The following is a 230,686-nucleotide window of genomic DNA, read 5'->3' on the forward strand; positions in this document are numbered from 1 at the left end:
CGTGGACCGGCATAGAGCATATCGAAACCGTAACCGGTAACCATGGCACTATTGGGCGGGAAGTAGAGTTCAACCATTTTTCGAATTGCCGCATCACGAACAGGTGCAGGAATATCACCCTTCTTCAGCTTACCTAGCAGCATGTGAATCACCAGACCGTCACAACCGAGCCTATCCATTGCTATATGGCACAGCTCCTCATGAGCGAGATGCATCGGATTGCGAGTCTGGAAGGCGACCACCTTTTTCCAGCCGCGCTCAGCAATTTCGTTACGAATTTCGACCGCCGTACGGAAGGTATCGGGAAACTCGGTCTGGAAGTAGCTGAAGTTCAGCACTTTAATCGGGCCAGAGACAGCCACTCGACCCTGACTGTTAAACGCTGCCACACCGGGGTGTTCGCTGTCACTAGTCCGATAGACCTTATCGGTCATCATCGCCATCTGTTCATCGGTCACAGTCTCAATCGCTTCGACATCCATCACCGCTAGCACCGGATTCCCCTCCACATTGGGATCTTTCAGGGCGATACGGCTACCTACGCTCACACCATCCGCGCTCGGTAACAGACAGAGAACCGGTACCGGAAAGAATGAGCCGTCAGTTAAGGTCATCTTTTCGGCAGCGCCCATAGCGTCGGCAACACTCATAAAGCCTTTAAGGGGGTTAAAGTAGCCTGCGCCCATCATGACGGCGTTACCGGCAGCCTGGGAGCTAATCACGACCGCAGGAAGCGACTCGGCTTCGTGGCGCCATTTTTCATTCTCGTCCGAATTATAAACAAACAGAGGTTGCAGTTCATCAGAACCGATGGGTTTAATCATGTTACGCTATCTCCTGAAATTGATATATTTTAAACCTTGTCGTGCAAACGCCGGCTGCCAATCGGATCTAACCGATAACCACCGATCATTTAAACCGCGCTACTATAACCCAACTGCCATGGTTAGCGTAATTAGAACAGGTAATAGGGCCATAGAGCTTTTTTTCGCCTCCAGCTTGCTCATGCCGGACTCTCTCTGCGAGCGCACTTTAATAATGTCTGTGATAGCTCGCTTAAGCGGGCGATTCTGCCAATGTTTGCTCATTCAGGGTAGTCTCACACCACTCACCGACCTCACAACACTGACTCTTATCCGGTTTTAAGCGAATATAGTGGCTACTTAACCCCGTTCCCCCCTCCTCTAATAAAATCGCCACTCGGCGCCCCATTTGCGAGCGGATAAAATTTTGCCGCATCGTCACCGCTAGCTGTCGCAACTCTTTAGCACGCGCTTTTCGCTCTGCTATCGCCACCTGTTCGGTCAACCTAGCCGCCTCAGTCCCCTCGCGCTCTGAATAGGGGAAGATATGGAGTTTGGAAAACTGGAGCGAGTCGATCAATTGATAGCTCTGTTGATGATCTGCAGCACTCTCGCCCGGAAAACCGGTGATGAGGTCGCCGGCGAGTGCCGTGTGGGGCCGAACGGCTCGTGCCCGTACGGCAATCCGCTCTATCTCTGCGGTACCATGACCTCGCGCCATCGCCTTTAGCACTGCATCCGAGCCACTCTGCATCGATAGGTGCAGGTAGTCACAGATGCGCTCATCGGCATAGATCTGAAAAAAATCCTCATGTAAATATTGCGGCCCTAACGAAGAGAGCCGCAACCGCTCGATTGATGTCCGGTGTAGAATCTGCTCTAGTAGCCACGCTAGCTGCGACTCAGAGGCTAAATTAGAGTTGCTCGCCCCCCAAGCGGCCAGATTGACTCCAGTCAAAACCACCTCGCGCACCCCCTGCTCAATCCCCTGTTCAATATGGCTGATAATGGTATCTAAATCGATATTGCGATGAGCCCCTCGGGCAACTTTGGTGATACAGAAGCGACAGTGGTTATCGCACCCCTGCTGAATCGCGATCGGTAGGCGAGTCCGTCCTAACATCGGATAGGGCAGCAGTTCGGGGTTTAGCCCTAGCTGCTGCTCAATCAGCTCCTCAACCGAATTGAACAGAGTTAAGCTCTTTGCGTACTGCCGCTGCCAAGTGGGATCGATACGAATACTGCAACCGGTCGCAATCACCGCCCGCCCCTGTTTAAGCTGACTAGCGGCGATTTGGTGCGACTTACGATTTGCCTCTGCCGTCACGGTACAGCTATTGACAACCACCGTATCGGCTTCGCGACTTGAGGCCACAATCTCATGGCCACTACTCACTAATGCCGCCTGTAGCTGCATCGAATCGAGCCAATTCACCTTGCAACCAAGCGTTTTAAGATAGATTCGCATCACGTTACCCCCCATTTTGAGCCGCCCCTAATCACGGTACCGCTTGAGTATTACAAACGGATACCACCAAACAGTGATTTCAAATCCGCACCATTTCGACTACCATTATGGCATGACGACTCTTCCCCTAAAACAACTTGAAGCCGGAGTGACTCTGGCAGCAGATGTGCTTGACCTCAATGGCCGAACCCTCCTTTGTGCCGGAAATAAAATTACCGAAAAGCATTTAACCATCTTCCGTACCTGGGGCGTGAGTGAGGTAACGATAGAGAGCAGTGACCCCTGTGCGGATGACCAAGAGCCGGAACTACTGCCACAAAATATCGCACCAGAACTGCTGCAACGGCTGGAAAACGAGTTAGAGAGCTATTTTCAATTCGCCACAGCCGATCACGCCGTCACTCGGGAACTACGACACTACCTAATCATGAAACGGGCCAGAGCCGCCCTACAAGCGAGGTAGCTGTGGCGCTAACGGTACAACTACTGGTCAATCGGGTCAAATCGATCTACTCCCTACCGACAATCTACACTCGTATCGACCATGCCATTCACGATCCCCGCAGCAACTTAGAAGATATCGGCCACATTCTGGCCGAAGATAGCGGCCTTTCGGCCCGTCTGTTACGGTTAGCTAACAGCGCGATGTATAACTTCCCCTCACGAGTCGATACCATCACCCGAGCCATCGCCATTATCGGGACTCAACAGCTACGCGATCTGGTATTAGCGACCTCAGTGATCCAGATGTTCAAAGGCATTGATGCCAAAATAGTCGATATGGAGCAGTTCTGGCACCATAGTATCGCCACCGGTATCGCCGCTCGGGTACTGACCACCTATCAACGCGAAGGTAATGTGGAGCGATTCTATCTCATGGGGCTGCTGCACGATATCGGACGACTCATTATGTACACCCAAATACCACAGCAGATGTCACAGCTACTACAACAGGCCGAGAGTCCGCCGCAACTACTCTACCGTCTGGAGCGACAGCAGCTCGGCTTTGATCACGCAGCAGTAGGGCGGCTACTATTAAAAAACTGGCAGCTACCTGAGGCGATACAGCACGCTGTCGGCTACCACCACAACCCCACCGGCTCGGCTAGTTGGCAGAAGGAGGCGGCGGTCATTCACTGCGCTGATGTCCTAGTTTACGGCATGGCGCTCGGCAGTAGTGGCGAGCACTTTGTCCCCAAACTATCAGACATGGCGTGGCAGAGCCTAAAGCTACCCGCCAGTCTGCTTCCCGATATTCTGCAACATACCGAACAGCAGTTTAACGATGCTGTAGCGATCTTCCTCTCATGAGTGACGCCCCTGCTTACCAAGACGAAATTGAGCGCCTCAAGGCGCGACTCGCCCATTTAGAGCAGACCCATCTGTGGTATATCAACGCCATGAATATGCTTATCTTAATGAGCGAAGTCTATGGCAGTAGTGAAGATGTGCGCAACGAACAGAGCATCTTTCGCGCCGCCCGCAACTATGTCGCCCAACTAGCCGATTTCGCCGCCATTATCTTCTTTAAAGTCGATGAGCGAGACTCCAGTTTTGTCCTCACCGAATGCAGTCAAAACTACCAACAGCAGTTCGATCTGGAGGGGTTAAAACAGTCGTTAATCGATAAGGGGGAGTTTGCCTGGGCAATTTCACAAAACCGTACCATTGAGGTCGAGAGTGACACCCTACAACAGCGCATTATTATGCATGTCCTCACCACCAAAACCAGAGTACGGGGGATGTTTATCGGCATTCCGGCACCCAATCAACCTAGACCTAGCGTCGCGAGCCAAAATTTAATATCGGTCGTGCTGCAAAATAGCGCCCATGCACTAGAGAGCGCGGCACTCTATCAGATGATTAACGAACACAATCGTGAACTAGAGAGCCTGAACCAGAGCCTAGAGCAGAAGGTCAGCGCCCGCACAGCGCAGCTCCATGCTGCCCTAAAACAGGCAGAGGAGGCGACTCGGGTTAAATCGCAGTTTCTAGCCAATATGAGCCACGAAATTCGCACACCGATGAATGCGATTATCAGTCTAAGCCACCTTGCACTCAAAGGAGAGTTATCGGAGCAGCAGCAGGAGTTTATCGAAAAGATAGAGTACTCTGGTAACCATCTACTCAATCTGATTAATGATATCCTCGACTTCTCTAAAATTGAGGCCGGCAAGCTCCACTTAGAGCAGATCGACTTTGATCTACAGCAGATAGTGCACGAAATGATCGGTATGCTTGACTACTCTGCTGAACAGAAGGGGATAGTCCTCAATAGCGATCTATCGCCCCAGCTACCGCGCTATCTTCATGGCGATCCCTACCGACTGAGGCAGATATTGAGCAATCTGCTCAATAATGCGATTAAATTTACCCACCACGGGTCGGTCACACTCAAAATAACCCCACTCGCTGAGACAGCGGCAGAGAGCACCTGGCTACAGTTCCAAATTATCGATACCGGCATCGGCATTAGTCAGCCGGCACAACGGCAGCTTTTTCAATCCTTTACCCAAGCTGACAGCTCGACCACACGCCAATTTGGCGGTACCGGTCTAGGGTTGGCTATCAGCAGACAGCTCACCGAGCTGATGGGAGGGACGATTCGTGTCACCAGCGAGCTAGATCAGGGGAGCTGCTTTGAGGTTGAGTTGCCGTTTACCCTCGCCTCAGCCACCGCGATCGCCAATAGTGAGCTGCTGCGACAACAGACTTTAGAGAATTTAGATCAGCAGCTCTCCGACTACGCTAACGAACCGGTGTTAGTGGCCGAGGATAATAAAATTAACCAACTCGTCGCCCGAGAGATATTGACCCGATTCGGTTTTCAAGTCACCATCGCCGCCGATGGCAAAGAGGCGGTCGCCCTGTGCCAGCAGCGGCGGTTTGCACTGGTGTTAATGGATCTACAGATGCCGGTGCTCGATGGCTATCAGGCGACCGAAATGCTGCGCAACCAGAAACAGTTTGCCCGCCTACCCATCATCGCCATGACGGCCGATGCCTTTAGCGATATTCGAGATAAGTGTCTCGCTAGCGGCATGAACGACTATATTACCAAACCGGTTGACCAAGAGCAGTTAAAACAGAAGCTGCTCTTTTGGCTCCAAGAGAGTCAACGCCCCTAATATCAGCCCTCACTCAGATCGACTAGCCCTACCATGCGTTTTGCCCAAAAATTTGATGTTATTGTTGTCGGCGGCGGCCACGCCGGTACCGAAGCGGCCCTCGCCGCCGCTCGGCGGGGAGCCGCTACACTCCTCTTAACCCACACTATCGAGAGCCTCGGTCAGATGTCGTGTAATCCGGCCATAGGCGGTATCGGCAAGGGACATCTGGTCAAAGAGATCGACGCCCTCGGCGGGATAATGGCAGCGGCGATTGATCGGGCCGGCATTCAGTTTCGCCTCCTTAACCGCAGCAAGGGGCCGGCGGTACGCGCCACCCGAGCCCAAGCAGATCGACTGCTCTATAAGGCCCAAATTCGCCACGCGCTAGAGAACCAACCTAGGTTACAGCTATTTCAGCAGGCGGTTGACGATCTCATCATTGAGCAGCAGCGAGTCATCGGCGTCGCCACGGCGATGGGGTTGGAGTTTAGCGCCCCCACCGTGGTACTCACTACAGGCACCTTTCTCGGCGGCATCATCCACATCGGCCTCAACCACTATCAGGGCGGTCGCGCTGGCGATCCACCCGCCAATCGGCTCTCACAACGACTGCGCGAACTACCCTTTCAGGTCGAGCGGCTCAAAACCGGCACCCCGCCCCGCATCGATGGCCGCACTATCGACTACGAGCAGCTCATACCACAACACGGCGATACCCCCCTGCCGCTCTTCTCTTTTCTTGCCAGTGGCGACGAGTCGCCGCAACAGCTACCGTGCCATATTACCCACACCAATGAGCAGACCCACGAGATTATCCGCGCCGGTCTTGATCGCTCACCTATCTACAGGGGGGTGATTGAGGGGAGCGGCCCCCGCTACTGCCCCTCAATTGAGGATAAAGTGGTTCGCTTTGCCGCACGACACTCCCACCAGATATTTCTTGAGCCAGAGGGGTTAACCACGCACGAAGTCTATCCTAACGGCATCTCCACCAGCCTGCCGTTCGATGTTCAACTAGCGCTAGTGCGCTCAATGAAGGGGCTTGAGCAGGCGCAAATTACCCGCCCCGGCTATGCAATTGAGTACGATTTTTTTGACCCACGGGATCTAAAACCGACACTAGAGACCAAAGCGATTAGCGGACTCTACTTTGCCGGCCAGATTAATGGCACCACCGGCTACGAGGAGGCGGCGGCTCAGGGACTCCTCGCAGGGATGAACGCCGCAGCGAACGCACTGAATCAGGAGCCGTGGCAGCCGCAGCGTCACCAAAGCTATATCGGGGTAATGGTCGATGATCTCATTAGCCAAGGCACCTTAGAGCCCTATCGTATGTTTACCAGTCGCGCTGAGTACCGCCTACTGCTACGAGAAGATAACGCCGATCTACGCCTCACCCCCCTCGGACGAGAGCACCACCTAGTAGATAACCGACGCTGGGAGGCCTTTTGCCGCAAACAAGAGGCGATAGAGGCCGAAAAAGAGCGCCTGAACCACTACCGCATCACACCAGAGCAGTTCGATCCGCAGCAGTGCCAACAGCAGCTAGGGGAGAGCCCCAAACAGTCACTAACGCTAGAGGAGCTGCTGCGTCGCCCCCAAGTTAGCTATAGTGACTTAACCACACTACTGCCCTCGTTCAGCCCCATAACCGACCAGAGCGTGAGCGAACAGGTCACCACCCAGATCAAATACGCCGGCTATATTGAGCGCCAGCGGCAGGAGATCGAACGCCAACTGCGCCACGAATCGCTCACCCTTCCCGATGATTTCGACTATCACCAGCTACAGAGCCTCTCTAGCGAGGTGCGAGAGAAGCTCTCACGCCAGCGCCCCACCACCCTCGGTCAGGCGAGCCGCATCCCCGGCATCACCCCGGCGGCTATCTCGATTCTGCTCGTCTATCTGAAAAAGGGCCATTAACCGCCGTGGATAGAGTAAGATTAGCGCTAGCTAAAACGCTACAACAGGGGGCAGAGACCCTAGGCGTTGAGATTAGCGCTCGGCAGCAGCAGCAGCTACTCGACTATCTACAGCTACTCTATCGCTGGAACCGCACCTATAACCTCACCGCCATTACCGATCAGAGTCAGGCTGTGAGCCGCCACCTGCTCGATTCACTAGCCGTTGTGCCCCACATCGAAGCGCAACGATTACTCGATGTCGGCAGCGGCGGCGGCCTGCCGGGGGTAGTCATCGCCATTATGCGCCCCGATATGGCGCTTACCCTACTCGACAGTAACAGTAAAAAGTGCCGTTTTTTAGTTCAAGTCAAAGGAGAGTTGGGCCTACAGCGGCTGAATGTGTTACATTCGCGTCTGGAGCACTACTCTCCAGAGCCGCGCCACGATGCGATCATCAGCCGCGCCTTTGCCTCACTAGCGACCATGGTGCGCCTCTGCGCCCCCTGCCTGACCCCCAACGGACAGCTACTGGCGATGAAGGGGCGGCTAGAGGAGAGCGAACTCAATGAATTAACCCGACTGATACCGATTGAGCAGACCCTGTCGCTAACCGTTCCCGGACTGGAACAGGAACAGCGCCATCTGCTACTGCTATACCCAAAAGGAGTGACCCAATGGCCAAAGTGATTGCAGTTGCCAACCAAAAGGGGGGCGTAGCTAAAACCACCACCTGTATCAACATCGGTGCCTCACTGGTGGCAACCAAACGACGGGTGTTAGTGGTCGATCTCGACCCCCAAGCCAACGCCACTGTCGGCAGTGGCATTGATCGCCATCAGCTCTTAGCTAGCTGCTACCACCTGATTTTGGGCAAAAAACCGATTCACGAAGTGATGCTCCCAAAGACACCGGCTGGCTACGCTTTAGTCCCGACCTCCAGCGAACTGACCGCCGCCGAAGTGGAGCTGATGAGTATGTATGTCGGGCGCGAAAAGCAGCTCAAAAAGGGGCTCGAACCGATCACCGACCAGTTTGACTACATCTTTATCGACTGCCCCCCCTCCCTAAATATGTTAACCCTAAATGCACTGGTCGCCGCCGATTCGGTCATGATCCCGATGCAGTGCGAATACTACGCTTTAGAGGGGCTCAGCGCTCTGCTACAGACGATTGAGCAGATTCAAGATAGCGTCAATCGGTCGCTGGAGATTGAGGGTATCCTGCGCACCATGTTCGATCCGCGAAACAATCTGGCCAAAGATGTCTCAGAGCAGCTATTAGAACACTTTGGAGAGAAGGTCTATCGCACCACCATTCCTAGAAATATCCGTCTAGCCGAATCGCCTAGCCACGGCCTGCCGGTATTTCTCTACGATAAGAGCTCTCGCGGCTCAAAAGCCTACCTAGCCCTAGCCGGTGAGATGCTCTCGCGCGAGGAGAGCCGTATGCCGAACGAAGCTCGCAGCGACAGCGTCGTCGAAGCGGCATCGGTCACAGAGCGGGCCAGCTTAAATAACTAATTCATTTTTTTAAACCAAAAAGAGGCGATACTGACAGAGATGACGGTAAAACGGAAACGGGGACTCGGCAAAGGTCTGGAGGCGCTTTTAGGCAGCGGAAGTGCCGGTACGCTTGACTCTACGACGGCACTACCGCTCGATATCCCCACTCAAACAGCTCTTCTAGCCGAGAGTGACAACGATCTCAAATATCTCCCCCTAGAGCAGCTACAACGAGGCCGCTTTCAGCCCCGTCTCGATATCGATCCCGAACGACTGGAGGAGCTAGCTAACTCGATCAGACAGCAGGGGGTGATACAGCCTATTGTCGTCCGCCCACTAGAGACTCCCCCTAATCGCTACGAAATTATCGCCGGAGAGCGGCGCTGGCGGGCGGCCCAGCTAGCGGGCATAGAGCAGATCCCCGCGCTTATTCGCCCCATTAACGATCAGGCGGCCATCGCCATCTCACTTATCGAAAATATCCAGCGCGAAGAGCTCAACCCGATTGAGGAGGCGCAGGCGCTACAGCGACTCATTGACGAATTTGGCCTAACCCACCAACAGAGCGCCGATGCCATTGGCCGCTCCCGCGCTTCAGTAACCAACCTGCTGCGACTACTCTCGCTCCAGAGTGATGTCAAACAGATGGTTGAAAACGGCGATCTGGAGATGGGCCACGCTCGGGCGCTATTGACCCTAGAGCAGCCAAAGCAGTTAACTCTCGCACGGGAGGTAGCCGATAGACGGCTCTCGGTAAGAGAGACCGAAAAGCGGGTTAAAGAGCTACAGCAGCCACCTCCAAAAAAAGCGCCCAAAGCCGACGATCCCGATGTCAAACGGCTAGAGCAGACGCTAGCCGAGCGCATCGGTGCGTCGGTCGCTATCCAGCAGGGGGGACAGGGGAAGGGTAAGGTGGTGATTCGCTATAACAGCCTCGATGAGCTAGAGGGCATTCTGGCCCATATCCAGTAAACTTACCGGAAATCAGTATCGGCTAGCGGGAATAGCCGAAACTTACAAATACCAATTGACTTTAAGGCGCAAATTATGTAGATTTCCCGCTCTTTTTCGACCCGTTTTTAACTTGCAGGTTTTTTGTTATGAAAAGAACTTTTCAGCCCAGTAATATCAAGCGGGCCAGAACCCACGGCTTTCGCGCTCGCATGAAGAGTGTTGGTGGCCGCAAGGTCCTCAAGGCTCGTCGCGCAAAAGGTCGCGCCCGTCTGGCGCTCTGATTTGGCTGCAGCGCCGCTGGCGCTGCCTCCCCCATTGACAGACTCCTCTCTCTGCTTCTCTCGTCAAATGCGTGTCGTCAGTTCGGCTGAGTTTGGTGGCCTCATTCGTTACGGCAGGCGTATTCACGGCAATCTGCTCTCGATACGCTGGCGTTTAAACCGACTGGATCACCCTCGGATCGGCCTGACTATCCCCAAACGACACCTAAAGCGTGCGGTAGATCGTAATCGAATCAAACGCCAACTGCGGGAGTGTTTCCGATTACAGCAGCACCAGCTTCAACCGGTCGATATTATCGTGATGCTTATGCAACACCCCACTCCAGAAGAGCAGCAGCAGCTCTGTCAACTGATCACCGAGCAGTGGCAACCATTACGCAATTCTGCAGCGATCTGCTGCTAGGCGTTATTCGCCTCTACCGCTTCACCCTCAGTCCGCTGGTGGGCGGTCAGTGTCGTTTTACCCCTACCTGCTCAGCCTATGCCGAAGAGGCGATTCTGCTGCACGGCCCCCTAAAAGGGAGCGGGTTAGCGGTGTGGCGACTACTGCGCTGCCACCCCTGGCATCCTGGTGGAGATGACTCCGTCCCCCCGATTAACCCCCCAAGGTTGTAATAAAAGATATGGATTTTCAACGAGTTTTACTCTTTATTGCGCTTAGCTTTACCCTGTTAATGATCTATGAGGCGTGGCAAAACGACTATGTACGACCACAGCAACCTCCCCCCAATTCAACGGCAACGGCATCGACAGCCATCGGCGATCGCCCCGATACCAGCTCACTGCCAGGGCGTCCCGATACTCCAGCGAGCACCACAGCCCTGCTCGAAAGCGTCGCTAGAGTCACTATCGACACCGATCTCTACCATATCGAACTCGATACCCGTGGCGGCGATCTGCGCTATCTAGAGCTAAAGCACTACCCGATCTCGCCCGAAGATCCCGACAACCTAGTCACCCTAATGAACGATGCCTCACCCATTTTTATCGCCCAGTCGGGGCTACTAGCCACCTCGGGTAACCATGCGCCAGATCACCACGCCGACTATCGAGTTGAACAGAGCCACTTTAAGATGGATCAAAACAGCGATACCTTGACAGTACCGCTCACCTGGCAGCACGATAGCGGCCTTACCGTCACCAAAAGCTATATCTTTCATCGTGATAGCTACCTTATTGATGTTACATTCCATATCGATAACCAGAGCGCCGACCCCTGGGGCGGCTTCCTCTACCAGCAGCTCCAGCGACAGCGGCCGCAGGAGGGGGGGAATGCCTTCATCTATACCTATACCGGCGGGGTGATCTACAGCCCGGAGGAGAAGTATGAAAAGATAAGTTTCGATGATATGGATAAAATAGCCCTACAACGGACGATTCAGCAGGGATGGCTAGCGATGATTCAGCACTACTTCCTCGGTGCTTGGCTACCGGCAACAGAGGAGCCCTATCAGTACTACTCCAAAAAGGCCTCGGGCGGGCGCTACATTTTAGGCGCTATCGGCACGCAACAGAGTCTCGCCGCCGGTGAGTCGCTAGAGCTCACCTCACGGCTCTTTGTCGGCCCGAAACTGACCCATCAGCTCGAAGAGGCGGCAGAGGGGTTAGAGCTAAGTGTTGATTACGGTATCTTAACCATTCTCGCCAAGCCGCTCTTCTGGATGCTAGAGTTGATCCAATCCTTTGTCGGCAACTGGGGCTGGTCGATTATCCTGCTCACTATCTTAATCAAACTGGCCTTCTATAAACTCTCCGAAACCAGCTACCGCTCCATGGCGCAGCTACGCAAATTCCAGCCGAAGCTACAGGCGCTGAAAGAGCGCTATGGCGATGATCGCCAGGCGATGAATCAGGCGATGATGAAAATCTATAAAGAGGAGAAGATTAACCCCCTCGGCGGCTGCCTGCCTATTTTGATACAAATTCCGGTCTTTATCGCCCTCTACTGGATGCTACTTGAGAGCGTCGAGATGCGCCAAGCCCCCTTTATGCTCTGGATTCAAGATCTCTCTGCCGCCGATCCCTACTTCGTGCTGCCGCTACTGATGGGGGTGACGATGATTATTCAGCAAAAACTCAATCCGGCACCCCTCGATCCGATTCAGGCTAAAGTGATGATGGCACTGCCTATTATCTTCACCGTCTTCTTTATCTTCTTCCCGGCCGGACTGGTGCTCTACTGGGTGGTTAATAACGCCCTCTCCATTGCCCAGCAGTGGTATATCACCCGCGTGGTCATTAAAGAGAAGTAGCCTTTGAGTGATACCATCGCCGCTCTGGCGACCCCCCGTGGCTATGGTGGCGTCGGCATTATTCGACTCTCCGGCCCAGCCTCAGCGACAGTGGCCCAGGCCACCACTGGGCGCGATAGGCTCACCCCCCGTTTTGCCCACTACGGCCCCTTTTACAGCCCCTCTGGCGAGGTGATTGATCACGGTATCGCGCTCTGGTTTCCCGCCCCCCACTCCTTAACTGGCGAAGATGTACTGGAGCTACAGGGGCACGGTGGGCCGGTGGTGCTCGACCGTCTGCTAGAGAGTGTATTGAGTCGTGCGGCGGTGCGACCGGCGCGAGCCGGCGAATTTAGCGAACGAGCCTTTCTAAATGGCAAGATCGATCTGCTACAGGCCGAGGCGATAGCCGATCTAATTGACGCCGCAACTACCGAAGCGGCCCGCTCCTCCATACGCTCGCTACAGGGCGACTTCTCCCGTGCGATTCATCAGTTAGTCGAGTCGCTAACCGAGTTAAGAGTCTATATCGAAGCGACTATCGACTTTCCCGAGGAAGAGATCGACTCTCTCAGCTCAGGCCGAGTCGCACAGCAGTTGCAGCAGCTACAGCAGCAGCTACGGACGATAGACGCCGCAGCGCAACAGGGGCAACGACTACGAGAGGGGATGAGTATCGTCCTCGCCGGCCAACCTAATGCCGGCAAATCGAGTCTGCTCAACACACTCTCCGGTGGGGAACACGCCATCGTTACCGATATTGCCGGCACCACCCGCGATATTGTACGCCAAGAGATTCAGATCGATGGGATGCCACTACGAATTATCGATACCGCCGGATTAAGAGAGAGTGACGATCCGATCGAACAGGAGGGGATGCGTCGCTCGTGGGAGGCGATAAAATCGAGCGATCGTACGCTACTGCTCATCGACAGCCAACAAGGGTTAACCCCCGCCGACCGCGCCATCCTCGCCCAACTACCCCACAGCGTCGGCACTACCTTAGTCTATAATAAGATCGATTTAGTCACCTCCCTGCCGACGGCAGAGCCTGGCTATCCGGCTCTCTACCTCTCCGCCCGCCATGGTGACGGCGTAGAGACGCTTCGCAGCCACCTTAAACAGGTCATGGGGTTTCAAGGCGATAGTGAGGGGGTCTTTATGGCTCGCCGCCGCCACCTAGAGGCGCTATCCCAGAGCCAACGCCACCTTATCGCAGCCACCGAGGAGCTGCACCATCAGGCCGCTGAACTAGTCGCCGAAGAGCTGCGACAAGCGCAACACCACCTAGGCACTATTACCGGAGCGGTGACTGCCGATGATCTGCTCGGCGATATCTTCAGCGCCTTCTGTATCGGCAAATAGTGGTACTCTCCCCCTCCTCGCTGCTACTGCTGCTATCGTTACTACTACAGAGTGTGGCTGTCGCCGAGACGCTTAAACTCGGCATCTTCGCCTATCGACCAGCAGAGCTTATACGCCAACGCTACCAGCCACTAACCGATTACCTCAATCAACAGCTCAACGGCTACGCCACCATCGAACTGAAGGTAATGGGGCTCGAACAGCTCGATACGACAATGGCCGCCCGCGAAATCGATCTACTCTTCACCAATCCCAACCACTACCAGTTTGTACGCAATCAGTATGCCCTCTCTGGGCCGCTAGTGACCCTCATTCGAGCAGAGAACGGTATCGAAACCACCCGCCTTGGCGGCGTGATCATCACCCGCAGCGATAATCCACTCATTAAAGATATTACCGATCTAGCCGGCGAGCGAATAGCGATTCCCAAAGAGCGGCACATGGGAGGTTACTTAGCCCAAGCCTTTGAGCTGCATCGCTACGGTATCTTCTCTCCCAACGGTGTCCACCTCATCGAGAGCGGCAGCCATGACGCCGTCGTCGCTGCGGTGCTCAATCGCGAAGTGAATGTCGGCTTTATTCGTACCGGTGTGCTAGAGCAGCTACAGCAGGAGCAGGGGCTCGATCTGTCGCAGCTACAGGTTATCCATAGCCGCAAAGAGGATGACTTCCCCTTTCTACTCTCCACCGAACTCTACCCTGAGTGGGCCTTCGTTGCCCTTCCGTGGGTCAATAGCGATTTAGTCCGGCGAGTCACCGCCGCTCTGCTACTACTAGAGCGAGATCACCTAGCGGCACGACAGGCTAATATCGGCGGTTTTGCCCCCCCTGCCGACTACATCAAAGTAGAACAGCTAGCTCAGAAACTACAACTCCCCCCCTACGATACCCCACCCCCTATTACCCTACAGCAGTTCTGGCACCACTACGCGATCCAGCTAACCTTTATGCTGAGTTTAATCATATTCGGCAGCCTTGTTCTCATTCTGCTCTCCCGCAGCCACCACCGTCTGCAAGAGTCGAATCGGGCGCTCATTCGAAGTGAGGAGCGCTTTCAACTGGCGATGCGCGGCAGCCATGACGGCCTGTGGGACTGGGATCTACTCACAAATCAGATCTACTACTCCCCCCGCTGGATGGAGATGCTCGGCTACGAGGCTGACGAACTGCCCCAAACTCTTACCACCTGGAAGCAGCTACTGCAGGAGCAGGATCGACACCATAGCTGGCAACAGATTGAGGCGTATATTGAGGGGCACAGAACCTCGCTAGAGCTTGAGTTACAGATGCGCCACAAGCAGGGGCACCGCATCGATATCCTCTCACGCGGCTTTTTAGTCCGAGATGAGAACCTACGCCCGACCCGACTCGTCGGTACCCATGTCGATATTAGTCGTCAAAAACAGTATGAGCAGGAGCTGCAATTAGCCGCTAGCGTCTTTATCAACGCTAGAGAGGGGATAGTTATCACCAAAATCGATGGCACCATCATCGAAGTTAACAGCGCCTTTGAGGAGATTACCGGCTATCGGCGCCAAGAGGTGATCGGCAAAAGCCCCGCCATACTCAAATCGGGTCGTCAGGGGGAGGCTTTTTATCAACAGATGTGGCAGCAGCTACAAAACGAAGGCCACTGGAGTGGTCAAATCTGGAATCGGCGCAAAGATGGCTCGCTCTATGCCGAAAAACTCAACATCAGTAGCGTCACCGGCGCGACCGAAAAGTTACAAAACTATATCGGTTTTTTCTCCGATATCACCCTCCAAAAGCAGAACGAAGAGCAGCTAAATCGGCTAGCCCACTACGATCTACTCACCAATTTACCGAACCGAACCCTGCTAATTGACCGCCTAGAGCAGGATATGCGCCGCACCCATCGGCGCCGACAACTACTGGCGGTTATCTTTCTCGATCTAGATCGCTTTAAGATTATCAATGAGCAGTATGGCCACCCGATTGGCGATGAGATACTGCTACAGCTCTCACAAAAAATGGCCGCCACCCTGCGCGAAGGGGATACCCTCGCCCGTATCGGTGGCGATGAGTTTGTCGCTATAGTCACCGATCTAGAGCATGACGATCAGGGGCTACCGCTCTTTAACCGCCTGTTAGAGGCTGCGGCGGAACCACTCTCTCTAGATGAGATAACCGTTAGGCTCTCTGCCAGTCTCGGCATTAGCTACTACCCCCAAGTAGAGACTATCGATGCCGAACAGCTACTGCGACAGGCCGATCAGGCGATGTATCAGGCCAAACAGGCGGGCAAGAACCGCTTTCAGATCTTTGATACCGAAGTCGATCACCATGTACGACAGATCTATGGGAATCTACAAAACATCCACCAAGCACTAGAGCAGAATCAGCTCCTACTCTACTATCAACCTAAAGTTAATCTCCACACCGGCCAAGTCACCGGCTGTGAGGCGCTACTGCGCTGGAACCACCCTGAACGCGGCATTTTACCCCCGGCCGCCTTCCTCCTCGGTATCGATAACTATCCGGTCATTTGTGATGTCGGCGATTGGGTGCTTCACCAAGCACTACAACAGCTACAGCAGTGGAACGATCAGGGGCTCTCACTCTCGGTTAGTGTCAATATCGCCGCCCGCCACCTGCAACAGCCTGGCTTTAGCGACTCGATAGCGGAGCTATTGCAGCGCTACCCGAAGGTTGCCCCGAAGCAGCTCATTTTGGAGATTCTTGAGACCAGTGCGCTAGATAACATCGAAGCGAGCGTCGATATCTTTCGCCGCTGCCGCCGATTGGGGGTTCGCTTTGCGCTAGACGACTTTGGCATAGGCTACTCCTCCCTCGCCTACCTCAAACAGCTACCGGTTAACGAACTCAAAATAGACCAGCACTTTGTGCGCGATATGCTTGATGATCCCGATGACTTTGCCATCCTTGAGGGGGTACTGGGGCTGGCCAACGCCTTTCGGCTCGACTCGGTCGCCGAGGGGATGGAGAGTGTCGAGCATGGAGTGATGCTCATTCAACTCGGCTGCGAACAGGCGCAAGGGTACGGTATCGCCCGCCCGATGCCAGCGGCTAACATTCCCGACTGGATAGCGCAGTGGCAACCCGAACCGGCGTGGGCCGCCGTACAACCGGCCACACAGGATAATCAGTCCGTCCTCTACGCCTGCATCGAACACCGAGCGTGGGTTGGTGCCGTTGAGCGCTATATTACCGTTAAAAACGCCCCCCTCCCCGAACTGCAAGAGGGTATCTGCCGCTTTGGTTACTGGCTACACAAACAGCAGCAGCTACGCAATGAGACCATTTTGGACGACATTATTCGTTCCCACAGCGCCATACACCAATTCGCAGCACGGCTAATCGATGACTACCACCACCAGCCCCAGGCCGACTACCAGATGCAACTACAGCAGTTACACGACCTGCGGGATCAACTCCTCGCCGAACTGCGCTTTTTGTCGGGGATGTTTACCCAATAATGGGCATGTGCCTTGCTACCAACTAGCATCCTCGATAATCGACTGCAACAGCTCCCCTATCGCCGTTGAGATCGACTCCGAGCCCTCACTCCCCTCAGGGATCGAATAGGAGACTCGCACACTCCCCTCCTCATCACCCACAACCCGATAGACGGCAATGGTAAACGGGCAGAGGACAATATGTTCCGGATTAAATCGGGCTAATTGATGCGATAACTTAGCGCTACAAAACTGATAAGTCAGCGCCTGACTATAGATATCCTCCTCATAGCCATAGGCCGGCCCGGTGCGGTGGAGCATATCGCCCGACTCTAGCACATGGGCGATATTGATTCCCTTACCGACAATCGCCGCTCGCACCGACTCCGATACCTCCTCAAAACCACCCTCAAGAGTTTGGGTCACAATCTCCGCCTCTGCGGCCGACATAGCCAAACAACTCAAGGCAACCCAACTCACTAACGAGCCATACCTTCTACTCATGGTCACACTCCTCTTATCAACTTACTCAATAATCTGCCATTGTCGTAACTCTCCCCGCCCCTGTCGATAGGGTTGAAACATCGCCTCAACCTCAACCGCCGGATCGGTATAGCGACCGGGGCTCACCACCCGCACCAAATAGGCTAGCCGGCGGCTACCGTCATCTGGCAAGAGCGTTAAGGCGGCTAGGTAGCGATCCTCTAGCCACTCTTGGTAGTCAAGCGGCACCAAATCGGGCAGCCAATCGAGCTGCGAAACGCTCAACCGGTGCAACAGGGCGCTATTCTCCAGCGCCAGCCCAGCAGCGATACGGTCAATCACCAGCGTCTCTGTCGGCTGCGACAGCGCCTTAGCTTGCAGCGTAATCAGCCCCACCAAGAGCTCTCCTTGCTGCAATGGCGTTGCGGGGGTAACCGCTTCCCCATCAAGGCGATAGTAACCCTGGCTAATTTGGTAGCTCGCATCGTTATCGATCGATAGGGGCAGCTTAGGCGCCCCCTCAAGCGTAGAGCTAACCCATAGGGTAACCTCGGAGCGGTTCTGTAGCTGCTGCGCTACCGCCACGGCCTCCCCCTCCCCCTGCCAGCGCCAACCCTCTGCGGCCCCAAGCTCGATAGTCTCACCATTGTGTTGCAGCCGCCACGCCTGCACGCTTAACGGCAGCTTGGCCACCCCCCTCGCTAGCCAAGCTAACTCTTGGGTTGAGAGGTGCTCGCCATCGCGTTGTAGCTGATCCACCACTTGCTGTAGCAGCGGCTCTAGCAGCAGCGGCTGATCCGATTCGGCCAATAGATAGAGCAGCAGCAGCGCATCACGCAGCGGTGAACCATACGGCGTGAACCCTCTCGATCTTCCAGGCTCTCGTAGCCGCTGCTCGGCCTGCTTAAATAGCTCAGTGGCCCGCTCTGGTGCGCCATGCTGATAGAAAGCCGCCGCCAGTAGCGCTAGTGTCGGACTATCGACCTCTGGTGAGGCGGCTATCGACTCTGCCAGACTAGTCAACCAGCGCCGCTCCAGCTCACCACGACGAGCCAACAGATAGAGAGCGTAGCTCTGTACCCCCTCCTCTCCGGGGGTACGACTACCCAAATAGTCATAGAGTCGAGCCCGCGCCCGCTGTAGCGGCTCGCTGTCGGTTAAATAGCCCATCGTCTCGGCCTGTAGCAACATATCGGTCGCATAGACGCTCAACCAGCGCCGCTCCTCTGCCTCACTACTCCACATCCCAAAACCACCATAACGGTTCTGTCGCTGCCATAGCTGCGACCACAATGGCTGTAGCGCCTCGGTTCGCTGCGATAGCGGTGCTAGCGCCAACCGCTGCTGTAGCTCTGGATAGAGGAGCAGCGGCCAGGCGCGACTACTTAACTGCTCCAAACAGCCATACGGATAGCGCTGTAACTGCTGTAGCAGCCTCCCTACGCCGCCTAAGGGATTCGTCGAGACCTCAATCGTCACCTTAGCCCCATGAAGCTCGGCTAACGATGGCTCAACAGTTAAGCTCTCCTGCGGCAATAGCTGGTGTAGCTGTCGCTGTAGCTGGTACGCTGTCGGTGCCACAATCTGTAGCGGTAGTCGCCGCTCAAGCGCCACGCCCTCACCTTGTAGCTGCAACACGATCTCAGCCTGCCCCACCTCTTTGGCTCTAAACGGTATCTTTAAGATACGCGACTCTCCCTCGGCTAACGACACACGGCTCGGCCTCTCACCCTCGAAGGCGACCCCATCACCCTGCCATTTTAACTGATACTCTGCCGCCGGTGCTCGCAAGTTATGTAGCCGCAGCGTCAACTGACTCTGATCACCGCTAGCTAGCTGACGGGGGGCAGTCGGGGCGAACAGTAGCGGGGGAGAGACAGTAACCGCCTGGACGGCACTGCCGAGTCGGTTACCGCTCCAGACCAGCGCCATCAGTCGCAGTTCACCACTAAAGTCGGGGAGCTGTAGCGTTATCTCCCCCCCGTCAGCCGGCAGCGTCACCACCCCACTCGCTAACGCGACAATGTCGGTCAGATTGGGAGCTCGACCGCGCTGCCCTGCCGCCTCGGCCATCACCGCACGCATCATAGCGTAGCCGTGCCGCACCGTCGCGAGGCTATAATCGGCAGTCGTGTCGATAATGGCGCTATAGTTATCGCGCAGCACCATGCCTAACTGTCGTTGGCTAAAAAAGTGCTCTAGTGGCTGCGGTGCCTCGAAACCGGTCAGCCGCAACACCGCTTCATCGACGGCCAATAGCACCGCATGCAGCGGCTCAGTCGCCCCTGTCGGCTGCAAGAGGACGGTGAGCGGCGACTCCGGCTCTACCTGTGCGGCCACCTGGAGTTGCAGCGGCAGCTCAGCCACCGTCCGACCACTATCGAGCCACAGATTGGCCATCAGCCGCTGCGGTAGGCGACGACTATCCCCCCCACGCTCCGCCCCCGCAACGGCGGTTAAGAGTAGATTCGCCCCCACCCCCCAGCCGCTAACGACCGGTATCGACAGGGTGACCGGTTCAGTCCCGAGCTCGAAGTTAATGTGATCGACAATCTCGTCAGTCGCAATCAGCAACGATCCCTGCCCCTCAAACGGAGATTGCACCGTAATTTGTGCCCGCTCTCCGGGTAGATAGTGCTGTTTATCACTTCGTAGCAGCAGTTTGCCCTGCTCCGGCTCACCGCCACTGCCGCTGTAGCGGCCAAAGTGGAGGGCGCTTGTCACACCACTAGCCGGATCGCTCAGCTCCAGTCGGTAGCTCTCCCCCTGTAACTGCGATAGCCGTAGTTGAGTTACCTCGGGCGCGGCGATATTGAGCTCCCCCTGCTGCTCTAGCTGGCGCTGCTCCTGCCACTGTAACTGCCAACGGCCGTTGCGCTCGTACCACTGCTCCTGCCATTGACGCCGGTAGAGTCGCCACTGTAGCCCCGCCGCAGCCACCGCCTGACCGTTGATATCGACCCTCACTACCCCAACCACCGCCTCCCCGGCCTCAACGGCCGCCGACTCGACTCTCAGCCCCAGATAGGCCGGATAGTGGTGGAGTGGCAGTGAGGTGCTAATAGCCACATCGCGGCCATCGACATCGATAACTCGGCTATAGATCGTCGCCTCAGCGGGCCGAAAGCCGTCGAGCCTCTCCGGCGCTCGATAGCTCACCTTCGCTGCGCCACGACTATCGGTACGCCCCTCGGCCAGGCTCTGCCACGGCTGCTGCTGACTCGGTTCGGGAAGTCCGAACTGAAATTGGCGAAACTCGGCAAAAGGGGTGGTGCGGCTACGAATCACCGCCCGCGAGGCGATGCGTAGATCGGCAGCCGCTGCGCCGAACAGATAGTCGGCCTGCAGCGATAGCTCAATCTCTTCGCCTGTCGCTAGCGAGCGCTGCGGTGGCGCTATAAAATCGGCCTTCAGACGCGGAGGTTCGATCTCCTGCACTTCAAAACGCCACTCAGCTAGCGGTGCCTCCTCTGGCAGAGTTCGTGCCTGTAGCAGCCAACTACCGGTGCGTCCTTGGGGCGGTAGTGACAGCGTAAAACGGTAACTGCCGCCTGCCTCGGGATGGATATAGCGACTCTCAATGTCGCGATCAGCGGCATCTTGCAGCACAAAATAGAGCGGTAGATCAGAGACGACCTCGCCACGGCGATTACGCAGTAACCCAATCACCTCAACCGCCTCCCCTGGTCGATAGACCCCCCGCTCGCTCTGTAGCCAGAGATCGAGAGGGCCTAAGAGTAGCCGCCCCCCCACCCCGTTACCCGCCATATCGTAGGGGCGCTGCTCCAGATTGAGCAGCGTAAAATGGCGCGGATTTTGCCAAGCTAGAATGAGTTTCGGCTCGCTCCCCCCCTCGCCCTGAAGATAGTGGGCCGGAATATCGACTCGGCCATAGCTATCGCTACGCCCCTCAAACAGAACGCTATTATTTTTCGCTAAGAGCTGCAGCGGCAGATCCGCCACACTCTCACCGCTATTGAGATCACGACTAATCAGGGTCAGCTCTCTTTCAGAGTGGTAACTGCTTAAGCCGATATCGCTAATAAATAGCCACTGCGAGGCGCGAGGTTCAAAACAGAGCCTCTCCCCCTCGCACCAGCTAATTGAGTACTCCGGTGGCGGTTCGCTGCCGGCTAGCAATAGATAGAGCCCCGGCTTCGTCGTCTGCTGCTGCGGTAGCGGCAGATATTCGGTCAGCGGCTGCGTCTCACTTCGTTGCAGCGCCATCTCACCGCGCCAGACCACCTCCCCTAGCTCATGCGCCACCTGCCAAGCCTGATAGTCGTTAAGCTCACTATCGAGCAGATAAGCGCGTACCCTCTCGTGAGCCAAATTGCGTGGATCGATACGCAGCAGCGCTAGCCGAACCCGGTCGCTATAGCGGTGCTGTAGCGGCACCACTTGAGCGCCACTAGCGGGCAGTAGCCGCTTATCGCTCTCAAAACTGAAGTAGGGCTCAGGATCAGGCTCAACAGGATGGTGCCACTGATAGGTAAGCGGCTGCCATAGCGCCCTCTCTCCGGTCTCAGAACGCACCCCTGCCGCCAGTGTCAACTGATAATCGACCCCCCCTATCAAGCCACCGAGGCAGAGCTGCTGGCGCTGCCATGGATAGCGGTAGCGTAGCTGCCAAGAGGCGTGTGCCGGCTCTAGGGTCATCTGCTCGCGATAACGAGAGGCCTCCCGCTCCGATAACGGAGCATTAAACAGCAGGCAGTGGTAGGCGCGGTTATCGATCACCGCATCGTTCGCCTCGATCAGCTGCAGACTCTGCTGCTGCCGCCGCTGCTGCCGTAACTGCTGTAGTCGCTGCTGCTGCTCTGGGGTGTTATCCGCCTCCAGCAGCGGCTGCTGCAGAGCGATAGCGGTCGCGTACTCCTCCTGCTCTACCGCCAGATCGACCGCCCGCTTTAGTGCGTCAACGGCAATCGGGCTCTGCGGATACCCCGCCTGCTGTTCAGAGAGCCAGGCCAACATCGCCGCATAGAGCGGTTGGCGCTCGGCTCGCTCTTCAGAGGTGAAGGGTTGGTAGGAGAGGTGTAGCCATAGCTCCCCTCGCGGTGGTGGCAGGCTGGTTAGCGCTAACTCTAACGGTTGGCGGACATCGTAGGCGACCCCCCCACTGTGGCGGATCAGGCTCTGCAGACTCTGCTGCAGTCGCATCGGATCATCGATATCGGTCTGCGCATAGCGCTCGGCTAGCTGCTGCTGATAGGTACGACTCTGTTCGAGCAGCGCCTCTGGCAGTGTCGAGGCGACTGCGGTCACTGAGAGTAGCCATAACGCTAAGATTTTAATTGACAATGTCACCCTCATCTCCCTTCTCTTGTTGAAAATAGCGCGGAATATCAACCCGCATCACCACCCCCTGCCCCGTAGGGTTATGCCAAGCTCGAATCTGCCCCTGATGGCTAGCGACCACCTCTTGGCAGATAGCCAATCCAAGCCCCACCCCCACCGTCATTTGGCGAGTGCGGCTGCTCTGCATAAAGGGTTGAAAAATCGTCTCGATCTCCTCTTCGGGGATCCCTATCCCCTCATCGGTGACCGTCAGCCAGAGCCGCTGCGCCTCGGCCCCATACGACACCACAATCATCCCCCCCTCATCGCTGTAGCGAATCGCATTTTCGATTAAATTCGCCACTACCTGACGCATTCGCTGACCATCAAACCACCCCTCTAGCGGCGATGTTTCATCCTCACACTGAAGGCGAAGCTGGAGCTGTTTGGCCTGTACTCTGCTATCTAGCTCCTCTACCACCTGTTGTACAATCTCATCCAGAGTCTGTTTAGACGCTTTCAGCCTCAGCCCGCCATGCTCTATGCCAGAGATATCGAGTAGATTATTGACCAAATGGAGTAGTCGTTCAGAGCTCTGTTTGACATTGTTTAGATAGCGCTGCAATTTGGCACTATCCACTCGCTCCCCCTCAAGCCGCCGCTGCGCTAGCGCAGTAAAGCTGATAATCGCGTGCAGTGGGGTACGCAACTCGTGCGAGACTTTGGCTAAAAATTCGGTTTTGGCCTCATTAGCCCGCACCGCTGCCCCCCTCTCATGCTCTAACTGTAGCTGATACTCCCCTAGTCGCTGCAATAGCTGCTGATAGCCGTTAAGCAGTGCGGTCAATTCGTCTTGGTACCCCTCCTTTCGTTGCAGTGTCAATCGGTGGCTATGGAGCTGCTGTGGTAGTTGACGATTGAGTTGACGACTCAAATTAAGTAGGTGCTGTCCCACCATACGGTGAAAAACATAGAACACAAAGATAGAGACCAAAAAGGTCTTTAAACCGTTGCTAAATAACAGAAATAGCAACTTATCCCACAATCGAGCGTAGATATCGCCATAGCTGCCGCTCACCACTAATGTGCCGAGGTGAATAGTCTCCCCTTGATAGTGATAGCCAATGTCGAAGCGGTGCTCCACCGGCTCCGTCGGCGGCTCTCCCGCCCGCCACAGAACCGCCTCACCATCGAAGACAGCGGCGTAATCGATATCGGGTACCGCGACGATACCCTCTAACTGGGCACGAATCAGCAGCTCATCAAAACTCCAGACGCTTTGGGCGATGCCCCCTAAATTGCTGTTACGAATCGTCTCAATTTTAGAGTGAAACAGCGCCATCTCGTGCTGGTAGTCGCTATTGAGTTGTAGCAGGGTCGTCACTAGCGTAATCACCGAGCTAAACAGCACCACCGCTAGTAGCAGTCGCCGAGCTAACGAGCTGCACCAAAAGTGGGTAGAGGGCGTGTGGCAGGCCATTAGCTCTCAGTGATTCTGCGACCTAACGGGGGGGCGGTGCGGTAACAGAATCTGTTCATAGAGCTGGCGGTAGCGACCACGACTCTTTAACTCTCTTAACGCCCTAGCTAGCGGCTCGATCAAGTGTGCGTGCTTTTGGTGCAGATAGCTGTACTGCGATACGGTAGCAAACGGCGGCTCCACCACCTGCAATCGATCTAAGTTCGACAGCCTAGCCTGATAGAGCCCCTGCCACTTCTCATAGAGCGCCACATCAACCACCCCCGCCTGTAGCAGTTTGAACATCTGCGGCGCTGAACGCACCGGCTCGGCCCGCATCGACTCATCTATCTGCTGTTCAAATATCTTCCAGCCGACCACATAGGTCACTCTCAGCCCCTTAAGGCGCTGCCACCCCTCCCCCGACAGCTCACCGTGCAGCGTGTAACCGACAAAGTCGGTATCAAAGAGGCTCTCAGGCACCTGTACCAAGTTCGGATAGCTCTGCTCTAGCCCAGCAATGCGTAAAAGATCCCCATCATCAATCCCCTGATTAGCGTTTTGCAGCGCCCTCGCTGGGGGGCTCTGCACCACCTTAAGGCGATAGCCTAACGGCTGTAGTGCCTCTGTTAACACCTGCGCTAAAAAACCCGGTTCTCCAGTAGCGCTATCGATAAAGGGGTAGTCAACCCCAGTCGTTATCCGTAACTCCTGCTGCGCTAGCAGCGGAAAGGCCATCACCCCACACCAGAGGCCAAACACCCACCCCCCTCTAGCTCGACTCATCCTCTCCTCCTCTGTGTAGCCCAATATAGATTATGGTGTCCAGATTACAGCAAACCCCCTCTGTATGGCCAGTCTATATTGATGCAGGAAGTTTTTTCACATTCCCCCCTTAACGGTTATACTATAGCCAATGATTTTAACCGGTCTGTCAACTTACCTGCAGCGCCTTGCTATTTCAGAGAGCACAGTTTTGGCTATCCAAAACCTATTTCATTGATAATTCATGTCATTTAGCAGCAAAATCAGATGGCAGCAGCACATTTATTTCAGGAGCAAACGATGAGCGACAAAAAATTTCGATTGGTTACGCGCAGCGACTTCGACGGCTTAGTCTGTGCCGTTCTGTTAAAAGAGGTCGGCATTATTGATGAGATCAAATTTGTCCACCCCAAAGATATGCAAGATGGCAAAGTCGAGATATCTCATCGGGATATCACCACCAACCTCCCCTATGTCGAGGGGGTACATATCGCCTTTGACCACCACTTAAGCGAAACACTACGCCACGACAACCGCGCCGATAACCACATTATCGATCCCGAAGCCCCCTCTGCCGCTCGGGTTGTGTACGACTACTATGGCGGTGCCGAACGCTTCCCTGCTGCATGGAACGACATGATGGAGGCGGTCGATAAGGGCGATTCAGCTCAGTTTAGTGAGGAGGATATCTTAAACCCCGAAGGGTGGGTGTTAATGAACTTCCTAATGGATGCTCGCACCGGTTTAGGGCGTTTTCGTGAATTTCGAGTCTCTAACTATCAGCTTATGATGGATCTCATCGACTACTGTAAAAATCACGATATTGACGATATTTTACAGCTACCCGATGTCCAAGAGCGGGTCACGCTGTTTCGAGATCACGAAGCGAAGGCGAAAGAGCAGATTCAGCGCTGCTCCACCCTACATGACAACTTAGTTCTCCTCGACCTTCGTAAAGAGGAGCAGATCTACGCCGTTAACCGGTTTATGATCTACGCCCTCTACCCCCAAACCAATATCTCTATCCACACCATGTGGGGGTTAAAGCAGCAAAATACCGTCTTTGCTATCGGTAAATCGATTCTTAACCGCAGCTCCCATACCAACATCGGCGAGCTCTGCCTCCAGTATGGCGGCGGCGGCCACCTTAATGCCGGTACCTGTCAGGTCGATAACGATAAAGCCGAAGCGGTACTACAAGAGCTGATCACCAAAATTAACGCTGACGGCTAATCCCCCGATAGCCCTAGTGTGCGGCCTAACCTAGTGTTAGCCGCAAGGTTTCGCTTGACACAGAGAAGAATCTGACTACAATGGCCGCCATTCAGAGCCGAGGTGGTGAAATTGGTAGACACGCTAGCTTCAGGTGCTAGTGGGGGTAACCCCGTGGAGGTTCAAGTCCTCTCCTCGGCACCATATTTTTTCGAAATAACTTTGCCGACCTGGCGGAACTGGTAGACGCGCCAGATTTAGGTTCTGGTACCTTGTGTGTGGGAGTTCGAGTCTCCCGGTCGGCACCATCTATAAGCTTTTTTCAGACTCGCCCTCGCTAATGTTAAAGCCGCTAACTTGTATCCATTAACAAAAGAGACAGGAGGGGGGATGCATCTACGCAAACGAGTTTTAGTCACCGGTGGGGCTGGATTTCTAGGTTCCCATCTGTGCGAGCGGCTGCTAGCCGATGGTGCCGATGTGATCTGTCTTGATAACTTCTTTACCGGCACTAAAGATAATATCGTCCATCTTATGGATACCCCCCACTTTGAACTGATGCGTCACGATGTCACCTTTCCGCTCTATGTCGAGGTGGACGAAATATATAACCTCGCCTGTCCCGCCTCACCGATCCACTACCAGCACGATCCGGTGCAGACCACCAAAACCAGTGTCCACGGGGCGATCAATATGCTCGGGCTGGCCAAACGCACCAAAGCGAAAATCTTCCAGGCATCGACCTCTGAAGTCTATGGTGACCCAGAGGTGCATCCTCAGTTCGAGAGCTACTGGGGGCGGGTGAATCCTATCGGTATTCGCTCCTGCTACGATGAGGGGAAGCGCTGTGCTGAGACGCTCTTTTTCGACTACCATCGACAGCATAAACTGCGGATAAAAGTGGCGCGTATTTTTAACACCTATGGCCCACGAATGCACCCGAACGATGGGCGGGTGGTTTCTAATTTTATTATGCAGGCGCTGCAACATCAGCCCATTACCATCTATGGTGACGGGGAACAGAGCCGATCATTCTGTTATGTTGATGATCTAATTGAAGTGTTTGTGCGCCTGATGGCAAGCGATGATAGCTTTACCGGCCCGGTAAATACCGGTAATCCGGGCGAGTTTACCATTCGCGAGTTGGCCGAGAAGGTGATTGCTATGACGAGTTCTAAGTCAGAGCTAATCTTTAAACCGCTGCCGCAGGATGACCCGAAACAGCGCCGCCCCGATATTAGTCTCGCTAAAGAGAAGCTGGGCTGGGAGCCGATGATAGCGCTGGAGCAGGGGTTGGAGAAGACTATTCCCTATTTTGCCGGACTGTTGAGCGCAAAGTAGTCGTTTTGACGATGCGCTGTAGCCTGATTATTTCAGTCTATAAAGATGTTGAGGCGCTGCTGCTGATTTTGCGAGCGCTACAGCGGCAGAGTGTCGCCGAGTTTGAGGTCATTATCTCCGAAGATGATGCCGATCCAGCGATGGCTGCGGCAGTTCAGGCCTTTCCACATGCCTGTAGTTGGCAACATCTCACTCAGCCCGATGTCGGATTTCGTAAAAATCGGGCGTTGAATCGTGCGATTGTTGCGGCTCGTAGCGATTGGCTGATCTTTATTGATGGCGATTGTCTGCCACATCGCGAGTTTATAGCGGCGCATTGTCGTTATGCAGCGCCGCACTGTATGACAGCGGGAAGGCGGGTGGAGCTGGGGGCGCACTGGTCGGCAGAGCTACGGCAGCGACCGGAGTTGTGGTCGGCGCTGCACTCATCGCGCTGGTGGTGGCGCCATCTGCGTTCGTTGCAGCGGGATCGGGTGAAAGGGTTGGAGATGGCACTGCTACCACCGATTTTAGCGTCACGGTTACCGACTAAGCCACTGGCGCTGTTAGGGAGTAATTTTGCGGTCCATAGGCAGGATATTGAGGCGGTCAACGGGTTTGATGAGGCCTATCAGGCGGCTGGTGTGGGTGAAGATAGCGACATTGATTGGCGGCTGCGTCGAAGTGGTGTCGTGGTGCGTAGTGTGAAGTGGCAGGCACTACAGTGGCATCTGCATCATCCGCGCAGTTATCAGCCTAATGAGAATAATTGGCAAAAATTTCAGTTGACACAACAATTAAATTATATACGAGCTGCTAAAGGAATAATTAAGACACCTTGATTTTTATTGATTTTATTAATGCATTGTTCATCGTCTCGTCACCCTCATGAGTCATGACTCCCTCGTCTTCCCCCAGCGGGGAGGGGTGGAGGGGAGCTGGACGAAGAGATGAACAAGGCCTCAAAGCTGAACTAACCCATAGACCGATAAATATAAGCATCCTCTATAAACTGCCCCGGTATCGCACTGCGGGAGAAGCGAATACCGCTAAGGCTGGCATCGGTATGAATAGTCGTTGATTGCTGAGATCATGTCTTCTGCCATCGATTGGCTGATTTCACACTCATAGCGGGAGGTTTCTGAGCTGATGCAGAAACGCAATTCCATCCGGGTGCTCAAAAAAGTCAGCCACCACCGGTGAGCAAGGCAGCGAGGCTTTGCGCTGACGCCAGTGACGCAGTGTGGTGCGAGGAATGTCCAAGTGCTGTGCAATGTCGGCTTCACTCAGCTCATGAGTCATTTGCTCGTATCGCTCTAGCAGTTGGGTAATGTCTATATGGCTACGGCGCGGTTTCTGCTTGGGATTTGCGACCGATTCAGTTACACTTGCTTCTGACATGACACTTCCTATTTTGTGGCGATAAATGGTTTTGCTCAACAGATTTTACGCCTCAGAAGTGTGGGTGTCATGTCACCTGTAAAATCGAGCAAGCTGCCGGTTTGTGGCTGTCCCTGACGAAACGATGAACAAGGCCGTGGAGGCGATAAAGAATGAAAGCAGAATTAACCGCAATGATCGAAGCCGCGCCAGAAGGGGGCTATTGGGCGATGTGCCCAGAGATTCCTGGCGCCAATGGTCAAGGTGAAACGCTTGACGAAGCCAAGAACAGTTTGCGTCAAGCCATTGAGCTGATTATCGAAGATCGAACCGCCGACATACTGCGCGGCCTGCCAAATGATGTCATCCGCGATACTGTCGTCATCGGATGAAAAGAACCCTGCTCGAACGGAAGCTCCGCATGGCGGGTTGCTATCTTAAGCCGGAAGGTGCCGCGCATTCGTTGTGGATCAATCCCGACAATGCCAAAGTCGAGGCCGTGCCTCGGCATACGGAAATCAAAGAACCTCTCGCGAAAAAAATTCTGAAAACCTTGGGAGCAAAAAACAGTTCTTGATTTTTTATTTATTTGTCATTAGAATTTTCCACCGTAGATAGGTTATCTACAAGCGCGAAAGTTTTGCGTGCCATGGTTAGAGTCGAAGTCGAATCGCAAGGTTGTTCTCTGTTCAGGATGAACGTCGAGGCAATTTTTATGGCGCAAGCTGGGTTTCGATGGCTGAAACTGCCCATGTTGCCGGTGTTGACCGGCCATCCGGTTGGGACTGCTCAACCAGGACTCCAGTTGCTCGCCCGCAAGGGTGTTATCAACGGAGAGCGAATTACCAAAAACCGCCATGAGCAACTTTGCTTAGGTTTTTAGGAACAGCGGACGAAACAAGATGAAAAAAGCCCTCATCACCGGCCAGGACGGCAGCTATCTGGCCGAACTGCTGCTGGAGATCAAGGAGGATTTTCCCGATAGTCCCATTCAGTTACCAAAGGATGTGTGCGAATGAAGGTCACGCGAGTTTTGAACGCAAAACGCCCGAACAAGGGCAAAGTCGCCGCATTGCGCGAGCAGGCGCGTCGGCTTGGCCAAGTGCGTACCGAGGTCTGGCAGAGGTTTGGGTCGGTCGGTGGCGTGGGTCTCTCGGATCGCAAGATTCGCGATGGCTGGCTGAAGGAAGGTCGCGCCTTTCCGGTTTCCGCCAACGCTTGGAAAGAGACCCTACGAGATGCGAAGGGCAACATCACCGCCTGCATGGAAGCGGCCAAGGTTAAAGTTCGCCAATCTGTCTTTCGTCACACCCGGGACGAAGCCGAGCAAAAACGCCTGTTCACTGCCCTCAAGCGCAACGAATGGACGGGCGATTCTTATCTGCGCCGGCTCATGCGTAAGCACTGGCATCATGGCCATAACCATACCCATAACCAGATTATTGTCCGTTCAGATAATTACACTACCTTCCTCCTGGGTGGGTGCGTCTGGATCAAGATCCCCGGCCTTGTTAAAGGTCAGCGTATCGCCATTTTGCTCAATACCACGATCACGCCAACTGGCACTCTGCGCGTCATTATCAAAGACGATGACCGTATTGAGGTTCACACCACCGTTAATGTCGAAACCAAACAGGATTGCGGCAAGCGCACCCTCGGCATTGATAAAGGCTACTCCGAAGTGCTTGTGGATTCAGACGGCGATCACCACGGCCAGGAGCTCGGTCAAGTACTGACCGAACAATCCGATAAGCTAAAAGCCAAATATCAGCGCCGATCAAAACTGCGAGCGCTCGCCAACACGACCCGTAACCCGCATAAACGCGAGCACATTTATCGCTTTAACCTTGGGCGCAAAAAGCTAAACCGGCAGATGGACAAAACCCATGCAAGCATCCGTGATGTGGTGTTTCAGTCGGTTCATAAGGTTGTTGATAAAGCCGCCGTGATTGCGGCGGAAGAGCTCACCGCCCCGATGTCGGGCAAGTCCTTCGGCAAGAACGTCAATCGTCGGCTGGCAAGCTGGACGAAAGGCGTCATTGCCGAAGCACTTGATAGTGTTTCAAGCCGCAGAGGTTCTGCGGTCGTTCTGGTCAATCCTGCCTACACATCGCAAATTGATTCCCGCAACGGATGCCTACTCGGCAAACGCCAGGGGGATCGGTTTTACTGTTTCGACGGGGTTGTGTTGCAGGCAGACCAGAACGCTGCGCGAAACGTGCTGGCACGGTTGTCCGATCTTGACATCGATCGGTTCATGCCGTACCGACAGGTGAAGACGATCTTGCAAGCGCGGACTGAGCGCCTCCGGTTGGGACTGCTCAACCAGGACTCCAGTTGCTCGCCCGTACGGGTGTTATCAACGGAGAGCGAATTACCGAAAAACTGCCATGAGCAACTTTGCTTAGGTTTTTAGGAACAGAAAGGCTACGAAGTCCACAGTATCAAGTGCCGCAGCTCGCTGTTCAACACCGATCGCATCGACCATCTCTACCAGGTCCCCACAGCAGCGCCCGGCGCTTCATCCTCTACCACGGCACCCTGACCGATGCCTCCAGCCTGATTCGCATCCTCCAGCAGGTGCAGCCCGACGAACTCTACAACCTCGCCGCCCAGAGCCATGTCGCGGTGTCGTTCGAGGATGTCCTCCAGCGCAAGACTATATCCCCCCTCATGAGGGTGACGAAACGATGAACAAAGCCTAAAAAATATTATGCGTGGAAATATCCATGTTATGAAATGCGGGTCGTTATGAGGGCCTTAAAAGCCTCTTAGCTAAAGGGTAGGCAGAGATTGAAGATTCTCCTCATCCGCAACGATAAACTCGGCGACTTTATCCTCGCCTGGCCGGCCGTGGCGCTGTTAAAACACTATCTGCCCGACTGCCATATCACCATGCTGCTACCGCCCTATACCGCTGCACTAGCGCCGCTATCGACTATGATCGATGCCGTGCTTATCGATAGCGGGCAGGGGGTATGGGCGTTACAGCGTCAGCTAAGAGAGCAACGCTTTGATGCGGTCATTACCCTCTTTTCGACCGGTCGAGTGGCGCTGGCAACGGCATTGGCGCGAATTCCCTATCGTTTGGCACCGGCGACTAAGTGGGCGCAACTGCTCTATAACCAGCGTTTGACCCAGCGCCGCTCCCGATCGCTTAAACCAGAGTATGCTTATAACTGCGATTTAGTCGATCGCTTTTTGCGCGATATCGGCTTGCAGCCGGCGTCAGAGTCAGCGGATGAGTGGCTGCCCAGTGAGTTACAACGACCACTGTTACGCTATGCGGCGGTGATGAAAACCGATACAACGGTTAAAACGGTGGTCATTCACCCCGGAAGTGGCGGATCGGCCGGTCGGCTACCGCCACCACACTATGCCGCACTGGTGCGGGCGATTGCCACAAAGTGGCCAGTTCAAATTTGGCTAACTGCCGGGAGTCCCGATGAACAGCAGCTAGCGCAACAGTTAGCAGCGCTGTTGCCGAAACTGAGTTCTCAGGTAGTGATGCCAGCGGATCTGCCGCAACTGGTGGCGCTGCTAGCCGGTGCCGATCTCTTTATCGGTAGCTCCAGCGGGCCACTCCATCTGGCCGGTGCGTTAAATAGCGCCACGATTGCCTTCTACCCCGGCCACCGCTCCGCCACACCGCTGCGCTGGCAGAGCCTAAATAGTGCCGATCGCCGTCTGCACTTTACCCCACCAGCCGCTGCCGAGCAGCAGGTGGCGGCGATCGATATGGCTGCGGCCACGCGCGCTGCGCTCGATTTTTTGCAGCGGCTGTGGGGGTGAGCTATCTAATTGCAGCTCAGCGTAGCCAGTTTTTCACCGCAGTGGCGACCTCATCGGCACTCATCGCCTGCATACAGCGGTTATCGCGACACCTTTTTTGCAAGGGGGTGCCGTAGCAGGGGCTACAAGGGAGCGGGTGGCTAAGGAGTTTAATCTGCTCCGGTGGGCCGTAGGGGGCGGTTTGAGTCGGACGGGTTGGGCCGTAGAGCCCTAACACTTTGGTGCCGACGGCGGCGGCAAGGTGCACCGGGCCAGAGTCGCTACAGACAAGAAGTTGCGCCTGTTGTAACAGGGTAATCAGGGCGGCGATATCGGTTTTTCCGGCCAGATTGAGGCTGTCAGGGGCGGCTATTGCCGAGGCAACGCCGGCCTCAGCCGCTGTTCCGGTAATAACGGTGGCGATACCGGCGGCGGATAGCTGCTGGGTTAACTGCTGCCAATGGGCCTCTGGCCAGGCACGAATGTTGGGCTGTCGGCTGCTAATGTGGCTGTTACCGGGGTGAAGCACAACAAAGGCAGGGGGGAGTTGTAACGGTAAGGCCGCACCTCGCAGTGAGGGGCGGGCGCTTTGAAGATCAAAACCACCGTGTTGTAGCAGGCGGCGATGATTATCCACACCATGCCTATCGAGCCAACCCACTTCGTCCCCATAACTGAGTCTGGCCCTACTGTTGAGGCACTGCGCCAACTGCCGAAAGTGTGGCGCGGTCTCCATATTGATAACTAACTCATAGGGCTGTTGGCGCGACTGTTTAATTAGACGGCGTTTGAGCGGCGTAAGCCAGATGGGGAGTTTACGGTGGTGCAGGCGGTGGATTGTAGCAATGCGTGGATCGGCGGCAAATAACGATGCCGATGCGGGGGTGAGCAGCCACTCCAGTTGCGCCTCAGGCCAGCGCTGTCGCACCGGTTCGATAGCACAAGTCGCCAGCACGGTATCGCCCACGGCACCACAACGGATAAGCAGAATCGAGGGTCGATTAGCCATCGGCGAGTAGCTGTCGGTAGTGGTTTAGCAGCCGCTCATAGTGCAGCGGCTCGGCAAATTCGGCATCAGCTTTAGCTTGACCGGCGGCGGCGATCTGCTGGCGCAGTGGCGGATCGTCTAGCAGCCGACGCAGTTGTGCGGTGAGTTGGCCCACATCGTTCGGGGTAAACAGCAGACCGGTAACGCCATCGTCGATAATCTCCGGCACGCCGCCGGCATGGGTGCCGATAACCGCGACCCCGGCACGCATCGCCTCAATGAGGACTAGCCCGAAGGTCTCCATCTCTGAGGTTAAGACCACGACATCGAAGGCGGCCATGAGCTCAATAGGGTTTGGGTGGCTGCCAAACAGAGTGATGCACGATGACAGTTGACCACGCTGACTCTGCTGTTGTAGCTGTTGTTGATAGGCTAAATTCATGGCGGGGCCGATGAGGGTGGCGTGAACCGGTTGACCCTCCTGCACAAGCTGCTCAATCGCCTCAATGAACAGATGCTGCCCTTTGTTGCGCTCCATCCGGCCGACCAGACCGATTAGTAGCGTCGTCCTGTGGCGGGCACCGAGCTGTTGGCGTAGCTGCTGGCGCTGCGCCTCACTCAGTTTAGTCGGTTGGCTCACACCGTAGTAGAGCTGTTGCACCGCCTGAGGCGGCAGCGGCAGATAGGCTTGCGCTAACTGTTGTAGCTGCCGAGTAATGGTAAGAAAGCGATCAACATGGCGATAGATAAATTGGTGGTAGATATCTTTTTTAGGACGGGTGAGCATCATCTGGCGGGTGTAGATCAGTTTTAGCGGTCGAAGCGCTAGCCTTTTAGCCAACACCGCCAATAACAGATCCTTGCCCCAGTGGAGATGGAGGATATCGATCGCCTCTCTATCGATGATTTGAGCCAAACGCCGAGCGGTGATGAGCGGAAGGCGGTAGCTGCGGCACGCTAGGGTCACCACTCTGAGTTGGGCCGCCTCGGCACGCTGCTGAAGCAGTGAGTCGGGGCGCACCACCAGTAAAGTCTCGATCTGGCGCTGCTGTAGGGCAATCGCGCTACGAAGCACATAGAGCTCAAGACCGCCAACGCCGGGGGAGAGGCAGAGCTGGAGTATCTTCATAGTAGTTGCTCTAACTGCCGCAATAGCTGCTGCATATCATCTGGTAATCGACTCTGCCACCCCACCCTCTCCCCGCTCACAGGGTGTATCAGCTCTAACGCAACCGCGTGCAGCGCTTGGCGTCTAAACTGCTGTAGCTGCTGCCGTAACGCCTCACCGCACCCCTTCGGGAATCGTGGTCGCCCGCCATAGAGCGGATCACCGACCAACGGATGGTGGATATGTTGCATGTGAACCCTGATTTGGTGAGTGCGACCACTCTCTAGCTGTAACGAGAGGTGGCTATGGGCCTGAAAACGGCGCACCACCCGATAGTGGGTGATCGCCGCCTTCCCCGCAGCCACCACCGCCATCCGTTTACGATCTTGGCGATGGCGGCCAATAGGCGCATCGACCCGACCTCCCCCGGTAGGAACCCCCTCGACCACCGCCTCATAGCGGCGCGATACGGTACGCCGCTGTAGCTGGTCGATAAGCGAGAGTTGCGCCGGCAAGGTTTTGGCCACCACCATTAAACCGCTTGTATCGCGATCGAGCCGATGGACGATACCCGCCCTAGGAATCGCCCTTAAGCCCTCGGCATACCCGAGCAGCCCATTTAACAGCGTCCCCTGCCGATGCCCAGGCGCAGGGTGAACCACCAGACCGATCGGCTTATTCAATACCAAAATCGCCCCATCCTCATAGACAATATCGAGCGGCATCGACTCCGCTAACCACTCCCCCTCCGGCTCAAGCTCAATCTGAACCGACAAGGTTGCCCCCGCCACCACCTTAGCCTTAGGCAACCGTATTAGCTCACCATCGATCGCCACCTGTCCGGCCTTAATCCAGCGCTGGATACGGCTACGAGAGTAGTCCGGCAACTCTGCCGCCGCTACCGCATCCAACCGCCCCCCCTGCTCAATGACACACTCAAACAGCGTTTCATCGCTGTCAATATCTTCACTCATCTTAATCCGCTATAATAAAACCCATTCGAAACGACGCCCCTCGCCATTCAGATAATCTGCACAGGAGTAAACCACGCACTATGCCACACCTTGCCCGACAACTGTTACTACTGCTCATCCTGCTCCAAGGCTGCGCCACCACCTCTGACGATGAGTATGAGGGGATGAGCGCCGAAGCGATCTACACCAAAGCCCGTTCAGAGTTAGAGGACGGCGCCTATCAGGAGGCGATTACCACCTTAAATCGACTCGAAGCGAACTACCCCTACGGCCTCTACGCCCAGCAGGCGCAGCTCGATACCGCCTTCGCCTACTATAAAGACGACCAGCCCGATGCCGCCATTGCCGCCGCCAACCGCTTTATCAAACTCCACCCACGGCACGAAAATGTTGACTACGCCTACTATCTGCGTGGTCTAGCCGCCTATCCGCTAGAGCTCGATACCTTTGACCGCCTGACCGGACAGAAGAAGAGCGACCACGATCCTCAACGAATTCGGATGAGTTTTCAATACTTTGACGATTTAGTCAGACGCTACCCTAACAGCCAGTATCGCCAAGATGCGGTCGAGAAGATGGTGCGGCTACGCAATACCCTAGCAGAGTATGAGCTCAATGTCGCCAACTACTACTTTCGTCGCGGTGCCTACCTAGCGGCGGCTAACCGTGCCCAGTATATTATCGAAAACTACCCCAAAACAGCAGTCATTGAACCGGCGCTAGAGCTAATGGCCAGCGCCTATCAGCAGCTAGAGTTAGACGATCTAGCCAAAGATACCCAACGCATACTAGAGCTTAACCGCACCACGCCCGCCCCCCCGCTACCCACCAATTAACACTAGGCAAACGGGGCAAGAATCGTTAATGTTAACCCTACCTAACTAACACTGATCCGGGGAGAACCACATGGATATTACCGAACTACTCGCCTTTAGCCACAAGCAGGGCTCATCAGACCTCCACCTCTCAGCCGGCCTACCGCCGATGATTCGTGTCGATGGCGATGTGCGCCGCATCAATATCCCGCCCCTAGAGCACAAAGATGTTCACGGCATGATCTACGATATTATGAACGATAAGCAGCGCAAAGATTACGAAGAGCACTGGGAGGCCGATTTCTCTTTTGAGATAAAGGGGTTAGCTCGATTTCGTGTCAACGCCTTTATTCAGAATCGGGGCGCGGCAGCGGTGCTGCGAACCATCCCCTCCAAAATTTTGACCCTAGAGCAGCTCAACTGCCCCTCCATCTTCAAAGATATCTCCGAATATCCGCGCGGTATTGTCCTTGTCACCGGCCCGACCGGTTCGGGAAAATCGACCACCTTAGCCGCCATGGTAGATCACAAAAACAGGTCGGAATATGGCCACATCCTCACCATTGAAGATCCGATAGAGTTTGTCCACGAAAGCCAAAAGTGCCTCATTAACCAGCGCGAAGTCCACCGCGATACCAGAAGCTTTAGCGCCGCACTGCGCTCGGCTTTACGGGAAGACCCCGATGTCATTCTAGTCGGCGAGATGCGGGATCTGGAGACAATAAAGTTGGCGCTAGAGGCGGCAGAGACCGGCCACCTCGTCTTCGGCACCCTCCACACCAGCTCAGCGGCAAAGACGATTGATCGTATTGTCGATGTCTTCCCAGCCGCCGAGAAGGAGATGGTTCGCTCCATGCTCTCTGAGTCGCTAAAAGCGGTGATCTCGCAGACGCTGCTCAAGAAGATCGGCGGTGGTCGAGTCGCGGCGCACGAAATTATGCTCGGCATTCCAGCGATTCGTAACCTCATTCGAGAGAATAAGGTCGCGCAGATGTACTCAGCGATTCAGACCGGACAGCAGCATGGGATGCAAACGCTAGATCAGAACCTTAAACGACTCTATGACGAGGGGATAGTCACTTTAACCGATGCACGCTCTAAAGCGGCCAATAAAGACTCCTTTGGAAAATAGCCCTCTAACAAAACAACGCGTAACTATCGCGCGGGAGAAACGCAGTGGATTTTGATGCCCTACTAAAATTAATGGTTCATAAAAATGGCTCCGATATGTTTGTCACCGTCGGGGTCGCACCGATGCTCAAGGTACACGGTACCCTACAGCCACTCGCCAAGGGGAGTCTCACCCCCGATCTCGCCAAGCAGATTATCTACGGCATTATGAGCCAAGATCAGATCGCAGAGTTCGAACGCAAGCGCGAGTGCAATTTCGCCATCTCCCGCAGCGGTATCGGTCGGTTTCGGGTTAATGTCTTTCAACAACGCAACCAAATCGGCATGGTCATTCGTAAAATCGAGACCACCATCCCCTCGTTCGATGATCTTAACCTCCCCGAAATCCTCAAAGAGATCATTATGACCAAACGCGGGATTGTGCTCATTGTCGGCGGCACCGGCTCGGGGAAATCGACCTCACTAGCCTCAATGATCGACTACCGCAACACCAACTCCACCGGCCACATTATTACCATCGAAGATCCGATCGAGTATGTCCACCAACATAAAGGCAATGTCATTACCCAACGCGAAGTCGGCATCGATACCGATTCGTTTGATGATGCGCTAGTCAATACGCTACGACAGGCCCCCGACGTGATACTCATTGGCGAAATTCGCCACCCCAGCACCATGGATCACGCCATCGCCTTTGCCGAGACCGGCCACTTAGCGCTAGCCACCTTGCACGCCAATAACGCCAACCAGACGCTAGATCGGATTATTAACTTCTTCCCCGAAGAGCGTAAACAGCAGCTACTCATGGATCTCTCCCTTAATCTGAAAGCGGTCGTCGCCCAGCGGCTCATTCCGACGAAAGATGGCAAAGGGCGGCGTGCGGCGCTAGAGATTCTGCTCAATACCCCCATGATCTCGGAGTTAATCCACAAAGGCGAAGTCCATTCGATTAAAGAGATTATGAAAAAGTCGAATGAGGCGGGGATGAAGACCTTTGACCAAGCGCTCTACGAACTCTATCGTGATGGCTACATTTCGCTCGAAGATGCGCTCAAAAACGCCGACTCCCCCAATGAAGTGCGACTCATGGTCAAACTCGCCCAAGAGGATGCCTCGCTCGGCTCCTCCCTTGATGGTTTAACCCTTGAAGATATCGATGATGGCTCTATCACCTAACCCCTAATCCAATGATCCATTTTAGGAGCGAACCGTGACTCTAAAACGCCTTACCGTCATCGGCCTATTTTGTGCCTTACCCTTAGCCGTTGGCATTGCCGCCCTACCGCTTAAAGATAGCCAAGATAGCCCCCTGCCGACACTCGCCCCAATGCTAGAACGAGCTGTGCCGGCGGTCGTTAATATCGTCACCAGCACCACACTAACCGTACAGCAGAACCCGCTGCTCTCCGATCCCTTCTTTCGCTTCTTTTTTGATCTACCCCAAATGCCGCAACAGCATAAGAGCCAGAGCCTCGGCTCAGGTGTCGTCATCGATGCCAAACAGGGGCTAGTCATTACCAATAACCATGTGATCGCCGATGCCGATGAGATTTCGCTCAACTTAGCCGATGGCCGCACCCTAAGCGCCACTCTAATCGGTGCCGATGCCGAAACCGATATCGCCCTACTCCAAGTTAGCGCCAATAATCTCAACGCGCTGCCGCTCGGTGACTCGGCTAAACTACGGGTCGGCGACTTTGTGATCGCCATCGGCAACCCATTCGGGCTAGGGCAGACAGTCACCTCCGGTATCGTTTCGGCGCTTGGCCGTTCAGGACTAGGCATAGAGGGGTATGAGAATTTTATCCAAACGGATGCCTCAATTAACCCCGGTAACTCCGGTGGCGCACTGGTCAATCTGCGCGGCGAGCTGATTGGCATCAATACCGCCATTCTCTCCAAAAGCGGCGGTAATGTCGGGATCGGTTTTGCCATTCCGGTCAATATGGCTCGCGAGATCACCGCACAGCTACGACAGTATGGCGAAGTACGCCGAGGTCGGCTCGGCATTAACGCCCAAGATATCACCCCAGAGCTGGCTAGCGCCTTTCATCTCGACCCACACCAGCTAGGGGCGGTAGTGACTCAAATCAGTCGCCACTCCCCTGCCGACAAGGCGGGGCTCCGTATTGGCGATATCATTATCCGTATTAACGACACCCCCGTGCGCTCGGTGAACCAGATCCGCACTCTGATTGGGCTACAACGGATAGGACAGAGGATTCAAATGACCATTATGCGCGAGGGTCGGCAGCGCCAGCTCGAAATGGTCGTTGAGATGCCAGAGGTAAGGACAATCGATGGCGCTAAAGTGCACCCCAAACTCAAAGGGGTCACCTTTGCCCAACAGAGCGAGCTAACCGCCGGTGGGGAGGTTAACTTTATCGCCTTTGCCAAAGTTGACCCCAACGCCATCGCCTACCGCCACGGTCTGCGCGAAGGGGATATTTTGACCCAAATTAACCGCCAACCGATTCAAACCCTAGCGCAACTACAGCAGGCGGGGCAGAGTCGCAATCTGCTCATTAACATTCAGCGCGGTAACGAGGCCTTTTTTCTAGTTATTCGCTAGCAGCAATATTTACCGACGAAGATGTTATTCCCCCCCGGTTCGGGTTAAAATAGCCGCCGGTCCGAACCCTAACCGATACTGCAACAACTGATTAATTTACCTGAAAAAACAGAGGAGCGACACATCTATGTCTATTCAACATCCCGTCATCGCCGTCACCGGTTCCTCCGGTGCCGGAACCACTACGGTCAAAAACGCCTTTGAACATATCTTCTTTCGCGAGCAGGTTAACCCGCTAGTCATTGAGGGCGACAGCTACCACCGCTACGACCGTATGGCAATGAAAAAGGCGATGGCAGATGCCGCTGAGCAGGGTAACCACTCCTTCAGCCACTTCGGCCCCGAATCGAACCTATTTGATAAACTCGAAGAGACCTTTAAAACCTACGGCGAGACCGGTCTGTGTGAGCGCCGCTACTACATCCACAGCGATGAGGAGGCAGTACACCATAACAGCCGTCTCGGCGGTACCAACTACCAACCCGGCCAGTTCACTCCATGGGAGAAGATTGACCAGAACACCGATCTACTCTTTTACGAAGGTCTGCACGGCTTAGCGGCCGATGAGAAGAGCGATGTCTCTAAATTCGTCGATCTCGGCATCGGCGTAGTACCGATTGTCAACCTAGAGTGGATTCAGAAAATTTTCCGTGACAACTCCCAGCGCGGTTACTCTGCCGAGGCGACTGTCGATACCATCCTGCGCCGTATGCCCGACTATGTGCACTACATTACGCCGCAGTTCTCCCGTACCGACATCAACTTCCAGCGAGTACCGACGGTCGATACCTCTAACCCCTTTATCGCCCGTGATATCCCCACTCCCGATGAGTCGTTCGTCGTGATCCGCTTTAAAGATCCGAAGAAGTTTAACACTGACTTCCCCTACCTGCTGAGCATGATCCCCGACTCGTTTATGTCACGCCGGAACACCATGGTCGTCCCCGGCGGCAAGATGGGATTTGCGATGGAGCTCATCTTAGCCCCCATTATTCACGATATTTTGCAGCGTTCGCGCAATCAATAGCCCACCCCGCCCCGCCCATTCCCACGCTCCGGCGTGGGAGCAATTAACAGCATCTACGGCTCAACTAACTCGACCCTTAACTCTAACGACCGCCCCAATCTATCGACCACCTGAACCCGATACGCTCCACTCTGTAACGGCTGCCAGAGCCAATCTCGCTGCAACTGTTTTAGCGCCACGGGCCGCTGATCGAGAAACCAGCTCACCGGTAACTCACCGCCACTAAACTGCAACCTCACCGCCTCCCCCTGCCATCGCTGACGCCACAAGCGGCTAACCGGCGGCTGCTGCCACTGCATCCCCCCCCCCTCTGCCTGCGCCCTATCGTTAGGAAAATAGCGTAACCCTAAGGGTAGCTCTGCCGCACTCAGCGCCAGCCACCGCTGCTGCTGCTCAGTTAACCGATAGCGCGGCAACCCCACCTGCGGTAGCTGCTGAAATAGCTGCCACACCAGTGGCGCGGCATCATTAAGCCCAACCCTAGGGCTCGAAAAACCGCCATCCGCCCGCCCGACCCAGACCGCCATCGTGTAGTCGCGGTTATAGCCCACCGCCCACGCATCATGAAACCCGTAACTAGTACCCGTTTTAAGTGCCAGTCGATAGGGCTGCTGGCTAAACCCGATCGGTCTAGCCGCCTCTGCTAACGACTCGGTCACAAAAGCGCTCGCTAGCGGGGTAAATAGCGGCTCTGATATCGGCTCGACAGCAGTCAAGCCATCGGTCGAAAGTAGCTGTAGCGGCCGCACCACTCCATCATCGGCTAGAGCGCTATAGAGCTGTAGTAGCTGTCGTAGCGTCACCCCCACTCCCCCTAGCGCGATCGCTAACGAAGGGGGAGACTGTGAGAGTTGTAGCGCCACCCCAGCCCGCTTTAACTGCTCAATAAACGGCTCACTGCCCACATAGTGCAGTACCTTAACCGCCGGTACATTGAGCGATAACCGCAGCGCCTCACTTAAACTCACCTCCCCATAGAAGCGCTCGGTAAAATTTTTAGGTCGATAATCCCCGCTTGCAAACGGTTGATCGAGCACTATCGTCTGCGGATGCAGCCCCCCCTGCTGCATGGCCAGTGCATAAAATAGCGGCTTAAGGGTTGACCCGGGGGAGCGGATTGCAGCGGTTAAATCGAGATAGCCGTGGCGATCGCTATCGCCATAGTCGCCATGCCCGACCCAGGCGACAATCTCCCGGGTACGATTGTTGACCACCATCGCCGCCAGTGTCGAGTAGCGATCAAGCCGCTGCTGCTCCCGCGAGCTAATTGTCTCTAACTTCCGCTGTATCGACGCCTCAATGGTCGTGATCTGACGGCGACTCTCGGTAGGAATAGCCGACCAGAGATAGGGCAGAGAGTTAGCTGCCCGATACCGCAGCGGCAGTGGCTGCTCTCGCGCTCGCTGATAGTCAGCGACACTAACCACCCCCTGCGCTAATAGCTGCTGCAAAATCGAGTCGCGAGCGGCCAGAGCGTTATCGGGGTGGCGATCGGGACGACGCGCCTCCGGTGCCTGTGGAATCGCCAGCAGCAGCGCTATCTGCGCCAAGGTTAGCCGCTGTGGCTCCTGCTGCCAGTAGAAGCGGGTCGCCGCACGAACCCCCTCCAAGTTACCCCCATAGGGCGCTAACTCCAGATAGCGGCGCAAAATTTGGCGCTTATCCCAACGCTGCTCCAGCTTTAGCGCCGCCCCTAGCTGCTGCAATTTATAGAGGAGTGTTCTGGGGCTAGGATCACTTAAACGCACTAGCTGCATAGTCAAAGTCGAGCCCCCCGAATGGATCGCACCACGCCACAATAGCTGCCCTGTCGCCCGTAACAGGGCTAGCAGATCGACACCGGGGTGGGTCTGAAAACGGCGATCTTCGATAAGCGTTAGAAAGTGCACTAACTGCGGATCGACGCCAGAGAGATCGAGCTGCAAGCGCCAGTAACCATCTGCCGCCAGACGCACCCCCAGCAGCTCCCCTTCACGGCTATAGAGTTCGGTCGCATACTCAAGTGGTTCAAAGAGTGGACGGGGCAGCGCGGCTTGGAGTACCACCCACGCCACGCAACATAGCGCCAGCAGTAGCCCCGCGACGACGATCGCCGACCACAGTCCCTTTAGCCCCTTTCTATCTCTGCCCGTTTGCCCCACAATAACCCAATCGCCCCTAACCGTTACCCTGCAGACTCCCATGAGCGACAACCCCAATCTCGACTGTACGGCCAGAGTCAGTGGCCGCTGGTACGCCGACCCCCTAACAGATTCGCAGGCACAACAGCTAACGATAACAGCAGAGCTGCGGCGTCAACGGGCGCTTAGCCGTGGCCAACGCCACGACACGGCCGATATTATGGCCATGATCGGCCGCTTCTGGTTACAGCAGCGTCCGCAACTGCCGCTGCTGTTCGAGTCGCCCCATGCCACAGCACTCGCCACCCTCATTCAGGGACAGCTACTGATGAGTTGTCGCTATCTGGGGGGGTATGAGGCGTTAGAACGAGGATTTACACAGCTACAGCCCTATCTTGCTCCAGCGGACTACTTTCTGCTCCTAAAGCGGCATCAGCTACTAAAAGAGCTCCCCACTCACCGCGATGGGCTGCCGCCACAATCGCTATCACAGCTCCTACAGACCGCCATGGTCATCCGTCAGCTCTCAAGAGGGTAAAACGGGTAATGAGCTCGGTCAATTTAGCCGCCTCATCAGCCATCGCCTGACTAGCGGCTGAGACCTGCTCCACCAGCGCCGCATTCTGCTGAGTCATGCTCTCCATCTGGGCAATCGCTCCATTCACCTGCGAAATGCCGATCGACTGCTCACGACTAGCGGAGTTAATTTCGCTCATATAGGCACTCACCCGCCCCACGGCTCCCTCAATCTCCTGTAGGGCGTGACTGGTACTATGCACCCAGTGGCTCCCCTCATCGACCTTGGTGAGAGTATTATTAATGAGATCGGTGATCTCTTTAGCAGAGTCGGCCGAACGCTGAGCCAGCATGCGTACCTCAGTCGCCACGACAGCAAAGCCACGACCATGATCACCGGCGCGAGCCGCCTCGACAGCGGCATTGAGGGCTAACAGATTCGTCTGAAAGGCGATCGAATCGATCACCTCAATAATTGCCGTTACCTGCTTTGACGCGGCGCTAATCTCATCCATTGAGGTCAGCGTCTTGGTCGCCACCTCCCCACCGTGGCGTGCTTTAGTGAGGGTCTCACTCACCTGCTGCTCTGCATCGCGCACCCGCTGCTCATTATGGCTGACCGTTGAGGTCAACTCCTCTAAGCTAGAGGCGATCTTCTCGATATTGGCCGCTAAATCGTTGGTTCGTTGACTTAAATCCTCATTGCCGTTGGCAATCTCGGTCGAGGCGGTCGAGATATTATCCGACGCGTCACTCAAGGTATGGATCATACCCATCAGGCTAGCACGCATACGCCCCATTGCAGTCAGTAGCTCCCCTAGCTCGTCGTTGCTATGGGGGATAATCTCACAGGTTAAATCGCCTTCGGCCACCGCATCGGCTAGCTCCACCGCATGGACTAAAGGTTGCAAAATAACTCGTCGAGTGGTTAACCAAGCGGCTACCCCAATTAGGGTCATAATCACCAACAGCGCTATCACCAGCTTTAGCTGAATATTAGCTAGCGCCTCATCTCCCATCGCACGAATCCTCTTTAGTGTCTGCTGCTGTTCACCTATATCGGTTGCCATCACAATCACGCCAATCTTCTCGCCAATAAAATCGGTGACGGGAAAGATCGTCACATAGCGACTCCCCATCATCTGCGAATAGGGCTGCTCTCGCCCCCTATCGAGCAGAGCAGAGCTCACTAGCGGGGTTGTCACCTCGGCACGGGTAGCCGCGGTCAAGACGAAGCGATCATCGAGTCGAGGATAGCGCGTCTGATCCTGTAGCTGTTTTGCTACCGGCAGCAGAGCGCTATCCATATAGACTGCAAACTCGGTTAGCGGATTACTCTGATGCCCCTCCTCAACCACTGGACTAAAGGAGTAGTAGATTTCCGTCGAGCCTAGGTGGGTGCCATCGTTATCAGTAATCGGGGTTATACCACGAATCACAAACCCGCCCCGCCCCACCTCAATACCGATCAGAGGCCGCTTATCACGATTGACCGCCACTACAGTGCTACGAAACGAAGTTAAATCGTCCGAAATATCGACTCTGTTACCCTCACGCACCGTCTGCCAACCATCGCGCCAAGTGCGGACAAAGCTGCGTCCTGTCGGTAGATGGAAATGGAGTCGCAGCTCCTCTAGGCCGGTCGCGGCACGCCACCCCTCTGCTAAGAGTCGCATTGCTTCTCGTAGCTGTAGCCGCGCCCGCTGTACCGTCGGATCGTTCTCATCGTCCATATTGCCCTGATGGGCTAGCCGGTAGGCCGACAGCACCTCCGGCATTTGGCTGAAAAAGGCGACCTCCCCCAACGCCTTTTGAGCAATATGGTCAATTTTGCCGTAAATTTCGTTCATGCGCTTCTCATCGGCACGTTGATAACCGCTGGTTATCAGCTCATCGACCGTCTCACTCTGCTGGTTATTGAGGGATTCGATAATAGCGCTTAAGACCAACACAATGACCACGGTGCCGATTAACAGCGCGAGAATAATGGGTAGCTGAAATTTAGTTTGCACGCGCATCGGTACAGATTACTCCTTAAAATTAGTCTAAATTAACAACAGTCAGTCAGCATAGCACACCCTTTTGCTTTTACCCAACTGCGCCTTCCCTGACTTACCCCAAAAAATACGCAAAGCCACTTGGCATGATCTCTATCGCGCTAACATATTGTTTAGTAAATAATTTTAATTCTCTCGTTCGGATAATCGGCTCCACACCTACCCTATAACCGTAGAGATGCAGTATCATGCACGGCTTAGCTTAAAACCACGGGCAAAATTCAGCAGCGCTTTTGCTGATGAATCGACACCTTTGCTCAACTTAGAATTTAAATTTAGTCAATAGTGTAACATGTAACTTATGTGCGGAATTGTTGGATATATCGGTACCGAGGAGGCCACCACCCTTCTCCTCTCTGGTCTGCGAGAGCTAGAGTATCGCGGCTACGACTCGGCGGGGATGGCGCTAAACGAAACCGATGGCATGAGAAATTTTCGCGCGGTCGGCAAGCTCGATAATCTGCTGCAAAAGGTCGGTGATTACCGAACACAAGGGGCGGTGGCCGCCATTGGCCATACCCGCTGGGCAACCCACGGCAAGCCGACCGAAATGAACGCCCACCCCCACCGCCTCACCCATAGCGCCGTCGTCCATAACGGCATTATCGAAAACTATACCCAGCTACGGCAGCAGGTCAGCACTGGGTTTAGCAGCCAGACCGATAGCGAGGTGATCGTGCATCTGTTTGAGCACCATCTGCAACAAGGTGCCGAGCCACTAAGCGCCTTTCGGGCGGTGCTTAATCGACTAGAGGGGGCCTACGCCATTCTGCTCACCACAGAGCAGGCACCGGAGAAGATCTTTTTTGCCAAACAGGGTAGCCCGCTACAGGTCGGATTTAATAACGGCTGCCACTTCGCCTCCTCCGATGCCGCCATGCTCGACCGCTGTGGGGCCGCAACCTATCTGGAAGATGGAGAGTGGGGCTATGCGACCGCCACTGAACTCCAGCTATTTGATCGAGAAGAAAGTCCCATTACCCCGACGATACACCCCCTCCCCGCCTCCAGCCTCTCGGCGCAAAAGGAGGGGTTTCGCTTCTTCATGGAAAAGGAGATCTACGAACAGAGCGAAGTGGTCAATAGCGTTCTTATGGGACGACTCTCACACCAGGTCGCGCTAGAGGAGCTAGCGCCTGAGTGGTTGCAACCGTTTAGCTCGGTCACTATCTGCGCCTGCGGGACTAGCTACCACGCTGCCCTCACTGCAAGCTACCTTTTAGAGCGACTCTGCCGCCTACCGACCCATGTCGCCATCGCTAGTGAGTTTCGCTACCGCCAGCCGGTACTCGATCCGAATGGACTCTTTATCGTCATCTCGCAATCGGGAGAGACCGCCGATACCCTAGAGGCGCTCAAACTGGTTAAACGGGATCGTATCGCCACCCTAGCCCTCTGCAATGTCGATAACAGCTCCATGGTGCGTGAGGCCGATCGCGCCATCTTACTCCGTGCCGGTATCGAAAAGGGGGTCGCCTCTACCAAGGCCTTTAGTGCTCAGGTCGTTACCCTATGGCTACTCGCCCTCTACTGGGGGCAGATTCGCGCGACCCTCACGCCAGAACAGCTAACGACAGAGATTGAGGCCATGCGCCAAATTCATCGGGTCATGGAGGTTCAGCCGAGTGTGCACGACCGCCTAACTCGCCTCTCTAAGCGCTATCTACACGGCCACGGCTTCTTTTTTATCGGCCGCGATATCTTCTATCCGTTAGCGTTAGAGGGGGCGTTAAAGCTTAAAGAGATCAGCTATCTCCATGCCGAAGGCTATCCGGCCGGCGAGATGAAGCATGGCCCGATCGCACTAGCCGACGCCGAGCTGTTTACCATCGCCCTCATGGGGCGCAGCCTGCTCTACGATAAGATTAGTAGCAATGTCGAGGAGCTCTCAGCACGCGATTCGACCATTATTGCCATCTCCACCGACTATGTCGAACTGGCCGACGATCTGATCCAAATCCGCCCTTATAACCACCCGATGCTAGAGTTTTTTGAGATGCTAGTGGTGGTGCAGCTACTATCGATGGAGATCGCCATTCGGCTCGGTAATGATGTCGATATGCCGCGTAACCTAGCGAAGAGTGTAACGGTAGAGTAGGCGGTACCAATTGCATAAACCACGCCAAGCCGCTAGACTACCCGTCCTCTAACAACCCAACGACAGCAGAGAGTCATGAAAGGTATCATTCTCGCCGGTGGAACCGGCACGCGTCTCCATCCGGTAACGCTCGCCATCAGTAAACAGCTAGTCCCGGTCTATGATAAGCCGATGATCTACTACCCCCTATCGGTGCTACTGCTAGCGGGCATCACCGAGATTTTAATTATCACCACACCAGAAGATAGCGAGTCGTTCCAAAAGCTGCTAGGCGATGGCTCCCAGCTAGGAATATCGCTTCAATATGCGATTCAACCGAACCCCGAGGGTCTAGCGCAAGCCTTCTTAATCGGCGAGTCGTTTCTAGCGAATGAGAGTGCCTGCCTTATCCTAGGCGATAACATCTTCTACGGCCACGGTCTGCGTCAAAAGCTACAACATGCCACAACCTTTCAGAGCGGCGCGACGATATTTGGCTACTATGTGAACGATCCGAAGCGCTACGGCGTGGTCAGCTTTGATGCCCAAAATCGGGTACTCGATATTGAAGAGAAGCCAACCGAACCGCAATCAAACTACGCCGTGACCGGTCTCTACTTCTACGATAACCAAGTGGTCAAGATGGCCAAGCAGGTCAAACCCTCGGCACGGGGTGAGCTGGAGATTACCGACCTCAATCGGCTCTATCTGCAACAGAACCAGCTACGGCTAGAGAAGTTAGGGCGGGGGAGCGCTTGGCTCGATACCGGCACTCACGATTCGCTGCTCGATGCCTCCAATTTTATTCAGGTGATTGAGGCGCGACAGAATCTCAAAATCGCCTGTATCGAAGAGATCGCCTACCGCATGGGCTATATCGATAAAGCACAGCTACTGATGCTCGCCAAGCCACTACAGAAGAGCGGCTATGGTGACTATCTCATTCGAGTTGCCAACACCGCTGCAGAGTTTGAATAATGGAGTTTCTACCGACCCAACTTGCTGAAGTTATCCTAATTAAGCCCCAAATTTTTGGCGATGAGCGCGGCTTTTTTATGGAGACCTACCACCAACAGAAGTTTCGTGACGGGGGCATTGAGGCCCATTTTGTGCAGGATAACCACAGCCGCTCTGTTCAAGGCACTCTGCGCGGGCTTCACTACCAGATAGCCCAGACCCAAGGCAAATTAGTACGGGTAACCCATGGCGAGGTCTTTGATGTCGCGGTCGATATCAGAGCAAGCTCCCCCACCTACGGCCAGTGGGTCGGAGAGACGCTCTCAGCTGAGAACCGCCACCAGCTCTGGGTACCAGAGGGGTTTGCCCACGGCTTCTATGTCTTAAGTGAGCGTGCTGAGTTTACCTACAAATGTACCGCTCTCTACGCCCCAGAGCATGAGCGGGCTATTCTCTGGAACGATCCTGACATCGGTATTGCGTGGCCACTACTCAACGGCTCTGCGCCGCTACTCTCTGATAAAGATAGTGCTGCCCCACGGTTAACTCAGGCCGAGATATTTGCCTAAAAAAGGTTACCATTCAAAGCAAGGAGCGAATTCTCTACTATGTCCCACACCCCAAAAAATCTGCTAATCACCGGTGGTGCCGGCTTTATCGGTAGTAACTTTATCCACTACTGGCTCAAACAGCACCCCGAGCAGCGGCTGATCGTGCTCGACGCCCTCACCTATGCCGGCAATCGAGCCAATTTAGCAGCGGTCGCACAACATCCACAGCTCACCTTTATTCACGGCGATATTCTCGATACCCCCTTAGTCGAACAGCTACTGACCGAGCACCAGATCGATACCCTAGTCCATTTTGCTGCCGAGAGCCATGTCGATCGCTCCATTCACGGCCCTGATGCCTTCCTTAAAACCAATATTGAGGGGACTCACAGCCTGCTTAAAGCAGCGAAAAAGATCTGGCTCGATCAAGTCTCCACCCAGACCGACGCCCACCGCTTTCACCATGTCTCTACCGATGAGGTCTATGGCACTCTGAAGCCGAACGATCCCCCCTTTAGCGAAACCACCCCCTACCGACCTAACTCCCCCTACGCCGCGAGTAAGGCGAGCTCCGACCATATTGTGCGCAGCTACCACCATACCTATAGCCTAAATACCACTTTTAGCAACTGCTCCAATAACTATGGCCCCTACCAGTTTCCTGAGAAGTTAATCCCCTTAATTATCGCCAACTGCCTCGATGGCAAACCGCTTCCGATCTATGGCGATGGTCAACAGATTCGTGACTGGCTCTATGTCGATGATCACAATCGCGGTATTGACCTGATTATCCATCAAGGAGAGATCGATAACAGCTACAATATCGGCGGCAATAACGAGTGGACTAATCTCGATATCGTCACCTTAATCTGTGAGCTGATGGATCAGCACCACCCTGAGGGTGCCCCCCACCAGAGGCTCATTACCCATGTTAAAGATCGCTTAGGCCATGATCGCCGCTACGCCATTAACGCCGACAAAATCACAACTCAGCTCGGTTATCAGCCACAAGAGAGCTTTGAGAGCGGGATTCGCAAGACTATTCAGTGGTATCTTGACAACGAGAGCTGGTGGCGGGCGGTCATGGATGGCAGCTATCGGCAGTGGTTAGAGACCAACTATTGAGAGCCCTCGCAGCCAAAATCGTCGGTTGGTGTTCATTTCGAAATCTAGTCAACGCTGATTAACAACAGTCAGAATAACATCAATCACAAACTGCACCACACTCTCATCGAGTCCCGGATACATTGGCAGGGTCAAACATCTTGAGTAGTAAATTTCAGAGTTATAAAATCTTTCAAATGGGTAGTTGTATAGCTGCTTGTAATAGGGCTGATGATAAATGGGGATATAGTGAACTTGGCAATGAATTTTAAACGATTTTAATATATCGAAAACCAAATTTCTCGTTTTTGCACCCTCAGTAAATTGTAGGGTGTATAGGTGATGACACACGCTCTGATTAGACGGGTTTGGGGGCAAAATCAACTTATCGGAAGTTGAGAATGCTCGATGATAGGCATCAAAAATAGCCTCTCGTCTCTCTTTAAAACTATCCAATTTTTTTAGTTGAGATAGACCTAAAGCACACTGAAAGTCAGTCATGCGGCAGTTAAAGCTCAACTCATCCATCTCATAGTACCAAGGACCATCATGTTCATAGAGAAAGTCGGGACGCCTCGATACACCGTGACTGCGCATTCTCCTGACTCTAGCGGCAAGCTCATCGCTATTTGTTAAAACAACCCCCCCCCTCCCCCGTGGTGATAGTTTTAACGGGATGAAACGAGAAGATAGCCGCATCGGTATGGGCACAGCTACCGCACTGATAAGCGATACCGCTATCATCTTTGTAAGTCGTTCCTATGGAGTGAGCCGCATCCTCAATCACATAAAAACCATATTTTTTTGATAACGCATAAATGGTTGGTAAATCGGCAGCAACGCCGGCAAAATCGACCGGAATAACCACCTTAGGAATCGCCACCGTCTCACAATAGAGCTCTAGTTTTTCTGGGGATAGAGAGAGAGAGGCCATATCGATATCGATAAAGTCGCTCCTGCCGCCACAAAACTCAACACAATTGGCCGAAGATAGAAAGGTGATAGGCGAGGTAAGCCCCAAATCCCCAGTTTCTATCTTCAAGCCTAAGCAGGCTAAGTGGAGTGCGGTCGTTCCATTAGCGCAGACAATCGCGTGTTTCGCGCCGGTTAAGTCGGCCAGCGCCTGTTCAAACTGTCGTGCCATATCTCCTGTGGTAATAAAAGGGGATTGTAGTACCTGTTCCTAAAAACCTAAGCAAAGTTGCTCATGGCGGTTTTTGGTAATTCGCTCTCCGTTGATAACACCCTTGCGGGCGAGCAACTGGAGTCCTGGTTGAGCAGTCCCAACCGGATGGCCGGTCAACACCGGCAACATGGGCAGTTTCAGCCATCGAAACCCAGCTTGCGCCATAAAAATTGCCTCGACGTTCATCCTGAACAGAGAACAACCTTGCGATTCGACTTCGACTCTAACCATGGCACGCAAAACTTTCGCGCTTGTAGATAACCTATCTACGGTGGAAAATTCTAATGACAAATAAATAAAAAATCAAGAACTGTTTTTTGCTCTTTTACCGCGTCAATATCATCCTCAGAAATCTGTTGCCGACCGTAAGATAGCTCAACTTCAAGGCTATCGAGATAGTCGATAACTTCACGGTTATGCTGAAAAAACTGTTGTGAAAACAGGTTTTTCCTTGGGGTTGCGACAGGTTCGATGACGCTGGCCTCTGACATGACACTGCCTCCTTTCGACGATAGTATAGTCTGCATCGACTGATTCTACCCCTAAGAGGGATGGGTGTCATGTCACTTTTGTGCTGGAATGCCTGACCGGTTTTGGCTCTCAGCTTTCGTGACACTGAACAGAGAGACGTCGGCGGGCAGCGGGTGTAATCACACAAAAAAACAAGGGTTATTTTTTCTTCAAAATCATTTAGTTAAAGGGGTTGACATTATCCGACTATTTCACTAAGTTATAGCCCATGGGCAGTCGGTTCTGAACCGCTGCAACCCACTCTTTCCTAACTTCATAACTATGGGAGACTATGGTATGGCGAAACCGATGTACGAAACCCCGATGCTGGACGAACTGGAGAGCGGCCCTTGGCCTAGCTTTGTGACCGGTCTAAAGCGTCTTGCTAAAGATAACGACATGATGGTTGACCTCCTCGGTCAGCTCGAAACCTCCTACCGTACCCGTAAGGGCTACTGGAAGGGCGGCACCGTCGGTGTTATCGGCTACGGCGGCGGGATTATCCCCCGCTTCACCGAACTGAAAGATGAGCACGAAAAGCCGCTCTTTCCAGCAGCGGCCGAGTTCCACACCTTGCGGGTCATGCCCCCTCCTGGGATGCACTACGATACCAACACTATCCGCAAATTCTGCGATATTTGGGAAAAATATGGCTCCGGCCTCATCGCCTTCCACGGCCAGTCGGGCGATATTATGTTCCAAGGGTGCAGCACCGACAATGTCCAAAAGGCGTTTGATGAGCTCAACGAGATGGGCTTCGACCTCGGCGGTGCCGGCCCGGCTGTTCGTACCGGCATGAGCTGCGTCGGTGCCGCTCGCTGCGAAAACTCCTGCTTTGACGAAGGGCGTACCCTGCGGATGTATGTCAACGCCTTCTTAGATGATATGCACCGTCCGGCGCTACCCTATAAGTTCAAGTTTAAAGTCTCTGGCTGCCCGAACGACTGCATGAACTCAGTCCAGCGGGCCGATATGGCCACCATCGGCACTTGGCGTGACGACATGAAGGTCGATCAGGCCGAAGTCAAAGCCTATGTTGACAAAGTTGGCCGCAAATATGTGATCGATAATGTCATCACCCGCTGCCCAACTCAGGCGCTGTCACTCAATGATGATGACACCTTAACGGTTGATAATCAGAACTGTGTCCGCTGCATGCACTGCATTAATGTCATGACCAAAGCGCTCTCACCTGGCGATGATAAAGGCGTCACCGTCTTAGTCGGTGGTAAGCGGACTCTGAAGATTGGCGACCTCATGGGCACGGTCATTATTCCGTTCCACAAGCTCGAAACTGACGAAGATTTCGAGTATCTCGAAGAGCTAGCGGGTGAGATTATCGACTTCTTCGCCGAAAATGCACTAGAGCATGAGCGTACCGGAGAGATGATTGAGCGCATCGGTCTGGTGAACTTCCTCGAAGGGATCGGCCTTGAGATCGACCCCAACATGATCACCAACCCACGAATGAACCCCTATGTTCGTACCGATGGTTGGGATGAAGAGGCCGAAAAGTGGTTTGAGCGTAAAGCCTCTGCCGCCTAGCCCCATCCCCCTTCTTCCCCCTGCCTTTTGGTTTTAATCCCCGCAAACGGTCGTTTGCGGGGATTTTTTATGGTCTCTACCTAATCAGCCATTGGCGTTAGAATACGGTAGTGATACGATTACGCCATGTCGGATGCCAGCTTAAAAAACCAACTCCTCATCGCCACCCCCTCGTTAGGTGATTCGCGCTTTAAACATAGCGTTATCTATCTGTGCGAACATAATCGTGAGGGGGCCTTTGGGCTCGTTATTAATCAACCCACCCCTATTACACTGCAAGAGATTTTGCAGCAGATGGAGATTGACCTAACCCCCGCTAGTGATTTCGCCTCACAGTCGATTTTGGTGCTTGACGGCGGCCCAGTGGACCAAGGGCACGGCCTAGTCCTGCACCAGCGGCAGCAGCTATGGCGTTCAACCATGGCCATCTCTAGCGATCTGGCAGTCACCACGTCACGCGATATTTTGGAGTCGATTGCCGCCGATCCACTACAACCTAACTATCTAATGACACTCGGCTATGCCGGCTGGGGGGCTGGGCAGTTAGAACAGGAGCTGTTACAAAATAGCTGGCTCAATGTCCCCGCCTCGCTAGAGCTACTATTTAATACCCCCTACGACTCCCGCTGGGAGATGGCGACCCGCCAGCTCGGCTTTGATCCCGGCCAACTCTGCGAAGCCGGCCACGCCTAAGATGGTAAAGCCCTTAACCCTATTGGGATTCGACTACGGCATCCGCCGGATCGGTGTCGCCATCGGCCAGCAGATTACCGCCACCGCCCGACCACTGACCACGCTCACCTCCATCGGGCAGCAGCCCGACTGGCGAGCCATTGAGCAACTCATTGAGACATGGCGACCACAACGGCTACTAGTCGGCCGTCCGCTACACATGGATGGCACCGAACAGCCATTGACTGCCCGCTGCGACAAATTTGGCCGCCAGCTACAAGGGCGCTTTACCCTACCGCTAGAGTGGTTCGATGAGCGACTTAGCTCCTACGAAGCGGAACAGGAGCTACTAGAGAGCACCAAGCGCTACACCAAAGCGCAGATTGATGCGTTAGCCGCCGCCAAAATGGTACAGAGTTGGCTCAACCAACAACCCACCTTCCTAACCCGACCTCCCGATCTGGAACCACCTTATGAGTCACCACCGTAATAGCCTCCTCGTTGAAGAGGCGACGCTGATCCAACAGACAGCCTACGCTAGCGAGCAGTACCGGTTAACACTGCACGCCCCTAAAATTGCCAGCCGCGCCCAAGCCGGAACCTTTGTCCACCTTAAGTGCGCCCCGTCACTACCGATGCGTCGTCCAATCTCGATTATGCGTGCCGATCCCGATAGTGGCACGCTAGAGCTACTCTATAAAGTCGTCGGCGAGGGGACTCGACAGTTAAGCCTACGCCAAATCGGCGAGAGCCTAAGCCTCATTGGCCCAATTGGCAGGCCGTTTCAACTAGATCAAAACTACCCCAGACCCCTACTCATTGGCGGCGGAGTCGGCATGCCACCGATGATCTACTTAGCAGAGACCCTCTACCGCCAATTTAACGCCACGATGCAGCCGCTAGTGATCTTAGGTTCAGAGCTCCCCTTCCCCTTTCAGAGCGAGCCGTCGAAATTACTCCTGCCAGGACTACCTACGGAGGTGATCGCCACCCTGCCGCTGCTAGAGTCGTGGGCTATTCCGACACGATTAACCAGCCTACAGGGCTATCCTGGCTGCTATAACGGCTATGTCACCGATCTTGCTCGTCTCTGGCTGAACCATTTAACCGCAACGCAACAACAGCAGGTGATGCTCTTTAGCTGTGGCCCGACACCGATGCTCAAAGCAGTTGCGGCACTAGCGCAGGAGTATCGACTACCGTGCCAGATATCATTAGAGGAGTATATGGCCTGTGGGATCGGCGGCTGCGCCGGCTGTGTGGTTGAGGTGAAGAGTAAACAGGGGGTGCAGATGCGCCGAGTCTGCGTTGATGGCCCAGTCTTCAATGCCGATGAGGTACTCTTTTAGAGCGCAAAAGGCCCGTTGCGGGCCTTCTGTGCTACCGGCTACGAAGAGGTTAGATATAGAGAGTAATGTCGGCTTGGCCGGCAAACTCAAAGAAGGTAGCGGCACCGCCAAACTCTACACCGTCAATAAAATCGGATGGATTCATATCGAACAGATCCACAGTCATTTGACAGGCAACAAATTTAACTTCCGCCTCTTGGCACAGCTCGCGTAGCTCCTCCACTGAGGCCACGCCTTTGCTCTTCATCTTCGACTTCATCATTGAGGTCATCATCGACTGCATTCCCGGTAGAGCCTGCAACAGCACCGGCATCGGCATCGGCATCGGCATCCCTGGATTGCCAAGCGAGGTGACCTGCAGATCGAGTTTTTTCTTCAATGTCTGCAAGCCATAGAAGGTAAAGAAAATTTCCACCTCATAACCGAGCGCAGCTGCGGTTGAGGCAAGAATGAAGGGAGGATAGGCCCAGTCCAGCGTACCCTTGGTAGCAATAATTGCCATTTTTTTTGGTTCAGACATAGGATCGATTCCAGTGAGATTGGGTCAAACAGAAAACAACCCGCATCAACGGGTTGTCATATCGTTGTGGTGATAATAATCAGGCTTTCTTGATCAAGAAGACAAACTTGCCGCCCTCTTCACCCGATTCGACCAGCTCATTACCGGTCTGTTTGCAAAAAGCCTCAAAATCTTTTACCGAACCAGGATCAGTCGCCACAATGCGCAGTGTCTGACCGGCAGAGAGTTGGGCAATCGCCTTTTTGGCACGCAAAATGGGCAGGGGGCAGTTTAGACCCGATGCATCAAGTTCCTGATCAAAATTGGACATAATTTTCTCCTCTGTCGTCTGTGACATCGTTAACAAAATGCTCGCCAACCAAAATGGCCAGAGAGCGAAACCAGCGGTTTACCTTAATATTACGCCACAAATTTATGCCAAATGGCGTCATAAAGCAAGGATAAACATAACTGTCGAGCCTTAAATAGCCCATAACGGGCCTTTAAATGATCGGTTTACCACTGCGAACCCAAGCCACAATTCCCCCCACAAGGTTATAGCAGTTATCGAGCCCTTGGTTAGTGGCAAAGGCGCACGCCTGCGCCGAACGAGCACCGGTGCGGCAGTAGAAGATCACCCTCTTATCGCGCGGTAGAACGGCCATTTTTAGGGGTATCAAGTGCAACGGGATCGCCTCTCCCCCCTCGATTTTTCCCTGCTGCACCTCCATTGGGCTTCGAACATCAATTAGAACATAGTCTTGTGAACCCTCTTGCCTCAACTGGTCGAGCTGTTCTACATCCATTTCGTTTATTTGAAACATATCGGCTAACCTAACCTACCACTGTAAATATTATAGATTGCTTATATTCTATGGGCTCGACCGCCGCGACGCAAGCGTGATTAACAACCAATGATTGTAGTTAGCGGCAGTTCACGGCATACTCTCCCCTTGGTAATCAAACTCCCCCCCTTATTGAGCCTATCTGTCATGCCAATACCCAACTTTGCAGCCTCTGCCTACCGCCATATCGAACGCCTCAACCCTAGTCGGCTTAACGACTTTATGCCGCTCTACCTACAGCAGCAGCCTGTCGGCTGGGTAACACCCCAGTTCGCGACCGAGCTGTGTCGGCAGCGAGAGGTGTTTCAACTTCGCACCGCACGGAGTCCCTATGGGCACGCTCTGTGGCTCGAAGAGGATTTCGCCACCCCAACGGCCCTAACCCACTGGCTAGATCAGCTCAACAGTGAACTGATCGATGCTGGGCTATTTAGCCACACCACGGGGGAGTACTACCCACTAGGGCCTAGACGCAGCCTGCCAGTCGGCTTAATCGACCGAGCCTGTGTTGCCCGCTACGGTATCCGTAGCTATGGCCAGCATCTAAACGGCTATGTGATCGACGATAGCGGCAATATGTCGATGTGGATAGCTAAACGGGATAACAACCGTTTTCATGAGCCGGGAAAGCTAGATCAGCTCGTTGCCGGCGGAGTTCCGGCTCAAATCTCGCTAGCACAGAATCTGCTTAAAGAGTCTCAAGAGGAGGCCTCTATCCCCGCAGAGCTAGTCAGACAGGCGAAAGCTGTCGGCACTATCAGCTACTGCGCGGCAACCGAGGGTGGACTCAAACCCGATCTCATCTTCAACTACGATCTCCAGCTACCACAACACTTTACCCCCCACAACAACGACGGCGAAGTGGAGCGGTTTATGCTGCTCCCTATCGCTGAAGTTGCCGAGCGGGTACGCGACACCGACCAGTTTAAACACAACTGCAATCTCGTGATTATCGACTTTCTGCTCCGCCACGGACTCTTATCGGATGAAGAGGAGCTCTATCCGGAACTCGTTAGCGGCCTCCATCCAGCACTGCCGTAAGTAGTTGGCTCTGCAACGGTACGCCAAAGCGATGCAGTAGGGGTGCCCAGTCACTAAAACCGCCTAGCTGTAGTAGCAGCGCCGGATTCGACTCTAGCGCCTCGCTACGAAGTGGTAGCTGTAGCAGCGCTTGTTGCCATGTTGTCACATCGATCTCCCCCCCACTCAGCGCCTGCCCCACCCAGCTCTGCCACTCACACAGAGCGAGCAGAGCCGGTCGCTGCCGACAGAGACAGAGCGAGCCCTGCTGTTGTAGCTCAAACCCCAGTGGCACCAATCGCTGTAATGTCTCTTGCGCCAGCGCCCGTTGTAACTGAAATCGTGGCGGAAAGTGCTGTAGCTGCGGCTGCCACATTGAGGCTAACGCTGACTGAGCCAGACGCAGTGACAGTGTATCGAGTAGATACTCCGCGCTCTGCCACCGTACCACGACAAATCGCTGCTGCACCACCATCAGCTTGAGGGAGTCGGCTGCCGTTCGGGGAATCAGCGGGGGAGAGAAGAGAGGGGGAGAGGCCTCATTAACAGCGACTGTTGTGCTAGCCACATCCACCGCCGCCGACTTCTCAAACGAGCGAGTGAGGGGTCTGTTAGAGGGGGGGATCGCCTCCCTCCCCTGCTGCAGGGCACTACGAAGCGCCGCTGCAATAAAATCGTGTACCATCCGACTCTGCTGAAAACGCACCTCGGCCTTGGTCGGATGAACATTGATATCGACTTCAGAGACCGGTAGCTCTAGCCGTAACACATAGGAGGGGGTTGCTCCCTCAACTCCAGCGAGTAGAAACGCCTGTCGTATCGCATGGGTCATCACTCGGTCGCGTATGGTGCGCCCATTCAGAAAAAGATAGTGATAGCTCGCCCCACTCTGCTGCCCCCCCTCAGCGACCCAACCATCTAGCACCATTCGGCCAACGCGATAACAGATCTGTAGCGACTGCTGCAAGAAGGGGCGTCCTATTAGCTGCTCTAGTCGTGGCAGCAGGTTATCCTCCTCGACCGCCTTAAGAGCCCAGAGTAGCTTGCCTTGGTGGATCAGGCTCATATTGACCCGGGGGTGGGAGAGCGCTAGGCGGCGCAAAGTATCTTCGCACTGCAATAGCTCTGTCCGCTCGCTACGCAAAAAGCGCTTGCGTGCCGGAGTATTATAGAATAGCTCCCTAACCACCACTTCAGTACCTAAAGGGAGCATCACCGGCTTCACGACTGAACCTTTTAGGTTATCTACCTTTAGCCCCATCTCAGCCTCAAGACGGCGACTCATGAGCTCCACTCTAGCCACAGCGGCAATACTGGCCAACGCCTCACCACGAAAACCGAGTGATTGAATCGCAAACAGCTCATCAATAGAGCTCAATTTACTAGTCGCATGGATCTGCAGTGCCAGCGCCATATCGTCAGGATGGATACCGACACCATCATCGCGAACCCGAATCAGACGAGTCCCCCCCCCCTCCAGCTCAACCGAGAGGGTACGGCACTCGGCATCAAGACTATTTTCGACCAGCTCCTTCACTACTGAGGCGGGCCGCTCGACTACCTCTCCGGCAGCAATTTGGTTAGCTAACAGAGGGGGGAGGAGCTGAATCCGTCGCTCACACGACATATCGAACCGATTAACTCTCTGGAATCGCTAATAGCTGCCCTTCCCGAATCACATTAGTGCGAATATTATTGTGCTCTTTAAGCGATTTAAGACTTACCCGATAGAGCTGGGCAATTTCTGACAAGGTCTCGCCTCGACTGATACGATGTTCACGCTTAGCGGCGATTCGAGTGCCATGAGGGGGATTTTCATAGAAATAGCTACGAACGCCGTTTAAAATCGCCGCAGCAAAACGGTGTTGATACTCGCTACTACGAAGCTGCTGCGCCTCTGCCGGATTGGAGATAAACGCCGTCTCTACTAACAAAGAGGGCATATCAGGAGAGCGCAACACTCGAAAATTGGCCTGCTCAACCCGCTTTTTATGGAGCCGATTCACCGAACCTATCTGTTTTAGTACCTGCTGTGCCACCTGATTGCTAAACTCAATTGAGGCAGTCTGGGTCAGATCGAGCAGCACCGAGGCCAACATATCGTCTGTATCCTCCAGCTTGACACCGCCTATTAGATCTGAGGCATTCTCCTTCTGAGCTAATAGCCGCGCATGCTCACTTGTCGCACCGCGCTGCGACAGAGTATAGACCGAAGAGCCATAGGCACGAGCGTCAGCAAAGGCATCGGCATGGATGGAGATAAACAGATCAGCCTTCTGTTTACGGGCGATTTGGGGTCGTTTAGTTAACGGAATAAAGTAGTCGCCATCACGAATCAAAAAACCGCGCATCCCACTCTCTTTATCGATAAGCGCTTTAAGTTTACGGGCAATCGAAAGGACGACATCCTTCTCTCTCAATTTGCCATCTTGGCTAATAGCACCAGGATCCTCCCCCCCGTGGCCAGCATCAATAGCAACCACGACATCGCGCATCCCCTGTTGATAGTGATCAGCCCGCTTAATCGACGCCGACTCCCCTTTCACTACCGAACTACGCTTATCTAGCTCTACCACTAGCCGATGACCGTACTCACCATGCGGTTGTAGCAGATAACTAGCAGGATCGGTTGCATGATCAAGATCGAGCACAATACGAAAGTCGGTACCATGGCGCACCGCACCACGAATTTTGCTAATGGCAGCGACCTGCTGCCGATTCACCGTTTCAAAATCGATACGGCTTTTGACATTAAAAAAATCGATGACTACCCGATCAGGCCGACTTAAGGTAAAGACTTGGTGTTTTACCTCAGCCGAAAGATCGAACACCAGCCGAGTTGAGTCGGGTGAGGGCCAAAGGCGAATATCATTCAGCGTTTGCCCCTGCAAGACTCCCCAACCGCATAGTAAAATCATCCACAAACAGAGGAGACGGCAATTCATGGCACCACTTAATTGAAAATTCAGGTCAAAACGATAGAGCACTGACAACACTAATCGACTCAAGCCCGATCTGTCAAGCACAATTTAAAATTTATTTTTAATTTGCCATCAATGCGTTAGTAATTAAAGTTAACCCATATTCTTAAATACTCTTTGGTAAAGGGCATAAAAAAACCGGCGCGACGCCGGTTTTTTAGAGGTCTCGTAGCCAATGCCAGAGTTATGATAAGGCAGGGAGCGGCTCCGATGCCTCATCGACGACTCTATCCACCAACTCAACATAGGCCATCGGTGCTTTGTCGCCCTGACGGTAACCACACTTTAAAATACGCAAATAGCCACCCGGACGGCCACTATAACGAGGCCCTAGCGTATTGAACAGTTTAGTCACTGCCTCACGATCTCGCAGCCGACTAAACGCTAAACGGCGATTAGCCACACTATCCTCCTTCGCGAGGGTGATAAGCGGTTCGGCGACTCGGCGCAACTCTTTAGCCTTAGGCAGAGTTGTCCGAATTAACTCATGATGAATAAGTGAGTTAGACATATTTTTAAACATAGCCTTACGACTACTGCTATTTCGGTTCAGCTTGCGTCCTGATTGACGGTGTCTCATGGTGATAGTTCCTCAACTGATAACTTAAGCGTTAGCGCTCATTTTTGCTTCAATCTCTGCGGCGATTTGAGCCGGTGGCCAATTTTCTAGTCGCACACCTAGCGAGAGACCTCGGGAAGCAAGCACATCTTTAATCTCTGTCAGCGACTTCTTACCTAGGTTAGGGGTCTTAAGGAGTTCGACCTCAGTACGCTGAATCAGATCGCCAATATAGTAGATATTCTCTGCCTTGAGGCAGTTTGCCGATCTAACCGTTAGCTCTAGATCATCGACAGGTCGAAGCAGAATCGGATCGATATTAGGCTCATCCTCCTGCTGAGGCATCTGCTCACGACTTTGAAGATCGACAAAGAGCGAGAGCTGATCTTGTAAAATCGTTGCCGACTGGCGAATCGCCTCCTCAGCATCAATCGTCCCGTTAGTCTCCACCTCAATAATCAACTTATCAAGATTTGTTCGCTGTTCAACCCGTGCGTTTTCAACGACATAGGCCACTCTAATAACAGGTGAAAATGAAGCATCCAGACGCAAAACTCCGATCGTCGTATTGTCATCGTCAGCGATCGATAACTGCTTAGCAGGGCGATATCCTCGCCCCTTCTCCACCTTAAGAATCATATTTAGCTCACGATCTTTGTTGATGTGGGCAATCACATGATTAGGATTCATAATCTCAACATCATCTGTCAACTGAATATCGGCTGCGGTAACAGTTGCAGGTCCTTTGATATTAAGGTTAAGTGTCTCTTCAAAACGATTATTCAGACGAATAGCCAACCCCTTCAGGTTAAGCAGAATATCGACTGTATCCTCCTGCACACCATCAATAGCAGTATATTCGTGCAGCACACCATCAATCTGAACTTCAGTCACCGCACTGCCTAACATGGAGGAGAGCATAATGCGTCGCAGCGAGTTAGCCAAGGTATGGCCAAAACCGCGCTCTAGGGGTTCAAGAGTGACTTTCGCACAGTTATCGTTTAGTTTACTAACCCCGACGATATTTGGCTTTAGTAGTTCATGGTCAAGAACTGTCATCTAAATAATATATCCCTGCGTTAATTTAAAATTGGTCTATTTGGAGTAGAGTTCGACCACCAGCTGTTCCTGAATGTCAGCCGGCAGATCACTGCGGTCAGGATAGGATTTAAACGAACCACTCAACTTCTTATCATCTAGCTCTAACCACTCAGGAAGCCCGCGCTGAGCCGCCATCTCAACAGCCGATTTTATTCGCAACTGCTCTTTAGCCTTTTCGCTAACAGCGATAACATCTCCCGGAGCGAGTTGATAGGAGGGGATATTAACCTTTTTACCATTAACAGTCAGCGCATTATGGCGCACAATTTGTCGCGCTTCCGTGCGAGAGGCACCAAATCCAAGACGATAAGCGACACTATCGAGCCGCGCTTCAAGCAGCCGTAACAGATTTTCGCCAGTCGAACCCTTTCTACGATCCGCCTCTTTGTAGTAGAGCACAAACTGTTTCTCTAACACACCATAGGTACGGCGCAGCTTCTGCTTTTCACGCAACTGCCGAGCATAGTCGGAGAGGCGGGCACGACGCTGACCGTGCTGACCGGGGGGAAAGGGGCGACTCTCCATCGCACATTTTCCAGTAAAACACTTCTCTCCCTTCAAAAAGAGCTTGCTTCCTTCACGACGGCACTGACGGCACTTTGAACCAATATATCTAGCCACAAACTTCTCCTCTCAACTATACACGGCGTCTTTTTGGGGGACGGCAACCATTATGGGGGATCGGGGTTTTATCAGTAATTTGAGTAATTTTAAACCCCATGTTATTTAAAGCCCGCACAGCCGACTCTCGGCCAGGCCCTGGACCTTTGACCCATACCTCAAGATTTTTCATTCCATAATCTTGGGCCACACTACCCGCCTTTTCGGCGGCTACCTGAGCCGCAAAGGGAGTGCTCTTGCGGGAACCACGAAAACCAGATCCACCGGCAGTTGCCCAGCAGAGCGCATTTCCTTGCCTATCAGAGATAGTGACTATCGTATTGTTGAACGAAGCGTGCACATGGGCAATCCCTTCGAGAACATTGCGCTTAATCTTCTTTTTTTGATTGCGTACATTTTTTGCCATAATAAATTTCCTAAACCGCAGAGTAGTTACTTAATCGGACGACGCGGACCCTTGCGGGTACGGGCGTTAGTTCGGGTACGCTGTCCATTGAGTGGCAGACCACGACGATGGCGCATACCACGATAGCACCCCATATCCATCAACCGTTTGATATTCATGGAGACCTCCCGTCTCAGGTCACCCTCCACATCATATTTGGCAACCTCCGAACGAATCGCCTCTAACTGCTCTTCAGAGAGCTCCTTTATCTTAACTTCAGGTTGAATGCCAGCTGCCCGACAGATATCGCGTGCTCTTGTTGCACCAATTCCATAGACAGATCTTAACGCAATAACAGTATGTTTATTGACTGGTATATTGATGCCAGCGATGCGTGCCATTTCTACTCCACTACAATTTCTTAGTCGGCCAAAAGTGAGCCGATAATTATATTACAAATGCCTAAATGCTGCAATTAGCCTTGGCGCTGCTTGTGGCGAGCGTCGGATGAGCAAATTACCCTAACAGAGCCGTGTCTGCGAATGACTTTACAGTTACGACAAATTTTTTTTACTGAAGCGCGTACTTTCATGATAGTTCTCCAAATTCGATAATAGTGTGTTTAAAGACCAGATCGACCATACCCTTGCAGGTTAGCCTTCTTCATCAACCCTTCGTATTGATGCGACATTAGGTGAGCTTGAATTTGTGCCATAAAGTCCATCACCACCACCACAATAATGAGCAGCGAAGTCCCTCCAAAATAGAATGGCACATTCCAAGAGAGGATTAGAAACTCGGGCAACAGACAGACCGCAGTAATATAGATAGCACCGGCAAGAGTTAACTTGCCCAAAATGGTATCGATATATCGAGCAGTCTGCTCCCCCGGTCGAATACCTGGGATCAGTGCCCCAGAACGCTTAAGGTTATCTGCGGTATCACGCGGGTTAAACATTAACGCGGTATAAAAGAAGCAGAAAAAGATAATAGCTAGCGCATAGAAGAGCACATAGAGTGGCTGTCCGGGTGATAGCGTTGCTGCAATATCTTGTAACCATCCCATCCCCTCAGCACTACCTAACCACCCGCCTAAGGTTGCCGGAAAGAGGATAATGCTAGAGGCAAAAATGGGTGGAATGACCCCAGCCATATTCACTTTTAGAGGCAGATGGCTAGTCTGGGCGGCAAACATCTTTCTACCCTGCTGTCGTTTTGCATAGTGAACTGTAATTCGTCGCTGACCGCGCTCCACAAAGACCACAAACGCAGTTACTAAAGCGGCCAAAGCAAACAGAATCAGCACCATAACGGCATTCATCTCACCGGTACGAGCCAGCTCTAATGTTCCACCAATAGCGGAAGGGAGGCCAGCGACAATTCCAGCAAAGATAATAATGGAGATACCATTACCGATACCCCGCTCGGTCACCTGCTCACCTAGCCACATTAAAAACATCGTGCCGGTAACCAGAGTAATCACGGTAGTTATCCGAAAGCCAAGACCGGGGTCGATCACCACTGGCAGATTTCCCGCCATTTGACTCTCCAGCATCACAGCCACACCAATCGCCTGAAATGTGGCCAAAAACAGCGTGGCATAACGCGTATATTGAGAAATTTTGCGCCGTCCAGCCGCCCCCTCTTTACTTATCTGTTCCAGTTTAGGCGAGACCTTGGTTAGCAACTGCATAATAATGGACGCAGAGATATAGGGCATAATTCCCAAAGCCAACACCGAGAAGCGCTCTAGGGCACCACCGGAAAACATGTTGAACATATCGAGAATTGTCCCCTTCTGCTGCTCAAACAGAATACCCAACGCAACAGGATCGATACCCGGCACAGGGATGTGGGTACCGATACGAAAAACTAGCAGTGCGCCAAGCACAAACAGCAACCGTTGCCGAAGTTCAGTCAACTTCCCCCCCGACAACATACCCGCCATTGCAGATGCAGAACCGGCCATACGGCTTAAATCTCCTCGACGCTGCCGCCGGCAGCCTCAATAGCAGCTTTTGCCCCTTTCGTTACCGCAATCCCACGCACAGTAAGCAAACGGTCACACTCGCCTGAGAGGATAATTTTAGCCCGTTTAATCACTCCAGAGACTAGATTGGCCGATTTTAGGGCCTCCATATCGACCACATCCCCTTCGATTCGGTTCAGTTCGTGCAGTCTAATTTCCGCCGTCACCCGACCGATACGGGAGCTAAAACCGACTTTAGGGAGACGGCGCTGCAGGGGCATCTGCCCCCCCTCAAATCCGACCTTATGAAAGCCACCAGAGCGAGAGTGTTGCCCCTTATGACCTCTGCCAGCAGTCTTACCTAAACCGGAACCGATACCACGGCCAACCCGTTTTTTGGCGCTTTTGCTGCCGTCAGCAGGTGAGAGTCTATTTAAGTACATCTTAATCCTCTACCACTTGAACCATGTAGGAAACTTTATCTATCATACCGCGATTTGCCGGCGTATCGATAACCTCGACCACCTGATGCATACGCCGCAACCCCAACCCTGAGACACACGCCTTATGGTTAGGAAGCCGCCCGTGCACACTACGCACCAGTTTAATCTTGACCGTTTTTGTCTGACTCATCACGCTTATCCTGTAATCTCTTCCAAAGTCTTGCCGCGCTTTGCCGCCACCTCTTCAGGTGAGTTCATCTCTGACAACCCTTTAACCGTAGCTCGCACCACATTAATGGAGTTATTACTACCGATAATTTTCGCCAAAATATTATGCACACCAACCACCTCAAGCACAGCACGCATCGCACCACCGGCAATGATTCCAGTACCTTCCGAGGCCGGCTGCATATAGACTTTAGCTGCTCCATGGCGAGCTGTAATCGGGTAGTGGATCGTACCGGTATCAGTCAAAGGGACAGAGAACATATTTTTTCGCGCACTCTCCATCGCCTTAGCTATCGCAACCGGTACCTCTTTTGATTTACCCGTCCCAAAACCGACCCGCCCTTTACCATCACCAACGACGGTCAGCGCAGAAAACCCGAACTGCCGACCACCTTTAACCACTTTAGCGACTCGGTTGACGCCAATTAACTTCTCAATATAGCCGTCAGTTGCTTCTGGAGTCTCATTTGTTGACATATCACTTACCCTTAACCGTTAAAATTCCAGTCCATGCTCTCTAGCTGCATCAGCCAACGCCTTTACCCGCCCGTGGTATTGAAATCCAGAGCGATCAAAAGCGACTCGACTGATACCCGCCGCTCTAGCTCTCTCTGCAATCGCCTTGCCCACTAACTTCGCAGCTTCAATATTACCCGTCTTATCGCAACTTGATTTTACCTCACCCATCACTGTAGAGGCCGCAGCCATGACCTGATCGCCATTAGCAGAGGTCACTTGAGCATAGATATGGCGCGGAGTACGGTTGACAGATAACCGATGGATGCCCTGTTTACGAATCTTTGCCCGCCCTTTAGTTGCGCGGCGAACTCTAGCCTGTTTCTTGTCATTCATCTGCTTACCCTACTTCTTTTTCGCTTCTTTACGAATAATATGCTCACCAGAATAACGAATACCCTTACCTTTATAGGGTTCGGGTGGCCGATATGAGCGAATATTAGCGGCAACCTGACCTACCTGCTGTTTATCGATCCCCTTAATCACGACTTCAGTCTGCGAAGGGGTCTCGATCGATATTCCAGCAGGCACGGCAAATTCGACTGGGTGAGAGAACCCGAGCGCGAGATTGAGCGTGGTACCGGCAGATTGGGCGCGATAGCCTACTCCGATAAGCTCTAGCTTCTTCTCAAAGCCGCTAGTCACCCCTTGAATCATATTGGTCAATAGCGATCGCATGGTACCGACCATAGCGATAGCATCATTAGCACCTTCGGCCGGCGCAAAGTGGACTTCGCTCTCAGCGATGTGGGTCGCAACGGTGGCATGAATGGCTTGATTCAACTCACCTTTACTCCCTTTAACGCTTAGGACGCTGTTCTCAATTGAAATAGTTACTCCGGCCGGAATGGCGACCGGCTTCATAGCTCGCGACATTATGCTCTCCTCTGCTAATAGACGGTACAGATCACTTCGCCACCGTAACCACGGCTGCGGGCAGCGCGGTCTGTCATCAACCCTTGAGAGGTTGAAATCACCGCAATACCCAATCCGCCGCGTACGCTAGGGAGATCGTTTCTCGATTTATAGACCCGCCGACTCGGTTTGCTCACCCGGTGAATCTCTTCGATTACCGGCTTACCCTGATAGTAGCGCAAGGAGAGCTTTAGTGTCGGCTTACCATCGATATCCTGAACTGAAAAGTCATCAATATAGCCCTCAGATTTGAGTAGATCTGCGACAGCCTTTTTCAGTTTAGATGCAGGCATTGCCACCTCCATCTTGCTTGCAGAGAGACCGTTTCGAATTCGGGTCAACATATCTGCAATGGGATCAGTCATGCTCATGCCGATTTAGTCCTTAAAATATAATAGTTTGATAAAAATAGAATTTACCAGCTTGCCTTGCGCAAGCCAGGCACATCGCCGCGCATCATCGCCTCGCGCAGCTTGTTGCGTGACAGGCCAAACTTTCTAAAATAGCCGTTTGGCCGACCGGTAACACCACAACGATTTCGTTGTCTCACTGGACTAGAGTCACGAGGCAGCTTTTGCAGCGTAATTTGCAAAGCCTCCCGCTCCTCAAAAGAGAGCTCAGTTGAGCTTAGCTGCTCTTTAATAGCGTGACGCCTAGCCGCATACTTAGCTACCAATTTAGTGCGTTTCAATTCACGCTGAATCATAGAGAGTTTTGCCATGATCGTCTATCCTCGCATTGGAAAGTTAAAGGCACGCAGCAGAGCACGACCCTCTTCATCATTTTTTGCAGTAGTCGTAATGGTAATATCGAGACCACGCAACTTGTCGATCTTGTCATAGTCAATCTCGGGGAAGATAATCTGCTCCTTGACGCCCATGCTGTAGTTACCGCGACCATCAAACGATTTCGGGCTAAGACCACGAAAATCACGAATTCTCGGAATAGCAATTGAGATCAAGCGGTCTAGAAACTCATACATCCGCTCACGACGCATGGTGACTTTACACCCAATCGGCCACCCTTCACGGATTTTAAAACCGGCAACCGACTTACGCGCGTTGGTAACAATCGGCTTCTGCCCCGATATTTTAGTCATATCTTCAACCGCATGAGTAATGACTTTTTTATCCGCAGCAGCCTCACCAACGCCCATGTTTAGGGTAATCTTGGTAATTCTAGGAATAGACATCACATTGTCAATTCCCAACTCCTGCTTTAGCTTTGGAATCACACTCTCTTTATAGAACTCTTCTAGTCTTGTCACAACAACACCCTAAATTTATGGTTTATGCGTCAATAGTGGCACCGCTCGATTTATAGATTCGAACTTTTTTGCCATCATCACCAATTTTGAATCCTACCCGATCCGCTTTACCGGTCTCTCGATTTAGAATTGCTAAATTCGAGATATGAATCGGAGCCTCCATATCGATAATGCCCCCTGACATACCGGCATTAGGATTTGCCTTTTGATGTTTTTTCACTCGGTTGACATTGTCAACAATAGCGCGATCATTATCGAGAATACGCGAAATAGTGCTCTTCTCTCCCTTATCACGCCCGGCAATTACGACCACATCGTCGCCTTTTTTTAACTTTCGCATAACAAATTACTATCCAGTTAGATTACAGAACTTCAGGAGCTAGCGAGATGATCTTCATAAATTTCTCACTGCGTAACTCGCGGGTAACCGGACCAAAAATACGGGTACCGATAGGCTGATGCTGATTATTCAGAATCACTGCCGCATTGCCATCAAAGCGGATAAGAGAACCATCTCCGCGACGAACCCCTTTGCGTGTTCTGACAACAACCGCATTATAGACATCGCCCTTCTTGACCTTGCCACGAGGAATCGCCTCTTTCACGCTCACTTTGATGATATCGCCAATCCCGGCATAACGACGATGCGAGCCGCCCAGCACCTTTATGCACTGCACTACCCTAGCACCGCTGTTATCGGCCACACTTAGCCGAGTCTGCATCTGAATCATGGTTCTATCTCCTCAAAACAAAAAATAAGCGCCCTGCTGACAAGGGCGCAAGATAATATCACTAAATAGCACAAATCCCAAGCACTATTTACTTGGGAACTCTCCCCCTAGTTCAGGGGGTAGATATTAAATAACCAGCGGCTTAACTAGCTCGTTCGACCACATCAACTAAACGCCAGCTCTTACTTTTAGAGATAGGACGACACTCCTGAATGGTCACAATATCTCCCATATTGCAGATATTATCCTGATCATGAGCGTGTAATTTAGTAGAACGACGGATAAACTTGCCGTACAAAGGATGCTTGACTTTGCGCTCAATGAGCACCGTAATCGTGCGATCCATTTTATTGCTGATGACTTTACCTGTCACTGTGCGGATATTGCCTTGTGTCTCACTCATTTGGACTTCTCATTTAATACAGTTTTAATTCTTGCAATGGAACGACGAATCTCGCTAAAACGATGCACCTGCTTTAGCTGACCTACCCCACGCTGCATACGCAAATTAAACTGCTCCCGCAACAGGGATTTAATCTCATCGTTTAATTCATCAATATTTTTAGTTCGTAACTCTGCTGCTTTCATCACAATATCGTCCGATTCACAAAGGTTGTACTCACAGGCAATTTTGCCGCCGCTAGGCGGAACGCTTCACGAGCCACCTCTTCAGCTACCCCCTCCATCTCATAAAGCATTCGCCCCGGCTGGATCTGCGCTACCCAATACTCAACGCTACCTTTACCCTTACCCTGCCGCACTTCAAGCGGCTTTTCGGTAATCGGCTTGTCGGGAAAAATGCGAATCCAGATCTTCCCCCCCCGCTTAATATAGCGGGTCATAGCACGACGAGCAGACTCAATTTGGCGTGAGGTAATCTGGCCGCGAGCTGTCGCTTTTAGACCAAACTCACCAAAGCTAACCTTATTGCCGCTCTGGGCTAAACCACGATTACGCCCCTTCTGCTGTTTACGAAATTTAGTTCGTTTTGGTTGTAACATCACTCAACTCCTTAACCCGCTTTGGCCGCTTCCGCAGCCTGGGCAACACCATCCTGATGAAAGACTTCGCCTTTAAAAATCCAGACCTTGACACCGATAATGCCGTAGGTAGTCTTCGCTTCGGCCACACCATAATCGATATCGGCACGCAGGGTATGTAGGGGAACTCGACCCTCACGATACCACTCGTTGCGGGCAATTTCTGCACCATTTAGACGGCCACCGACATTAATTTTAACCCCTTCAGCACCTAAGCGAATGGCGTTACTGACGGCTCGTTTCATCGCTCGACGAAACATCACCCGCTTCTCTAACTGCTGGGCAATATTCTCTGCAACTAAGGTCGCATCAAGCTCCGGCTTGCGAACCTCTTCAATATTGATGTGTACCGGAATACCCATCATTTTCGCCACAGCGCTGCGCAGCCGCTCAATATCTTCCCCTTTTTTACCAATAACCAACCCCGGACGAGCGGTATAGATGGTGATTTTGGCGTTTCGTGCTGGGCGTTCGATTAAGACTCGACTTACCGATGCCTGTGATAGCTCCTTACGGAGATAATCACGCACTTGAAGATCATTGTTCAGTAGGCGCGGAAATTGCTTGCTATCGGCATACCACTTTGAACTCCAGTCCTTGACAATACCGAGACGAATGCCAGTTGGATGTACTTTTTGTCCCATTCAATTACTCCTAACTCTGCTCTGTCACTTCAATAGTGACATGACTGGTGCGTTTGATAATGCGATTACCACGACCTTTAGCCCGAGCTCGCATCCGTTTCAGTACCGGCCCCTGATCTACCGCGATACGGCTAATCATTAACTCATCAATATCGGCACCATCATTCTGTTCCGCATTAGCAACAGCCGACTCAAGCAGCTTCTTAATCAACACAGCCGCCTTTTTATTGCTAAATGTCAGCACATCAAGCGCCTTCTCAACATGCAATCCCCGCACCTGATCGGCAACTAAGCGACACTTTTGCGGCGAAATGCGTGCATAACTCAACTTTGCAGTCGTACCCATCATCTATTTACCTCTTTTTCGCCTTTTTATCGGCAGCGTGTCCCCGGTAGGTTCGAGTTGGGGCGAACTCACCTAACTTGTGGCCAATCATATTCTCATTGATTAATACCGGCACATGTTGACGCCCATTATGGACGGCCAGTGTTAGCCCTACCATATCGGGAATAATCATTGAACGGCGTGACCAAGTTTTAACTGGACGACGGTTATTGCTCTCTACAGCTTCTTTCACCTTCTTTAATAGATGGTGATCGACAAATGGTCCTTTTTTTACGGATCGTGGCATCTTCTACTACCCTGCTCTATTTCGACTTACGGCGTCTGACAATCAGATGGTCAGTACGCTTGTTTTTGCGTGTTTTATACCCCTTAGTAGGCACACCCCATGGCGTCACTGGATGACGACCACCGGAAGTTCTACCTTCACCCCCTCCGTGAGGGTGATCGACTGGGTTCATCGCCACTCCACGCACAGTAGGACGGATACCTTTCCAGCGTTTGGCTCCCGCCTTGCCTAGTTTTTTCAAACTATGCTCACTATTAGCCACTTCACCTAAGGTTGCACGACACTCAACGGGCACTTTGCGCATCTCACCTGATCGGAGTCTCAGTGTAGCGTGAGCACCATCGCGAGCCACAAACTGTATTGCAGCACCGGCGCTACGGCCTAACTGCGCCCCTTTACCCGGCTTCATCTCGACGCAGTGGATAATAGAACCCACCGGAATATTACGTAGCTGCAAGGTGTTACCACTTTTGATAGGGGCATCCACCCCAGAGACAATTTCAGTTCCCACAATAACCCCCTTAGGGGCGATAATGTAACGCCGTTCGCCATCAAGATACTTAATGAGCGCGATATGGGCGCTACGATTTGGATCGTACTCTAGCCGCTCGACAACACCCAAAACGCCATCCTTATCGCGTTTAAAATCGACTATGCGATAGTGCTGTTTGTGACCACCACCACGGTGACGAACGGTAATACGACCATTATTATTACGACCGCCAGAACGGCTTTTGCTGCTGACCAGAGGGGCATAGGGAGCCCCTTTATGCAGCTCGTTTTTAGCCGAGCGAACAACAAAACGACGCCCAGCGGAGGTCGGTTTAGATTTTACTACTGCCATAACTTCAATCCTCTGCCTACTCTACCGCGCTGGAAAACTCAATTTCCTGTCCGGCTTCAAGGCGAACATACGCTTTGCGAATATCGCTGCGCTTGCCATAGCGCGTACCCATGCGCTTGGTCTTCCCCTTGATATTAACCACACTCACCTTCGCCACCTGCACATTAAACATCAGCTCGACCGCCTGTTTAATCTCTACTTTAGTCGCATTGCGAACCACTTTGAAGGTGTACTGATTACCCGAGTCGGCCACCAACATACTCTTTTCGGTAATATGGGGTGCCAACAAAACCTGCATTAATCGCTGCTCTCTCATGCCAACTTCTCCTCAATCGCCTTAACAGCTGCTGTTGTCATCACCACCTGCTCATAACCGACCAGATCGACCGGATTAACGGCAACGGTATCGCAAACAGCGATATGGGGCAGATTGCGCGCCGAGAGGTAGAGGTTAGGAGAGACTTCGTGATTGACGATGAGCGCAAGGCTTAAATTTAGGCCAGCTATCTGCTCTAACAGCAGCTTGGTCTTCGGCTCAGCTAGGTTGATATCCTCTACCACAATCAAGCGCTCTTGACGCACCAGTTCCGACAGAATGGAACACATAGCAGCGCGGTACATTTTACGATTAACCTTTTGGCTATGGTCGCGATTTGTCGCAGCAAATGTCTTGCCGCCCCCACGCCAAATGGGACTACGAATAGTCCCCGAACGGGCACGTCCTGTCCCTTTTTGACGCCAAGGTTTACTACCACCGCCACTCACCGCTGAACGGTTTTTTTGCGCCTTAGTTCCCTGTCTAGCCCCCGCAAGATAGGCCGTTACAACCTGATGGATTAGGGGTTCATTAAAGTCGCGTTCAAAAACAGCCGCCGACAGCTCCACCATCGCTGCACTGGTACCATCTAGGGATTTTAACTCTATCTGCATCTTCTATCCTCCCTATTTAGCCTTTAATGCCGGCGTAATGACGACATTCGAACCAGCATGTCCGGGAACAGCTCCCTTAATCAAGAGTAGATTTCGTTCGCTATCGACTCTAACCAACTCTAGATTTTGCACGGTACGCCGCGCATTTCCCATGTGGCCAGCCATCTTTTTACCCTTGAAGACCCGTCCTGGAGTCTGCGCCTGACCGATAGAACCCGGGGCGCGGTGGGAGAGCGAGTTACCATGCGAAGCGTCTTGAGTACGGAAATTGTGGCGCTTAATGACACCGGCAAACCCTTTACCGATAGTGGTGCCGCGTACATCAACTTTAGCCACATCGTTAAAACGGCTAACAGTAATTTCACTGCCTAGCTCAAAACTTTCGAGCTCCGACTCTGTGGTACGAAACTCCCACAAACCGACGCCAGGCTCAACATTAGCCTTAGCAAAGTGGCCCGCTTCGGGCTTATTGACCCGACTCTGCTTCTTATTGCCAATCGTCACCTGAATGGCACAATAGCCATCCGTTACCATATTTTTTAGCTGTGTCACCCGATTAGGATCGACTTCAATAACAGTCACTGGCACAGAGACCCCCTCTTCAGTAAAGATACGGGTCATGCCGCACTTGCGACCGACTACACCTATAGTCATAACTGTAATACCCTTATTAGACTTTGCAGCGCCGGTTACGATTGACCGGCGCTCAACAATTAAAAAGTTAGTTTAGTTTAATTTGGACATCAACACCGGCAGCAAGATCGAGCTTCATCAGAGCATCAACTGTCTTGTCGGTCGGGTCGATAATATCCATCAGCCGCTTATGCGTACGCAGCTCATATTGATCTCGCGCATCTTTATTGACATGCGGTGAAATTAGGACAGTAAAACGCTCCTTTTTAGTCGGCAGCGGCACTGGCCCTTTGACATGAGCGCCGGTCCGTTTTGCTGTCTCGACGATTTCACGCGCGGACTGATCAATAAGTCGATGATCAAACGACTTTAAGCGAATACGAATCTGTTGGTTAGTCATGGTCCTTTTACTCTATAATTTTCGAAACAACCCCAGCACCGACGGTACGGCCACCTTCGCGAATCGCAAAGCGTAGCCCCTCCTCCATCGCGATTGGGGCGATGAGACTAACCGTCAGGCCGACATTATCCCCCGGCATCACCATCTCGACCCCTTCAGGTAGGTCGCAGGCACCGGTCACATCGGTCGTACGGAAGTAGAACTGCGGACGATAGCCGTTAAAGAATGGGGTGTGTCGTCCCCCCTCCTCTTTGCTTAACACATAGACTTCCGCTTCAAATTTGGTGTGTGGAGTAATGCTCCCCGGTTTAGCTAGCACCTGACCCCGCTCGACATCCTCCCGCTTAGTTCCACGCAGCAGCACCCCAACATTATCCCCCGCCTGACCCTGATCGAGCAGTTTGCGGAACATCTCCACCCCGGTGACGGTGGTTTTGGTGGTGTCACGAATACCGACAATCGCCACCTCTTCACCCACTTTGATAATGCCGCGCTCAATCCGGCCGGTGACCACGGTACCGCGACCAGAGATCGAGAAGACATCCTCAATCGGCATAATGAACGCCCCATCAACGGCCCGCTCCGGTTCAGGGATGTAGTCATCCATTGCTGCAACTAGCTTTTCGATCGAGGGAATACCAATTTCAGAGGTATCCCCTTCAAGAGCTTTTAGGGCCGAGCCGGTGACAATCGGGGTATCATCCCCAGGAAACTCGTAGCTATCAAGTAGCTCGCGAATCTCCATCTCAACTAGCTCTAATAGCTCGGCGTCATCGACCTGGTCGGCTTTGTTCATATAGACCAAGATGTAGGGCACACCAACTTGGCGTGAGAGCAGGATATGCTCACGGGTCTGTGGCATCGGGCCATCAGCGGCCGATACCACTAGAATCGCTCCATCCATCTGTGCCGCACCGGTAATCATGTTCTTGACATAGTCGGCGTGCCCCGGGCAGTCAACGTGCGCGTAGTGACGCGCCTCTGACTGATACTCCACATGGGCGGTGGCAATCGTGATACCGCGAGCACGCTCTTCTGGTGCGCTATCGATATTGGCGTAGTCTTTGAATTCGCCGCCGAACTTCTCCGACATCACCTTGGTAATCGCTGCTGTCAGCGTCGTTTTACCGTGGTCAACATGGCCAATAGTACCCACATTGACATGGGGTTTGGTTCTTTCAAACTTTTCCTTAGACATCTTTCATCAAACCTCTACAAATTTTCAATCAGGAAATTATGACGATTTTTTGACCACGGCATCAGCTACACTAGCTGGTGCTTCGGCATACTTAGCAAACTCCATGGAGTAGGTCGCCCGACCTTGGGTTGCTGAACGCAGATCGGTGGCATAGCCGAACATCTCGGCTAGCGGCACCTCGGCACGAATAATCTTACCACTGACCCCATCATCCATCCCTTGAACGATACCACGACGACGATTAAGATCGCCCATCACATCGCCCATATAGTCTTCAGGAGTGACCACCTCCACCTTCATAATCGGCTCTAGCAGATAGACTCCCGCCTTCTTTGCCCCCTCTTTTAGGGCCATAGAGCCGGCAATTTTAAACGCTAGCTCGTTAGAATCGACATCGTGATATGAGCCATCATAGAGGGTGACTTTCAGATCTTCGAGCGGATAACCGGCCAGTACGCCGTTTGCCATCTGCTCCTGAACCCCCTTATCGACAGCAGGGATATACTCTCTAGGGACCACACCACCAACAATGGCGTTTTCAAAGGCGTAACCCTCTCCCTGTGGCTGAGGCTCGATACGCAGCCAGACATGGCCATACTGACCACGACCGCCCGACTGACGCACAAACTTACCCTCAACTTCGACTCGATTGCGAATGCCTTCACGATAGGCCACTTGGGGGGCACCCACATTGGCTTCCACTTTAAACTCGCGCCGCATCCTATCAACGATGATCTCTAGGTGCAGCTCTCCCATTCCGGAGATAATGGTCTGCCCCGACTCCTCATCAGTATGGACTCTAAAGGAGGGATCCTCTTGCGCTAGCTTTGAGAGCGCAATCCCCATCTTCTCTTGGTCAGCCTTGGTCTTCGGCTCAATAGCGACCGAGATAACCGGCTCAGGAAACTCCATCCGCTCCAGAGTAATGACATCGCTCTGAGCACAGAGTGTATCCCCCGTGGTCACATCTTTCAGGCCTACCGCTGCCGCAATATCACCGGCACGCACCTCTTTAATCTCTTCACGCGAATTAGCGTGCATCTGCAAAATACGACCGATACGCTCTCTCTTGCCTTTAACCGGATTAAGTACCGAATCACCCGAGTTAATTACCCCAGAATAGACACGGAAAAAGGTGAGAGTCCCCACATAGGGATCCGTTGCTATCTTAAAGGCCAGTGCCGCAAACGGCTCTTCGTCTGAGGAGTGTCGCTCGGCTACCGTCTCATTTTTATCATCTAGCACGCCTTGGATAGCCGGAACATCTACCGGACTAGGCATATAATAGACTACTGAGTCTAACATCGCCTGCACGCCTTTGTTTTTAAAGGCAGAGCCGCACATGACCGGTACAATCTCGTTGTTGAGCGTCTGAATCCGCAACCCTTGGCGAATCTCCTCTTCAGAGAGCTCGCCACTGTCGAGATACTTCTCCATCAACTCTTCGTTCGCCTCTGCGGCGGATTCAACCATCGCCTCATGCAGTTCTTGAGCCTTATCGGCCAGATCGTCCGGAATCTCACGCGCCTCGTATGTCATGCCGCGATCCTCTTCATTCCAGTAGATCGCCTTCATTCGGACTAGATCGATAACCCCCTTAAAGTTCTCTTCAGCCCCGATATTGAGCTGGATCGGCACTGCATTCGCGCCTAGACGCTCCCTAATCTGTCGCACCACGCGCAAAAAGTCGGCCCCAGATCGATCCATCTTATTGACAAATGCGATACGGGGCACATGGTATTTGTTCGCTTGACGCCAGACAGTTTCAGACTGCGGCTCAACCCCCCCTACGGCACAAAAGACCGCACAAGCGCCATCAAGCACCCGCAAGGAGCGCTCAACTTCAATGGTGAAGTCAACATGTCCTGGCGTATCGATGATATTGATGCGATGCTGCTCAAACTGCTGATCCATCCCCTGCCAGAAACAGGTCGTCGCCGCAGAGGTGATAGTAATCCCTCGCTCCTGCTCCTGCTCCATCCAGTCCATGGTGGCAGCCCCATCGTGAACTTCGCCAATTTTATGAGATACGCCGGTGTAAAATAGCACCCGCTCGGTTGTCGTCGTTTTGCCTGCGTCAATGTGGGCCATAATACCTACATTGCGATAGCGATTAATCGGTGTCTTTCGTGCCACGGTCTAGTCCTTACCTGTTCGCGCTTACCAGCGATAGTGTGCAAATGCTTTATTAGCTTCAGCCATGCGGTGCGTATCTTCACGCTTTCTCACAGCAGTACCTTTGCTGTCGAAAGCATCAACAATTTCGCCGGCAAGCCGCAGCCCCATCGATTTTTCGCTCCGTTTTCGAGCCGCATCCACCATCCAGCGCATCGCTAGAGCCATGCCGCGTTCGCCACGCACCTCGACAGGCACCTGATAGGTTGCCCCACCAACCCGACGCGACTTAACCTCGACTATCGGACGGATGTTCTCTAGCGCCTGCTCAAACACTTGCAGTGGCTCGCCCTTGTTTTTGGTAGCGATCTGATCGAGTGCGCCATAGACGATGCGCTCAGCGACCGACTTTTTACCGTCGTACATAACAATATTCATAAATTTGGACAAGGTGCGATTACCGTACTTAGGATCGGGCAATACTTCACGCTTGGCCGCTACTCTTCTTCTGGCCATAGGATTAAACTCGTGTTGTTAACGATTATGATTTAGGACGCTTGGTGCCGTATTTGGAACGACCCTGCTTTCTGTCGTTTACACCGGCAGTATCAAGCGAACCGCGAACGGTATGGTAACGCACGCCCGGCAAGTCCTTAACACGCCCCCCGCGAATCAGCACGACTGAGTGCTCCTGCAGGTTGTGCCCCTCCCCCCCGATATAACTGGTCACTTCAAAACCGTTGGTCAAGCGAACACGAGCTACCTTACGCAGAGCCGAGTTCGGCTTTTTCGGGGTAGTGGTATAGACCCTAGTACATACACCGCGCCGTTGGGGACAAGCCTCCAGTGCGGGCACATTACTTTTGGCTCTTTTCGAAACTCGCGGTTTACGAACAAGCTGATTGATTGTTGCCATATCCTCTCTAAATCTCCGGCGTCATATAACACAACAGGCCGGCTAGCCGACCCGTGCAAAAAAGAGGCGGAATTTTAGTGCCGCCTCCACTAAATGTCAAGTGCTGATTAGTCACGACTCACTAGTCGGTGCCTTCAGAAGGCTCTCTCGCTGCGACTCCCTCCTAGCTTCAAGAGTGGCGTTGGCTCTATTAGCCGCGTCCATCTCGTCATTAAAGACATCTTCGAACCGTTTTTTCCGCTCCGAGTGGTAGGCTAGACCGGTACCGGCTGGAATTAATCGGCCCACAATCACATTCTCTTTTAGGCCCCGTAGATCGTCTCGTTTACCGGTCACCGCCGCATCGGTTAAGACACGAGTTGTCTCTTGGAATGAGGCGGCAGAGATAAACGACTCGGTAGCGAGTGACGCCTTAGTAATCCCGAGCAGTAGCCTCTCATAACGGGCTGGCATTTTGTTATTTAGCTGCGCCTTTTCGTTCTCATCAAGCACAGCGGCGTATTCGACCTGCTCTCCCTTAAGGAACGGCGTATCACCGCCCTCCATAATTTCACACTTGCGCAGCATCTGCCGCACAATAACTTCAATATGCTTATCGTTAATCTTTACCCCTTGCAGACGATAGACATCTTGCACTTCATTAACGATATAGCGGGCTAGCTCTACAATTCCCTGTAGTCGCAGAATATCGTGCGGATTGAGTTCGCCATCGACAATGACCTCCCCCTTGCCGACATGCTCCCCCTCAAACACATTAATGTGTCGCCATTTAGGGATCAACTCCTCGTAGTGCTCCCCCTCTGGCGGGGTTATCACCAGTCGCTGTTTCCCCTTAGTCTCCTTACCAAACGAGACGGTACCGCTAACTTCGGCCAAAATGGAGGACTCTTTCGGCTTTCTAGCCTCAAATAGATCGGCCACTCGCGGCAGACCCCCGGTAATATCACGGGTTTTAGAGGACTCCTGCGGAATACGGGCCAACACATCCCCCACACTGACCTGATCACCATCAGAGAGTGATACAATCGCCCCAGAGGGGAGGAAGTATTGTGCCGGCAGATCAGTCCCGGGAATATTGAGATCATGCCCCGACTCATCGACCAGTTTAACCATCGGCCGCTTATCTTTACCGGCCTGACCACGCTGTTTCGGATCGAGTACCACTAGCGAAGTCAGCCCAGTAATCTCATCGATCTGACGGTTGACAGTAATCCCCTCTTCAAACTCAAATAGCTGTACCCGACCATCGATTTCGGTAATAACCGGGTGGGTGTGGGGATCCCAATTGGCTAAGATTGTCCCAGCCTCAACTCCCTGCCCCTCGGTGGCGTTAATGCGTGCGCCATAGGGGACTTTGTAGCGTTCGATCTCTCGCCCCTGATCATCAATAATCGCCAACTCCCCTGAGCGCGATACCGCCACCGAGTAGCCATCTTTGTGGGTAACCGACTTGTTATTGTGCAGCCGCACACTTCCCGCTTTTTTGTTCTGAATATTACTAATCGCCGCCGAGCGGGAGGCTGCCCCACCGATATGGAAAGTACGCATGGTTAGCTGTGTCCCCGGCTCGCCAATCGACTGTGCCGCAATGACCCCCACTGCCTCACCCACATTCACTTGGTGCCCCCGAGCCAGATCACGGCCATAACAGGCAGAGCAGACCCCGTAACGGGTCTCACAGGTAATCGGTGAGCGAACTTTGATAGTATCGATCGACATCGACTCTATCTGTTGCACCCACTGCTCATCGAGTAGGGTACCGCGTGGAATTAGCACTTCGCCGCTCGTATTAGAGATCACATCATCGGCGACCACCCGTCCTAGTACCCGATCTTCGAGCAGTTCGACCACATCTCCCCCCTCAATGAGGGCCTGCATCTCTAACCCCTGAGTCGTTTGACAATCGGTCTCGACAATAACTAGATCTTGCGCCACATCGACCAGTCGTCGAGTCAGATAACCGGAGTTAGCCGTTTTTAACGCAGTATCAGCCAGACCTTTACGGGCGCCATGAGTCGAAATAAAGTACTGCAATACCGATAGCCCTTCGAGGAAGTTAGCGGTAATCGGCGTCTCGATAATCGAACCATCCGGCTTAGCCATCAGCCCCCGCATACCGGCTAACTGCCGTATCTGTGCCGCACTCCCTCGGGCACCAGAGTCAGCCATCATGAAGATAGAGTTAAATGAGTCCTGTTTGACGCTATTCCCCTCCCGATCAAGTACCTCCTCTTTACCTAGACCATCCATCATCGCCTTAGCGACCTGATCATTAGTCCGAGACCAGATATCGACCACCTTGTTATAGCGTTCGCCGTTAGTCACCAGACCCGAAATATATTGTGACTCGATCTCTTTCACCTCCTCATCGGCCTGAGCCAAAATATCGGCTTTTGATGAGGGCACCACCATATCCTTAGCCCCAAATGACACCCCAGCACGAGTCGCCATCCTAAAGCCCAGATACATAAGTTGATCGGCAAAAATAACCGACTCTTTTAGACCTAAATGGCGATAGGCGTAGTTAATTAGCGCCGAAATTGCCTTTTTAACCATCGGTTTATTCACAATCTCAAACGGCATCCCCGGCGGTATAATCTCAAACAGCATGGAGCGGCCGACGGTGGTATCGCGAAGGGAGCGATGCTCCTCTAGCTCACCTTGGTCATTATAGAGCTGCTCAACAATACGCACTTTGACTTGGGCATGGAGCTCAACTGCGCGATTTTCGTAGGCGCGAATCGCCTCTTTAATATCGGCAAAAGCCATCCCCTCCCCACGAGCATTGACTCTATCGCGAGTCATGTAGTAGAGCCCGAGTACCACATCTTGTGACGGCACAATAATCGGATCACCATTGGCAGGAGAGAGGACATTATTGGTTGACATCATCAGACTACGAGCTTCGAGCTGGGCCTCTAGTGAGAGGGGCACATGCACTGCCATCTGGTCACCATCGAAGTCGGCGTTAAAGGCGGCGCAGACAAGCGGATGGAGCTGAATCGCTTTCCCCTCAATGAGCTGCGGCTCAAACGCCTGAATGCCGAGACGGTGCAGCGTCGGTGCTCGATTCAACATGACAGGATGCTGACGAATCACCTCATCCAGAATATCCCACACCTCCGGACTCTCCCGCTCAACCAGTTTTTTCGCCGCCTTAATCGTGGTGGCTAGGCCACGCCGCTCCAGTTTGCTGAAGATAAACGGCTTAAACAGCTCCAGCGCCATCTTCTTTGGCAGACCGCACTGATGCAGTCTCAGCGTCGGCCCTACCACGATCACCGACCGGCCAGAGTAGTCCACCCTCTTTCCGAGTAGATTTTGCCGAAAACGGCCCTGCTTGCCCTTGATCATATCGGCTAACGACTTTAGCGGCCGCTTGTTTGAGCCGGTAATCGCCCGTCCGCGCCGACCATTATCTAACAGAGCATCGACCGCCTCTTGCAGCATCCGCTTCTCGTTACGGACGATAATATCGGGGGCATTGAGCTCTAGCAGCCGTTTAAGACGGTTATTACGGTTAATCACCCGCCGGTAGAGATCATTCAAATCAGAGGTCGCAAAACGCCCCCCCTCTAAGGGGACTAGCGGGCGCAGCTCTGGTGGCAGTACCGGTAGCACTGTCATCACCATCCACTCCGGTTTGTTCCCCGACTCTAAAAAGGCCTCAATTAGCTTCAGCCGCTTAGTCAGCTTCTTCAGCTTGGTTTCAGAGTTGGTATTGGGGATCTCATCGCGCAATCTGGCCGCCTCGACCTGTAGATCCATCTCCTTGAGCATAGCGTAGATCGCCTCAGCCCCCATTTTGGCCTCAAACTCATCCCCATACTCTTCAAACGCCTCAATGTGCGCCTCTTCGGTCAGCAACTTCCCCCGCTCTAGCTTGGTCATCCCCGGCTCGGTCACGACAAAAGCTTCAAAGTAGAGCACCCGTTCGATATCTCGTAGCGGCATATCGAGCAGCAGCCCCATGCGAGAGGGGAGGCTCTTTAAAAACCAGATATGCGCGACCGGACAGGCTAGCTCAATATGGCCCATGCGCTCCCGTCGAACTTTGGAGAGGGTGACCTCAACGCCACACTTTTCACAGATCACCCCCCGATGTTTTAAGCGCTTATACTTACCACACAGACACTCATAATCTTTGACCGGACCAAAAATCTTGGCACAAAATAGCCCATCTCGTTCGGGACGAAAAGTCCGATAGTTAATCGTCTCCGGCTTCTTCACCTCGCCATAAGACCAAGAGCGAACCTTATCGGGGGAGGCTAAGCCGATACGAATGGCGTTAAAATCCTCTAAATGGCCCTGCTGTTTTATCAAATTGAGTAGGTCTTTCACTAATCTCTCCTCTTCGGAAATCACTTATCGCATGAATCGGGTTATCGTGCCGCTCACCCACTAAAGGGTCGGCACGACATGGACGGTTATGGTAAACGGGACTACTCTCCCTCCAACTCAATATCGATCCCCAGGGCTCGAATCTCCTTAATCAGTACATTAAACGACTCCGGCATCCCCGCATCCATACGGTGATCACCATCGACAATGTTTTTATACATTCGGGTACGGCCATTGACATCATCTGATTTAACCGTCAGCATCTCCTGCAAAGTATAGGTCGCCCCATACGCCTCCAGCGCCCACACCTCCATCTCACCGAAGCGCTGCCCACCAAACTGGGCTTTCCCCCCCAGAGGCTGCTGCGTGACTAGGCTGTAGGGGCCGGTAGAGCGGGCGTGCATCTTGTCATCGACTAAATGGTTCAACTTCAGCATATACATATAGCCAACGGTGACCGGTCGCTCAAACGCTTCGCCAGAACGGCCATCATAGAGGGTCGTCTGCCCCGTGACCGGCAGATCAGCGAGCTTGAGCATATACTCCAGATCATGCTCCTCCACGCCATCAAAGACCGGTGTGGCCATCGGCACCCCAGCGCGCAGATTCTTAGCTAGCTCCACCACTTCGCTATCGCTCAGTGAGTCGATCTGCTCCTGTTTACCGCTACAGTTGTTATAGATATCATGCAAAAAGCTGCGCAAGGTGGAGATCGCCTGCTGCGACTGCTGATAACTATCTAACATACGACCTATCTTCTCTCCCAACCCCTTCGCTGCCCAGCCTAAATGGGTCTCTAGCACCTGACCGACATTCATCCGCGACGGCACCCCTAGCGGATTTAGCACCACATCGACCGGAACACCGAACTCATCGTAGGGCATATCTTCAACCGGCACGATCATAGAGATAACCCCCTTGTTACCATGGCGACCGGCCATCTTATCGCCAGGCTGAATCCGCCGCCGTACCGCTAGATAGACCTTCACCATCTTCAACACCCCAGGCGCTAGATCATCGCCTTGGGTTAACTTCTTGCGCTTATCTTCGAACTGCGCCTCAAAATTTTTACGCTGTTCGCTCAGTTGCACTTTAATCGACTCTAGCTGGCTATTGAGCTCATCCTCTTCCATGCGCAGCTCAAACCACTTCTCTCTAACCACCCCATCCAGATAGGTCTCGGTTAGCGTATCCCCCGCCTTCAAGCGATTAGGGCCACCTAGCGCCTTTTTACCGACTAGGAGCCGACGCATACGGCCATAGCCATCCTCCTCCATGATGCGCTGCTTATCTTTTAGATCCTTGCGAATTTCGTTCAGCTCCGCCTCTTCAATTTGGTGCGCTCGCTTATCTTTATCTAACCCATCACGGGTAAAGACCTGCACCCCAATGACAGTGCCTTGGGTGCCTGAAGAGACTCGCAGTGAAGAGTCTTTAACATCAGAGGCCTTGTCACCAAAGATGGCCCGCAATAACTTCTCTTCTGGAGTTAACTGCGACTCCCCCTTCGGGGTCACCTTACCGACCAGAATATCGCCCGGCTTCACCTCCGCCCCGACATAGACAATCCCCGACTCATCGAGTTTACCTAAAGCGCTCTCGCTAACATTAGGGATGTCGGCAGTAATCTCCTCTGGTCCTAATTTGGTATCGCGAGCAATACAGGTGAGCTCCTCAATATGGATAGTGGTAAAGCGATCCTCCTGTACCACCCGTTCAGAGATAAGAATAGAGTCCTCAAAGTTATAGCCGTTCCACGGCATAAAGGCGACCCGCATATTCTGCCCGAGCGCGAGCTCGCCCATATCGGTCGAAGGGCCATCGGCCAGACAGTCGCCTCGGGCAATCACATCTCCCGGTTTGACCAGTGGCCGCTGATTAATACAGGTATTCTGATTCGAACGGGTATATTTAATCAGGGTATAGATATCGACCCCAGGTTCCCCCGCTTCGGTCTCCTCATCATTGACCCGAATCACAATTCGGCCCGAATCGACCGAGTCAACCACCCCACCACGACGAGCCACGACCGTCACCCCAGAGTCGATGGCCACAGTTCGCTCCATGCCAGTGCCTACCAGCGGCTTATCGGCCCGCAGAGTCGGTACCGCTTGGCGCTGCATATTCGACCCCATTAGCGCTCGGTTCGCATCATCGTGCTCCAAAAACGGGATCAGTGAGGCAGCTACCGAGACAATCTGCTTCGGCGAGACATCGACATAATCGACCTCCAGCTTCGGTTTGAGGGTAAACTCGTTCTGGTGACGACAGGAGACTAGATCATCGGTCAAGCGCCCTTCGCTATCGACCGCCACATTGGCCTGAGCGATGACAAACTCGTTTTCATTGATCGCTGAAAGATAGTCGATCTCATCGGTCACCTGCCCATCGACGACTTTACGATAAGGGGTCTCTAAAAACCCATAATTATTAGTACGAGCATAGACCGCCAGTGAGTTAATTAGACCGATATTTGGCCCCTCAGGGGTCTCAATCGGACAGACACGACCGTAGTGGGTCGGGTGGACATCGCGCACCTCAAATCCAGCCCGCTCCCGAGTCAGCCCCCCCGGGCCTAGCGCCGAAATCCGTCGCTTATGGGTAATTTCAGAGAGCGGATTATTTTGATCCATAAACTGCGATAGCTGGCTAGAGCCGAAAAACTCCTTAATCGCCGCCGAGACCGGTTTAGCATTAATCAGCTCTTGTGGCATCAGATTTTCGCTCTCGGCGAGCGATAAGCGCTCTTTTACCGCCCGCTCGACCCGCACTAAACCGACACGAAACTGGTTTTCGGCCATCTCGCCGACACTTCGTACCCGCCGGTTACCGAGGTGATCGATATCATCGACACTCCCCTTACCATTACGAATATCGAGCAGCGTCTCGACCACCGCCAAAATATCCTCTTTCGAGAGAGTCCCCTCACCGACTACCTCCTCTCGACCAACGCGGCGGTTGAACTTCATTCGCCCCACTTCCGAGAGATCGTAGCGCTCAAAAACGAAGAAGAGGCCATCGAACAGACTCTCTGCTGCCTCTTTAGTCGGTGGCTCCCCTGGACGCATCATGCGATAGATCTCAACCAACGCCTCTAATTTATTAGTCGTCGAGTCGATACGCAGCGTATCGGAGATAAACGGCCCGTGATCGAGATCATTAGTAAAGATCGTCTTAAAGTCACTCACCCCACTCTCACGCAGACGGGTCAGCAGCTCTTCGGTCAGCTCATCGTTAGCCGCAGCTACAATCTCACCACTCTCGCCATCGACAATATCGTGCGCTAAGACGCGACCGATGAGCGCCTCATCCCCTAGGTCGATAAATTCGATATTCGCGTTATCGAGCAGCCGGACATGGCGGGCGGTCATCTTTTTCCCCTTCTCCACCACCACCTCACCATCGACGACAATATCGGTCGGGGCGGTCTCCCCCCGCATCCTCTCGGCGACAAAACGGATCCTCGCCCCCTCCCCCTCTTGGAGCTGAATCTCATCTTGCTCAAAAAAGCGCGCTAAAATCTCTTCGGTCGTGTAGTCAAGCGCCCGTAATAGCACGGTTGCCGGCAGTTTACGCCGCCGATCGATACGCACAAACAGACAATCTTTCGGATCAAACTCAAAGTCGAGCCAAGAGCCGCGATAGGGGATCACTCGCGCACTAAAGAGCAGCTTACCCGAGGAGTGGGTCTTACCCTTATCGTGCTCAAAAAAGACCCCAGGCGAACGGTGGAGCTGGGAGACAATCACCCGCTCAGTGCCATTAATCACAAAGGTGCCGTTCTCGGTCATTAGGGGCAGCTCCCCCATATAGACCTCTTGATCTCGCACCTCTTTCACATTTTTATTGGCCGAATCTTTATCATAGATAATCAGACGCAGCTTAACTCGCAGTGGCGCGGCGTAGTTTAGACCACGAGTACGGCACTCATTGACATCAAACCCCGGACGCCCCAGAGTGTAGCTGACATACTCCAGCGCCGCATTACCGGAGTAGCTTTCGATAGGAAAAACCGAAGAGAAAGCGGCGTGCAGACCGGTCTTTTTCCTCGCCTCGCTATCGGCATCGAGCGCCATGAACTTTCGGTATGACTCTAGCTGAGTGGAGAGCAGATAGGGGACATCCAAAATTCCTGGACGCTTGCCGAAATCTTTACGAATACGTTTTTTCTCTGTGTACGAATAGGCCATCAGTTTTCCTCTGTAATACCCCTAAAGCGTGCGCCAATCTTTTGAATCGCCTCACAGCGTCCCTCAAACAGTGGCTTTTTTCAGCAAGAAAAGGCCGGCAACTGAGCGTTACCAGCCATTTTTTAAAAATCAGTGCGCCCTCCTTGGCTAGCAGATTCCCTTGCACCTCGTCAAAAATACCTGTGACGATACGGATTCCTCTAAAATAACTCAGAAGAGTTACTTCAGCTCGACAGTCGCTCCTGCCTCTTCGAGCTTCTTCTTCAGATCTTCAGCCTCTTCCTTAGAAGCTGCCTCTTTAACGGTAGCCGGTACACCCTCTACCATATCTTTGGCCTCTTTCAGACCTAAACCGGTAATAGCGCGAACGGCCTTAATGACGCTCACTTTGTTCTCGCCAAAGCTGCTCATAATGACATCAAATTCGGTCTGCTCTTCGGCAGCGGCAGCGCCATCGCCCCCTCCCGCCGGTGCCGCGACAGCAACAGCTGCTGCGGCAGTGACCCCAAACTTCTCCTCCATTGCAGAGATAAGATCAACCACCTCCATGACACTCATGTTGGCAATTGCTTCGAGAATATCGTCTTTCGATACGGCCATTGTAAAATTCTCCAAAAATTTTATCAGGTGTTAAATAAGTAGATTCTGAAATTACAGCAAACGGGGCTGTCGTTAAGCCTACGCGGCCTCTTTCTGATCGCGGATTGCCGCCACCGTACGAACCAGTTTGCCCGGAACCTCGTTGAGGGTACGAGCCAGCTTCTCTACTGGTGCCTTCATAACAGACATCAGCATCGAAATCGCCTGATCCTTGGTTGGCATCTTAGCTAGCCGATCTAGTTCAGTGGCCGGCAACATCTGCCCACCAATAGAGACCAGCTTAACCTCAAGCTTGGGATTCAGCTTGGCAAAATCCTTCACGACCCGAGCGGCACAGCCGGGATCTTCCATCGAAAAGGCCAATACCAGTGGTCCGACCAAGCCGTCGCTCATGCACTCAAATTCGGTGCCCTGAATCGCACGACGGGCGAGATTATTCTTCACCACCCGCAGATAGACCCCCTCTTTACGCGCTTCCGCACGCAGAGCTGTCATCTGAGCCGAACTTAACCCGTTATACTCCGCGGCGACTGCCGCATAGGCAGTCGTTGCAACTTCAGCAACCTCGCTTACGATGCTCTTCTTCTGATCAAGATTTAGCGCCATGCGACATTACCTCAATACCTAAGCTGTTCGCTGAACAGCCATCCATTAAACAAAAGAGCAGAGTTCTGCTCCCCGACTATACGGTGGCTTGCAGCTAATGCTGCCAAACACCGTCTGCGTGGGCCTGCTCTCCATAGCAAATTAAGGCAAAGCCACCCACGGTCTATGACGATGCTGGTTCGTTGTCCAGCATGCCGTAGAAAAAATAAAACCTATTTAATCGTCAATGAGCTCTGATCGATACCCACGCCCCCCCCCATGGTGGTAGAGAGGGAGATTTTACGCAGATAGATCCCTTTAGAGGTCGAAGGTTTCAGCTTTTGCAGATCACTAATCAACGCATGCAGGTTCCCTTTTAGAGCCTCATTATCGAAATCCACCTTACCGATAGTGGTGTGGATAATACCCGATTTATCAGTCCGAAAACGCACCTGACCCGCTTTAGCATTTTTAACCGCTGTCGCGACATCGGCAGTCACCGTACCGACTTTAGGGTTAGGCATTAAACCACGAGGCCCTAGAATTTGGCCTAACTGTCCGACAACACGCATCGCATCGGGGGAGGCAATGACGACATCAAAATTGAGCTCGCCACCTTTAATCGTTTCGGCTAAATCGTCCATACCGACCAGATCAGCACCCGCCTCAGTCGCTGCCGCAGCATTAGGCCCTTGGGTAAAGACAGCGACCCGAACACTCTTGCCCGTTCCGTGAGGTAGGACGCAGGAGCCTCGTACCACCTGATCTGATTTGCGCGGATCAACACCTAGATTGACACTAGCATCAATCGATTCGGTGAACTTTGCTCTAGGTAGAGATTTAAGTAGCTCTAACGCCTCATCAATAGCGTAAAAACGGGTAGCATCGATCGTCTCCCTAATGAGCCGCATCTTCTTCGATAGTTTGGCCATCGTTATACCACTCCCTCTGTCTCAAGCCCCATACTTTTCGCCGTTCCGGCAATGGTGCGCACCGCCGCATCAAGATCGGCTGCCGATAGATCAGGTGCCTTCGTTTTGGCAATCTCTTCGAGCTGCTCACGAGTCAACCGACCGACTTTGTCGCGATTCGGAACCGCTGATCCGCTTTTGATTCCTGCCGCCTTTTTTAACAAAATCGACGCAGGGGGGGTCTTGGTGACAAAGGTAAAGCTGCGGTCACTATAGACGGTAATCACAACCGGAGTCGGCAACCCCTGCTCCATCGTCTGGGTCGCGGCATTAAATGCCTTACAAAACTCCATAATATTGACACCGTGTTGACCGAGTGCCGGGCCGACAGGAGGGCTCGGATTAGCCTGTCCGGCCTTGACCTGCAGCTTGACATAAGCCTGAATCTTTTTAGCCATAAATGAATCTCCGTGGGTAGTAACGCCTTACGGCTCCCCTATATATTGATACCATAGTCAATCAATGGCACCGCGCTAGCTATCGCGGTACCACATCGTTACCACTCTAACCCTTTTCGACCTGACTAAACTCCAGATCAACCGGGGTTGAGCGACCAAAGATTAGCACAGCCACCCGAAGCCGATTCTTTTCGTAATCGACCTCTTCGACCACACCATTAAAATCATTAAAGGGGCCATCGGTTATGCGTACCATCTCACCCGCCTCAAATAGCACTTTAGGTCGTGGTCGCTCGCTTCCTTCCTGCACTCGGTCAAGAATCGCCTGCGCCTCTTTTTCGGTAATCGGTGCCGGTTTATCACTCGTGCCGCCGATAAAACCCATGACCCGAGGGACATCCCTAACTAAATGCCAAGTCTCCTCATCCATCTCCATCTGGACAAGCACATAACCGGGAAAGAACTTGCGCATAGTGTTTCGCTTCTGGCCATCACGCATCTCCACCACCTCTTCGGTGGGAACCAGAATCTGGCCGAAGCGCTCTTGTAGGCCATAACGGTTAATGCGCTCCTCTAGTGAGCGCTTCACATGGCTCTCAAAGCCAGAGAAGGCGTGCACAACATACCAACGAAGCGCCATCGCGACTACCCCCCTTGACCGGTGAGCAGCTGCACTGCCCAAGCCAAAAACATATCGAACAGCCAGAGAATCAGACCGACAATCACCACCATAACCAACACCATCAGTGTGGTCTGTACGGTCTCTTTACGGGTCGGCCAGACGACTTTGCGTATCTCAATGACAGCCCCCCGCCCATAGGCGATCGCTGCCACGCCTGGGGCAGTCATAGAGGCAATGAAGAGCGCTCCCCCCATCGCCACAAGCAGCACAACTACCCGCATCAGCAGAGAGGTATCGCTGTAGATATAGAAACCGGCCAGAGCAGCAATAACCAACACTCCGGCAAACGCCAACTTTATTTTATCACTCATTCCGAGTTTTACTGCACTTAGTAAATGGCAGGCCAGGAGGGAATCGAACCCCCAACCTGCGGTTTTGGAGACCGCTGCTCTGCCAATTGAGCTACTGGCCTAAGGCAAAGAGGGTGGCATCTATCGCAGCCACCCTCAGAACTAGTGGTAGTTACCGCAGAGGCGGCAACTACTCGATAATTTTCGAAACAACCCCAGCACCGACGGTACGGCCACCTTCGCGAATCGCAAAGCGTAGCCCCTCCTCCATCGCGATTGGGGCGATGAGACTAACCGTCAGGCCGACATTATCCCCCGGCATCACCATCTCGACCCCTTCAGGTAGGTCGCAGGCACCGGTCACATCGGTCGTACGGAAGTAGAACTGCGGACGATAGCCGTTAAAGAATGGGGTGTGTCGTCCCCCCTCCTCTTTGCTTAACACATAGACTTCCGCTTCAAATTTGGTGTGTGGAGTAATGCTCCCCGGTTTAGCTAGCACCTGACCCCGCTCGACATCCTCCCGCTTAGTTCCACGCAGCAGCACCCCAACATTATCCCCCGCCTGACCCTGATCGAGCAGTTTGCGGAACATCTCCACCCCGGTGACGGTGGTTTTGGTGGTGTCACGAATACCGACAATCGCCACCTCTTCACCCACTTTGATAATGCCGCGCTCAATCCGGCCGGTGACCACGGTACCGCGACCAGAGATCGAGAAGACATCCTCAATCGGCATAATGAACGCCCCATCAACGGCCCGCTCCGGTTCAGGGATGTAGTCATCCATTGCTGCAACTAGCTTTTCGATCGAGGGAATACCAATTTCAGAGGTATCCCCTTCAAGAGCTTTTAGAGCCGAGCCGGTGACAATCGGGGTATCATCCCCAGGAAACTCGTAGCTATCGAGTAGCTCGCGAATCTCCATCTCAACTAGCTCTAATAGCTCGGCGTCATCGACCTGGTCGGCTTTGTTCATATAGACCAAGATGTAGGGCACACCAACTTGGCGTGAGAGCAGGATATGCTCACGGGTCTGTGGCATCGGGCCATCAGCGGCCGATACCACTAGAATCGCTCCATCCATCTGTGCCGCACCGGTAATCATGTTCTTGACATAGTCGGCGTGCCCCGGGCAGTCAACATGCGCGTAGTGACGCGCCTCTGACTGATACTCCACATGGGCGGTGGCAATCGTGATACCGCGAGCACGCTCTTCTGGTGCGCTATCGATATTGGCGTAGTCTTTGAATTCGCCGCCGAACTTCTCCGACATCACCTTGGTAATCGCTGCTGTCAGCGTCGTTTTACCGTGGTCAACATGGCCAATAGTACCCACATTGACATGGGGTTTGGTTCTTTCAAACTTTTCCTTAGACATTTGAGAAGTCGCCTCCGAAAATTATCGCTACACCATACACAAAAAAACCTGGAGCCCAAGAGCAGATTTGAACTGCCGACCTCACCCTTACCAAGGGTGTGCTCTACCAACTGAGCTACCTGGGCAAAGTAAATATTTCAAAATTTTGAACTATTAACCTGTCAAAATATCTGGAGCGGGTGATGGGAATCGAACCCACGTCAACAGCTTGGAAGGCTGAGGTTCTACCATTGAACTACACCCGCAGCGCTCAATTCCTGTACCACACCATAACAAAAATATGGTGGAGGGGGGAGGATTCGAACCTCCGAAGGCTGAGCCGACAGATTTACAGTCTGTTCCCTTTGACCGCTCGGGAACCCCTCCTGAAAAAGAGGGCGAATTCTGCCTGAACTTTACCCCACTGTCAAGGCAATCAACCCCAATTGACCCAATTTTTTTAGCGCCTCTCTACTCAGTCGCAGCCCTCCGGCCATCGCCACCTGCCATCCCCATCCATATTAGCGTCGCCATACGACCACTCTGCCCACCGTCACGCCGATAGGAAAAAAAGCGTTCCGATTCAGCAAAAGTACACCCCTGCCCCCCATAGATAGCCTCTGCTCGCACCCCCAGCGCTGTCAGACGCTGTCGCGCTAGAAGGTAGAGATCGGCATACCACTTCCCGTCGAGAGTCGCGGCAATAAAGGCCCTTTCGGCCAAAGAGTCGCGGACGACAAAAGCCTCCCGCACCTCGCTACCCACCTCAAAGTGGCGCTGACTAATCGCCGTTCCCAACCAGACCAGCAGCTCATCTGCCGGGTCGCCAATCGTCTGTAGCGACTGTTCGATAACGCCTTCGGCCAATCCGCGCCAACCAGCATGAATCGCCGCCACCACCCCCCCCCGACGGCTAGTGACCAATATCGGCAAACAGTCAGCTGTCAGCACCGCGCAGACCAGACCGACGCTGCGACTCACCGCCGCATCGGCACGAACAGTGCCCGACATGGTCCCCTCTCCTAGCTCAACGACCTCGGTTGAGTGACACTGCGCCAACCACGGCACCTCTGCCGGTAGATGTGCCGCTCGCTGTAACCGACGCCGATTCTCCGCCACCGCCCAAGGGGCGTCGCCAACATGGCTCGCCAAATTCAGCCCCCGATAGCCGCCACCACTCACCCCCCCGTGACGCGTGGTCATGAGTGCATTCACCCCCGGCGGTGCGGGCCAGTCAGGGTAGATCCACGCCACGCTCAGGCACTGCCTTGACGAGCACTAAGCACCGTTTTCGCCATCCGCTTCGCAAAATAGTAGATCCGCTTCTGCTTTTCGATAATATCGATCTCAATCGTATAGGCCGGAATACGGTTCGGCTCCTCAACCACCAACCGCTGCGCTTGGTGCGCGGCGGCGGAGTCGGCCATGAGCACAATGGCCTGCTTCATGTGGATCACATTCTCCGCCACGAGACGATTATTTTGCGATACCGCCTGAATCGCGCCATCGACCGCACTCTCAACGAGCTCATGGAACCCTTTTAACACCTTGCGCGTCGGCTGACTGATCGCAATGCCCGCCTGTAGCCGCTCCCGCCCTAACTCCACCATATTGGTCTCAATGGTATCGCCGATATTCTCCAAATCACTAATCGCCGCCATTAGCTGTAGAAACTCTTGAGTATGGCGATCTGACAACTCCCCCTTACTCACCTTGCCCATGTAGATGATAATCTGTTCATAGAGCGTATCGACCTGCTCATCAAGCTGATAGATATGTCGTAGCTGCTTCTCGCTACCGGAGAGGATCGCTGGCATAATCCCCCGCAGCATCTGCTGCACGATCTCCCCCATGTGCAGCACCTCCAGTCGCACCCGATCCAGCGCTAACACCGGTGTTGAGAGTAGCGACTCATCCAGATATTTAGCCCGCACCGTCACACTCTCCCCCGCCTCGACGCGCCTATCTGGAACCAGCCACTGCACTAGTTTTGCAATTTGGGTGGTAAAACCGATAAAAATGAGCGTATTGGCAAAGTTAAATATCGTGTGGGCATTCGCTATCTGTCGTGGCGTCTCAGCGGCTAGCCGCTCCAGCCCCTGTAGCTCGGGATGAGAGGGGGAGAAACCGATCACAAACTGCGCCAGCCACGGAATAAAAGCTAGCCAGATCAATACCCCAGCGACATTAAACAGCACATGCACCAGCGCCGCTCGCAGCGCCTCGCGCGTCTTGCCAATCGTCGCTAACATCGCGGTAACACAGGTACCGATATTAGCTCCAAACGCCAGCGCAATGCCGGCAGGCAGAGTAATCAACCCCTGGCTTGCCATCACAATCACAATGCCAGTCGTCGCCGAAGAGGACTGCACCAAGCCGGTAAAGAGAGCGGCCACCAAGATTCCCACTAGGGGATTCTCCATCTGCACCATCAGATCGAGAAAGGGCTGATAGGTTCGTAGCGGCTCCATCGCCTCACTCATAATGCTCATGCCAAAGAAGACCAACCCCAACCCCATCAGTATGGCACCGTAGTAGCGAATCGTCTCTTGCTTGCCTGCAAAGAGCATCGTAAAGCCGATCGCAATCATCAGCAGCGCCGCTTTAGTGACCTTAAAGGCGACAATTTGGGCGGTAATGGTGGTACCGATGTTGGCCCCCATAATAATTCCCACCGACTGCGCCATCGTCATTAAGCCAGCACTCACAAAACCGACCACCAGCACCGTGGTGACCGAAGAGGATTGAATAATCGCCGTGACCGCCGCCCCCGTCGCAGCCCCCATAAAGCGGTTGCGGGTCAAGGTGGCCAAAATCGACTTCATCCGCTCCCCAGCCACCGCCTTAAGCGCATCGGCCATCTGCTCCATACCGAACAGAAACAGCGCCAGCCCACCAAAGAGCTGCATCGCCATATTACCCCACTCTATCTCGGTGCTACCTTCAAGAGCCGCCACCGCAGGTGAGAGGGGGATGAGCCCCAATAAAAGCAGCAGCGAGAGCGCCATTCGTGCAGACATAGTCAAACCCCCTATTTTTGTTACCGAATTATTACAATTATGCGACAAAAACGGTAACTATTCAGGCGTTTTTAGCGATTAATCACGACTAAGCTCTGGCCGCCCTAAATCGATATCTACTCCGTTTGACAACAGCTCCTCAGTTCGAGCCGCAGAGTAGTCGCGATAGGATTGATGGCGGTGGTAGCCAGCGGCCACATAGCGCATCGACTCTTTAAAATGGTGCACAAACAGCAAACTATCGTGACGACGAATGAGTTTACCCCCATCAAAAGCCAACACCCCCGGTCGATAGATCATCTGATAGTGCTCAGCTAGCGCCTTAGGTGTCGTTGCTCGACCATCGGGGCCGATCATCTCCTGCTCTGAGGCGGCATCTAAACGCACAATCGTAAACGGCTCTAGCTCTTTAGCGACGAGAGGGTGCGCCAAAATCCCATCATGAAACTCGTTGCAGTCATAACAGCTACTCTCTTCAAAAATCACCATTAACGGCCCCTTAATAGCGGCAAGATCTGTCGTTTGGGTAAAGAGTGGACTGTTCCGCAGAGCATAGACATCGCGTTTTAGCATCGTCTGCATATAATCACTTAGTGAGGTGCTCTGGTAGGCCTTACTGGAGACATAGTGCAAAACCTGCTCAAATCGCGCCGCTGCCCGATAGCCATCGACTCGCGCGACAGGCTGATTGTTTTGATCGAGAAACAGAATCGCCGGTGTCGCCCAGACATTGAGCCTATCGGCCAGCGCCTTTTCGGTCAGAGTGAGCTCATCACTAAAGACTACCTCTCGATCACCCTGCACATTAATCGCAATCGAATCAAAATGTTGTTGAATAAAGCCCGTTAACGGCTCGCTCTCAAACGACTCCTCCAGCATTCGATCGCAGTAGGGGCAGCCGTTCAGATGAAAAAAGAGCAGCAGGTGCTTCTCTGCCTCGGCCGCCTCTTCGACATCCTCGGCCATGTCGAGAAAGCTCTCCTTAAACCACCCTGGGATCGAATGCATCACCCCACCGGTAACCACCCCGCGCTCACTGGCCACCGCCGCGCCGATTATCGAACCACCTAAGGCCAAACTGGCGATACACAGCCCCTTAACGATTAAATAAATGCCTACTCTCATCATCTGTAATGGCTCCTTCTACGGTTATAGATAAACAGTTAGCGATCACTGCCGCTAGCTGCGACACCTGCGGCGGATTGAGCATCGTCAGATGATCACCCGGCACCTCAACCACCTCAACGGCCCTACTCACATAACGCCCCCAGCCAAAATCGGCCTCAGCGCGCATCGCTGCCGACTCCTCTGCCGCTAGCTCACCCGGCTGTAGCTCAGCCGAACGCAACAGCGTTACCGGTAGCGATAATGGCTGTGTCGGCCCAACATAGTGACAACGCAAATTGGCCTGATAGACGCCAATAAAGCCCCTTAAATGGCTCAGCTCACCCCCTTGAGGCAAGACACCGGTCGCCATTAGCTGTCGATGGAGCAGAGCCAACTGCGACTCATCACTATCGAGCTGACGCAACGACGCTACCGTTATACCCAGCTCAACGCCATAACTATGTTCCGCAATCGCCGCCACTTGCCCCAGCCACTGCGCCTGATCCCACTGCACGCCGGTCGGTTGCACGAAGTGGGGCGCTGGCGTATCGAGCAGCACCACTGTGCCGATCCTCTCCCCCTGCTCTGCTAGCTGTCGCGCCATCTCAAAGGCGACACTCCCGCCAAAAGAGTGGCCGGTAATGTAGTAGGGGCCACTAGGCTGCTGCTGCCGTATAGCGTTCAGATAGTGGCTCGCCAACCCCTCCACACTCTCAATCAGCGCCGTTTTGCCATCCAATCCCGGTGGCTGTAGCCCATAGACTGCGATCTGCTCATCCAAGGCGCTAACGAGTGGCTGAAAATAGACCACATTCCCCCCAGCACCGGGCACCACAAACAGCTTCACTTGAGCCGCACCGCCTTGGCGCATCGTAATCAGTGTCGGCCAGAGCGACTCCCCCCCCGTCTGTCGTAACAGATTGGCCAGTTCGGCCACCGTTGCCCCCTGAAACAGCGCCGCTAACGGTAGATGGCGATCAAAACGGTCGGCGATTTCAGCCATTAACCGTACCGCGACCAGTGAGTGACCACCGAGCTCAAAGAAGTTATCGGTCACACCAATCGGCTGGCGCTGTAGTAGGTTCTGCCACAGCGCCACTAACTGCAACTCTAGCGGATCACGCGGCAAGATCCGCTCTCGCTTGGGCGGCGATTGATACCCCTCCGGTAGCTGTAGCGCGTTACGATCCACTTTGCCATTTTGGGTCAGTGGCATCGTCTCTAGTGGGAGAAAGATCGTCGGAACCATATAGTCGGGCAGCCGCTCTAGTAGATATTGACGCAAGCTATCGACGCTATCTGGCTGCCGTAACCGCAAAAAGGCCACTAGCTGCTGACCCCTATGCTCATCCTCACGCACCACAACCACCGCCTGAATAACCGTCGGGTGCTGCTCTAACAGAGTCTCAATCTCCCCTAACTCAACTCTAAAACCACGAATTTTGACCTGCTGATCGATACGCTCTAGATAGATTAACTCCCCCTCTGGCGTCCATTTAACCCGATCACCGCTACGATAGAGCCGCGGTGGCCACGATAACTCCTGCCCTGATTTAGTTATAAACGGACTAGCCATAAAACGCTCCTCGGTTAGCTCTGGTCGGTTAAGATAGCCACAAGCCACCCCCACACCACCGATGAGTAGCTCCCCTGTCACCCCGATCGGAACCTGCTCCAGCTCACTATCGACCACATAGAGCAACGTGTTATCTATCGCCCTGCCAATCGCCTCGTTGCCCTCACTCGATCCGGCACCCTCATTCGACTGACTTAGGCCGATGCGCTTTATCGTTGACCAGACGGTGGTCTCCGTTGGACCATACATATTCCATAGCTGCTCGCAGCGCGGCAACAGCTCAGCCGCCAACCGTTTCGGCATCGCCTCCCCACCACACAAAATACGCAGCGACCGACTCCCCTGCCAGCCGACCGCCAACAGCAGCCGCCAGGTCGCCGGTGTCGCCTGCATCAGGCTAATCTGCCGCTGCTGTAGATAGCCAAGCAGCGCCTCACCATCACGCGCCTCGCTCTCGCTAGCCAGTACAATCGTGCCACCTGCAGCCAGCGTCCCCCACAGCTCTAGCACCGCAATATCGAAAGAGATAGTCGTTACCGCCAATAGCCTATCGGTCGAGTAGAGGCCAGGCTCCCTCATCATACTGGTAATAAAGTTAACCACCGCCCGATGGGGCAACATCACCCCTTTAGGACGACCCGTCGAGCCGGAGGTGAAGATAATATAGGCCAACTCCTCGCCCGAAATCGTCACCGGCAGCGGTTGCGCCTCCCGTGACGCTAACAGAGCCCCCGTATCGTCACTATCGACCAGCAACCGCGCCCCTGCAGATAGCGGCAGCGTATCGACAAGCGCCTGTTCGGTCACCACCAGCGTCGGCCTACCCTCGTCAAAGATCATCGCCAGCCGCTCTTTCGGATAGGTCGGATCGAGCGGAATATAGGCCGCGCCACTCTGTAACACCGCTAGCAGCGTCGGCACCAGATAGCGGTTTCGCCGCAGCGCGACGGCAACTCTATCCCCCTGTTTCACCCCCCGCTGCTGTAACAGATGGGTAAACTGCCGCGCTAGGTGAAATAGCTGCCGATAGCTAAACTGCTCGCCCGCCACCTCTAGCGCGATCGACGCAGCAGAGCGCTCAGCCTGCGCCGTTAACAGCTCGACCAGTGAGACGGTCGCTAAGGGGCGCTGGGTCTGGTTCCACTGCTGTAGCTGCCGCCTCGTCGCCGGCTCGATTAGCGGTAGCCGACCCACCGCCCCCTCGGGCGTGGCCACAATCGCCTCTAATAGCGTCACATAGTTGCGCCAAAACTGCGCCATGCGCCATGGTTGAAAGAGATCGCAGTTATACTCCAGCTCACCGGCCAATGCCCCACTGCGCTCGGTCAAAGAGAGGGTAAGATCATATTTGGCAATCGTGTTGGTATGCTCAACTCGCGCCACCTCTAGCCCCTCAAACTGCGGCAGCTCAGCTGGAGCGCTCTGGTAAGAGAAGAGCACCTGAAAAATCGGCGCATAGCTGAGATTGCGCGGCGGTTGCAGCGCCTCCACTAGCTGTTCAAAGGAGAGCTCTTGATGGTTAAAGGCGGCCAGAACCCGCTGCCGCACCTGCTGTAACAGCTCAATAAAGGGCTGCTGCGGCTCAATACCAATACGCATCACCAGCGTATTCATAAAAAAGCCGATCAACCCCTCAATCTCACTGCGAGAGCGGTTCGCCGAGGGGGAGCCTATGACGATGTCATGTTGATGACTGTAACGACTCAGCTGTAGCGCGTAGCCCGCTAACAGCACCATATAGAGTGAGGCTTGATGCTGCTCGGCCAATTTTCGCAACCCATTCGCCAGCTCAGATCTAATCTCAAAGCTAAGCGTTGCCCCCCGAAAACTCTGCTGCGCCGGCCTAGGCGCATCGGTCGGTAGCTCCAGCAGGGGAGGTATCCCCGCCAACTGCTGCTGCCAGTAACTGCGCTGGCGCTCCAGTTCGCCCCCGGCCATCCAGTCGCGCTGCCAGCGGGCGTAGTCGCTATACTGGATCGGTAGCGGGGGGAGTGCCGGCCTCTCGTTACGACAGGCGGCGCGGTAGAGCTGCTCTAGCTCCCGCCCCAATACACCAACCGACCAACCATCGGCAATAATATGGTGTAGCACTATTAGCAAAAGAGAGCTGTTCGGCGCGGTACGGATGAGCGTCACCCGCACCAGCGGCCCCTGATCTAGCTTAAAGCGACGCTCAATCTCCTGCTCCAGCCAGAACAGCTGCTGCTGCTCGCGCAGCTCAGGGGCAAGGTGGCAAAGATCGATCACTAACGGCGGCGGTAGCGCCTTTAACCGCACCACAGGTGCCCCCGCTACCGTATCGAATACCGCACAGAGACTCTGCTGACGCTCGGCCAGCCAGCGCCACGCCTGAGTCAACGCTGACAGATTGAGCGAACCGGTTAACTGTAGCAGCAACGGAATATGGTACGCCTCCCCCGCCCCTTCGAGCTGATCTAAAAACCAGAGCCGCTGCTGGGCAAACGAGAGCGGCAGCGCCTCACCCGCTTGGCGTGCCTCAACCCGCTCTAAGGGAGGGGCTGTCGTCACCGCCACCGACTCGGCCCTCTGCTCGCGCTGATAGCCCAACCGCTCGGCCAGCTGCCACGCCGGCTCGCCTAAAAAGTCCTCCTGATAGCGCTCGCGCCACCGCTCTGAGGCCGCGGCATCAATTTTACTATGGCTATGAAACTTAACATCGCCGAGCATGGTCGATTCGGCATGAATCCCGTCGGTCATACGGCGCTGGCGCTGCTTCGCTTCATAGAGCTGTAGCATCGTCGGCTCAAACGCCAGCCCCAACTCGTGGCAAAGTCGCTCCATCTGCTGTTTCGGTTCAGCTGTCATCGCCTCAAAACTAATGTGGCACTGTCGCTGTGGCGGAATCGTTGCTAAAAAGCGGTTAATGTTATCGTGACTCTGCAACCAAATCAGTTCAGCTAACTGGCGTGGGGTAAAGTTGTGCGGATAGCGGAAGAATATCTGATGCAGTTTCGCCTCTTCAAACGAGTTCATCATACCGTAGGGGTGGCGGTGGAGATGGATATAGAGCGGCTGGTCAAAACTCTGCTCCATCCGCTCCAATATCGACCGGTGCAGCACATAGGAGGGCGATTTATCGACCAATATCCGCTCACCTAACCACTGCTGCATCAGGCCGTAGTAGTCGTGCACACTCATGTCGGCCTGCTCCAGCTCTGCCATCAGCGCCTTCGCCCCGTCGGCATCGAGACCTTTCAGCTCCATCACAGCGCGCAGATTGCCCTCCAGCCAGAAGGCATCACGGCCGGAGCAGACCTCTGCCCGCTCACCTAGGGTATTAAACGGCATCAGCTCCAGCTCTGGTGGTGCAAATAGCTGCGAGTGGCCGCCCAATAAGACTCGCAGCAGGGTGGTACCTGAACGGGGCGGCGCTAACACAAAGATAGCACGACGATTTTTAGGCCGGTTCGCTAACTGCGGTAGCGGCGCTAGCGGGGTAATCGCCTCGCGTAGCTGCTGCCACTCAGCTTGACCTAAACGCAAATCGTGCTGCTGTGCTACGCCACTATCGCCATTAAACCGGGTCACAATTTCGGGGTAGTGCTGCGCCATATAGGGCAGCAGTTCGGCAATCGTCGGCGCTTCAAACAGCGCCACCACATAGAAGACTGAACCGGTCTGCTGCTGCATTCGGTTGGCAAAAATCGCCCCCTTAATCGAATCCCCCCCGAGTTCAAAGAAGTTATCGGCCATACCGACCCGCTCAATGTGCAAAATCTCTTGCCATAGGGCTGCAATCAGCTCAGCTAAGGGGGAGTCGGGCGCCACATAGTCGCCACTATCGATACTCATTTGCGGCTCAGGCAAAGCACGGCGATCAATTTTACCATTAGCTGTGAGTGGCATCTGCGCCAGCACCACCCAGCGCGCCGGTACCATATAGTCGGGCAGCTGCTGCTGTAACCGCTGCCGTAGCGGCTGAATAAAATCGGCCTCATCGGCAAGACCGCTAACCCACGCCACCAGCTCGGCACCGCTATCACTTTGATGGACGCCCACCACGACCGCGCTCACTCCCGGCTGTGCGGCGATGGCACTCTCAATTTCGCCCAGCTCAATTCTGAAACCGCGAATTTTGACCTGCTCATCCATCCGACCCCAATACTCCAACCGGCCATCGTGCCGCCGCCGTGCTAAGTCGCCACTGCGATAGAGTCGCCCCGCCTGAGGATCGATATTGACAGTTTCTGCTGCGATAAAGCGTTCGGCAGTGAGCTTTGGCCGGTTAAGATACCCTTTCGCCACCCCGTCACCGCCGACTAACATCTCACCCGCAACACCGAGCGGCACCGGCTGACCATAGCGATCCCGCAGATAGAGGCTCAAATCGGCCAGCGGCTCACCAATCACGCTGCCGTTTTGCGCTAAATCGGCCGCCGTAATGGTATGCCAAGTGACATGAACGGTGGTTTCGGTAATGCCATACATATTGACTAGCTGCGGCTGCTGTAATCCATGCCGCTTAACCCACCCCTGTAGGCTCTGTAGCTCCAGCGCCTCTCCGCCAAAAATCACCCACTTTAGCTGATTCGCCGGACCACCACGCAGCCGATCGATCTCCATTAGCTGTTTAAACGCCGACGGGGTCTGATTCAGTACCGTCACCTGCTGTTCAATCAATAGCTCCAGAAAAGCATCGGGCGAGCGACTCACGCCATAGGGCACCACCACTAACCGCCCACCATAGAGTAGCGCACCCCAAATCTCCCACACCGAAAAGTCAAACGCATAGGAGTGAAACAGCGTCCAAACATCATCAGCGCCAAAGTGGTAGATCGACTCACTGCTCAAAAAGAGCCGCACCACATTAGCATGGCTCACCTCCACCCCTTTAGGCTTACCGGTCGAGCCGGAGGTATAGATCACATAGGCGACCTGATTCGGTTCGATTTTGTCCAGATTGCTATCTGGCTCTGTGGCTAAAGTCAGATCACTCACCTCAATGCGGCGAATGGATGCCCCGGCTAACGGCAGTAACCCGCTATCGGTCACCACCCGCTGCAGCGCCGCATCGGTGGCGATATAGTCGAGCCTTTCGGCCGGATAGTTCGGATCGAGCGGGACATAAGCGCCCCCCGCTTTTAAAATTGCAATCAGCCCCACCAATAGGTCGTGACAGCGCGGCAGGGCTAAACCGACCCGCTCCCCCGCCGTGACTCCCGATTTGACCAGCCGATGAGCCAACTGGTTGGCACGGCGGTTCAGTTCAACATAACTTAGGCTACCGTTCTCATCGCTTAGGGCAACGGCATTAGGGCTCTGCGCCACCTGCTGTTCAAACCAACCACAGAGGCTCTGCGTTACCGTAAAATGTCTCCCCTGACCGCGCCACTGCCACTGCTGCGCCAGTTCAGCTGCATCGACCAGCGGTAGATGACGAATCGCTTGGTCTGGATCGGCCACCACCTGCTGTAACAGCCGCTGAAAGTGGCGTGCTAGCTGCTCTATTGTCGCTGACCTAAAGAGATCGGTACTATAGCGAAACCGGCCATAGAGCCCCTGCGGTAGCTGCTCCATCGACAGTACTAGATCAAACGGTGCTCTGCTGTTTTCACTCTCCAGCGGTGTCAGCCTCAGCCCCTCCAGCTCCACCGGCTGCATCGGTGCATTTTGCAGCGCAAACAGCACCTGAAACAGGGGAGTATGGTTCAGCGAGTGGCGAATATTGAGCGCTTGTAGCAGCTCATCAAACGGCACTTCACTATGGGCGTAAGCGGCAATCGCCATCGGCTTAACCCGTGCTAATAGCTGACTAAAGCTCGGATTAGCGCTTAAATCGATCCGAAACGGCAGCGTATTTAAAAACAGCCCGATAAGCGGCTCCGACTGCGGATGCGGTCGTACCGACACCGGCGAGCCGATGACCATATCCTCCTGATCACTGTAGCGGCAGAGCAGTACGCCAAATAGCGCCAGTAGCGCCATAAACGGCGTGACCCCCTGCTGTTGGCACAGGGCGTTAAATTGATCGCTTAAGTCACCGGAGAGCTGAAACGGCAGCGTCGCGCCACGATAGCTCTGTTGGCGTGGTCGGGGGGAATCGGTCGGTAACTCCAGCCGTGTCGGTGCATCGGCTAGCTGCTCTCGCCAGTAGGCTAGCTGCTGCTGTAGTACGGCTCCTTGTAGCCGCTGCTGCTCCCAGGCGGCAAAGTCGCCATACTGTATCGCCAGCGGCGGCAGATCGGCACTTACGCCACGACAGGCGGCCAGATAGAGCTGCGCCAGCTCCTGCACCAAAATATCGAGCGACCAGCCATCGGCAATAATATGGTGCAGGGTGAGAATAAAGACCGCCCGCTGCGGTGCTAGCTGGACTACCGCCGCCCGTATCAGCGCCTCACCGGCGGTGAGATCAAACGCCATCTCCCCCTGCTGCCGTATTAGCTCTGTCACAGCGCTCTGCTGCTCACCACTGTCGCTTAAATCGAACTTTTGCAGCACTAACCGCCCCGCCTGAGCATCAAACTGGCGCGGTGCGCCATCCACCACACTAAAGCGGGTGGCTAACACCTGATGGCGCTCAATCAGCCGGTTCAGCGCCTGCTCCATCGCCGCTAGGTTAAACGCCCCCTCCAGCTGCAGTGCCATCGGTAGCATATTATAGGTCGCGGAGTTACCCCCATCGAGCTGATCGAGAAACCAAAACCGGCGCTGAGCATAGCTTAACGGCAGCCCCTGTGTTCGATCGGCAAGCGCCAGCGGCTGCTGTAGTAGCTGCTCGCCCCGCTCTAGCTCAGTCAGCAGCGCAATCAGTGCCTCTTTTTCCGCTTTTAGTCGCTCTAATAGCTCACCGGCAACCACCCCCTTCGGGGCGCTAAAGCGGAGCTCTCCTTTATCAAGCCGCAGCTTAACTTTTAACTGCTGTAGCTGCTCAAATAGTTCCAGCGCGGTCATAGCGTTTGAAATCATTTTTAGACAAATAGCCCCATAAAGACCAGCCCTACGGCAATATAGATAGCCCCCTCCATCGCCCCAATGGCGACATTTCGCTGCTCACCCACTTCGGTAGCGACATCAATGCCGCGCAGCACTAGCTGCCGCACCCCCATTGAGACCACCGTTTGAGCCACAAAAAAGAACAGCCCTAGCCCGACCCAAGCCGTTAGCGAGAGGGTGAGCAGATAGGGATCATAGACCACGACGCCCGAGGTGGCCGTCATCGCCAACCCGACGCCGATACGATAGCCACTAAAGCGCAGCGCGAGGGCACAATTACCACTCTCAATCTCGCCATGGAGGGTTTTGCCATCCTGAGCATGGGCACGATTAAAGATGTAGTAACGGTAGAGCGTCGCCAGATAGAGCACCAGTTGAGAGACCACAAAGCCGACCAGTACCCCAATGAGCCCAAACCAGCTCGCCCCATCCACCCAGGTCATCACCGCCCGCACAATGAGCGCTGTCGAGAGCATATTGCCCGCATCGACAATCGCTGCGGCCATATTACCCTTCGCTATCCCCTGCTGAATCGAAATATCGCTCATATTAAAGCGCTCAAATAGGTGGCGGGTGAGTAACATAATCACCACCCCCAAAATAGCATAGGAGACGATGAGGGTAATTTCGGCCACGATGGTTCGACCGACATCTCCCGAAGCCACCCCCATTAACATCACCGCAATCGCCACCATAGCGCCAGACATGGCCACACCGGCGGCGGCATTGTCATCGTGCGATAGCACCTCGGTCAGCTTCATACGGGTAATGACACTGCCCAAAAAGCGGGTCAAAATGGCTAGAAAAGCGATTAACAGCGCCAAATCAAGCAGATAGAAGCTGAGTGAACCGCTGGAGAGAAGATAGAATTGACTCAATTGCTCCACAAGATATTCTCCAAGATAGTCTAATTTAAAAACAACTACTTACCGCCAAAACCGGACGAGCTGCGCGAACTGCTGCTGCGGGAGCTACTACTGAATAGCGCTGAACTCCGCTTAGGTGGCGAACGACTGCTGCTGTGACTGTTATTAGCAGCGAACAGCGTTGAGCCGCGTTTGGCCGGAATATCGGCGTGTCGCGGCCCATCCCCCGCCCCCATGCGCTTACCATAACTGCTGTTGCGCTCAGAGGTACGGGTCAGATAGCTACTCATGCGTTTTTGACCGCTCGCTGAACCATACTGCTTTGGTGGCGGCGCGGCCAGCGCCTTACCCTTGTCAGCTGCCTGCTGTTTGAGCGTACTATGACGGTTGTAATCTTTATAGGAGCCGTAGCTCTTCCAGCCATAGTCGTTATAGTAGGAGTAGCGCGGCTGACTGTACCAGTTGCTGTAGTAGATGCGCCGATCTCGCCGCTCCATCGCATCGCCGACCTCATCGACGATGGCACTTAGCAGCAGATAGGGGCCGACAAACTGCCAAAAGCTATCGCCGTTACTATCGGTCTGCCACTGGCCATAGGCGGGGTTACCGACCAGATAGCTCCCCGGTAGCTCCGATTTAGCGCTATCGGCCGGAATATCGATCCGTTTTAGCTCCCCCTCGGAGAGATCGGCTAAGGTGTTGACCAGATCGAGTAGCGAGTCGTTAAAGACCGCCAAATCAGTCGCGACATAGAGCGACTCTAAATCGTGCAGCGCCTGTTGATACTCCTTTCCGTTTTGGGGGTGCTGATTGAGTGCCAAGTAGCGCTGCTGTAGCTGCTGAAATAGGCTCCCCTGACGGGTGACATCTTTGGCCAAGGTCTCGGCAATCGGGGTCAGCTCTGGCTTTAGAATCGATAACCGCTGCGCGTAGTGCTCCACAATGCGCGCATTAGCCAGCGCCTTGCTGTCGAGATTAGCCCCTAATAGCTCCAGCCGCTCCCCCGCCTGCGGATAGGCCTCCTGTATCGCCGCTTCATACTCATTCGCGCAGCCGCTTAACCACAGCAGGGTCGTTAATAGTAGCGCCCCAAACCAGTGCATTTTAGGTCTCATTCCCCCTCCTTACGCAAAAAACCGTGTGCCTGCATGAGCGCTGCCACCTCCTGCGCCGGAGGTTTATCGCCCTCATTGACAATCATAATCAGAGCCTCACCACGACAGAGCTCAGTTGAGCGCGGATTGCAGTTAATCGCCCCGGTTAGCTCCTCAAAGGCGACCGCTAGCCCTAAATCGACCAGCGCCACCACAATATCACGCCATTTAGCCTCAAAAGAGAGATCGTAGCGCACATACTCATCGAGACTGGAGTTAAACAGGTTCTCAATCACCTGCTCCGCCCCTCTAGCGACCAGCCCCCGCACCACCATCTCTGGGTAAGCGCGAATAGGACGAAGCACAATATCGGCTCCTGCTAGGCGTAACCGCTCGCGGTTATAGTCATCCTCATGCACAGACTCCGCCACTACGGTCGCTAAGCAGCCGCTATCTCTCAGGCGGTGAAGAATATCGAAGGTGCGACTATCAGAGCCGTAGTCGTGCTCATCACTCGCTAGGATAATCACCACTTTGGCCTTATCCACATTGACGGCTCGAAGCGTCTCCAGATCGTTCGCATCGCCGCTATAGAGCAGCGGCACCAGAGCCGGCTTATCCATCTCCCGCAGCGACTGCGGCAGACCATCGGGGTAGGCGGTGGTGACGATCTGCACTGCCGTCTCACAAAACGCCTCACTGCGACGCAGATGCTGTATTAGGCTTAAAAAGTAGCGTTCGCCACTCTCGCGGGGGGTATTAAAGATCAGAATATGGTTCTCCATCTGCCACCTCCAGTGTCCACAGAGTCGTTTGTGCCGCATCTCGGCACGCATATCAAAATAGTCACCCGCCAGTTTGCCTAGCAAGAAGATACCCATCAGATAGAGCAGCACCACGGTGCTAAGCCGTCCTGCTGTGGTCGTAGCGGAGAGATCACCATAACCGACCGTGGTCATTGTCGTTAAAGTTAACCAGAGGCCATCGGCAATCGAGAGCTGCTCGAACAGCACCATAGCCGCAGTATGGGCTAGGATGATGAATAGCAGCCACGAGCCGAGCCGCCACCAGTCAACACGGGCCACAGCTAGCTGCTTGATAGCGCGACGACGCCAGAATCGGCGTAGCAGGAGGAACATCGGTTATCAGGTGGAGTGTCGAGAGCTCGCCGCCGGCCAAAACTCCCTAAATTTTCGAAGCGGCAACAGAGTAGCGATATAGACTTCGGTACGGCCACCGTCAAAGACCAGAAACTCCAGTCGGTGCTGGCGATCATCACTCACTAAAAAGGCGTAGTCACAGCCAATTTCACCCCCATTTTGGGCACTCGGCATGGTTCGGTGGCGATAGTCGGTCGCATAACGGTAGGCTTTGAGATAGCCCTCCTGCCGATACTGCTCGTTACCCCACCCTTGCAGGCTATCGGGTAGTCTCTGCGGTGGCTGTACCGCCTCTAAAACATGCAACATACCACTGTCAGGATTCAGTAACTCGACCACCGCCTGCTCCTCGACTAGCTGTAGGAGATCCTCGGGGAGTAGCTCAATCGCGACCTCAATCTGATCGCCAGAGGCGGCCAGAATACGGATCGACTGCTCGCCATCTTTGAGCCAAAGGTAGCAGCGTTTGCTGCTCTCGCCGCCACAATCGAGGGTCTCAAAGCGGGTCACGGTATAGGAGCGGTTACTTAGCTGTGGCTGTTGGCAGAAATCGAACTGCACCATATCGCCCTGCTGTAGCTGTTCGGGATGGTCGAGCTGGCGGGGGGCGGGTGCCCCCCCTTCGCCCGACTTAAAAAAGTCAAATAGCCCCATGCTATGGTGCCTTTTTCGCCCGCAATCTGGCGCGAATATCTTCCCGACTGCCACCGCCTTTAATAATACCCGCCTGCTTCATGCGATCTTTTAGCTCGCTACCGGAGCTACTGCTAGCTAGCTCGCGAGCCGCCTCCATTTTGGCACCGCGCTGCTGCTGCTTCTCCTTCACCCGCGCAATGCGCTCGGCTGCGGTGGTCATTGAGGAGGAGGCACCGGAGTACTTCTCAGCCGTCATTGCAGCTGCCCGCTGCGCCGCTTCCGTCGCCTTAAGATTTTTAATTTCGCGCTCAAACGCCTTCACCGAGCGCTCTGACTCCAAAATAGTGCCCTTTAGCTGGCGCACATTTTCGGCATAGCCGTTATGGAGCTCACTCTGGGCGTCGAAATCCTCCTGAATATCGATAATCCTATCGGCAATATCATTAAACAGCGCCTCATCCCCCTTCTCATCGGCCTGTGCCGCGTACCCCTCGTGCTCTTCGAGCGACGCTTTAAGCTCAGCGACCCTCTTAGCCGCCAGCTTCTCCTGCGCCATCACCTCAGTTAGCGCCTCTTTGGCCTTGCTCATCTCGTTTTTCGCATCACGAATCGACTGTTCTAGCGCGATAATCGCATTTTTATCGGCCAGCTCTTCACCCGCTTCGTTAATTGAACCGCGAATAGCATCGACTAATGTTCCAAACCAACCCATTGCATCTCTCCTCTACTTCTTCAGATAGACGCCCAAGGCGTCAAAGGCATCTAGTGTATTATCACTCAACAGGCTAAGCTCCTGAATGACATTCTCCATAATTGTGTTCACCGACATCGCCCCAAAGAGCTGAAACATACTACCAGTCTTACCAAAGGCCGATAGCGGCATCGGAATATTGGCCATTAGCATCGATTGGATCATCTCATCCATCTTGTCCGCTATGACCTCCTCCTCGCTCCACAGGTTAACGGTACAGGTAATCTGCTCCTCATCAATATCGACCATTATCGGAAACTCCTCCCGACCCTCAATGGTCACTTGAAGCAGCTCCTCTATCTCATCGACCACACTCACGCTCATAGCCAGACCGTTTTCGGTCGTCGCGCCCTCTAAGGTCTCCAATAACTGTTGCAGTTTGGCACTCACCAATCATACTCCTCTGTTGTTAACGACAAAACTATCATAGCACGGCTCAGGTTACAGCTACATGATCTACTCGCAGCTCCCCTTCAATATTGCCATGCTCTGCACTACCTGCTCTAACTGCACTACCACCTCAGCAAGCGCACTATCGATCTGCTCCGGCTGCCGTTTACAGGCCTCCTCTAGTTCGGCGGCCGCCGCTTGTAGCGACACCATTCCCAACATTCCCGCTGTCCCTTTGACGGTGTGCGCTAATCGGGTCGCCGCCTCCCTATCTTGTTGCCGCTGTTGTAAAAACTGCTCGTTAAACTGGCCATAACGGTCAACGAATTTATGTAGATTGCGCCGGTAGAGCGCCTCCTTCCCGCGCACGAGCGCCAATCCTGCGCTTAGATCGATCCCCGGCAGTGTCGGCGGCAGTGGCGATACCTCCGCAGCTTGAGCCTCTGCGCTCTGGCTCGGTAGTACGACCTGATTGCGCGGCGCGACAACAGCGCCATGCTCCGGCGAGCCGACCCGAATCCACCTTACCAAGGTGGTAAACAGCTCACCGATTTTAAACGGTTTAGAGATAAAGTCGTTCATCCCCGCCTGTAGCACCCTATCACGGTCACTACTCATCGCATTGGCCGTTAGGGCGATAATCGGTAGGCTCTGAAACCGCGCCTGCTCTCTAATCTTCCGCGTCGCCACATAGCCATCCATAATCGGCATTTGGCAATCCATCAACACCCCGTCAAAGGGGCCGTCACAGTTGAGTCTCTCCAGCGCCTCCTGACCATGGTTCGCCACCTCGATCCTCAAACCGCACTCTTCGAGCAGCTCGACCGCCAACTCTTGGTTAATCTCATTATCCTCCACTAGCAGCAGCCTAGCCCCCTGCAGTAGCGGCCGCATCTCGCTCAATGAGCGCTCGTCGTTCGACGCTCTCTCGCTCTCATGAGAGCGACCAAAAGCGGCTAGCACCACCCTAAGCAGCGCCTGCCGGAGCACCGGTTTAGAGAGAAAGCCATCCATGTGAAGACCACGCATCTTAAAGTGGATCATCTCCTGCTCATAGGCCGAGATCACCACAATTTTGGGTTTAGGATTAATCAGATCGAGTCGATGCACCTCTTTAACGACCTCGGTGCCATTCATTCCCGGCATCATCCAGTCGAGCAGCAGTAGCTGATAGGGATCCTCCCCTTGATTAATCTGCTGCAGCATGCGTAGCGCCTTCTCCCCCGACTCGACCCGCTCCACCCGACACCCGACCAGGGCTAAAATGGAGCTATTGACCAGACGGGTAGTCGGATTATCATCGACCACCAGTACCCGTAGCTGTTCAAACAGCGACAGATCGAGCGGCTCAAACTCATCGACCTGCCCCACCCGCTGTAGCCCCAACCAGACGGTTAGGGTAAAGTTACTGCCGATGCCAAACAGGGTATCGACCCGAATATCGCCCTGCATTAAGTTGGCTAGCCGTTGCGAAATCGCCAGCCCAAGACCGGTGCCGCCGAACTGGCGGGTAGTCGAGCTATCGGCTTGGCTAAACGACTCAAACAGCCGCTGCTGCTGCGCTTCAGTCATGCCGATACCGGTATCGCGCACCGAAAACTGCAGCTCGACCCGATCGACATCGCGCTCTTTAGCCGATACCGTAAACACCACCTCGCCCCCACTATCGGTAAACTTAATCGCGTTATTGCCTAAGTTAATTAAGATCTGCCCTAGTCGTAACGCATCGCCACAGAGGGCGGGCGGGACATCGCCTGCAATATTGAAAATCAGCTCCAGCCGCTTCTCCTGCGCCTTTAGGCCGATAAGATTAGCGACATTACTCATCACCTCATCAAGGGTAAAGTTGTGCTGCTCTAGCTCCATCTTACCCGCCTCGATTTTAGAGAAATCGAGAATATCATTAATAATTCCCAGTAGCCCTTCGGCGGAAAGGTGTACTTTTTGAATATAGTTGCGCTGCTTATCGGTTAATTTAGTCTGTAGCGCAAGATGAGACATCCCTAAAATCGCATTCATAGGCGTGCGAATTTCGTGGCTCATATTGGCTAAAAAGTTCGATTTAGCCTCAGTCGCCGCCTCGGCGGCCTCTTTCGCCTTAACGAGCGCCTGCTGCATCTGCTGCCGCTCGGTAATATCGGCCATACTACCCACCAGTCGAGTGGGGTTGCCACGACTATCGAACTGGACCACTTTGCCTCTATCCTGCACCCAAATGGTACGACCGGAGGCGGTCACCATGCGGTGCACGCTCTCATAGGGGCGATTATACTCGGCACTGTGGTCGATATTGGTAATCACCCGCTCCTGATCCTCAGGATGGAGGATGTTAACCAAAAAATCGAGCTGATGGCTCAAATACTCATCACCTAACTCCAGCATACGGCACCAAGTCTGATTATGGCGCACTGTTCCGGTCACCATATCCCAATCCCAGATTCCCTCACCGGTCGCCTCAAAAGCGAACTTAAGCTGCTCCTCACTTAGGCGCATCGCTCGCTCCATCTTAATGCGTTCGGTGATATCGACTAGCATGCCATCGATAGTCTTCCCCCCACCCTCACCCTGATTGATATGAGCGCTAATCTCAGTCCAGCACTCAACCCCATCACCACGGGTATAGGCCACTTCGGCACTATAGTCGCTTATCTCCCCCCGATTGAGCGCCTCCATAGCGTGGTAGGCCGCCATGACATGGTCACTATTCCAATCCACCACATCCATCCAGGGGTGACCGTTCATCTTCGCGACCGGTTTAGCGAACATCTGTTCGGCCCCCTCGCTAAAAAACTCGATCACACCATCGTCCGCCCGCACACTAAACAGCACCACCTTGCCGCCAATATCATCGACTAACTGCTGATATTTGCGCTGACTCTGATGCAGTTGCCGTTCGGCTGCCCGCTGCTCGGTAATATCGGTGCCGGAGGCGATAAGACCGCTCATAGCCTCATGCTCATCCATTAAATAGTTAATATGCCAAGCGATAAGACGCAACATCCCATTTGAGGCGACAAGATGGTTCTCAAAATAGTAGATAGGCTCGCTTTGAGCGGTAAAAATCGCCTCAAACTGCGGCCAAATCACCGTTCGCCCCTCGGGCTGCGGCAGGCAGGTCGTAAACCAGTTGCACCCGAGTAGCTGCTCACACTCTCTGCCCACGAGCTGGGCAACCGTCGGATTGATGAGCTCAATCTCTCCACGGTGGTTAATCACCAGTAGCAGGCTCTGAATGGTATTGAGATAGCGCTGCAGCTCCTCTCTTGCTCGCTGCGCCTCCGTTTTCGCCTGCAGCAGTGCGGTGGTGCGCTGCCCTACCCGCTGCTCTAGCTCATCACGATTTTGCAGCAAAATTCGGGTGGTGCGGCTATTTTGCAACATAATTAGCACGGTGTAGCCACCGGAACCGACAATCACAAACAGTAAAATAGCAATCAGCGCCACCCGAATGGCATGAAACGAGGCCATCGCCTCACTCACATCGATTTCAGTGGCGATGCCGATATCTAACTCGCTGTCCCAGTACCACCCCCCCACCACATTAACCCCACGGTAGTCCCGATACCCCGTAAGGTCGATACCACCCTGACCACTAGTCGCACTCGCAGCCATGCGGGTAAGCGGCCGCGAGTGCAGCTCCGATAGCGATAGCGATAGCGGTGTTTGCAGCAGATTCACCCCCGGATCGATCAACTTAACCGTCAAAATAGCGCTGTGATCCTGCAACAGCCCAGAGCGCTTTAGCTCGGCTAAAAAGCGACTCTCGGTCACCATCATCGCCTCACGATTGAACAGATAGGTCTCGCCGCTAGTGCCAAGACGCCCGTTCGCCATGAGGGTGCTTAAAGCCCCACTCGGCTCATAACAGTCGGCAAGTAGGGCGATAATCTGCCCCTGTCGGTTGCGCAGAGGCGTCAGAATAAACATCGCCCGACTATGACGCCTAGCCGGTTCCTCTGACAATAGGAAGAGCGGAGGTACCCAGAGGGTCTCACCGGCGAGGGCACGATTAAACAGCGCTAGCTGCTGCTCTGCAATCGGATTAACCACCCCTAACAGCGCCTCACGCATCGAGGCGATAGTGGTGCCGTCGGGCGCAATCACAAAAAAGCCCTTATGCCCACTCAAACTCTGTCGCAGGCTATAGAAGCGCCGCAGCTCTAATAGCGCCTCGCTGCGAAGGGGCGCCCACTGCTGATGGAGCGTTAGCTGCTGCTCGACCCAATCGACTAGCTCCCGATTTTCGGCCACATCCTGCAACCCGTGGCGGTGATCACTGACCCACTGTACCAGCGCGGAGTGTGCCGAATGGAGAACGGTGTGGAGCGATTTATCGATATCTTGCTCTACCTGAGCACGAATGAACTGCAACACCCACCCCGCCATGAGCGAGACTAGTACCACAAATAGCAGATTAAACAGCAGCGGCAGGCGCACACCGCTCACCTTAAAGGCATCGACAACATCGCGCTGGCTGCGTCCATCGAGCCAGCGAAACAGCAGTAACAGCGCCACGCCGCCCCCCATTAACCCTAGCAGTAGCAGGCTAAGGTTAGAAAAATCGGGTTTAGGCAGTTGCGTTAACGATACCGCCTGCCACTCCATTGCTAACACGACACGACTCACTAACAGCAGCAGTAATGTGAGTGTCAGATACCTCATGTTCAATAGGGCTACCGCTACCTAACGAGTGATACTAACAACCACGGTATTACCGTTGCCACGATACTCTAGCGTGTCAAAACTCATCTGCTTCGACATCGCGATACCGCGACCGTGGGGGTCAAACAGCCGACTCGGATCAAACTCAAGATACTTCTCCCAGTCGAACCCCTCCCCCTGATCCCGAATCGTGAACTGTACCCGCTCTTCGCTACGCTCGATTTCGACCTCAACTTGCCGTTCTGCATACTCTGGCAACCCTAAGCGCCGCTCAATTTCGTCAGTTAGGGTACTCTCTAGCACGAAGTGGGTCTTCTCCTGATAGCTAATCGCCAAATTACCGTGTTCAACCGCATTAATCAGTAGCTCTTGCAGTCCGATAATGCTCTTTTGTGGATGAGGGCACGCTTTAGCAAAGAACTGCGCTAGCATCTTCGCCTCCTCAATAGTGCGAAAATGGAACACCCCCTGTCTAAGATAGGCAAACGGCTTCTCGGCCTGTTCGACGCTTCGTTGCATCTGTACCATCTCGCGCTGCTGCTGTAGAGCAGCGCTCACAATCGACAGCAGTAGCTCTGGCTGAAACGGCTTGGTCAAATAGTAGTAGGCCCCCTCCTGCAACCCCTCGCGCACACTCTCTTCATCTCCGGAGGAGGTCTCCATAATCACCGGAATCGACTCAAAGCGTCTATCCTGTTTGAGCCGTTTTAGCAGTTCGATACCGTCCATGCGCGGCATTTCGCGATCTAGTAAGATGGTGTCAAAGCAGCCGCCCCGCTCTAGCAGCTCCCAGGCACGAAGGCCATCTTCAGCTAGCGTGACCTGATACCCTTCGCTCACTAGCGCATCTTCCAGAATATCGGCTAAAATCTCCTCATCTTCGACTAGCAGTAGTCTGGCATTTTGCTCACTCATGTCCACCTCAACCTAATAAAAATCGATCATTTTTTCAACAGCTCCCTACGATACCTCATCGGCATAGCGACTGTTCACACGCTCAATGTCGGGCAGCGCCTGCTCAAACAGCGCCACCACATCGGGATCAAACTGACTGCCGCTCTGGTCGAGAATAAACTCAACCGCCCGCTCTTTCGACCACGGCTCTTTATAGGGACGGCGACTAATTAACGCATCAAAGACATCGGCCACGGTGACAATTCGCACCTCCAGCAAAATCGACTCCCCCCTTAATCCGAACGGATAGCCATTACCATCCCAGCGCTCATGGTGGTGTAGGGCAATGGTGCGGGCTAACTGTAGTAGCGGCGAGTCGTTATCGCCAATAATCTGCGCCCCCATCAGTGAGTGGCTGCGCATGATCTCCCACTCTTGACTATCGAGCTTGCCGGGCTTGAGCAGAATCTGATCCGGAATACCGATCTTACCGACATCGTGCATCGGCGCAGCTTGGCGTAGTAGCTCGGCTCTCGCCTCATTAAAACCGGCTAGGCGAGCCATAATGGCGCTACTGTGGCTCATGCGCAGGACATGCATCCCGGTCTCGTTATCGCGATACTCGGCCGCCTGTCCTAAACGGCGAATAATCTCAAATCGAGTCTGCTCTAGCTCTGCGGTACGCTCCCGCACCTGCTGCTCCAGAGTGTGCTGATTGCGCAACATACGAATATGGTTGGCGATTCGTTGTAAAAATATCGCCGGACGAAACGGCTTGTGCAGATAGTCGATCGCACCAAGCTTTAGGCCAATCTCCTCGTTATCGCCATCGTGTAACGAGGTGAGGAAGACCACGGCAATATCCCAAGTGCTAGGATCATCTTTGAGTCGGCGGCAGGTTTGGTAACCATCCATGTTTGGCATCATCACATCGAGCAAAATCAGATCGGGGCGATACTCTTTTGCTATATCAATGGCATGATAACCACTTTTCGCCTTAAGAATAGTGTAGTCATCCTCCAATAGCGCTTCGATAATCTCCAGATTCTCTTCTGCATCATCCACAATCAAAATGGTGCCGTTCATAGATAGAGCCTCTTGCGGTTCATTTTATTAACCATCCTCGCTGCTATCTTCCGTCAGATTGCCAGTATAATCAACTCGCGATTGTTATTTTAGCTATATCATCGAACAGATAAATAGGGCACCGATTGGATCGCCTCAGGGGGGGGATTTAACCATGTTATTCGATTTTTATCAATTTTTTCCTATTTTTTTGCTCTGTGGCCACCCCTGCATTAACGCTAAATTCAGGGGCCGGAGGCCGGACGGCACCACCTTTCGACCACCTGCTGATCGACCCGCTTAACCGCTCGTGTATCGATCGGACAGCGGGGGGGAGAGCGCCATAACGCCTGCGGTAGGCACCAGATCTCCATGGGGGTCTCTCCGGCATAAAAGGAGAGGCAGGGCACGCTATAACGGTGGTTGGCGGTCGAGGTTAACTCCTGCTCCCGCTGACTCACCTCAATGCCGTGCTCTCGTAACCTTAACAGCACCGGCTCAGGGGGTTCACCGTAGATATGGAGCACGACAGCCGAGTCGGGTAGGACAACTTCTCGCACTAAGGCACCAGTTAGCTGCGGCTCAAACGGCTGCAGTAGCTGCATTAGCTTTAGCGCCTCACAACGCCGCTGCTGCAATCGCTGCGGGTGTTCTGGTTGAAACAGCGCCAAATAGTCGCGCAGAGCGCTCTCAATCTCCAGATTGGTCGGCTGTTGCGCCTTAGGAATGCGCTGTCCCCTTAGGACTCGATTGCGCGCCTGATGGTAGTCGGCAATCTGCTCCTCTGCCATGGTACGGGCGATTAGTTGCGCTAAAGGCTGCCGTCGAGGGGGGAGTTTTGCAAAGGTTTTACTCATTATCCCTCTGTTTTGACCCTATGGACAAGGATGGTAAACCGTCTAATCAGCCTCTTGTTCATCGCTGTTTAAAATAGCTCTTCTGTAATCACCTTATCCTGCTCGCTCGTATCGATGCGTGGCCGCCCGCCAACGCCGCCGATACGAGGAGGGGTCGGCTCAGTCCCTTTAATAAAAAACTCAAACATCGCCCCTTTCGCCCCCGGCGCAGCATACTCGCCACTCTGTTTATCGACCCTCACGGTAACAATATCGGTCGGCAGCGGCTGCGGTTGCGGTTCAAACCGCTGTAGCGCGACCGCCATATAGTCGATCCAAAGCGGTAGCGCCGCCCGGCCACCGGTCTCATGCCGCCCTAGCGTCGCGGGTTGGTCAAAGCCGACCCAAGCGGTGGTGACAACGCGGTCATTAAAACCGGAGAACCAAGCGTCGAGCTGATCGTTGGTCGTACCGGTCTTACCGGCAATATCGTCCCGTTTCAAGACCAGCGCTTTGCGTCCGGTACCCTGCTTGATCACATCGGCCATTATGGAGCGAATCACATAGAGATTCTGTTCACTAACGCTTCGTTGAGCGAAGGGTATCTCAGTATCAATCTCCCCCTGTTCGGTCAGCGGCAACAGCCCCTTCTGTTGGCACTCGATAATCCGCTCACAGGCGAGTGGTGGCCGACTCTGATAGACCACTTCACCGCTGCTGTTCTCAATCGTCGCGATATAGTAAGGGTCGATCACAAAGCCGCGATTGGCGATAGTCGCATAGCCGCGAAGCAGCTCTAGCGGCGTCATAGTAGCGCTACCGAGCGCTAGCGATAGTGAGCGAGGTAGCTTATCTGGGTTAAAACCGAATTTTGCTAGGTGGGCAATCGCGTTATTAATCCCCACCGCCTGCAACAGCCGAATCGAGACTAAGTTGCGAGAGTGGATCAGCGCCTCCCGTAGTCGAGTCGCCCCAAACGATTTACCGCTATAGTTCTGTGGCCGCCACGCCCCCTCCATATATTGGTCTTCAATCACTATCGGTGCATCGTTAATGATCGATGCGGCGGTAAAGCCGTGCTCTAGCGCCGCCGAGTAGATAAACGGTTTAATATTGGAGCCGGGCTGGCGCTCGGCCTGGGTGACGCGATTAAACTTGCTCTGATAAAAATCAAAGCCGCCACTTAGCGCCATCATAGCGCCGCTACCAGAATCGAGTGAGGCGAGGGCAGCGGCGGCATGGGGCAGATGGCGCAGGTGGGGCAGATTATCGCTATCAAACCAGAGTCTGACCACATCGCCAACCGCCACAATCTCGGCCGCCTGGTCTGGCTTTTTACCACGGCTATTGACATCTCTATAGCGCTGCGCCCACGCCATACCCGCCCACTCGACCGTTACCTCACTGCCATCTTTCAAAATAGCGCTAAAGCGCTGCGGCTCCACCCCGACCACAAGTGCCGGCATTAGATTCCCAATCGTCTCGAACGGCTCTAGCAGCTCTTGCCACTGCTGCAGCTGCGGTGCCTCAGAGGCCACTAGGGGTAACTGCTGCTCCGGCCCCCGATAGCCGTGGCGCACCTCGTACTCAAGCAGGCCATTTCGTAACGCCGCTGTCGCTGCCCGCTGCAGTTGGCTATCGATAGTGGTCGTGACCTTAAAGCCGCGCTCCTCTACCTGTTCTCCATACATTCGCAACAGCTCTTGGCGCACCATTTCAGCGACGAAGGGGGCTTTAAGCTCAGTTTGAACCAGATGAACACTGGCGGTAATAGGGGCAGCAACCGCCTCATCATAGGCGCTGTTATCGATCATACCTAGCTCTAACATCCGCCCAAGTACCCAGTTACGCCGTGCAAGCGCTCGATCTGGGTTGGCAATCGGGTTATTGGCCGATGGCGCTTTGGGCAGACCCGCCAGCATCGCATATTGGGCTAGCGTTAGCGCCTCTAACGGCTGATCATAGTAGATAGAGGCCGCCGCCCCCACCCCATAGGCCCGCTTACCTAGATAGATTTTATTGAGATAGAGCTCGATAATCTCCTCTTTCGACAGCTCCCGCTCTATCTTTAGCGATAACATCATCTCTTTAATTTTGCGGGTGTAGGTCTTCTCACGGCTTAAAAAAAAGTTTCGCGCGACCTGCATGGTGATGGTGCTCGCCCCTTGTCGCTTCTCGCCGGTACGAATTAGCTCAATCGCCGCCCGTGCCAATCCGGTTGGATCGACCCCTTGGTGCTCAAAAAAACGGCTATCCTCGGCCGCCAAAAAGGCATCGATCAGCCTCTGCGGTAGCTCGGCGTAGGTCATCGGAATCCGTTTAATCACCCCATACTCGGCCATTAACAGCCCATCGGCGGAGTAGATTCGTAGCGGCTCTGCCATCTGCACATCTTTTAACAGCTCAATTGATGGCAACTGCGGCTCAAAGTAGCGCCAAGAGGCATAGACAATCGCCGCTGTAGCGAACAGAGCTAGCAACGAAACCCAAAGAAAAAAGCGAAGCAGTAGCGACATAGAGATATTTTGCAAAAAAAGGTAGTCAATGAGTGGTCATAACGGCCAATTATACCCAATTTAGGGGCCAATAACCGACGCCTCGACAAGAAATTCTCTATTCAACCGATCCCACCACGGCACTTATCGCCACGAAGTGGTGGTGCCAATTTTAGACACTCGCACAATCTACTTGCGCCAGAGCGCATAAATTGGGTATGTTGCGCAGCTTCTTGGCCATCCCCCCTAATAACCCCTGACCATTTACCACAAGAGGAGCTCAACAGTCATGCCTGGCACATTCATCGAACTAAAAACAGCGCTAGATCCCCTGTCGGCCTATGTTGTCGGGCCGGAGGAGTCGAAACGCGCCCTGCTGATTCTGCATGAGTGGTGGGGAGTTAAACCACACAATCGCAAGCTAGCCGACCATTTTGCCACCATGGGCTATCGGGTAATGATAGCCGATCTGTTTGATGGTCGAGTCACCGATAGCAGCGAAGAGGCGAGCCTCTGGATGCGCGAACTCAACGAGCAGCAAGATGAGGTCGATGAGAAGCTCGCTACCGCTATCGACTATCTCCACCAAGAGGGTCAGCGGCGGGTCGCCACCTACGGCTGTTCGATGGGGGGGCGGCAATCTCTGATAGCCTCACTCAATAACCCCGACAAGGTCGATGCCACCGTCATGGTCTTCTGCCGTATGGAGAGCAATCCCGACAGATTAACTCCCCTACAGAGCCCTGTGCTGGTGGTCTATGCTGAGCAGGAGAGTAACTGGCCTGAAAAGCAGCAGCTATTTGAGGCGGCGATGGCCAAGGCAGGTAAAACCACCGAAGCTATCAGCTACGATGCCGCCCACGGCTTTACCAACCCCGAAAGCTCGCGCTACGATAGCGGGGCCGATGCGGCCCACCTCAAAGTCGTCGAGGCGTTTTTGGCTCGCCACCTAAGCTAACCCGCTTCGCCGCTTCGCTTAGTCATGGCCGCTTCCCCCTCTCCGCTGCAGGTCGCGCTTGCGGATGATGAGCCATTAGCACGGGAGCGGCTGGCGCGACTTTTGGCCACCTTCGAGTCGGTAGAGCTAGTCGCCAGCCTAGGTCGCGGCGCAGAGCTGTTGGCTCTACTCAAGAGACAGAGTCTCGATCTGCTGCTGCTCGACATTCGGATGCCGGGTATCGATGGGGTAGCGCTAGCAGAGCAGCTACAGCGGCTCGATCACCCTCCACTGATTATCTTTGTCACCGCCTACAGCGAATACGCACTAGAGGCGTTTGAAGTGAGCGCTCTGGACTATCTGTTAAAACCGGTGCGAATAGAGCGGCTACAACAGGCGCTCGATAAGGCTCGCAAGGTGCTACAGCTCCCCACAGACCAGAGCGCATCCCTCCCATCGATTATGGTCGAGTCGCAGGGGGTGTTACAGAGAATACCTCTCAATCAGATCGCCTGCTTTATCGCCGCCGGTAAATATACCGTTGCGATTAGCGACAGCGGCGAGACCATTTTGAGCCAGTCGCTAAAACAGTTAGAGCAGCAGTTAGGTTCGGCGGTGCTGCGCATCCACCGTAATGCGCTGATAGTCGCCCGCTCACTCGCGGCGATTGAGACTCTCGATGAGGGGACTCATCGGGTACGACTGCACCACTTTCCACTCGATGAGTCGCAGCTCCCCCTCATTAGTCGTCGCCATTTAAGTCGCGTCAGGGCGCAGGTAGCCCAGTTAGCACTCTGAATATCAAAGAGGGCATCCGGGGGGCCTTGTTCATCGTTTCGCCATTTTTTACCCCCACCCCAACCCTCCCCCGCTGGGGGAGGGGAGCTAATAACCTCCCCTCACGAACATCAACCGTAAAGGCCGGAGCCTGAAACGAGGCCTCCAGCAGAGACGGCAGCGGAAGACCCCCTGCCAGCTTTATCAATCCCATATACTTGCTCTATGTTGTGGGTATCGTAAAATGATTTCCAGTCATATTTTCCTATATTACGCTCAAAATCATTCCACAAGTTTTGATCGACTGAATCAAGATTCAAATACTGCTCAAGCTCCTCTAAAGTTTCTTTAGCAAACTCATAAAACTGCGCAAATCCAGTCGGCAACCCATGCCATAAATCAAAGCCATTTCCTATGATATATAATGTGCTCATTACTAATCTAGGCGAGCAGCTTCAGCAGCAATATGCCCGGCCAAGGAAGTAACAAAGGTCTTTATTCCAGTCATTTTTGACATTTCAGAAAAATCGCCAGTTTTGGCCGCTCCCCTTGGTGAAGCAAGAATTGATGCCGTGGTATAAAGCTGTTCTTTTGTTAGCTTTTGACACAATAGATCATATCTTTCAAGATAAGATGCCCCCTTAAACTCTTCGAAGACTTCAAAATGTGGTGAGCTATCTCGAACAGGCCCTGAGTGTCAAGATACCCTGAGACCACCCCTGATGAGAAATGAATGTAGAATCAGGGGGGGCAACAGAGGAGATACACGATGCCCAAAGATACTACCGTTTTACCCTCCAACGAGGTTACCGACCCCGATGAAGAGAAGCGCTCCTACCGCAAATTTAGTGAGGAAGAGAAGCTTCGGATCCTAGCAGAAGCAGAGCAGTGCAAGGAGCCGGGTCAGCTAGGCGAGCTGCTGCGCAAAGAGCAGATCTACAGCTCCCATCTGACCAAATGGCGCCGACAACTGCAAGCACAGGGGCAGGCTGGCCTGAAAGGGAAACAGAGTGGTCGCAAACCGAGCCTAGACAAGCGAGATAAGGAGATAGAGCGTTTAAAGAAGGAAATTCAGCGTCTTAGCCAACGGTTACAGCAGACCGAAGGGGTGATTGCGCTCCAAAAAAAAGCCTTCAGCTTATTGGAGCAGATGAACACAGAGATAAGCTTATGAGATTAGTTGAAAAAGAGTGCCCCAGTTCGGTGAGCATAAGAGCCGCTTGCGATAGCCTAGCGCTCTCGCGTGCAGGCTACTACCGCCGACAGGCTCCGGTTGTCTCCCCCCGAGCGAGCCTTCCAAGACCCGTCGCAGCCAATGCGCTGAGTGAGGCAGAGAGGCAAGCCGTTCTGGGGCTTTTGAACAGCGAACGATTCTATGACCAACCTCCGGCAGAGATCTATGCTAGCCTGCTGGATGAAGGGAAATATTACTGTTCAATCAGTACGATGTATCGGATCCTTCGTGCTAATCAACAGACGGGAGAGCGGCGAGCTCAAAAACCGGCCAAATCACACGCTATCCCCCGATTACGGGCGACCCGCCCGAATGATGTTTGGACATGGGATATCACTAAGCTTCCCACCACAGAGCAGGGTAACTTCTTGAATCTCTATGTGGTGATGGATCTCTACAGCCGTTTTATTGTGGCTTGGATGGTCTCAAGGAAGGAGAATAGTGAGCTCTCCAAGCTGTTAATCAGTGACGCAGCGGCTCGCTATCGGGTCGCGCTCAGTGGCTTAACACTGCATCAGGATAGAGGTGTGCCGATGACCGCCAGAGGCTATCTCGACTTGATGGCCGAACTGGGGATCACCTGCTCCCACAGCCGTCCACGAGTCAGTAACGACAATCCGTTTAGCGAGAGTCAATTTAAAACACTCAAGCAACAACCCGATTATCCTCAACGATTGACAGGAGTTGACCATGCCAGAATATGGTTTAGTGACTATGTTGACTGGTACTGTTTCCACCACCACCATCGAGGGATTGCGTGGTTCACTCCAGAGCAGGTATTTACCGGTCGTTACAAGGAGGTTAGCGAGCAGCGTGAACAGGCGCTGAAGCAGGCCTATCAGCAGCATCCGAAACGCTTTATTCATGGTGAGCCCAAGGTTAAGCAACCCCCTACTGAGGTATGGATTAACCCCGCTCTACCGGAGGAGGGGGTGGGGTCGCTGGAGGTCAACTATCCAACCCTGAATAGAGCGAAGGAGAGATGAGTGACGGTGCCGCTAGTGGGTCTATCGTCGATGGCTTTAGCCGGTTGTGGTGGCTGAATGACAGAGCGTTATCCATAGCCCGCCCCCCGGAGACCCCCTTATTATCGTAGGGGGGCGGGCTGTGGGTAACGCGGTGCAGGAGGGAGGTTCCTAGATTAGGGGTTGCAGTTCGCCTTGCAGCTCCCCCTTGCTGAAGGGCTTGGCTCTTGCGGCAAAGGGCCATGAGGGTCATGTTCGCTCCTTGTTGCGTCATGACTCAACATAGGCGAAATTTACCGGTGAGGGCAGTGGCAATCACCGGCTAGATTTAGAGCTTTATTTTTTTAACAACTGGTCTCAAATTGCTTGACAGCTTCCGCAGGCGCCCTAGACTTATCTGCATCTTCAACCAGCATTAGCCAGCCAACAAAAGGTCGAGGCTGATTACCAAAAGCACCTTCTCTATAAGCTGTCCATAAATCGTGTGCCGTTCCAATGGCCTCTTCAGTTCGGTTATTGAAATTGTTGCCAAATGAAGGACCAACCTGGCTTTTTAATTCGATTGCAGCAATCAACTCTCCTTTATAAATCACCAGAAGATCCCATAACTTGGTGGGACGGAAAAAACCGGGGAGAGTCAAGACTGCATGTTTTTGGTGAATATCAGCATTTTCAAGGCCATTGGCACGGATGATATCAATGATCAAATCGATAAATCCATCCATATTTTTACCAGCCGTAACGCCTGCGCGTTCTCCCTGGTCTAATTTTCCAGATTCTTTCTGTTTTTGTTTTGCCGCGTTTCGATTGCCCCAGAAACCTTTGATTGCTTCACGAGTTTTTGATTCATATTCAACGAGATCAATAGCCATTTTTATTCTCTGTTTCCGCCTAGAGCGGATCGTTCATCTTTGTTTAGATTATATAGTTTAAAAACAATACTGTTGCAGGCATCGATATCCCGAGAGCAAGCGGCGTTAATCAAGTCTTTCCTGATCCCCTCAGATACATCCTGCCAATAAGGAAGGCAGATACGTCGTAAGTATTGAGCTTGAAAGCGCAAATAACCGCCACGCATTTTTGTTGAGTAGGTTGCCACGAAAAGCTTAGACATACTCGAAAGCAATACGGCCTGTAGAGCCCGTAAATCCCAGTTTTCAGAAATAATGTAGTATAGATTGTGGTGGGGATATAGTTGACCGGGTTCGAAAACGATATGAGCTTCGCCCTTAATGTCAGGTATCAAGAGTTTCGGTTTTATAGTTAGCTCAGGCCATATTCTATCGATAGTCCGATACCAGTTTGAAGGCGACTTCTTAGCGCAATGGCGTTTCTTGATGACCTCTTTGCGTTCATCAAGATAACGGGCTAGTTTTGGATAATTCCGCAAATCAACGAGACCGCCATCGTCGGCAAAGGGATTTATAACACCTTGACCCTGCCAGATAACTTCACCTGATTTAATATCACGAGTTGCGACTAATGGCAGTTTTCTATCTGTCTCAACATCAAGGGATTTGAAGTCACCAATAAATGCCTTGTCGGCTCCGGTAGCTACGCCAATGCCGACATTACAACCTGTTTGTTCAAGAGTTGGAAACTGGTTCTCTATTCGCCGAATCAATGACATTTGATCTGATGATTCTAAAAGCCAAGGATCAGAACCACTTAAAATGCCCGCCATTTCTCTTACAACTGATGATTTTGGCAAAACCTCAGAATTTATATCCACGGAAATGGATGAAAGAATTTTCTTATCAATTTTGGGTCGATGGGCAATACGGGTTATGCTGGTTTTTGATTTAGTAAGAACAGTAATCGCGGGATAGGCACTGACCTCGGCATGAAAAGCGTCAGTATCAACCATGTCAACATATGCCTTTAAATAAAAATTCTTTGATATATAGCATCGTAACGGCCCTCCGTATCGATTTTTCATCCAGCGGTCTGCGCATATAAATCCAAGCGCGCCGTTTTTTGTCAAAAGAGATAATGAATGTTCAATAAAAGGGATATACAAATCAGCTCTGTCATACATGGTCTTGTAGCGACAGCGATATTCATTTAGCAACGGGGTAGGAATCAATTCTTGTCGGACATATGGTGGATTACCAACAATAAAGTCAAAGCACATGTCTTTCTTTTCAAGCAAAAAATCGCCTTGACTCAACCATTGGTCAGCAAGTTCGGAAGAAGTCGATAAGGATATACCTTCTTTTGTTAGCCGATTAACTACAGCGTTGCGTGTCGATAAAAAAGTTTTTCGATGCAGTTCAACTCCTCGAATGGCTCTTCCTAATTCTGTCTTTGCATTCGAGGTATTTCCTTCGTTCTTGCGCCATGCAGCAAGCAACCTTTCAATTGCGGGAAGAAGAAAATCGCCCTCTCCAAAAGATGGCTCCAGAATGCTACTAAGATGCAAAGGGCTGCTTTCAACATAGCCGACTAAATCAAGAATGAATTCAACAACCTCAATCCGCGTAAAAATTGCACCGCGTACATCATTCTCGCCATGGGAGGCTAATTCTTCTATTGCATCTGTAACATTTCTTGACCTTGGAATGGTCGAAACGTCGAACAGATCAAATAATGTTGGTTGTATCAGGCTTGGCATATGATCCCCTTTATTCTATCCATTTTTTACCGAAGCCTTTAGGGGCATTTCTCGAAGAATTTTCATCCACTCATCAATTTCATCCCGGTCAAACCGCCACTGGTTTCCAATTTTTGACGCCGGAATTTCACCTTTCTGTGTCATGGCATAGAGTTTAGTCCGGCTCATCTTAAGGTATGCCGCCAGCTCTTCCACGGTCAGCCATTTGTCGTTTTCTGTCATATAAGCCAAAACTCCTTGATAGTCAGAGTTAATATTTGATATTAAAAGATAATAGATGATAACGCAAAAATCAAGGTAATTCCCGGAAATCGGCATGGAAACATCCATTTGCCAGATTCCCACCTAAAAAAAGCAGACGCCTTTCCAACACATTTCAAAGCCTTCCGGTAAGTAATCGCTGAAACCTCCCGCTCGCCCGATGCGATCGGGGCAAATAACAGTGATTGAACCGGAAAATTTGATGGAAATGTTTGCCACTGACCTAGAAAGGCTGGCATTTCTCTTAGAGGCAGATGCGGCTTTCGCTATCGATCCCGATCAACTCGGAGCCGATGCAGCCAAACAGGAAGCTCCCTCTGACTCGAACCAATGCAAAACCCGCTTTTTTCAAAGCGAGCAATAGGTCTTTACCCGTTAAACTCGGAAGAGATGTCATGCCGCAACGGAAATCCTTTGAACGCCAACAAAATCAAGTGATTCATGTGTTCCCCCCTGAACTTCCAAACAAAGCTCAATGGCTTCACGAATCCGTTCCATCAGCATATCCAGAGTGCAGCGCCTTGTTAGCTGCTTTTTCTTTTTTCATTGCTTCTATTATTGATTCAGCGATCACCTTTCCGAAAACGGGTGGCACTGCATTCCCAATTTGTAAGTTTTTAGATGTTTTGCTCCCGTAAAAAAGATAGCTGTCTGGAAATCCTTGCAATCTAGCGCCCTCTCTCGTACTCAAGGCGCGATTTTGATATGGGTGCACACACCTTGATGATGATGGCGTTCCAAAGTTCCTTGTTATTGTCGGAGCAGGTTGATCTGGGAGTAACCTTGCATATGTATTTGCAAAATATTTTTTTGGTCTAAGTCTTTCTGGTAAGTCATTTACGCTACCTCCCGCAGGAATTAACGAAAGTATTTCGAGCATTTTTTCTCCGTAGTTAGAGCTATTATGCTCAGTTAGAGCCTTCTCTCTCATGCCTTTTCTCATGTCTTCTTGGTAGAGATTTTGAGGTGGCAGAGAATAACAGGAAATGCTGTCGTTTGCGCTTAATTTAGGCAAATCAGAAATTGCATCCATTAAAGTCAATTTATCTTTTAATCCGAAAAGATTTTGACCCAAACTATGTGTGGGATATGGTAAACACACTGAACATCTCCCTTTCTTCCATCCGACCACGATGGTTCGCTTTCTTATTTGTGGAAGACCAAAGTCTGATGCCTCAAGTATTGCTGAATGACTATCATAGCCTAATTCTCTTAATTCAGATATAAGTGTATTATATGCTTTGCCGTCATACATATTTTTGAAGCCTGATACATTTTCAAAAATTACATAACTGGGGTTTAACTCTTTAACTGCTCGTAAGTATTCATAAAACAAGCTGTTCCTAGGATCCTTTTCATTCTTAGAGCCCACGGTACTAAACCCCTGACACGGAGGACCGCCTGATAGTAAATCAATTTTGGATATGCCTAGGTTTTCTACCTCATCTTTGAAATTAATGTTATGTATATCATCACACAAAACTTTCGTCTCAGGATGATTTAACTTAAATGTGGTAGCAAAGTCATTTTCGATCTCATTTGCTAAAACAATTTTGAAGCCTGCTTTTTCCAAGCCAATACTAAGTCCTCCCGCCCCAGAAAAAAGCTCTACTGCTATCGGTCTATTCATATAGATAACTCCAAATCAGAAAAACAAGGAGCCGGATCTAGTAGTCTCCACTTGAAGTAGTTCTGATCTATTGCAAAAACACTTTGTCCTTCCATTGGCTGCCTAGTTACAAAGTTAACATCGTCATCCTCAATAGAGTCGAGCTGAACAAAAGCAACTTGACCGTTGAAAAGGTCAATATGGATACAGATAGAGTGCTCTCCTGTTTCCTCAAATACTCTACGCGCCTCTCTGACTTTATGTTCTTTGATGTCATTAATTCCCTGAAATCCAGATTGAACTTCTATTCTGACTCGTTGATTATCTTTTGTTATTTCTAAGTCAGCCTTAGGACTTCTTCTGAATGTATCAATATCCCGCAAATCATCATCACCAATTTGATTGATTGAAGTTATTGAGACTTCAAATATTCCTGCGATTGCAGGAGTAAACAGTTCTGCTACGACATACCCCCTTAGCCAAGAAAACAGGACCTGTTCAGGTCTTCTTCCTTGATTGTTTAACCTAGGCAATAAACCCGAGCTCTTTATCGTCTCAAATGGATGTAGTATATTTTTACGGACAAAATCATCGATATTTTTGATGTTAATAGATTTGTTTCCAATAGCACTGACTTTAGAAGAAATCTCTTTCAACCTTTGATTTAGATTGTCTATATATTCGTAATCTACTCCTGCTGGGACATCTTTTCCTGAGAGGAATATTTTCGCATCATTTTGATTTGTGAAGCCTATAGACTCTCTGTATCTTTTAAAATATTTTGCTGGGCTTTCATTCATTTTTCTTTTCCTTTTTTTGTGAGCTAACAAGTTATTAAACAGCCTCTGTATAACTCCGCTACAGACCCGCTTATTCCCTCTTCCTGACAGCCAGAACCGCGAATGTCTAACGGGTTAACTCCAGAATTAGCAGGATCACCAGAAACCGCTGATCATTCACAATGCTTTGACTATCTACCCAAACAAGTATATCAACTCCGCATCTTCTGTCCAGCGAAACCCCTGATGCTTCAGGCTCTTGTGCCAAATGCGCCTGTTCCAGCTAACCTTACGGTTAACGCTGATTCACTAAGCGCTGCGGAAGCTGTCAAGCAATTTGAGACCAGTTGTTAAAAAAATAAAGCTCTAAATCTAGCCGGTGATTGCCACTGCCCTCACCGGCAAATTTCGCCTATGTTGAGTCATGACGCAACAAGGAGCGAACATGACCCTCATGGCCCTTTGCCGCAAGAGCCAAGCCCTTCAGCAAGGGGGAGCTGCAAGGCGAACTGCAACCCCTAATCTAGGAACCTCCCTCCTGCACCGCGTTACCCACAGCCCGCCCCCCTACGATAATAAGGGGGTCTCCGGGGGGCGGGCTATGGATAACGCTCTGTCATTCAGCCACCACAACCGGCTAAAGCCATCGACGATAGACCCACTAGCGGCACCGTCACTCATCTCTCCTTCGCTCTATTCAGGGTTGGATAGTTGACCTCCAGCGACCCCACCCCCTCCTCCGGTAGAGCGGGGTTAATCCATACCTCAGTAGGGGGTTGCTTAACCTTGGGCTCACCATGAATAAAGCGTTTCGGATGCTGCTGATAGGCCTGCTTCAGCGCCTGTTCACGCTGCTCGCTAACCTCCTTGTAACGACCGGTAAATACCTGCTCTGGAGTGAACCACGCAATCCCTCGATGGTGGTGGTGGAAACAGTACCAGTCAACATAGTCACTAAACCATATTCTGGCATGGTCAACTCCTGTAAATCGTTGAGGATAATCGGGTTGTTGCTTGAGTGTTTTAAATTGACTCTCGCTAAACGGATTGTCGTTACTGACTCGTGGACGGCTGTGGGAGCAGGTGATCCCCAGTTCGGCCATCAAGTCGAGATAGCCTCTGGCGGTCATCGGCACACCTCTATCCTGATGCAGTGTTAAGCCACTGAGCGCGACCCGATAGCGAGCCGCTGCGTCACTGATTAACAGCTTGGAGAGCTCACTATTCTCCTTCCTTGAGACCATCCAAGCCACAATAAAACGGCTGTAGAGATCCATCACCACATAGAGATTCAAGAAGTTACCCTGCTCTGTGGTGGGAAGCTTAGTGATATCCCATGTCCAAACCTCATTCGGGCGGGTCGCCCGTAATCGGGGGATAGCGTGTGATTTGGCCGGTTTTTGAGCTCGCCGCTCTCCCGTCTGTTGATTAGCACGAAGGATCCGATACATCGTACTGATTGAACAGTAATATTTCCCTTCATCCAGCAGGCTAGCATAGATCTCTGCCGGAGGTTGGTCATAGAATCGTTCGCTGTTCAAAAGCCCCAGAACGGCTTGCCTCTCTGCCTCACTCAGCGCATTGGCTGCGACGGGTCTTGGAAGGCTCGCTCGGGGGGAGACAACCGGAGCCTGTCGGCGGTAGTAGCCTGCACGCGAGAGCGCTAGGCTATCGCAAGCGGCTCTTATGCTCACCGAACTGGGGCACTCTTTTTCAACTAATCTCATAAGCTTATCTCTGTGTTCATCTGCTCCAATAAGCTGAAGGCTTTTTTTTGGAGCGCAATCACCCCTTCGGTCTGCTGTAACCGTTGGCTAAGACGCTGAATTTCCTTCTTTAAACGCTCTATCTCCTTATCTCGCTTGTCTAGGCTCGGTTTGCGACCACTCTGTTTCCCTTTCAGGCCAGCCTGCCCCTGTGCTTGCAGTTGTCGGCGCCATTTGGTCAGATGGGAGCTGTAGATCTGCTCTTTGCGCAGCAGCTCGCCTAGCTGACCCGGCTCCTTGCACTGCTCTGCTTCTGCTAGGATCCGAAGCTTCTCTTCCTCACTAAATTTGCGGTAGGAGCGCTTCTCTTCATCGGGGTCGGTAACCTCGTTGGAGGGTAAAACGGTAGTATCTTTGGGCATCGTGTATCTCCTCTGTTGCCCCCCTGATTCTACATTCATTTCTCATCAGGGGTGGTCTCAGGGTATCTTGACACTCAGGGGCTGTGACGACTCTCTCCAGAGACAAGCACCACCTCAGCTGCCACCATTGAGTCGAGAAACTCTCGCGCAAACTGCACGAGTGACTCGTTTAAGGGTACCCCTAACTGCTCGCAGAGCTGCTCTAGTACCTGAGTGAGCGGCTGTTGCGCTGCGAGTCGCTGTAGCAGTTGCAGCGTTATCGGGTTAATCGCAATAAATGTCACCTCATCGGCACGGTTACGAATCACGGCAAAACAGTAAGGTTCGGTGGCGCTTGCCGTCGGTAGTCGGTTCGGTTGAATGGTGTGTACCGGCCACTGGTAACAGCCAAGCTGTAGTGTTGGGTTGATAATTGGCCACTCTCGATTCGCATCGCGCTGTTTGAGCGGCTCCTCTAGTCGCGCCGGATGGATCTCTGCCGCTAGCTCTAGCCACTCGTAGTGCATAAATTCCCATAACCAAGGGAGCTGCGGCATTAGCTCTGTTGCCTTCGGCTGCAACCATGCTAAGAAGGTGGCGGGTATATCCCGAAACAGCGGTGAGGTGGGTCTCATCTCGGTAAACGACTGCTCTAGTAGTCGCTGCCATTGCGCCCTATCGACAATTTGCCGAGTCAAGGGAAAGCAGCTATCGACAAAGATCTGAAAGTTGTTAAAGACTAGGCGACGATAGACCGCCATACGCTCGCTATCGGTCTCTGGCGGTAGGTGGTTCGGATCAGGCTGACGCAGCCAGGCGGCAAACTGGCGCTGATAGTCGCTCCATTTAGGCTGCATCGGCACAACGCCTCGCCTGCTGTTGCAGATAGGTGATACGCTCCACTTGGGGGAGCAATACGGCTAGGGGGGGGATATTAAAATCGCGCTCTAACAGTGTCGGATGGACGCCGAGGTGGTTATAGCTCTGCTCAAGGAGCTGCCATACCGGTTCGATGACATCGGCACCATGGGTATCGATAATCAGATCGGGCGCTTGCTGATAGTGTCCTGCCATGTGCATATAGACCACCCGTTCAGGGGGGAGTTGTTGAATAAAGGTGAGCGGATTAAAGCCGAAATTGACGCTATTGACATAGACATTGTTGACATCTAGGTGCAGATCGCAGTCGGCCTGCTCTAGCACCGCGTTAATAAATTCAGCCTCACTCATGGAACAGATCGGTGCTGTAACATAGAAAGAGGCGTTCTCAAGCGCAATTCGGCGCTGCAATATCTCTTGCACTCGACGGATACGGCTAGCAACATACGCCACCGCTTCATCGGTAAAGGGGATCGGCAGGAGATCGTAGAGGTGCCCCTCGTCACTACACCAAGAGAGGTGCTCGGTGTAGCGCTCAATCTGGTGCTCATCGAGAAAGGCGGCGATACGGCTAACGAAGCGCTCATCAAGTGGGGCGGGGCTGCCAAGCGAGAGCGACAGACCGTGAGCCACAACAGGGCGTTGTGCCCTCAGCCGTTGTAGCTGTTTTCGGCGCAGGCCACCGAGCTCCATCCAGTTCTCTGGCGCTAGCTCAAAGAACTGAATCGACTCGGGGATGGCGCGGCCAAGCTCCTCTAAATGCTCACGCCGCAACCCCAGCCCCGCCCCGTCAATAGAGTGTGCCATCCATCGCCCTCTACTTAGCTGCTACCGCACTTCGCTTCGCCGCATTTGGCCTCTTGGCTTTTGGCGGGCGGGGTGGCAGCGCCGCACTTCGCCTCGCCACACTTAGCCTCTTGGCTCTTGGCAGGAGCGGCAGCACCACACTTGGCCTCGCCACATTTGGCCTCGCTATTTTTGCCCTCTTCGCTGGTGGCGCCACACTTCGCTTCAGCCTCCTTACCTCCACACTGGCCATCACCGGCTTTACCGTGAGCGCCGGCAACCATGTAGCCTGAGCTCATCACGCTGGCGCTAAAGGGGTTCGCTGATATATCGGCTTGGGCGGCGGTCGCAGCAGCGCCTAGCGTTGCCGCAGTTAGAGCTAAAGAGAGGGTATTTAATCGATTCATGGGTATCTCCAAGGTATTGTCTAGGTAAAACATAACGGGTTAACTGCCATTTGGCAGATGATTACGGATACGCTGCCGCATCTCTGTCGGCATGGTCGGTCCATCCCTATCGCTCTCCTCAGCTGAGGTGAGGCGAGAAGTCAGACCGCTTAATGCACGCTGCAAAAGATTAATTTGACGCGCAAAGCGGCGGCAGTTATGACACATCATCAGGTGCATACGCAAACCCCAGTGTGTAAAAGAGGGGAGTCGCTGCTCCTGTCGCTGTGAAATGAGTGCTGTCGCCTGTTTGCAGTTAAGCATAAATCCCCCCTGTTAACGCCAGTGGTTATCAAAGCAGTGCCTGAGCCCCATACGAGCTCGATAGAGCATTGTCCATAAGTTAGTCGCACTAATCTGTAACTCCTGACAGATATTTTCGCTCTTTTGTTCAAAAATCTCCTTCATGAGGAAAATTTGTTGTAGCCGTTGTGGTAGATGGCCTAAACAGAGCTGTATCACCTGCCAAAACTGCCCCTGTTGCAGCATCTTTTCTGGATCTCCCCACTCCTTTAAGTTGGCGCTCCAATGGCCACTCTCTTTGAAACTTTTGTCAATCAGGTTATCTAGCGCCTGCTCATCAGACGACTCATCCTCTAGCAGCGTCTCCCGCTGACAACGGCGAAAGTAGTCGATCGCCTTGTTTTTTAAAATCCCGATTAACCAAGTGCGAATAGAGGCTTTGCCACTATAGTTAGGGTAACTCTCAATCGCAGCTAGTAGTGTCTCCTGCACTAACTCCTCGGCTTGATGAGGCGTGCGACACTGAAGCAGCGCATAACGATAGAGCGCATCGCCATGCTCTTGTAGCCACTGCTGAGCAAAGTGGGCGGTCTGTGGTTGATTCATGAGAGATAGTCTAACTCCATCGCAGGGGCGGGAGTGTTTGCCACAACGCCAGCAACCGCTGCCACCAACCCTGGTTCTCTACTTCGGCTCGAACGGTTTGGGGTGGGGGCGTTTTAGGGCGATGCTGTGCTCTGTCTTTTTTATCTCGCATTAACTGCTGCTGCAACCTTTGCACCTGAAAGTGATCTATTGGTATCGGCCGATATCGAGTGACGCTGTGGCTCTGGTGGCCGCCACTAAACCGGGGGGTACTGCACATAGTGAAATCCTCTGTTGTGAACCATTAATGGTGACCATTGGTCGAAATAAAACCGAAAACCTGACACTTTTTTGTCAGGAGTTGCGACGATTTCCGACCAAGAGTCACTATCAACTTCATATTTTCAGGAGCAGAGACGATGATTCAGATCCTACTTAAACTACAGGCCCTATTTAACTTAAGCCGCCATGCTGATTTTATGGCACCACTACTACTACGACTCTATTTAGCACCCATCTTCTGGATGGCGGGCACCAATAAACTAAGCCATATAGAGAGTACTATTGAGTGGTTTGGTAATAGTGAGTGGGGGTTAGGGCTCCCTTTTCCGGTGGCCATGGCCTGGCTAGCTGCGTTAACCGAGATAGCTGGGGCTATTCTGCTCATTGCAGGAGCCGCAGTTCGCTACATTTCAATCCCGCTGATGGTGACGATGGTTGTTGCTGCCGTCACCGTCCACTGGCAGAACGGGTGGCTGGCGATTGCTGAAGGGACTAACAGCCTCTTCGCGAATGATCGCTCTATTGGTGCCATTGAGCGGCTGGATCGGGCAAAAGAGATTCTGCGCGAACATGGACACTATAGCTGGCTAACTGAAAATGGCTCGTTTGCGATACTGAATAACGGTATTGAGTTTGCCGCCACCTATTTTGTGATGCTGCTGACGCTCTTTTTTATCGGCGCGGGGCGATTTGTCAGTATCGACTACTGGGTTGCGCTGCGTATAGCAGCGTCAAAGCCCTAACCGCTGCTGCGCCTCCTCAATCGCCGCATCAATATAGCCGCCAAACAGCTCTGGGGTCATTAGGCCGATCAGCTTTTCACTCAACTCTCGCCCGTGGCTATCTAGAAAGAGTAGCGTCGGGGTGACATAGGCGCGGTAGCGGCGACTAAAGCGCTGGCTATCGACGCTCTGCGCTTGAAAATCGATAAGGGTCGGGGTGGTATCGAGCTCCAGTTTGGCAACGATAATCTTGTCATCATACTCACCGCTCAGTAGGAGCGGGCGCACAAACTCCCGCTCCACTCGCACGCAGTAGCCGCAGTGGCTGGCCGATACCATAAGTAGAATCGGTAGCTGTTGCGTTAGTGCTCGTTGCCCTAAGCGGTACAAGTTATCGACCTGTTCGACCTCAATTGCCATTATCTTCTCCTGCAGGGTCTGGTTTTCATCACAGCTAGGGTAAAATAGCCCCTTTTAACCGTTTAATCCACCACGGAGTCGCTATGGAACTATCCTCACTCACCGCACTCTCACCCATCGATGGCCGCTATGGCAACAAAACCGCTGCTCTACGCCCCATTTTTAGCGAGTATGGCCTTATCTATCGTCGCGTTTTAGTCGAAATCCGCTGGTTACAGGCACTTTCCGAGTGTAATGAGATTACCGAAGTCCCCCCCTTCAGTGACGCGACTCAGCAGCAGCTAGAGCAGATTCTCAGCCAATTTTCAGCTCAGGATGCCGAGCAGGTCAAGCAGATTGAGCGAACGACGAATCACGATGTTAAAGCGGTCGAATATTTTTTGAAAGAGCGGATTGGCGCTCATCGCGAGTTAGCGCAGGTGGGCGAGTTTATCCACTTCGCCGCGACCTCTGAAGATATTAATAATCTCGCCTATGCGCTGATGCTAAAGCAGGGGCGCGATGAGATTCTGCTACCACAGTTAGAGGAGCTGATTGAAGCCACGACTCGGCTAGCTCACGAGAATAGCGCCGCCGCGATGCTCTCCCGCACTCATGGCCAGCCGGCCACTCCGACCACTATGGGCAAGGAGATCGCCAATGTGGTCTATCGGCTACGGCGGCAGCGAGATCAGATCGCCGCAGTGGCAATTTTAGGTAAGATCAACGGCGCGGTCGGTAACTATAACGCCCACCTCTGTAGCTATCCTGAGATCGATTGGCAGCTATTTGCTGAGCGTTTTGTCACCTCGCTCGGCCTGAGCTGGAACCCCTACACGACCCAAATCGAGCCGCACGACTATATCGCCGAGCTATTTGATGCCGTAGCCCGCTTTAATACTATTTTAATCGATTTTGATCGCGATATCTGGAGCTACATATCCAATAACTACTTTAAGCAGAAGACAGTCGCTGGCGAAGTCGGTTCATCGACCATGCCACATAAAGTTAATCCCATCGATTTTGAGAATTCGGAGGGCAATTTAGGGGTCGCTAACGCGCTATTTCACCACTTAGCGACCAAGCTGCCTATCTCGCGCTGGCAGCGTGATCTCACCGATTCAACCGTGCTACGCAATCTAGGTGTCGGTCTCGGCTATAGTCTGATTGCCTATCAATCGACACTGCGCGGAATCGCTAAGCTGGAGCTCAATCCGGCGGCATTAGCGGCCGATCTCGATAGCAACTGGGAGGTGCTGGCCGAGGCGATTCAGACGGTGATGCGCCGTTACGGCATTGAACAGCCGTACGAGAGGCTCAAAGCGTTAACTCGCGGCAAACGAGTCGATGCGAGCGCGATGGCGCAATTTATCGATACCCTTGAGCTACCCCCGCTAGTCAAACAGCAGTTAAAGCAGCTCACCCCCGCTAGCTATCTCGGTAATGCGAGGCAGCAGGCAAAGAGAATATAGGTTCCGGCCCCGACCGCTCCCCCGCTGAAGGAGCTCAGCGGGGTGGGGGCTAAACTCAGTTTTTGCTCTTATCGACCAGCGCGTTAGCACTAATCCACGGCATCATAGCGCGTAACCGCTCCCCGACCTGCTCAATCGGGTGGGCGGCATTTAGACGACGCATAGCGGTCATTTCAGGGTAGTTCGACTGCCCCTCCTGAATAAAGCGCTTGGCATAGTGACCGTTTTGAATATTGGCTAGAGCCTCTTGCATGGCGGCGCGGCTCTCATCGTTAATAACCTTCGGTCCGGTGACATACTCGCCATACTCAGCATTATTGGAGATGGAGTAGTTCATATTGGCGATGCCGCCCTCATACATCAGATCGACAATCAGTTTTAATTCGTGCAGACACTCAAAGTAGGCCATCTCTGGAGCATATCCCGCTTCGGTGAGGGTCTCAAAGCCCGCTTTAACTAGCTCCACTGCCCCACCACAGAGCACCGCCTGCTCACCAAAGAGGTCGGTTTCGGTCTCATCTTTAAAGGTGGTCTCGATAATACCGGTACGACCACCACCCACCCCACAGGCGTAGGAGAGAGCAACCTCTTTAGCTCGACCGGAGGCGTTTTGGAATATCGCAATGAGATCGGGAATCCCCCCCCCTTTGACAAATTCGCTGCGCACGGTATGGCCGGGCGCTTTGGGGGCGATCATAATGACATCTAAGTCGCTACGGGGAACGACCTGGTTATAGTGGATGCTAAAACCGTGGGCAAAGGCAAGGGTCGCCCCCTGCTTCAAATTAGGCTCCAGATCGTTTTTATAGAGCTGCGACTGAAACTCATCGGGCGTTAAGATCATCACCAGATCGGCCTCTTTCACCGCCTCAACGGTACTTTTGACGGTTAAACCTGCCGCGACTGCCTTCGCTGCTGAGGCAGAACCTTCACGCAGCGCGACGGTGACATCCACACCGGAATCTTTGAGGTTATTCGCATGTGCATGGCCTTGGGAGCCGTAACCGACGATGGTGACTTTCATGCCCTGAATGATGGAGAGGTCGCAATCTTTATCGTAATAGATATTCATAGAGTCTATATTTCCTAGGTTTAAGTTAAAGGTTAACAGTGGATTAAACGGATTGTTTAAAGCCTCAAGCTACGGGCACCTCGAGCGATGCCACTGACACCGGAGCGCACCGTCTCCAGAATCTGTTTAGTATCAATCGCCTCAATAAAGGCATCCAGTTTGCGACCAGAGCCGGTCAACTCCATGGTATAGGTGTGCTCTGTGACATCGATAATTTTAGCCCGAAAGATATCGGCGAGCCGCTTCATCTCCTCACGAACATCGCCGGTTTTGGTCGAGACCTTCACCAGTACCATCTCCCGCTCAATGTGGGGATTATCGGCTAGATCGATCACCTTAACGACATCAATTAGCTTATTTAGCTGTTTGGTGATCTGCTCCATAATCGCCTCAGAGCCACAGGTGACCAGGGTCATGCGTGACAGGGTCGCATCCTCGGTAGGTGCCACTGTCAACGACTCGATATTGTAACCCCGAGCGGAGAAGAGTGCGGCGACTCTGGAGAGTGCCCCCGCCTCGTTCTCCATCAGAATCGAAATAACATGTCGGGTACTCATACTAAAATCATCTCCTCCAGCCCAGCACCGGAGGGAACCATCGGATAGACATTCTCCTCTCGGTCGGTAACAAAATTGAGAAATACAAAGCGATCTCTATAGGTAGTAAACGCCTCCTCTAACGCCGAAACCACCTCTTCCGGTCGGGTAATCTGCATACCGACATGGCCATAGGCTTCCGCTAGCTTAACAAAATCGGGCTGCGACTCAACACCTACCTGCGAGTAGCGATTATCGTAGAAGAACTCCTGCCACTGCCGCACCATGCCCAAATAACCGTTGTTCAGGCAGATCACTTTAATCGGTAGCCGGTACTGCATACAGGTCGAGAGCTCCTGAATATTCATCTGAATCCCGCCATCTCCGGCAATACAGGCGACCATGTTCTCAGGAAAAGCGAGCTGCACCCCCATCGCCGCCGGTAGGCCGAAACCCATGGTGCCGAGACCACCGGAGTTTATCCAGCGCCTCGGTAGGTCAAATTTATAGAACTGTGCCGCCCACATCTGATGCTGTCCCACATCGGAGGTCACATAGGCTTCGCCTTTAGTCACTTGATAGAGCGACTCCACTACATATTGCGGCTTAATCGCTCGGCTATTTCCCTGATCGTAGTGGAGGCAGTTTTTACTGCGCCACTCGTTAATCTGCTCCCACCACGGCTTTAACGCTTCACTATCGCCACGATGCTCTGAGCTCTGAAGTAGTTGTAGCAGGCTCTGTAGCACCTGATCGACCGGGCCGACAATCGGTATATCGACGGTGACATTTTTGGAGATGGAGGAGGGGTCGATATCGATATGAATAATTTTCGCCCGTGGGGCAAATTTGGCGATATTGCCGGTGACCCGATCATCGAACCTAGCCCCAATAGCCAGCAGCAGATCGCAGTGGGAGATCGCCATATTGGCCTCATAGGTGCCGTGCATGCCTAGCATACCGACAAAGAGTGGATCGGTCGCCGGATAGCCACCTAACCCCATCGAGGTATTGGTTACCGGCACCCCTAGCTCGCGCACAAAGCGGGTTAAGCTCTCTGCCGCATTACCGATCACGATGCCACCGCCGGTATAGACCATCGGCCGTTTAGCCTTTAGGATCATCTCCAGTGCCCGCTTTATCTGCCCGGTATGGCCTTTGGTAGTCGGGTTGTAAGAGCGCATCGACACCTGTTTGGGGTGGCTGTAGTTAACTTTCTGCGCGGTAATGTCCTTCGGAATATCGACCACTACCGGTCCTGGCCTTCCCGTGGTGGCGATGTAAAACGCCTTTTTTAGCGTGATGGCCAAGTTGTTGACATCATCGACCAGAAAATTATGCTTCACGCAGGGACGAGTAATACCGACAGTATCGACCTCCTGAAAAGCATCATTCCCAATCAGCGCTCGCGGCACCTGACCGGTAATCACCACCATCGGAATCGAGTCCATATAGGCGGTAGCAATTCCTGTGACCGCATTGGTCGCCCCAGGCCCCGAGGTCACCAGCACCACCCCCGGCTTGCCGGTTGCGCGGGCGTAACCATCGGCAGCATGGGTTGCCGCCTGTTCGTGACGCACCAGAATATGTTTGACGCTATTCTGCTGATAGAGCGCATCGTAAATATGTAACACAGCCCCCCCTGGATAGCCGAAGAGGTACTCTACCCCCTCGTCTGCCAAGAATCGGGCCACAATCTCTGCACCGGTCAGTTCCACTTATGTGCTCCAAGTTAATAGTTTGAATCTCTCTTCGCCGCCTAGCCATCTAGCCATTTCGCGCAGCGAAAACGGCAAAAGCTAGCATATTGTCAAATCGGGTCAAGTGATTTTTATTCAAGGAGCCGCAAGGAGTCCTCCGCTAAGAGCTGCTGTCGAAAGCGCAGATAGAGCGATTCGACACAACTAGAGAGCTCCAGATAGCTGCGCTGCTGCTCCGGAAAGGTATGCAGCGCGGCGTGGCTTTCGGCTAGCAGCCACAGTGCCGTATAGCCATAGGGGGTAAAGTAGTGCTCGGTAAAGTTAATGATCGTAAAACCACTAGAGCACAACAGCCGCTGACACTGCGGCTGTAACAGCGCCGGCTCGGTCACCCCAAGCCAGCAGTGGTAGTTAAACATCTGCGCTTCCATAACCGCTAGTGTAACAAAACTACCGGACAATTTTTAAGCCATTACCGCCTAAAGTGATGACTTTACTTTGGCATCAGTCGATGAACACTGTAGAATCGTCCCACCAGCCCAGCCGCCGCCCTCTGCCACAGGGTCGAGCGTAGGCAATAACAAATAGATAGTCTGAATCACAGGAGCGCTGAGATGAACCGCCACATTCAACCCACTTCAGTTGAACGGCTTATGCGGGAGAACGACTTTATCGTCTCCAAAACCGATCCTAAAGGCCGCATTACCTACGGTAACCGTATCTTTATCGAATTCTCCGGTTATGCTGAAGATGAGCTACTCGGCAGCCAGCACAATATTATTCGCCATCCCGATATGCCACGCGCCATCTTCAAGCTATTGTGGGACACCATTCAAAACGGACAGGAGATCTTTGCCTATGTCAAAAACATGAGCAAAGATGGCAGTTTCTATTGGGTGCTAGCCAATGTGACCCCCTCCTACGATAGCCAAGGCAGAGTGATAGGCTACCTCTCAGTGCGGCGCAAACCGAAACCCGAGGCGGTACGACAGGCGACAGAGCTCTATCGCGCCATGCTCGCGGCCGAACAGCAGGTAGGCAGTCACGATGCAATCCGCGCCTCTACCCACATTTTGACCCAAACACTACAGCAACAGGGGGTCTCCTATGAAGAGTTCGTCCTTGCTCTCTAGCGTACAGCGCTATCTGCTGCTGATTGTACTGCTCACGCTCACCCTACTTGCGCTCAACACCCTCCTCTACGGCTGGCACTGGCCGCTGGCACTACTGCTAGCTGCCACCCTCCTCACTGCGCTGACGATAGCTCGCCATATTAGACGCACACTCGCCCCGCTCAATCGCCTACGCGATATTGTCACCGAGATCAGTCAAGGAAGATTTGATAGCCGCGTTACCGGCATCTATGCTAACCAGCAGAGCGAAATTACCGATCTCTGCTGGAGTGTTAACGATATGCTCGATCAGCTAGAGTGCTACTTTCGCGAGATAAACACCTCGTTTCAGTATCACTCCGATGGCAAATATTTTCGTAAAACCGACACCACCGGTCTCCACGGCGAGTTTGCAACTAACCTAGAGAAGATCAATATCTCACTAGAGAGTATGTCGGCCCACAGTATGGATTTAATGCGCAATCTGCTCACTGGCCGTATCCAAGAGCTTAGCTCCTCTAATCTCATCGACAATTTAGCTATCATTCAACACGACCTAACCGAAACCACCCGCCACATGGAGCAGGTCAGTCAGGAGGCACTCACCACTCTCAATAGCGCTAACCGCAACCGCAATACCGTTTCGGCGATCATGGATCAATTAGAGCAGATGACCTGCTCAATCGATAATACCGCCCATTCGATTCAGCAGTTTAATCAGCGCGGCAGCGAAATTCAGCAGGCGGTACAACTGATTAACTCGATTGCCGATCAGACCAACCTACTCGCCCTCAATGCCGCCATTGAGGCGGCGCGTGCCGGTGAGGCTGGACGCGGCTTTGCCGTCGTCGCCGACGAGGTACGCAATTTGGCCGAAAACAGCAAAAATGCCTCCATCACCATCGGCAAAACGATGGAGGTTCTGCTGCATGAGTCGCAACAGGTGATGAAGAGCTCAGAGCTGATGCGCACCATGGCTCACGAATCACAGACTCGCTTTGGTGAAGTAGAGCAGCAGTTCAACAACTTTAGCGAGACGGCACAGCGCACCGCAACGCTAGGGCAATATGTGCTCGATCAGACCTTTGCTTCGTTAGTCAAGGTTGACCATATTACCTACAAACAACGAACTTATATGAGCCTGCTCTCTGGTGGCGCAGAGCGTTTTACCGACCAGGTAAAGATTGATCACCACCACTGCCACCTAGGCCAATGGTACTATGACGGCAAGGGGTATGAACTGTTTCGTGACAGCCCCTTCTACGCCCAAATGGAGCCACCCCACCAAAAGGTACACCACAACGCCCACCAAATATTGGCCTACCTTGGTGCCGGCTGGGAGTCGAATATCGAACTACAGCAGCAGATGTACCACCACTTAGAGCTGATGGAGAGCGGTAGTGGTGAGGTGATGCGCCTGATTAGCGAGATGGTCAACAGTAAGCATCTTACTACTGATTCGTAAGCCGTTTGGTGATGCCCCCACGGCAGCCGAGTAGAGCACCGTGGCCAATGCCAGACAATCTTATCTAAGATATTGTTTTATATTAATTTTTTCTTATTGGGGTAAGATCGCTCAAGTGAACTACATCACATTTCTGACAACACATTTAGAATAACTCAAGCTCCATCTTGATGTGTGAATAATTCCCACCTATACTAGCCTTGCTGGTGGGATAATTTCCCACAAAACCTGAAATGAACCAAACTGGAGTAGTCCGATGAAACAAACTAAATTAGTGACCTTAGCCGCAGCGATCACCGTATTAACCATGAGCAGCTCGGAACTGATGGCAAGAGGGGAGCCTCCTCGTGGTGGAATGGAACGCCCTGATATGCAACAAAGCGGCAATGCTGGTAACCGGCGTTACCAATCGTTGCAGGAGAGGTTAGATCGAAATGGTGATGGGGTCATTACCGCTGATGATATGTATGCAGTGAGTGCCGAACGGGTTAGCTTCCATTTTGGAAGTCTTGATACTGATGACAATGGCTACTTGACTGCCGAGGAGCTTGATAATGGCAAGTCTGGAGAGAAACGACATCGTCGCATTGCTCAGGCTGACATCGACCTAGAGATGTTGGAGAGCTGTCTGGTTGAGCAATTAGGCGAGGCCTATCAGGCTCGACCTACGGGCGAAGCTATTGTTGCGCAAGCAGATAGTGACAATGATGGTCAATTAAACGCAGATGAATTTTTGGCTCATCGGGAGAGTCACGCTGCGAAACGGTTTACCACTATTGATACTAGTGGTGATGGCGTCGTCGATAGTGATGAGGTGACAGCCTTCACAACGCAGCTAGATAGTCGGCGTGAAGCGCATCGAACTTGTGTAGAGGCACAACTCGATTTAGATAAGGTGATCGGTTATTAGTCAGGCTTACGCTTTCTACCATCCCTCCCCCATCGGGAGGGAGTTAGGGTGAGCTAACAATGGGTGAGTAGGTGCTACCGTCAGCAGGTGAAAACGATCGAGTTTAGTGCTACCATACAGGCTTAAATTTAAGTTCAGCATTTAATCTAAGGTGAATCCGTGAACAATACCTTCGCCAAAATTAGCCCTGCTGTCATCATGTATATCAACGGCTTGTATTCCATTGATCGGTTGTCCGTTAAATTAAATTCGCACTGGAAAACTCGGTTATGATTTTAAATTGCGCGAAAAAAATTGGGATTGTTGCGCATCAACAAGTTACCGCCGTATCAGTGGTTAAAAATGGCGAAGGTATTGTTAACCCCTACAGCAGTAAAGATTATGAGACTGACAAGCTCCATATTGTCGATATCAGAGCCGAAGATAGCCGTGGCCGCCAGTTTCAGTTAGAGATTCAGCGTAAAAATTACACCTCGCTGCCAGAGCGTATAGTCTATAGTTGGTGCCACCTCTATCAGGAGCAGCTAGAAGAGGGGATGAACTACGATGAACTACAACCTGTTTACTCCATCTGGCTGTTAACCGAGTCGTTTGGACATAAACGGCTCAATGCGGCCCAAAAAGCCGCAAAGACAGCGACTCAAACTAAGAGCCAACCACCTCCACCACTACGACACTATGCTCTGCTTGATGAGTCGGGCAGAGCGATAAGTGACCGGTGTGGCGGTATCACGATCTGCGAACTGCACCGTTTTGAATTTAAAGACAATATAGTATCCAGCGAAGCCCAGCGCTGGATCCGCTTTTTTATGGAAGCGCATCGGCTTGATAGCAATAATTTACCCCAATGGATGAGAACCAAAGAGATGAGACAGGCACAGCATACCCTCAGAACATTTTCGGCTAACAAACAGGCTCGTTATCTCTACCTCTCCCGACTTGATGCACAGCGGGAGCACTTAACCATTCTGCATGAGCACGATATGATGGAGCAGGAACTACAACAAGCTAAAAGTGCGCAGGAGCTGGCTCAAGCCGAGCGGGATCAGGCTCAAGCCGAGCGCGAACAGGCAATAGAGCGCGAATTAAGGGCTCAAGCCGAGCGAGAGCAGGCTCAAGCCGAGCGGGAGCAGGCAATAGAGCGCGAATTAAGGGCTCAAGCCGAGCGGGAGCAGGCTCAAGCCGAGCGGGAGCAGGCTTTAGCTGAGTTAGCTGAGTTAAAAAAGAGACTAAAGTTGTAAGGAGCGTGATTCAAACCATGCTTTTTAGGCGGCCATGGCCACGAAACCTGAAACCAGTCTCTACGAAACCAGCCCGACAATGCAGATAACCTGTTCCCAATCATTGCATTGCCATAGCTTTATACTCGGGTTTGGAGCGATTCGTTGATGCGTCGGGATGACACTATTTCTAATGCCCAAACGATTTTCGGTAATTAACGGCGTGTCAGGGCGGGTTTGAAACCCGCCCCTACTGGCTTGTACAGCGGGATATTTTTTCCCAATTCCATCTTGCACCCACCTCCCCAACGGCCTATTATCAACCCATGATATACAACATCGACCCCAAAGTAGATTGCGTCTTTAAGGCGATATTAGGGCGGCGCAGCCGGCGTCATCTGCTGCTCCACTTTCTTAATGCCATGCTGGAGGATAAGCTGCGCTACCCGCTGGTTAAAGTGACTATCCTTAACCCCTACAGCAGTAAAGATTATGAGACTGACAAGCTCCATATTGTCGATATCAGAGCCGAAGATAGCCGTGGCCGCCAGTTTCAGTTAGAGATTCAGCGTAAAAATTACACCTCGCTGCCAGAGCGTATAGTCTATAGTTGGTGCCACCTCTATCAGGAGCAGCTAGAAGAGGGGATGAACTACGATGAACTACAACCCGTTTACTCCATCTGGCTGTTAACCGAGTCGTTTGGACATAAACGGCTCAATGCGACCCAAAAAGCCGCAAAGACAGCGACTCAAACTAAGAGCCAACCACCTCCACCACTACGGCACTATGCTCTGCTTGATGAGTCGGGCAGAGCGATAAGTGACCGGTGTGGCGGTATCACGATCTGCGAACTGCACCGTTTTGAGTTTAAAGACAATATAGTATCCAGCGAAGCCCAGCGCTGGATCCGCTTTTTTATGGAAGCACATCGGCTTGATAGCAATAATTTACCCCAATGGATGAGAACCAAAGAGATGAGACAGGCACAGCATACCCTCAGAACATTTTCGGCTAACAAACAGGCTCGTTATCTCTACCTCTCCCGACTTGATGCACAGCGGGAGCACTTAACCATTCTGCATGAGCACGATATGATGGAGCAGGAACTACAACAAGCTAAAAGTGCACAGGAGCTGGCTCAAGCCGAGCGGGATCAGGCTCAAGCCGAGCGCGAACAGGCAATAGAGCGCGAATTAAGGGCTCAAGCCGAGCGGGAGCAGGCTCAAGCCGAACGCGAACAGGCAATAGAGCGCGAATTAAGGGCTCAAGCCGAGCGGGAGCAGGCAATAGAGCGCGAATTAAGGGCTCAAGCCGAGCGGGAGCAGGCTCAAGCCGAGCGGGAGCAGGCTCAAGCCGAGCGGGAGCAGGCTTTAGCTGAGTTAGCGGAGTTAAAAAAGAGACTAAAGTTGTAAGGAGCGTGATTCAAACCATGCTTTTTAGGCGGCCATGGCCACGAAACCTGAAACCAGTCTCTACGAAACCAGCCCGACAATGCAGATAACCTGTTCCCAATCATTGCATTGCCATAGCTTTATACTCGGGTTTGGAGCGATTCGTTGATTCGTCGGGATGACACTATTTCTAATGCCCAAACGATTTTCGGTAATTAACGGCGTGTAGGGGCGGGTTTGAAACCCGCCCCTACTGGTTTGTACAGCGGGATATTTTTTCCCAATTCCATCTTGCACCCACCTCCCCAACGGCCTATTATCACCCCATGATATACAACATCGACCCCAAAGTAGATTGCGTCTTTAAGGCGATATTAGGGCGGCGCAGCCGGCGTCATCTGCTGCTCCACTTTCTTAATGCCATGCTGGAGGATAAGCTGCGCTACCCGCTGGTTAAAGTGACTATCCTTAACCCCTACAGCAGTAAAGATTATGAGACTGACAAGCTCCATATTGTCGATATCAGAGCCGAAGATAGCCGTGGCCGCCAGTTTCAGTTAGAGATTCAGCGTAAAAATTACACCTCGCTGCCAGAGCGTATAGTCTATAGTTGGTGCCACCTCTATCAGGAGCAGCTAGAAGAGGGGATGAACTACGATGAACTACAACCCGTTTACTCCATCTGGCTGTTAACCGAGTCGTTTGGACATAAACGGCTCAATGCGACCCAAAAAGCCGCAAAGACAGCGACTCAAACTAAGAGCCAACCACCTCCACCACTACGGCACTATGCTCTGCTTGATGAGTCGGGCAGAGCGATAAGTGACCGGTGTGGCGGTATCACGATCTGCGAACTGCACCGTTTTGAGTTTAAAGACAATATAGTATCCAGCGAAGCCCAGCGCTGGATCCGCTTTTTTATGGAAGCACATCGGCTTGATAGCAATAATTTACCCCAATGGATGAGAACCAAAGAGATGAGACAGGCACAGCATACCCTCAGAACATTTTCGGCTAACAAACAGGCTCGTTATCTCTACCTCTCCCGACTTGATGCACAGCGGGAGCACTTAACCATTCTGCATGAGCACGATATGATGGAGCAGGAACTACAACAAGCTAAAAGTGCGCAGGAGCTGGCTCAAGCCGAGCGGGATCAGGCAATAGAGCGCGAATTAAGGGCTCAAGCCGAGCGGGAGCAGGCTCAAGCCGAGCGGGAGCAGGCTCAAGCCGAGCGGGAGCAGGCTTTAGCTGAGTTAGCTGAGTTAAAAAAGAGACTAAAGTTGTAACAATACCTTCGCCATTTTTAACCACTGATACGGCGGTAACTTGTTGATGCGCAACAATCCCAATTTTTTTCGCGCAATTTAAAATCATAACCGAGATTTCCAGTGCGAATTTAATTTAACGGACAACCGATCAATGGAATACAAGCCGTTGATATACATGATGACAGCAGGGCTAATTTTGGCGAAGGTATTGATTTATGTTTTGTTATCTATGTTAGCCTTTTCATCTGTCCATGCAGGCAGTCATGGTGGTAAACAGCAGGCGTTTATGATGCACATGCAGCATGCTAATCCTGTGCCAAATTATGTTGCCATGATTAAGAAAAACGCTAAAGTATTGAACATAACTGAAGCGCAAATGCAGCAGGTGATGGATTGGAATCAATCTAATTCACAAAAGATGCATGATATGGTGATGTCAGTTATAGAGTCAGAACGGCAGCTAAAACAGGCATCAATGCAAGGCGTAGCTGTCTCTGAGATACTAACGCAATCGAATACTATCCATCAGACACGCTTAGAAATCATTGCAGGCAAGACAAGACAAGATGCCGCAATCGTATGATGGAGATTTTAACTGAACAGCAGTGGAAGCAGTTAACCTCTCTGATTCAGTAATATTCTGAAATGGATGTCTTGAGGGAGCTCGGTTCTAATAGCAGCTCCCCATGACTCATGTCATCAATCACCCTGACAATCACCGCACTTTCGAGATACTTGGCCCAGGGCGTCGCGCAACAGGGTATGTCTGCCTGCGGGTGGGTGTCCTATCGTTGTGGCTCACCCCGGTGACCACGATCAACTCCCCCAAGGGCAGATCCAGATCCACTAATCAATTGCACCACATGACTGCCAACTTTGGTACTTCATTTGCAGTTGTCGTTAGGTGCGAATGCAACGATATTCGAACCTGAACAAATAATATGTTTTGCCATGAGCCACACCACCGACCCACCGCAAAAATACCCCTTGACAACCCCCACCCAATCTGCTTTAATACGCCCACTTCAAAACATGGCCAGATAGCTCAGTCGGTAGAGCAAGGGACTGAAAATCCCTGTGTCCCTGGTTCGATTCCAGGTCTGGCCACCAATTTAACTTGTGAACTCTTTTAAACTCAATAAGTTAGTGACAGTCACCTGTCCCATTTTCGGTTGTTTTTTGACCGTCTATATCACCCATCCCACATACCCGCCTCTGATCTGAACACTACCGTCTCGCACTCTCCCTCTCCACCGGCGGATTATGATTAAGTAGATAGCGAGCCGTCTCGTAGTAGCCCAGTGTCAGCCGTTTTAACATCGCAGCTAACTCGGGTGCCTCGGCGCTAATATCCCCTCTTGGATTCTCATCTTGCAGCGGGTGGAGCACCCCATTACGACCATCACTATCGACCTTATAATAGACCGACTCACCAATCAGCCCAATACGAGCCGGATTATGGTGTTCAATAGTAAAAGCGTAGCGCCAGCTATCGTAACGAGAATCGAACAGATTACGCCCTAAAGTAGTATTAAGATGATTATGGCCGGTAATGGCGGCTAGAGTCGTCATTATATCGACCTCTGAGGCGACTATTTCACGCCGCTGCGGTGCCAACTCTCCCGGAGCATAGAGCACCAGCGGCACCCGATAACTCCCTAAGGTTAATTGGCTCTCCTGCCGATGGGTGTGCTGACCACCCTCATGGTTCAGGCCATGATCGCCAAAAAAGAGAAACAGCGTATTGTCAAAATAGTCCTGCTGCTGTGCCAACGCCATCCAATGGCCGATAGCGTGATCCATAAAACGATAGGCGTTAAACTCCTCCACCGAGATAAAGCCGTGTTCGGTCACATCGACCTCAGGTTCAAGCCGCTCAAATCCAGCACTATCCTTAGGAATCGTATAGGGACGATGGTTGCCACTGGTCTGCACGACGGCAAAAAAGGGGCTGCGCTGCCGACTGAAGACGGCATTGGCCTCTCGAAATAGGTCTAGATCGGAGATACCCCATACATCGACAGCCGGTGAGTTGTAGCTCCCCTCCTCATAGAGGGTAATATCGGCAATATTGTTACTAAATAGCGCCCGAATATTACCCCAACTAGCGCTACCGCCGAGAAAGTAGAACTTTTCATAGCCCTCAAAGGCGTTAACAATCATCTGCTGACTAGCGATAGTCGGATTACGCGAGGCGGTCTCATTTGGCTGCACATCGGCAATGGCGGTCATTAAAGCAAACATTGATCGAGCGGTGCCGGTATGGGGGGTAAAGAAGTTAGGAAAATAGATCCCTTGCGCAGCGATTTGGTCAAAATGGGGTGTCGGCTGCAGAGCGTTGCCCGCAAGGCCCGTCTTAAAGCTAGCAAACGACTCCAGTACCACAATCACCACATTCGGCGGCTGTTCAAACAGCGGTGTTGCCTCAACCTGCCGATGGTAGCGCAATACATCGCTATCGGGATCGGGCCTATCGACCCCCAGATAGTCGGCCAACATCGGATAGGCTTGCCGAGCCGCTTGTTCATCAAAGGGCGTACCCCCATTATTGACACTATAGACAAAATAGACCGCCGGATTGGAGGCAAGTACCCCGACAAAGGGGTGTGGTGTAAAGAAAGCGTCACTCCAGCGCAGGGGATACCACGACACTTTGCCATAGATAGCAAAAAAATAGAGCAGAACTGTCGCGCTAATGAGCACCGAGCGCTTTAGCAACGGCAGCGGCTGGTAACTCACCGAAGCGTAGTGGCCTAAATGGCGCCAACTCCACCCGCCGATAGCCCCTAGCAGCAGTAGTAACCCTACCGCAAGCGGCACCACAGGGTAGCTCTGCCACACCATCTGCGCCGAAATGAGCGGATCGGCGGCAAAACGGAGCACCGTGTAGTCAACCCGTTTACCGAGGTAGGCGTAGTGACCAAAATCGACAATATAGAGCAGCAGCAGTGCAGCAACCGCCACGACGAAATAGCCACTCCAGAGCCAACGGCCAAAACGGCTTAGCGGCGAGAGCCAAGGTATCCAACCTAAGATCGCCAGCGGCGTTAAGAGCAGTAGCGCCACCCGCAAATCAAATTTAGCTCCCAAATAGAGCGCCTGCCACCAGTGGACAGTCGGCACCGGATCGGTCGGCAGCTCAAACCAGAGCCCAAAACCGAGCCGTAGCCCGCCCATGATTAGCACTAACCACAACAGCGGTGCCAATAACAGCCGAATAGGGGGGGGGATCTGCTGCCACATAACTAACCTACTCCACGACCTCAATTAGGGGGCTATTAGGGCGCTGGGATATCAGCTCCCCTATCGGCTCCAGTATAAGCTGATACTGCTCACAAATCGCGGCAAACTGCACAGCTTCCCCCTCCCCTAGCGCCAGTAGCAGCCCCCCCGAAGTCTGTGGATCACACAGCAATTGGCGTTGCAATTCAGTTAAAGGGGCAATGAGGTGGCCATAGCTATCGAAATTTCGCCCCGCCCCGCCAGGCGAACACCCTTGGGCCAGATAGTACTCCACCCGTGGCAGTTTCGGCACAGCGCTATAGCTCACTCTGGCGGCAACCCCGCTGCCCTGACACACCTCGCTTAAGTGACCTAACAGACCAAAACCGGTCACATCAGTCATCGCATGTAGCGACTGAAGTGTCGCCAACGCCGTCCCAACACGGTTAAGCTGGCACATCGTCTCAACGGCAAGTTGGCCATCTTGCGGCTGTAACGCCCCCCTCTTTTCGGCAGTGGTTAAAATCCCGATCCCTAGCGGTTTGGTCAGATAGAGCCTATCACCCACCTGAGCGCAGCTATTTTGCTTTAACTTAGCCCTATCGACAATACCGTTAACCGCTAGGCCAAAGATAGGCTCTGGGGCATCAATCGAGTGGCCGCCTGCGAGGAGAATCCCTGCCTCATGACAGGCGCGGCGCCCCCCTTCAATCACCTCTGAGGCGACCTCTAGCGCCAATTTATCGAGCGGCCAGCCAAAGATAGCGATTGCCATCAGGGGGCTCCCACCCATGGCATAGACATCACTAATCGCATTGGTCGCAGCAATACGGCCGAAGGTGTGGGGATCATCGACAATCGGCATAAAGAAGTCGGTGGTGCTAATTAACACCCGTCCATCACCTAAATCGTAGGCGGCGGCATCATCCCGCGAGCTATGTCCGACTAGGAGCCTCGCATCCTCCGGCTGCGGCAGTGCGCTATGGAGAATTTGATCCAGCTTGGCTGGGGAAATTTTGCAGCCGCAGCCGGAGCCGTGGCTATATTGGGTTAGACGAACTGATTGATTCATAACAACGACTCATCTCCTGCGGTAACTGGTGGCGACAGAACCTCACAATATCGCTCTGCCCTTTTTGATAACTTTGGTTGATATTGCCAATCTACCACCGTTTTACCACCTCTGCCGGTGGGCGGCTAATCGATACCGACTCACCGTTTTGGTAGAGCAGATAGAGCCCTTGGGAGAGGGCATACTGTTTGACAGAGTCATTCAGTACCATCGTTGCTACCGCCCCAAACACCTCATGGTCACGATAGCTCGGTAGTAGGCGCTTGAGCTTCTCTAGCCTTTGCAGATGGCGATCAATGTGCGCTTCTGTCAGTTTACTTTTGCACTCGATAGCGACTAGCGCTCCATCGTTGACCACTAGCAGGTCAATCTCTATCGCCTCACCATCGCGGTGCGCATCCACACTGTGGTGCACTTCGTGTACTTCAACACCCAGCCCTTGAAATAGTCCAACCGCCGCAGGAGCAATTTGATGCTCAACAAATTCACCTAAGCGATTGCCTAACTCACCTAAATTTTTACTGACTCGATTGACCGTCTGGCGTAACTCCTCCATGCTTCGTTCGGCCGCTTGTCGGCGCTGCTCTTCGGCCTCTTGGCGACGCTGTTCGGCTGCTTGATAACGCTGTTCAAACTTTTGCCAACTCTTTTCGGCCTCTTGCCGGCGCTGTTCGGCCTCTTGCCGGCGCTGTTCGGCCTCTTGGCGACGCTGTTCGGCTTCAGCCGCTTGCTCTTTAAATAGCTGCTTAAGCTCTGCGGTTTGTCGGGCACCTTCGTGCAAAATACGCCAAATCGCCTCTTCGCATACCGGTTCTGACGATAGGATAGTATCACTCATCGTAGTTACTCCTCAGTTGTCTCTTCTCTTGACTCAACGCAATAGCAGTACCGGAATGTGGGCGTTACGAATCACTGCGGTGGTAGTACTGCCGACTAACAGACGCCGAATCACCGAGTGACCATAGGCCCCCATCACCAAAATATCGATATCGGCCTCAGCACGATAGTCACACAACTTAGTCTCCACCTCGCCGCTAAGCAAGCGGGTGGTGACGCTAAATTCGGCCGTCTCTAGCGTATCTCTCGCCCACTGCAACTGCCCCCGATTAGATCGATCATCGCTTCCAACCAGCACCACATGGCAAGCCATTCCCCGAAATAGAGGGCTACCCGCAACCATATCGACCGCCTTGTGGGTGGTTGCACTACCATCAAAGGCGATCATCACCCGCTGTGGTGGTTTAAACTCCGCTGGACAGACTAGCATCGGTCTTTGCAGAGTTCGTAGCAGAGTTTCGATGCGACTACCGATATGGGTACCTAACTTCTCATCATGTTTGCCTAGCACCAGTAGCCGAGTATCCTCCTCTATCGCCAGCAGTGAGTCGAGCAGATCGCCATGACGCTGGTGGATAATCGGTTCGGTCACCCCCAGCGCCACCGCCTGCTGACGCATCTCCTCTAGCAACCGCCGCCCCTGCTCCAGAGCCAACTTGCCCCGCTGTTGGTCTAGCTCCGCCAGCTCCTCCATGAGACTCTCTCGCGCCCCAAGGCCGATATTGCCACTTAAATTGGCTTTAACCGGATAGCTCGCCCTATCTAAGACATGGAGCAGAATGAGTGGCGCTTGTAACTGCAACGCACTCCAAACGGCATAACGGTTAACCGTCGCCGAGACTTCACTGCTGTCTAGGCAGGCAATAACATTCGATTTTGGCACACTCTTCCCCTCCCCCTAATGGTTCATTAACTGATCGACCGCTTCCGGTTTATCATGCACGGCAAACTTATCGACAATGGTGTGACTAGCCTCATTCAGCCCGACCAGTCTCACCTCCGCCCCCTCGCGTCGAAACTTTAATACCACCTTATCGAGAGCCGCGACGGCACTAATATCCCAAAAGTGGGCCTGAGTTAGATCGATCACCACCTCATCCAGCACCTCTTTAAAGTCAAACGCCTCGACAAATTTATCGGCTGAGGCAAAGAAGACCTGCCCCACCACCCGATAGGTACGCACCGTACCACGCTCATTCAGCACAGAGGCCACATATTTATATTGCGCCACCTTGTTAGCAAAGAAGAGCGCTGCCAGCAATACCCCGACAAAGACCCCCCAAGCAAGATTGTGGGTAAAGACCACCACCACGACCGTCACAATCATCACCGTAGTGGAGCTCTTCGGATGGTGTTTAATGTTGCGTATCGACTCCCAGCTAAAGGTACCGATAGAGACCATAATCATCACCGCCACCAGTGCTGCCATCGGAATTTGCGCCACCCATTGGTCTAAAAAGAGCACTAAAATCAGTAAAAATATCCCAGCTGAGAGGGTCGATAGCCGCGTACGCCCCCCCGATTTCACATTAATCACCGACTGACCAACCATGGCACAACCGGCCATGCCGCCCATGAGCCCCGAAGCAATATTGGCCACCCCCTGCCCCTTGCATTCACGGTTTTTATCGCTCTCTGAATCGGTTAAATCGTCGATAATCGTCGCCGTCATTAGCGACTCCAGCAGCCCAACCACCGCGAGCGAGAGCGAATAGGGGAGAATAATGGCCAAAGTCTCCCAATCCAGCGGCACCTCTAGCAAGAGAAACATCGGCAGAGTATCGGGCAGCTCACCCATATCGCCTACGGTACGAATATCGAGCTCCAGCACCATCGCCACAGCGGTCAGCACCACAATCGTCACCAACGGTGAGGGCACTAAGCGGGTAAGATAGGGAAAAAGGTAGATAATCGCCAATCCGGCCGCAGTCATTGCATAGACGACCCAAGGGACACCTATTAGCTCCGGTAGCTGCGCCATAAAGATTAAAATAGCTAACGCATTAACAAAGCCGGTCACCACCGAACGAGACACAAATCGCATTAAAGAGCCCAAACGGATATAGCCGGCCACAATCTGTAGCAGCCCGGTTAGCAGCGTCGCCGCCAGCAGATATTGCAGCCCATGCTCCTTCACCAGCGTCACCATCAGCAGCGCCATCGCCCCAGTCGCAGCCGATACCATTCCAGGCCGCCCCCCCGCAAAGGCGATCACCACCGCCATACAGAACGAGGCGTAGAGCCCCACTTTAGGATCAACCCCGGCAATGACCGAAAAAGCGATAGCTTCAGGAATTAGCGCTAGCGCGACCACCATGCCAGCGAGTAGATCGCCACGAAGATTACCCAACCACTGTTGCTGTAGTGATGACATTTGAAATATAGAGCTCCCTCTCTCAAGATAACCATTTAACCCGCATTGCGCGAAAGAATCACCCTTTCGATTTCGAAATGATGGCGTCATCCCTTGAGCAATGATAGAGTATCCCTAGCTGCCAAACCGAAACGGTAGTCGGGCTATCATACCACAGCGATGGCTACTGAACCAACCATCGCAACAAGAGATTTAAATTGAACCACCACAGGTAATGCCACATGATCTCCATTGCCATACCCCGATTAAATCGACTCCTACTATCACTGATAGTTATAACCCTCCTCAGCCAGAACGCCCTTGCCCAAACCGAAGCGGTAGCTGAAAAGCCGACAGAGCCACAGCCAACACCTCTCCATCTGCTAACTAATGAGGCCCTGCTACAGCAAGCCGAAGAGCAGCTATCCAAGCTCGAATACCACTACTTCGCCCACTCCAGAGAGATAGAGGAGTTCGAGTTTCAGCGTGAGCGGCTACAGCAACAAGCCAAGCTAAAACAGTTTAGTAAAGCGGAGCAGAGTCAAGACGACACCGAGCCACAGCAACAAGCCCAACTTGAGCAGCAATTAGAGCAGCTTCGGAGCTACCAACAACACCTAGAACAGCAGCGCAGCCTCGCTACCGACCATCTAGCGGCCATCAACCGCTTTGTAGCTCTACTCAATCGCGCCATTGCCCAAAAAGAGACCCTACTGCACTACCAACGCGAAGCGGCTCGGCGCCAGGCCGATGGTACCTTGAAACAGGAAAATCTGCCCAAGGCGCTCTCCAAATGGGTTATCAATAAGCGCGTTGAGAGCTATGAGAACCGCCTGCAACAGATGCAGCAGGCGATAGTTGAGGTACAGCAGAGTCTCACCACCCTAACGGAACAGAGTGAGGCTCTCCAACTAACCCTTAACGACAAAGAGCGGGATAGACGGCTACTTAGCCAACGCCTAGAACAGATGGCACAACAGCAGCAACTACAGCAGCGCTTTCAAGCGCTATCGGCCTCGGCACTAGAGCAGAAAATGGCCGAATTAAACCGCGAACAGACCTGGATCGAGAAGACATTAAACCAGCATCTGCAAGACATTACACAGCAAATAGAGCAGTTTGAGAGCTGGCAGCAGCAGTGGCAGACACCAACACAACAGCAACCATCGACATCGAATGAGCCCTCGGCCGATAGCGATCTGATCGCGCTAACCCAACAGCTCGAGCAGCAGCAACAGCAGCAGCGCCAGTGGCAGCAGCAGCTACCGAAGCTACAGCAGCAGATCGAAGCGGCCGAGAGTGACGCCGCCCTACTCCTACAACAGCTCTTTCCACTCGAAGTAGCACGAACCGTTATGGCGCAACAGCAACCGTCTAGCGAAACGGCTACTGAGGCGAGCCAACGACTATCGGCCTCTGAACTGACAACGCTCATGGGCGAGCTCGATCGCTACCGACAATGGAACGAGCAGCAGCAAAAACAGCTAATACAGATAGCCCAGACGATAGATCAACAGCAGCAGCAACTACAGCAGCGCCAGCTCCACCAGCAGATGATAACCCAGACCGCCGCCCAAAAAGAGCAGTGGCAGGATGAGCTAAGTCAGATCGCAACGACAGAGGTCATGGCTCAATTTAACGATCTCAAACAGCAGTGGCAACAGCAGCAACAGCAGCTACAACAGAGTCAGCAACAGCGCCAACAGGCGCAAAAGAGTCAACAGCAGCTACAACAGCAGTGGCTAGCGCTACAAGACCCCCTGCTACCCCAACTCACCTCAAACGCGAACGCTGGCCACGAGCAGCTCATCGAGCTGTTTCAGTTTGCCAATATTGAGCTGCCGCCAGAACTCAAGCAGCAGGCTAACACCGAGCCGCAAACAGATGTTCCCCCCTCCCCGTCTCAGACCGAGCCCCCCCTCCCTCCTTGGGAACAGCAGCTACAGCAGCTACACCAGCGCCAAAGCTCTCTGCGCGGGCGCAGTCGGTTCGAGTCACAGCAGCAGCAGCTTGAGCGGCAGCAAGTCGAGCAGCTACAGCAGCTAATCGCCTTAGAGCAGAGCTACCTAGAGCAGCTCAATCAGAGCTATCTGCTAGCGGAGAGGCGAGCACTCATCGCCACTGAACTCAAAAAGCGTGTCAGTCAGGGCGAGACGATTGAGTTCCCCGAACCGGCTCAAATAACCACCGCGCTAAAACAGACCGAAAGTGAAGAGGCACTCAAGCAGCGCGAACAGACACTAGCTCGTCTCAACCACTACCGTTACTACTTAGAGCAGCGACAACTATCGCCCGCCAAAGAGTCAACAGAGCCCGCAGAGCCAGAACATGGCGAGACAGCCGCCGATCCCTATCTGCAACTGGCCAGTCAAGTCGGGGAACAACTAGATATGATGCAGCAGATCGACAAACTCGCCGCAGAGTCACAAGTCGAATTTGCACAGCTACCGGCAGTGGAGCAGAGCGCCCAACAGCAGGCCGCCAAGCGGCAGCTAGAGCAAGAGAATAGCCTGCTAGAGCGGGCTATGGCCTTTTTTCACGGCTCAGAGCAGCTCAACACCCTTAACGCTATTATGGCCCAATACTACCTTGAGCTAGCGCGTCTTAGACAGCAGCAGCAGAACCTGCAGCAGCGGCAACAGAGAGTGGAGCGGCTAGTCGAGACGACCGAACAGCTACGCCCACAGCTAGAGGGTAGCTTAGCTACGCTAAAACAGCAGTTACAACAGCTCGAACTCGATTACGAACAAGAGCTGCTTATCGGGAAAATGGCACTGGTTCCGGCAGAATCGGAGTCACTGCGACAGCTATTTGAGGCCAAATATGGTCTCCGCCCGCTACAACCGCCCGCACTTCCTGCCGCTAAGCGCGAAGCCTATCTCTATCTCCTACAGCAGCGACTACAGATCCTAAACTACCGGATAGAGGCCGCTCGACGCTGGAGCGGATGGATTGAGTCCTACCTGCAACAGGGACTAGCGCAACAGAGCGGCCAATTTCAGCAACATCTAACCAAACTGGCGGTGGAGATGAACCATCTTAAACGCCAAATTGAGTTCATTGTCGGTAGCTCAGATGAGACAGCCTCGCCTCAATCTCAGGGAGAGCTGCATCGACTGCGTCATGACAGGTTAACGCTCTACCATAACACTCTAGTTATGATCGGCATCAAGCTACTGCTGATTGTTGTCCTAACCTTAGGGCTGCTATTCGCTATTCGCACGCTAACCCGCCGCATGGAGCGCCGAGTCGAGCAGCAGTTAGCGCAGGGGCTGATTAGTGATACCACCGCGCTATCCATTATCAATCTACTCCGAGTCGCTCTCACCCTCTCGGTTTGGGGGCTCGGTCTGATTATGCTGCTCTCTACCCTCGGTTTTAATGTTGGCGCGATTTTAGCTGGCCTCGGGATTGGTGGTCTAGCGGTAGCAATGGCCGCTAAAACTCTGGTGGGCGATATTTTAGGCGGTATCACCATTATCCTCTCCAAGCTCTTCTGCGTGGGAGATAAAATCAGCTTCAAACAGGGAACTTATATCGTAAAAGCGATCCATATCCGTTACACCGAGCTAGAAGATTTTAGCTATAACTATCGGGTCACTGTCCCTAACTCGCTCCTAGCAGAGAGTGAGGTAGTCAACCTCTCCACCCACCCCGGCTATACCCTATTGACCAATATCCGGCTAGCGGTAAGTAATCCGGCACAACGGCTGTTTAAAGCGCTGGAGATTATCGAAGAGGTGATTCAGGCCGAACCCGGAGCTCGGTTTATTTGGGTCAAACACGACCACTTTGACGACTACAGCTTTGTGCTGCGCATGCACTACGATGTGTTGGAGTTCAAACAGCGCAATCGGGTCGAGACGGCGATTAATGCCGAAATCGTACGCCGCTTTCAAGAGGAGCAGATAAAATTCACCTCGACCGATCTGTCGCTGGTTTTAAGAGCCCCCTAAGGGGGAACCTTCGCCTATCTTTAGGTCGTTATGGCTGATGGTCAACCTCTCTTATGTGGCGAAATAGTCGATAAAAAACTGCGCCTTCTGCTCCATCTCGGCGTACTCCTGCTCACTATCGGAGCCGATGGTAATGCCGCCGCCGGCATGAAAGTGGATGCGATGGTGGTGGGTATAGGCGCTACGAATGGCGATGTTAGTCTCCATGCGGCCATCCGCACTCACATAGCCGAGACTACCACAGTAGAGATTCCGCGCCCCATGCTCTAGTTCGGCAATAATCTCCATCGCCCGAATTTTAGGTGCGCCGGTGACCGATCCCCCAGGGAAAGCGTCGGCTAATAGCTGTAACGGAGAGCTCTTCGCCGAGAGCCGTCCTGTGACGGTGCTAACTAGATGGTGTACATTAGGATGGCTCTGTAGAGCACAGAGCGCTGGCACCTTCACCGAACCGATGTCGCAATGGCGGCCAATATCGTGCCGCAATAGATCGACAATCATCACATTTTCGGCCCTATCTTTGCAGCTTAGCTGTAGCTCACGCGCTAGCTGCTGATCCCGCTCTGCCTGCGCATGGCGAGGTCGAGTCCCCTTAATCGGTTCCGTCACCACCTCGCCATCGGCGCTGACACGCAAAAAGCGCTCCGGCGAGTGGCTCAGTAGCGCCTCCCCCTGCGGTAGCCGCATAAAGGCTCCGAAGGGGGCACTCTGACGCTGGCGTATTCCACAATAGGCATGCCACGGATCACCGCGATAGCGAATCGAGTAGCGACGGGTTAAGTTAATTTGGTAGCAGTCGCCCTGACGCAGGTAGTGCTGTATGCGGCCAAAGGCGTGGTGATACTCCGCGTTGGTTAATGAGTGGCTAAGTTGACCGACCGTGGTAAAGGGAGCCGTGTCAAAGGCTCGACTGAAGCGCTCAGGGGCTAAGAGCCTTGCTCGCAGCGCCTGTAGCTCCGCCGTTGCATACGCCTCAGGCAGCATCACCACCCACCACGACTGCTGTCGCAGGTGATCGACCACTACCGCCCAACCGTAGAGCCCGAGCGCCATCTGCGGCAGTTCGCTAGGGTAAGCGCTGTTTAACTCATACCCCCAATAGCCGGCTAGTCCGCCGCCAAAGGGGAGCTCGGCGGGCGGGTTAGGCCACTGCCAGCGCTGCAATAGCTGCTGCGCTAGCATAAAGGGGTCGCCCTGCAGCGGCTCTATCGCCCCTTGGCGCAACTGTAGATAGCTGCGACACTGGCTATCGGTCAGTAGCGTCGCTAGCGGTGCGGCTAACAGAATATCGTAACGATCACCATAGCTACGCGAGGAGCCGCTATCGAGCCATAGACTCCACGGCTCGGTTGCAAAGGGGGCAAACAGTATCGCCGAATCTGGCCGATAGGGGAGCGGCGTTAGTTGCAAGGCGACGCTGTTCTCACCCAGTCGATAATCGGCTGCCAGCTATGGCAGTCGCTCTGCACCCGCTGCTCCGGCAGCTCGACGATCCCCATCCCCTCCGAAGCAGAGAGGAGGTAGTTGGTCGTCTCGCGCAGTTGGCCGATGATCGGAAACCGAATCTGCTCTAGTCGCCGTAGCAGCTCACGATGGATTCCTACTTGGGGGCGAACCCGATTGGCCACTAACGCAATCGGTTTATCGATCATAGCCTGCTGCGCCGTGGCCGCTAGGGTAAAACAGAAACGGGTCAAGGCGCTAGAATCGACCGGTGAGAGCAGCGCTGGAATAACTAACTGATCGGCCGTCTGTATCAGGTAGTGAACCTCCTCTGGGCGCAGACTGCCGGGGGTGTCGAGTAGAATATATCCCTGCTGGTGCCGCGCCGCTCTTAACTCCCCCTCTAACTGCTCGAATCGCAGCCGGTGGCAGCAAAGTTTGGGCAGCGACTCTGGGCGGCGGCGAATCCAGTCGCTCAACGAGCCTTGATCATCAAGATCAAAGAAGGTGATTCTCTGCCCCGCCCGCTGCAAAAATAGCCCTAAGTTGAGGGTAAAGGTGGTCTTGCCCGCCCCCCCTTTGGTATTTATGGTGGCAACCACTGCCATATCTATTTATCGCTCCTTTCAAATCCGCGCCGGTTAGCTACTCGTTTAAGCTAAGCCGCATAATGACTCCATCTTCCCGACCGTAGGCTGCCGGATAGTAGTCGCGTCTGATCGCTATCTGTTCAAATCCTATCCTAGCATAGAGGCTCATCGCCACAATATTAGAGATCCGCACTTCCAAAAAGAGCACTCTCACCCCCGATTGAGTCAGCCGATTAACCACCTCCAGCAGCAGCCAGCGCCCTAAACCTCGCCCCTGATAGTTAGGATGAATGGCCAGATTGTGTAGATGCCCCTCATCCAGAACCTGCGCACTGATGGTATAGCCTACCACCTCCTCTGCCAGCAACAACACTCGACAGTCGTAACTACCCTCCTTTAGGGTGGCCAAAAAGAGCGCTTCACTCCAGCCAAAAGGGGCGACCTGTGCCTCAATCGCCGCCACGGCTGGTAGCTGTTCAAGTCGCATTAAAGAGTACTCAAGCTGCTCCAAACTACTCGCCGATATTAAACTGCCGCACACTTTGCCTTAACACGATTGCCCGCCTCAACTCGGCTTACATCACCACTGCCCGTAGTGAGTTCGGTAGCGCTTCGGTAATCTTAACCTGCACAAAACGACCCATCAGCTCACTCGAGCCACTAAAATTGACCACACGATTATTCTCAGTCCGCCCTGCTAGCTGCGCCGGATCTTTTTTTGACGGTCTCTCGACCAAAATAGTCTGTTCACTCCCCACCATCGCTCGGCTAATCGCCGCTCCCTGACGGTTTAATAGCTGCTGTAACTCGCTCAAACGCCCTTTTTTGACCGATAGCGGTACATCATCGATCATGGATGCCGCTGGAGTTCCCGGACGGGGGCTATAGATAAAGCTAAAACTGTGGTCAAATCCGATCTCCTCAATTAGCGCCATAGTCGCCCGATGATCCTCTCCGCTCTCACCGGGAAAACCGACAATAAAGTCCGATGAGAGCGATAGCCCCGGACGCGCCTGACGCAGACGACGAATCTTCTGTTTATACTCTAGCGCGGTATGGCCGCGCTTCATGAGGCTCAAGATGCGATCTGATCCCGACTGCAACGGTAGATGGAGAAAGCTAACTAGCTGCGGCACTTCAGCATAGGCCTCAATCAGGCTGTCACTCAGCTCGACTGGGTGGGAGGTGGTAAAGCGAATTCGGTCAATACCCTCAATCGCCGCCACAAAGTGGATTAATAGCGCCAAATCGGCCACACCGCCATCGGCCATCGGCCCGCGATAGGCGTTTACATTTTGCCCTAATAGGTTGACTTCGCGCACCCCCTGTTCGGCTAACTGCGCGACTTCGGCAATGATATCATCGAACGGGCGACTCACCTCATCGCCCCTCGTATAGGGGACGACACAGAAGGTGCAATATTTAGAGCACCCCTCCATCACCGAGACATAGGCCGATGGCCCTGTCGCGTGGGGCTGCGGCAGATAGTCAAACTTCTCGATTTCGGGAAATGAGATATCGACCACCGCCCGCCGTTCAGCCCAGACCTGCGCGACCATCTCCGGTAGGCGGTGCAGCGTCTGTGGGCCGAAGATAATATCGACAAAGGGGGCACGACGACGAATCGCCTCCCCCTCTTGACTTGCGACACAGCCGCCGACGGCGATCACCAGTGTCGGGCTACGAAGCTTCAGAGGCCGCCACATCCCTAACTGGGTAAACAGCTTCTCTTGTGCCTTCTCCCTGACCGAGCAGGTGTTAAGTAGCAATAGATCGGCCTCTTCGGCACTGGCGACCGGCTCAATCCCGTGCGCGGCGCGTAGGCCATCGACTAGCCGCGATGAGTCGTACTCATTCATCTGACAGCCAAATGTTTTTATATAGAGTTTTTTTACCATCGTCTCTCTTATCTTCAAATAAAAATTAAGCTGTTCCCATTAATAGAGCCCTAGATGTTGCAATGTATTCGGACCTGCCACCCCATCCACCCCTAAAGTGTGCTGCCTCTGATAACGGCGTACCGCCGCCTCGACCTCCTCCTCATAGAGGCCATCAATCTCCCCCTGATAGTGGCCTAGCGCTTTAAGCCGCTGCTGCAGCCTCTCGACCTGAAAGCCATTGGCCCCCCGCTGTAGCAGATAGCCCCCCTGACGCCCCTTCTGCGCCTGATAGAAACGCTGCTTTTGAGTCTTAATGTAGCTTTTAGCCTCAGCCGCTGGAGCGGTCTGAATATCGACCATCTGTTGACTATCGATGTTTAGCGCTTCAATTTTTCGTGCTAGCGCCTCGCTTTTTAGACTCCGATTCTGCTGCGCTAACTGCTGCGCTAACTGCCGCAGATTATTGAGCGCCTGCTCCTGCTCACCCTGCTCAAATTGGCGCAAAAATTGCGATTGCTCCGCTTCGGCAGCAATTAAGATCGCCTCGCTAAGCGTGGCGTGCTGTAGCGCCTCATCGGCCTGCTGTGATGATTCGACCACCGTGACCGACCACGGTAGGTTTTGATTCACCTCGGCCCCTCTAAGCTTATCCCGATAGCTAAACTGTAGCTCGCCTAGCGCCACGGTACCTACCTGCTGCGGCGATAGCTGTAGCTGTAGCAACAGTGATCGCTCCTCTCCGGCGTAGAACTCCTCTAGCTCAATGCGGGTACACGCCCCACTATCGACAGCCGGATAGCCATAGACCTTAACATCGCTCACCGCCATAGTGGCTCTAAAGCAGGCGCTAACACCACTAGCTACCGTCTGCGCTAATGAACTTAGCTCCTGCTGAAACAGCCGCGTCAACTGCTGCGGGTTTTCGATAAAGTAGTAGCGGCCATGGCCATGTTCGGCGATTGTCTGCATGAGATCTTCGTTATAGTCGAGCCCTAGCCCTAGCGTGGTGACCGCAATACCGCGTTCGTGCCAGCGACGAATATCGGCGTAGATCTGTGCCGGTCGAGTCACGCCCGCATTCGCTAACCCATCCGATAGCAGTAGCACCCGATTCACCCCTTGCGCTAACAAAGCATCGCTCACCTGCTCCGCCCCCGCCATGAGGCCGCCGTGGAGGTTCGTTGCCCCCCTAGGGGTTAAGCTCTCAATCTGCTGCTGAATCAATCGGGTCGCCTCCCCCACTGGGGCCGAAGGCCAGAGGCGGTTAATCTCGTCATCATAGGCGATAATACCGAGCAGATCGCTCGGCTGCAGCTGCGCTACCAGCGCTGAGGCCGCCTGCTGTAGATAGCCCATCTTACCCGCCTCAGCCATCGAACCGGAGCGATCTAGGACTAGCGAGAGATTTAGGCGCGGCCGCGGCCGCTCTATGAGGCTCTGAGCCTCAACCACGGCAAATTTTACCAGTAGATAGTAGCTCTGCGCTCTATCCGCCACAATCGCTTCACGCTCACCACTCATCTGGGCGGTCACCGTTACCGAGGCTGATACCGATACCGGTACCGATACCAAAGCTAATCCGAGCCAAAACAGCCCCATTAGTCGTTGTGCCATGCGATGATATACTCCTCTAGATCGTCAATGTCCTCAATAGACTCTTCCGAAATCGCCAGATGGTAGATGCTCATGCCGGCCTCTTCCACCGACTCATCACGATGACTAATGAGCGGATGCCATGAAGGCAACGGCTTACCCTCGGCCCGCAGACGGTAGGCGCAGCTCGGAGGCATCCAGTCGAGCAGAGCGATATTCTCAGGCCGAATCGTCACACACTCCGGCACCTGGTCACTACGGGTCTCATAGATTTGACACCCCCCCCGATCACCACGATAGTAGCGACAGGCGACCGCCGTCAGTGCCCGCTCGCCACTCTCTTCATCCTCTAGCTGTAGCAGACAGCAGCGACCACAACGATCGCAGAGCAGCTCCCACTCCAGCAGGGTTAACTCGTGCAGGGGGCGTTGCCAAAACGGTACCCCCTCGTTAGCTATTTTAGCCACACTGCACCACCTGCTGACGCAAATAGACCGGCTCTAGTTCGGTTGCCGCTACGGCAAAATGGGGTTCGTGCGCCACCATGGTGGCTAGGGCTGCGGCATCAGGATAGTCGTAATCGCTCCACTCGACCCTCAATCCTACCCCGTTCAAATGCTCTGTTAGGGCGGTACGATACTCCCCGAGCACACCCGCTAAGCACCACTGCCCCTCTCGGGGTAGCTGTAGCCTATCTAGTGGCGCAACCTCTTCGGCGATGGCCTCTACGACTCGCCCCTGCGCTAGTTTAAATCCGCCCCAATAGAGCTCTCCCATGCGGGCGTCGAGTGCCACCAAAATCTGTTCACTCCCCTGCTGCTGCCATAGACCGGCGGCGATTATCGCCAGTGTTGAGCGGGGGTAGATCGGCAACTGGTGAGCAAAGGCGAGCCCTTGTGCTACCGCCACGGCCACTCGTACGCCGGTAAAGGCGCCAGGCCCACGACTACAGCAGATACCATCGAGCTGCGATAGCTCCACCTCCCCCTGCTGTAACAGCGATTGAACCATCGGCAGCAGCAGGCGGGTATGCTCGCGGGGGGCAAGTTCAAAGCGACGCAACAGCTCGCCATCGAGCCATAATGCCGCCGAGCAAGCGTCGGTCGCACTATCGATCGCCAATAGTTTCATAGCCTCACCCTGTCACTCTGCCGGCTCCGGCTGGTGGCTCGGCCAAGAGCTAATCACCGCATTAACCAGTGTCGCGAGCGGAATGGCAAAGAAGATCCCCCAAAAGCCCCAAAAACCGCCAAAAATCAGAATTGCGACAATAATCGCTACCGGATGGAGGTTGACCACTTCAGAGAAGAGCAGCGGCACTAAGATGTTGCCATCCAGCGCCTGAATTAGCAGATAGACCCCCATTAACCAAGCAAAATCGCCACTCCAACCCCACTGAAAATAGCCTATCACCGCAACCGGAATGGTCACCACTGCCGCGCCGATATAGGGCACCAGCACCGATAGCCCGATAGCGACCGCTAGTAGGGTGGTATATTTCACGCCTAAAATAGTAAAGGCGATATAGGTCGCCCCACCGACAATCACAATTTCGTAAATTTTACCGCGAATATAGTTGCCAATCTGCTCATCGACCTCGCGCCATACGCGAGCGCTTAAGTTGTGATCTCGGGGTAAGAAACCGCGAAACCAGCCGAGAATCGCCCCTTTATCCTTTAGGAAGAAGAAGACTAACAGCGGCACCAAAATCAGGTAGATGAGGAGGGTAATAATCCCCGGGATCGAGGAGAGCGACATCGACAACACCATCTGTCCCATCGAAGCGACCTCTCGTTGTACCCCCGATACCAACTCGTTAATCATCGTTGTCGAAATAATCGGATAGTGATCTGGCAGTGCCATTAACAGCTCTTTCCCCTGAGCAAGGTAGTTAGGCGACTCTCGAAATAGATCTGATACCTGAGTCCAGAGCATCGGCGAGAGGCCAAAAATGAGCAGCACCAGCAGCGCCATAAAGATGCCAAAGACTATCAAGACTAGCGGCAGTCGCGAGCGTTCAGGGCGCTCATGCTTTTTGATAATGCCATCGAGCAGATAGGCAAAGACGATCGCCACCAGTACCGGTGTCAACATTTCGCCCAATAGAAGCACCACCCCGAAGCCGAGCAGTAGTAGCAGGGATAATAGGATAATCTGTGGATCGGAGAAGTAGCGCTCAAACCAGTCGCGAATTAGGCGCATGGGGGTAACTCCGGTAGCTCACCACCCTGCTGCTGATAGTGGCGTCGAAATAGCTGTTCTAGATCATCAATGACCGCGCTAGCCTCTCGCCCCTGCAGTAGATGTTCGCTCACTAGCGCCGAGGTTTCGTGTAACATTTTGCTGCGATCAAGCATATAAAATACCCGTGATAATCGTTTAATTGCGCCAATCACGCTCTCCTGTTCTGGTCGGGATTCGAACTCTGGTTGCGGCAGTGACAGCGCTACCGCCGCCCCATACTGTTGGCGCAAAAATTTGCCAAAATCGACTAGCTGCCGCCGCCGCGGCTCATCTAACTCAGCCGCCAGTACAGCTAACTCATCTAAGGGAGAGAGTGACATCGCCGCCTACACTCCGCTTTTGCTCTCAAAACCGTGGCAGTAGCCACGGGCAAACTCTAATAGCTTATCCATCGCCCGTAGTCGAAACTTCTGCTTTTGATGCACAAAGGAGAAGGGGCGCTCAATCGGATTTTCTAGGTTGATGCCGACTAGCGTGCCGAGTCGAAGCTCTTTAGCGATGGTGCTTTTGGACATAATCGAGATCCCCATACCGGCCTCTATCGCCCCTTTGACCGATTCGGGGCTGCCTAACTCCATCGCGATATTAATATCATCGGGATTGGCCCCTTCGGCGAGCAGGGTATCGAACATCACCTCGCGCGTCCCCGATCCCTCCTCACGGCAGATATAGGGGTAGGCGAGCAGCTTTGCGATGGGGACGCTCTCTAGCCTTGCTAAAGGGTGCTCTGGAGGGACGACCACCACCATTTGATCAACCCGACACGGCTCGACGACTAGATTTTTGTTGGTCACCTGCGCCTCCACGACCCCTAAGTCGATGGTGTTATCCTCAATCATCGAGACGATCCCCTCGGTATTCGCTACCCGCAGTCGAATGGTGACATCGGGATATTTGGCCTTAAAATCGCCTAGTAGTGAGGGGAGCATATACTCGGCAATGGTGGTGCTAGCACCGAGCATTAACACGCCGCTAATATCACCGGTTAGATCCCGTACCGACTTCTCCATCTCTGAGTAGAGCTGAAAAATGCGATCCGCATAGCCATAGACCCGTCCCCCCGCCTCGGTGAGTGAGATACGGTTGTGGGTGCGGTCAAAAAGACGGGTATTAAAGTAGTCCTCTAACTGTCGTACCTGAAAGGTCACCGCCGGTTGGGTCATGTGGAGCGCCTCGGCCGCCTTGGTAAAACTGAGGTGACGAGCCACCGTATGAAAAACATGTAAACGCCTGTCTGCCATTATAATTTACTCAAACTATTTCACAGCTATTAGAGCGAGGCAGTGTAACACGGCGACACAAAAGCTGACATAGGGGGGGATACATTTTATTAATAGACTTCTTCACCATCCTCTCCTAGGCAGCTATAACCGCCGCCGAGCATCAAACACATTCGGTAGCTGATTGAGTCGGTTTAGCACTAGGCTAAGCTGGTCGATATTTTTGACCTCAATGGTAATTTGAATCAGGGCGGTATGGTTGCTTTTGTCACTTAGGGTATGGGAGGAGATGACATTAACCCGATTAGCGCTCAGTAGTGAATAGATATCCATTAACAGCCCCTTACGATCATAGGCCTCTAGATCGATATCGACCGGAAAGGTCTCGTCACTCTCGCAGCTCCACTCTACCTCTATCAGACGACTGCATTTATCCTCAGGGAGGTTGAGAATATTGGTGCAGTCACAGCGATGGATCGTCACCCCTCGTCCGAGTGTAATATAGCCGATGATGGCATCGCCCTGAGTCGGCTGGCAGCAGTTGGCCATCTGGGTCAGTAGGTTGCCTACCCCCTGAATCAGTACCGGACTCCTATCGCTATCTTTGTGGGCGCTGCGCGAGCTCTCTCTGTGGGGGAGATTGAGCAGGCTGTGGCTGCAAGTCAGTCGTTCTAACGCTGAGGCGAGCTGTGCGGTATTGAGACTCCCCCGCCCTAGTAAGATTAACAGCTCATCAAAACTCTCCAACTTTAACTCATCGACCACAAGCTGATGGCTTAAATCTCGCGCACCGAGCCGGTGGAGCTCTCGGTCAAAAATCTGCCGTCCATCCTGTAGATGTTGAGCTTGGTCGAGCTGATTAAACCAGCTACGCACCTTGGTTTTAGCGCGGGAGGTACGCAGAAAGCCTAGCTGTGGATTGAGCCAGTCGCGACTCGGTCTCGCCTCGCGTCCGGTTAATATCTCTACCTGTTCGCCACTTTGCAACATATAAGTTAGCGATACAATACGGCCATTGACCTTTGCTCCGCGACAGCGATTGCCCACCTCGGTGTGGATGTAGTAGGCAAAATCGAGCGGGGTCGCCCCCTGTGGCAGATCGATCACCTCACCTGAGGGGGTCATCACATAGGCTCTATCCTGAAACACCTCCGATTTAAAGCGGTCAATAAAGTCATCGTCATTCGCCTCCTCCTCTTTCCAGTCGAGTAGCTGCCGTAGCCAAGCTATCTTCTGTTCAAAGTCGGCATCGCCCCGTCCCCCCTCTTTATAGCGCCAGTGGGCCGCGACCCCTAGCTCGGCGTGCTGATCCATATCGTAGGTGCGGATCTGCACCTCGACAGTCTTTCCACCTGGCCCTATCACTGCTGTATGGATCGAACGGTAGTTATTCTCTTTCGGAATAGCGATATAGTCGTCAAACTCTTTCGGAATGTGGGGCCATAACCCATGCACCATACCTAAGGCGTGGTAACAGTCGGCGGTGGAGTGGGTGAGTACCCGCACCGCTCTAACATCATAGAGATCGTGAAACCCGATCCCTTTGCGCTGCATCTTTTTCCAGATACTGTAGATATGTTTTGGCCGCCCTTTGATATCGGCCTTAATCCCAACTCGTTCGAGTTCGCTGCGCAGCAGCGCTACCATGTTATCGATATACTCCTGCCGATCCACTCGTCTCTCATCGAGAAAGTGGGCAATCTGTTTATACAGATGCGGTTCGAGAAAGTAGAAGGCGAGATCCTCTAGCTCCCATTTGATATGCCAAATTCCGAGTCGATTGGCCAACGGGGCGTAGATCTCCATCGTCTCACGGGCAACTTTCTGCTGTAGCGGCTCATCGTCCCCCTTTTTTAACAGTCGCATCTCATGCAGTCGGTCGGCCAGCTTAATCAGTACCACCCGCACATCTTCAGCCATAGCTAATAGCAGTTTGCGCAGGCTCTCGGCCCGATAACCGACTAAATGTTCGTGCTGCTGTAGGTGGTAGGCGCCGATTTCGTTCATCCGCTCGACCCCCTCGACTAGCCGCGCAATCCCTCTGCCACACTGCACCTCAATCTCTTCGAGAGTGAGACCGCCATGCTCGGTCACCTCATGCAGAATTGCGGCGGCAAGCGTTTCGTGATCCATGCCCAAACTGTCGAGAATATTGGCCACCGTCACCGCATGGCGCAGATAGTCCTCACCTAGGTGGCGGCTAAAATCGGCTCGCGCGTGGAGCGACTCCTGCGCCCGTTCGGCCAGCTCAACGGCTAACCGAATCTGACTTAGCTCCTCACCGCTACGACGACTCTCCTGTTCACCTAACCAGCGATTAACGACCTTATCGTGCGTAATCTCCGGTAGTTCTGTCTCGACATAGACCATGGCTCTACCCCCTCTGACTCAACTCCTGCCACAACGACTGATAGGCCTTCGCCCATCGTTCACGGCTCCTTAAATAGCTCTTTAAACTGCTGCTGTACCTCGGGACTATTAAAATGGTTAAAGCTCGACTCGACCTGCTGCCGCTGCTGGCACTGCTTTTGGTAAAGAACGGCGGTTAGAGCGCCGATCGCCTGCGCCGTTTCGATCAGCAGTCGGGGCTGCCCCCCCTTTGCCTCAAGCTGTTTCAGGTAGTTAGCGAGTGAGAGCTGCTGTACCGAGTAGTCGTTAAATTTGCCCAGCACATCCTGCAACCCCTTTAGCGCTTTAATAAGCTGGTTAACCGCCTTAGGGTCATAAAAGGGCAACGCGAACTCCATCAGGTAGCGCAACTTTTTACACTGAATGCGCAGCTCATGCACCTCCTCATCTGGCGTATCGGCATGAATCGCAGCGGCAACTTTGGCCACTTTTTTATAGCGTTTCCAGATCAGCTCTGCAGTGTAGTCGTGCGCGGGGAGATCGGCCATCTCTCCGGCGTCAAGAGCCTGTTCAGTGGCAAACTGCCGCTCTAGCTTAGCCATCAACTTCAGATAGATTTTGGAGGTGAAGTAGCGAGCAATTTTGCGCTGCTGCTGCTGCCGTTGTTTGGCAAACTCATCGAACATAGGTTTTAACCCAGCTCGCAGCGGGGCGGCGACCTGCTGCTCATACTCACTCTGTTCGAGCAGATAGACATCCAGATCGCGTAGCTGATTGGTGTGACGCATCACCTCGGCTAGCTCCTGTTTGACCATCGCTGTGGCCGCCTCACTATAGACCCCTTTAAGTAGGCTGAGTGCGGAGCGAATTTTGCGCAAACTAACCCGATAGTCGTGCAAAAATTCGGTATCGATATCGGCAATTACCCCCTCTTCATTGCAACGAGCGATGCTCAATAGCGCGGTCGCAAGGTGGTTTACCATCGCCTTGCTACCACACTCGGGGCTAAACTCTAGCGGCGGTTTACTCTGGTAGGGTTCGATAACCCAGCCGAGCGCAGCTAGAGCCGCAGGATAGCTCGAAACGGTGACACCACCCGGCAGTTGTTGCAGTCGCTGCTGCAAAAAGCTCTCCGCCGCCTCGTAGCCCCGTAGCCCCTGTGGTCGAATTAGCGATAGTTGGCCATTCAAGGTCACCACCTGCAGACGGGCGTGGGTCTTATCGAGCCTATCGAGCAGCGCAAAGCGCTCCACTACCGCGTTAACACTAAAACGGGGGTAGAGAGCCCGTAACGGTGGCGTATAGTGTTGCACTATCTGTCTTAGCGGGGAGGGGGGGAGCGCGGCCGTTGCGCCGCCCCGCCCCTCGCAGGTTAGCTCTATCGCTTGGGCGCTACCGAGTAGCCACAACTGCCCCTCTAACGATAACAGCAGCAGACCGGCGCGGTAGAGGTGGTACTCAAAGGTATCGAGACACTGCGCCTTGCCACTAGCCCGCACAGTATGCTCTACCCGATATCCCCCGCCCTGTAGCTGCTGACACAGCAACTCCGGTGTTAGCGCCTCGTAACTCAATACGCCGGTGATGGTTACATAGTTCAATCGATTCTCTCCTCTCTCAAACGCTTAGTTAAGCTAAGGGGACAAACTCGCCATCGAGCAGCAGTAGCTGCCGATCCATCTGCGCTGCTAGCGCCTCATCATGGGTCACAATCACCAAGGCGGTGCCGATATCGCGATTTAGCTCTAGCATCAATTCATAGACATCGGTCGCGGTTTTGCGATCCAGATTGCCGGTCGGCTCATCGGCGAGCAGGCAGGCGGGGCGAGTCACTAGTGCCCGAGCAATCGCAGTGCGCTGCCGCTCTCCGCCCGATAGCTCCCCTGGTTTATGCGCTAGCCGCTCACCTAGCCCGACCCGCTGTAACATCGCAGCCGCCTCTCGTAGCGCCTCTGCACGCGACTGACGCCGAATCAGTAGCGGCATGGCGACATTCTCTAAAGCGCTAAACTCGGGCAGTAGGTGGTGAAACTGATAGACAAAGCCGAGCTTATGGTTACGAACGATGCCTCGCCGCCGTTCGCCTAAACGGTAGATATCCTCCCCCTCAATAAAGACTCTCCCCCCTGTGGGTCGATCAAGTCCACCTAGTAGCTGGAGCAGCGTGCTCTTACCGCTGCCGGAGGCACCGACAATCGCCACCTGTTCCGCCGCCGCCACCTGTAGATCGATACCGCGCAACACCTCGACATCAAGCCCCCCTTCGCGAAAACGGCGCTGTAGCTGCTCGGTCACCACGACCCCGCTACTCATAGCGCAGCGACTCCGCCGGTTCGGTTTTTGCCGCTCGCCACGCCGGATAGAGGGTGGCGACAACGGTTAGCAGAAACGAGATGCTAGCGATGGTGCCGACATCCTTCCAGTGGAGTTCCGAGGGGAGATCGCTAATATAATAGACATCAGCCGGTAGAAACTGGACGCCGAACAGCCGCTCTATCGCCGGAACAAGGGTCTCGACATTGAGCGCTAACGACACGCCGCCAATCACGCCCACTAGGGTGCCAATAACCCCAATCACCACCCCCTGCACCATAAAAATAGCCATCACACTGCCAGGCGAGCCCCCTAGCGTGCGTAGGATGGCGATATCGCTCTCTTTATCGGTCACTACCATCACTAGCGTAGAGACGATATTAAAGGCGGCCACAGCGACGATCAGCAGCAGAATAATAAACATCACCCGCTTTTCGGTCTTTAGCGCCCGAAAAAAGTTAGCGTGGTACTGTGTCCAGTCGCGCACCCAGTAGCTGCCAGGCACCGTTCGCGCCAGATCGCGGCTAATCAGCGGCGCTCGAAACATATCCTCCAGCTTCAGTCGTACCCCACTCACGCCATCGCCCATACGAAACAGCCGCTTAGCGTCATCTAGGTGGAGTAGCATCATGGCGCTATCATACTCATACATACCAATCTCAAACAGCCCCACCACCGTAAAGCGTTTCAGACGCGGCACCACCCCAGCGATGGAGACATTGACTGTCGGTGAGACGACGGTAATCTTATCCCCCACCGACACCCCTAGCTTAAAGGCCAGTTCGTTGCCGATAAGAGTCTGAAACTCGCCGGGCTGTAACAGATAGTGGCCATCGACCATCCGCTCACCGACCACCGACACCGTCTGCTCTAGCTGCGGCAAAATTCCGCGCAGCATCACCCCATTGACCTGTTCGCCAAATAGCACCATCCCCTCCTTTTCAATGTAGGGTGCGGCAGCCACCACTTCAGGGTGTTGTAGCGCTTGTTCTCTTAGCGGCTGCCAGTGGCGCATCGGGCCATCAAAACCGTTAATTGTCGCGTGGGAGGTCATGCCTAGGATGCGCTCTCTTAGTTCGGTCTCAAAGCCATTCATAACCGATAGCACGGTAATTAGCGCCGTCACACCCAGTGCAATGCCGAGCATGGAGGTAAGAGAGATAAATGAAATAAAGTGGTTACGCCGCTTAGCACGGGTATAACGCAGACCAATAAAGAGCTCATAAGGTTGAAACATGGTGCCATTAAACCACAGTCGCACTGCGCTTAAAAAGCGCCGCTTGCAAAAGTTGTGCGGTATAGGGGTGGTTAGGGTGGGCTAACACCTGTTCGGTCACCCCCTGCTCCACCACCACTCCGTGGCGCATGACTAGCACTCGATGGGCAATCGCCCGCACCACATTCAGATCGTGTGAGATAAACAGATAGCTCATCTGATAGCGTAGCTGTAGCTGGCGCAGCAGCACCAACACCTGCTTTTGTACCGAGATATCGAGCGCACTGGTCGGCTCATCGAGCAAAATCGCCTTCGGTTTGAGTACCAGCGCTCTGGCGATGGCAATCCGCTGCCGCTGACCGCCAGAGAACTCATGCGGATAGCGATCAGCCATCGCCACCTCTAAGCCGACCTCCTCTAGCGCCTGCGCTATCGCCGCTTCACGCGCCTTCGCGCTCAAATGGCCGCCGTAGAGCGTTAACCCCTCGCCGATAATCTGCCGTACCGTCAGCCGCGGCGAGAGCGAGGCGTAGGGATCTTGAAACACGATTTGGAACTGATGACGCAACCCTCTAAGCCTCTTTTGCGAGAGCCGATGCCACGGCTGCTGGTTAAATTCGATCTCCCCCTCTCCCGACTGTAGCCGCAGCAGTGTCAGGCCTAAGGTGGTTTTGCCCGATCCCGACTCGCCGACAATCCCCACCGTCTCCCCCGGCCAGAGTTGTAACTCAATCCCATCCACTGCCTTAAAACTACCCACTTGGCGATTAAGCCAGCCTCGACGCAGCGGAAAGTGGCAGCTAATCGCCCGCGCCGTTAAGAGCGGCGGCGACTGCTGTAGCTGAGGCAGCTCCGTTGCAGAGACCAGCGGCTCTGGCTCGCTTGCTAGCAGTTTACGGGTATAGGGGTGCTGTGGGCCACTAAACAGCGCCTCGGTTCGGTTCTGCTCCACCACCCGACCGCGCTCCATGACCACCACTCGATCGGCAAAGGCGCGAACTAGGTTAAGATCATGGGTAATTAGCAAAATCGCTAGCTGCTGCTCCTGCTGTAGCTGCTGTAGTAGCTCCATAATCTGTAGCTGAATCGTCACATCAAGCGCGGTGGTCGGCTCATCGGCGATCAGCAGTTTGGGCCGACAGGCGAGCGCCATCGCAATCATCACTCGCTGCCGCTGCCCCCCAGAGAGCTGATGGGGGTAGTGGCGCAGCCTCTCCTCAGCCGGCGTGAGGCCGACCCGCTCCAGTAGCGCCACCACCCGCTGCTGTCGCTGCTCGGCGGATACATTTTCGTGCAGCGCTATCGACTCCTCTATCTGTTTTCCGACAGGCTGTAGCGGATTGAGCGCACTCATCGGCTCTTGAAAGATCATCGCCATCTCTTTCCCTCGTAGCTGTTGCAGGCGCGCCTTAGAGGCCCCCATCAGCGGCTCCCCCTGCCAGTAGATCTCCCCCTCTAAATAGTGGCAGCTATCGCGATCATGTAGCTGTAGCAGCGACATCGCCGTGACCGATTTACCCGATCCCGACTCCCCCACCAGCGCCAGCCTCTCGCCAGCCTGTAGCTCGAAGCTGATCTGTTCAACCACCGTTTTTCGCTCTTCATACCCAAAAGCGAGGGTTAACCCCTCCAACGCCAGCAGCGGTTGGTTCATAAGACAACCTCAAAACGGGTTTGATGAAAGGTGATTTCGGCTCGACCCCGACCATAGCCCACCACCTTCAGGGTATTGCCATCAATCGCCTCTATCTTTAACTCGGTGAGGGTCGGTGTGTAGCGCCAGCGCACATCACTATTGCTATCGGTCGCGGTCAACGGCGGCAGATAGACCGCAAACGGTTCGCCGCTACGAGCGTTAATGTAGATCCCCTCGGGCTGTTCAATCACATAGAGCGGCCACGGTAGCTGTCGTACCTGAAACTGCCACTCTAGCGAGTTGAACTTGCCATCGAGCAGGTAGTCCAGCTCAACCCGATACTCCCCCCCCCACTGCAATCGTTGCAGCGGAAAGAGGGCAAACTGCAACGGGGTCAGTTGATGGTTAGGATCGTTAGCGTGCCATAGCAGTCGGGTCGGGGTCACCTCCCGCCCCTCATTGAGGGCAAACAGCTCAAAACGGCTAACTATCGGCGAGAGGCCACGATAGCGTTCTGGGTTAAACTGTAGCGATATCGGATAGCCGGAGACCGAGTAGTCAGGCAGCGGATCGGGCGCTTCATCGTAGAAAGCGGGGAGGGTGTCGCGACTCTCTGGCGGCGGCCAGACTATCCACGGCGGTTGAGCCGCTAACCGCTGCTGTCGAGACCTATCTACCGCCGCAGCGGCGAGCCTCTGGCGACTATCGGCACAAAGCTGTTGATAGTAGGCTCCCGAGCCACTATAGGAGCGCCCCTTTTGGCAGAGCTGGCGCAGCTCACGGTTACCGAGGTTATAGACAAAAATGTGGTTCTCTTCACGCCCACTATACCCGATCCCCACCTCATCAATATCGAAGGCGAGAAAGGCAAAACGGTGGTAAATCGCCCCCATTAAGCTATCGATCGACTCGATCACGGTAACCGCGCTAGAGTGGGTCGAGATATTCTCTAACACCTGTCGCTGTCCATACTCACTGGCAATGACTCTGTCGATCACCGTCTCTCCGGTAAAATAGGGCAGTCCCGGCTGCTGCCGGTGGCCCTGGTGCTGATTAAACTGTAGATAACGGGCGTGAAGGGTCGCCGCCTGTGCGAGCTCTGCATTGGCGGTTAACGGTAACACACCCGCCTCCCCTCGTAGCTGATTTAGATAGAGAAAACCCTCCTCTAACGCTACAGCGGCGGAGACAACGGTCACAGTCGCGCCATAAAGGAGCAGCAGAGGCACGATGTTCGGGGTGCCTAGCCGTCTTTTAATCGTCTGCAGCCCCTTCATAGAGCACTCGCCACTCCCCCTGCTCCAGGGTCAAATAGAGCCGTTTTTGCATCACGCTAGTATAGTTATTCGAGCGATAGTGTTGGGTAAAGTTAGCCACAATCAGCTCTCTACCTTCGCTAGCGCTCTTAGGGTAGCGTAGTAGAGTGAGCTGCTCTAAGGCGATATCTTGGTAGGTTTTGGTGGCCGCCACCTGCTGTTTTCGCTGCCGCCAGCGCTCTAAATTGGCATCGCTATCGCTCCAAAACGATTCGGAATAGCGCTTTAGGTAGCGCTCTAAATCGCCACTTTGCCAGCTCTGGCGCCACAGCTCTAGCGCCGCTAATGCGCCCTGCTGCTGCTGCTGCCATGTAGCGACATCGAGCCACTCTACCGCTTCGGTCACAATAACAGGCGTTCGCCCTGGCAGTAGATAGGGCTTTAACTGACTTAAGTCGAGATTGGGCAAAACCACACACCCCTCGCTATCAAGGGGTGGACGGCTATAGTAGATTCGCTCCGTGCCATGGAGCCAAATCCCGTAACCGGTCCTGTTTAGGTGGCGATCTAGCTCATTAGGGTAGTTTAAAGTAAAGGCGGAGATGCCATACTTCTCCGGCAGTTGGCTATCGGGAATATGTTGGGTGACAAAATAGACCCCCTCCGGTGTTTTAAGATCTCCCCGTACCTGCTTATTCCCCCGCAGCTTGCCGGTACTCACATAGTAATCGTGCTGCAACTGCGGTAGCTGCTGTGCTGAATCCCAGCGGTAGTGGTAGAGGCGGTGGGTCGATTTATCGACCACAATCGCATCGGGGTGTCTCTCATCTAGCAGCAGCAGCGAGCGCGGATAGTGATCCGGCGGTATCGGCTCTAACAGCGCCCCGATACGGGTCAATAGCTCACTGCGGAGGTTATTCAGCCGCTGCGACGAAACGGCATCGGTAGCCGTGACCAGCGTTCCTAGGCCGATATCCCCTATCTGACCGGTACGCAGCGAGAGGAGATCTGCATAGATCAGGTGGGCTAGATGAAAGTTAGGCACCTGCTGTCTTAGCTGCTCTAAGGTCTCAATCGCCCCCTCTAGATCGCCCTGTTTCACCGCCAACACCCCCTGCAGTAACTGCTCTTCGGCATCAGGCTGCGGCGGGGGCGAGGTGGTAGCGACTATCGGGCTCTGGGGCAGCGACAGAGTCGCCAGCGCTAACGGATCAGCCGCCAAAGCCTCCACCACGAAGAGCACCAAGCCATAACCGAAACAGAGCGCCTGCAACAGACCGCGACTCATAGTTAACGCCGAATCACCGTTAAGGTCTCTTCCAGGGCTATTTTCCACCCCCCCTCAGTACGACGAAAGCGCAGCCGCTTCTCCGACTCATCGCGATAGTTATCCGAACGGTAGTCCATCCAGAAGAGCGCTTCAATAGTCTCACTATCCACCACCTTGAGCGATAGCTCCCGCAGGGTGATCTCGATAGTGTCAGGCCCGAGAATCCGCTGTCGCCTTAGCTGCTGCCACTCTCGGGATGAGGCGATATTTGCATCGTGATACCCCTCCATGTAGTTATCGAAATAGTCTGCCAGATTCTGCCCCTGCCAACTCTGCTGCCAACGCCGTACCGCACGATGAATCGCCGATAGATCATCTAGCTCGGCCTGATCGGACTCATCCAGCCGAGCCACCCTCTCCTGTCGCTGAGAGATATCGAACAGCAGCGGCCGTAGCTCCAGCTCAGTTAATGGCTCAGAGGAGTCGTTCAGCGCGGCGACATAGGCATCTTTTGCCATCGTTGCATAGAGATGTTGTAGATTGAGATAGACCTGCCAGTAGCGACTATCGCTCTGTAGCGCCTGCAGCAGATAACCCTCGGCCTGTTTCAGCTCACCCCGAGCAGCGTGGAGTACCGCACGGTTGTTATAGAGCTCAATACTCGGTATCTGCTGCTGCAACTCATCGGCTAACGCCTCGGCCTGCTCGACTCGACCAAGGCGGGTCAGTAGCCACAGACGGGTCGCTTGCAGTGCCCCTAGCTGCTCATCACCATCGAGCTGCTCGATCTGCTGCAATGCAGCGTCATACTCGCTTTGGTTAATTTGGTGCAGAATTTTTTGATACACAATTCTTGATGGCGTTGCCTGTGGCAGAGTCGTCGCTAACAGCAACGAGCAGCACAACAACAACGAGACATAGAGTCGGCAGCAATCCATGACTACATTTTCTATCGGCAACTAAATTACATGGTATGGGTAGGGCGATCTGATTTTAATGCCCCCGCCAGATAGGTCTCGATCTTTTTACGAGTATCGCCCTCTTCATTGAACTGCACCCCGATACCTGCAGTACGATTCCCCTGTGCGCCTAGCGGCGTTACCCAGACGATCTTACCCGCTAGCGGCAGTCGCTCCTTCTCCTCCATAAGCGACAGCAGCATAAATACCTCATCGCCAACATGGTACTTTTTGTCGGTCGGAATAAAGAGGCCGCCATTCTTAATGAATGGCATATAGGCCAGATAGAGCGAACCTTTATCCCGAATCGTGAGCGAGAGCATCCCCCCCTGCGATTTACCTACCATGTTGCTGTAACTCCCCGTACCTGTTGTAACCAATCGAGTAGCAGCGCCTGCTGTTGCAGCGGCTGCAAATAGCTCTTCTGCCAGCGGCGTCGATAGTCGCCCAGCGCCACCAGTAGCCGGTGCAGCGCTTGGGCCGAAATATCGAGCCGGTCGGCTATGTTAACATCGAAGCCGACCCCTTGCCCAGCCCGAAACCCACTCTGTTCTCGTATCAGCTCGGCCGCTAGATGCTCCAGCCAGTCGATAAGGGAGATCTGCTGCTGCCGTTTCACAAACTCAACCACGCTCAAATGCTGCTGCCATAGCGCCACAAAGTCATCCACAAAACGGGGCCACTCAGCCGCCACCCTCCCTTGGCCATACTCCAGCGCCAATAGCGGCTGTCCATTCGCGAGACGCAAAAGCTCGCTTAACTCCCTCGTCCCACACTGCGGCAGTTGTGGCTGTAGCCACGATACGACAGCCGCCTCATCGGAGAGGGTCGGTTTAACACTCACCCGCTGACAGCGACTCGCGAGCGTCAGCGGTAGCTGCTCTGGTCGCGGCGTAAATAGCAGCAGTACCACCCCCTGCGGCGGCTCCTCCAGCGATTTAAGAAGCGCATTAGCCGCAGCTGGCAGCATCATCTCTGCGCCGTCGAGCCAGGCGATACGGGTTGTACCGGTCTGGCGGGTATGCATCCACTCAGTTAACTGCCGAATCTGATCCACCAGCAGCGGTCGTCCCCCCGACTCATCCTCATCGGCCAACCAGAGCGCCGGCGAGTGGCCCGCCTCGACATAGCGACACGCATCACACTGGTGACAGGGCGTAAGATCGATCGTGGCACGACAGATGAGCCCCTGTGCCACCTGTAACGCAAACGGCGCTACCCCATCCCCATGCGATGCTACAAAGTGGATCGCATGGGGCACCCGTTTGGCGCTAAACTGCTGCTGTAGCTGCTGCCACTGCCGCTTTTGCCACGGGTAAATTAACGGCTCTGTAACCACCGTCCTAACTCCTCACTAATCGTTTTATCGACGCACGACAGCGGTTTAGACGCATCGATAGAGATAAACCGCTCCGGTTCACTACGAATACGCTGTAGATAACCTTGACGCACCCGCTCAAAAAAGGGTAGCGCCTCCTGCTCAAACCGATCTAGCGCCCCTCGCTGCGCGATCCGTTGCCGCCCATTAGCCACATCGATATCGAGATAGAGGGTCAAGTCGGGAACCGCCCCCTCTACAGTCCACTCGACTAACTGACTGATCATCGACCAAGAGAGGCCCCGCCCCGCCCCTTGATAGGCAAACGAGGCGTCGATAAAGCGATCACTCACCACCCACACCCCCTCGGCTAACGCAGGAGCGATCTTCTCCACCCAGTGCTGCCGACGAGCGGCGAACATCAGCAGCAGTTCAGTTTGGGCATCAACGGCGTCGGGCTGCAACAGTAGCTGCCGTATCGACTCCCCTAACGGAGTCCCCCCTGGCTCACGGGTAGTCATATAGGCTATCCCAGCTTGCTGTAATATCTTACCGATGGAGACGATAGCGGTCGATTTTCCCGCCCCTTCGCCCCCCTCTAGCGTGATAAGAGCCCCCCGATTTGATCGACTCGTTGGCAGCATAGGTCGCACTCTTCCCTCGGTATGATTTCATCAGGCGTCACGATAGGTCTCAACTCTCCCGAGTGAGTCTCCTTCATATTCAATATTAAGAGCGGCCATTCTACCTGTAATAGGCTTAATGAAACAACCTTATGACTGTATTCCTATGCCGGAGCAAGGGAACGAGAAAAGCGCATACCACAGGTCGGGTTAGCGCGGTGTAACCCGACACCCCTCTCGCCACACCAACCGTTTGGTACCAAGACTCACCACCGCAAACGATTTTAATTTCCACTCCACCGCCGGAAAGAGCTGCTGTAGTTTCGGTTGATACGAGGCTAACTGCCCCTCTGCCTCATCTAACAGCTTTTTCACCGGCGCCAACTCAGCTAGCTGCTCCCGACTCAGCTCATTTAGCTGCTCTGCGCTCAATTTGAGATCTTTCAGTGCCAGATATTTCAGCTCAAATAGCAGATCATACAGCGGTGCTTGGCGCTTATCGGGGCGAATCTCAAATAGAAGGTCACTATAGCCGCCGCCTAAGGAGAGCTCTGAGCGCGGCAGATAGTAGAGGTCATTGGTCAGCAGCAGTAATAGTGTGGTTTTGAGCGTCAACTCGTTACTCCAGCGCATATCGCGATTATCGAATATCTGATAGAGGCGCTGTTCGATAAAGTCGGCCAGTGGCTCAAATTCAGCCTTGGTATAGAGCTGTTTTGCCACCGCCTGCTGGCGGTTATTATCCTCATAGCCATTGAGTAGCTGCTGTTGAATGCGGTCGATATAGAGCGAGCGCACTACTTGATTGGGAATCGTCACCGTTAACTCCCCTAACAGAGTCACCGAGTCAATCGTTAATACCCCAAAATAGACCAGTAGCGAGATGATAAAACTAGCATCGGACGGATCTTTGAGCATCGCCGCTACGCCAAAGTCCTGTACCAGCTTCGCTACCTGCAGCGGCTGCTGCGGATTGAGTGCCGATTCAATCACCTCAGCCCCATGGGGTAGTGAGGCGATATAGCGCAGCCGGTTTTTGTCCATCGCTAAATTGTCATCTAGCAGCTCATTAGGGTAGCGACACAGCTGCTGCCACTCATCCCAAAAGTAGAGGCAGAGCGTCGGGTTGTAAAGCCGGGTGGTGTCAGCACCACTAAAACGGTAGCCGTTATAGAAGTTCTGCATCAGTGACATCGCCTCCTCTGCCGCCCCCTCGGGTAGTTCGCACTCTAGCGCTATCTGCTGATTAAGCTGCATCACCTCCTCTCCGGTGAAGCCGCAGAGTTTGGCAAAACGAGGCCGCTGACTGATATTTTTTGCCACATTGTAGCCGCTGGTGATATCGCTCATCACCACCGGTGAGACGCCGGTGATAAAGACTCGCTCTAAGCCTAAGCCATCGGTCGCCGCTTTGACCGCTTTAAATACCGTTTTAATCACCCCTTCACTCTCAACTAGCTCGTTATAGCGCTGCCGACCCTGCTCGCGACTGGTTAGCACCTCATTAGCAAAGTTATCGTACTCATCAATTAGCAGGTAGAGCGGAAAATTAAACCGTTTCGCCACACTCAGTAGCTGTTCAAATGAGCCCAGCCCATCTGTTGGGTCGATCGGCACCGTTTCCGGTAAAAAGTCGTGGTAGCGGGCCGAAAAAAAGCTGATTGAGTTATTAATGTGGCGATGAATACGGCTCACTAGCTGCTGATAATCACCTCCCGGATCAATCATCGAAAAATTCCACCTTAAAATAAAGTAGCGGTTACGGTTCGGGGTCGGGTTTTGCCCTATCGCTAAATCGCCAAACAGGGTCTCAAATTGGTCTGCGGCACCGATATCGTAGTAGCTCTCTAGCAGCGTTAGCCACAGCGTTTTACCAAAGCGGCGCGGGCGTAGAAACAAGATCTGTTCGCCAACGGCTTCAAGCTCGTGCAGCAGTTCGGTGCGATCAAAGTAGAGCTGGCCATCGGTTCTTAACCGCTTAAAATCGCCTTTGCCATACGGAATCTTTACCATGTTTGCTCCTTACAATACCTTCGCCAAAGTTTGTTGCTTCCCACGGTAAGCGTGGGAACCCAAAAAGCGCCTACCGTAGGTCGGGTTAGCGCAGCATAGCCCGACACCCATCACGCCACACCAACCGTTTGGTACCAAGACTCACCACCGCAAATGGTTTTAACTGCCACTCCACCGCCGGAAAGAGCTGCTGTAGTTTCGGTTGATACGAGGCTAACTGCACCTCTGCGTCATCTAACAGCTTTTTCACCGGCGCCAACTCAGCTAGCTGCTCCCGACTCAGCTCATTTAGCTGCTCTGCGCTCAATTTGAGATCTTTCAGTGACAGATATTTCAGTTCAAATAGCAGATCATACAGCGGTGCTTGGCGCTTATCGGGGCGAATCTCAAATAGAAGGTCACTATAGCCACCGCCTAAGGAGAGCTCTGAGCGCGGCAGGTAGTAGAGGTCATTGGTCAGCAGCAGTAGTAGCGTGGTTTTGAGCGTCAACTCGTTACTCCAGCGCATATCGCGGTTATCGAATATCTGATAGAGACGCTGTTCGATAAAGTCGGCCAGTGGCTCAAATTCAGCCTAGGTATAGACGATCTTCTGACACCGCCTGCTGGCGGTTATTATCCTCATAGCCATTGAGTAGCTGCTGTTGAATGCGGTCGATATAGAGCGAGCGCACGACTTGATTGGAATCCGCACCGTTAACTCCCTAACAGAGTCACCGAGTCAATCGTTAATACCCCAAAATAGACCAGTAGCGAGATGATAAAACTGGCATCGGACGGATCTTTGAGCATCGCCGCTACGCCAAAGTCCTGTACCAATTTTTCTACCTGTAGTGGCTGCTGCGGATTAAGCGCTGCCTCAATCACCTCCGCTCCGTGCGGTAGTGAGGCGATATAGCGCAGCCGGTTTTTGTCCATCGCTAAATTGTCATCTAGCAGCTCATTAGGGTAGCGACACAGCTGCTGCCACTCATCCCAAAAGTAGAGGCAGAGCGTCGGGTTGTAAAGCCGGGTGGTGTCAGCACCACTAAAACGGTAGCCGTTATAGAAGTTCTGCATCAGTGACATCGCCTCCTCTGCCGCCCCCTCGGGTAGTTCGCACTCTAGCGCTATCTGCTGATTAAGCTGCATCACCTCCTCTCCGGTGAAGCCGCAGAGTCTGGCAAAACGAGGCCGCTGACTGATATTTTTTGCCACATTGTAGCCGCTGGTGATATCGCTCATCACCACCGGTGAGACGCCGGTGATAAAGACTCGCTCTAAGCCTAAGCCATCGGTCGCCGCTTTGACCGCTTTAAATACCGTTTTAATCACCCCTTCACTCTCAACTAGCTCATGGTAGCTCTCTCGCCCCTTGTCGCGGCGGGTGAGTACCTCATTAGCAAAGTTGTCATACTCATCAATCAACAGGTAGAGGGGCGTGTTAAGGGGGCGAATTGCCGCTAGCAGGCGGCTCAAGGAGCTCAGTGCATTACCAGATTGAATCGCAATCGGTAGCGTCAATAACTTTTGGTAGCGAATAGTAAAGTCGTTTATCGAATCGTTAATGTGATCGTGCACCCGTTGTGCAATGTCGTTATGGCTGCCGTGCGGATCAATGACCGAAAAGTTCCACTTCAACATAAAATAGCGGTTACGGTTCGGGGTCGAGTTTTGCCCTATCGCTAAATCGCCAAACAGGGTCTCAAATTGGTCTGCGGCACCAATATCGTAGTAGCTCTCTAGCAGCGTTAGCCACAGCGTTTTACCAAAGCGGCGCGGGCGTAGAAACAAGATCTGTTCGCCAACGGCTTCAAGCTCGTGCAGCAGTTCGGTGCGATCAAAGTAGAGCTGGCCATCGGTTCTTAATCGCTTAAAATCGCCTTTGCCATACGGAATCTTTACCATGTTTGCTCCTTACAATACCTTCGCCAAAGTTTGTTGCTTCCCACGGTAAGCGTGGGAACCCAAAAAGCGCCTACCGTAGGTCGGGTTAGCGCAGCATAGCCCGACACCCATCACGCCACACCAACCGTTTGGTACCAAGACTCACCACCGCAAATGATTTTAACTGCCACTCCACCGCCGGAAAGAGCTGCTGTAGTTTCGGTTGATACGAGGCTAACTGCCCCTCTGCGTCATCTAACAGCTTTTTCACCGGCGCCAACTCAGCTAGCTGCTCCCGACTCAGCTCATTTAGCTGCTCTGCGCTCAATTTGAGATCTTTCAGTGACAGATATTTCAGTTCAAATAGCAGATCATACAGCGGTGCTTGGCGCTTATCGGGGCGAATCTCAAATAAGAGATCACTATAGCCGCCGCCTAAGGAGAGCTCTGAGCGCGGCAGATAGTAGAGGTCATTGGTCAGCAGCAGTAGTAGCGTGGTTTTGAGCGTCAACTCATTACTCCAGCGCATATCGCGGTTATCGAATATCTGATAGAGGCGTTGCTCGATAAAGTCAGCCAGTGGCTCAAATTCAGCCTCGGTATAGAGCTGCTCCGCCACTGCCTGTTGGCGGTTATTATCCTCATAGCCATTGAGTAGCTGCTGTTGAATGCGGTCGATATAGAGCGAGCGAACCACTTGATTAGGAATGGCTACCTTCAGCTTCCCTAGTGGCGAGACATCCTGAATCGTCAATACCCCAAAATAGACCAGTAGCGAGATGATAAAACTAGCATCGGACGGATCTTTGAGCATCGCCGCTACGCCAAAGTCCTGTACCAGCTTCGCTACCTGCAGCGGCTGCTGCGGATTGAGTGCCGATTCAATCACCTCAGCCCCATGGGGTAGTGAGGCGATATAGCGCAGCCGGTTTTTGTCCATCGCTAAATTGTCATCTAGCAGCTCATTAGGGTAGCAACACAGCTGCTGCCACTCATCCCAAAAGTAGAGGCAGAGCGTCGGGTTGTAAAGCCGGGTGGTGTCAGCACCACTAAAACAGTAGCCGTTATAGAAGTTCTGCATCAGTGACATCGCCTCCTCTGCCGCCCCCTCGGGTAGTTCGCACTCTAGCGCTATCTGCTGATTAAGCTGCATCACCTCCTCTCCGGTGAAGCCACAGAGTCTGGCAAAACGAGGCCGCTGACTGATATTTTTTGCCACATTGTAGCCGCTGGTGATATCGCTCATCACCACCGGTGAGACGCCGGTGATAAAGACTCGCTCTAAGCCTAAGCCATCGGTCGCCGCTTTGACCGCTTTAAATACCGTTTTAATCACCCCTTCACTCTCAACTAGCTCGTTATAGCGCTGCCGACCCTGCTCGCGACTGGTTAGCACCTCATTAGCAAAGTTATCGTACTCATCAATTAGCAGGTAGAGCGGAAAATTAAACCGTTTCGCCACACTCAGTAGCTGTTCAAATGAGCCCAGCCCATCTGTTGGGTCGATCGGCACCGTTTCCGGTAAAAAGTCGTGGTAGCGGGCCGAAAAAAAGCTGATTGAGTTATTAATGTGGCGATGAATACGGCTCACTAGCTGCTGATAATCACCTCCCGGATCAATCATCGAAAAATTCCACCTTAAAATAAAGTAGCGGTTACGGTTCGGGGTCGGGTTTTGCCCTATCGCTAAATCGCCAAACAGGGTCTCAAATTGGTCTGCGGCACCGATATCGTAGTAGCTCTCTAGCAGCGTTAGCCACAGCGTTTTACCAAAGCGGCGCGGGCGTAGAAACAAGATCTGTTCGCCAACGGCTTCAAGCTCGTGCAGCAGTTCGGTGCGATCAAAGTAGAGCTGGCCATCGGTTCTTAACCGCTTAAAATCGCCTTTGCCATACGGAATCTTTACCATGTTTGCTCCTTACAATACCTTCGCCAAAGTTTGTTGCTTCCCACGGTAAGCGTGGGAACCCAAAAAGCGCCTACCGTAGGTCGGGTTAGCGCAGCATAGCCCGACACCCATCACGCCACACCAACCGTTTGGTACCAAGACTCACCACCGCAAATGGTTTTAACTGCCACTCCACCGCCGGAAAGAGCTGCTGTAGTTTCGGTTGATACGAGGCTAACTGCACCTCTGCGTCATCTAACAGCTTTTTCACCGGCGCCAACTCAGCTAGCTGCTCCCGACTCATATCAGATAGCTGCTCTGCACTCAATTTGAGATCTTTCAGTGACAGATATTTCAGTTCAAATAGCAGATCATACAGCGGTGCTTGGCGCTTATCGGGGCGAATCTCAAATAGAAGGTCACTATAGCCGCCGCCTAAGGAGAGCTCTGAGCGCGGCAGGTAGTAGAGATCATTAGTTAACAGGAGCAACAGCACTGTTTTGAGCGTCAACTCGTTACTCCAGCGCATATCGCGATTATCGAATATCTGATAGAGGCGTTGCTCGATAAAGTCAGCCAGTGGCTCAAATTCAGCCTCGGTATAGAGCTGCTCCGCCACTGCCTGTTGGCGGTTATTATCCTCATAGCCATTGAGTAGCTGCTGTTGAATGCGGTCGATATAGAGCGAGCGAACCACTTGATTAGGAATGGCTACCTTCAGCTTCCCTAGTGGCGAGACATCCTGAATCGTCAATACCCCAAAATAGACCAGTAGCGAGATGATAAAACTAGCATCGGACGGATCTTTGAGCATCGCCGCTACGCCAAAGTCCTGTACCAGCTTCGCTACCTGTAGTGGCTGCTGCGTATTAAGCGCTGCCTCAATCACCTCCGCTCCGTGCGGTAGTGAGGCGATATAGCGCAGCCGGTTTTTGTCCATCGCTAAATTGTCATCTAGTAGCTCATTAGGGTAGCGACACAGCTGCTGCCACTCATCCCAAAAGTAGAGGCAGAGCGTCGGGTTGTAAAGCCGGGTGGTGTCAGCACCACTAAAACGGTAGCCGTTATAGAAGTTCTGCATCAGTGACATCGCCTCCTCTGCCGCCCCCTCGGGTAGTTCGCACTCTAGCGCTATCTGCTGATTAAGCTGCATCACCTCCTCTCCGGTGAAGCCGCAGAGTTTGGCAAAACGAGGCCGCTGACTGATATTTTTTGCCACATTATAGCCGCTGGTGATATCGCTCATCACCACCGGTGAGACGCCGGTGATAAAGACTCGCTCTAAGCCTAAGCCATCGGTCGCCGCTTTGACCGCTTTAAATACCGTTTTAATCACCCCTTCACTCTCAACTAACTCATGGTAGCTCTCTCGCCCCTTGTCGCGGCGGGTGAGTACCTCATTAGCAAAGTTGTCATACTCATCAATCAACAGGTAGAGGGGCGTGTTAAGGGGGCGAATTGCCGCTAGCAGGCGGCTCAAGGAGCTCAGTGCATTACCAGATTGAATCGCAATCGGTAGCGTCAATAACTTTTGGTAGCGAATAGTAAAGTCGTTTATCGAATCGTTAATGTGATCGTGCACCCGTTGTGCAATGTCGTTATGGCTGCCGTGCGGATCAATGACCGAAAAGTTCCACTTCAACATAAAATAGCGGTTACGGTTCGGGGTCGAGTTTTGCCCTATCGCTAAATCGCCAAACAGGGTCTCAAATTGGTCTGCGGCACCGATATCGTAGTAGCTCTCTAGCAGCGTTAGCCACAGCGTTTTGCCAAAGCGGCGCGGGCGTAGAAACAGGAGCTGCCGTCCTGCGGCCTCTAAGTCGTGCAGTGACTTGGTGCGATCAAAGTAGAGTCCGTTCTCCTCTCTGAGGGTTTTAAAGTGACCTAAACCATACGAAATCTTTACCATGTGCGATCCTTAATTGACTCGTTGACACGCTCATGCGTGGGAATGGAGACCTACCTTCAAATAACGCCAGTATGGATTCCCACGGTGACCAAGAGAACCAGAATACCCAGACAAAAAGCGCCTACCGTAGGTCGGGTTAGCGCAGTGTAACCCGACACCCCTCTCGCCACACCAACCGTTTAGTACCAAGACTCACCACCGCAAACGATTTTAACTGCCACACCACCGCCGGAAAGAGCTGCTGTAGTTTCGGTTGATACGAGGCTAACTGCCCCTCTGCGTCATCTAACAGCTTTTTCACCGGCGCCAACTCAGCTAGCTGCTCCCGACTCAGCTCATTTAGCTGTTCTGCGCTCAATTTGAGATCTTTCAGTGACAGATATTTCAGTTCAAATAGCAGATCATACAGCGGTGCTTGGCGCTTATCGGGGCGAATCTCAAATAAGAGATCACTATAACCACCGCCTAAGGAGAGCTCGGAGCGCGGCAGATAGTAGAGGTCATTGGTCAGCAGCAGTAATAGTGTGGTTTTGAGCGTCAACTCATTGCTCCAGCGCATATCGCGGTTATCGAACACACAATAGAGGCGTTGCTCGATAAAGTCGGCCAGTGGCTCAAATTCGGCCTCGGTATAGAGTTGCTCCGCCACTGCCTGTTGGCGGTTATTATCCTCATAGCCATTGAGTAGCTGCTGTTGAATGCGGTCGATATAGAGCGAGCGAACCACTTGATTAGGAATGGCTACCTTCAGCTTCCCTAGTGGCGAGACATCCTGAATCGTCAATACCCCAAAATAGACCAGTAGCGAGATGATAAAACTAGCATCGGACGGATCTTTGAGCATCGCCGCTACGCCAAAGTCCTGTACCAATTTTTCTACCTGTAGTGGCTGCTGCGGATTAAGCGCTGCCTCAATCACCTCCGCTCCGTGCGGTAGTGAGGCGATATAGCGCAGCCGGTTTTTGTCCATCGCTAAATTGTCATCTAGCAGCTCATTAGGGTAGCGACACAGCTGCTGCCACTCATCCCAAAAGTAGAGGCAGAGCGTCGGGTTGTAAAGCCGGGTGGTGTCAGCACCACTAAAACGGTAGCCGTTATAGAAGTTCTGCATCAGTGACATCGCCTCCTCTGCCGCCCCCTCGGGTAGTTCGCACTCTAGCGCTATCTGCTGATTAAGCTGCATCACCTCCTCTCCGGTGAAGCCGCAGAGTCTGGCAAAACGAGGCCGCTGACTGATATTTTTTGCCACATTGTAGCCGCTGGTGATATCGCTCATCACCACCGGTGAGACGCCGGTGATAAAGACTCGCTCTAAGCCTAAACCATCGGTCGCCGCTTTGACCGCTTTAAATACCGTTTTAATCACCCCTTCACTCTCAACTAACTCATGGTAGCTCTCTCGCCCCTTGTCGCGGCGGGTGAGTACCTCATTAGCAAAGTTGTCATACTCATCAATGAGTAGATAGAGCGGATAGCCTGCATGACGGCATCGACTAACTAGTCGCTCAAGAGAGCGCAAAGCATCCGCTTCATCAATCAGCTCCGCTGCACTAATCGCGTGGGGCCACCACGATTGATAGCGAAGTAACGCATCACGAATACTATTATTGATATGGCCATACAGCCCCTGTTTGATCTGCTCATGGTCGCCATTTGGATTAATGGTGGAGAAGTTCCACCTTAATATGAAGTAGCGATTGCGGTTCGGGGTCGGGTTTTGCCCTATCGCTAAATCGCCAAACAGGGTCTCAAATTGGTCTGCGGCACCGATGTCGTAATAGCTCTCTAGTAGTGTTAGCCACAGCGTTTTACCAAAGCGGCGCGGGCGTAAAAACAAGATCTGTTCGCCAACGGCTTCAAGCTCGTGCAGCAGTTCGGTGCGATCAAAGTAGAGCTGGCCATCGGTTCTTAACCGCTTAAAATCGCCTTTGCCATACGGAATCTTTACCATGTTTGCTCCTTACAATACCTTCGCCAAAGTTTGTCGCTTCCCACGGTAAGCGTGGGAACCCAAAAAGCGCCTACCGTAGGTCGGGTTAGCGCAGCATAACCCGACACCCATCACGCCACACCAACCGTTTGGTACCAAGACTCACCACCGCAAATGATTTTAACTGCCACACCACCGCCGGAAAGAGCTGCTGTAGTTTCGGTTGATACGAGGCTAACTGCCCCTCTGCCTCATCTAACAGCTTTTTCACCGGTGCCAACTCAGCTAGCTGCTTCCGACTCATATCAGATAGCTGCTCTGCACTCAATTTGAGATCTTTCAGTGACAGATATTTCAGTTCAAATAGCAGATCATACAGCGGTGCTTGGCGCTTATCGGGGCGAATCTCAAATAGAAGGTCACTATAGCCGCCGCCTAAGGAGAGCTCTGAGCGCGGCAGGTAGTAGAGATCATTAGTTAACAGGAGCAACAGCACTGTTTTGAGCGTCAACTCATTACTCCAGCGCATATCGCGATTATCGAATATCTGATAGAGGCGCTGTTCGATAAAGTCGGCCAGTGGCTCAAATTCAGCCTCGGTATAGAGCTGTTTTGCCACCGCCTGTTGGCGGTTATTATCCTCATAGCCATTGAGTAGCTGCTGTTGAATGCGGTCGATATAGAGCGAGCGCACGACTTGATTGGGAATCGTCACCGTTAACTCCCCTAACAGAGTCACCGAGTCAATCGTTAATACCCCAAAATAGACCAGTAGCGAGATGATAAAACTGGCATCGGACGGATCTTTGAGCATCGCCGCTACGCCAAAGTCCTGTACCAATTTTTCTACCTGTAGTGGCTGCTGCGTATTAAGCGCTGCCTCAATCACCTCCGCTCCGTGCGGTAGTGAGGCGATATAGCGCAGCCGGTTTTTGTCCATCGCTAAATTGTCATCTAGCAGCTCATTAGGGTAGCGACACAGCTGCTGCCACTCATCCCAAAAGTAGAGGCAGAGCGTCGGGTTGTAAAGCCGGGTGGTGTCAGCACCACTAAAACGGTAGCCGTTATAGAAGTTCTGCATCAGTGACATTGCCTCCTCTGCCGCCCCCTCGGGTAGTTTGCACTCTAGCGCTATCTGCTGATTAAGCTGCATCACCTCCTCTCCGGTGAAGCCGCAGAGTCTGGCAAAACGAGGCCGCTGACTGATATTTTTTGCCACATTGTAGCCGCTGGTGATATCGCTCATCACCACCGGTGAGACGCCGGTGATAAAGACTCGCTCTAAGCCTAAACCATCGGTCGCCGCTTTGACCGCTTTAAATACCGTTTTAATCACCCCTTCACTCTCAACTAACTCATGGTAGCTCTCTCGCCCCTTGTCGCGGCGGGTGAGTACCTCATTAGCAAAGTTGTCATACTCATCAATGAGTAGATAGAGCGGATAGCCTGCATGACGGCATCGACTAACTAGTCGCTCAAGAGAGCGCAAAGCATCCGCTTCATCAATCAGCTCCGCTGCACTAATCGCGTGGGCCACCACGATTGATAGCGAAGTAACGCATCACGAATACTATTATTGATATGGCCATACAGCCCCTGTTTGATCTGCTCATGGTCGCCATTTGGATTAATGGTGGAGAAGTTCCACCTTAATATGAAGTAGCGATTGCGGTTCGGGGTCGGGTTTTGCCCTATCGCTAAATCGCCAAACAGGGTCTCAAATTGGTCTGCGGCACCGATGTCGTAATAGCTCTCTAGTAGTGTTAGCCACAGCGTTTTACCAAAGCGGCGCGGGCGTAAAAACAAGATCTGTTCGCCAACGGCTTCAAGCTCGTGCAGCAGTTCGGTGCGATCAAAGTAGAGCTGGCCATCGGTTCTTAACCGCTTAAAATCGCCTTTGCCATACGGAATCTTTACCATGTTTGCTCCTTACAATACCTTCGCCAAAGTTTGTCGCTTCCCACGGTAAGCGTGGGAACCCAAAAAGCGCCTACCGTAGGTCGGGTTAGCGCAGCATAGCCCGACACCCATCACGCCACACCAACCGTTTGGTACCAAGACTCACTACCGCAAACGATTTTAACTGCCACACCACCGCCGGAAAGAGCTGCTGTAGTTTCGGTTGATACGAGGCTAACTGCCCCTCTGCCTCATCTAACAGCTTTTTCACCGGTGCCAACTCAGCTAGCTGCTCCCGACTCATCTTTGCTAGCTGTTCTGAGCTTACTTTAAGATCTTTCAGTGACAAGTACTTCAGTTCAAATAGCAGATCATACAGCGGTGCTTGGCGCTTATCGGGGCGAATCTCAAATAAGAGATCACTATAGCCGCCGCCTAAGGAGAGCTCTGAGCGCGGCAGATAGTAGAGGTCATTGGTCAGCAGCAGTAGTAGCGTGGTTTTGAGCGTCAACTCATTACTCCAGCGCATATCGCGGTTATCGAATATCTGATAGAGGCGTTGCTCGATAAAGTCAGCCAGTGGCTCAAATTCAGCCTCGGTATAGAGCTGCTCCGCCACTGCCTGTTGGCGGTTATTATCCTCATAGCCATTGAGTAGCTGCTGTTGAATGCGGTCGATATAGAGCGAGCGAACCACTTGATTAGGAATGGCTACCTTCAGCTTCCCTAGTGGCGAGACATCCTGAATCGTCAATACCCCAAAATAGACCAGTAGCGAGATGATAAAACTAGCATCGGACGGATCTTTGAGCATCGCCGCTACGCCAAAGTCCTGTACCAGCTTCGCTACCTGCAGCGGCTGCTGCGGATTGAGTGCCGATTCAATCACCTCAGCCCCATGGGGTAGTGAGGCGATATAGCGCAGCCGGTTTTTGTCCATCGCTAAATTGTCATCTAGCAGCTCATTAGGGTAGCAACACAGCTGCTGCCACTCATCCCAAAAGTAGAGGCAGAGCGTCGGGTTGTAAAGCCGGGTGGTGTCAGCACCACTAAAACAGTAGCCGTTATAGAAGTTCTGCATCAGTGACATCGCCTCCTCTGCCGCCCCCTCGGGTAGTTCGCACTCTAGCGCTATCTGCTGATTAAGCTGCATCACCTCCTCTCCGGTGAAGCCACAGAGTCTGGCAAAACGAGGCCGCTGACTGATATTTTTTGCCACATTGTAGCCGCTGGTGATATCGCTCATCACCACCGGTGAGACGCCGGTGATAAAGACTCGCTCTAAGCCTAAGCCATCGGTCGCCGCTTTGACCGCTTTAAATACCGTTTTAATCACCCCTTCACTCTCAACTAGCTCGTTATAGCGCTGCCGACCCTGCTCGCGACTGGTTAGCACCTCATTAGCAAAGTTATCGTACTCATCAATTAGCAGGTAGAGCGGAAAATTAAACCGTTTCGCCACACTCAGTAGCTGTTCAAATGAGCCCAGCCCATCTGTTGGGTCAATCGGCACCGTTTCCGGTAAAAAATCGTGGTAGCGTGCCGAAAAAAAGCTGATTGAGTTATTAATGTGGCGATGAATACGGCTCACTAGCTGCTGATAATCACCTCCCGGATCAATCATCGAAAAGTTCCACCTTAAAATAAAGTAGCGGTTACGGTTCGGTGTCGGGTTTTGCCCTATCGCTAAATCGCCAAACAGGGTCTCAAATTGGTCTGCGGCACCGATATCGTAGTAACTCTCTAGCAGCGTTAGCCACAGCGTTTTACCAAAGCGGCGCGGGCGTAGAAACAGGAGCTGCCGTCCTGCGGCCTCTAAGTCGTGCAGTGACTTGGTGCGATCAAAATAGAGTCCGTTCTCCTCTCTGAGGGTTTTAAAGTGACCTAAACCATACGAAATCTTTATCATGTACGATCCTTAATTGACTCGTTGACACGCTCATGCGTGGGAATGGAGACCTACCTTCAAATAACGCCAGTATGGATTCCCACGGTGACCAAGAGAACCAGAATACCCAGACAAAAAGCGCCTACCGTAGGTCGGGTTAGCGCAGCATAACCCGACACCCCTCTCGCCACACCAACCGTTTAGTACCAAGACTCACCACCGCAAATGATTTTAACTGCCACACCACCGCCGGAAAGAGCTGCTGTAGTTTTGGTTGATACGAGGCTAACTGCCCCTCTGCGTCATCTAACAGCTTTTTCACCGGCGCCAACTCAGCTAGCTGCTCCCGACTCAGCTCATTTAGCTGTTCTGCGCTCAATTTGAGATCTTTCAGTGACAGATATTTCAGTTCAAATAGCAGATCATACAGCGGTGCTTGGCGCTTATCGGGGCGAATCTCAAATAGAAGGTCACTATAGCCACCGCCTAAGGAGAGCTCTGAGCGCGGCAGGTAGTAGAGATCATTAGTTAACAGGAGCAACAGCACTGTTTTGAGCGTCAACTCGTTACTCCAGCGCATATCGCGATTATCGAATATCTGATAGAGGCGTTGCTCGATAAAGTCAGCCAGTGGCTCAAATTCAGCCTCGGTATAGAGCTGCTCCGCCACTGCCTGTTGGCGGTTATTATCCTCATAGCCATTGAGTAGCTGCTGTTGAATGCGGTCGATATAGAGCGAGCGAACCACTTGATTAGGAATGGCTACCTTCAGCTTCCCTAGTGGCGAGACATCCTGAATCGTCAATACCCCAAAATAGACCAGTAGCGAGATGATAAAACTAGCATCGGACGGATCTTTGAGCATCGCCGCTACGCCAAAGTCCTGTACCAGCTTCGCTACCTGCAGCGGCTGCTGCGGATTGAGTGCCGATTCAATCACCTCAGCCCCATGGGTAGTGAGGCGATATAGCGCAGCCGGTTTTTGTCCATCGCTAAATTGTCATCTAGCAGCTCATTAGGGTAGCGACACAGCTGCTGCCACTCATCCCAAAAGTAGAGGCAGAGCGTCGGGTTGTAAAGCCGGGTGGTGTCAGCACCACTAAAACGGTAGCCGTTATAGAAGTTCTGCATCAGTGACATCGCCTCCTCTGCCGCCCCCTCGGGTAGTTCGCACTCTAGCGCTATCTGCTGATTAAGCTGCATCACCTCCTCTCCGGTGAAGCCACAGAGTCTGGCAAAACGAGGCCGCTGACTGATATTTTTTGCCACATTGTAGCCGCTGGTGATATCGCTCATCACTACCGGTGAGACGCCGGTGATAAAGACTCGCTCTAAGCCTAAACCATCGGTCGCTGCTTTGACCGCTTTAAATACCGTTTTAATCACTCCTTCACTCTCAACTAGCTCATGGTAGCTCTCTCGCCCCTTGTCGCGGCGGGTGAGTACCTCATTAGCAAAGTTGTCATACTCATCAATCAACAGGTAGAGGGGCGTGTTAAGGGGGCGAATTGCCGCTAGCAGGCGGCTCAAGGAGCTCAGTGCATTACCAGATTGAATCGCAATCGGTAGCGTCAATAACTTTTGGTAGCGAATAGTAAAGTCGTTTATCGAATCGTTAATGTGATCGTGCACCCGTTGTGCAATGTCGTTATGGCTGCCGTGCGGATCAATGACCGAAAAGTTCCACTTCAACATAAAATAGCGGTTACGGTTCGGTGTCGGGTTTTGCCCTATCGCTAAATCGCCAAACAGGGTCTCAAATTGGTCTGCGGCACCGATATCGTAGTAGCTCTCTAGCAGCGTTAGCCACAGCGTTTTACCAAAACGGCGCGGGCGTAAAAACAAGATCTGTTCGCCAACGGCTTCAAGCTCGTGCAGCAGTTCGGTGCGATCAAAGTAGAGCTGGCCATCGGTTCTTAATCGCTTAAAATCGCCTTTGCCATACGGAATCTTTACCATGTTTGCTCCTTACAATACCTTCGCCAAAGTTTGTCGCTTCCCACGGTAAGCGTGGGAACCCAAAAAGCGCCTACCGTAGGTCGGGTTAGCGCAGCATAGCCCGACACCCATCACGCCACACCAACCGTTTGGTACCAAGACTCACCACCGCAAATGGTTTTAACTGCCACTCCACCGCCGGAAAGAGCTGCTGTAGTTTCGGTTGATACGAGGCTAACTGCACCTCTGCGTCATCTAACAGCTTTTTCACCGGCGCCAACTCAGCTAGCTGCTCCCGACTCAGCTCATTTAGCTGCTCTGCGCTCAATTTGAGATCTTTCAGTGACAGATATTTCAGCTCAAATAGCAGATCATACAGCGGTGCTTGGCGTTTATCGGGGCGAATCTCAAATAGAAGGTCACTATAGCCACCGCCTAAGGAGAGCTCTGAGCGCGGCAGGTAGTAGAGGTCATTGGTCAGCAGCAGTAGTAGCGTGGTTTTGAGCGTCAACTCGTTACTCCAGCGCATATCGCGGTTATCGAATATCTGATAGAGACGCTGTTCGATAAAGTCGGCCAGTGGCTCAAATTCGGCCTCGGTATAGAGCTGTTTTGCCACCGCCTGCTGGCGGTTATTATCCTCATAGCCATTGAGTAGCTGCTGTTGAATGCGGTCGATATAGAGCGAGCGCACGACTTGATTGGGAATCGTCACCGTTAACTCCCCTAACAGAGTCACCGAGTCAATCGTTAATACCCCAAAATAGACCAGTAGCGAGATGATAAAACTGGCATCGGACGGATCTTTGAGCATCGCCGCTACGCCAAAGTCCTGTACCAATTTTTCTACCTGTAGTGGCTGCTGCGGATTAAGCGCTGCCTCAATCACCTCCGCTCCGTGCGGTAGTGAGGCGATATAGCGCAGCCGGTTTTTGTCCATCGCTAAATTGTCATCTAGCAGCTCATTAGGGTAGCGACACAGCTGCTGCCACTCATCCCAAAAGTAGAGGCAGAGCGTCGGGTTGTAAAGCCGGGTGGTGTCAGCACCACTAAAACGGTAGCCGTTATAGAAGTTCTGCATCAGTGACATCGCCTCCTCTGCCGCCCCCTCGGGTAGTTCGCACTCTAGCGCTATCTGCTGATTAAGCTGCATCACCTCTTCACCAGTCAAACCGCAGAGTTTGGCAAAGTGTGGCCGCTGACTGATATTTTTTGCCACATTGTAGCCGCTGGTGATATCGCTCATCACCACCGGTGAGACGCCGGTGATAAAGACTCGCTCTAAGCCTAAACCATCGGTCGCTGCTTTGACCGCTTTAAAGACGGTTTTTATCACCCCCTCACTCTCAACTAGCTCGTTATAGCGCTGCCGACCCTGTTCGCGACTGGTGAGTACCTCATTAGCAAAGTTGTCATACTCATCAATGAGTAGGTAGAGCGGATAGCCTGCATGACGGCATCGACTAACTAGTCTCTCAAGAGAGCGCAAAGCATCCGCTTCATCAATCAGCTCCGCTGCACTAACCGCTTGAGGCCACCACGATTGATAGCGAAGTAACGCATCTCGAATACTGTTATTGATATGGCCATACAGCCCCTGTTTGATCTGCTCATGGTCGCCATTTGGATTAATGGTGGAGAAGTTCCACCTTAATATAAAGTAGCGATTGCGGTTCGGGGTCGGATTTTGGCCTATCGCTAAATCGCCAAACAGGGTCTCAAATTGATCTGCGGCAGCGATATCGTAATAGCTCTCTAGCAGCGTTAGCCACAGCGTTTTACCAAAACGGCGCGGGCGTAGAAACAGGAGCTGCCGTCCTGCGGCCTCTAAGTCGTGCAGTAACTTGGTGCGATCAAAGTAGAGTCCATTCTCCTCTCTGAGGGTTTGAAAGTGACCCAAGCCATACGGAATCTTTACCATTGATGATCCTTTAAGGTTGTTTGACTATCGGATAACACTGCCCTACCCCAACTTACTGTAACTACCGCCGGCCACATCAGCAAAGCTCCAGCTATTGTTAATAGAAGCGAACAGGCGCTAAGACGATAGTGATTGAGCACTGAATTGTGCCACAAAGCCGGCGCTAGCAATAGCGCGACTGCCGCTGCTAATCAGATTCCAGCCAGCGCTGAGGGTGGTGACTGTATCGGTATCGGTCAAGGTATCAACGGTGTCGCGGTGGCGTTAGGGTCGGTCTCTACGATAATGGTGCCTATTGAGCGACACACCTGCACAAACCAGTAGGGACCGGTTTCGTAGCAATGGCCGCTTAAAAAGCACGGTTTAAATCGCTCCCCTCTTCCCTCCAAATTACCGCTTTTAGAGGCTGTCATGTTACCATGATGGCCTGAAATCGACAGCAACCCGGAGAGTTTTATGCTATTTGCTTTCATTGCGATTATTGCCGGATTGGCGCTACTGGTATGGAGCGCTGATCGTTTTGTCGAAGGAGCAGCGGCAACTGCTCGACACTTCGGCATGCCGCCACTGCTTATCGGCATGGTCATTATCGGTTTTGGGACATCGGCTCCAGAGATGGTAGTCTCTGCCATCTCCGCCTCACAAGGCAACCCCGGTATCGCTCTTGGTAACGCCTACGGCTCCAACATTGCCAATATCGCACTCATTCTTGGTCTAACCGCGCTCATCACCCCCATTGCGGTAGAGTCAAAAATTTTGCGCAAAGAGCTGCCGTTATTAGCCGCCGTGACCCTACTTGCTGCTTGGCAGCTAGCCGATAATGCGATCTCTTTCGCCGATGCACTGGTGCTACTACTGGTCTTTGCCCTCTTGATGGGATGGACTATCTGGCAGGGGCTAAAGCAGCGAGGAGATGCTCTCTGTAGGGATTGTGAAGCGGCGGAAGAGTCACTCGATCCCGAGATAGCAACTATGCCCATCCGTCGGGCACTCCTCTGGCTCTTTATCGGCATGATCGCCCTCATCGTTAGCTCGCGAGTATTGGTTTGGGGAGCGGTCGAAATTGCCTCCGGTTTTGGCGTTAGCGATCTCATTATCGGTCTGACGATTGTCGCCATCGGTACCTCACTGCCAGAGCTCGCCTCGGCACTCGCCGCAGCCCGTAAGGGGGAGCACGATCTGGCGTTAGGAAATGTGATAGGCTCCAATCTGTTTAATACGCTAACTGTGGTCGGTATCGCCGGTATTATCCATCCGATGGCGGTCGGGCCGGAGGTCTTCTACCGCGATATGGGCTTTGTCACTCTACTGACGCTATCGCTATTTATCTTCGGCTACGGTTTTAGAGGACGACAGGGACGAATCAACCGTGTTGAGGGGGGGGTGCTGCTGCTTAGCTATGTTGGCTATACCGCCTACCTAATTAACACCACCTTTATCGCGACCTCCTGATGGGTAGCGCGACTAAGCCATGGCGTACCGAAGAAGCGCTTGCGCTACTGCAGCAGCCCTTTTTTGATCTGCTCTATCAGGCGCAACAGATCCATCGTCAGCACTTCAATCCACACCACATTCAGCTCAGTACGCTACTTAATATCAAAACCGGCGGCTGTGCCGAGAACTGTGGCTACTGCTCTCAGAGCGCCCACTTCGACACTGCCGTCGAAAAAGAGCACCTCATGGCGGTCGATGAGGTAGTGAGCGCCGCCCGCGAGGCTAAAGCTGCCGGCGCCGGCCGCTTCTGTATGGGGGCGGCGTGGCGGCAGCCGACTCGGCGCGATATGGAGACCCTTATCGCCATGGTTAAGGGGGTAAAGGCGCTAGGGATGGAGAGCTGCGCTACCTTAGGCATGCTAGACGATAGACAGGTCGCGGCGCTAAAAGAGGCAGGCCTTGACTACTATAACCATAATCTCGATACCTCCCGCGACTACTATCCACAGGTGGTAACCACCCACAGCTATCAGCAGCGACTCGATACGATTGCACGGGTGCAGCAGGCGGGGATTCATGTCTGTAGCGGCGGCATTATCGGTATGGGCGAAACCCGCCACGACCGTGCCGCGATGCTCACCGAACTGGCCAATCTCGACCCGCCACCGCAGAGTGTTCCTCTCAATCGTCTAGTCGCGGTTGAAGGGACGCCGCTAGCCGAGTCGGAAAGCGTCGATATCTTTGAGTTTATTCGTACCATTGCCACAGCACGACTTATGCTGCCGCACGCCTATATCCGCCTCTCCGCCGGACGAGAATCGATGGACGAGAGCGCCCAAGCACTGGCCTTTATGGCGGGAGCTAACTCGATATTTTATGGCGATAAGCTGCTAACCGCCGCCAATGCCACCACTCATAGCGATAGACGGCTGCTCCAGCGGCTCGATATAACCCCATTGTCAGAACCGTATGAGTCCCACCCCAGATAGTATTGCCCACCAGCTACAACAGAGTCGGCAGCAGCAGCGCTACCGCTCTCGACAGAGGGTCACTGCGGTTAACGGCCACCGAGTGGTCGTTAATGGCCAGCCGCTACTTAACTTCTGCAGTAACGACTATCTCGGTTTAAGCCACCATCCGCAGCTTATCGCCGCCGAGCAGCAGGGGGCCGCTAGGTTCGGTGCTGGCAGTGGCGCCTCCCACCTTATTTCGGGCCATAACCACGACCATCACCGGTTAGAACAGGCACTAGCTGACTTAACCGGACAGGAGGCGGCACTACTCTTTGCTAACGGCTATATGGCCAATTTGGCGCTATTAACGACCTTTAGCGATCGCCACGACACCCTCTACTGTGACAAATTGAACCACGCCTCACTCATCGATGGCGCTCGTCTGAGCCGAGCTAAGATCAAACGCTACCCCCATCGCGATATGGCTACATTGAGCCGACTCCTAGAACAGAGTCGGCAGGGGAGCGCCACCATCGCGACCGACTCAATCTTCAGCATGGATGGTACTCTAGCGCCGCTAGATCAGCTCTACGCTCTAACCGACCCCGAGTCAACCCCCTCTCCTCGTTGGCTCATTATCGACGATGCCCACGCTTTTGCGGTGCTAGGGCCGCGAGGCGAGGGGAGTTTGGCCCACTTCGGCCTCCCACCACGCGACAATGTGATTCAGATGGGAACTCTCGGCAAAGGTGCCGGAGTCTATGGCGCTTTTGTAGCGGGGAGTCAGCAGGTGGTTGAACGACTTATTCAGCGTGGTCGTAGCTATATCTATACCACCGCCCTCCCGCCGGCCATCGCTGCCGGACTACGCCAGAGCATCGCCCTCATCGAGAGCGAGGAGGGGGCAATACGACGACAGCAGCTACACCACCACATCGACCATTTTCGTACCCTCTCTCAACAGCTCTCGCTACCGATAAGCGACTCGATGAGCGCCATTCAGCCGCTACTCACCGGTAGCGAAACCAACGCACTCTCTTGGTCGGCCCAGCTACAGCAGCGCGGCTTTTGGGTGAGTGCTATTCGCCCCCCGACCGTTCCCGAAGGGGGAAGCCGCCTGCGTATCACCCTCTCAGCTAGCCACACCACCGCCGACATCGAGGCGCTGGTAGCGGCTCTAGCAGAGACGATAACTCCATACATTTAATTAAAGAGCCTGTCACAGTTACTATGTCATCCCCTCACCTTCCCAATTTAGTCCTCATTCACGGCTGGGGCACCCACAGCGGTATTTGGCATACCCTAAAGCCCAGACTTGAGCCCCACTATCGGCTCCATCTGCTCGATCTGCCCGGCTATGGCCCCCAGCAGGGTTGGCAAGGGGCGTGGAGTCTCGACAGTATGGTCGCCTATATCGCCGACAATGTACCACCACAGAGTATCTGGTGCGGCTGGTCATTAGGGGGGATGATCGCGCTGCACGCCGCCGCCTCCGGCCTCGAACTGCAACAGGTGGTGGTCTGTGGCACCACTCCCTGTTTCTGTGAGCGCTACGACTGGCCGCACGGCCTCTCAGAGGAGACGCTAAAGCTCTTCTACCACGAGCTACAACAGCATCCTCACGCCACACTGCTCCGTTTTCTGGCACTTCAGACCCAAGGTTCGGAGCAGGCACAGCAGGAGCTCCGTTTTCTGCGCCAGCAGATATCGCGCTATAGCGAACCCTCGACCGCCGTACTTACGGCAGGGTTATCTATTCTGCTTCACGACGATCTGCGCCCCTATCTGGAGGATATCCGCTGCCCGGTTAGCGCCATTCACGGCGAGCGGGATCGCCTCGCACCGGCCTCCGCCTTAGATCAGTGGCTAGCCCCCCTGCCCCAAAGCCACTACCAGCTAATCAAAGGGGCTGGACACGCCCCATTTCTCTCCCATCCGCAGCAGTTTAGCCAACTGCTACAACAACACCTGATCCCATCTAAATAGATCCCTATGACCCCCTCCTCCCCCCTATTTGATAGAACCGCCCTAAAGGCAGCCTTTAACCGCGCAGCGAGTCGCTATAGTCAACACGCATGGATTCAGCGACTCATTGGGGAACGACTACTGGAGCGACTACCACTATTTCGTATCACTCCGCAGCGAGTGGTCGATCTCGGCTGTGGCAGTGGTCAGATGGGCTTCGCCGCCGCTGACCACTACCCCGATGCCCAGCTATGGCTGTGCGATCTCGCCCACGGTATGGTTAAACAGGCGCAGCAAGAGCTAGCAGATAGCGCCAAACAGCGCTACCACTTCGTGACCGCCGATGCCGAACAGCTCCCCATAGCGACCGCCTCGATCGATCTTATCCTCTCCAATCTAACCCTACAGTGGTGTCAGCAACTACCGCAGCTCTTTAACGAACTAGTTCGCACTCTCAAACCCGGTGGGCTACTGCTATTTACCACACTCGGCCCCGACACCCTCAAAGAGCTACGCCAGAGCTGGCAGCAGATCGACAATCTCCCCCATGTTACCCCCTTTATCGATATGCACCTTATCGGCGATGCGATGCAGCAGGCGGGGCTAGCCGATGTGGTGGTCGATAGGGAGCAGCTCACCTTGACCTACCCTGAACTGCACCAACTGCTAGAGGATATTCGCCTCATCGGCGCCACCAACCACCTACAGCAGCGGCGGCGCCAGCTAACCGCCCCTAGCCGATTTAGAGAGCTACATAGCGCCTACGAACACTATCGTCGTGCCGACAATACCCTCCCCGCTACCTACGAGGTGATCTATGGCCACGCTTGGAAACGAGAGCCCTCGCCAGCTACCACCGAACCGACGCCGTTCCACTTCAACCTTGAGCAGCTAAGGCCTTTTCGGTGAGTAGAGCGCTCTTTATCACCGGCACCGATACCGATGTCGGCAAAACGTGGGTTAGCTGCGGCGTGATGGTCGCGGCAAGAGCTAGCTTTAAGAGTATCGCCGCCATGAAACCTATCGCTAGCGGCTGTCAGCGCAGCGAGTCGGGACTACAAAACCGCGATGCACAACAGCTACAGCGGCTGACTACCCCTCCCCTTCGCTATGAGCAGATTAACCCCTATGCGTTTGAACCGGCGATCGCTCCCCATATCGCCGCCGCCGCAGCGGGAGTCGAGATCGATCTCACCCTGCTACAGCGCCACTATCAACAGCGATTACAGAGCCACCAACTGACCATTATCGAGGGCGCCGGCGGCTGGCTAGTCCCTCTCAATCGCCACCACACCGTCGCCGATATGGCACAACAGTGGCAACTGCCGGTGATTTTAGTGGTGGGGCTACGCTTAGGGTGTCTCAACCATGCACTACTCACCGCAACGGCGATAAGCGCCAGCGGCTGCCCGTTCTTAGGCTGGATTGGCAACCCAATTGAGCCTAACATGGCGGCCATGGCGGCTAACATCGAGACGCTAATGCAGTGGTTACCCTCCCCCTGCCTAGGGATCACCCCCCACTTAAACCGGTTTGATCCCGAACAGATCGCAGCGGCAATCGACTGGCCAGAAATTGAAAAGCGGCTTCAACAGACCCACCCTCATTCGCAATGACTCTCCGTCTCCTTCCACCCGACTCAAGAGTAATTAACAGAGCAACTAGTTAACGACATGGCAACAGAACAGGGCTATTTTATCGGTATCGGCAGCAATATCGATCCAGAAAAGAATATTCAGCGAGCGCTAACGCTGCTGCAACAGCGCTTTGGCACTATCGAATTAAGCCCCCTCCAGTGGACCGAGCCGGTGGGAATGACAAGCCGCGCCCCGTTTATTAATGGCGTACTCTATCTGGAGAGCAGCAGCGACAGCGCGACTCTAAAACAGCAGCTCAATCAGATTGAGATCGAACTTGGTCGAGATCGCACCGATCCTGAACGAAAAATCAAAGATCGCCCTATCGATCTCGATATCCTTCTCGCCAGACCGATTGGTACGGCGGTAACCGCCGCCGACACCCCTCAAGAGAGCTATCTACAACGCCCGTTTCAACAGCTCATCGCGACCCTTAACCCCCCCCCGGGCACACCTTTCGATCCACCATAGAGCCCTAACCCATGACCAACGACGACTTCATTCTATCCACGCGCTAGCGGATGAGATCAGAGCGTTAATCAAACAACCTAACTCTTTAAAAGCTCAACTCTATCGAGTCTCTCCCACGGCAGATCGACATCTTCCCGTCCAAAGTGGCCATAGGCGGCGGTGGCGCGGTAGATCGGCTGAATCAGATCCAGCATCCGCAACATACCGACCGGACGCAGATCAAAGTGTTCACGCACCCGCTGTTCGATCTCACTATCGGCGAGTTTACCAGTGCCGAAAGTTTCGATGCTAATTGAGGTCGGCTCGGCGACCCCGATAGCGTAACTAATCTGAATTTCACACCGATCGGCTAACCCTGCGGCAACGATATTTTTGGCCACATAGCGACCGGCATAAGCGGCTGAACGATCAACTTTAGAGGGATCTTTGCCCGAAAAGGCTCCCCCCCCATGCCGTGCCATACCGCCATAGGTATCGACAATAATTTTGCGCCCAGTTAAACCGCAGTCGCCGACCGGGCCGCCAATCACAAACCGTCCGGTCGGGTTGATAAAGTATTTAGTTCCGCTATCGAGCCACTCGGCGGGTAGTACCGGCTTGATAATCTCCTCCATCACCGCCTCGTGCAGATCCGCCTCGCTAATGTCGGGGTTATGTTGGGTAGAGAGCACGACCGCATCGATACCCACCGGTTTTCCAGCCTCGTAGCGGAAGGTAACTTGGCTTTTGGCATCGGGGCGCAGCCAGTTCAGCTGCCCCTGCTTGCGAACTTCAGCCTGTTTGGCGACTAGCCGATGGGCGTAGGTAATCGGTGCCGGCATTAGCACTTCGGTCTCGTTACTCGCATAGCCGAACATCAGCCCCTGATCACCGGCCCCCTGATCTTCGGCTCGCTCTCGATCCACCCCCATGGCGATATCGGGTGACTGTTTGCCCAAGGCATTAATGACCGCGCAGGAGGCCCAGTCGAACCCCATCTCGGAGCTGTTGTAGCCGATCTCCTTTATCGTCTGCCGAATCACCTCCTCATACTCAATGTGGGCGGTGGTAGTGATCTCGCCGGCGACAATCACCATGCCGGTCTTCACTAGCGTTTCGCAAGCGACCCGAGCGTGTTTATCTGCGGTTAAAATGGCATCTAAAATCGCATCAGATACCTGATCGGCAACTTTGTCAGGATGGCCTTCTGAGACCGATTCAGAGGTGAATAACATAGATATATACTCCTTTTCTATTAAGGTATAGGTGTTTAGTGGTAACTGGTTAGATTAAGATTAATCATTGCCAAATAGATCCCGAGAGTAGATCTTATCGCTCACATCGGCTATCTCATCTGTGATACGATTAGCAACAATGACATCTGCGAGTTGTTTGAATTGGGAGATATCGTTAACGACTTTAGAGTGAAAAAACGCCGCCTCATCGAGTACCGGCTCATAGATGATCACCTCGATCCCTTTGGCTTTAATCCGTTTCATAATTCCCTGAATACTAGAGGCTCTAAAGTTATCCGATCCGGCCTTCATCACTAAGCGATAGATGCCGACTACCGGAGTATGACCTATTTTGTGATCCCCTTCGGGGGTGAGTAGCAGCGGTTCAATCCGTTTGATAATAGAGGCGGCGATAAAATCTTTCCGGGTGTTGTTGGCCTCGACAATCGCATGAATCAGATTTTGCGGTACATCACGATAGTTGGCTAATAGCTGCTTGGTATCTTTAGGCAGGCAGTAGCCCCCATAGCCAAAGCTGGGGTTATTGTAGTGGTTGCCGATACGGGGGTCGAGACTCACGCCATCGATAATCTGCCGCGTATCGAGCTCGTGGGTCGCCGCATAGGTATCGAGCTCATTAAAGTAGGCGACCCGCATCGCCAGATAGGTGTTGGCGAAGAGTTTAATCGCCTCAGCTTCGGTGCTATTGGTAAATAGGGTGGGGATCTCTTGTTTAATCGCCCCCTGCTTGAGCAGATTAGCGAAGGTTTCGGCTCGCGCAGAGCACTCCCCCACAATAATCCGACTCGGGTGGAGATTATCGTAGAGCGCCCGCCCTTCGCGCAAAAATTCGGGGCTAAAGATAAGGTTATCGGTATTAAAGCGCTCTTTTGTCTTAGCCGTATAACCGACCGGAATCGTCGATTTAATCACCATCACTGCGCTGGGGTTATAGATCAGAACGCTCTCTATGACCTGCTCAATACTTTGAGTATTAAAGTAGTTAGTTTCGGGATCGTAGTCGGTGGGAGTGGCGATAATTACCCACTCGGCACCCGAGTAGGCCTCGGCACTATCGAGTGTGGCGCGAAAATTGAGCGCTTTGTGCTGTAAAAACTGCTCAATTTCGCTATCTTCAATCGGAGAGAGTCTCTGATTGAGCAGCTCGACCTTCTCCTTCACGATGTCGAGGCAGACCACTTCGTTATGTTGCGCTAGCAATACACCATTCGATAGTCCTACATAGCCAGTACCGGCAATTGCGATCTTCATAGTCAGTTACCTATCCAAATACCAAGTAGAGAGAAAACTTGTGGCCAGCCCAACCGTTATCGCGCTCCATAACGCCAGTAGGCGTCGCGCATACGGTGAATATTAGCACGAATATAGTCGTAGCTCAGGCGGTCGTGATTAAAGTAGCTCGACTCCAGAGTGTGGGTCATGGTCGGTTCGATGGCCAGTAGCGGGCGGTGGGTATTGGTACCGTCATCTAAGATAGTCGTCTGCAGCCCCAGATCGAGGCGGCTACTGCCACGAATTTTTAGATAGTCGTTATGCCAAGAGCGACGGCTCCCTAGTGGAATGCCGAAGGCCATTCCCGCCGCCTGCTCATACTCATTCTCTTTAAAGAAGAGCAGCATACGGTTATCGCCCATATAGCGCATTAGCTCTAACTTAATCCCCTGATCTTGATAGAGAAACTGCCCCCCAGTCAGCTCCAGTGAGGTGTTGTGCCACGGTAGCGCCAGACGGTAGGCGAGCAGCCAGAGATCGCCGCTCTCCCCCGGCCAGTAGCCAAAGGGGGAGTCCCACTTATCGAGATAGGGTTTAAAGTAGCCTAAATTGAGCCGCAGCCGATGGTGACCACTCTCAGAGAGCCACATCGTTTCGTTATACACCGTTTTAAAGTCACGAAACCAGCGACCGATGCTGGTCATATTGTAGATATTGTCACTAAACCGAAGCGTCTGGTGCAACATCAGTTCGCGTACCCCGCTCCAGAGGCGGAAACGGTGGTAAAAGGTACGCGGTTCAAAGTTACGCGAATGGTAGAGCGGAGTCTCGGCCTGTAGTGCCGCCACCGCCCCCCCCCAGAGCGGTTGTGACAGGGTCGCCCGCAGCGAGGCGGCCACATCATACTCCCCCACTTCGGTGCCGATAAAGTAGATCAGCCCCGGTGAGAGCTCTAGGTCGGTCAGACGGCGACCTAGTAGCTCACTCTGCCGCCACTCGACCTGCTCATACCAGCGATCATCGGGGGCGGTCACTTTAACGGTGTCAAAGATCGGCGGCTGCTCTGAGCAGCGAGCCCCACGACAGCCGGTCATATTAAGGTAGTCGCGGTAGTCGTTCAGACGAATACGCACATCCCACAGCGCAATACCGTTCCGCTTCAGTCGCACCTTGAGCCAGTAGAAGGGTAGCCGCTCATCCTGAGCAATCACCCCGAGTAGCACCCCTAAGCCATCAAGGGCGTTACGATCAAAGATCTGATCTTCATACTCAACCGCCAGTAGCTGCTGCTTTAGAGAGCCGGTGCGTAACTGTCCGAAGCCGAGCTGGCGTAGCTGCTGCTCGACAACAGCGAGCGCCTCATCTAGTGTCAGACTCTCAGGCGGGGAGGAGGGGAGGGGCTGCGTCGAGATAGCCTCGCTCTCATGCAGTAGCTCATCGCGCATCTTTTGCGTCGCGATCCAATCCTGATCCCCCACCCCCATCGGCACCTTGAGTGAAGCGGCCAGCACACTCTCATCGGCTGACCCACCAAAAGAGCGCGACGCCGCCACTCCCAAACTGCCCCAAGAGAGCAGCTCAGCCGGCGTAGCCAGCTTCACCCCCACACTCTGCTGGTGCGGCTCATGCTCCCCAATCAGGCCAAGCCACGGCATCGGCTGCCAGCGCAGGCCGGCAAAGAGCCCTCGCGTCTCTCGCGGCAAGATACGGTAGTTTCGGTGGCGATAGCCTAAGCTCAACTGCCAATCGCTCCAGCTCTGGGTGGCGACCAGATATTCGTTTTGAAAGTTAGTTGCCAAACCGGCAAAATCCTCCACCCCAATCGCAAGGCGGGGCAGTCTCATCCACCCCTCTGGTAACGGTAGCTGCCACTTTAAATTCCCGGCGATATCGTTGGTGTTTCTATCCTCATTCCAATTGAATTGGTCGCTCCACGAACCGGGGGCGTCGGTGCCGGTGGCTAGATAGCGCACCGTATGACGCCCCCCCAGCTCAAAATGGGGCCAAAGACCGATAGAGAACATTAAGTTACGACCAGCGACTAGGGGATTGGTGCCGCTCCCCCCCTCTAGGGCGTTATACTGGTTAGTGAACTGAGCCTCAAACTCACCCGTTGGGGTCACTTCGGCGGTCGGGAGGTTTAACAGTCCGCTATAGCCGTGAAACGATAGATCTGCCTGAGCTCGCGGCAACATCACCATCATCAGCAGCAGCAGAGTTAGCGCGATAGAGTTAGTCATAGGAGCGGTCATAATGTTAAGTACAAAGTGTCAGTTATATCGAATCGAGGTGGGCGGTACGGCGTCAGTTTACCCCAGCGGGGGAGAATATTGAATCTCTCTTTACCCAAACTCCCCCTCTAACCCATAACGCTAGCGGCAGTCTGCAGTAGCGCTAAGGCCACCAAGCCGGCGACAATATCATCCGCCATAATGCCCACCCCCCCTAGTAGATGGCGATCTAGCCAGCTAATCGGCCACGGTTTGAGAATATCGAGTAGCCGAAAGAGTAACAGAGCGACCAGCAACCACCCCCAGTGCGGCGGCAACCACAGCAAGGTAATCCAGAGGCCGACAAATTCATCCCAAACAATCGCCGGGTGATCGTGCACCCCTAGCCGTTTAGCCGCCTGATGGCAGATAAAAACGCCGGCCACCGCCGCCCCCAACACCAACCAAGGGTAGAGGGTCGGGAGGGTATAGATCATCAAAAAATAGAGCGGTAGCGCCGCCAGCGTGCCAAAGGTTCCAGGTGCCTTAGGAGCCAACCCCGACCCAAAGCCGAGCGCGAGTAGCACCACCGGATCTCGTAGCGCCGCGGGGGAGATGGGCTGATCGTTGCTTTCAGAAATGGCGATACCCTCCAGCAGCGACTATCGTCGCCACTCGACTCCCCCCCTGCCACCAACTGACTCCCTGCGCCGGTGCCACAATCTCACCAATAGCAGTCAGCGCCAGCCCTAACCTATCGGCTAACTGCGCTATATTGGGCGTTAACTCAGCAGCGGCGCTAAAACAGAGCTCATAGTCGTCGCCTCCATTAAACCAGTCGGTCAGACTCGCACCCGACCACTGTTGCAACGCCACGGATCTAGGCAGCTGACCGATATCGACCTTAGCACCAACGCCACTTAGGCGGCAGAGGTGGCCTAAATCGGCCGCCAAACCATCAGAGATATCGATAGCCGCAGAGGCTAACCCTGCGAGCGCTAGACCCGCCTCCACCCGAGGGGTTGGGCAGGTCAGTCGCTCAATGAGCTGCTGCTGCCAAGGTTCGCTGCGCTGCTGCTGCTGCCAGAGGGTTAAGCCGGCGGCAGCATCGCCAATCGTGCCGGTGAGATAGAGAGTATCGCCCACTTTAGCGCCACTGCGCCGCAGCGCCCTCTCGGCCACGACGGTGCCGAGCGCCTGAATCGTCACCGCCAATCTATCGCCTCGCACAGTATCGCCACCAATGAGGGCGACCTGGTACCGCTGCGCCAGCCTAAGCATCGCCTCAGCAAAGGGAGCCAAAAAGTGCTCATCGGCCCTAGGTAGGGTCAACGAGAGGGTAAACCAGCGTGGTCTCGCCCCCATCGCCGCAAGATCGCTTAAATTGACCGCTAGCGCTTTATGGCCGATAGTTGCTGCGGTGGCATCTTCGGGGAAGTGGACTCCCGCAATGAGGGTATCGGTGGTCACGACCAGCGCCTCTGCCGATGGGACGGCCACCAGTGCACCATCATCGCCGATACCGAGTAGTGGTCGATTCTCCCCCTCTATCTGCGGGGCAAAATAGCGCTCTATTAGCGCAAACTCATTGAGTTGAGTCAACGGCGCTGCCCTGCTGCCACCTCATCGGCTCGCACCTGTTGAGCTAGTTTATGCAGTACCCCATTCACATAACGATGTCCCTGCTCGGCACCGTAGATTTTAGCTAGTTCGACCGCCTCACTAATCGCAACCCGATAGGGGAGCTCGGGGCAGTAGAGTAACTCAAACAGCCCAATGCGCAGCGCCGCGAGCTCGACCGGATCGAGAGTGGCAACATCGCGATCCAGCAGCGGCTGGCATAGATCATCGAGCTGCCTGATATTGGCCGGAATCTCATGTAACAGTCGGCTAAACAGCTCCGGATTGACACTATTGAGCTGCCCATCCTCCAAAAACTGGCGCTCAATCGTCGCCAAATCACTCCCAGAGAGCTGCCACTGATAGAGCGCCTGTAGCGCCCGATGACGCGCCTCGCGCTTACGATTAGGTTTAACTTTTTTAACCATTAACCCAAATGACGCAGTAGATTGACCATCTCTATCGCCGATAGCGTCGCCTCTACCCCCTTATTGCCCGCTTTGGTACCAGAGCGCTCGATCGCCTGCTCAATGGTATCGACAGTTAAGACACCGAAAGCGACCGGAATTTGGTGGGTAAGCGAGACGGTAGCTAGCCCCTTGGTACACTCACTAGCGACATACTCAAAGTGGGGCGTGCCGCCACGAATCACCGCGCCGAGGGCGATAATGGCATCCACCTCCCCCCGTCTTGCCACCTTTTCGACCACTAAGGGGATCTCAAACGCCCCTGGGGCACGAATAATCGTCAAATCCTCCTCCGCCGCACCGTGGCGCTTAAGGGTATCTAGCGCCCCTTCGAGCAGATGCTCGACCACAAAACTGTTAAATCGTCCGACCACCAAGGCAAATTTGGCCCCATTGATGGTCAACTCCCCCTCTAGGGTCTTAATGGCTGTTTGCATCATATTAGTTACTCTTCACTACTCCAAACATACTCAGTCACTTCCAATCCAAAACCGGAGAGGGCGTGCATCTTCTTCGGCGCACTCATCACCCGCATCTGTTTCACCCCCTGATCGAGCAGAATTTGTGCACCGATACCATAGGTAAATAGATCTTCGGTATAACGGGTCGGGGGCGGAGGCTCGCCACGATCGTCATCGGCATAACTCTCCACTTGGGCAATGAGATCATCGGCCGACTCGTGCTGACGCAGAATCACCACAATCCCCCTCCCCTCACTCTCGATTTGGCTCAACACACTCTTAAGCGGCCAGCCGCAGTGGCCGCGCCGGTTGCCAAACAGATCACAAAGGGTGTTTTGTACATGTACCCGCACCAGTACCGACTCCTCTGGCGAGATATCACCCTTAATGAGCGCAAAGTGGGCCTGCTGATTCACCTCGCTCTGATAGACCGCCAGCCGAAAATCGCCGTATGCGGTCGGCATCGCACACTCACTAATGCGTCTGACCGAGGGCTCGTTATGGAGTCGATAGTGAATTAGATCGGCCACCGTGCCAATCTTTAGCTGATGCTCTTTAGCAAACAGCTCTAAATCGGGACGACGCGCCATGGTGCCATCCTCGTTTAAAATTTCGACAATAACCGCCGCCGGCTCCATACCGGCCAGACGAGCTAAATCGCAGCCCGCCTCGGTATGGCCAGCCCGATTGAGCACCCCACCCGGCTGCGCCATGAGCGGAAAGATGTGCCCCGGCTGCACAATATCGGCCGGCCCCGCCGCTGCGGCGACGGCGGCTTGAATCGTCTGTGCTCGATCTGAGGCCGAAATACCGGTAGTCACCCCCTCAGCCGCCTCGATACTAACGGTAAAGTTAGTCCCGTGAGCATCGTTAGTCGTACTGACCATTAGCGGTAGATTGAGTTGCCTACAGCGCTCTCGCGTTAAGGTCAGGCAGATAAGACCGCGCCCATATTTGGCCATAAAGTTAATATCTGTCGCCTGACAACAGGAGGCGGCCATAATGAGATCGCCCTCATTTTCGCGATCCTCATCATCCATCAGGATCACCATCTTTCCTTGACGAATATCTTCGATAATCTCTTCAATGGTATTAAGTTGCATAGATACCCTGTTAAGTTAACTCTAGGGGCGCCAATAACCATTGGTCGCCAAAAATGCCTCTGTCATAGAGGCTTTATTGTCAGTAACCTCCGTCGATGGATAGAGCAGCCGCTCCAGATAGCGGGCCACCAGATCGACCTCAATATTGACCCAGGAGCCACTACGAAGCCTATTTAGCGTCGTCTCGGCGGCGGTGTGAGGAACAATATTGAGGCTAAAGCTCGCCGTATCGACCCCAGTGACCGTTAAACTAGCGCCATCGATCGCCACCGACCCTTTCGGTGCTAAATAGCGCAAAATATCGCCTTGAGCGCCAACTCTCAGCCGCTGCGAACGGCCATCGGCCTCGATCGATAGCACCTCGCCGACGCCATCGACATGACCACTGACTAAATGGCCCCCTAAGCGGGTTGAGAGGGTGAGCGCCTGCTCCAAATTGACCGCATCGCCGCTCTTTAATCGCCCTAAAGTGGTATGGTGCAGCGTCTCGGCCGAAATATCGGCCTCGAACTGCCCCTGCCCTAACCGCTCCACGGTCAGGCAGACGCCGTTAACCGCGACACTGTCACCTAACCGCAGTAGAGTCGCGTCGATACGACCTGTCGCGATGGTAAAGCGGCGATCTCTACCGCTAGACTCCACCGCCAACAGCCGCCCTACTGTCTCGATAATGCCGGTAAACATGCTAGCGACTCGGTTTAGGGCGTAGTGTCAGCCGCCAGTCGTGGCCAAGCGGACGAATATCGACCAGCTCAAGCTCAATCGCCTGCGCCAGTTCGGTTAGCTCTGGCAGATGAAACAGCCCCCGAGCGCTATTTCCCAGCAGTTTCGGGGCCATATAGATCACCAGCTCATCCATAAATCCGCCAACTAACATCGAACCGGCCAGCGTCGCCCCCGCCTCTAGGTGGATCTCGTTACACTCCCGCTCGGCCAACTGGTGTAGTAAACCGGCTAAATCGATCACATCGACCACTCCTGACGGTAGATAGAGAATCTCCGCCCCCTGCTGTTGCAATGGCAGATAGGCCTCACTCTCTTGACTCGTCGTCGCAATGACTACCCTCGCCCCTGGCTGCAAAATGTTGGCATTAACCGGGGTGCTTAGATGGGGATCGAGTACCACCCGCAGCGGTTGGCGGCTTACCCCTTCAAGACGAACATTCAGGCGCGGGTTATCCGCCAAAATAGTACCAATACCGGTCATCATCGCCGAACTGCGTGCCCGCAGCCGCTGCCCATCGAGCCGCGCCGCCTCAGCGGTGATCCACTGACTCTCACCCGAGGCCATCGCGGTACGGCCATCCAGACTCATCGCCAGTTTACCACGAACCCACGGCAGAGCACTGCGGTGGCGTTTAAAGAAGCCGGGATTCAGCGCCTCTGCCTGCGACTGCAAGACCCCACTCACCACCTCAATGCCTGCCTGCTGTAGCCGCTGCAACCCTCTGCCCGCGACCTGCGGATTAGGATCTTCGCTAGCGACAACGACCCGAGCCACACCCGCCGCGATTAGGGCGTCACAGCAGGGAGGGGTACGGCCATGATGGGCACACGGCTCTAGGGTGACATAGGCACTTGCCCCTGTCGCCTGCCCTTTAGCGCGATTTAGCGCCACGATCTCAGCGTGTGGGCCACCGGCACTATGGTGCCACCCCTCGGCGATAATCTGCCCCGCTTTAGCCAATACCGCCCCGACCCGAGGGTTCGGATCGGTGCTATAGAGCCCCTTTTGCGCTAGCTGAAGTGCCCGAGCCATTAACGCCTGCTCGTTCATCAGCTACAGCTCTGCACCCGTGTCAGTCTGCTGCTGCATTCGTTCAATCTCCTCTCGAAAGGCGTTTACATCTTTAAAGCGACGATAGACTGAGGCAAAGCGGACATAGGCCACCTCATCGAGCTGCCGTAGCTGCTCCATGACCCACTCACCAATTTGGCGCGACGGAATCTCCCGTTCGGCTTGATTACGAATCTGCTGTCGAATCTGTTTAATCGCGGCATCGATATCATCACCGGCCACCGGTCGCTTCTCCAGCGCCCGCATCATGCCGCTATAGAGCTTCTGCTCATCGAAAACTACCCGCTCGCCACTGTTTTTCACCACTAGCGGCATCTCCATCTCAGCCACCTCAAAGGTGGTAAAGCGTTCGCCACATCCACTACAGCTACGCCGCCGCCGTACCGAATCGCCCTCGCAGCTCAGGCGTGAATCGACCACTTTGGTATCGGCACGGTGGCAGAAGGGGCAGTGCATCACAGCGACTCACAACCACGCTCTGGGGCTATTCGTACACCGGTAGGCGCGAACAGATGTCGGTGACCTTCGCTCTGACAGCCTCAATCCCCGCCGCTTCGCCACCAGCGTCAATAATGTCACACATCCAGCCCGCTAGCGCTATCGAATCGTCGCGAGTAAAACCGCGAGTGGTGATCGCCGGTGTACCGATGCGAATGCCTGAGGTGACAAACGGCGACTGCGGATCGTTTGGCACGGCGTTTTTATTGACGGTAATGTGGGCCTCTCCTAACCAGCGATCGACCTCTTTACCAGTGAGCTGCTGCTTAATAAAGCTCACCAAAAAGAGGTGGTTATCGGTACCGCCTGAGATGACCTCATAACCGCGCTGCATAAACACCTCTGCCATCGCGCGGGCGTTATCGATCACCTGCTGCTGGTAGTGCTTAAACTCCGGCTGCAGCGCCTCTTTAAATGCCACCGCTTTAGCGGCAATCACATGCATCAGCGGCCCACCTTGGGTGCCGGGAAAGATAGTGGAGTTTAGTTTTTTCTCTAACTCCGGATTGGCTTTGGCCAGAATAATCCCCCCGCGCGGCCCTCGTAGTGTCTTATGGGTGGTCGAGGTAGTCACATCGGCAATCTGTACCGGATTCGGATAGAGCCCTGCCGCGACTAGCCCCGAAACATGGGCCATATCGACCAGTAGCCACGCCCCGACACTATCGGCGATATCACGAAAGCGCTGCCAGTCAACCACGCGCGAGTAGGCTGAAAAGCCGGCCACAATCATCTTTGGCTGATGCCTCTTAGCTAGCTGCGCCACTTGATCGTAATCTATCTCGCCACTTGTCTCATTCAGACCATACTGCACCGCATGGTAAATTTTACCGGAGAAGTTCACTTTGGAGCCGTGGGTCAGGTGGCCGCCATGGGCTAAAGACATCCCTAGCACCGTCTCCCCCGGCTGTAGCAGCGCCATATAGACCGCCGCATTAGCTTGGGAGCCCGAATGGGGCTGCACATTGGCGTAGTCGGCACCAAAGAGCTGCTTTACCCGCTCTAACGCTAGCTCTTCGGCACGATCAACATAGTCACAGCCGCCGTAGTAGCGCTTGCGGGGATAGCCTTCGGCATATTTGTTGGTTAGGACCGAACCTTGCGCCTCCATCACCGCCGGACTGGCGTAGTTTTCTGACGCGATGAGTTCAATATGCTCCTCTTGACGACGACTCTCCTCATCCATGACCTGCCAAAGCTCCGGATCAAGGCTACTTAGGGTGACATTTCTATCAAACAAAATTAGATCTCCTCAAGGTGGTACAGGGTGGCACAGCCCAACGGGCCGCTAGGGTACCCTAAAGTGGCTGGCGCTACAAAGAAAAAAGCCCCATACCGGGGCTCTATTATTCAAGTTCCGTTTTATTTGTCTGAAAATTCAGATTCCTTTCGGGCATCAAATGTCCTCTTTTTCTCTCCTCCCCCTCTGTTTTGGATTTTTTTTGTAACCTAAAAGATAGTTACCCCCCAACGGGGGGCAGCGGCAAAGCCAACACTTACTCCCAATAGTCCTGTTTCACCTCACCACCGGCGACGCCAATCAGTACCCGCCGTGCGGCCTCAGGCGACTCGACGATATTCATAAAGCTATTCTCCCCCATCATCGATAGTTCGGGAAAGTTAATCGCAATCCTAAAACGGTAGTAGAGTGAGTAGATCTTGCCATCGCCATTAACCAAAATCTCAACCGGCAGGTGGGCGGTTGCCTTAAGCGGGTTAAAGTCGATCTGTCTCATAATGAAGTCGTCACTCATTAACTCAGAACCGCCACGGCTAAGATCCATATCGACCCCGAAGATAGTCTGATCTTTGCCCGGAATATCGAGTCGATAGACCTTATGCGCCCCTCCAAGACCTTGGTTGAGATTGTTTTCAACGATCTTAACCGCATCGCTATAGCTACCTTGCTCTGCGAGAAAGTGTTGAGCTATCGCGTCAAACTCCTCCATACCAAACATATATTTGTAGCTGCGCAGCTTACGGGTACTGAGCGCTTGATTCGATCCGAACTGCTCCTCCGCCCCCAAAATTGAGTTAAGCTGTGCGGTCACCCCCTTCACCACCTCTTCCGACTTCTCATCCATCCGATAGACATGAAAGCTATAGACAGGATTGCTGTAGCTGATCTGAATCACCCCCTCTACCTCAGTCATGCCGATTCGAACCATCGCCCCATAGCCGCCAAACTCCGATTTAGCCGCCACCTGCAGCAGCTCTGGATGGGTAATCACCACCACTCGCGCACCATTGTAGGGGGAGTAGCTCGCTAAAATTTTGTAATTTCCGGCGGCTAGTTTCTGTTTCACCTCCGATTCGATTTTGGTTAGATCGCCATTGGTTGTATAGGCTAAATAGAACGGTTTGTACTTCTCTCGGGCAGCGTGGGCAGCCGATACGGTCAGAATAGACAGCAGTAGCAGCCAACATAGTCTTCTTAGCATGAGTTCTCCTCCTTTTTTCCAGCGCTCAATCATCCGTAGCGCTCTTTAGGCAGCACAATACTTGCTTATTGATCCGCTTGTCAATCAATTTTTTTATGTAAGTTAATGAAAATATTATAGTTAATTAATATACTAATGCTAGGTTAATCACGCTCGTGCGGCCCCTGCTGCACGAGCTATTTGCGATCTGTTACACCAACCCAACCGGTACAACGGTTAACTCATCATCGACTAACAATCCGACCCCACTACCGGCTGTATAGTAGCTATAACTCTGACCACCGAAGGTATAGTTATCAGTCGAATCGAGCCACTGCTGGCTTAAGTTGAGAGTATCGGTTGCCGTACCCTCAATCACCATGTGGGCACTATGCGAAATGGTCGCATCGTCAATAATCTGCTGCACCCCATCGCTCATCTGCAACACATCCTCTAAGCGTAAGCCAGTGGTAGCAGCGCTATTGCCAAGGGTGTCGCCACCATCCATCTGAATCTTCTCAATCCCCTCCACCCTCGTCCGAATCGCTTGGGTATCGAGCACTACCGTGCCGCCATCTAGCAGTAGCGTGTCGAAACCGTTGCCGCCCTCCAGACGGGTAATGTTGGGGCTGACCAGCTTGAATAGATCGTTACCAGAACCGCCATAGGCGATGCTCCAATCAGGGTGAACACTAATCTCGTCATCCCCCGCCCCTGCAACCACATGCATCCCCGTTAACATATCATTCGAGGCGCTCCCTAGCGTATCGACCCGCGCTAAAAAATCGCCACCGTAGATAACATGGAGTTCGGCGCTAGCGTAGTCACCGTTGACATTGCCGCCGATCACCAGATCGCTAAAGCCGTCGCCATTGAGATCGCCACCGGCGTGGGCATCACCCACAGCCCCCCCCTCGCCGCTAATCACAAAGCCCTCCACGCCAGAGAACAGATCCGAACTTTGGACGGCGTTATAGTCCCCCCCTCCCTTTCCAAAGACGATATAACTATCACTATAGTCACCAGAACCAGCACCGAAGGCGATATCATCAAAGCCATCACCGTTAATATCCCCAACCCCGTTAAGGGTGGTGATGGTATGATAGCCATCGCCGATAATCTCAAAACCGACGCTTGTCCCATAGCCCATATTGAAATCAGCAATAGAGACACTGCTAATGGTTGGGTGGCCAAACACCACATAGATTCGATTAAGAGCGCTATCGACTAGACCAAAATCGGCATAGCCATCGCCATTCACATCACCGAGCGCCGCCACTGGGCCGCTGAGATCGTTATCCTGTAAGCTGGTAATCTCAAACCCACGATCACTCGATAAAGTTGCCAGATCAAGGCTACTTCCGTTAGCGCTACCGAAGATTAGGTGGGCGTTATTGCTATCGCCGTTAATGAGCATATCATCGAAGCCATCGCCGTTAATATCGCCAACGATGGTGACATTAGCTCCAGTGCTGACAGCCGATTGCGAATCGCTGCGAATGAGATATCCCCCCACTCCCGCTGCGATATCTGAGCCGCTGATAGCGTTATTGTCGCTATTTTTGCCATAGACGACAAAGACGCCACGACTACCAAAAGCATCAATAAAATTAGAGCCAAGCAGCAGATCAGCTAGCCCATCGCCGTTAACATCGCCACCACCGCCAAGAGTCATCACGCCACTTTGGTAGTTAAAACCGCTCAACTGCAAGCCGCGTGCCCCGAGATTACTCAGTTCGAGCGGGGCAATCGTATCACTTGCACCAAAGATGATGAAGGCATCAAGGCTAGCATTGTCGTTGACGACTAGATCGGCAAAGCCGTCACCATTAAAGTCGCCTAAAGTGCGCAGCGTCTCACCGCTATAGCTACCTGCCGCACTGCCGTGGATGGCGAACCCCTGCGTGGAGCTCAAGCCGTTATAGAGATCAATCGTCTCCCCCGTAGGTGAGCCATAGATCACCCAGGTGGTGCCAGCTGCCTCTGAGTTACTAACCAGATAGTCAACATAGCCATCGCCGTTAATATCAGCTACCGCGACCTCTCTGCCCAGAGTGCCTATGGTCGCCGAGTCGTGAAGATAGCTGACCTTCAGGGTATCCGGTAGCGGACGCACGCCCTCCCCCTTCAACATACCAGCATCAAGCATCACCTCGCGATAGAGAAGATCGACCGTACCGAGACTACTCAATTCGCCATCACTAAGGGTGTAAGTAAAGCTGATAGGATTGTTGATGAGTTTAACTTCAATAGGATAGTAGGAGAGATCTGTCAACGGTGTAGGCACATTGAGAACCCAGTACTCCCCATCGACAGTCAAATAGCCATCTCCCTTACGATAGAGGGTATCGTCGAGCGCGACAACCAGTGTCTCGCTGCCGCTACGCTGTATCGTCCCCATCACGGTCGGCGTGAGCGAGCTGCTGTCATAGGTGCTAATCGTCACCCCCGGCATCGCCTCAACGCTAATCAAGAGCTCGCTGCTAGTTGCATCGCTCAGGCCATCGGCCACCACCTCCACCTCATACGCCCCCGATGGGAGAGGGGTCGCGCCGCTAAGATCGAGCTTCCAGAGCGTATCATTCAGGGTCAACTCCGGCGCAACGCCCAGCGTATAGGTCACTGCGTTAACGGTAACCGATAGCGCCGTCGTACCTAAGGGCGTACTCCCCATAAGAATCGGGGTTGTGTCGCTGGTATTATGAACCACCACCGTTGGTAGCTCGCTAAGGAAAGTATTAATCATCAGCCACGATAGATCCATTGCGCTGTAACTGCTCGGCACGGTGGTGCTCAAGTTAATCCAGTTACCCTCAAGAGTGATGTTACCGCTGGTAGAGCTAGGGGCTTCAATGGTGAGCATCGCGGCCCCCTCCGGATCGCTGTCGTTAGCGAGTAGTGTGGCGGTATCGATCTTCAGTGTCGTGTTGAGAAAGGGGATCAGGTTCAACCTATCACTCTGCGCGATGGGCGCTTCGTTAATGTCATTCACCTCAATGCTCAGAGTCAACGAGTCACTCAATGGAGTGCTACTATCATCTGTCACAACAATATCGACGCTATAGCTGCTCTGAGTCTCATAGTCGGCGCTAGCGTTGAGGGTCAGCTCGCCGGTTAAGCTATCGATAGTCAATGCGCTAGCATCAGTGCCTGCTATGCTATAGGTGAGCGCAGAGGCGCTATCTGCATCTGTGGCGGTAGCGGTGTAAACCACAGTGCTAATGTCGCTATTTTCATCGACGCTGGCACTGCTACCACTGGTTATGATGGGAGCGTCGTCAACCGAATGGATGGTGAGATCGATCTGCTGTGTCGTTGTACCACCCAAGTCATCGGTGACAGTGACGGTGAAGCTGTCACTACCAAAATAGTCGGCATTAGGGGTATAACTCCAGAGGCCACTGGCAGGATCGATGGTCGCGCTGCCATTACTGGCACTGCTTGTCACAGCAAAGAGGTTACCGCTAGTCAGCCCATCAATGTCGTTGGCACTTAGGGTACCGGTGATGGGGCTGGCTCCATCCTCATCGCCGCTGCCAGTTAGGTCGCCGCTAAAGGTGGCGCCATCATCAATGGGATTGACCGTTACCACAATCAGTTGAGTGGTGGTACCGCCCAAATCATCGGTGATGGTGACGGTGAAGTCATCACTGCCAAAATAGTCGGCATTAGGGGTATAACTCCAGAGGCCACTGGCAGAATCGATGGTCGCGCTGCCGTTAACGCCATCGGTAGTCAGCGCAAAGTAGCTACCATCGTTCAGGCCTTCACTATCACTAGCGATCAGAACGCCGCTAATCGGTACTAGAGCATCTTCATCACCCTCGCCTGTCATATCACCACTAACGATCGCCATATCGTCAAGCGGGATAATCGTTAGCATGACTGCGGCCTCTGCTGTGCCGCCATTACCATCGCTAATTTGGTAGATAAAGCTATCCGTGCCATTGTAGTTAGCATCGGGGGTGTAGCTAAAGCTGCCATCGCTATGGAGGGTCAATAGGCCGTGGGCAGCCTCGGCTATCGGGGTGGTGTTAACGCTTAAAATATCTCCGCTATCTACATCGCTATCGTTCAGCAGCAGGTCATCAACGGTGACTATCGTTGTCAAAGTCTCATCTTCGTTGAGAGTATAGCTATCGCCGAGCGCCGTTGGGGCATCGTTGACATCGGTCACCACCACTTCGGTGGTCGCGGTGCCACTGGAGTAGGCTGTGGTACCGCCATTGAGGCTCACATCGGTGAGTTCTCCTGCATTTAAGCCATCAGTTTGATCCCAGCTATGGAAGGTAACGGTCGCGCTCTCGCCATTGGCTTGATCGGGTTCGTAGCGTAGATAGTCTCTCTCCGTCAGCAATAGCGCGGCGGTGCTGCTTAAATGGGTCGGTAGCAGGCTCCAACTTGTTCCTAAATCGGTGGAGTAGCTCCAAACGCCATTGCCGGTTGACCCTATCACGGCGATACCACGAGGCTCTAGAGCACCATCGGGCTCATCATAGACAGCATTGGCAAAAAAGGTCGCTACCTCCATGGAGAGGGTGGAGATATCCTCCTCTATGGTGGTGGTGTGGCTGCCGGAGAGTCGTGGGGCGTCGTTTAGGTTGCTGACTGCGGCGGTGATATTCGACTCCACACTCTCGAAGGTGCCGTGGTCATCGAGGTAGCTCCCTTTGGCTTTAATTTGCTGTCCCACTTCGCTTTGGGTCATGACTAGCGTATTGCCACTGGCTATCAGGTTCCAGCTGCTGCCGCCATCACTGCTACCATACCAGTCGTAGTTGGGAGAGAGACTGAGGCCATCGGCGTCAGTCACTGTGTCGATGATGGTCAAGGTATCCCCCTGTTGTGGGGTCTCGTTTTCAAGCGTCAGGTTACCCGCAGGCAGGTCGTTAGTAGGGGTCACGGTAATAGCGACGGTCGCGCTGGCGCTCTGGCCATCGCTGTCGGTGACGGTGTAGCTAAAGCTGTCGGAGCCATTGTAGTTGGCATCCGGGGTGTAGTCGTAGCTGCCGTCGCTGTTAAATACCAGGCTGCCGTGGGCAACATCGGTTGCAAGGGCAAAGCTAGCGGGAAGTTCGCCTAGGGTGTCGTTGGTCGCTACGCTGTCGCTATGGCTGCTATCTTCTTCAAGGGTGATGCTATCGTCTAGCGCGGTTAGGGGCGGTGAGGTGGGGGTCACGGTAATAGCGACGGTCGCGCTGGCGCTCTGGCCATCGCTGTCGGTGACGGTGTAGCTAAAGCTGTCGGAGCCATTGTAGTTGGCATCCGGGGTGTAGTCGTAGCTGCCGTCGCTGTTAAATACCAGGCTGCCATGGGCAACATCGGTTGCAAGGGCAAAGCTAGCGGGAAGTTCGCCTAGGGTGTCGTTGGTCGCTACGCTGTCGCTATGGCTGCTATCTTCTTCAAGGGTGATGCTATCGTCTAGCGCGGTTAGGGGCGGTGAGGTGGGGGTCACGGTAATAGCGACGGTCGCGCTGGCGCTCTGGCCATCGCTGTCGGTGACGGTGTAGCTAAAGCTGTCACTGCCGTTAAAGTCTGGAGTCGGGGTGTAGTCGTAGCTGCCGTCGCTGTTAAATACTAGGCTGCCGTGGGCAACATCGGTTGCAAGGGCAAAGCTGGCGGGAAGTTCGCCTAGGGTGTCGTTGGTCGCTACGCTGTCGCTATGGCTGCTATCTTCTTCAAGGGTGATGCTATCGTCTAGCGCGGTTAGGGGCGGTGAGGTGGGGGTCACGGTAATAGCGACGGTCGCGCTGGCGCTCTGGCCATCGCTGTCGGTGACGGTGTAGCTAAAGCTGTCACTGCCGTTAAAGTCTGGAGTCGGGGTGTAGTCGTAGCTGCCGTCGCTGTTAAATACTAGGCTGCCGTGGGCAACATCGGTTGCAAGGGCAAAGCTGGCGGGAAGTTCGCCTAGGGTGTCGTTGGTCGCTACGCTGTCGCTATGGCTGCTATCTTCTTCAAGGGTGATGCTATCGTCTAGCGCGGTTAGGGGCGGTGAGGTGGGGGTCACAGTAATAGTGACGGTCGCGCTGGCGCTCTGGCCATCGCTGTCGGTGACGGTGTAGCTAAAGCTGTCGGAGCCATTGTAGTTGGCATCTGGGGTGTAGTCGTAGCTGCCGTCGCTGTTAAATACCAAGCTGCCGTGGGCAACATCGGTTGCAAGGGCAAAGCTGGCGGGAAGTTCGCCTAGGGTGTCGTTGGTCGCTACGCTGTCGCTATGGCTGCTATCTTCTTCAAGGGTGATGCTATCGTCTAGCGCGGTTAGGGGCGGTGAGGTGGGGGTCACGGTAATAGCGACGGTCGCGCTGGCGCTCTGGCCATCGCTGTCGGTGACGGTGTAGCTAAAGCTGTCACTGCCGTTAAAGTCTGGAGTCGGGGTGTAGTCGTAGCTGCCGTCGCTGTTAAATACCAAGCTGCCGTGGGCAACATCGGTTGCAAGGGCAAAGCTAGCGGGAAGTTCGCCTAGGGTGTCGTTGGTCGCTACGCTGTCGCTATGGCTGCTATCTTCTTCAAGGGTGATGCTATCGTCTAGCGCGGTTAGGGGCGGTGAGGTGGGGGTCACAGTAATAGTGACGGTCGCGCTGGCGCTCTGGCCATCGCTGTCGGTGACGGTGTAGCTAAAGCTGTCGGAGCCATTGTAGTTGGCATCTGGGGTGTAGTCGTAGCTGCCGTCGCTGTTAAATACCAAGCTGCCGTGGGCAACATCGGTTGCAAGGGCAAAGCTGGCGGGAAGTTCGCCTAGGGTGTCGTTGGTCGCTACGCTGTCGCTATGGCTGCTATCTTCTTCAAGGGTGATGCTATCGTCTAGCGCGGTTAGGGGCGGTGAGGTGGGGGTCACGGTAATAGTGACGGTCGCGCTGGCGCTCTGGCCATCGCTGTCGGTGACGGTGTAGCTAAAGCTGTCGGAGCCATTGTAGTTGGCATCCGGGGTGTAGTCGTAGCTGCCGTCGCTGTTAAATACCAAGCTGCCGTGGGCAACATCGGTTGCAAGGGCAAAGCTGGCGGGAAGTTCGCCTAGGGTGTCGTTGGTCGCTACGCTGTCGCTATGGCTGCTATCTTCTTCAAGGGTGATGCTATCGTCTAGCGCGGTTAGGGGCGGTGAGGTGGGGGTCACAGTAATAGTGACGGTCGCGCTGGCGCTCTGGCCATCGCTGTCGGTGACGGTGTAGCTAAAGCTGTCGGAGCCATTGTAGTTGGCATCCGGGGTGTAGTCGTAGCTGCCGTCGCTGTTAAATACCAAGCTGCCGTGGGCAACATCGGTTGCAAGGGCAAAGCTGGCGGGAAGTTCGCCTAGGGTGTCGTTGGTCGCTACGCTGTCGCTATGGCTGCTATCTTCTTCAAGGGTGATGCTATCGTCTAGCGCGGTTAGGGGCGGTGAGGTGGGGGTCACAGTAATAGTGACGGTCGCGCTGGCGCTCTGGCCATCGCTGTCGGTGACGGTGTAGCTAAAGCTGTCGGAGCCATTGTAGTTGGCATCCGGGGTGTAGTCGTAGCTGCCGTCGCTGTTAAATACCAAGCTGCCGTGGGCAACATCGGTTGCAAGGGCAAAGCTAGCGGGAAGTTCACCTAGGGTGTCGTTGGTCGCTACGCTGTCGCTGTGGCTGCTATCTTCTTCAAGGGTGATGCTATCGTCTAGCGCGGTTAGGGGCGGTGAGGTGGGGGTCACGGTAATAGCGACGGTCGCGCTGGCGCTCTGGCCATCGCTGTCGGTGACGGTGTAGCTAAAGCTGTCACTGCCGTTAAAGTCTGGAGTCGGGGTGTAGTCGTAGCTGCCGTCGCTGTTAAATACCAGGCTGCCATGGGCAACATCGGTTGCAAGGGCAAAGCTAGCGGGAAGTTCACCTAGGGTGTCGTTGGTCGCTACGCTGTCGCTATGGCTGCTATCTTCATCGACGGTGACTTTATCTTCAACGGCGATGAGAGCAGGCGAGGTCGGCGTAACAGTGATGACTGCGGTCGCTTGAGCAGTCCCACCATTGCCATCGCTAATTTGGTAGGTAAAGCTATCCGTGCCATTAAAGTTGGCATTCGGGCTATAGCTGAAGCTGCCATCGCTATTCAGTATCAAGATACCGTGAGCAACATCGGTCACCGGAGTGGTATTGACGATAAGGGTATCAAGATCGATGTCGCTGTCGTTTTGTAGCAGGTCGTTACTGCCCGCTACTGTGATAAGAACACTATCTTCTTGCACGCTATAGCTATCTACAACAGCAATGGGGATATCATTAATCGGTTCAATCGTCAGGGTAAACGGTTGGGTAACTATCGTGGTGCCATCGGAGACGGCAATCTCAATCACTTCACTGCCCCCCGCCGTCGGTGTGCCGCTGAGTAACGCAGTACCATCACCATTATCGGTAAGAGTCAACCAGTCGGGCTTGGTGACGCTGCTGACAACGAGCGTGGTGTGGTTATCGACATCGCTGACGCTGATTGCATATTGGTAGCTTTGATCCTCTATGGCGCTGGCTATCGGAGTGGAATCAAACTGTGGCGCTTGGTTACTCCCCTCTAGGGTTAGGGTAAGCGTTGCAGTAGCATTCAGATCGTGTGAGTTGGCTATTTGATAGCTGAAGCTATCGATGAGTTGCTCCCCTTCTGCCAGAGCTCTTACTGTTTCGGTCACGGTAAGTCGGTAGAGAAAGTCGCCACTGCTGTTAATAACAATATCGCCATAAGCGCCACTCACCACCTGCTCTATCAAGGTGTCATTACCATTAATGGCGGTCACAGTGAGGGTTGCCCCTTGGGGATCGCTATCGTTGCTAAGAAGGTTACCGGTGGTAATATCTGCGGTAGTGGTTAGCAGATCGTCAGTGGCAACGGGTGGTTTTGTGGCAACCGGTGTGATAGCCACTAGGTTAGATTGCGCCGCTGACACAGCCTGCTCGACGCCGCTTAGGTCGCCGGCAGCCATGGCGGTGTAAAAATCATCCCCCATACCGTCTGCGTAGCTACTCATGGCCGTTGAGATGGTCGCGGTGTCTATCTCTCCGGCTTCGAAGCTCTGATAGAGGATCACGGCGCTATCTACGGCATTACCGACCACTTGGTTCAGCTCTTCAGAGGTGAAACCCTCTAGGAGGGTAGCTAGTTCGCCCTTTTCGGCTACTTTTTGCAGCACTGAGGAGACCGCTTGCATGGCAAATTGGGTCGAGTCGCTGTCGCCGCTAGTGACTTTCTCACTCACTAGAGACCAGAGTTTGGTCGCGCTGGCTTCAAGGGCGTCCTCGTTCTGGTCAAAGTCATCGGCGGTGAGCTGTTCTGGGGTGCGTCCGCCGAGCAGTGACTGTAGCGCACTCTCGCTCATGCCGGAGGCCTTTAGGGTCGAAAAGATCGAGATAGTTACCGTTTCTGTCGGGTTGGTCGGGGCAATAGCGCTTAACGCGCCACTGAAGGGGGTACCGGAGACTGTGTCGGTGCCCCCAGTCACAACGAGTTGTAGGGTATTGCCTAGTGTATTCACTCCACTGGTGACTACACTGCTCTCGGCGGTAGTTAGGCTAAAGTTGTAACTGCCGTCACTATGGGTTGTGGTTGAGGGATCGCTATCTGAAAGCCTACCGTCGCCATCAAAATCGTAAAAGACGATCGCGTCCGCTAGTAGCCCTTTGGCGGCTATACCGGAGGTATTGATCAGCTCAGGCTCAGGATCAGGCTCAGGTTCTGGCTCAGGTTCTGGCTCAGGCTCAGGCTCAGGTTCTGGCTCAGGTTCTGGCTCAGGTTCTGGCTCAGGTTCTGGCTCAGGTTCTGGCTCAGGTTCTGGCTCAGGTTCTGGCTCAGGTTCTGGCTCAGGTTCTGGCTCAGGTTCTGGCTCAGGTTCTGGCTCAGGTTCTGGCTCAGGTTCTGGCTCAGGTTCTGGCTCAGGTTCTGGCTCAGGTTCTGGCTCAGGTTCTGGCTCAGGTTCTGGCTCAGGTTCCGGCTCAGGTTCCGGCTCAGGTTCTGGTTCAGCCACAGTTGAACCTTGGGAGAAGTCCTGCTCTGAAGCTAGGTTACCGTCGCTATTGGGGACTGTTTGGTTCGGTTCGCTGTTCGTTTCGGTCTCTGAAGTCGGGTCGTTACTGGTGGTGTTATCACCGTTTGGGGTATCGGTCGAGGCTTCCCCGTTCGATTCACTCTCCCACGGCTGTTCCGATTGCAGGGTGTCGAGCTGTGTCGCTTGAAACCCCTCTCTCCCCTCTAGCTCGGAGGTCGGCATCGCTGGGCCGCTGTCGGTTCCGCCATTTGATGAGGTGTCGTTCTGTTGGCTCTCTGCCCCCCCCTCCTCTACGGTTGTGTTGGAGAGACCTTCGTTGTCAGTCTCGCTACCGTTCTCTGTTGTCGGAGCTCTCTCTAAATCCGGGGCAGGTTCGGTGGTCGGCTCTGATTCCGATTCTGATCCTGATACTGATTCTGATTCTGATTCAATTTGTGGCTCTGACTCCTCTGTAGCGGCTGTCTCTAATGCCTCTTCGGATTCGCTTTCAGGTGCTGATTCTGGCTCTGGTTCAGGCTCTAGTTCAGACTCTGGTTCAGGCTCTGGTTCAGGCTCTGGTTCAGGCTCTGGTTCAGGCTCTGGTTCAGGCTCTGGTTCAGGCTCTGGTTCAGGCTCTGGTTCAGGCTCTGGTTCAGGCTCTGGTTCAGGCTCTGGTTCAGGCTCTGGTTCAGGCTCTGGTTCAGACTCTGGTTCAGACTCTGGTTCAGGCTCTGGTTCAGACTCTGGTTCAGACTCTGGTTCAGACTCTGGTTCAGACTCTGGTTCAGGCTCAGGCTCAGGCTCTGGTTCAGGCTCTGGTTCTGCTTCCTCTTCCGGTTCGGTTTCGGGCTCTTCTGCCTCGCTCTCCTCGTCTTCTCCCCCTTTTTCATCCCCTTGGGGCTCCTGCTCCTCTCCCTTCTCCTCCGTTTGGCTCTGTTCTGTCGCCTCTTCTGCCTTCGAGGGTTCAGCGGCCTGCTCTTGCTGCTCCTGTTCGTTGGTAGGGTTGGCTGCTTGTCCGGTGATCTGGTTACTCACTCCAGACGAAAAGAGGGTCTGAAATAGCTGTAGGGTATTTTGGTCGGCTTGAAAGATATTGGAGACTCCGCTATCAAGCGTTACTACGGTACCGGTGCCGCTATCTAGCAGTGTCACTAGGCCATCACCATTCAGGTCGGTAATATCTATCACGCCGTCATGGTGAATAAAGGTGGCCTCGCCACTGTCGGGATCGACCTTACCCTCTAGGGAGCTGCCGCGCACTCCAGCTATCGCAACTGGGGTGGTGATGGTGGTGTGTTTGTAACCGGGTTTGAGGGTACCGATTTTGCCGCTGGTATAGCGAAATGCGCCATGAATAACCCCGATTTCGACCTTAACTTCGGTTGTCTCGGGACGGTAGATATACTCATCTAGGGTGGTACGGGTCGATCTGCCGAGGGTGTATTGTGTGCCATCTATGAACTCAATTTTGGCCGTCCCATCAGCGCCGCTAATAATTTGGTCGCCTTTGTAGATATCGCTTCCCGCTTGCAGCGTCACCTCACTGCCGTCGAGACGAATCGCTTTCACTTGACCATCCATTTCAGTGATGCTGCCGATCTTGTCGGCGTGGGGTGGAGTGTTTGGGCCTGCGATCTGCCACGCCTCTCGCTGCCCTCCTACTAAGGCATTGACCATCGCTGGGGTGAGTGAAGCCCCGCTCGGCGTGGTTAATAGGGGCGGGGTCGGGGTGGCAAAGTAGCCCTCTATCGTCTGCACGGTAGCGTCGGCGATACGAATCACCAAATCAATCCCCACCTGGTGATAGCTCCCTTGCAGCAGCAGCGAGGCGTCGGCTAAAGTCACTACCGTGACGCCCTCCATACCCTCTCGCTCAGCTAAAGGCTCGCTCTGCTGCCCTAATTGCGGTAGATTCTCTTCTCTGTTTATGCTGCGCATCGACCCATACCTTCCTCAACCCCCCCGCGACGGAGGCCTGTTAATCCAATGTGTTAATGTTAAGAGTATCCGGCTCAATCGGCTCTCAGCCGGCAGGAACAGAGCCTCTCGACCGCTACAAGTTATACGCGGTGAGCGCTAAAATCAAACCCTCAGCGCTAATTTCACTCCACCCCATTTCCCCTTTTGCTACACTATACGCCACAATGACGAACAACAGTCAAACCGAGTTCACAAAATAGGGCCAAAGCCACTGTGCATAAGATGAAAGTTCTTGTGATTGATTATGTAAAGCTGTTTCAGCGGATAATCGCCACGCTGTTCGATGACGAAGGGCTAATCGCTGTCGCTTGCAACAGCCGTGACGAGGCGCTACGGCTACTACAGCAGCAACACTTTGCCTTTATCTGTATCTCCATGCACCTGCAAGATGGCAATGGTGTGGAGCTCTGTCGCCAAATTCGCACCCTTGAGAGCTATCGCTATGTGCCCATTATCCTCTTTACCTCCGAAACCTCGTCTGAGTTACAACATCAGGCACTCTCAGCCGGCATTACCGATATTTTTCAGAAACAGGCCGATTTAACT

204 protein-coding genes, 7 tRNA genes and 16 pseudogenes (2 of these 227 running past the window's edge) are annotated in these 230,686 nt (G+C 53.5%); 63 read left to right on the forward strand and 164 right to left on the reverse strand.

Annotation, left to right across the window (positions count from 1 at the left end; all coding sequences use genetic code 11):
- On the reverse strand, positions 1–824 hold the 5' portion of the coding sequence (gene sat / locus D5085_04895) for a sulfate adenylyltransferase (GenBank protein ID QEP42529.1). Its footprint begins 364 nt before the window's first position; the window shows 824 of its 1,188 coding nt (coding positions 1–824); the start codon lies at positions 822–824; the stop codon falls past the left edge of the window.
- Positions 825–1,056: 232 nt separating this feature from the next.
- Positions 1,057–2,286 carry a MiaB/RimO family radical SAM methylthiotransferase gene (locus D5085_04900; GenBank protein ID QEP42530.1) on the reverse strand — a complete coding sequence of 410 codons (1,230 nt, stop codon included), beginning with the start codon at positions 2,284–2,286 and terminating at the stop codon, positions 1,057–1,059.
- Between the two features lie 151 nt (positions 2,287–2,437).
- Between D5085_04900 and D5085_04905 the strand changes: the two genes are divergently transcribed.
- From D5085_04905 to D5085_04965, 13 genes are all read left to right on the forward strand, one after another.
- The gene (locus tag D5085_04905) at positions 2,438–2,734 is read left to right on the forward strand and encodes a hypothetical protein (GenBank protein QEP42531.1); all 297 of its coding nucleotides are present in this window, start codon (positions 2,438–2,440) and stop codon (positions 2,732–2,734) included.
- Positions 2,647–3,582 carry an HDOD domain-containing protein gene (locus tag D5085_04910; protein QEP42532.1) on the forward strand — a complete coding sequence of 312 codons (936 nt, stop codon included), beginning with the start codon at positions 2,647–2,649 and terminating at the stop codon, positions 3,580–3,582. The genes D5085_04905 and D5085_04910 overlap by 88 nt, the downstream gene beginning before the upstream one ends.
- Complete coding sequence (locus tag D5085_04915; GenBank protein QEP42533.1) at positions 3,579–5,399, forward strand: response regulator; 1,821 nt, start codon at positions 3,579–3,581, stop codon at positions 5,397–5,399. The genes D5085_04910 and D5085_04915 overlap by 4 nt, the downstream gene beginning before the upstream one ends.
- Positions 5,400–5,432: 33 nt before the next feature.
- Positions 5,433–7,304: a tRNA uridine-5-carboxymethylaminomethyl(34) synthesis enzyme MnmG gene (gene mnmG / locus D5085_04920; protein QEP42534.1), complete on the forward strand. Its 1,872-nt coding sequence runs from the start codon at positions 5,433–5,435 to the stop codon at positions 7,302–7,304.
- A gap of 5 nt (positions 7,305–7,309) precedes the next feature.
- On the forward strand, positions 7,310–7,972 hold the full coding sequence (gene rsmG, locus D5085_04925) for a 16S rRNA (guanine(527)-N(7))-methyltransferase RsmG (protein QEP42535.1): 663 nt from the start codon (positions 7,310–7,312) through the stop codon (positions 7,970–7,972).
- A complete protein-coding gene (locus D5085_04930; GenBank protein QEP42536.1) occupies positions 7,960–8,805 on the forward strand; it encodes a ParA family protein in 846 nt (281 codons plus the stop codon). The genes rsmG and D5085_04930 overlap by 13 nt, the downstream gene beginning before the upstream one ends.
- A gap of 39 nt (positions 8,806–8,844) precedes the next feature.
- On the forward strand, positions 8,845–9,759 hold the full coding sequence (locus D5085_04935) for a ParB/RepB/Spo0J family partition protein (protein ID QEP42537.1): 915 nt from the start codon (positions 8,845–8,847) through the stop codon (positions 9,757–9,759).
- A gap of 128 nt (positions 9,760–9,887) precedes the next feature.
- Positions 9,888–10,022, forward strand: a complete 135-nt coding sequence (locus tag D5085_04940; GenBank protein QEP42538.1) for a 50S ribosomal protein L34 — start codon at positions 9,888–9,890, stop codon at positions 10,020–10,022.
- Positions 10,023–10,089: 67 nt separating this feature from the next.
- Positions 10,090–10,425 carry a ribonuclease P protein component gene (gene rnpA / locus D5085_04945; protein ID QEP42539.1) on the forward strand — a complete coding sequence of 112 codons (336 nt, stop codon included), beginning with the start codon at positions 10,090–10,092 and terminating at the stop codon, positions 10,423–10,425.
- On the forward strand, positions 10,395–10,637 hold the full coding sequence (gene yidD, locus D5085_04950) for a membrane protein insertion efficiency factor YidD (GenBank protein ID QEP45057.1): 243 nt from the start codon (positions 10,395–10,397) through the stop codon (positions 10,635–10,637). Before rnpA ends, yidD begins: the two co-directional genes overlap by 31 nt.
- Before the next feature lie 8 nt (positions 10,638–10,645).
- A complete protein-coding gene (gene yidC / locus D5085_04955) occupies positions 10,646–12,274 on the forward strand; it encodes a membrane protein insertase YidC (protein ID QEP42540.1) in 1,629 nt (542 codons plus the stop codon).
- A 3-nt stretch (positions 12,275–12,277) separates the two neighbouring features.
- A complete protein-coding gene (gene mnmE, locus D5085_04960) occupies positions 12,278–13,618 on the forward strand; it encodes a tRNA uridine-5-carboxymethylaminomethyl(34) synthesis GTPase MnmE (protein ID QEP42541.1) in 1,341 nt (446 codons plus the stop codon).
- Positions 13,618–17,076, forward strand: a complete 3,459-nt coding sequence (locus D5085_04965; GenBank protein ID QEP42542.1) for an EAL domain-containing protein — start codon at positions 13,618–13,620, stop codon at positions 17,074–17,076. Before mnmE ends, D5085_04965 begins: the two co-directional genes overlap by 1 nt.
- 15 nt (positions 17,077–17,091) lie before the next feature.
- Here the strand turns inward: D5085_04965 and D5085_04970 are convergent, their stop codons facing one another.
- The 4 genes from D5085_04970 to D5085_04985 are packed head-to-tail and all read right to left on the reverse strand — an operon-like array spanning position 17,092 to position 25,063.
- A complete protein-coding gene (locus D5085_04970) occupies positions 17,092–17,559 on the reverse strand; it encodes a DUF302 domain-containing protein (GenBank protein QEP42543.1) in 468 nt (155 codons plus the stop codon).
- A 21-nt stretch (positions 17,560–17,580) separates the two neighbouring features.
- Complete coding sequence (locus D5085_04975) at positions 17,581–22,854, reverse strand: hypothetical protein (GenBank protein QEP42544.1); 5,274 nt, start codon at positions 22,852–22,854, stop codon at positions 17,581–17,583.
- The gene (locus D5085_04980; GenBank protein QEP42545.1) at positions 22,832–24,298 is read right to left on the reverse strand and encodes a hypothetical protein; all 1,467 of its coding nucleotides are present in this window, start codon (positions 24,296–24,298) and stop codon (positions 22,832–22,834) included. The genes D5085_04975 and D5085_04980 overlap by 23 nt, the downstream gene beginning before the upstream one ends.
- Before the next feature lie 6 nt (positions 24,299–24,304).
- Positions 24,305–25,063: a hypothetical protein gene (locus tag D5085_04985; protein ID QEP42546.1), complete on the reverse strand. Its 759-nt coding sequence runs from the start codon at positions 25,061–25,063 to the stop codon at positions 24,305–24,307.
- A gap of 279 nt (positions 25,064–25,342) precedes the next feature.
- Between D5085_04985 and D5085_04990 the strand changes: the two genes are divergently transcribed.
- The 5 genes from D5085_04990 to D5085_05010 all read left to right on the forward strand — a co-directional run bounded on the left by D5085_04990 (position 25,343) and on the right by D5085_05010 (position 28,416).
- Positions 25,343–26,275: an exopolyphosphatase gene (locus D5085_04990; GenBank protein ID QEP45058.1), complete on the forward strand. Its 933-nt coding sequence runs from the start codon at positions 25,343–25,345 to the stop codon at positions 26,273–26,275.
- Between the two features lie 96 nt (positions 26,276–26,371).
- Positions 26,372–26,458: transfer RNA gene (locus D5085_04995), tRNA-Leu, on the forward strand.
- A gap of 20 nt (positions 26,459–26,478) precedes the next feature.
- Positions 26,479–26,562 (forward strand) — tRNA-Leu (locus tag D5085_05000).
- Between the two features lie 82 nt (positions 26,563–26,644).
- Positions 26,645–27,595 carry an SDR family oxidoreductase gene (locus D5085_05005; protein QEP42547.1) on the forward strand — a complete coding sequence of 317 codons (951 nt, stop codon included), beginning with the start codon at positions 26,645–26,647 and terminating at the stop codon, positions 27,593–27,595.
- An 11-nt stretch (positions 27,596–27,606) separates the two neighbouring features.
- The gene (locus D5085_05010) at positions 27,607–28,416 is read left to right on the forward strand and encodes a glycosyltransferase (GenBank protein QEP42548.1); all 810 of its coding nucleotides are present in this window, start codon (positions 27,607–27,609) and stop codon (positions 28,414–28,416) included.
- Between the two features lie 283 nt (positions 28,417–28,699).
- Here D5085_05010 and D5085_05015 read toward each other — a convergent pair whose 3' ends face one another.
- Complete coding sequence (locus tag D5085_05015) at positions 28,700–28,975, reverse strand: hypothetical protein (protein ID QEP42549.1); 276 nt, start codon at positions 28,973–28,975, stop codon at positions 28,700–28,702.
- 152 nt (positions 28,976–29,127) lie between these two features.
- Between D5085_05015 and D5085_05020 the strand changes: the two genes are divergently transcribed.
- The 6 genes and pseudogenes from D5085_05020 (at position 29,128) to D5085_05045 (ending at position 32,746) form a co-directional block, all read left to right on the forward strand.
- Positions 29,128–29,346, forward strand: coding sequence for a type II toxin-antitoxin system HicB family antitoxin (locus D5085_05020; GenBank protein ID QEP42550.1), 219 nt, complete (start codon positions 29,128–29,130; stop codon positions 29,344–29,346).
- Positions 29,343–29,531: a type II toxin-antitoxin system HicA family toxin gene (locus tag D5085_05025; GenBank protein ID QEP42551.1), complete on the forward strand. Its 189-nt coding sequence runs from the start codon at positions 29,343–29,345 to the stop codon at positions 29,529–29,531. The genes D5085_05020 and D5085_05025 overlap by 4 nt, the downstream gene beginning before the upstream one ends.
- Before the next feature lie 72 nt (positions 29,532–29,603).
- Entirely contained in the window at positions 29,604–29,837 is a 234-nt protein-coding gene (locus tag D5085_05030) for a hypothetical protein (GenBank protein ID QEP42552.1), read from the forward strand.
- A gap of 132 nt (positions 29,838–29,969) precedes the next feature.
- Positions 29,970–31,370 carry a transposase gene (locus D5085_05035; GenBank protein QEP42553.1) on the forward strand — a complete coding sequence of 467 codons (1,401 nt, stop codon included), beginning with the start codon at positions 29,970–29,972 and terminating at the stop codon, positions 31,368–31,370.
- A gap of 27 nt (positions 31,371–31,397) precedes the next feature.
- Positions 31,398–31,594, forward strand: a pseudogene (locus D5085_05040) (NAD-dependent epimerase/dehydratase family protein).
- A 153-nt stretch (positions 31,595–31,747) separates the two neighbouring features.
- The gene (locus tag D5085_05045; protein ID QEP42554.1) at positions 31,748–32,746 is read left to right on the forward strand and encodes a lipopolysaccharide heptosyltransferase family protein; all 999 of its coding nucleotides are present in this window, start codon (positions 31,748–31,750) and stop codon (positions 32,744–32,746) included.
- 16 nt (positions 32,747–32,762) lie between these two features.
- On the opposite strand, the gene D5085_05050 is transcribed toward D5085_05045, so the two are convergent.
- Genes D5085_05050 through rluD form a run of 3 tightly spaced genes read right to left on the reverse strand, consistent with a single transcriptional unit; the run spans position 32,763 to position 35,795 of the window.
- Positions 32,763–33,734: a glycosyltransferase family 9 protein gene (locus D5085_05050; protein ID QEP42555.1), complete on the reverse strand. Its 972-nt coding sequence runs from the start codon at positions 33,732–33,734 to the stop codon at positions 32,763–32,765.
- Complete coding sequence (locus D5085_05055) at positions 33,727–34,842, reverse strand: glycosyltransferase family 1 protein (GenBank protein ID QEP42556.1); 1,116 nt, start codon at positions 34,840–34,842, stop codon at positions 33,727–33,729. The genes D5085_05050 and D5085_05055 overlap by 8 nt, the downstream gene beginning before the upstream one ends.
- Entirely contained in the window at positions 34,839–35,795 is a 957-nt protein-coding gene (rluD, locus tag D5085_05060) for a 23S rRNA pseudouridine(1911/1915/1917) synthase RluD (GenBank protein QEP42557.1), read from the reverse strand. The genes D5085_05055 and rluD overlap by 4 nt, the downstream gene beginning before the upstream one ends.
- Before the next feature lie 80 nt (positions 35,796–35,875).
- On the opposite strand from rluD, the gene D5085_05065 reads away from it, so the two are divergent.
- The 5 genes from D5085_05065 (at position 35,876) to D5085_05085 (ending at position 41,340) form a co-directional block, all read left to right on the forward strand.
- Positions 35,876–36,631: an outer membrane protein assembly factor BamD gene (locus tag D5085_05065; protein ID QEP42558.1), complete on the forward strand. Its 756-nt coding sequence runs from the start codon at positions 35,876–35,878 to the stop codon at positions 36,629–36,631.
- 70 nt (positions 36,632–36,701) lie between these two features.
- Positions 36,702–37,742, forward strand: a complete 1,041-nt coding sequence (locus D5085_05070) for a type IV pilus twitching motility protein PilT (protein QEP42559.1) — start codon at positions 36,702–36,704, stop codon at positions 37,740–37,742.
- A 44-nt stretch (positions 37,743–37,786) separates the two neighbouring features.
- A complete protein-coding gene (locus D5085_05075; GenBank protein ID QEP42560.1) occupies positions 37,787–38,917 on the forward strand; it encodes a PilT/PilU family type 4a pilus ATPase in 1,131 nt (376 codons plus the stop codon).
- A gap of 151 nt (positions 38,918–39,068) precedes the next feature.
- A complete protein-coding gene (locus D5085_05080; protein QEP45059.1) occupies positions 39,069–40,313 on the forward strand; it encodes a DegQ family serine endoprotease in 1,245 nt (414 codons plus the stop codon).
- Positions 40,314–40,440: 127 nt separating this feature from the next.
- Positions 40,441–41,340 (forward strand): phosphoribulokinase, encoded by a 900-nt coding sequence (locus D5085_05085; protein ID QEP42561.1) that lies wholly within the window; start codon positions 40,441–40,443, stop codon positions 41,338–41,340.
- 53 nt (positions 41,341–41,393) lie between these two features.
- Here the strand turns inward: D5085_05085 and pbpC are convergent, their stop codons facing one another.
- Positions 41,394–43,523 (reverse strand): penicillin-binding protein 1C, encoded by a 2,130-nt coding sequence (gene pbpC, locus D5085_05090; protein ID QEP42562.1) that lies wholly within the window; start codon positions 43,521–43,523, stop codon positions 41,394–41,396.
- Between pbpC and D5085_05095 the strand changes: the two genes are divergently transcribed.
- The gene (locus tag D5085_05095) at positions 43,522–43,998 is read left to right on the forward strand and encodes a hypothetical protein (GenBank protein ID QEP42563.1); all 477 of its coding nucleotides are present in this window, start codon (positions 43,522–43,524) and stop codon (positions 43,996–43,998) included. The genes pbpC and D5085_05095 overlap by 2 nt on opposite strands.
- On the opposite strand, the gene D5085_05100 is transcribed toward D5085_05095, so the two are convergent.
- The gene (locus D5085_05100) at positions 43,973–45,994 is read right to left on the reverse strand and encodes a HAMP domain-containing protein (GenBank protein QEP42564.1); all 2,022 of its coding nucleotides are present in this window, start codon (positions 45,992–45,994) and stop codon (positions 43,973–43,975) included. The genes D5085_05095 and D5085_05100 overlap by 26 nt on opposite strands.
- A 340-nt stretch (positions 45,995–46,334) precedes the next feature.
- Here D5085_05100 and glmS point away from each other — a divergent pair, with 340 nt between their 5' ends.
- The 4 genes from glmS to rfbB all read left to right on the forward strand — a co-directional run bounded on the left by glmS (position 46,335) and on the right by rfbB (position 50,743).
- Positions 46,335–48,131, forward strand: a complete 1,797-nt coding sequence (gene glmS, locus D5085_05105) for a glutamine--fructose-6-phosphate transaminase (isomerizing) (GenBank protein ID QEP42565.1) — start codon at positions 46,335–46,337, stop codon at positions 48,129–48,131.
- 75 nt (positions 48,132–48,206) lie between these two features.
- The gene (gene rfbA, locus D5085_05110; protein QEP42566.1) at positions 48,207–49,088 is read left to right on the forward strand and encodes a glucose-1-phosphate thymidylyltransferase; all 882 of its coding nucleotides are present in this window, start codon (positions 48,207–48,209) and stop codon (positions 49,086–49,088) included.
- Positions 49,088–49,636, forward strand: coding sequence for a dTDP-4-dehydrorhamnose 3,5-epimerase (rfbC, locus tag D5085_05115; GenBank protein ID QEP42567.1), 549 nt, complete (start codon positions 49,088–49,090; stop codon positions 49,634–49,636). The genes rfbA and rfbC overlap by 1 nt, the downstream gene beginning before the upstream one ends.
- Before the next feature lie 39 nt (positions 49,637–49,675).
- Complete coding sequence (gene rfbB, locus D5085_05120; GenBank protein ID QEP42568.1) at positions 49,676–50,743, forward strand: dTDP-glucose 4,6-dehydratase; 1,068 nt, start codon at positions 49,676–49,678, stop codon at positions 50,741–50,743.
- 48 nt (positions 50,744–50,791) lie between these two features.
- Here the strand turns inward: rfbB and D5085_05125 are convergent, their stop codons facing one another.
- The 4 genes from D5085_05125 to D5085_05140 are packed head-to-tail and all read right to left on the reverse strand — an operon-like array spanning position 50,792 to position 52,399.
- Entirely contained in the window at positions 50,792–51,466 is a 675-nt protein-coding gene (locus tag D5085_05125) for a hypothetical protein (protein ID QEP42569.1), read from the reverse strand.
- Entirely contained in the window at positions 51,348–51,866 is a 519-nt protein-coding gene (locus D5085_05130; protein ID QEP42570.1) for an aminotransferase class I/II-fold pyridoxal phosphate-dependent enzyme, read from the reverse strand. Before D5085_05130 ends, D5085_05125 begins: the two co-directional genes overlap by 119 nt.
- A 39-nt stretch (positions 51,867–51,905) precedes the next feature.
- A complete protein-coding gene (locus D5085_05135) occupies positions 51,906–52,139 on the reverse strand; it encodes a hypothetical protein (GenBank protein ID QEP45060.1) in 234 nt (77 codons plus the stop codon).
- Between the two features lie 50 nt (positions 52,140–52,189).
- The gene (locus tag D5085_05140; GenBank protein QEP42571.1) at positions 52,190–52,399 is read right to left on the reverse strand and encodes a hypothetical protein; all 210 of its coding nucleotides are present in this window, start codon (positions 52,397–52,399) and stop codon (positions 52,190–52,192) included.
- A gap of 316 nt (positions 52,400–52,715) precedes the next feature.
- Between D5085_05140 and dsrA the strand changes: the two genes are divergently transcribed.
- From dsrA to D5085_05160, 4 genes are all read left to right on the forward strand, one after another.
- Positions 52,716–53,963, forward strand: a complete 1,248-nt coding sequence (gene dsrA / locus D5085_05145; GenBank protein QEP42572.1) for a dissimilatory-type sulfite reductase subunit alpha — start codon at positions 52,716–52,718, stop codon at positions 53,961–53,963.
- 126 nt (positions 53,964–54,089) lie between these two features.
- A complete protein-coding gene (locus D5085_05150) occupies positions 54,090–54,656 on the forward strand; it encodes a YqgE/AlgH family protein (protein ID QEP42573.1) in 567 nt (188 codons plus the stop codon).
- Position 54,657: 1 nt separating this feature from the next.
- Positions 54,658–55,125, forward strand: coding sequence for a Holliday junction resolvase RuvX (gene ruvX, locus D5085_05155; protein QEP42574.1), 468 nt, complete (start codon positions 54,658–54,660; stop codon positions 55,123–55,125).
- On the forward strand, positions 55,109–55,984 hold the full coding sequence (locus D5085_05160; GenBank protein QEP42575.1) for a dihydroorotate dehydrogenase electron transfer subunit: 876 nt from the start codon (positions 55,109–55,111) through the stop codon (positions 55,982–55,984). The genes ruvX and D5085_05160 overlap by 17 nt, the downstream gene beginning before the upstream one ends.
- 49 nt (positions 55,985–56,033) lie before the next feature.
- On the opposite strand, the gene D5085_05165 is transcribed toward D5085_05160, so the two are convergent.
- The 3 genes from D5085_05165 to D5085_05175 all read right to left on the reverse strand — a co-directional run bounded on the left by D5085_05165 (position 56,034) and on the right by D5085_05175 (position 57,307).
- Positions 56,034–56,504: a peroxiredoxin family protein gene (locus D5085_05165; GenBank protein QEP42576.1), complete on the reverse strand. Its 471-nt coding sequence runs from the start codon at positions 56,502–56,504 to the stop codon at positions 56,034–56,036.
- Between the two features lie 79 nt (positions 56,505–56,583).
- Positions 56,584–56,814: a sulfurtransferase TusA family protein gene (locus D5085_05170; GenBank protein QEP42577.1), complete on the reverse strand. Its 231-nt coding sequence runs from the start codon at positions 56,812–56,814 to the stop codon at positions 56,584–56,586.
- 172 nt (positions 56,815–56,986) lie between these two features.
- Positions 56,987–57,307, reverse strand: coding sequence for a rhodanese-like domain-containing protein (locus tag D5085_05175; GenBank protein QEP42578.1), 321 nt, complete (start codon positions 57,305–57,307; stop codon positions 56,987–56,989).
- 90 nt (positions 57,308–57,397) lie between these two features.
- On the opposite strand from D5085_05175, the gene D5085_05180 reads away from it, so the two are divergent.
- Positions 57,398–58,369: a DUF4743 domain-containing protein gene (locus D5085_05180; GenBank protein QEP42579.1), complete on the forward strand. Its 972-nt coding sequence runs from the start codon at positions 57,398–57,400 to the stop codon at positions 58,367–58,369.
- On the opposite strand, the gene mutL is transcribed toward D5085_05180, so the two are convergent.
- The 62 genes from mutL to D5085_05490 all read right to left on the reverse strand — a co-directional run bounded on the left by mutL (position 58,341) and on the right by D5085_05490 (position 120,363).
- Positions 58,341–59,975: a DNA mismatch repair endonuclease MutL gene (gene mutL, locus D5085_05185; GenBank protein ID QEP42580.1), complete on the reverse strand. Its 1,635-nt coding sequence runs from the start codon at positions 59,973–59,975 to the stop codon at positions 58,341–58,343. The genes D5085_05180 and mutL overlap by 29 nt on opposite strands.
- A 10-nt stretch (positions 59,976–59,985) precedes the next feature.
- Positions 59,986–61,293 carry an AMIN domain-containing protein gene (locus tag D5085_05190; protein QEP45061.1) on the reverse strand — a complete coding sequence of 436 codons (1,308 nt, stop codon included), beginning with the start codon at positions 61,291–61,293 and terminating at the stop codon, positions 59,986–59,988.
- Positions 61,294–61,513: 220 nt separating this feature from the next.
- Positions 61,514–61,909, reverse strand: coding sequence for a 50S ribosomal protein L17 (locus D5085_05195; protein QEP42581.1), 396 nt, complete (start codon positions 61,907–61,909; stop codon positions 61,514–61,516).
- Between the two features lie 24 nt (positions 61,910–61,933).
- A complete protein-coding gene (locus tag D5085_05200; GenBank protein ID QEP42582.1) occupies positions 61,934–62,947 on the reverse strand; it encodes a DNA-directed RNA polymerase subunit alpha in 1,014 nt (337 codons plus the stop codon).
- 36 nt (positions 62,948–62,983) lie between these two features.
- Positions 62,984–63,610 carry a 30S ribosomal protein S4 gene (locus tag D5085_05205; protein ID QEP42583.1) on the reverse strand — a complete coding sequence of 209 codons (627 nt, stop codon included), beginning with the start codon at positions 63,608–63,610 and terminating at the stop codon, positions 62,984–62,986.
- Between the two features lie 16 nt (positions 63,611–63,626).
- The gene (locus tag D5085_05210) at positions 63,627–64,016 is read right to left on the reverse strand and encodes a 30S ribosomal protein S11 (GenBank protein ID QEP42584.1); all 390 of its coding nucleotides are present in this window, start codon (positions 64,014–64,016) and stop codon (positions 63,627–63,629) included.
- Between the two features lie 26 nt (positions 64,017–64,042).
- Entirely contained in the window at positions 64,043–64,396 is a 354-nt protein-coding gene (locus D5085_05215; GenBank protein QEP42585.1) for a 30S ribosomal protein S13, read from the reverse strand.
- Between the two features lie 74 nt (positions 64,397–64,470).
- The gene (locus D5085_05220; GenBank protein ID QEP42586.1) at positions 64,471–64,587 is read right to left on the reverse strand and encodes a 50S ribosomal protein L36; all 117 of its coding nucleotides are present in this window, start codon (positions 64,585–64,587) and stop codon (positions 64,471–64,473) included.
- A gap of 30 nt (positions 64,588–64,617) precedes the next feature.
- Entirely contained in the window at positions 64,618–65,943 is a 1,326-nt protein-coding gene (gene secY, locus D5085_05225) for a preprotein translocase subunit SecY (protein ID QEP42587.1), read from the reverse strand.
- Positions 65,944–65,969: 26 nt separating this feature from the next.
- Positions 65,970–66,407: a 50S ribosomal protein L15 gene (locus D5085_05230; GenBank protein ID QEP42588.1), complete on the reverse strand. Its 438-nt coding sequence runs from the start codon at positions 66,405–66,407 to the stop codon at positions 65,970–65,972.
- 1 nt (position 66,408) lies between these two features.
- Positions 66,409–66,597 carry a 50S ribosomal protein L30 gene (locus tag D5085_05235; protein QEP45062.1) on the reverse strand — a complete coding sequence of 63 codons (189 nt, stop codon included), beginning with the start codon at positions 66,595–66,597 and terminating at the stop codon, positions 66,409–66,411.
- Positions 66,598–66,602: 5 nt separating this feature from the next.
- Entirely contained in the window at positions 66,603–67,112 is a 510-nt protein-coding gene (locus D5085_05240) for a 30S ribosomal protein S5 (protein QEP42589.1), read from the reverse strand.
- A gap of 18 nt (positions 67,113–67,130) precedes the next feature.
- Positions 67,131–67,487 (reverse strand): 50S ribosomal protein L18, encoded by a 357-nt coding sequence (locus D5085_05245; GenBank protein QEP42590.1) that lies wholly within the window; start codon positions 67,485–67,487, stop codon positions 67,131–67,133.
- A 9-nt stretch (positions 67,488–67,496) separates the two neighbouring features.
- Positions 67,497–68,027, reverse strand: a complete 531-nt coding sequence (locus tag D5085_05250; protein ID QEP42591.1) for a 50S ribosomal protein L6 — start codon at positions 68,025–68,027, stop codon at positions 67,497–67,499.
- 14 nt (positions 68,028–68,041) lie between these two features.
- Positions 68,042–68,437 (reverse strand): 30S ribosomal protein S8, encoded by a 396-nt coding sequence (locus D5085_05255; protein ID QEP42592.1) that lies wholly within the window; start codon positions 68,435–68,437, stop codon positions 68,042–68,044.
- 44 nt (positions 68,438–68,481) lie between these two features.
- The gene (locus D5085_05260) at positions 68,482–68,787 is read right to left on the reverse strand and encodes a 30S ribosomal protein S14 (GenBank protein ID QEP42593.1); all 306 of its coding nucleotides are present in this window, start codon (positions 68,785–68,787) and stop codon (positions 68,482–68,484) included.
- A gap of 6 nt (positions 68,788–68,793) precedes the next feature.
- Complete coding sequence (locus D5085_05265; GenBank protein QEP42594.1) at positions 68,794–69,333, reverse strand: 50S ribosomal protein L5; 540 nt, start codon at positions 69,331–69,333, stop codon at positions 68,794–68,796.
- A gap of 22 nt (positions 69,334–69,355) precedes the next feature.
- A complete protein-coding gene (locus D5085_05270; GenBank protein QEP42595.1) occupies positions 69,356–69,673 on the reverse strand; it encodes a 50S ribosomal protein L24 in 318 nt (105 codons plus the stop codon).
- Positions 69,674–69,695: 22 nt separating this feature from the next.
- Entirely contained in the window at positions 69,696–70,064 is a 369-nt protein-coding gene (locus D5085_05275) for a 50S ribosomal protein L14 (GenBank protein QEP42596.1), read from the reverse strand.
- A gap of 142 nt (positions 70,065–70,206) precedes the next feature.
- On the reverse strand, positions 70,207–70,467 hold the full coding sequence (gene rpsQ / locus D5085_05280; protein QEP42597.1) for a 30S ribosomal protein S17: 261 nt from the start codon (positions 70,465–70,467) through the stop codon (positions 70,207–70,209).
- On the reverse strand, positions 70,464–70,652 hold the full coding sequence (locus D5085_05285) for a 50S ribosomal protein L29 (protein ID QEP42598.1): 189 nt from the start codon (positions 70,650–70,652) through the stop codon (positions 70,464–70,466). The genes rpsQ and D5085_05285 overlap by 4 nt, the downstream gene beginning before the upstream one ends.
- Positions 70,652–71,065 (reverse strand): 50S ribosomal protein L16, encoded by a 414-nt coding sequence (locus tag D5085_05290; GenBank protein ID QEP42599.1) that lies wholly within the window; start codon positions 71,063–71,065, stop codon positions 70,652–70,654. Before D5085_05290 ends, D5085_05285 begins: the two co-directional genes overlap by 1 nt.
- 11 nt (positions 71,066–71,076) lie before the next feature.
- Positions 71,077–71,748 carry a 30S ribosomal protein S3 gene (locus D5085_05295; protein ID QEP42600.1) on the reverse strand — a complete coding sequence of 224 codons (672 nt, stop codon included), beginning with the start codon at positions 71,746–71,748 and terminating at the stop codon, positions 71,077–71,079.
- Positions 71,749–71,758: 10 nt separating this feature from the next.
- Positions 71,759–72,094 (reverse strand): 50S ribosomal protein L22, encoded by a 336-nt coding sequence (locus tag D5085_05300; protein QEP45063.1) that lies wholly within the window; start codon positions 72,092–72,094, stop codon positions 71,759–71,761.
- Between the two features lie 7 nt (positions 72,095–72,101).
- Positions 72,102–72,380 (reverse strand): 30S ribosomal protein S19, encoded by a 279-nt coding sequence (locus D5085_05305; GenBank protein QEP42601.1) that lies wholly within the window; start codon positions 72,378–72,380, stop codon positions 72,102–72,104.
- Positions 72,381–72,396: 16 nt separating this feature from the next.
- On the reverse strand, positions 72,397–73,224 hold the full coding sequence (locus D5085_05310; GenBank protein ID QEP42602.1) for a 50S ribosomal protein L2: 828 nt from the start codon (positions 73,222–73,224) through the stop codon (positions 72,397–72,399).
- A 16-nt stretch (positions 73,225–73,240) separates the two neighbouring features.
- Positions 73,241–73,540, reverse strand: a complete 300-nt coding sequence (locus tag D5085_05315; protein ID QEP42603.1) for a 50S ribosomal protein L23 — start codon at positions 73,538–73,540, stop codon at positions 73,241–73,243.
- Positions 73,537–74,154, reverse strand: a complete 618-nt coding sequence (locus D5085_05320; GenBank protein ID QEP42604.1) for a 50S ribosomal protein L4 — start codon at positions 74,152–74,154, stop codon at positions 73,537–73,539. Before D5085_05320 ends, D5085_05315 begins: the two co-directional genes overlap by 4 nt.
- Positions 74,155–74,166: 12 nt before the next feature.
- A complete protein-coding gene (locus tag D5085_05325; GenBank protein ID QEP42605.1) occupies positions 74,167–74,808 on the reverse strand; it encodes a 50S ribosomal protein L3 in 642 nt (213 codons plus the stop codon).
- A gap of 67 nt (positions 74,809–74,875) precedes the next feature.
- A complete protein-coding gene (locus D5085_05330; GenBank protein ID QEP42606.1) occupies positions 74,876–75,187 on the reverse strand; it encodes a 30S ribosomal protein S10 in 312 nt (103 codons plus the stop codon).
- Positions 75,188–75,194: 7 nt separating this feature from the next.
- Positions 75,195–76,385 (reverse strand): elongation factor Tu, encoded by a 1,191-nt coding sequence (tuf, locus tag D5085_05335; GenBank protein ID QEP42607.1) that lies wholly within the window; start codon positions 76,383–76,385, stop codon positions 75,195–75,197.
- Positions 76,386–76,421: 36 nt separating this feature from the next.
- The gene (gene fusA, locus D5085_05340) at positions 76,422–78,521 is read right to left on the reverse strand and encodes an elongation factor G (protein QEP42608.1); all 2,100 of its coding nucleotides are present in this window, start codon (positions 78,519–78,521) and stop codon (positions 76,422–76,424) included.
- A 24-nt stretch (positions 78,522–78,545) separates the two neighbouring features.
- Positions 78,546–79,016 (reverse strand): 30S ribosomal protein S7, encoded by a 471-nt coding sequence (locus D5085_05345; protein QEP42609.1) that lies wholly within the window; start codon positions 79,014–79,016, stop codon positions 78,546–78,548.
- 25 nt (positions 79,017–79,041) lie between these two features.
- Complete coding sequence (locus D5085_05350) at positions 79,042–79,416, reverse strand: 30S ribosomal protein S12 (GenBank protein QEP42610.1); 375 nt, start codon at positions 79,414–79,416, stop codon at positions 79,042–79,044.
- 111 nt (positions 79,417–79,527) lie between these two features.
- Complete coding sequence (rpoC, locus tag D5085_05355) at positions 79,528–83,757, reverse strand: DNA-directed RNA polymerase subunit beta' (protein QEP42611.1); 4,230 nt, start codon at positions 83,755–83,757, stop codon at positions 79,528–79,530.
- 101 nt (positions 83,758–83,858) lie between these two features.
- Positions 83,859–87,947 carry a DNA-directed RNA polymerase subunit beta gene (gene rpoB, locus D5085_05360; protein QEP42612.1) on the reverse strand — a complete coding sequence of 1,363 codons (4,089 nt, stop codon included), beginning with the start codon at positions 87,945–87,947 and terminating at the stop codon, positions 83,859–83,861.
- Positions 87,948–88,166: 219 nt separating this feature from the next.
- A complete protein-coding gene (locus D5085_05365) occupies positions 88,167–88,547 on the reverse strand; it encodes a 50S ribosomal protein L7/L12 (protein ID QEP42613.1) in 381 nt (126 codons plus the stop codon).
- A gap of 78 nt (positions 88,548–88,625) precedes the next feature.
- Positions 88,626–89,153 carry a 50S ribosomal protein L10 gene (locus D5085_05370; GenBank protein ID QEP42614.1) on the reverse strand — a complete coding sequence of 176 codons (528 nt, stop codon included), beginning with the start codon at positions 89,151–89,153 and terminating at the stop codon, positions 88,626–88,628.
- A gap of 212 nt (positions 89,154–89,365) precedes the next feature.
- A complete protein-coding gene (locus tag D5085_05375; protein ID QEP42615.1) occupies positions 89,366–90,064 on the reverse strand; it encodes a 50S ribosomal protein L1 in 699 nt (232 codons plus the stop codon).
- Between the two features lie 2 nt (positions 90,065–90,066).
- A complete protein-coding gene (rplK, locus tag D5085_05380; GenBank protein ID QEP42616.1) occupies positions 90,067–90,501 on the reverse strand; it encodes a 50S ribosomal protein L11 in 435 nt (144 codons plus the stop codon).
- A 106-nt stretch (positions 90,502–90,607) separates the two neighbouring features.
- Positions 90,608–91,141 carry a transcription termination/antitermination protein NusG gene (gene nusG / locus D5085_05385; protein ID QEP42617.1) on the reverse strand — a complete coding sequence of 178 codons (534 nt, stop codon included), beginning with the start codon at positions 91,139–91,141 and terminating at the stop codon, positions 90,608–90,610.
- A 5-nt stretch (positions 91,142–91,146) separates the two neighbouring features.
- Complete coding sequence (gene secE / locus D5085_05390; protein QEP42618.1) at positions 91,147–91,494, reverse strand: preprotein translocase subunit SecE; 348 nt, start codon at positions 91,492–91,494, stop codon at positions 91,147–91,149.
- A 25-nt stretch (positions 91,495–91,519) separates the two neighbouring features.
- Positions 91,520–91,595: transfer RNA gene (locus tag D5085_05395), tRNA-Trp, on the reverse strand.
- A 68-nt stretch (positions 91,596–91,663) separates the two neighbouring features.
- The gene (gene tuf / locus D5085_05400; GenBank protein QEP42619.1) at positions 91,664–92,854 is read right to left on the reverse strand and encodes an elongation factor Tu; all 1,191 of its coding nucleotides are present in this window, start codon (positions 92,852–92,854) and stop codon (positions 91,664–91,666) included.
- 49 nt (positions 92,855–92,903) lie between these two features.
- Positions 92,904–92,979: transfer RNA gene (locus D5085_05405), tRNA-Thr, on the reverse strand.
- A gap of 46 nt (positions 92,980–93,025) precedes the next feature.
- Positions 93,026–93,099: transfer RNA gene (locus tag D5085_05410), tRNA-Gly, on the reverse strand.
- Between the two features lie 36 nt (positions 93,100–93,135).
- Positions 93,136–93,220: transfer RNA gene (locus D5085_05415), tRNA-Tyr, on the reverse strand.
- Positions 93,221–93,304: 84 nt separating this feature from the next.
- Positions 93,305–94,087: a peptidoglycan editing factor PgeF gene (gene pgeF, locus D5085_05420; GenBank protein ID QEP42620.1), complete on the reverse strand. Its 783-nt coding sequence runs from the start codon at positions 94,085–94,087 to the stop codon at positions 93,305–93,307.
- Between the two features lie 2 nt (positions 94,088–94,089).
- A complete protein-coding gene (locus tag D5085_05425; protein QEP42621.1) occupies positions 94,090–95,853 on the reverse strand; it encodes a Na/Pi cotransporter family protein in 1,764 nt (587 codons plus the stop codon).
- A 78-nt stretch (positions 95,854–95,931) separates the two neighbouring features.
- Positions 95,932–96,981: a thioredoxin gene (locus D5085_05430; GenBank protein ID QEP42622.1), complete on the reverse strand. Its 1,050-nt coding sequence runs from the start codon at positions 96,979–96,981 to the stop codon at positions 95,932–95,934.
- A complete protein-coding gene (locus D5085_05435) occupies positions 96,950–105,466 on the reverse strand; it encodes a non-ribosomal peptide synthetase (protein QEP42623.1) in 8,517 nt (2,838 codons plus the stop codon). Before D5085_05435 ends, D5085_05430 begins: the two co-directional genes overlap by 32 nt.
- A gap of 2 nt (positions 105,467–105,468) precedes the next feature.
- Complete coding sequence (locus D5085_05440; GenBank protein QEP42624.1) at positions 105,469–106,380, reverse strand: DUF350 domain-containing protein; 912 nt, start codon at positions 106,378–106,380, stop codon at positions 105,469–105,471.
- Between the two features lie 35 nt (positions 106,381–106,415).
- A complete protein-coding gene (locus tag D5085_05445; GenBank protein QEP42625.1) occupies positions 106,416–107,474 on the reverse strand; it encodes a hypothetical protein in 1,059 nt (352 codons plus the stop codon).
- Positions 107,471–108,592: a hypothetical protein gene (locus D5085_05450; protein ID QEP42626.1), complete on the reverse strand. Its 1,122-nt coding sequence runs from the start codon at positions 108,590–108,592 to the stop codon at positions 107,471–107,473. The genes D5085_05445 and D5085_05450 overlap by 4 nt, the downstream gene beginning before the upstream one ends.
- Positions 108,593–108,598: 6 nt before the next feature.
- A complete protein-coding gene (locus D5085_05455) occupies positions 108,599–109,267 on the reverse strand; it encodes a hypothetical protein (GenBank protein ID QEP42627.1) in 669 nt (222 codons plus the stop codon).
- Position 109,268: 1 nt separating this feature from the next.
- The gene (locus D5085_05460) at positions 109,269–109,961 is read right to left on the reverse strand and encodes a PspA/IM30 family protein (protein ID QEP42628.1); all 693 of its coding nucleotides are present in this window, start codon (positions 109,959–109,961) and stop codon (positions 109,269–109,271) included.
- 12 nt (positions 109,962–109,973) lie between these two features.
- Positions 109,974–110,393: a DUF2170 family protein gene (locus D5085_05465; GenBank protein ID QEP42629.1), complete on the reverse strand. Its 420-nt coding sequence runs from the start codon at positions 110,391–110,393 to the stop codon at positions 109,974–109,976.
- A 63-nt stretch (positions 110,394–110,456) separates the two neighbouring features.
- Positions 110,457–115,052, reverse strand: coding sequence for a response regulator (locus tag D5085_05470; GenBank protein ID QEP42630.1), 4,596 nt, complete (start codon positions 115,050–115,052; stop codon positions 110,457–110,459).
- 21 nt (positions 115,053–115,073) lie between these two features.
- Positions 115,074–115,967 carry a response regulator gene (locus D5085_05475; protein QEP42631.1) on the reverse strand — a complete coding sequence of 298 codons (894 nt, stop codon included), beginning with the start codon at positions 115,965–115,967 and terminating at the stop codon, positions 115,074–115,076.
- A 45-nt stretch (positions 115,968–116,012) separates the two neighbouring features.
- Positions 116,013–117,032 carry a response regulator gene (locus D5085_05480; protein ID QEP42632.1) on the reverse strand — a complete coding sequence of 340 codons (1,020 nt, stop codon included), beginning with the start codon at positions 117,030–117,032 and terminating at the stop codon, positions 116,013–116,015.
- Positions 117,033–117,256: 224 nt separating this feature from the next.
- Positions 117,257–117,868 carry a hypothetical protein gene (locus D5085_05485; protein ID QEP42633.1) on the reverse strand — a complete coding sequence of 204 codons (612 nt, stop codon included), beginning with the start codon at positions 117,866–117,868 and terminating at the stop codon, positions 117,257–117,259.
- A gap of 68 nt (positions 117,869–117,936) precedes the next feature.
- Positions 117,937–120,363 (reverse strand): penicillin-binding protein 1A, encoded by a 2,427-nt coding sequence (locus D5085_05490; GenBank protein QEP42634.1) that lies wholly within the window; start codon positions 120,361–120,363, stop codon positions 117,937–117,939.
- A 268-nt stretch (positions 120,364–120,631) separates the two neighbouring features.
- Between D5085_05490 and D5085_05495 the strand changes: the two genes are divergently transcribed.
- Entirely contained in the window at positions 120,632–121,300 is a 669-nt protein-coding gene (locus D5085_05495; protein ID QEP42635.1) for a dienelactone hydrolase family protein, read from the forward strand.
- A 24-nt stretch (positions 121,301–121,324) separates the two neighbouring features.
- A complete protein-coding gene (locus D5085_05500) occupies positions 121,325–122,077 on the forward strand; it encodes a DNA-binding response regulator (protein ID QEP42636.1) in 753 nt (250 codons plus the stop codon).
- Between the two features lie 110 nt (positions 122,078–122,187).
- Here D5085_05500 and D5085_05505 read toward each other — a convergent pair whose 3' ends face one another.
- Together D5085_05505 and D5085_05510 are read right to left on the reverse strand one after the other, a co-directional pair.
- A complete protein-coding gene (locus tag D5085_05505) occupies positions 122,188–122,490 on the reverse strand; it encodes a hypothetical protein (protein QEP42637.1) in 303 nt (100 codons plus the stop codon).
- 2 nt (positions 122,491–122,492) lie between these two features.
- Positions 122,493–122,744 (reverse strand): annotated as a pseudogene (locus D5085_05510) (restriction endonuclease).
- Positions 122,745–122,825: 81 nt separating this feature from the next.
- On the opposite strand from D5085_05510, the gene D5085_05515 reads away from it, so the two are divergent.
- Together D5085_05515 and D5085_05520 are read left to right on the forward strand one after the other, a co-directional pair.
- A complete protein-coding gene (locus tag D5085_05515; protein QEP42638.1) occupies positions 122,826–123,230 on the forward strand; it encodes a hypothetical protein in 405 nt (134 codons plus the stop codon).
- Positions 123,227–124,276: an IS3 family transposase gene (locus D5085_05520; GenBank protein ID QEP42639.1), complete on the forward strand. Its 1,050-nt coding sequence runs from the start codon at positions 123,227–123,229 to the stop codon at positions 124,274–124,276. The genes D5085_05515 and D5085_05520 overlap by 4 nt, the downstream gene beginning before the upstream one ends.
- Before the next feature lie 362 nt (positions 124,277–124,638).
- On the opposite strand, the pseudogene D5085_05525 reads toward D5085_05520, so the two are convergent.
- The 13 genes and pseudogenes from D5085_05525 to D5085_05585 form a co-directional block, all read right to left on the reverse strand.
- Positions 124,639–125,127 (reverse strand): annotated as a pseudogene (locus D5085_05525) (restriction endonuclease).
- A gap of 2 nt (positions 125,128–125,129) precedes the next feature.
- On the reverse strand, positions 125,130–126,869 hold the full coding sequence (locus tag D5085_05530; GenBank protein QEP42640.1) for a modification methylase PaeR7I: 1,740 nt from the start codon (positions 126,867–126,869) through the stop codon (positions 125,130–125,132).
- A 15-nt stretch (positions 126,870–126,884) separates the two neighbouring features.
- Positions 126,885–127,091 (reverse strand): DNA-binding protein, encoded by a 207-nt coding sequence (locus tag D5085_05535; GenBank protein ID QEP42641.1) that lies wholly within the window; start codon positions 127,089–127,091, stop codon positions 126,885–126,887.
- Between the two features lie 432 nt (positions 127,092–127,523).
- A pseudogene (locus D5085_05540) lies at positions 127,524–127,655 on the reverse strand (type II toxin-antitoxin system HicB family antitoxin).
- Positions 127,612–128,760 carry a DNA cytosine methyltransferase gene (locus D5085_05545; GenBank protein QEP42642.1) on the reverse strand — a complete coding sequence of 383 codons (1,149 nt, stop codon included), beginning with the start codon at positions 128,758–128,760 and terminating at the stop codon, positions 127,612–127,614. The pseudogene D5085_05540 and the gene D5085_05545 overlap by 44 nt, the downstream one beginning before the upstream one ends.
- Positions 128,757–129,539: a restriction endonuclease gene (locus D5085_05550; protein QEP42643.1), complete on the reverse strand. Its 783-nt coding sequence runs from the start codon at positions 129,537–129,539 to the stop codon at positions 128,757–128,759. Before D5085_05550 ends, D5085_05545 begins: the two co-directional genes overlap by 4 nt.
- 656 nt (positions 129,540–130,195) lie before the next feature.
- Complete coding sequence (locus D5085_05555; protein ID QEP42644.1) at positions 130,196–131,245, reverse strand: IS3 family transposase; 1,050 nt, start codon at positions 131,243–131,245, stop codon at positions 130,196–130,198.
- Positions 131,242–131,685 carry a hypothetical protein gene (locus D5085_05560; GenBank protein QEP42645.1) on the reverse strand — a complete coding sequence of 148 codons (444 nt, stop codon included), beginning with the start codon at positions 131,683–131,685 and terminating at the stop codon, positions 131,242–131,244. Before D5085_05560 ends, D5085_05555 begins: the two co-directional genes overlap by 4 nt.
- 35 nt (positions 131,686–131,720) lie before the next feature.
- Positions 131,721–132,482, reverse strand: coding sequence for a hypothetical protein (locus D5085_05565; protein QEP42646.1), 762 nt, complete (start codon positions 132,480–132,482; stop codon positions 131,721–131,723).
- A complete protein-coding gene (locus D5085_05570) occupies positions 132,472–133,311 on the reverse strand; it encodes a DUF692 domain-containing protein (protein QEP42647.1) in 840 nt (279 codons plus the stop codon). The genes D5085_05565 and D5085_05570 overlap by 11 nt, the downstream gene beginning before the upstream one ends.
- A 14-nt stretch (positions 133,312–133,325) precedes the next feature.
- Positions 133,326–133,697, reverse strand: a complete 372-nt coding sequence (locus D5085_05575) for a low-complexity protein (protein ID QEP42648.1) — start codon at positions 133,695–133,697, stop codon at positions 133,326–133,328.
- Between the two features lie 39 nt (positions 133,698–133,736).
- On the reverse strand, positions 133,737–134,000 hold the full coding sequence (locus D5085_05580) for a zf-HC2 domain-containing protein (GenBank protein QEP42649.1): 264 nt from the start codon (positions 133,998–134,000) through the stop codon (positions 133,737–133,739).
- A 12-nt stretch (positions 134,001–134,012) separates the two neighbouring features.
- Positions 134,013–134,585, reverse strand: a complete 573-nt coding sequence (locus D5085_05585) for a sigma-70 family RNA polymerase sigma factor (protein QEP42650.1) — start codon at positions 134,583–134,585, stop codon at positions 134,013–134,015.
- A gap of 398 nt (positions 134,586–134,983) precedes the next feature.
- Between D5085_05585 and D5085_05590 the strand changes: the two genes are divergently transcribed.
- Positions 134,984–135,589, forward strand: a complete 606-nt coding sequence (locus D5085_05590) for a DoxX family protein (GenBank protein QEP42651.1) — start codon at positions 134,984–134,986, stop codon at positions 135,587–135,589.
- Here D5085_05590 and D5085_05595 read toward each other — a convergent pair.
- Entirely contained in the window at positions 135,578–135,988 is a 411-nt protein-coding gene (locus D5085_05595) for a hypothetical protein (protein QEP42652.1), read from the reverse strand. The genes D5085_05590 and D5085_05595 overlap by 12 nt on opposite strands.
- An 83-nt stretch (positions 135,989–136,071) precedes the next feature.
- Between D5085_05595 and D5085_05600 the strand changes: the two genes are divergently transcribed.
- Positions 136,072–137,439: an adenylosuccinate lyase gene (locus D5085_05600; GenBank protein QEP42653.1), complete on the forward strand. Its 1,368-nt coding sequence runs from the start codon at positions 136,072–136,074 to the stop codon at positions 137,437–137,439.
- A 55-nt stretch (positions 137,440–137,494) separates the two neighbouring features.
- On the opposite strand, the gene ilvC is transcribed toward D5085_05600, so the two are convergent.
- From ilvC to D5085_05620, 4 genes are all read right to left on the reverse strand, one after another.
- On the reverse strand, positions 137,495–138,511 hold the full coding sequence (gene ilvC, locus D5085_05605) for a ketol-acid reductoisomerase (GenBank protein ID QEP42654.1): 1,017 nt from the start codon (positions 138,509–138,511) through the stop codon (positions 137,495–137,497).
- A 56-nt stretch (positions 138,512–138,567) separates the two neighbouring features.
- The gene (gene ilvN, locus D5085_05610; GenBank protein QEP42655.1) at positions 138,568–139,068 is read right to left on the reverse strand and encodes an acetolactate synthase small subunit; all 501 of its coding nucleotides are present in this window, start codon (positions 139,066–139,068) and stop codon (positions 138,568–138,570) included.
- Positions 139,065–140,765, reverse strand: a complete 1,701-nt coding sequence (gene ilvB / locus D5085_05615) for a biosynthetic-type acetolactate synthase large subunit (protein ID QEP42656.1) — start codon at positions 140,763–140,765, stop codon at positions 139,065–139,067. The genes ilvN and ilvB overlap by 4 nt, the downstream gene beginning before the upstream one ends.
- Positions 140,766–140,878: 113 nt before the next feature.
- Entirely contained in the window at positions 140,879–141,178 is a 300-nt protein-coding gene (locus D5085_05620) for a spermidine synthase (protein ID QEP45064.1), read from the reverse strand.
- A 183-nt stretch (positions 141,179–141,361) separates the two neighbouring features.
- Between D5085_05620 and D5085_05625 the strand changes: the two genes are divergently transcribed.
- The 8 genes from D5085_05625 to D5085_05660 all read left to right on the forward strand — a co-directional run bounded on the left by D5085_05625 (position 141,362) and on the right by D5085_05660 (position 149,229).
- Positions 141,362–141,880, forward strand: coding sequence for a PAS domain S-box protein (locus D5085_05625; GenBank protein QEP42657.1), 519 nt, complete (start codon positions 141,362–141,364; stop codon positions 141,878–141,880).
- The gene (locus D5085_05630) at positions 141,855–143,324 is read left to right on the forward strand and encodes a HAMP domain-containing protein (protein QEP42658.1); all 1,470 of its coding nucleotides are present in this window, start codon (positions 141,855–141,857) and stop codon (positions 143,322–143,324) included. The genes D5085_05625 and D5085_05630 overlap by 26 nt, the downstream gene beginning before the upstream one ends.
- Positions 143,325–143,580: 256 nt before the next feature.
- Positions 143,581–144,234, forward strand: a complete 654-nt coding sequence (locus D5085_05635; protein QEP42659.1) for a hypothetical protein — start codon at positions 143,581–143,583, stop codon at positions 144,232–144,234.
- Between the two features lie 269 nt (positions 144,235–144,503).
- Positions 144,504–145,475, forward strand: a complete 972-nt coding sequence (locus D5085_05640; GenBank protein ID QEP42660.1) for a hypothetical protein — start codon at positions 144,504–144,506, stop codon at positions 145,473–145,475.
- A gap of 305 nt (positions 145,476–145,780) precedes the next feature.
- Positions 145,781–146,869, forward strand: coding sequence for an Rpn family recombination-promoting nuclease/putative transposase (locus D5085_05645; GenBank protein ID QEP42661.1), 1,089 nt, complete (start codon positions 145,781–145,783; stop codon positions 146,867–146,869).
- A gap of 305 nt (positions 146,870–147,174) precedes the next feature.
- Positions 147,175–148,137 carry an Rpn family recombination-promoting nuclease/putative transposase gene (locus D5085_05650; GenBank protein ID QEP42662.1) on the forward strand — a complete coding sequence of 321 codons (963 nt, stop codon included), beginning with the start codon at positions 147,175–147,177 and terminating at the stop codon, positions 148,135–148,137.
- A gap of 133 nt (positions 148,138–148,270) precedes the next feature.
- On the forward strand, positions 148,271–148,702 hold the full coding sequence (locus D5085_05655; protein QEP42663.1) for a hypothetical protein: 432 nt from the start codon (positions 148,271–148,273) through the stop codon (positions 148,700–148,702).
- 451 nt (positions 148,703–149,153) lie between these two features.
- Positions 149,154–149,229 (forward strand) — tRNA-Phe (locus D5085_05660).
- 117 nt (positions 149,230–149,346) lie between these two features.
- Here the strand turns inward: D5085_05660 and D5085_05665 are convergent.
- The 5 genes and pseudogenes from D5085_05665 to D5085_05685 form a co-directional block, all read right to left on the reverse strand.
- A complete protein-coding gene (locus D5085_05665) occupies positions 149,347–151,362 on the reverse strand; it encodes an LTA synthase family protein (GenBank protein QEP42664.1) in 2,016 nt (671 codons plus the stop codon).
- A gap of 7 nt (positions 151,363–151,369) precedes the next feature.
- The gene (selD, locus tag D5085_05670; GenBank protein QEP42665.1) at positions 151,370–152,413 is read right to left on the reverse strand and encodes a selenide, water dikinase SelD; all 1,044 of its coding nucleotides are present in this window, start codon (positions 152,411–152,413) and stop codon (positions 151,370–151,372) included.
- Positions 152,414–152,504: 91 nt separating this feature from the next.
- Positions 152,505–153,104, reverse strand: a pseudogene (locus D5085_05675) (DUF3782 domain-containing protein).
- 180 nt (positions 153,105–153,284) lie between these two features.
- Positions 153,285–154,133, reverse strand: a complete 849-nt coding sequence (locus tag D5085_05680) for a universal stress protein (protein QEP42666.1) — start codon at positions 154,131–154,133, stop codon at positions 153,285–153,287.
- Positions 154,134–154,148: 15 nt separating this feature from the next.
- Positions 154,149–155,624 (reverse strand): SulP family inorganic anion transporter, encoded by a 1,476-nt coding sequence (locus tag D5085_05685; GenBank protein QEP42667.1) that lies wholly within the window; start codon positions 155,622–155,624, stop codon positions 154,149–154,151.
- Positions 155,625–155,845: 221 nt separating this feature from the next.
- On the opposite strand from D5085_05685, the gene D5085_05690 reads away from it, so the two are divergent.
- Positions 155,846–159,559 carry a hypothetical protein gene (locus D5085_05690; protein QEP42668.1) on the forward strand — a complete coding sequence of 1,238 codons (3,714 nt, stop codon included), beginning with the start codon at positions 155,846–155,848 and terminating at the stop codon, positions 159,557–159,559.
- Between the two features lie 51 nt (positions 159,560–159,610).
- Here D5085_05690 and pabB read toward each other — a convergent pair whose 3' ends face one another.
- The 33 genes and pseudogenes from pabB to D5085_05855 form a co-directional block, all read right to left on the reverse strand.
- Entirely contained in the window at positions 159,611–160,969 is a 1,359-nt protein-coding gene (pabB, locus tag D5085_05695; protein ID QEP42669.1) for an aminodeoxychorismate synthase component I, read from the reverse strand.
- Positions 160,960–161,610 carry a ParA family protein gene (locus tag D5085_05700; GenBank protein ID QEP42670.1) on the reverse strand — a complete coding sequence of 217 codons (651 nt, stop codon included), beginning with the start codon at positions 161,608–161,610 and terminating at the stop codon, positions 160,960–160,962. Before D5085_05700 ends, pabB begins: the two co-directional genes overlap by 10 nt.
- A 37-nt stretch (positions 161,611–161,647) precedes the next feature.
- A complete protein-coding gene (gene rimI / locus D5085_05705; GenBank protein QEP42671.1) occupies positions 161,648–162,079 on the reverse strand; it encodes a ribosomal-protein-alanine N-acetyltransferase in 432 nt (143 codons plus the stop codon).
- Between the two features lie 88 nt (positions 162,080–162,167).
- Positions 162,168–163,490: a tRNA (N6-isopentenyl adenosine(37)-C2)-methylthiotransferase MiaB gene (gene miaB / locus D5085_05710; protein QEP42672.1), complete on the reverse strand. Its 1,323-nt coding sequence runs from the start codon at positions 163,488–163,490 to the stop codon at positions 162,168–162,170.
- 39 nt (positions 163,491–163,529) lie between these two features.
- Complete coding sequence (locus tag D5085_05715) at positions 163,530–165,086, reverse strand: VWA domain-containing protein (GenBank protein QEP42673.1); 1,557 nt, start codon at positions 165,084–165,086, stop codon at positions 163,530–163,532.
- Entirely contained in the window at positions 165,071–165,523 is a 453-nt protein-coding gene (locus D5085_05720) for a YcgN family cysteine cluster protein (protein QEP45065.1), read from the reverse strand. The genes D5085_05715 and D5085_05720 overlap by 16 nt, the downstream gene beginning before the upstream one ends.
- 1 nt (position 165,524) lies before the next feature.
- Positions 165,525–166,196: a tRNA (adenosine(37)-N6)-threonylcarbamoyltransferase complex dimerization subunit type 1 TsaB gene (gene tsaB, locus D5085_05725; GenBank protein QEP42674.1), complete on the reverse strand. Its 672-nt coding sequence runs from the start codon at positions 166,194–166,196 to the stop codon at positions 165,525–165,527.
- A 12-nt stretch (positions 166,197–166,208) separates the two neighbouring features.
- Positions 166,209–167,267, reverse strand: a complete 1,059-nt coding sequence (locus D5085_05730; GenBank protein QEP42675.1) for an AI-2E family transporter — start codon at positions 167,265–167,267, stop codon at positions 166,209–166,211.
- A pseudogene (locus D5085_05735) lies at positions 167,258–167,518 on the reverse strand (hypothetical protein). The gene D5085_05730 and the pseudogene D5085_05735 overlap by 10 nt, the downstream one beginning before the upstream one ends.
- Positions 167,519–167,635: 117 nt before the next feature.
- On the reverse strand, positions 167,636–168,550 hold the full coding sequence (locus D5085_05740; GenBank protein QEP42676.1) for a LysR family transcriptional regulator: 915 nt from the start codon (positions 168,548–168,550) through the stop codon (positions 167,636–167,638).
- 123 nt (positions 168,551–168,673) lie between these two features.
- Positions 168,674–170,899 carry a GTP diphosphokinase gene (locus D5085_05745; protein QEP42677.1) on the reverse strand — a complete coding sequence of 742 codons (2,226 nt, stop codon included), beginning with the start codon at positions 170,897–170,899 and terminating at the stop codon, positions 168,674–168,676.
- A gap of 59 nt (positions 170,900–170,958) precedes the next feature.
- Positions 170,959–172,479 carry a CHAD domain-containing protein gene (locus tag D5085_05750; protein QEP42678.1) on the reverse strand — a complete coding sequence of 507 codons (1,521 nt, stop codon included), beginning with the start codon at positions 172,477–172,479 and terminating at the stop codon, positions 170,959–170,961.
- Positions 172,480–172,507: 28 nt separating this feature from the next.
- Entirely contained in the window at positions 172,508–173,191 is a 684-nt protein-coding gene (gene lolD / locus D5085_05755) for a lipoprotein-releasing ABC transporter ATP-binding protein LolD (protein ID QEP42679.1), read from the reverse strand.
- Positions 173,184–174,428, reverse strand: a complete 1,245-nt coding sequence (locus D5085_05760; GenBank protein QEP45066.1) for a lipoprotein-releasing ABC transporter permease subunit — start codon at positions 174,426–174,428, stop codon at positions 173,184–173,186. The genes lolD and D5085_05760 overlap by 8 nt, the downstream gene beginning before the upstream one ends.
- A gap of 7 nt (positions 174,429–174,435) precedes the next feature.
- Entirely contained in the window at positions 174,436–176,061 is a 1,626-nt protein-coding gene (locus D5085_05765) for an ABC transporter ATP-binding protein (GenBank protein ID QEP42680.1), read from the reverse strand.
- Positions 176,058–177,320, reverse strand: coding sequence for a CAP domain-containing protein (locus tag D5085_05770; GenBank protein ID QEP42681.1), 1,263 nt, complete (start codon positions 177,318–177,320; stop codon positions 176,058–176,060). Before D5085_05770 ends, D5085_05765 begins: the two co-directional genes overlap by 4 nt.
- On the reverse strand, positions 177,298–178,587 hold the full coding sequence (locus D5085_05775; protein ID QEP42682.1) for a hypothetical protein: 1,290 nt from the start codon (positions 178,585–178,587) through the stop codon (positions 177,298–177,300). Before D5085_05775 ends, D5085_05770 begins: the two co-directional genes overlap by 23 nt.
- Before the next feature lie 2 nt (positions 178,588–178,589).
- Complete coding sequence (locus D5085_05780; GenBank protein QEP42683.1) at positions 178,590–179,417, reverse strand: hypothetical protein; 828 nt, start codon at positions 179,415–179,417, stop codon at positions 178,590–178,592.
- Between the two features lie 116 nt (positions 179,418–179,533).
- Positions 179,534–179,875 (reverse strand): pilus assembly protein PilZ, encoded by a 342-nt coding sequence (locus tag D5085_05785; protein QEP42684.1) that lies wholly within the window; start codon positions 179,873–179,875, stop codon positions 179,534–179,536.
- Complete coding sequence (locus D5085_05790) at positions 179,869–180,867, reverse strand: hypothetical protein (protein ID QEP42685.1); 999 nt, start codon at positions 180,865–180,867, stop codon at positions 179,869–179,871. Before D5085_05790 ends, D5085_05785 begins: the two co-directional genes overlap by 7 nt.
- The gene (locus D5085_05795) at positions 180,849–181,490 is read right to left on the reverse strand and encodes a dTMP kinase (GenBank protein ID QEP42686.1); all 642 of its coding nucleotides are present in this window, start codon (positions 181,488–181,490) and stop codon (positions 180,849–180,851) included. The genes D5085_05790 and D5085_05795 overlap by 19 nt, the downstream gene beginning before the upstream one ends.
- 189 nt (positions 181,491–181,679) lie before the next feature.
- The gene (locus tag D5085_05800; protein QEP42687.1) at positions 181,680–183,482 is read right to left on the reverse strand and encodes an AAA family ATPase; all 1,803 of its coding nucleotides are present in this window, start codon (positions 183,480–183,482) and stop codon (positions 181,680–181,682) included.
- Positions 183,483–183,567: 85 nt separating this feature from the next.
- A complete protein-coding gene (locus D5085_05805; GenBank protein ID QEP42688.1) occupies positions 183,568–183,990 on the reverse strand; it encodes a hypothetical protein in 423 nt (140 codons plus the stop codon).
- Between the two features lie 188 nt (positions 183,991–184,178).
- Positions 184,179–185,369 (reverse strand): hypothetical protein, encoded by a 1,191-nt coding sequence (locus D5085_05810; protein ID QEP42689.1) that lies wholly within the window; start codon positions 185,367–185,369, stop codon positions 184,179–184,181.
- An 85-nt stretch (positions 185,370–185,454) separates the two neighbouring features.
- Positions 185,455–187,257, reverse strand: a complete 1,803-nt coding sequence (locus tag D5085_05815; protein QEP42690.1) for an AAA family ATPase — start codon at positions 187,255–187,257, stop codon at positions 185,455–185,457.
- Between the two features lie 85 nt (positions 187,258–187,342).
- On the reverse strand, positions 187,343–189,145 hold the full coding sequence (locus D5085_05820; protein QEP42691.1) for an AAA family ATPase: 1,803 nt from the start codon (positions 189,143–189,145) through the stop codon (positions 187,343–187,345).
- Positions 189,146–189,281: 136 nt separating this feature from the next.
- Positions 189,282–191,096 (reverse strand): AAA family ATPase, encoded by a 1,815-nt coding sequence (locus tag D5085_05825; protein ID QEP42692.1) that lies wholly within the window; start codon positions 191,094–191,096, stop codon positions 189,282–189,284.
- An 85-nt stretch (positions 191,097–191,181) separates the two neighbouring features.
- The gene (locus D5085_05830) at positions 191,182–192,615 is read right to left on the reverse strand and encodes an AAA family ATPase (protein QEP42693.1); all 1,434 of its coding nucleotides are present in this window, start codon (positions 192,613–192,615) and stop codon (positions 191,182–191,184) included.
- Positions 192,582–192,995, reverse strand: a complete 414-nt coding sequence (locus D5085_05835; GenBank protein ID QEP42694.1) for a hypothetical protein — start codon at positions 192,993–192,995, stop codon at positions 192,582–192,584. The genes D5085_05830 and D5085_05835 overlap by 34 nt, the downstream gene beginning before the upstream one ends.
- 85 nt (positions 192,996–193,080) lie before the next feature.
- Positions 193,081–194,880, reverse strand: coding sequence for an AAA family ATPase (locus D5085_05840; GenBank protein ID QEP45067.1), 1,800 nt, complete (start codon positions 194,878–194,880; stop codon positions 193,081–193,083).
- Between the two features lie 139 nt (positions 194,881–195,019).
- Positions 195,020–195,802: a hypothetical protein gene (locus tag D5085_05845; protein QEP42695.1), complete on the reverse strand. Its 783-nt coding sequence runs from the start codon at positions 195,800–195,802 to the stop codon at positions 195,020–195,022.
- On the reverse strand, positions 195,799–196,821 hold the full coding sequence (locus tag D5085_05850; protein ID QEP42696.1) for a hypothetical protein: 1,023 nt from the start codon (positions 196,819–196,821) through the stop codon (positions 195,799–195,801). Before D5085_05850 ends, D5085_05845 begins: the two co-directional genes overlap by 4 nt.
- Before the next feature lie 85 nt (positions 196,822–196,906).
- A complete protein-coding gene (locus D5085_05855; GenBank protein QEP42697.1) occupies positions 196,907–198,721 on the reverse strand; it encodes an AAA family ATPase in 1,815 nt (604 codons plus the stop codon).
- A 144-nt stretch (positions 198,722–198,865) separates the two neighbouring features.
- Here D5085_05855 and D5085_05860 point away from each other — a divergent pair, with 144 nt between their 5' ends.
- The 8 genes from D5085_05860 to folK all read left to right on the forward strand — a co-directional run bounded on the left by D5085_05860 (position 198,866) and on the right by folK (position 205,181).
- Positions 198,866–199,045, forward strand: a complete 180-nt coding sequence (locus D5085_05860) for a hypothetical protein (GenBank protein QEP42698.1) — start codon at positions 198,866–198,868, stop codon at positions 199,043–199,045.
- Between the two features lie 132 nt (positions 199,046–199,177).
- Positions 199,178–200,173 carry a calcium/sodium antiporter gene (locus D5085_05865; protein ID QEP42699.1) on the forward strand — a complete coding sequence of 332 codons (996 nt, stop codon included), beginning with the start codon at positions 199,178–199,180 and terminating at the stop codon, positions 200,171–200,173.
- Positions 200,173–201,144, forward strand: coding sequence for a biotin synthase BioB (bioB, locus tag D5085_05870; GenBank protein QEP42700.1), 972 nt, complete (start codon positions 200,173–200,175; stop codon positions 201,142–201,144). The genes D5085_05865 and bioB overlap by 1 nt, the downstream gene beginning before the upstream one ends.
- Positions 201,125–202,315 (forward strand): 8-amino-7-oxononanoate synthase, encoded by a 1,191-nt coding sequence (bioF, locus tag D5085_05875; protein ID QEP42701.1) that lies wholly within the window; start codon positions 201,125–201,127, stop codon positions 202,313–202,315. Before bioB ends, bioF begins: the two co-directional genes overlap by 20 nt.
- A 23-nt stretch (positions 202,316–202,338) precedes the next feature.
- The gene (bioH, locus tag D5085_05880; protein ID QEP42702.1) at positions 202,339–203,094 is read left to right on the forward strand and encodes a pimeloyl-[acyl-carrier protein] methyl ester esterase; all 756 of its coding nucleotides are present in this window, start codon (positions 202,339–202,341) and stop codon (positions 203,092–203,094) included.
- A gap of 6 nt (positions 203,095–203,100) precedes the next feature.
- Positions 203,101–203,982, forward strand: coding sequence for a malonyl-[acyl-carrier protein] O-methyltransferase BioC (bioC, locus tag D5085_05885; protein QEP42703.1), 882 nt, complete (start codon positions 203,101–203,103; stop codon positions 203,980–203,982).
- Positions 203,979–204,689: a dethiobiotin synthase gene (bioD, locus tag D5085_05890; GenBank protein ID QEP42704.1), complete on the forward strand. Its 711-nt coding sequence runs from the start codon at positions 203,979–203,981 to the stop codon at positions 204,687–204,689. Before bioC ends, bioD begins: the two co-directional genes overlap by 4 nt.
- Positions 204,690–204,746: 57 nt before the next feature.
- Positions 204,747–205,181, forward strand: a complete 435-nt coding sequence (folK, locus tag D5085_05895; protein QEP42705.1) for a 2-amino-4-hydroxy-6-hydroxymethyldihydropteridine diphosphokinase — start codon at positions 204,747–204,749, stop codon at positions 205,179–205,181.
- Positions 205,182–205,258: 77 nt separating this feature from the next.
- Here folK and D5085_05900 read toward each other — a convergent pair whose 3' ends face one another.
- The 25 genes and pseudogenes from D5085_05900 to D5085_06020 all read right to left on the reverse strand — a co-directional run bounded on the left by D5085_05900 (position 205,259) and on the right by D5085_06020 (position 230,098).
- Entirely contained in the window at positions 205,259–206,395 is a 1,137-nt protein-coding gene (locus D5085_05900; protein ID QEP42706.1) for a methionine adenosyltransferase, read from the reverse strand.
- Between the two features lie 60 nt (positions 206,396–206,455).
- The gene (locus tag D5085_05905) at positions 206,456–207,667 is read right to left on the reverse strand and encodes a nucleotide sugar dehydrogenase (protein ID QEP42707.1); all 1,212 of its coding nucleotides are present in this window, start codon (positions 207,665–207,667) and stop codon (positions 206,456–206,458) included.
- Between the two features lie 56 nt (positions 207,668–207,723).
- On the reverse strand, positions 207,724–209,880 hold the full coding sequence (locus D5085_05910) for a hypothetical protein (protein QEP42708.1): 2,157 nt from the start codon (positions 209,878–209,880) through the stop codon (positions 207,724–207,726).
- Between the two features lie 107 nt (positions 209,881–209,987).
- A complete protein-coding gene (locus D5085_05915) occupies positions 209,988–210,479 on the reverse strand; it encodes a phosphatidylglycerophosphatase A (GenBank protein ID QEP42709.1) in 492 nt (163 codons plus the stop codon).
- A complete protein-coding gene (gene thiL / locus D5085_05920) occupies positions 210,472–211,440 on the reverse strand; it encodes a thiamine-phosphate kinase (protein ID QEP42710.1) in 969 nt (322 codons plus the stop codon). The genes D5085_05915 and thiL overlap by 8 nt, the downstream gene beginning before the upstream one ends.
- The gene (gene nusB / locus D5085_05925; protein ID QEP42711.1) at positions 211,437–211,886 is read right to left on the reverse strand and encodes a transcription antitermination factor NusB; all 450 of its coding nucleotides are present in this window, start codon (positions 211,884–211,886) and stop codon (positions 211,437–211,439) included. The genes thiL and nusB overlap by 4 nt, the downstream gene beginning before the upstream one ends.
- Complete coding sequence (locus D5085_05930; GenBank protein QEP45068.1) at positions 211,886–212,362, reverse strand: 6,7-dimethyl-8-ribityllumazine synthase; 477 nt, start codon at positions 212,360–212,362, stop codon at positions 211,886–211,888. The genes nusB and D5085_05930 overlap by 1 nt, the downstream gene beginning before the upstream one ends.
- Before the next feature lie 8 nt (positions 212,363–212,370).
- Positions 212,371–213,489: a 3,4-dihydroxy-2-butanone-4-phosphate synthase gene (gene ribB / locus D5085_05935; GenBank protein ID QEP42712.1), complete on the reverse strand. Its 1,119-nt coding sequence runs from the start codon at positions 213,487–213,489 to the stop codon at positions 212,371–212,373.
- A gap of 21 nt (positions 213,490–213,510) precedes the next feature.
- Complete coding sequence (locus D5085_05940; protein ID QEP42713.1) at positions 213,511–214,173, reverse strand: riboflavin synthase; 663 nt, start codon at positions 214,171–214,173, stop codon at positions 213,511–213,513.
- Between the two features lies 1 nt (position 214,174).
- Positions 214,175–215,266, reverse strand: a complete 1,092-nt coding sequence (gene ribD, locus D5085_05945; GenBank protein ID QEP42714.1) for a bifunctional diaminohydroxyphosphoribosylaminopyrimidine deaminase/5-amino-6-(5-phosphoribosylamino)uracil reductase RibD — start codon at positions 215,264–215,266, stop codon at positions 214,175–214,177.
- A gap of 3 nt (positions 215,267–215,269) precedes the next feature.
- Positions 215,270–215,743 (reverse strand): transcriptional repressor NrdR, encoded by a 474-nt coding sequence (gene nrdR / locus D5085_05950; protein ID QEP42715.1) that lies wholly within the window; start codon positions 215,741–215,743, stop codon positions 215,270–215,272.
- Positions 215,744–215,771: 28 nt separating this feature from the next.
- Positions 215,772–217,025 (reverse strand): serine hydroxymethyltransferase, encoded by a 1,254-nt coding sequence (locus tag D5085_05955; protein ID QEP42716.1) that lies wholly within the window; start codon positions 217,023–217,025, stop codon positions 215,772–215,774.
- Between the two features lie 256 nt (positions 217,026–217,281).
- Positions 217,282–218,259, reverse strand: a complete 978-nt coding sequence (locus tag D5085_05960; GenBank protein ID QEP42717.1) for a hypothetical protein — start codon at positions 218,257–218,259, stop codon at positions 217,282–217,284.
- A gap of 157 nt (positions 218,260–218,416) precedes the next feature.
- Positions 218,417–221,068, reverse strand: coding sequence for a VCBS repeat-containing protein (locus D5085_05965; protein ID QEP45069.1), 2,652 nt, complete (start codon positions 221,066–221,068; stop codon positions 218,417–218,419).
- Positions 221,069–221,755: 687 nt separating this feature from the next.
- A pseudogene (locus tag D5085_05970) lies at positions 221,756–222,913 on the reverse strand (tandem-95 repeat protein).
- Between the two features lie 168 nt (positions 222,914–223,081).
- Positions 223,082–223,390 (reverse strand): annotated as a pseudogene (locus tag D5085_05975) (hypothetical protein).
- 258 nt (positions 223,391–223,648) lie between these two features.
- Positions 223,649–223,942 (reverse strand): annotated as a pseudogene (locus tag D5085_05980) (hypothetical protein).
- A 258-nt stretch (positions 223,943–224,200) separates the two neighbouring features.
- Positions 224,201–224,494: pseudogene (locus D5085_05985) on the reverse strand (hypothetical protein).
- A gap of 258 nt (positions 224,495–224,752) precedes the next feature.
- A pseudogene (locus D5085_05990) lies at positions 224,753–225,046 on the reverse strand (hypothetical protein).
- A 258-nt stretch (positions 225,047–225,304) separates the two neighbouring features.
- A pseudogene (locus tag D5085_05995) lies at positions 225,305–225,598 on the reverse strand (hypothetical protein).
- Between the two features lie 258 nt (positions 225,599–225,856).
- A pseudogene (locus tag D5085_06000) lies at positions 225,857–226,192 on the reverse strand (hypothetical protein).
- A gap of 462 nt (positions 226,193–226,654) precedes the next feature.
- Positions 226,655–227,515 (reverse strand): annotated as a pseudogene (locus tag D5085_06005) (hypothetical protein).
- Positions 227,516–227,841: 326 nt separating this feature from the next.
- Positions 227,842–228,156 carry a hypothetical protein gene (locus D5085_06010; GenBank protein ID QEP45070.1) on the reverse strand — a complete coding sequence of 105 codons (315 nt, stop codon included), beginning with the start codon at positions 228,154–228,156 and terminating at the stop codon, positions 227,842–227,844.
- A gap of 639 nt (positions 228,157–228,795) precedes the next feature.
- Positions 228,796–228,954 (reverse strand): annotated as a pseudogene (locus D5085_06015) (protein licA).
- 412 nt (positions 228,955–229,366) lie between these two features.
- Positions 229,367–230,098: pseudogene (locus tag D5085_06020) on the reverse strand (hypothetical protein).
- Between the two features lie 264 nt (positions 230,099–230,362).
- On the opposite strand from D5085_06020, the gene D5085_06025 reads away from it, so the two are divergent.
- A protein-coding gene (locus D5085_06025) for an EAL domain-containing protein (protein QEP42718.1) crosses the window boundary here: on the forward strand, positions 230,363–230,686 show its 5' end (the start). It continues 2,091 nt past the right edge of the window; 324 of the gene's 2,415 nt are visible here — the first part of the coding sequence; it begins with the start codon at positions 230,363–230,365; its stop codon lies off the right edge, out of view.

This window comes from Ectothiorhodospiraceae bacterium BW-2, from assembly GCA_008375315.1.
In the GTDB taxonomy this organism is placed as follows: domain Bacteria; phylum Pseudomonadota; class Gammaproteobacteria; order Thiohalomonadales; family Thiohalomonadaceae; genus BW-2.

What these genes read in the sequence shown, in the direction of transcription:
- D5085_05905 (QEP42707.1), bottom strand. Translation starts at nt 207,667, where the DNA reads ATGAAGATCGCAATTGCCGGTACTGGCTATGTAGGACTATCGAATGGT.
- rfbA (QEP42566.1), top strand. Translation starts at nt 48,207, where the DNA reads ATGAAAGGTATCATTCTCGCCGGTGGAACCGGCACGCGTCTCCATCCG.
- D5085_04935 (QEP42537.1), top strand. Translation starts at nt 8,845, where the DNA reads ATGACGGTAAAACGGAAACGGGGACTCGGCAAAGGTCTGGAGGCGCTT.
- secY (QEP42587.1), bottom strand. Translation starts at nt 65,943, where the DNA reads ATGGCGGGTATGTTGTCGGGGGGGAAGTTGACTGAACTTCGGCAACGG.
- yidC (QEP42540.1), top strand. Translation starts at nt 10,646, where the DNA reads ATGGATTTTCAACGAGTTTTACTCTTTATTGCGCTTAGCTTTACCCTG.
- D5085_05300 (QEP45063.1), bottom strand. Translation starts at nt 72,094, where the DNA reads ATGGGTACGACTGCAAAGTTGAGTTATGCACGCATTTCGCCGCAAAAG.
- D5085_05350 (QEP42610.1), bottom strand. Translation starts at nt 79,416, where the DNA reads ATGGCAACAATCAATCAGCTTGTTCGTAAACCGCGAGTTTCGAAAAGA.
- D5085_05190 (QEP45061.1), bottom strand. Translation starts at nt 61,293, where the DNA reads ATGAATTGCCGTCTCCTCTGTTTGTGGATGATTTTACTATGCGGTTGG.
- D5085_04990 (QEP45058.1), top strand. Translation starts at nt 25,343, where the DNA reads ATGAGCGACAAAAAATTTCGATTGGTTACGCGCAGCGACTTCGACGGC.
- D5085_05055 (QEP42556.1), bottom strand. Translation starts at nt 34,842, where the DNA reads ATGAAGATACTCCAGCTCTGCCTCTCCCCCGGCGTTGGCGGTCTTGAG.
- nrdR (QEP42715.1), bottom strand. Translation starts at nt 215,743, where the DNA reads ATGCACTGCCCCTTCTGCCACCGTGCCGATACCAAAGTGGTCGATTCA.
- rfbC (QEP42567.1), top strand. Translation starts at nt 49,088, where the DNA reads ATGGAGTTTCTACCGACCCAACTTGCTGAAGTTATCCTAATTAAGCCC.
- D5085_04985 (QEP42546.1), bottom strand. Translation starts at nt 25,063, where the DNA reads ATGAGTCGAGCTAGAGGGGGGTGGGTGTTTGGCCTCTGGTGTGGGGTG.
- nusG (QEP42617.1), bottom strand. Translation starts at nt 91,141, where the DNA reads ATGGCGCTTCGTTGGTATGTTGTGCACGCCTTCTCTGGCTTTGAGAGC.
- D5085_05500 (QEP42636.1), top strand. Translation starts at nt 121,325, where the DNA reads ATGGCCGCTTCCCCCTCTCCGCTGCAGGTCGCGCTTGCGGATGATGAG.
- D5085_05195 (QEP42581.1), bottom strand. Translation starts at nt 61,909, where the DNA reads ATGAGACACCGTCAATCAGGACGCAAGCTGAACCGAAATAGCAGTAGT.
- D5085_05795 (QEP42686.1), bottom strand. Translation starts at nt 181,490, where the DNA reads ATGCTGCCAACGAGTCGATCAAATCGGGGGGCTCTTATCACGCTAGAG.
- D5085_05535 (QEP42641.1), bottom strand. Translation starts at nt 127,091, where the DNA reads ATGACAGAAAACGACAAATGGCTGACCGTGGAAGAGCTGGCGGCATAC.
- lolD (QEP42679.1), bottom strand. Translation starts at nt 173,191, where the DNA reads ATGAGTAGCGGGGTCGTGGTGACCGAGCAGCTACAGCGCCGTTTTCGC.
- D5085_05370 (QEP42614.1), bottom strand. Translation starts at nt 89,153, where the DNA reads ATGGCGCTAAATCTTGATCAGAAGAAGAGCATCGTAAGCGAGGTTGCT.
- D5085_05180 (QEP42579.1), top strand. Translation starts at nt 57,398, where the DNA reads ATGATTGTAGTTAGCGGCAGTTCACGGCATACTCTCCCCTTGGTAATC.
- mutL (QEP42580.1), bottom strand. Translation starts at nt 59,975, where the DNA reads ATGTCGTGTGAGCGACGGATTCAGCTCCTCCCCCCTCTGTTAGCTAAC.
- D5085_05235 (QEP45062.1), bottom strand. Translation starts at nt 66,597, where the DNA reads ATGAGTCAGACAAAAACGGTCAAGATTAAACTGGTGCGTAGTGTGCAC.
- D5085_05565 (QEP42646.1), bottom strand. Translation starts at nt 132,482, where the DNA reads ATGCAGCCTAAATGGAGCGACTATCAGCGCCAGTTTGCCGCCTGGCTG.
- D5085_05170 (QEP42577.1), bottom strand. Translation starts at nt 56,814, where the DNA reads ATGTCCAATTTTGATCAGGAACTTGATGCATCGGGTCTAAACTGCCCC.
- D5085_05865 (QEP42699.1), top strand. Translation starts at nt 199,178, where the DNA reads ATGCTATTTGCTTTCATTGCGATTATTGCCGGATTGGCGCTACTGGTA.
- tuf (QEP42619.1), bottom strand. Translation starts at nt 92,854, where the DNA reads ATGTCTAAGGAAAAGTTTGAAAGAACCAAACCCCATGTCAATGTGGGT.
- D5085_04975 (QEP42544.1), bottom strand. Translation starts at nt 22,854, where the DNA reads ATGAGGGTGACATTGTCAATTAAAATCTTAGCGTTATGGCTACTCTCA.
- D5085_05530 (QEP42640.1), bottom strand. Translation starts at nt 126,869, where the DNA reads ATGCCAAGCCTGATACAACCAACATTATTTGATCTGTTCGACGTTTCG.
- pbpC (QEP42562.1), bottom strand. Translation starts at nt 43,523, where the DNA reads ATGGGAGTCTGCAGGGTAACGGTTAGGGGCGATTGGGTTATTGTGGGG.
- D5085_05050 (QEP42555.1), bottom strand. Translation starts at nt 33,734, where the DNA reads ATGGCTAATCGACCCTCGATTCTGCTTATCCGTTGTGGTGCCGTGGGC.
- D5085_05590 (QEP42651.1), top strand. Translation starts at nt 134,984, where the DNA reads ATGATTCAGATCCTACTTAAACTACAGGCCCTATTTAACTTAAGCCGC.
- selD (QEP42665.1), bottom strand. Translation starts at nt 152,413, where the DNA reads ATGAATCAATCAGTTCGTCTAACCCAATATAGCCACGGCTCCGGCTGC.
- D5085_05770 (QEP42681.1), bottom strand. Translation starts at nt 177,320, where the DNA reads ATGAAGGGGCTGCAGACGATTAAAAGACGGCTAGGCACCCCGAACATC.
- D5085_05640 (QEP42660.1), top strand. Translation starts at nt 144,504, where the DNA reads ATGATTTTAAATTGCGCGAAAAAAATTGGGATTGTTGCGCATCAACAA.
- D5085_05275 (QEP42596.1), bottom strand. Translation starts at nt 70,064, where the DNA reads ATGATTCAGATGCAGACTCGGCTAAGTGTGGCCGATAACAGCGGTGCT.
- rimI (QEP42671.1), bottom strand. Translation starts at nt 162,079, where the DNA reads ATGCGACTTGAACAGCTACCAGCCGTGGCGGCGATTGAGGCACAGGTC.
- D5085_05815 (QEP42690.1), bottom strand. Translation starts at nt 187,257, where the DNA reads ATGGTAAAGATTCCGTATGGCAAAGGCGATTTTAAGCGGTTAAGAACC.
- dsrA (QEP42572.1), top strand. Translation starts at nt 52,716, where the DNA reads ATGGCGAAACCGATGTACGAAACCCCGATGCTGGACGAACTGGAGAGC.
- bioC (QEP42703.1), top strand. Translation starts at nt 203,101, where the DNA reads ATGACCCCCTCCTCCCCCCTATTTGATAGAACCGCCCTAAAGGCAGCC.
- ribB (QEP42712.1), bottom strand. Translation starts at nt 213,489, where the DNA reads ATGCAACTTAATACCATTGAAGAGATTATCGAAGATATTCGTCAAGGA.
- D5085_05520 (QEP42639.1), top strand. Translation starts at nt 123,227, where the DNA reads ATGAGATTAGTTGAAAAAGAGTGCCCCAGTTCGGTGAGCATAAGAGCC.
- D5085_05965 (QEP45069.1), bottom strand. Translation starts at nt 221,068, where the DNA reads ATGCTCACCATTGAAGCCCCTAGCTCTACCAGCGGTAACATCACTCTT.
- D5085_05260 (QEP42593.1), bottom strand. Translation starts at nt 68,787, where the DNA reads ATGGCAAAACTCTCTATGATTCAGCGTGAATTGAAACGCACTAAATTG.
- D5085_05375 (QEP42615.1), bottom strand. Translation starts at nt 90,064, where the DNA reads ATGGCCAAACTATCGAAGAAGATGCGGCTCATTAGGGAGACGATCGAT.
- D5085_05140 (QEP42571.1), bottom strand. Translation starts at nt 52,399, where the DNA reads ATGTCAGAGGCCAGCGTCATCGAACCTGTCGCAACCCCAAGGAAAAAC.
- D5085_05220 (QEP42586.1), bottom strand. Translation starts at nt 64,587, where the DNA reads ATGAAAGTACGCGCTTCAGTAAAAAAAATTTGTCGTAACTGTAAAGTC.
- D5085_05460 (QEP42628.1), bottom strand. Translation starts at nt 109,961, where the DNA reads ATGGGTTGGTTTGGAACATTAGTCGATGCTATTCGCGGTTCAATTAAC.
- D5085_05025 (QEP42551.1), top strand. Translation starts at nt 29,343, where the DNA reads ATGAAAAGAACCCTGCTCGAACGGAAGCTCCGCATGGCGGGTTGCTAT.
- D5085_05430 (QEP42622.1), bottom strand. Translation starts at nt 96,981, where the DNA reads ATGATGAGAGTAGGCATTTATTTAATCGTTAAGGGGCTGTGTATCGCC.
- bioF (QEP42701.1), top strand. Translation starts at nt 201,125, where the DNA reads ATGAGTCCCACCCCAGATAGTATTGCCCACCAGCTACAACAGAGTCGG.
- D5085_05855 (QEP42697.1), bottom strand. Translation starts at nt 198,721, where the DNA reads ATGGTAAAGATTCCGTATGGCTTGGGTCACTTTCAAACCCTCAGAGAG.
- D5085_05580 (QEP42649.1), bottom strand. Translation starts at nt 134,000, where the DNA reads ATGCTTAACTGCAAACAGGCGACAGCACTCATTTCACAGCGACAGGAG.
- D5085_05480 (QEP42632.1), bottom strand. Translation starts at nt 117,032, where the DNA reads ATGAACGGCACCATTTTGATTGTGGATGATGCAGAAGAGAATCTGGAG.
- D5085_05810 (QEP42689.1), bottom strand. Translation starts at nt 185,369, where the DNA reads ATGGTAAAGATTCCGTATGGCAAAGGCGATTTTAAGCGATTAAGAACC.
- D5085_05230 (QEP42588.1), bottom strand. Translation starts at nt 66,407, where the DNA reads ATGTACTTAAATAGACTCTCACCTGCTGACGGCAGCAAAAGCGCCAAA.
- D5085_05655 (QEP42663.1), top strand. Translation starts at nt 148,271, where the DNA reads ATGGAATACAAGCCGTTGATATACATGATGACAGCAGGGCTAATTTTG.
- D5085_05600 (QEP42653.1), top strand. Translation starts at nt 136,072, where the DNA reads ATGGAACTATCCTCACTCACCGCACTCTCACCCATCGATGGCCGCTAT.
- D5085_05125 (QEP42569.1), bottom strand. Translation starts at nt 51,466, where the DNA reads ATGATAGCGGTATCGCTTATCAGTGCGGTAGCTGTGCCCATACCGATG.
- D5085_05805 (QEP42688.1), bottom strand. Translation starts at nt 183,990, where the DNA reads ATGCGCTGGAGTAACGAGTTGACGCTCAAAACCACGCTACTACTGCTG.
- D5085_05800 (QEP42687.1), bottom strand. Translation starts at nt 183,482, where the DNA reads ATGGTAAAGATTCCGTATGGCAAAGGCGATTTTAAGCGGTTAAGAACC.
- D5085_05570 (QEP42647.1), bottom strand. Translation starts at nt 133,311, where the DNA reads ATGGCACACTCTATTGACGGGGCGGGGCTGGGGTTGCGGCGTGAGCAT.
- D5085_05910 (QEP42708.1), bottom strand. Translation starts at nt 209,880, where the DNA reads ATGACCGCTCCTATGACTAACTCTATCGCGCTAACTCTGCTGCTGCTG.
- D5085_05495 (QEP42635.1), top strand. Translation starts at nt 120,632, where the DNA reads ATGCCTGGCACATTCATCGAACTAAAAACAGCGCTAGATCCCCTGTCG.
- rluD (QEP42557.1), bottom strand. Translation starts at nt 35,795, where the DNA reads ATGAGTGAAGATATTGACAGCGATGAAACGCTGTTTGAGTGTGTCATT.
- D5085_05825 (QEP42692.1), bottom strand. Translation starts at nt 191,096, where the DNA reads ATGGTAAAGATTCCGTATGGCAAAGGCGATTTTAAGCGGTTAAGAACC.
- D5085_05485 (QEP42633.1), bottom strand. Translation starts at nt 117,868, where the DNA reads ATGAGTAAAACCTTTGCAAAACTCCCCCCTCGACGGCAGCCTTTAGCG.
- D5085_05650 (QEP42662.1), top strand. Translation starts at nt 147,175, where the DNA reads ATGATATACAACATCGACCCCAAAGTAGATTGCGTCTTTAAGGCGATA.
- D5085_05690 (QEP42668.1), top strand. Translation starts at nt 155,846, where the DNA reads ATGATCTCCATTGCCATACCCCGATTAAATCGACTCCTACTATCACTG.
- D5085_05740 (QEP42676.1), bottom strand. Translation starts at nt 168,550, where the DNA reads ATGGCAGACAGGCGTTTACATGTTTTTCATACGGTGGCTCGTCACCTC.
- D5085_05030 (QEP42552.1), top strand. Translation starts at nt 29,604, where the DNA reads ATGGTTAGAGTCGAAGTCGAATCGCAAGGTTGTTCTCTGTTCAGGATG.
- D5085_05020 (QEP42550.1), top strand. Translation starts at nt 29,128, where the DNA reads ATGAAAGCAGAATTAACCGCAATGATCGAAGCCGCGCCAGAAGGGGGC.
- D5085_04980 (QEP42545.1), bottom strand. Translation starts at nt 24,298, where the DNA reads ATGGCCTGCCACACGCCCTCTACCCACTTTTGGTGCAGCTCGTTAGCT.
- D5085_05585 (QEP42650.1), bottom strand. Translation starts at nt 134,585, where the DNA reads ATGAATCAACCACAGACCGCCCACTTTGCTCAGCAGTGGCTACAAGAG.
- D5085_05450 (QEP42626.1), bottom strand. Translation starts at nt 108,592, where the DNA reads ATGTTCCTCCTGCTACGCCGATTCTGGCGTCGTCGCGCTATCAAGCAG.
- D5085_05630 (QEP42658.1), top strand. Translation starts at nt 141,855, where the DNA reads ATGAAGAGTTCGTCCTTGCTCTCTAGCGTACAGCGCTATCTGCTGCTG.
- secE (QEP42618.1), bottom strand. Translation starts at nt 91,494, where the DNA reads ATGAGTGATAAAATAAAGTTGGCGTTTGCCGGAGTGTTGGTTATTGCT.
- rplK (QEP42616.1), bottom strand. Translation starts at nt 90,501, where the DNA reads ATGGCTAAAAAGATTCAGGCTTATGTCAAGCTGCAGGTCAAGGCCGGA.
- D5085_05775 (QEP42682.1), bottom strand. Translation starts at nt 178,587, where the DNA reads ATGAGTCGCGGTCTGTTGCAGGCGCTCTGTTTCGGTTATGGCTTGGTG.
- D5085_05730 (QEP42675.1), bottom strand. Translation starts at nt 167,267, where the DNA reads ATGCGCCTAATTCGCGACTGGTTTGAGCGCTACTTCTCCGATCCACAG.
- D5085_04900 (QEP42530.1), bottom strand. Translation starts at nt 2,286, where the DNA reads ATGGGGGGTAACGTGATGCGAATCTATCTTAAAACGCTTGGTTGCAAG.
- D5085_05165 (QEP42576.1), bottom strand. Translation starts at nt 56,504, where the DNA reads ATGTCTGAACCAAAAAAAATGGCAATTATTGCTACCAAGGGTACGCTG.
- D5085_05035 (QEP42553.1), top strand. Translation starts at nt 29,970, where the DNA reads ATGAAGGTCACGCGAGTTTTGAACGCAAAACGCCCGAACAAGGGCAAA.
- D5085_04970 (QEP42543.1), bottom strand. Translation starts at nt 17,559, where the DNA reads ATGAGTAGAAGGTATGGCTCGTTAGTGAGTTGGGTTGCCTTGAGTTGT.
- bioB (QEP42700.1), top strand. Translation starts at nt 200,173, where the DNA reads ATGGGTAGCGCGACTAAGCCATGGCGTACCGAAGAAGCGCTTGCGCTA.
- ruvX (QEP42574.1), top strand. Translation starts at nt 54,658, where the DNA reads ATGGTAAAGCCCTTAACCCTATTGGGATTCGACTACGGCATCCGCCGG.
- D5085_05100 (QEP42564.1), bottom strand. Translation starts at nt 45,994, where the DNA reads ATGCGCGTGCAAACTAAATTTCAGCTACCCATTATTCTCGCGCTGTTA.
- D5085_05835 (QEP42694.1), bottom strand. Translation starts at nt 192,995, where the DNA reads ATGGTAAAGATTCCGTATGGCAAAGGCGATTTTAAGCGGTTAAGAACC.
- D5085_05215 (QEP42585.1), bottom strand. Translation starts at nt 64,396, where the DNA reads ATGGCACGCATCGCTGGCATCAATATACCAGTCAATAAACATACTGTT.
- tuf (QEP42607.1), bottom strand. Translation starts at nt 76,385, where the DNA reads ATGTCTAAGGAAAAGTTTGAAAGAACCAAACCCCATGTCAATGTGGGT.
- D5085_05625 (QEP42657.1), top strand. Translation starts at nt 141,362, where the DNA reads ATGAACCGCCACATTCAACCCACTTCAGTTGAACGGCTTATGCGGGAG.
- rfbB (QEP42568.1), top strand. Translation starts at nt 49,676, where the DNA reads ATGTCCCACACCCCAAAAAATCTGCTAATCACCGGTGGTGCCGGCTTT.
- D5085_05320 (QEP42604.1), bottom strand. Translation starts at nt 74,154, where the DNA reads ATGCAGATAGAGTTAAAATCCCTAGATGGTACCAGTGCAGCGATGGTG.
- D5085_05820 (QEP42691.1), bottom strand. Translation starts at nt 189,145, where the DNA reads ATGGTAAAGATTTCGTATGGTTTAGGTCACTTTAAAACCCTCAGAGAG.
- D5085_05245 (QEP42590.1), bottom strand. Translation starts at nt 67,487, where the DNA reads ATGAATGACAAGAAACAGGCTAGAGTTCGCCGCGCAACTAAAGGGCGG.
- D5085_05345 (QEP42609.1), bottom strand. Translation starts at nt 79,016, where the DNA reads ATGGCCAGAAGAAGAGTAGCGGCCAAGCGTGAAGTATTGCCCGATCCT.
- D5085_05080 (QEP45059.1), top strand. Translation starts at nt 39,069, where the DNA reads ATGCTAGAACGAGCTGTGCCGGCGGTCGTTAATATCGTCACCAGCACC.
- D5085_05575 (QEP42648.1), bottom strand. Translation starts at nt 133,697, where the DNA reads ATGAATCGATTAAATACCCTCTCTTTAGCTCTAACTGCGGCAACGCTA.
- ribD (QEP42714.1), bottom strand. Translation starts at nt 215,266, where the DNA reads ATGAACGAGCAGGCGTTAATGGCTCGGGCACTTCAGCTAGCGCAAAAG.
- D5085_05785 (QEP42684.1), bottom strand. Translation starts at nt 179,875, where the DNA reads ATGGTAGGTAAATCGCAGGGGGGGATGCTCTCGCTCACGATTCGGGAT.
- rpsQ (QEP42597.1), bottom strand. Translation starts at nt 70,467, where the DNA reads ATGAGTGAGACACAAGGCAATATCCGCACAGTGACAGGTAAAGTCATC.
- D5085_05085 (QEP42561.1), top strand. Translation starts at nt 40,441, where the DNA reads ATGTCTATTCAACATCCCGTCATCGCCGTCACCGGTTCCTCCGGTGCC.
- D5085_05455 (QEP42627.1), bottom strand. Translation starts at nt 109,267, where the DNA reads ATGGGGCTATTTGACTTTTTTAAGTCGGGCGAAGGGGGGGCACCCGCC.
- D5085_05295 (QEP42600.1), bottom strand. Translation starts at nt 71,748, where the DNA reads ATGGGACAAAAAGTACATCCAACTGGCATTCGTCTCGGTATTGTCAAG.
- D5085_05015 (QEP42549.1), bottom strand. Translation starts at nt 28,975, where the DNA reads ATGTCAGAAGCAAGTGTAACTGAATCGGTCGCAAATCCCAAGCAGAAA.
- D5085_05685 (QEP42667.1), bottom strand. Translation starts at nt 155,624, where the DNA reads ATGTCATCACTACAGCAACAGTGGTTGGGTAATCTTCGTGGCGATCTA.
- D5085_05095 (QEP42563.1), top strand. Translation starts at nt 43,522, where the DNA reads ATGAGCGACAACCCCAATCTCGACTGTACGGCCAGAGTCAGTGGCCGC.
- D5085_05005 (QEP42547.1), top strand. Translation starts at nt 26,645, where the DNA reads ATGCATCTACGCAAACGAGTTTTAGTCACCGGTGGGGCTGGATTTCTA.
- D5085_05270 (QEP42595.1), bottom strand. Translation starts at nt 69,673, where the DNA reads ATGCGAAAGTTAAAAAAAGGCGACGATGTGGTCGTAATTGCCGGGCGT.
- D5085_05560 (QEP42645.1), bottom strand. Translation starts at nt 131,685, where the DNA reads ATGAATGTAGAATCAGGGGGGCAACAGAGGAGATACACGATGCCCAAA.
- D5085_05135 (QEP45060.1), bottom strand. Translation starts at nt 52,139, where the DNA reads ATGGTTAGAGTCGAAGTCGAATCGCAAGGTTGTTCTCTGTTCAGGATG.
- D5085_05505 (QEP42637.1), bottom strand. Translation starts at nt 122,490, where the DNA reads ATGAGCACATTATATATCATAGGAAATGGCTTTGATTTATGGCATGGG.
- D5085_05065 (QEP42558.1), top strand. Translation starts at nt 35,876, where the DNA reads ATGCCACACCTTGCCCGACAACTGTTACTACTGCTCATCCTGCTCCAA.
- D5085_05305 (QEP42601.1), bottom strand. Translation starts at nt 72,380, where the DNA reads ATGCCACGATCCGTAAAAAAAGGACCATTTGTCGATCACCATCTATTA.
- D5085_05445 (QEP42625.1), bottom strand. Translation starts at nt 107,474, where the DNA reads ATGAGACCTAAAATGCACTGGTTTGGGGCGCTACTATTAACGACCCTG.
- D5085_04915 (QEP42533.1), top strand. Translation starts at nt 3,579, where the DNA reads ATGAGTGACGCCCCTGCTTACCAAGACGAAATTGAGCGCCTCAAGGCG.
- D5085_05940 (QEP42713.1), bottom strand. Translation starts at nt 214,173, where the DNA reads ATGTTTACCGGCATTATCGAGACAGTAGGGCGGCTGTTGGCGGTGGAG.
- D5085_05515 (QEP42638.1), top strand. Translation starts at nt 122,826, where the DNA reads ATGCCCAAAGATACTACCGTTTTACCCTCCAACGAGGTTACCGACCCC.
- D5085_05070 (QEP42559.1), top strand. Translation starts at nt 36,702, where the DNA reads ATGGATATTACCGAACTACTCGCCTTTAGCCACAAGCAGGGCTCATCA.
- glmS (QEP42565.1), top strand. Translation starts at nt 46,335, where the DNA reads ATGTGCGGAATTGTTGGATATATCGGTACCGAGGAGGCCACCACCCTT.
- D5085_05330 (QEP42606.1), bottom strand. Translation starts at nt 75,187, where the DNA reads ATGACTAACCAACAGATTCGTATTCGCTTAAAGTCGTTTGATCATCGA.
- D5085_05545 (QEP42642.1), bottom strand. Translation starts at nt 128,760, where the DNA reads ATGAATAGACCGATAGCAGTAGAGCTTTTTTCTGGGGCGGGAGGACTT.
- D5085_05010 (QEP42548.1), top strand. Translation starts at nt 27,607, where the DNA reads ATGCGCTGTAGCCTGATTATTTCAGTCTATAAAGATGTTGAGGCGCTG.
- ilvN (QEP42655.1), bottom strand. Translation starts at nt 139,068, where the DNA reads ATGAGTACCCGACATGTTATTTCGATTCTGATGGAGAACGAGGCGGGG.
- nusB (QEP42711.1), bottom strand. Translation starts at nt 211,886, where the DNA reads ATGGTTAAAAAAGTTAAACCTAATCGTAAGCGCGAGGCGCGTCATCGG.
- D5085_05620 (QEP45064.1), bottom strand. Translation starts at nt 141,178, where the DNA reads ATGGAAGCGCAGATGTTTAACTACCACTGCTGGCTTGGGGTGACCGAG.
- D5085_05310 (QEP42602.1), bottom strand. Translation starts at nt 73,224, where the DNA reads ATGGCAGTAGTAAAATCTAAACCGACCTCCGCTGGGCGTCGTTTTGTT.
- D5085_05635 (QEP42659.1), top strand. Translation starts at nt 143,581, where the DNA reads ATGAAACAAACTAAATTAGTGACCTTAGCCGCAGCGATCACCGTATTA.
- D5085_05960 (QEP42717.1), bottom strand. Translation starts at nt 218,259, where the DNA reads ATGATTGAGCGCTGGAAAAAAGGAGGAGAACTCATGCTAAGAAGACTA.
- D5085_05745 (QEP42677.1), bottom strand. Translation starts at nt 170,899, where the DNA reads ATGGTCTATGTCGAGACAGAACTACCGGAGATTACGCACGATAAGGTC.
- D5085_05325 (QEP42605.1), bottom strand. Translation starts at nt 74,808, where the DNA reads ATGACTATAGGTGTAGTCGGTCGCAAGTGCGGCATGACCCGTATCTTT.
- D5085_05490 (QEP42634.1), bottom strand. Translation starts at nt 120,363, where the DNA reads ATGTCGCTACTGCTTCGCTTTTTTCTTTGGGTTTCGTTGCTAGCTCTG.
- D5085_05130 (QEP42570.1), bottom strand. Translation starts at nt 51,866, where the DNA reads ATGGCACGACAGTTTGAACAGGCGCTGGCCGACTTAACCGGCGCGAAA.
- D5085_05930 (QEP45068.1), bottom strand. Translation starts at nt 212,362, where the DNA reads ATGCAAACAGCCATTAAGACCCTAGAGGGGGAGTTGACCATCAATGGG.
- tsaB (QEP42674.1), bottom strand. Translation starts at nt 166,196, where the DNA reads ATGAAACTATTGGCGATCGATAGTGCGACCGACGCTTGCTCGGCGGCA.
- D5085_05250 (QEP42591.1), bottom strand. Translation starts at nt 68,027, where the DNA reads ATGTCGCGAGCTATGAAGCCGGTCGCCATTCCGGCCGGAGTAACTATT.
- D5085_05365 (QEP42613.1), bottom strand. Translation starts at nt 88,547, where the DNA reads ATGGCCGTATCGAAAGACGATATTCTCGAAGCAATTGCCAACATGAGT.
- ilvC (QEP42654.1), bottom strand. Translation starts at nt 138,511, where the DNA reads ATGAATATCTATTACGATAAAGATTGCGACCTCTCCATCATTCAGGGC.
- D5085_05150 (QEP42573.1), top strand. Translation starts at nt 54,090, where the DNA reads ATGTCGGATGCCAGCTTAAAAAACCAACTCCTCATCGCCACCCCCTCG.
- D5085_05175 (QEP42578.1), bottom strand. Translation starts at nt 57,307, where the DNA reads ATGTTTCAAATAAACGAAATGGATGTAGAACAGCTCGACCAGTTGAGG.
- D5085_05285 (QEP42598.1), bottom strand. Translation starts at nt 70,652, where the DNA reads ATGAAAGCAGCAGAGTTACGAACTAAAAATATTGATGAATTAAACGAT.
- D5085_04940 (QEP42538.1), top strand. Translation starts at nt 9,888, where the DNA reads ATGAAAAGAACTTTTCAGCCCAGTAATATCAAGCGGGCCAGAACCCAC.
- D5085_05425 (QEP42621.1), bottom strand. Translation starts at nt 95,853, where the DNA reads ATGTCTGCACGAATGGCGCTCTCGCTGCTGCTTTTATTGGGGCTCATC.
- D5085_05255 (QEP42592.1), bottom strand. Translation starts at nt 68,437, where the DNA reads ATGAGCATGACTGATCCCATTGCAGATATGTTGACCCGAATTCGAAAC.
- miaB (QEP42672.1), bottom strand. Translation starts at nt 163,490, where the DNA reads ATGGTAAAAAAACTCTATATAAAAACATTTGGCTGTCAGATGAATGAG.
- D5085_05435 (QEP42623.1), bottom strand. Translation starts at nt 105,466, where the DNA reads ATGATTTCAAACGCTATGACCGCGCTGGAACTATTTGAGCAGCTACAG.
- D5085_05200 (QEP42582.1), bottom strand. Translation starts at nt 62,947, where the DNA reads ATGACAGTTCTTGACCATGAACTACTAAAGCCAAATATCGTCGGGGTT.
- D5085_04930 (QEP42536.1), top strand. Translation starts at nt 7,960, where the DNA reads ATGGCCAAAGTGATTGCAGTTGCCAACCAAAAGGGGGGCGTAGCTAAA.
- D5085_05470 (QEP42630.1), bottom strand. Translation starts at nt 115,052, where the DNA reads ATGAGGTATCTGACACTCACATTACTGCTGCTGTTAGTGAGTCGTGTC.
- D5085_05240 (QEP42589.1), bottom strand. Translation starts at nt 67,112, where the DNA reads ATGTCAACAAATGAGACTCCAGAAGCAACTGACGGCTATATTGAGAAG.
- D5085_05715 (QEP42673.1), bottom strand. Translation starts at nt 165,086, where the DNA reads ATGGCACAACGACTAATGGGGCTGTTTTGGCTCGGATTAGCTTTGGTA.
- D5085_05315 (QEP42603.1), bottom strand. Translation starts at nt 73,540, where the DNA reads ATGAGAGAGCAGCGATTAATGCAGGTTTTGTTGGCACCCCATATTACC.
- D5085_05475 (QEP42631.1), bottom strand. Translation starts at nt 115,967, where the DNA reads ATGAGTGAGCAAAATGCCAGACTACTGCTAGTCGAAGATGAGGAGATT.
- D5085_05900 (QEP42706.1), bottom strand. Translation starts at nt 206,395, where the DNA reads ATGTTATTCACCTCTGAATCGGTCTCAGAAGGCCATCCTGACAAAGTT.
- mnmG (QEP42534.1), top strand. Translation starts at nt 5,433, where the DNA reads ATGCGTTTTGCCCAAAAATTTGATGTTATTGTTGTCGGCGGCGGCCAC.
- D5085_05850 (QEP42696.1), bottom strand. Translation starts at nt 196,821, where the DNA reads ATGGTAAAGATTCCGTATGGCAAAGGCGATTTTAAGCGATTAAGAACC.
- D5085_05700 (QEP42670.1), bottom strand. Translation starts at nt 161,610, where the DNA reads ATGGCAGTGGTTGCCACCATAAATACCAAAGGGGGGGCGGGCAAGACC.
- bioH (QEP42702.1), top strand. Translation starts at nt 202,339, where the DNA reads ATGTCATCCCCTCACCTTCCCAATTTAGTCCTCATTCACGGCTGGGGC.
- folK (QEP42705.1), top strand. Translation starts at nt 204,747, where the DNA reads ATGGCAACAGAACAGGGCTATTTTATCGGTATCGGCAGCAATATCGAT.
- rpoB (QEP42612.1), bottom strand. Translation starts at nt 87,947, where the DNA reads ATGGCCTATTCGTACACAGAGAAAAAACGTATTCGTAAAGATTTCGGC.
- rnpA (QEP42539.1), top strand. Translation starts at nt 10,090, where the DNA reads ATGCGTGTCGTCAGTTCGGCTGAGTTTGGTGGCCTCATTCGTTACGGC.
- D5085_05160 (QEP42575.1), top strand. Translation starts at nt 55,109, where the DNA reads ATGAGTCACCACCGTAATAGCCTCCTCGTTGAAGAGGCGACGCTGATC.
- D5085_05665 (QEP42664.1), bottom strand. Translation starts at nt 151,362, where the DNA reads ATGTGGCAGCAGATCCCCCCCCCTATTCGGCTGTTATTGGCACCGCTG.
- D5085_05290 (QEP42599.1), bottom strand. Translation starts at nt 71,065, where the DNA reads ATGTTACAACCAAAACGAACTAAATTTCGTAAACAGCAGAAGGGGCGT.
- D5085_05555 (QEP42644.1), bottom strand. Translation starts at nt 131,245, where the DNA reads ATGAGATTAGTTGAAAAAGAGTGCCCCAGTTCGGTGAGCATAAGAGCC.
- D5085_05210 (QEP42584.1), bottom strand. Translation starts at nt 64,016, where the DNA reads ATGGCAAAAAATGTACGCAATCAAAAAAAGAAGATTAAGCGCAATGTT.
- D5085_05760 (QEP45066.1), bottom strand. Translation starts at nt 174,428, where the DNA reads ATGTTTCAACCTTATGAGCTCTTTATTGGTCTGCGTTATACCCGTGCT.
- D5085_05645 (QEP42661.1), top strand. Translation starts at nt 145,781, where the DNA reads ATGATATACAACATCGACCCCAAAGTAGATTGCGTCTTTAAGGCGATA.
- D5085_05595 (QEP42652.1), bottom strand. Translation starts at nt 135,988, where the DNA reads ATGGCAATTGAGGTCGAACAGGTCGATAACTTGTACCGCTTAGGGCAA.
- D5085_05550 (QEP42643.1), bottom strand. Translation starts at nt 129,539, where the DNA reads ATGAATGAAAGCCCAGCAAAATATTTTAAAAGATACAGAGAGTCTATA.
- D5085_05765 (QEP42680.1), bottom strand. Translation starts at nt 176,061, where the DNA reads ATGAACCAACCGCTGCTGGCGTTGGAGGGGTTAACCCTCGCTTTTGGG.